Here is a 230686-nt window from a genome sequence, read left to right as displayed (position 1 = left end):
TCCCGCGAATCTCCCGCAGGGCACGTACGTCGTGTTCGGCAACTTCGCCTCGACCTGGCAGCCCTCGACGGGCGCGGCCGGCTCGACGCGTTCGGTCGGCTCGCAGGCGTGGGCGCTCGCAGAGAGCGTGTTGAATCAGGTTCCCGCGCAGTTCCAGGCCGCGATCCGCGCGCAGTGGGTCGACATCGCCGCCGACGGCACCTTCCAGGCGACCCTGACGCTGAAGGATGCTCCGGCGACGCCGGGCTCTTATGGCGTGTACACCTATGGCGCCGGCGGCGTCACCAATGCGACGCAGGAGAAGAGCGTCGCCCTCAACTACGGCAACGCCTCGGCCTCGCTCACATCGACCGTGAAGTCCGCGACGGCAGCTGACGGTCTCACTGTCACGGCATCCGGTTCGAAGCTGGGTGATGTCACCGGTGCGTATGTGGCGCTGATCGAGAAGGGCACGGAGGCGGATGTCACGGCTGGTGGTGGCTTCCTGGGGATGGAGTACGTGCGGAGCATCACCGGGGGCGCGTTCGCCGTCGATCTGACTGCGGCTGCTGAGACCCTGGACCGTTCGAAGACCTATGAGGTCATCGCGTGGCAGCAGCACTCCCTCCCGACTGCGGACACGATCTACGCCCGCTCGACGGTGAAGATCACGGATGCGCAGTGGGACGCACTGCTCCCCACCCCCACCACGCCCGCGGCCTCGCTCACGGCGAAGGTGAAGTCCGCGACGGCAGCTGACGGTCTCACCGTCACTGCCACCGGTTCGAGACTCGGCGACGTGACGGGTGCGTATGTGGCTCTGATCGAGAAGGGCACGGAGGCGGATGTCACCGCCGGCGGCGGCTTCCTTGCAATGGAATACGTGCGGAACATCACCGGTGGCGCGTTCGCCGTCGACCTCAACGCGGCGGCCGACGTCCTGGACCGTTCGAAGACCTATGAGGTCATCGCGTGGCAGCAGCACACCCTCCCGACCGCGGACACGATCCATGCACGCTCGACCGTCAAGATCACGGATGCACAGTGGAACGCGCTGTTGGGTGCTCCGGATGCTCCGGCTCTCGCGACCGCGGTCAAGTCCGCGAGCGCGGCTGACGGTCTCACCGTCTCTGCAGCAGCCAAGAATCTCGGCGACGTGACGGGTGCGTACGTCGCTCTGATCGAGAAGGGCACCGAAGCCGACGTCACCGCCGGGGGTGGCTTCCTGGGGATGCAGTACGTGCGGAGCATCACGGGTGGCGCGTTCAGCGTCGATCTGACTGCGGCCGCTGAGACTCTGGACCGTTCGAAGACCTATGAGGTCATCGCGTGGCAGCAGCACACCCTCCCGACCCCGGAGACGATCCACGCACGCTCGACCGTCAAGATCACCGATGCGCAGTGGACGGCCCTACTGGGTGCTCCCGCTGAGCCGGATGCTCCGGCTCTCGCGACCGCGGTCAAGTCCGCGAGCGCGGCTGACGGTCTGACCGTCTCTGCAGCAGCCAAGAATCTCGGCGACGTGACGGGTGCGTACGTCGCTCTGATCGAGAAGGGCACCGAAGCCGACGTCACGGCTGGTGGTGGCTTCCTCGCGATGGAGTACGTTCGCGGCATCACGGGTGGCGCGTTCAGCGTCGATCTGACTGCGGCCGCTGATGCTCTCGATCGTTCGAAGACCTATGAGGTCATCGCGTGGCAGCAGCACACCCTCCCCACCGCGGAGACGATCCATGCACGCTCGACCGTCAAGATCACCGATGCACAGTGGAACGCGCTGTTGGGTGCTCCGGATGCTCCGGCTCTCACCACCGCGGTGAAGTCCGCGAGCGCGGCTGACGGTCTCACCGTCACTGCCACCGGTTCGAGACTCGGCGACGTGACGGGTGCGTACGTCGCTCTGATCGAGAAGGGCACGGAGGCGCAGGTCACCGCCGAAGGTGGCTTCCTCGCGATGAAGTTCGTGCAGGGCATCGAGTGGGGCGCGTTCTCCGTCGACCTCAACGCGTCGGCCGAGAGCCTCGACCGCACGAAGACCTATGAGGTCGTCGCGTGGCGGCAGCACACCCTCCCGACCGCGGAGACGATCCACGCACGCTCGACCGTCAAGATCACGGATGCACAGTGGAAGGGCCTGTTCGGCGAGAAGCCCGAGACCCCGCCGACGCCTCCGAACCCGACGACTCCGACCTCGCCGGCGGTCTCGGTGCCTGGCGGCTCGCTGCGGTGGGGCATCTCGACGTCCTTCACGGAGTATGTCGTCGGCGGTATCGCCAAGGGGGCGATCGACGTATCCGGCGGGGCGACCCGTTCGAACGGCGTGTTCCAGTTCGGCCAGACGGTCGGCGGTGACTACAACGCGGCGACCGGTCTCGGCAGTGTGATCTATCGCGGCTCGGTGCGCTTCACCGGTCACAGCGGCGTCCTCGATGTCACGGTGTCGAACCCGCAGGTCACCGTCACCTCCGCAGGCGCGGCGACGCTGTCCGTGACGCATGGCGGCGCCCAGGTGCCCTTCGCGACGCTCGACCTGTCCCGAGCCGCCATCACGACGGCGAACGGCGCGGTGAGTTACTCGGGCGTGCCCGCGTCGCTGACGGCCGAGGGGCGTGACCGCGTGCTTGCGGGCTTCTCGACCAATCTGGATCCCGTGTCGTTCACGATCGGCTCGGTTGCGGCGGCTCCGACCGGCACCACCGGAACGGTTGCGGCTGCCATGGTGCAGCCGAAGGCCACGCTCCCCAGCGCACCGCCGGCGACGACGGGCATCGAGATCACTGACGAGGAGCTCGCGGCGTTGCAGTCAGGAAAGTCGGCGACGTTCTCGGCATCGGGATTCCAGCCGAACGAGACCGGCATCAAGGTCGTCGTGTACTCGACCCCGGTGCTGCTCGATACGATCTCGGCGGATGCGTCGGGCATCGCGACCTGGTCAGGCTCGCTGCCGGCCAGTCTCGAGGACGGTCCGCACACGCTGACCCTGCAGGGGTCGGTGGTTCGCGGTCTCGAGTTCACCCTGACGCGGGAGGCTGCGGTGATCGGGGCGTGCACGGTCGACGGCGCGACTCTCGAATGGGGATACAAGGAATCGTTCCGCACCTACATCGAGGGCATCGCGGCCGGGGGCTGGACGTTGACCGATGTGGTCTACGAGTACCCCGCCTTCGTGTGGTCGAACGGGGCGGGTTCGTTCGACGACGAGACCCTCGCGGGGCTCGTCGGGTTCGGTGGCAGCATCAACTTCACGGGTCATGATGGCGCGCTGAACACGACTCTGGCCAACGCCCGCCTCGAGCTCGCTGGCGATACCGGCTATCTCGTGTTCGACGTGCTCGGCACCACGCAGGACGGACAGAGCGTCGACCAGAAGGATGTCCGTCTCGCCGAGTTCGCGCTCGGAGACACGACTGTCGTCGACGGAATGCTGTCGCTCGACGGGGTTCCCACCTCCCTCACCGAGGCAGGGGCCGCCGCCTTCGGCACCTATGCCGCCGGCGAGGAGCTCGACCCGGTGACCGCGCAGATCCCTGTCGCGGCCGAGTGCGGTGTCGTGGCTCCGGCAGAGGACGAGCCCGCCGAGTCCCAGGGCACGGCAGCCGCCGCATCCGTCACGGCTGCCGCGGACACCGACAGCGCCCCGGTGTGGCCGTGGATCGTCGGAGGCCTGGTGATCGTCGTGCTCGCCGTCGGCGGAGGCGTGCTGATCGGGCGCCGCACTGTGGCGAAGCCGACCGACGCCGAGGTCCCGACCGAGGTCTGATCCTCCGCAGAGCCGCATCGCCCTCCCCGCAGCGCACGCGGGGAGGGCGATGCTCTGCGCACGTGGGGGAGCGACCCACAGGCAACGGTGGGAGAATGGATGCATGTCCTCCCACGATTCCTCCCAGACGGTCGAGGCGACCGTCCGCCGCGTGCCGCGCTTCGGCGTGTTCATGGGCATCGGCGTCGTGCTCGGCATCATCGCCGCCGGCATCCTGACGATGATGGGCAGCTACGAACCCTCCGAAGCGGTCAACGTCGTCTACCCGCCCGGACAGGTGTTCGGATTCCTGCTGCTGTGGACGGTGCCGATCGGCTTCGCCCTCGCGAGCATCGTCGCGCTGATCCTCGAGCGCGTCGCTCGCCGCCACGATCATGTCGTCACGGTCGAGCACGAGACGATCATCGCGAACGACTGACCCGGTCAGCGCACAGCAGGCCGCGTCAGGCGAGCTCTGCGATGATCGGTCGGATCGCCGCGTCGAACGACACCACGTCGCGGCGCAGCCCGTCGGTCACCGCCACGGTGAGAGCGCCGATCCACCAGATCCCTCGCTGCGAGAACGGCAGCACCTGCACGTTGAGCTCGAATGAATGCGCACGTCGCCCGATATCGCGCTCGAATTCGGCGATCGCGCTCGCGTAGGCCCGGTAGGCCTCGCCGCCGATGTTCCCGTTGCCCGACCGGCTCGCCATCGAACTGCGGATCGACGCGACATAGCGATCGTGGGCCACGCGGGCGAAGTGCATCGCCGACTCCGCATGCGGGGCGATCGCCGCAGCGAGCTGCTCGGCCCCCGTCGCAGGCAGTGCCACGAGAGTGTCGAAGCCCTCGATGAGCTCGAGGGGCACGCCGGACGGGTGCGCACGGGGTTCGACCGTCATGTCCCAGTAGTCGCGCCACTGCTTCTCCAGCGCGGGCGTCACCTCGACGGCGTCCGGTGCTCGGACGGGCAGATCGCGCAGGCTGGGGAGGTCTTCCGGGGCCCGGATGCCGAGGGATTGGCGCAGCGCGAGCGCGACGAGCACCGGAACGCTCGCGTCTTCGCGGATCAACCACTGCGGCTTGTCGGCCATGGCCCCATCGTAGGAGATGGAGGGCGGGGAGAGGAGGGCCCCGCGGGCGGTAGGCTGGTGGCGTGGCTGCCTCCCCCACCAATCCCTATTCCGAAGCCGGCGTCGATACCGCTGCAGGCGATCTCGCCGTCGAGCTGATGAAGTCTTCCGTGCGCGCGACGCACGGCCCTGAAGTGCTGGGCGGTGTCGGCGGCTTCGCCGGACTGTTCGATGCGAGCGCCCTGCGCGACTTCCGTCGCCCGCTGCTCGCGACCAGCACCGACGGCGTCGGCACGAAGGTCGCCATCGCGCAGGCCATCGACAAGCACGACACGATCGGCCAGGATCTCGTCGGCATGGTCGTCGACGACATCGTCGTGGTGGGTGCCAAGCCGCTCTTCATGACCGACTACATCGCGTGCGGCAAGGTCTTCCCGCAGCGCATCGCCGACATCGTGCGCGGCATCGCCGAGGCCTGCACCGCCACCGGCACCGCGCTCATCGGCGGCGAGACGGCCGAGCACCCGGGGCTTCTCGGTCCACGCGACTACGACGTGGCGGGAGCCGCGACGGGTGTCGTCGAGGCCGACGGCATCCTCGGAGCCGACCGCGTGCAGGACGGAGACGTCGTTCTTGCCGTCGAGTCCAGCGGACTGCACTCCAACGGCTACTCGCTCGTGCGCCACATCGTCACGAATGCCGGAATCGGCTACGGCGACAACGCCGCGGACTTCGGCAAGACCTGGGGCGAGGCTCTTCTCGAGCCGACGCGCCTCTACACGCTCCCGCTGCTGCGTCTGATCGAGCAGCTCGGCGGGGGAGTGCACTCGCTCAGTCACGTCACCGGCGGCGGCATCGCGGCGAACCTCGCCCGGGTGCTCCCGCAGGGCAGCTGGGCCGAGGTCGACCGCAGCACCTGGTCGCCGAGCCCGGTCTTCCGCGTGCTCAGCGACATCGCGGGCTCCACGCTGGAGTCGGCGGAGGGCACGTGGAACCTCGGCATCGGATTCCTCGCGATCATCGCGGCGGACAAGAAGGATGCCGCGATCGCGGCCCTCGCCGCCGAGGGCATGCCCGCGTGGCAGGTCGGAACCGTGGGCTTCGGCGCGCGCCCGGCAGGAGAGTTCGAACAGGGCGCCAAGGGCGTCGATGGTGGAGCGGTGCGCCTGGTCGGCGCCTACGCGGACGGAGCGAAGTAAGAGTCCATGTGCGGCATCGTCGGAATGGTGGGCTCTGCCCCGGTCAATCAGGACATCTACGACGCACTCCTGCTGCTGCAGCACCGCGGTCAGGATGCAACGGGCATCGCGACCGCCGAGGCGAACGGCGTGATGCACAACGCCAAGGCGCAGGGCATGGTCCGCGAGGCGTTCCGCACGCGCGACATGCGCGGACTCCTCGGCAACGTCGGGCTCGGGCATGTGCGGTACGCGACGAAGGGCACCGCGTCGAACGAGGAGGAGATGCAGCCGTTTTACGTGAACGCGCCCTACGGCATCATCCTCATCCACAATGGCAACCTGACGAACACGCGTGAGCTCACGGCCGACATGGCCAAGCGCGACCGCCGTCACCTCAACTCCTCGAGCGACACCGAGCTGCTGCTCAACGTGCTGGCCGGCGAGCTGCAGAACACCACCTCGACGGTCGACCTCGACGCCGAGCGGGTCTTCGAGGCGGTCGAACGCACCCACGAGCGCATCGAGGGCGCCTATGCGGTCATCGCGGTCATCGCCGGCTACGGTCTGCTCGCGTTCCGTGACCCGTTCGGCATCCGCCCCCTCATCCTCGGACGCCGTCCCTCGACCGTCCCCGGCGCTGAGGGGCGCGACGAGTGGGTCGTCGCGAGCGAGTCTCTGGTGCTCGAGAACGCCGACTACGAGGTGGTCCGCGAGGTCGAACCCGGCGAGGCGATCTTCATCACGAACGAGGGCGAACTGCACAGCAGGCAGTGCGCGAAGGACGCGATGCTCGCGCCGTGCGCCTTCGAGTACGTCTACCTCGCGCGACCCGACTCGGTCATGAACGGCGTCTCGGTCTACGAGTCCCGCCTGCGGATGGGCGACAAGCTCGCCGACACGATCGCCAAGCACGTGCCGATGGACAAGATCGACGTCGTCATGCCGATCCCCGATTCGTCTCGGCCCGCGGCCATGGAGGTCGCTCGCAAGCTGGGAATCGAATATCGCGAGGGCTTCTACAAGAACCGTTACGTCGGCCGCACCTTCATCATGCCCGGTCAGGCCGTGCGCAAGAAGAGCGTGCGGCAGAAGCTGAACGCCATGTCGACCGAGTTCCAGGGCAAGAACGTGCTTCTGATCGACGACTCCATCGTGCGTGGCACGACGTCGAAGGAGATCATCCAGATGGCCCGGGATGCCGGTGCCACCTCGGTGACGTTCGCCTCCGCGGCGCCGCCCGTGCGGTATCCGCACGTCTACGGCATCAACATGCCGTCGCGCCACGAGCTCATCGCCCACGGGCGGACGATCCCCGAGATCGCCACCGAGCTGGGCTGCGACCACCTGGTCTACCAGGAGGTCGAAGACCTCAAGGCTGCGATCACCGAGGGCTCCGTGCTGAGCGATCTCGACATGAGCTGCTTCGACGGTCGGTATGTCACCGGCACGGTCTCCGACGAGTACCTCGCGTGGGTGGAGGGGTCGCAGACCTCGTGACCTCGGGTGCGCAGCCGCTTTGGCGTGGTCGTGCGCTCGCTCTCGTCGGCATCGTCCTGGTGGCGTTCTCGTTGCGGTCGGCCGTGGCATCCTTGTCGCCCGTGCTCGACCACGTCTCCGACGACTTCGCGGTGTCGTCGGTCGTCGTCGGACTGATCGGCGCAGCACCGCCGGTGTGCTTCGCCGTCTTCGGCCTGCTCACGCCGCTGTTCGAGCGGCGTTTCGGGCTCGAGCGTGTGGCGGTGGTCGCGATCGCGCTGATCGCGGCCGGGTTGCTGCTGCGCAGCCTCGCCGTCGACTCGACATCGCTGCTCGCAGCGACGGCCGTGGTCTTCGCGGGTGTCGGTTCCGGCAACGTGCTGCTGCCGCCACTCGTCAAGAAGTACTTCCCCGATCGTCTCGGCCTGATGATGACCGTCTACTCGACCACCATGGCCGTGTCGACGTTCGTGCCACCGCTGGTCGCGGTGCCCCTCGCCGACTCGGCGGGGTGGCGGGTCTCGCTGGGGCTCTGGGGCGTGTTCGCCGCGATCGCGCTGGTGCCGTGGGTGGCGATGCTGGTCACGAGTCGGGCGGATGCGGTCGCGGACGCGACCCCGCGGAGCGCTCCCGCCGCCGCCGAGGCCGAGACCGATGCGGATGCCGCCTCCATGGCGACCGGTCCGATCGCGACGACGCCCGCGAATCCTCGGGCTTTCGGTCGGCTCTGGCGACTGCCGATGGCGTGGTCGATCGCGCTCGTGTTCGCGGCGTCCTCGACGATCGCCTACGTGTCCTTCGCCTGGCTCCCCACGATCATGATCGATGTGGGTGGGGTGTCACCCGCCAACGCCGGTCTGCTGCTGTCCCTGTTCGGTCTCATGGGACTGCCGTGCTCGCTGCTCGTGCCCATCCTCATCGTGCGGTTCCAGGCGACGCGTCCGGTCTTCTTCATCGCGATCAGCTGCGGTCTCGTCGGCCTCGCGGGGATGCTGTTCTTCCCGACGGTCGGCCTGCCGCTGTGGGTGGCGTTCTTCGGGCTGGCGGCCGCGCTGTTCCCGCTCGCTCTCGTGCTGCTCAGCATCCGCTCCCGCACGCCCGAGAGCGCGGTGGCGCTCAGCGGTTTCGTGCAGAGCATCGGATATGCCGTCGCCGCCGTGTTCCCGCTGCTGATCGGGCTGCTGCACGACCTCACCGACAGCTGGCTCATCCCGCTGTGGCTTCTCGTGGGCGTGCTGATCGCGGTCATCCCCGCCGGGTGGGTCGCGGGCCGTCGCCGCACGATCGAAGAGGACTGGGAGCGCCGACACGGTCGCTGGTGACTCGCGGCGCGAGGCCCGGCACCCGGTGCGGCCTCAGTGCGCCCGCACCTCGTCGCCGATGCTGATCGTGCCGCCGGCCCACTCCGCCGATCCGTCGGTGTCGGCCCGGGGCGGAAGCAGCAGTCGCCCGAGCGTCGGCTCGTCTTGCCCGAGGTCGCTGGTGAGGGTCTTGAGCACCTTCGCATCGCGCACACCGGTGTCGGGGTTCGCATGTGTCGCCAGGCACCGCACGATCGGACCCGCCGCGCGGAACGTCACCCGGCCGATGCTCAGCTCGCCCGTCCAGTCGAGCTCGGACCAGGGGGCGGCGTCGTCGATGACGACGTTCGAGCGGAATCGGCGGTCGTCGATGCCGAAGCCGAGGGCGTCGCTCAGGGCGTCGACGCTGCCTCGACTGTGCACCGAGACGTAGCCGCGAGCGCGGTCCTGGAATCTCGATGTCACGCCGTCGCCCACCAGCACGAGCGGCAGTCGCCCCGGGCGTCGGATCCGTCGGCCTTCGGCACTCGCGAGCACGAACTCGGTCACGGCGTCCGCGAGCTCGACCCGGCCCGAGTCGTCGAGCCCGGCCTCGACGAGCACTGTTCCGCTGTGCTCGATCCGCACCCGCTGCCGATCATCGTCGTAGTCGGTGCGCAGGGTGGCAAGCCCCGGGAAATCCTGCAGCGAGAGTCCCTTCGCCTTCGGCCAGTGGTCGAGCCCGTCGCGGTGCTCGGGATCGGTCGCATCGGCGAAGCGGAACGCCAGCACGCGATCGCCCGCGATCCGGCCGTCGGACTGCACGGTCAGGGAGTCGACGGGTTCGGGAGTGAAGCCCTTGATCGGGTGACGGAAGAGCGAGACGACACGAGCCATGAGGAGATCCTCTCAGGCCGGTCGAGGTCCGTCCGCGACCGACAGGGCACGGGCTGCGCTCAGTTCCGGCATTCCGGGCACGACGAAACCCCCGTGCAGCGCACGGGGGAGTCGACGACGAACGAATCGGCGGTCAGGCCTTTTCGAGTTCGTCCTCGTCTTCGTCTGCATACTCGTCGGCCCACTTGTCGACGTATGCGTCTTCAGCGTCGCTCGGGTGCGCGAGCTCGCGCTCGAGCGCCGAGTAGTTCACCGACGGACTGAACGACTTCAGTTCGCGGGCGATCTTGGTGTGTTTCGCCTTTTGACGGCCACGGCCCATGCCTGAGACCCCCTCACGAGTTAAGCTGCGGGCAACCATCTGCCCGAGTCATTCACGACACCGGCTGAGGGCCGGTAAGAGTAGCATTCAGAATAGCACGCGGCCGGACCGCACTGGCCCGTTGGCAGCTGGTGAAGGGAGCGATCCTCATGACTGATGACACCTCGAGGCCCACCGATGAGGCCGCGCAGAACGCGACACTGCAGAAGGCCGTGATCGTCGGGATGCAGCCGGGTCAGCCGGTGCGTGTGATCGAAGAAGCGGCGCGATTCGCGCGGCTGCTCCGAGTGCCGCTCGTGGTGGCGCACGTCGACGTCACGCGCTTCGTCACCTACGAAGATCCTGACGGCTACGTGCACTCGGCACCCATCGACATCAACATCGACGCCGGAACAGCCGAGTTCGAGGCCGTGCAGGCCGAAGCCACCGCCGCCCTCGACGGAACGGGCCTGACGTGGACCGCCCGCCAGCTCGTCGGCGACCCGGCCCTCGCCATCAAGCAGCTCGCGACCAAGCTCGACGCCCAGCTGATCGTCGTCGGCACGCGCAAGCGCGGCATCGGAGAGTCGATCCGCGAGTTCTTCACCGGATCGGTCGCCGCCCGTCTCGCGCATCGTCAGCACAGGTCGGTGCTCGTCGTGCCCCTGCAAGACCCGGTGCCGGACACCCAGCCGGAGATCTGGACGGAGTAGGTCAGCCATCCGAACCGCCGAAGCCCCTCACGTCATACGACGGGAGGGGCTTCGGCGGTCTTGGCAGGGGTCAGCGCCCGAGCGAGGCCAGGGCGGTGGTGATGCCTCGCGCTGCGGCATCCAGTCCGTCCTCCAGCTGCGTGACGACGGATGTCGGCAACGTGCCGCCCTTCGCCACGTGGGTGCGGAGGTCGGTGCGCACGCGGGCGCGGAAGGCGTTGATGACGGCATCCGCTCGGTGCAGTTCCTCGCGGCTGACGATGCGCTCGTCGTCGCCTGCGGTGCGCGGGCGGGACTTGGATGCTGCGCGGTCGTCCTTCTCAGCCGTGGCCAGGTCGGCGCGAAGGCTCTTCATGGCCTCTTTGACGCTCTGGCGGACCTCGTTGGCGATCAGGCGCACCGAGTCGGTGAGACCCGCCTCGATGCCCGCGAGGTCGCCTTCGCGTGACGTGAGCTCGGCGCGTCCGGCATCCGTGATCGAGTAGATGGTCGTGCGGCCGTCGACGGTCTTGCTGACCAGCCCCTCTTCCTCGAGCTTCGCGAGCCGCGGGTAGATGGTGCCGGCGCTCGGCGTGTAGGTGCCGCCCGTGCGGTCGGTCAGGGCCTGGATGATGCCGTATCCGTGCTGGGGGGCCTCGGCGAGCAACGACAGCAGGTAGAGCCTGAGGTCGCCGTGGGAGAAGACTGCGGGACTCATGCTTCCCACTCCGCATCATCTGTGATCGAGGCCGGCGTGCGACGGAGGATCGTGACGCCGCCCGACACGGAGTTCGCGCGGAGATCGACGAAGCGACCCGCCAGCTCGCCGGTCGAGCCCGTGTAGTTGTTGATTCCGGAGGAGCCGCGCTCGATGCCGTCGATCAGCAGGCGACCGCTCAGCGAGCGCACGACGTAGTTCGCGGCGAGCGACTCGTCGAGGCGCACGGTGGTGCCGCCGGAGACCGAGTTGACGTTGATGGTGTTCACGTCGCCCGCTGCGTCGACCAGCGTCGACCCCGAGACGATGTCGACCGTGGCGCGGCGGATGGTGCCGGTGACCGCGACATCTCCTGAGACGCTGTTCGCACTGATCGAGCCCGTGAGGCCGCGCACCTGCACGTCGCCGGACACCGAGTTGACCGTGAGGTCGCCGATGAGCGTGTCGACGATGAGGTCGCCGGAGACGGTGTTGAGGCGGGCGTCGTTACGGATGCCCGAGACGAGTGCGCCGGCGCTGACGACGCCGAGGTTGAGGGCGATGGAGCGGGGCACGGCGACGCTGACCTCGGCCTTGGGGCCGCCGGAGCCGAAGTTGCGGAACACCTCGAGGAAGTTGTCCCAGCCGAGCTGCGGGTGATCGATCTCGACCTCGCCGTCGTTGGCTTCGATGCGGAGATCCTTGGTGGTGACACCGTGCACCTCGATGCGGATGCCGGGTTCGTCGTGCGCGATGACATCGACCTGTCCGCCCACCAGACCGATCTTCAGTCGGGTGACGTTCTCGATGTCGATGACGCGTTCTTCGCCGGGGGCGATGAGCCACTTCTCGGTCATGTCTGCTTCTCCTGGTTCGAGGGAACACGATATATCGTGTTCGAGAAGGGTAACACGATATATCTCGACTTTGTCAACAGGGAGATTCCTGAGTGTGCCGTGTGCAGGATCCCGGCGCGTCTGCAGGAGCGGCAGGCCGGGATGCTCCTGCAGACGTGCTTCGGTCCTACAAACGGGCCGGGAGCGCCTTCAGGCGAGCGGCGGGGTGTGCCATATCCGGTCGATGTAGTCACGGATCGAGCGGTCGGACGAGAAGAACCCGGTGCGGGCGACGTTGAGGATCGCCGAGCGGGTCCACGCATCCTGGTCGGCGTACGCGGCATCCACTGCTCCCTGTGCCTCGATGTACGACGCGTAGTCGGCGAGCACCATGAAGCGGTCCTCGTAGAGCAGGTTCGAGACCACGGGCTCGAACACCGAGCGGTCACCCCGTGAGAACGCGCCGGAGGCGATCAGGTCGATCGCCCGACGCAGGCCCTCGTCGGCCTGGTAGAACTCCTGCGGTCGGTATCCGCGGAGGCTGAGGGCCTCGACCTCGGGCTCGCTCATGCCGAACAGGTAGAAGTTGTCGTCGCCCACGAGCTCGCGGATCTCGACGTTCGCGCCGTCATCCGTGCCGATCGTGAGCGCGCCGTTCAGGGCGAACTTCATGTTGCCCGTGCCCGATGCCTCTTTGCCGGCGAGCGAGATCTGCTCCGACAGGTCGGCGGCGGGGATCACGCGTTCGGCGAGGGTCACGTTGTAGTTCGGCGGGAAGGCGACCTTCAGTCGGCCTTCGAGACGAGGGTCGGTGTTCACGACCTCGCCGACGGCGTTGATCAGGTGGATGATGCGCTTCGCCATCGCATAGCCGGGCGCCGCCTTCGCCCCGAAGATCGCGGTGCGGGGCACGACGTCCGACACGGCGATGCGGCCCGAGATCACGCCCTCGTAGGTCGTGACGATGTGCAGCACCTTCAGCAGCTGGCGCTTGTACTCGTGCAGGCGCTTGACCATGACGTCGAGCATGTGTCCGTCGCTGATCTCGACGCCGTCGCGCTCGCGCAGCACCTCGCTGAGGCGGCGCTTGTTCGCGGCTTTGACTCCGGCGAACGCCGTGCGGAACTCGGCATCCTCGGCGAGCGGCTCCAGCTCGTGCAGCCGCTCGAGGTCGGTGGTCCAGCCGTCGCCGATCGCCGCGGTGATGAGGGACGAGAGCTCGGGGTTGGCGAGACGCAGGAACCGTCGAGGCGTGACGCCGTTCGTGACGTTGGTGAACTTTCCGGGGAAGAACGCATCGAAGTCATGGAGCACCTTGTCGCGGAGCAGCTGCGAGTGCAGTTCGGCCACGCCGTTGACCTTCGCACCGGCGACAGTGGCGAGATACGCCATGCGCACGGAGCGGACCGGATGCTCGGCGATGATCGACATGTTGCGCACGAGCATCTCGTCGTCGCCGAAGCGCTCGCGCACCGCCACGAGGAACTCGTCGTTGATGCGGTAGATGATCTCGAGATGGCGGGGCAGCAGGCGGCCGAGCAGTTCGACCGGCCAGACCTCGAGCGCTTCGGGCAGCAGCGTGTGGCACGTGTAGGCGAAGCACTGCCGGGTGATCGCCCACGCGGCATCCCACTCGAGGTGCCTCTCGTCGATGAGCACGCGCATGAACTCGGGCACGGCGATCACGGGATGGGTGTCGTTGAGCTGGAAGATCACGCGGTCGGGAAGGTTCGCGAGGTCGAAGCCGTCGGCGAGCATGTTGTCGAGGAAGTCGTGGATCGAGGCCGCGACGAAGAAGTACTGCTGCTGCAGTCGCAGCTCTTTGCCCTGCGGGGTGGAGTCTTCGGGGTAGAGCACCTTCGAGATGTTCTCGGCGTAGGTCTGCGCCCGCACGGCCTCTTCGTAGTCGCCCGAGTTGAAGATGCGCAGATCGAAGGCGCTGGTGGCGACCGCGCTCCAGAGGCGCAGCGTGTTGACCCGGCCGTTCCGGAACCCGGGGACCATGTAGTTGTACGGCACCGCCTGCACGTTCCACGCGGGCACCCAGCGACTGCGGGTCACGCCCTCGTCGTCGTACTTCTCGGTGTGGCCGCCGAACGCGATGGTCTGCGCGTCCTCTGGGCGGGCGAACTCCCACGGAGAGCCGAGAGCGAGCCACGCGTCGGGCTGCTCGACCTGCTGCCCGTCGACGAACGTCTGGCGGAAGATGCCGTATTCGTAGCGGATGCCGTAGCCGATGCTCGGCACCGCCATCGTGGCGAGCGAGTCGATGAAGCAGGCCGCGAGGCGCCCGAGTCCGCCGTTGCCGAGGCCGGGCTCGACCTCGTGGGCGCGCAGTTCGTCGAGCGAGACGCCGCACGAGGCGAGCGCCTCATCCGCGACCTCCGTGAGATCGGCGGCGAGCAGGTTGTTGTCGAGCTGGCGCCCCAGCAGATACTCGGCCGAGAGGTAGCAGACGCCCTTCGCCTGCACCTCCTTCTGGTGCCGCACATCTTCGAGCCACCGCGCCATCAGGTAGTCGCGCACGGTGTGCGCGAGCGCGAGATAGCGGTCGTTCGCGCTGGATGCCGACAGCGCGACGCCGCGATCGAAGTTGAGGTTGTGCAGGAAGCGCTTCGCGAACTCATCCGCGGTGCTCGGCGGAGCGATCACAGGAGCGAGGGCGAGCGGATGCAGGGAGGAGTGTGATTCGGGCACGTGACGACCGTAGCGAGCGGCGGGCCGATTCGTGTCACGGGCGGATGAAGAATATCGGTTCAGGCCTGGCTTGACCTTGACGCAACGTCAACTTCTACCGTGGAGTTATCGCAGAACGGATCCACGGAAGGAGGACGCGATGACCGGTCGTGATTGGTCGATCCAGGAGATCGCCCGACTGGCGGGCACCACCAGCAGAACCCTGCGCCACTATGACGACGTCGGCCTGCTGCCGCCGTCGCGCATTGCGCACAACGGCTATCGCCATTACGACGAGTCCGCTCTCGTGCGCCTGCAGCGCATCCTGCTGCTGCGCGAGCTCGGACTCGGGCTGCCGCAGATCGCCGAGGTGCTGAACCCGGCTACTCCACGGCAGAGCGAGGAGTCCGCCCTCGAGACACACCTCGCGCTGCTGCGTGAGGAGCAGAACCGGCTGGCGCGACAGATCGCATCGGTCGAGAACACCATCAACGCATTGAAAGGAGGTGAAGAACTCATGGCAGAGAACATGTTCGACGGTTTCGACCACACCCAGTACAAGGAGGAGGTCGAACAGCGTTGGGGTCGCAAGACCTACGCCGACAGCGACCGCTGGTGGCGCGGGATGACCGACGCCGAACGCGCCGACTGGCAACAGCGCGTGTCCGACCTCGGCCGCGACTGGATCGCCGCCGCAGAGAGCGGCATCGACCCGGCATCCGCCGAGGCACAGGCCATCGCCCGGCGCCACGTCGAGTGGCTCACCGGCATCCCGGGTACCCCCGCGGCTGTGCCGGGCGGCGACGTCAAGGCATACGTCATCGGACTCGGCGAGATGTACGTCGCAGACCCGCGCTTCGGCGCGAACTACGCGACGTCGGCGGGTGGCACGCAGGGCGCGGAGTTCGTCCGCGACGCGCTCCGCATCTACGCGGAGGGCAACCTGTAACGCGCTGGACAGCATCCGCTGGTCGTGCGGGGTCAGTTACGCATCCGAATCGCCCGATTCAGGTGCGTAACTGACCCCCGCACCGCGCCGGTGGTGCGTGCCCGGCCGCACCGACACACCCCGCTTTGCACAGATCCAGACGTCGGGGCAAGGCCGAGAGCGGATGCCGGGCGTGGGCGTAGGGTCATGGCATGGGCCACCGACGCAGACGCACGGATGCTGCGCCGCTGTTCGCGGCGGCGGCCGTCGCGTACACCGCGAACGTCGCCCTCGGCTCGGCGGTCGCCGCCAGACTCATCGACACGAGCAACTTCCGCTGGTTGCACCACGCGATCTACATCGCCACGTGTGTGACCTCTGCCGCCGCATTCTCGGCGATCTTCTGGGGCACGCCGAAGCACGCCAGCCGTCGCGCGGCACTGGCCCTGGCGCCCGCCGCTGCTCCGCTCGCCGCCATCCCGTATCTCGGCACCCACGGCCGACGGCATCCGCTCGTCGCGCTCGCCGCAGCCCCCTTCATCGTCGCGGGCCTCATCTGCTCGCGCCTCGCCACCGACCGGAAGTGAACGCATGGAACTGCTCGACGCCATCCGCCGCCGCAAGACCACGAACGGGCCCTTCCTGCCAGACCCGGTGTCGGAGGAGCATCAGCGCATCCTGCTCGAAGCAGCGGGCCGCGCACCCTCGCAGCTGAACAGTCAGCCGTGGCGGTTCGTCGTCATCGAGAGCCGCGACACGATCGACAGGATCGCACGCATCTCGGGCGACAGCATGACCGAGGCGATGTCGAACGGCACGTTCTTCGAGCGCTACAAGCCCTACTTCCGCTTCAGTCAGGCCGAGATGGAGGAGAAGCGCAGCGGGATGCTGTTCGACAAACTCCCCGCAGCCCTTCGCCCGTTCACGAGCCAGGTGTTCACCAAACGCGGCCAGAAGCTGATGAACACGTTCGGGGTGCCGAAGACCCTGGGCGAGGAGAACCACAAGCTGGTCGCCGGCTCACCGCTGCTGCTGGGCGTGATGCTCGATCGCAGCGAGTATCGACCGGGCCAGCTCTCGTCGTTCTACTCGGTGTTCAGCATGGGCGCGGCCATGGAGAACGTCTGGCTCACCACGGTCGAGCTCGGCATGGGCATCCAGTTCATCTCGTTCCCGATGGAGGTTCCGGGGCAGTGGGACGAGATCGTCAAGCTGCTGCGGGTGCCCGACGACCTCGAGCTCATGGCCGTCTACCGCCTCGGCTACCTGCCGCCCGAGCAGCGCCGCCCGGCCATCGACTGGTCGAGCCATCAGCGCAAGCTCGCCTCGCAGTACGTGTTCCGCGAGAACTGCGACGAGCCTCAGCAGGGCTGGGACTCCCCGCCGCCGGGCGCAGGCGCACCGGCGGCGAGCTGACGCTCAGCCCCCGCTCTTGCGGGGCAGCGCCTTGAGGTCCTGCAGCGCAGGGCCTTCGATGCGCGTGCCGTCGGCCGTGAAGCGCGAGGCATGCAGCGGGCAGTCCCACGTGCACTCCTCGTCGTTCCAGGCCAGCACTCCGCCCAGGTGCGGGCATACCGCCGAGACCGCGCGGGTCACACCGTCGACCGTCGAGATGGCGACGGGGCGTCCGCTGCGGTTGGCGACCACGCCTTCGCCTTCGGCCGGCTTCGGCACGGGCACGGGGCGGCGCTCGGCATCCACCCATCCGCTCGTCGCGGCGGCAGCGACCTTCGCTCCCTCGGCAGCTCCTCGGGCGAGATCCGCCGGCACCGTCAGTCTCGTGCCGAGCTTGACCATCCACGACGGCCGGTCATGCCAGCTCGCACCGAGGATCTCGGCGGTCAGACGCAGAGCCGCGGCCGGCGCGTTCGACAGCCCCCACTTGGCATAGCCCGTGGCGAAGCGGATGCTGCCGAGTCCCCGCGGCATCGCCCCCACGAAGGGGATCTGATTGTGCGACTCGTAGTCCTGCGCCGACCAGCGGTGCGTCTCCTCCGCGCCGGGGAAGTGCTTCTTCGTCCACTCGACCAGGTCGTCGACGGCGGCCGCCTCGCTGTCGGAGCGCCCGACCGGATGCCCGTTGCCGCCGACGATGAGCTGCGCCGTGCCGCCGGGGCCGTCGGCGGGGGACACCGGACGGATCGAGCGGCTGGGAGAGTCGAGCGAGATGAAGGTCGAGTCCGGCACGTCGCCTGCGACGCGGAACGAGACGCAGTACGAGCGGAAGGCCCGCATCTTCGTGAAGTACAGGCCGCGGTCGAGGATCGGGTATCCCGTCGCGATCACGATGTGCTCGGCGAACATCGGGCCCACGGGCGTCTCGACGCGCGGCTCGGGGAGGACGTGGGTGGCGGTGACCCTGACGCCCGTGTGCAGAGTGCCGCCGGTGGCGAGCAGCTCCTCAGCGAGCGCCTGCGACACCAGAGCAGGGTCGATCGTCACCTGGTCGTCGAGCGCCACGGCTCCGACGACGGGGAACGCCGTGTCTGCCAGCTCTGCGCGACTGAGCATCCTGGTGGCAAGGCCGGCTTCGCGCGCAGCCTCATGCACCTCGCGCACGGAGTCCACCCCACTCGGGTCCTGCGCATACGAGTGATCGATCCGTCGCTCGTAGCCGACTCCTGCGTGATCGGCGAAGCCGACCAGCCAGTCCATGCCCTCGCGGTTGGCGTCGACGTACGCCTGAACGAGCGACGCGGGGTGATGTCTACGGATCTCGGCGAGGCGCTTGCCCTGCAGCAGTGTCAGCTTGCCGGTGTTGCCTCCGGTCGCGAGTTCGGCGACGTCGCCCGCCTCGATCACGGCGACGTCGAGCCCTGCGCGCGTCAGCATCACCGCGGTGGAGAGCCCGGTGAGTCCGGCTCCGACCACGATCACGTCATGCCGTGCGCCGGGGTCGAACGGTGTGCCGATGGGCGGGGTCCGGTCGAGCTTCCACAGTGGCTTCATGACGACAGTCTTCGCCTCGGCGCTCCTGGCACACAGCGGGTTGACATCGGACGGATGCCTTGCAATGACGCGGATAGAGTTGCCGCGTGACCCTTCGCCGCCTGCTCCTCGTCTTCGCCGGCGGTGCGATCGGCACGGCGGCACGGCTCTGGTTCGGGCTCGCGATCGCGGATGCCGGTGGCTTCCCGGTCGCCACGCTGCTGGTCAACGTGCTCGGGTCGCTGCTGATCGGCATCCTCGCCGCCCGTCTGCTCCAGGCCTCAGACCTGAGGGTGTTCCTCGGCGTCGGCGTGCTCGGCGGCTTCACGACGTACAGCGCGGTGATGACCGGAACGATCGAGCTGTGGACGGATGCTCCGCTGCTCGCGTTCGCCTACGTCACCGTCAGCCTCGTGCTCGGCCTCGCGGCAGCGGCTCTCGGACTGCGACTCGGGCGGCCGCGCTCGCACGCCCGTATCGCCGGAGCCGGCTCATGACTCCGCTGCTGTTCGTCGCCGCCGCACTCGCCGGAGGAGTGGGGGCCGTACTGCGCTACCTGCTCGACCGCGCTGTCTCGACGGCCGTCGGGCGACGCTTCCCCTGGGGCATCGTCGTCGTGAACGTCACCGGATCCTTCGCGCTGGGAATCGTCACCGCCGCGCTGCCGGATCAGGCGTTCCTGCTCGGCGCCGGTCTGCTCGGCGGGTTCACGACGTTCAGCACCGCGATGCTGGACACGGTCTCGCTCTGGCGCGACGGGGAGCGCTCGGCATCCGCGCTGCACGCGATCGGGATGCTGGTGCTCGGCCTGCTCGCGGCCGGGCTCGGACTCGCGCTGGGCTCGCTGCTCTGACCTCCCCGGTGGTCTGCGGGTGAGCTCGCGTCTGCGCGGGCCTTTGCGGGCCTCTGCGGGCCTTTCGGTCGGGGCGTGCGCGGGGCGAACCCCCAGGTTCGGGATGCAGAATGTACAAACGTACATGTACGCCCGTACAGGGGTGATCGCGCGGGGGGTCTCGGATGAGCGATGGCACACGCCGCCGCCGCGATCCTGAAGCGCGCCGCCGCGAGATCGTCACAGCGGCCGCCGAGCTGATCGTCGAGATCGGCGTCGATGCCCTCACCCACCGCAAGGTCGCAGCGCGGGCCGGAGTTCCGCTCGGCTCGACGACGCAGTACTTCGCGACGCTCGACGATCTGCGCGAGGCGGCGATCGGAGCGCTGGCCGCTGAGATCGAGGCGCGCATCGACGCGACCCGTCAGGCCGTGGTCGTCGAGGGGGTGACGCCTGAAGGCCTCGCACGTCTGGTGCGCCGAGGGCTCGATGACGCGCGCGCGGTGCAGGCCGACCGCGCGGTCGTCACCGCCGCCGTGCACGACCCGCGGGTCCGTCAGTTCGCGCGCCTCTGGTCCGACGAGATCGTCGGCTTCATCGCTCCCGTTCACGGAGTCGACAGGGCGAGGGCCGCAGCCGTCTTCATCGACGGCGTACTCTGGCACTCTCAGATCCATGACGAGCCGCTCGACGAAGAGCTCATTCGCGACGCCCTCGCCGGGATCCTCACTCCTCAGGCGTCCACCTCAGCAACCACCGCCGCAGAATCCGCCTGATCAGCAGAGAGAGAATCCGCCTTGTCGAACCTCGCCGTCCTGAGCCTCAAGAACCGCGCACTGATCGCGTTGATCACGATCGTCGCCGCCGTGTTCGGCGGGCTCGCTCTGACGAACCTCAAGCAGGAGCTCATCCCGTCGCTCGAGCTGCCCAACCTGATGGTCATGACGACCTACCCCGGCGCCTCGCCCGAGGTCGTCGAGAACGACGTCTCGACCCCCATCGAATCGGCGATCCAGGGTGTTCCCGGTCTCGAGGGCACCACCGCCACGAGCACGACGAACGCTTCGATCGTGCAGGCGACGTTCGCCTACGGAACGAACCTCGCGACGGCGGAGCAGAAGATCCAGCAGGCGATCAACCGCATCTCCGGTCAACTGCCCGAAGATGTGAGCCCGCAGGTGCTGACGGTGTCGATCGACGATTTTCCTGTGATCCAGGTCGCCGTGACGGGCTTCGAGGATGCCGAGAACGCGCAGGCGGAACTGCAGAGCGTCGCCATCCCCGAGCTCGAAGACGTCGACGGCGTGAATGCCGCGGAGATCATCGGCGGCGTCGGCCAGCGCATCACGATCACGCCCGACGTCGCGAAACTCGCGGCGGCCGGTCAGAGCACGCAGGCGATCACCACGGCGTTGCAGCAGAACGGCACGCTGTTCCCCGGTGGCGACATCACCGAGAACGGTCAGACGCTCACCGTGCAGACCGGTGCGAAGATCACCTCTGTCGATGAGCTGGCCGCATTGCCGCTCGTCGGCACGACCGAGACGATCGGTGACGTCGCCACCGTCGTGCAGGAGACCGACCCCATCTCGTCGATCTCGCGTGTCGACGGCGAGGACGCCCTGTCGATCTCGATCACCAAGCTGCCGGCGGCGAACACCGTCGAGGTGTCGCAGGGGGTCATCGCCGCACTCGACACCATCGGCGAAGCCTTCCCCGACGCCGAGTTCACGATCATCTTCGACCAGGCGCCCTTCATCCAGCAGTCCATCGAGACCCTCGCCACAGAGGGTCTGCTCGGACTCGTCTTCGCAGTGATCGTCATCCTCGTGTTCCTGATGTCGATCCGCTCGACGCTCGTGACCGCCATCTCGATCCCGACCAGCGTGCTGATCACCTTCATCGGATTGCAGGCGTTCGGCTACTCGCTGAACATCCTCACCCTCGGCGCGCTCACGATCGCGATCGGCCGTGTGGTCGACGACTCGATCGTCGTGATCGAGAACATCAAGAGGCACTATGTCGGCGACGCCGACAAGGGAGACGCGATCCGGCTGGCCGTGCGAGAGGTGGCGATGGCCGTCACCTCGTCGACCATCACCACCGTGGCGGTGTTCCTGCCGATCGTGTTCGTCGGCGACATGGTCGGCGAGCTGTTCCGGCCGTTCGCCATGACGGTGTCGATCGCCATGGTCGCCTCGCTGCTGGTGTCGCTGACCATCGTGCCGGTGCTCGCGTACTGGTTCCTCCGTCCCGGCAAGCCGCTGCTCGACGAGCACGGCGCGCAGATCGACCCCGAAGACCCCGACGCCCCGCCCACGCGGCTCCAGAAGGCGTATCGCCCGATCCTCGGGTGGACACTGAAGCACTCCGGTCTGACCGTGGTCCTCGCGGTCGTCGTGCTCGGTGCGACGCTCGCCGCCGCACCGCTGATGAAGATCAACTTCCTCAGCGACTCGGGCCAGAACACCATGACGGTGACGCAGGACCTCGGTCCGACCGCGAGCCTCGAGACCAAGTCCGAGGCGGCGATCGCCGTCGAGGACGCACTGCTCGACATCGACGGCATCACCCACGTGCAGGCCTCGATCGGCTCGAGCGGATCCGCACTGCGCGATGCGTTCTCCGGCGGAGCCGGCGTGACCTACTCAGTGCTCACCGACGCGGATGCCGACCAGGAGCAGCTCCGAACCGACGTGCAGGATGCCATCGAGGGGCTCACCGACGTCGGCGAGGTGTCGGTCGCCGCCTCTGCCGGACTCGGCTCGAGCGACATCGAGATCACCGTCTCGGCATCCGACTCCGAAGACCTGCAGACCGCCACGACTGCGGTCATCGACGAGCTCGACGGACGCGACGGCATCGGACAGATCACCGACAACCTCGCCGCAGCACTGCCCTACCTCGCCGTGGTCGTCGACCGCGACGCCGCGGCGCAGCGCGGACTGTCGGAGGTGGCGGTCGGATCGATCGTCTCGAACACGATGCGCCCGGAACAGGTCGGAACCGTCGAGATCGACGACACCGCGCTGACGATCTACCTCGCGGCCTCCGAGCCGCCGGCCACCGCGCAGGCCCTGCGCGAGCTGGCGATCCCGAGCGCTGCCGGTGTGGTGCAGCTGCAGGACATCGCCACCGTCGAGGAGCGCAACGGCCCGACCTCGATCACCACCGAGCAGGGACGCCGCACCGCCACGATCACCGTGCCCCCGGCATCCGACAACCTCGCCGTGGCGACCCAGTCGGTCACCGAGGCGCTCGCCGCGGTCGATCTGCCTGACGGCGCGTCGGCCGAGGTCGGCGGAGTCGCCTCGCAGCAGGCCGATTCGTTCTCGCAGCTCGGACTCGCGATGCTCGCGGCGATCCTGATCGTCTACGTCGTGATGGTGGCGACCTTCAAGTCGCTGCGTCAGCCGCTGCTGCTGCTTGTGTCGGTGCCGTTCGCGGCGACAGGCGCGATCCTGCTGCAGATCGTGACGGGCGTGCCGCTCGGCGTCGCATCGCTGATCGGCGTGCTGATGCTGATCGGCATCGTGGTGACGAACGCGATCGTGCTCATCGACCTCGTGAATCAGTATCGGGAGAAGGGTCTGTCGACGCTCGCTGCGGTCAAGGCCGGTGGTGAGAAGCGTCTGCGGCCGATCCTCATGACAGCTCTCGCGACGATCCTCGCGCTGACCCCGATGGCACTCGGCATCACCGGTCACGGCGGCTTCATCTCGCAGCCGCTCGCGATCGTCGTGATCGGCGGACTGCTCTCGTCGACGGTGCTCACGCTGATCGTGCTTCCGACGCTCTACAACCTCGTCGAGGGCGCGAAGGAGCGGCGCCGTGCCCGCAAGTCGGGTTCGGGTGGCGACGGCTCTGCGCCGAACGACGACTCGGATCCCTCGGACGGCCCTCGTTCCCCGGGCGACCTGGCGCTGGCCGGCGCGGGTGTGTCGGAATCGGGCTCGTCGGAGTCGGGTTCGGCGCTGCCGCACGCGAATCAGCTGACCCGCCGGGAGTTGCGCGAGCGCGGCGAGTAGTCGCCCTCGCCGTCCCGTATTCTTCACGACCGAGACTGACGCCCGCCCGGAACCTCATTCCGGGCGGGCGTCGGCCGTTTCCTGCTGAGCTGTGCACGCGGGTCGCGCTGTGCGGCCCGCACCGCAACTCCGGAGTTACGGAGCCGAGGCGTCCGAACTCAGTCGAGCGTGATGCCCCACTCGAGGGTCCAGGTCTCCCCGGGAGCCAAGCGCCGCAGGCCGACACCGCTGTTCAGCGCATCGGCGGGCGCGGTCATGGGCTCGATCGCGACGGCGAGCGACTGCCCCGGATACTTGTCGGTCGTGTAGACCTGCACGAAGTCGAAGCCCGCGCCCTGCCAGACGGTGAGTCGACGGCCGTCCGGTGCGGTCAGCGAGTGCCGCACGAGTCCGTCGGCATCGCGCTCGAGGTCGCTGAAGCCCGTGTCGAGGCTCGCATCGCCGACCCGAACGCCGTCACGCAGCGCGGCATCGGCCGGACGGGTGCCGGTGGGGAGCATCCGCTCGTCGGTGTCGAACGCGGTCTGCGCAGGCACCCGCAGCACGAGGTCGCGCGGATCGACATCGCCGATCGTGACGAACGGGTGAGTGCCGAGTGCGACCGGCGCTGCAGTGGCAGAGCGGTTGGTCAGCGCGTGCGTGACATCGATGCCGTCGGCTCGCAGCACGTACGTGACGCTCGTCTCGATCAGATACGGGTAGCCGGTCTGGGGCACGATCGTCGCGCTCAGCGTGGTCGCCGAGGCCGTCTCCTCGATCGCGTACGCCGTGAACCGCAGCAGCCCGTGGCTGGCATTCATGAACTTCGGCTCAGTGATGGCGAGCTGCCGCTCCGTGCCCTCGTCGTTCCAGAGTCCGTCCCGGACCCGGTTCGGCCAGGGAGCGAGCACGACACCGGAGCACGAGGGCGTCGGCGAGTCGAGCGGATACGGGGCGATCAGGTCGACCGATCCGATGCGGAGGGAACGGAGGGAGGCGCCGACCTGCGCGATCTGAGCGCTGACGTCGCCGAGCTGGAGGTGCACCTGCGTGCCGGTGGGGGATGCGGAGTTCACTCCGCAATCGTATGGCGACCTGCATCGGTCATGGGACTGGGGACTCTTTCAGGTGCGACCGCTACACTTGATGCGTCGGCTTCGGACACCCGCGCAGCGCGCGGACGTTTTTGTGTAAGAAGTGTGAGTCCAGGGGCCGATGGTGAGCGTCGCTCGACGCTAATCAACCATCACATGAATGGCCCCGGCCGCTGACAGTCCGGAAACCCCGCGTGGTCGCATCCGATCGCGCGCAGGGTACCGCGCGTGTGCGCGGCGCCGTTCTCGTGGCGAGAACTCAGAAGGACACCCTCATGCCCAAGAACAAAAAGCCCCGCGGCGGTCGCCCCTCCGCGAATTTCGAGCCGCGCTACGGCGCGAACAAGACCTCGTTCCACGACCGCCACAACGGCGGCCGTGACGGCGCCCGCGACACCCGCGATTCCCGCGATGCACGAGGCGGACGCGCGGATGCCGGTGAGCGCCGCACCCCGGCAGCCGGATTCGACCGTCGCCCTGGCAGCCGCAGCGTCGGCCACCGCGGCTACCGTCCGGCCGAAGAGGGCGGCGCCCCCAAGCAGCGCTGGTCGTCGCAGGAGCGTGCGGGTCGCGACGAGTCCCGCGGCATCCGCAACCGTGCCGAGTCGGGTCGCCGCGAGGCACCGCACAACCGCGACGACCGTCCGCGCTACAACGACCGCTCCTCCGCGGGCTTCGACCGTCCGCGCCGCGATGACCGCGGTGGCCAGCGTCCGACCGGTCCCGGCACGTACCGCGATGAGCGCGGCGGCCAGCGTGACGAGCGTCCGCGCCGTGACGACCGCGGTGCCGGCATGCAGCGCCAGGGCTTCCGCGACAACGATCACCGCGATGGCGGACGTCCGGGTCGTGACGACCGCCGTGACCAGCGTCCCGGTGGCTTCCGTGACGACCGCGGTGGCCAGCGCTTCAACCGCGACGACCGTCCTGCCCGTTCGGGCGACCGCACCGAGCGTCCCCGCTTCGACCGCGCAGCATCCGAGCGTCCCCGCTTCGACCGCGACGACCGTCCTCGTCGTGACGACCGTGGCGCAGGCCCGCGTCGGGATGACCGCGGTGGCGCTGAGCGCTCGGAGCGCTCCTACGACGCCGACCGTGCGCGTCGTGCCTTCGACCGTGACCGCACCCAGCGTTCGATCGAGGGTGGCCGCGACGAGCGTTCGCGTCCCTCGACCGGTGGCGCGTACCGCACCGAGCGTCCCCGCCCGTTGACGTCGGACACCCGCGGGCGGCCGTCGCGCAACGAGCGCCCCAGCCGTAACGACTGGAACGCCACCTCGAGCGCGGCACCCGCCAAGAAGTTCGAGCCGACGGACGACGTCGTGCACGAGCGCCTCGAGGCGAAGTCCGTCGCAGCCGTCGAGGTCGACGGTGTGACCTTCGGCGACCTCGGTCTCGGGTCCAACATCGTCGAGACCCTCGCGGGCATGGGCGCGGCGACGCCGTTCCCGATCCAGGCAGCCAGCATCCCGGCGGTGCTCAAGGGGCGCGATGTCCTCGCCCGCGGTCGCACCGGTTCGGGAAAGACCATCGCCTTCGGCGCTCCGCTCGTCGAGCGCGTGCTGCAGTCGCAGGCAGGCAAGCGTCGTGAATTCGGCCGCAAGCCCCGCGCGATCATCCTCGCTCCGACGCGCGAGCTCGCGCTGCAGATCGACGGCACGATCCAGCCGATCGCCCGCAGCGTCGGCCTCTTCACCACGCAGATCTACGGTGGTGTTCCCCAGGGCCGCCAGGTGGGTGCGCTGAAGAAGGGCGTCGACATCGTCATCGGCACCCCCGGTCGCATCGAGGACCTGATCAACCAGGGCAAGCTCGACCTCTCGGACTGCCAGATCGCCGTGCTCGACGAGGCCGACCACATGTGCGAACTCGGATTCGTCGAGCCCGTGCAGCGCATCCTGCGTCACACGGCAGACGGCAGCCAGAAGCTCCTCTTCTCGGCCACGCTCGACCGCGAGGTCGCGGCTCTCGTCGACGAGTTCCTCGTCGACCCGGCCGTCTACGAGGTCGCCGGTGAAGACCAGGAGTCGAGCACCATCGAGCACCGCGTGCTCGTGATCGAGCACCGCGACAAGGCCGACATCCTCACGTCCCTCGTCGACCGCGAGGGCAAGACACTCGTCTTCGCCCGCACCCGTGCGTACGCCGACATGCTCGCCGAGCAGTTCGACGACGCCGGCATCCCCGCGGTCTCGCTGCACGGTGACCTCAACCAGGCCAAGCGCACACGAAACCTCGAGCGTCTGACCTCGGGCCGAGTGAACGTGCTCGTCGCCACCGATGTCGCGGCCCGCGGCATCCACGTCGACGACATCGACCTGGTCGTCCAGGCCGACGCCCCCGACGAGTACAAGACGTACCTGCACCGTTCGGGTCGCACCGGCCGCGCCGGTCGTTCGGGCCGCGTCGTGACGCTGATCACACGTCAGCGTCAGCGCCGCATGACTGAGCTGCTGGAGCGCGCCGAGATCGACGCCCCGTTCGAGAATGCTCGCCTGAACGACGACCTGATCGAGGAGATCGCCGGTCGCGTGCCGACCGCGTCAGACCTCACGGCCTGATCCGTCACGTTCGAAGGCCCCGCTCCCGCATTCGCGGCGGCGGGGCCTTCGTCGTTGCCGTGGGCGGTGCGATGCGCGGCACATCGACGTGCGCTCGGGAGGAGAACTCCCCCTCGGGAGGAGAAATGAGCGCGAAGCATCCTCCCGACAGGGAGTTCTCCTCCCGAGGGGGTGCTGGGCTCAGGCGAGCTCGTTCTCGTGGATCGCTGTCGTCAGCGTCGTGCCGTTGAGGTCGAGATAGAGCACCTGCTCGGTGACGGTGAGCGTCATCGTGTTGCGGCGTGCGATGAGCGGCGCGGCCGACTCGACGAAGCCGGCGTCGAAGCTGAAGACCCGGATGTCCTCTGAACGGTGGATGCGCTTGTCGGCCCACGGCGCCATGACCTTGGCGGGATCGCGGTGCGTGTAGACGACCGTGCGCTCGGCGAGCCGGCTGCCGTAGTGCAGACGTTCGGCGTCGGGGGCTCCGACCTCTATCCATGCGGTGATCTGGCCGGTGAGGTCGCGAACGAGCACGGCCGGCTCATCGGTCTGCGAGATGCCTCCGCCGAACGTGATGCCCTCGGTGAACTCGAGCCCGTAGGCGAGCACGCGGGTCAGCATGTATGCGTCGGTCTCGGACGGATGCCGCGCCACGCGCAGCGAGAAGTCGTCGTACACACCACGATCCATGTCGGCCAACTGGACGTCGAACGTGTGCATCGTGGAGCCGGTAGCCATAACGCTCGAGCCTACGCGCCCTGAACGGTGCGCCCGACCGTCAGCGCGATGCGCGGGACCCGCGGGATGCGCCGTCCCGGTCTCTCAGGAGCACGACCCCGATCAGGACGAACGATGCGCCGAGGGCCGCTGCGCCCACCATCGCCACCGTCGTGCCGCCGCCCAGGGGCACCAACGTGCCGAAGACGGTGGCGGCGAGGCCGGCGAGGAACAACAGGGCGACGTATCCGCGGAACATGCTGTCCAACCTAGTGCGGCGGTGACGCGCCTTCGGCGACTCAGAACAGCATCGGCTGAGAGGGAGCGGGCGCGGCCGTGGACGATGGCGAGAACGCGGGAGCCGGGCGCCCGTGCGGCGCGGATGCCCGGATGCCGCGCACCGGGTAGTCGTCCTCGTGCTGCCCGTCGAGTCCGTGCAGCCTGATGAGCGGTCGGGCCCGCTTGGCGAGCCACTGTCGATACCCCTTCGGCGCCTCGGCCGAGACGCCGGGATACAGCCCCCGATAGGACGAGAGCAGGTCGGGACGGAACTCGCCGAGCCACTGCATGAACCAGGGCTTCACACCGGCGCGCAGGTGGAGAGCGCCGTAGACGACGCGATTCGCCCCCGCCTCCTTGATGCGCCGCAGGGCGGTGTCGATCGCCTCGACCGAGTCGGTCATGTGGGGCATGATCGGCATCAGGAACACGGTCACCCGGAAGCCTGCATCCCGCAGCGCTCGTACCGTGTCGAGCCGTGCCTGCGTCGTCGGGGTGCCGGGCTCGATCGCCTTCTGCAGCTCGTCGTCGTACATCGCGATGGACATCTGGATGTCGACGGGCACCCGCTGTGCGGCCTTGACCAGCAGCGGGATGTCGCGTCTGATCAGCGTGCCCTTGGTGAGGATCGACATCGGGGTGCCCGACGCGGCGAGGGCGTCGATGATCCCCGGCATCAGCTTGTACCGGCCCTCGGCGCGCTGATAAGGATCGGTGTTCGTGCCCAGAGCGACGGTCTCGTGCTCCCAGCTGCCTTTGCGCAGCTCTCTCTGCAGCACCTCGACGACGTTGACCTTCACGACGATCTGCGAGTCGAAGTCCGCGCCGCCGTCGAGATCGAGGTACTCGTGTGTTCCTCGAGCGAAGCAGTAGACGCAGGCATGACTGCATCCGCGATAGGGGTTGATGGTCCACGAGAACGGCATACGCGATGCGCCGGGAACATGGTTGAGCGCGGACTTCGACAGCACCTCATGGAATGTCATGCCCGCGAAATCGGGAGTGGTCACGGTGCGGAGCACGCCGGAGCGCTGTTCGAGGCCGGGCAGCGCGGCGGCATCGACGTCGCCGAGTTTCTGTCCTTGCCACCGCATGCGGTCAATTCGAACATAATGACGATAGAACGTCAACCCGGGGATGGGAATTCTGTTCGATCCGACTTAAGGGAGAATGGGAGCATGTTCTTCCCGCCGCAGCCTCAGCATGCGGCACAGCGCTCCCCGATCCGCGGACCCGCGTTGCCCATCGGACTCGCGGTGACGGCGATCGGCATTCTGCTGTCGATCGCGGGCGCGCCCATCGCCGCATCGGCGCCGGCAGAGTCGGCGATGCCGCAGCCGGTGGCGGTGCAGGAGGTGCCGGCAGTCGAGGTCGGTGCGACCACCGCTGCCGATCCGTGTTCGGAGCCGAGTGTGCTCGACGCGATAGCGGTCGCCGACGATTCGGCGATCATCGCCGGCTTCGGCGGCGGCGAGAGCTTCCGGGCCGCAGTCGTGGCGGGCAATGCGCCCTGCATCGCACTCGACGATCCCGCCCATGTCTGGGTGGTCGTGAACAAGGCTCGTCCCCTCGTCCCGCTCTCCTTCGCTCCGTCGTCGCTCGCCGACCTTCCCCTGCAGATGACGACTCGCTCGGGGCAGGCCCGGACAGACGTCGCGGCGGCGGTCGGGGAGATGGCCGACGCCGCAGCCGCCGAGGGAGCGGGGCGCATCGGTGCGAACAACGGCTACCGGTCGTACGACCTGCAGGTCGCGACTCACGCAGCGCATGTGCGGAACAGCGGACAGGCCGGGGCGGATGCCTCGTCGGCGCGCGCCGGGCACAGTGAGCACCAGACCGGGCTCGCACTCGATCTGGTCGCGTGCGACTCGTCGTGCGGGGCCATCGAGTCGTTCGGGGCGACGGTGCAGGGCGAGTGGATCGCGGCGAACGCCTGGGAGTACGGCTTCATCGTGCGCTACGAGCAGGTCGGTTCGGGCATCACGGGGTACAAGCCAGAGCCGTGGCATCTGCGCTACCTCGGCCGCGAGCTCGCGGCCGCCTACCACCAGGGCGGATATCACACGCTGGAGGAGTTCTTCGGACTCCCTGCCGCCCCCGATTACGCGCACTGACCGACGGGTCGTCGGCCTTCAAATCGCTGCATTGCGGCATCCGACAATCGCGGTACCCAGTCTCACCGATTGTGGGATGCATTCTCACAACGGGCTGTCGTGGTGTCGGTGACCCGGCATAGAATCGCCGGAGCAAAGACGCACGAACGTTCGGGAGGACGCAATGGAACGCGACATCTACGAAGAGGATCACGAGGCCTTCCGCGACCTCGTCAAGGACTTCGTCAAGCGCCACGTGAACAACGAGGCGATCGAGCGGTGGGATGCCGCGGGTGAGATCGACCGGGCGACCATGCTCGCGGCCGGCGAGGCGGGCCTGATCGGGCTGTCCGTCCCCGAGGAGTTTGGCGGTGCCGGCATGCTGCAGGACTATCGTTTCCGGACCATCGTGATGGAGGAGGTCATCGCCTCCGGTGCAGGTTCGCTGGCCGGTGCCTTCGGCATTCAGGACGACCTGGCCGTGCCCTACCTCGTGCACATGGGCACGCAGGAGCAGAAGGAGAAGTGGCTGCCCCGCATGGCCACGGGCGAGGTGCTCGGCGCGCTCGCCATGACCGACCCTGGTGCGGGCTCCGACCTGCGCGGCATCAAGACCAACGCCAAGAAGGTCGACGGGGGCTACATCCTCAACGGCGCCAAGACGTTCATCTCGTCCGGCTCGACGGCCGACGTCGTGGTGACCTTCGTCAAGACCGGTGAGGGCAACCGGCCCGACGCGTTCAGCCTGCTGCTCGTGGAGAAGGGCATGGAGGGCTTCGACCAGGGAAAGAAGCTCAGCAAGATGGGCTTCCACGGCTGGGACACGGCTGAGCTCAGCTTCACCGACGTGTTCATCCCCGACGAGAACCTCATCAGCGGCAAGGAGGGGCAGGGGTTCATCCAGCTGATGCTGAACCTGCCGCTCGAGCGTCTGTCGATCGGCGTGGCCGCGGCCGCTGCCGCTCAGGCGGCCTTCGATTGGACCGTCGCCTACACGAAGGACCGCGAGGCGTTCGGCGAGCGCATCGCCGACTTCCAGAACACACGGTTCCGGCTCGCCGACATGGCCGCGACCACCGACGCGATGTGGGCGTACATCGATCGCGCACTGCTCGCCTACAAGAACAGCACTCTCACCGCCGAGGATGCCGCGAAGGTCAAGTTCTGGGCCACCGAGCGCGAGTGGGAGGTGCTCGACATCGGTGTGCAACTGCACGGCGGCTACGGCTACATCATGGAGTACCCGATCGCCCGGGCCTTCACCGATGCCCGCGTGCACCGCATCTACGGCGGCACGAACGAGATCATGCGCGACCTCGTCGGTCGTCAGATCGTCGGCAAGCGCTGACGCATCGCTGATTCGAAGGGCCCCGGATGCCGGCATCCGGGGCCCTTCGTGTGTGCGGCGGAAGCAGGGTTCGGTGTCGAGCGGATCCATGTCAGCGGGCACAGATTCGGAGGGCGGGCGCGACGCGCCGGAGTCGGATGCCGCAGCAGAGCGCGCCGCACACCGGCATCCGAAGGTGTGCCCGGAGGAGAGACTCCTGACGGAGTTCAGCCGAGCGCGGTCAGCGCGGCAGGCGGGCTCCGACTCCGGCCTTCCGCAGTCGATCGGCGATCAGGATGCCGAGGGCGGTGCCGCCGAGACAGCTGACGAGGGTCACTGCGAAGAAGGTGATCTGCAGGGGGAGGTCGAAGCTGCCGAGGTTGAACGAGGCCCAGGCGAGCACCGGATAGACGATGCCGACGATAGCGGCGCCGAGGTAGTGCATCCAGGTTCCCCAGTAGCGCCACAGCACGAAGAGGAACGGCAGCTCGGTGAACGCCGCCCACCACAGGTTCGTGGCCACACTGCTGAAGCCGTATCCCGAGAAGGGGACGATGACGAGTCCGGCCAGGAGTCCCACCAGCAGACCCACGAGGGGGCGCCGCAGCAGGCGCAGGGCGATGACCGAGGGGAGCAGCCAGAGCCCGGCGAGCCCGACGCTCACGAAAGGGAGGCCCGGGAAGAGGATCGTCGAGATCCAGTTGGCGGGAGCCAGCAGCGCTCCGCCGGCGACGCCGAGTGCGGCGCAGGTGAGCAGGATCGCCGTCGGGAAGCGGAAACGCGCGCGTCCACCCCCGGTGCGGGGTCGATTCTGCACCCCGGAAGCCGATTCGCGGTGCGTTTCTGACCCCGCACCGGGTGCGCGGTGCGTTTCTGACCCCGCACCGGCCGACGCTTCCGCATAGGGGTTCGAGCTCACGGCATCCGCACCGTCCACAGCATCCGCGCCGTTCATGCGAGCGGCTCCGCAGCCGCATCGCGGGCCGCCTTCGACGTGGGCGATGCGGCGCCGATCTTCCAGTATCCACAGAAGCTGACGTCGTTCTTGTCGACACCGCGCTCGCCGACGAGGTGCTTGCGTGCACCGGAGGCCAACGATTGCTCGCCCGCCGCGTACGCGTGGAACTGCGCGTCGGGTAGTGCCAGCTCGCGCAGTCGGGCGAGGGCGAACGACCCTGGGTCGAACTCGTGCGGACGCACGAGCCAGACGACGTCGACGCCGGACGGATGCGAGAACTCGAGTGCGTCTTCTTCGGACGGCACCTCGACGATCGCTGTGCCTGTGGCATGCGCGGGCAGCGAGGCGCAGATCGAGGCGATCGCGGGCAGCGCCGTCTCATCGCCGACCAGCACGACGCGATCCGTTCCGCGCTGCGGGTTGAACGTCAGGCCCTCGTCGATGATCAACACGTGCTCGCCGGGTGCGCAGGTCTCAGCCCACCGCGACGCGGGGCCGGCCGTGCCGTCGGTCGCCGACCCGTGCAGCACGAAGTCGACGTCGATCTCGGCGCCCGACTCTGCCGTCGCCGGGCGGTATGCGCGCACGCTGTAGTTGCGCATGACGGGGCGCTCGCCGTCGGGGATGCGGAGGAACTTGAGGTATCCGAACATCTTGTTCGCCTTCGCGGGGACGCGGTCGAGGCCCGCGTCGCCGCCGATCGGCAGGAACAGGCGGAACCACTGGTCGAAGCCCATCGGGTGGAACTTCTCGATCTCGCCTCCGCCGAGAGTGACCCTCATCCAGTGCTCTGAGAGGCGCTCGGTGCGCAGCACGCTGAGGTGGATGAGTTCGGCCGACTCGGGCTTGACGAGTTTGCTGTATGCCATGCGGGCGCCTTTCAGGGCAGCTGCCAGGGGAAGAAGAGCACGAAGATCGCGGCGGATGCGGCGATCGAGGCGATGATGAAGACGGTGTCGCGGGTGCGGAACGGCACGAGGTGACGCTCGGTGCGCGTCGGGTGGGCGCCGAAGGCGCGGGAGTCCATGGCGAGAGCGACGCGTTCGGCGTGGCGGATCGCTCCGGCGAGCAGAGGCACGATGTACCCCCATCCCCGGGCGATGCGCGCGAACGGACCGCTGCCGCCGTGATGACCCCGCACACGATGAGCGGCCCGGATCACTGCGAGCTCATGCCCGAACCGCGGCACGAAGCGGAAGGCCGCCAGCGCTGTGTAACCGATGCGATATGGCACCCGCAGCTGCTGCACGCTGGCGCGCACGAGGTCGGGGCCGGTGGTGGTCAGACCGCCGATGAGCGCCAGGGCGACGATCGAGCCGAGGCGCAGAGCCGTGGCGAAGCCGATCTCGAGAGCGCCCTGATACAGCGTCCATTCGCCGATCTGCAGCGCCGCGCGAGTCCCGTCGACGAGCGAGGCATCGACCCAGACAGAGAACCCGATCCCGATCGCGAGCATCCCCACCGGCAGCGCGACGAACAGCAGCGCGGCCGTCCGCCAGGTCACGCGGGAGCCCGCGACGATCAGCGCGAGAGCCAGCACGAGAAACGCGGCGGGTGTGGCGAGGTCGCGCACGAAGATCAGCATCACCATCGCCGGGGCGACTCCGGCCACCTTTGACAGCGGGTTGAGCGCATACAGGAACTGGCGCGGGGAGGATGCCGACACGGCGGCGTAGGGGTCGAATGCGTGCGCGCTCATGCGATCGCCTGCCCCGCTTCAGCCAGCATGCGCTGCAGCGCCGGCAACCGGAGTCCCGCCGCGAGGAACGGTGTCTCGTCGCCGAAGAGCGCATCGGTGCGGCCGGCTGCGTGCACACGTCCTGCCTTGAGGATGACGGTGTGCGAGGTGTGCTCCGCGACGAGCTGGAGGTCGTGGGTCACGATGACGATCGTCGTTCCCTCGGTGCGCAGGTCGCGCAGCAGGGCGAGGAGCTCGGAGGCTCGCGCGCGATCCTGTCCGAAGGTCGGCTCGTCGAGGGCGAGCACCCGAGGGCGGGTGATCAGCGCGGTGCCGACCGAGAGGCGGCGCTTCTCGCCGCCCGAGAGGAGGAAGGGATGCACGTCGGCCTTGGCTTCGAGTCCGAAGCGGGCGAGCATGGCATCGACGCGTTCGCGCGTCTCGGCATCCGGGGTGTGCCGCAGTCGGAGCCCGTGCGCCAGCTCGTCGAACACCGTGTGCGCGATGAACTGGTGCTCGGGGTTCTGGAACACGAACCCGATGCGGCTCGCGAGCTCGCGGGGCGAGGCCGCTCCCGGATCGATGCCGTCGACCGTCACCTGGCGCTTCGGCGGCGGGACGACGCCGGCGAGCGCCTGCAGCAGCGTGGTCTTGCCCGCACCGTTGGTGCCGATGATCGCCGTGAGGGTGCCCGGCTCGATGTCGAGATCGATGCCGTGCAGGATCTCGGTGCGGTGGCGGCGAACGGTGAGGCCTCGGGCGCTGATGATCGGCGCGGTGTCGCCGTCTGCGCAACCCGTCCCTTCCATCGGCGGGGCGGCCGTCGGTCGCGAGGCGGCGCCCGGCTGCAGGACGGAAGCACGGATGCCGGGTGAGACAGCGGTTTCTGATCCTGCATCCGTGCCCCGGTCCTGCAGACGGGACATGGCGGGAGGCGTGGATGCCGGAGCTGTGGATGCGGGGGATGTGGACGCTGGGGGCGTGGAGAGCGCCGTGGCCTCGGCGAGCGCGGTGGCGAGCTCGGCGGGGGTGAGCGGCAGCTGGTCGAAGGGCGCGGTTCCGGCATCCTGCATCCGCAGTGCCGCGAGCGTCGCCCCGGGGAGCCAGACCCCCATGGCCAGCAGCTCGGCGGCGTGGGTGCGGATGATCTCGGCCGCCGAGCCGTCGAACGCCACGTGCCCGGCGCGGTCGAGCACGATCGTGCGGGTGACGAAGCCCATCGCCGCGTCGAGGTTGTGCTCGACGAGCAGGATGGCCCGATCGCCCGCCGCGACCACGTCGGTCAGGGCGGCGTAGACATCGTCGATGCCCTGCGGGTCGAGGTTCGCAGTCGGCTCGTCGAGCACGATCAGCGGTGACCCCATGGCCAGCGCGCACGCGATCGCGAGGCGTTGGCGTCCACCGCCCGACAGTCGGTCGGGGTTCTCGTCTCGTCGCTCCCACAGGCCCACGCGACCGAGCGCGTCGGCCGTCCTGGCGTGCACCTCGTCGAGAGGGAGCAGCAGGTTCTCGGGGCCGAACGCGACTTCGTCGTAGACGGTGCCGGTGACGATCTGCGCATCCGGGTCCTGGAAGACCATCGCGACGTGGGTGCTCAGTGCTGCGGTGTCGGCTTCGGCCGTGCTGACGCCGCCGGCTTCGACCGAGCCGCTCATCGTGGCGGGCACGGCGTGGGGGATGAGCCCGTTGAGTGCGAGGGTGAGCGTCGACTTGCCCGAACCGGAGGGACCGAGGAGCAGCACGACCTCGCCGGGGTCGATGTCGAATGTGACGTCGCGAGGCGAGGGGTGCACCGCATCGGCGTGGGTGATCGAGAGGTCACGCACGCGGAGAAGGGGCGCGGATTGGCGCACGGCATTACCCCGGTTTCGGCGGATCGGTACCGTTCTAACTTAGCTGAGCCTTACCTGATCCGCACGTGCCGGATGCGGTGGCTCAGCGGCGCGCGACCCCTGCGCGACTCAGGGACGCGCCGATCGCGAGTCCGATCGCGGTCCACGCGATCGGGCCGAGCACCGAGATCACGAGATAGGAGATCTCGACCCACAGCGGGAAGGTCGCGAGGTCCACGGCGAAGAACACCACGACCGCCACGATGACTCCGATGATCGCGGCGGAGATGAAGAAGCGCCAGGGCCCCCACGAGCGATAGCGGGTGAGCGCGGCGATGCCCTCCTGGATCGCACCGAACAGCAGTGCCGTGCCGATGAAGCGGAGGGTCCAAGCCGGATTGAAGGCGCTCGAGATGAGAGCGGCGAACACGTGTGTGACGAGGGCGACGAACGGGCGGCGCAGCACCTCCTGAGCGATGATGCCCGGCAGCACGTGCGAGCCGAGGACGAGCCCGTAGAGATACGGAGCGGCGGCGATGACGACCGGGGTGATGAGGCCGGCGATCCCCCCGAGGATGCCGGTGGCGACGCCGATCGCGGCGCAGACCAGCAGCACGCGAGTCGTCAGGACGGGGGAGGGAGCCACCCCACCAGCCTACTGTCGACCATTGGCGACACGGCTGGCCGTTCGTCCAGGAATAATCCCCGACTCTGGTGTGTGGACGGAAGCCGGGCGTAGCTTGAACGGCGGTGCGGCAACGCAGTCGCACCGTGATCATCGGGAGAAGCACATGGGTCGAACACCCCTCCGGATGGCAGCGGCCACCACCCTGGCAACGCTGTTCATCGCATCGACGGCAACCGCGGGCTATGCAGGCACGGAGGAGGTGACAAACCCCACTCCGGTCGAAGGCACGCCCGGTCACTACATCGTCGTGCTGAAGTCCGATCCACTCGCGAGCTACACCGGCGATGTCGACGGTCTCAAGGCGACGAAGCCCGCCGAAGGCGAGCAGCTGGAGACGCAGTCGCAGGAATCGCAGCGCTACGTGCAGCATCTCGAGACCGAGCAGCAGACGGTCGCCGAGGAGGCCGGCGTCACCCCGGAGATCAGCTACCAGGTCGTCCTCAACGGCTTCAGCGCCGAGCTCACCGGCGAGCAGGTCGACAAGCTGCGTGCGTCGAAGGACGTCTACGACGTCTACCCCGACTTCATCCGCCACCCCGACGCGCAGACCTCGACGAGCTTCCTCGGCCTCGGTGATGACAAGAAGGGCCGCGGTGGAGTCTGGCAGCAGACCGGTGGGGTCGACAAGGCCGGAGAGGGCGTGGTCGTGGGTGTCATCGACACCGGCATCGCCCCCGAGCACCCGTCGTTCGAGGGGAAGAAGCTCAAGAAGCAGCCCAAGAACGACAAGCGCCACAAGGGGAACCAGCCGTACACCGACGGCACCTTCGTCTACTTCGACAAGTCCGACGGCGGTCAGTTCCAGGCTGCGATGGTCGAGGCCCAGGAATGGGACAAGGGCGACTACTCGTCGAAGCTCATCGGAGCCCAGTACTTCTACACCGGCGCCGAGGCGGCCGGATTCGACTTCCAGTACGACTACCTCTCGCCGCGTGACGGCGACGGCCACGGTTCGCACACCGCGAGCACGGCGGCCGGCAACTTCGGCGTGAAGGCCTCGATCGAGGACGTCGACTTCGGCAGGATCTCGGGCGTCGCGCCCGGGGCCAAGGTCGCGGCCTACAAGGCCTGCTACGTCGGACCCGACGAGGCGGTCACGACCGACGACATCTGCGCCGGCAGCGACCTGATCGCCGCGATCGACCGGGCAGTGGCCGACGGCGTCGACGTGATCAACTACTCGATCGGCGGCGGTGCGGCATCCACCGTGCTCGCCCCCGAGGACATCGCGTTCTTCAACGCGGCCGCAGCGGGCGTCTTCGTGGCGACCAGCGCGGGCAACGACGGCCCCGACCCCGTCACGGCCGACCACGCGTCTCCGTGGTACACCACGGTCGCCGCCTCGACGATCCCCACGTGGGAGGGCACCGTGCAGTTCGACGGCTTCGCCCAGGCGGGTGCGTCGGTGAGCGTGCCGTTCGGCACGACGGTCACCGGGCCCTCGATCTACGCGGGCGATGCGCCTGCCGCAGGTCAGGCTGCCGCCGATGCGGCGCTCTGCCTTCCGGGCACGCTCGATGCGGCGAAGGTCACGGGTCACATCGTGGTCTGCGACCGAGGCGGCAATGCTCGCGCCGAGAAGTCGCAGGTCGTGAAGGATGCCGGTGGCATGGGCGTCGTGCTCGTGAACGTGCCCGGTGCCGCCGACTCGCTCGACAACGACTTCCACGCCGTGCCGACCGTGCACCTGTCCTCGGTGCACCGCGCGGCCGTGCTCGCCTACGTGCAGGGCGGCGTCGATCGTCCGATCACGCTCGTCGGTGAGAACACGACCGGTGTGGTCACACCCGTGCCGCAGATCGCCGGGTTCTCGAGCCGCGGACCGATGCTGGCAGACGGCAGCGACATCATGAAGCCCGACATCGCCGCCCCCGGCGTCGCGATCCTCGCGGCCACGCAGAACGCTCCCGGAGAGGCGCCGACCTTCGGCATCCTGTCGGGAACGTCGATGGCGTCTCCGCACATCGCCGGTCTCGCGGCGCTCTACCTCGGTGAGCGGCCCAACGCCAAGCCGGCAGAGATCAAGTCCGCGATGATGACCACCGCGTACGACACCGTGAACGCCGACGGCTCGAAGAACACCGATCCGTTCCAGCAGGGCGCGGGCCAGGTCGACCCGAAGCGCATGTTCAACCCGGGTCTGCTGTATCTGAACGACGTGCCCGACTGGGTGGCGTTCCTCGAGGGCAAGGGGCTGGCCGACTTCCCCGGCGAGCCGATCGACGGCAGCGACCTCAACGTCGCATCGTTCTCGATCGGGTCGCTGGCGAGCGCGCAGACGGTCACCCGCACGGTCACCGCGACGGAGAAGGGCACGTTCACGGCATCCGTCGATGTGCCCGGCGTGAACGTGACGGTGCAGCCGTCGACGCTGAAGTTCGACAAGCCGGGTCAGACCGCGACCTACACGGTCACGTTCGACAACCAGAGCGCGCCGGTCGAGCAGTGGGCGACCGGATCGCTCACCTGGACGAGCAAGAAGAACACCGTGCGGTCGCCGATCGCGGTGTTCCCGGTCACGGCGGATGCTCCGGCCGAGGTCGAGGGCACGGGAGTCGACGGTTCGACCACGGTCGACATCACTCCCGGCGTCGACGGCGCTCTCGCTCTCGGGGTGTCGGGTCTGACTCCGTTCTCGCTGCTGGAGGACCCCGACGGCCGTGTCGTCGGGCACTCGGGCGACGAGGCATCGGGCGACGGGAACAAGGACGTGTCGTGGATCGTCGACGTGCCGGAGGGCACGACGCTCTCGCGCTTCGACCTCGACTCGTCGGATGACGCGGGCAGCGACCTCGACCTCACCGTCTACCGGGTCGTCAGCCCCGACGACCTGCGCTATTACGAGCGCTGGCAGTCGGCGACGGGATCGGCGGACGAGCAGGTGACGCTGCCTGCGCCGACCGCCGGCACCTACCTGGTCGTCGCGAACGTCTATTCGACCTCGGCTCCGATGACGTGGGACATGACCTACGCCAACGTGCAGCCCGAGGGCGAGGGCGCGTTCACCGCGACCCCGAACCCGATCGAGGCCGTGCGCGGCCAGGCGACGAGCTACGAGCTCAGCTGGACCGGCCTCACCGCCGGCACCCGCTACCTCGGACTCGTGCAGTACGGAGAGTCCGCCGTGCGCACCGTCGTCACGGTCGACGCCGAATAGCGGTCGACGCCGACGCCCCGTCCTCTCCGGAGGGCGGGGCGTCGTCGCGCTGTCCGGGTCCGCGCCTCAAGGCCCGCGCCGTCAGATCCGTGCCGTCAGATCCGTGCCGTCAGATCCGTCGGCCGCGCGGCATCAGCCGCACGTCGGGCAGGGGAGGTGCGGGGATGCGCACGTCGTGACCCTCGACGACGCCGAAGCGATCGGATGCGGCTTCCCACTCGGTGCGCGCCTCGACGATCTCCTCGTGGGTGCGCCCGGCGAAGTTCCACCACATGACGATCTCGTCGGCGAACGGCTCGCCGCCGATGAGGAAGAGCAGCGCGCCCTCCGTGCTCGACACGTCGACGGCATCCCGCGAGTCCCCGAGGTACAGCATGTCGTTGAGTGCCAGCCCGTGCGTCGACACGGTCGCGTCGCCGTCGACGAGCATCAGCGCGTGCTCCCATTCGGGGCGCAGGGGAAGCCGGATGCGGGTGCCGGCGGGCACGACGAGCTCGGCGCCGACGATCGGGGTGTGCACGGTCGCGGGCGAGACGACGCCGGCAAGCTCGCCGAGCACGACGGTGGCGGCGGCATCCGCTCCTTCCTCGGCCGTGAGACTCATCCGAGGAAGGTCGGTGTGACGCTCGAACCCACCCGCTCCCTGGCGTGCTCCGTCGGGAAGAACGACCCAGAACTGCAGGGCGTCGAGGGGGATGGGGTCGTCGCCGATCGAGTACTCGGAGTGCGAGATCCCGTTGCCGGCGGTCATCAGGTTGAGCTGTCCGCGCCGCAGGTCGGCGTCGCTGCCGAGCGAGTCGCGGTGCCGGATTTCGCCCACCAACGGCCAGGTGACCGTCTGCAATCCGATGTGGGGGTGCGGTTCGACGCGCATGCGGGTGTCTGCGGGTCCGAACCTGTCGAGGAAGCACCAGGCCCCGATCGTCGGCAGGTTGCGATGAGGCAGCACGCGCAGCACATTCATGCCCCGCACTCCGCCGAGAGGCACCTCGCGCGGCTCGAGGACGAGGCGTCGTTCGCCGATCGGTGTCTCGGCGTGGACGTCACCGGAGGGGGTCGCGATCTCGGTCATCCGATTCTCCTTCGCTCAGGTGCGTCTGCGCACAGGCGCCTGAGTGGACTCCTAGGCTCGCCCCATGATGTCTCGACGCTCTCCCATTATCCTGCTCGCCCTCGGCGCCTCGGCGGTGATGCTGTCGGGGTGCGCCTCGGGCGGCGACGCCGGGTTCTGCGGCCCGCTCCACGACGAGCACCAGACGGCGGCGGTCGCTTTCGTCGCACTGATCCCGGGGATGAACACCGAGGCGGACGTGCAGACGCGGCTCGACCTCGTCGAGGAGCTCGAGCCGACCCCGGAGCTCGCCGATGACCTGGCGGCCTGGACCGACTACCTCACGGTGGGCGCGGAATCGATCGACGACGATCCCACCGCGGTCATCGAGGCGTACGACGACGACGCGAAGGCGTCGGGCGAGGCCCTGTTCGAGTACTACACGGGCACCTGCCTGCAGTGATCGCGCCCGAACCCGTCGGGTCGAGTCCGGTCAGGCCTCGGCGGGAGCAGTGCCCGGTCGCTTCGGCCAGCGGATCTCGGCTCCTGCGATCTCGTGCGTCGTGAGGTACTTCGCGATGTAGGGGCAGAGCGGCACGATCGCATCGCCCGATGCCGCGGCATCCGTCAGAGCCTTCTCGGCAAGGATTCCTGCAAGACCCTGACCTTGGAACGCGGGGTCGATCTCGGTGTGGATGAAGCGGATCGCGCCCGGTCGCAGTTCGAACTCCGCGAAGCCGGCGAGCGTGTCATCCGAGCGGATCTCATAGCGGGATGCTGCCTCGTCGCGGGTGACGGTGATGTCGGTCATCGGAATCTCCTTCGGGCGTCTGCGTCAAACCTACGCCCGCTGAGTTGTGGAGGGGCGGGCCGAGGTCGGCGGGGGTCGTTACGCTGGAGGGATGCCGCAGACTCCCCGTGACCCGTACGAGGATCTGCCCTATGCAGACGAGCCCTGGGATGGCGCAGGGTGGGAGCCCTCCGAGCCGCCGGAGCCCATGGACTGGGTGCCGCAGGGCGAGGGGTTCGAGCCTCCGCTGGACTGGGGGCCCGGCCCTGTGACGCCCGTGACGACGAAGGCAGGCCGGTCGGCGTCCCGCCAGTCGGCATCCCCCACGGTGTCCGGGCCGGCGATGTCCGGGCCGGCGGTGCGGCACGCCGCACCCAGTCGATATGCCTCTGCGGCAGAGGCGCTGCACACGGTGTTCGGATACGACGAATTCCGTGGCGACCAGGCCGCGATCGTCGACCAGGTGATCGGCGGCGGCGACGCAGTCGTGCTCATGCCGACCGGCGGCGGAAAGAGCGTGACCTATCAGGTGCCTGCTCTCGTGCGGGAGGGCACGGGTCTGGTCATCAGCCCGCTCATCGCCCTGATGCACGATCAGGTCGACGCACTTCGGGCCAACGGCGTCAACGCCGCGTATCTCAACTCCACGCAGGCGATCGACGAGCGGCGCGAGGTCGAACGGGCCTACGTCGCCGGCGAGCTCGACCTGATCTACGTCGCCCCCGAGCGGCTCTCCTCACCGCAGACCACAGCGCTGTTGCAGCGCGGCACCCTCAGCGTCATCGCGATCGACGAGGCGCACTGCGTGTCGCAATGGGGCCACGACTTCCGCCCCGACTATCTCGCACTCGGCGACCTGGGCGAGCGGTTCCCCGGCGTTCCTCGAATGGCCCTGACGGCCACCGCCACCCGCGCGACGCACAAAGAGCTCACCGAGCGACTGCGACTCGACACGGCGAAGCACTACGTCGCGAGCTTCGACCGGCCCAACATCCAATACCGGATCGTGCCCAAGGTCGATCCGCGCAAGCAGCTCGTCTCGTTCATCCGGGCGCAGCCCGAGGGCTCGGTGGGCATCGTCTACGCGCTCAGCCGCAAGTCGGTCGAGCAGACGGCGACCTATCTCGCGGCGCAGGGGTTCGACGCCCTGCCGTACCACGCGGGTCTTCCCGCCGAGGTGCGAGCGAAGAACCAGTCCCGGTTCCTCCGCGAGGACGGTGTCGTGATGGTCGCGACCATCGCGTTCGGCATGGGCATCGACAAGCCAGACGTGCGATTCGTCGCCCACATCGATCTGCCGAAGTCCGTCGAGGGGTACTACCAGGAGACCGGGCGCGCGGGTCGAGACGGCGAACCCTCGATCGCCTGGATGGCCTACGGGCTGGGCGACGTCGTGCAACAGCGCCGCATGATCGATCAGAGCCCCGGCGACCGCACGTTCAAGATGCGCCTCGGGCAGCACCTCGACGCGATGCTCGCACTGTGCGAGACCGTCGAATGCCGCCGCCAGAATCTGCTCGGCTACTTCGGCCAGGAGTCGCAGCCCTGCGGCAACTGCGACACGTGCCTCGACGAGACCGAGACCTTCGACGGGCTGATCCCCGCGCAGAAGCTGCTCTCGACGATCGTGCGACTCAAGCGCGAGCGCAACCAGTCTTTCGGCGCCGGGCATCTGATCGACATCCTGCGCGGGGCCTCGACCGAGCGCATCCGCCAGCAGGGCCACGAGAAGCTCGCAACCTACGGCATCGGAGCCGACCTCTCGGATCAGGACTGGCGCAGCGTCGTCCGTCAGCTTCTCGCGCGAGGCATCATCGTGGCGCAAGGCGACTACGGCACGCTCGCCCCGGGCGAGCAGTCGGTCGGGGTGCTGAAGGGCGAGACCCCCGTGCCGCTGCGCAAAGACACGATCGGACGACCGGCGTCCTCACCGCGGGCCCGCAAGGCGAGTGCGGCGGATGCTCTCGATGCCGGCGATCGTCCGCTGTTCGAGGCGCTGCGCGCGTGGCGGGCTGAGACCGCTCGGGAGCAAGGGGTTCCCGCTTACATCGTTTTCGGCGATGCCACGCTGCGCGCGCTCGCCGAGCACCGGCCGGCGTCGCTGGCCGACCTCGACGGCATCACCGGCATTGGCGCGAAGAAACGCGACGCATACGGCGAGGGCGTGCTCGCGGTGATCGCCGCGGCCTGACCGGCAGCGCTCGACCCGGCTCTCACCGCGCCGCGCATCTGAGCGCTCAGGTCGGGGGGAGCACGTCGTCGAGGTGCGCCGTCAGGTGCGCCGCGATGTCGACCGCCTCACGGTCATACAGCCACTGGTACTGCAGGCCGTCCCAGAGGGCGACGAGCCAGATCGCCTCGTGCTCGGGATCGCGGTGCTCGGGCAGGTCCCCGTCGATCCTGGCGAGCTGGAACAGCTCCGTGAAGTAGTCGATCGCCTGGGAGAACCGGGTGGTGAAGTAGTCGTGCGCCGGATGCGCGGCGGGCACCGCCTCGCAGGACAGCACGGCGTAGACCTCGATCAGCCCCGGTTCGTCGAGGGCACTCACTCGCGCGCCATGGGGGATGCTGCGCAGTGCCTCGGCAGCTCGGTCGACGGGCACCGCATCGCTGCGCATCCGGATGGCGCTGTCTCGCTCGGCGAGCACCGCGCTGAGCAGCAGCTCCTTCGACGGGTAGTGGTGAAGCAGCGTGGACTTCGAGACGCCGACCGCCTGAGCGATGTCCCGCAGGCTCGTGTCGCCGTATCCGTCCCGTGCGAACAGGCGGGTCGCGTCGGCGAGGATCTGGGCACGGCGGCGGCGCCCGACCTCGTATCCTTCGATGCCGTTGTCTGTCGCGGCGGCGCCGAACACCGGAGGCAGTGGACCGGCGGGTGTGGGCGACGGAGACGCTTGGGCCGCATCCCGCCACCGATGCGGCAGCGCCCAGAGCGACTCGCGCTCTTCGAGCATCTGCACCACGTCGACCCGATCGGGAAGGTACTGCGAGATGAGCTGGAGGCCGTCCCACCCCGCCATGTGCCTCGTGGTCTCGCCGGCCACGCATCGTTCCGAGTCGATCGTGCCGTGCAGCGCCGCATCGGCCAGCACTTCGGAGCTCAGCTCCCGAAGGCGCGCATAGCGCTCGCGCATCCGGTCGTGTGCGGGGTGACCGGGGGCGGACGCCTCGCCGGTGAGTGCGGCGAAGAGCTCGAGGTAGCCGGGGGTGCGGGCATTGCGCCGCGCGACGTCGGCGAAGATCAGGTCGCCCGAATCCGAGGCGGCCGTGATGAGGTCGAATGCCTTCTCGTTGTCGTCTTCGAACCCGGCCACCACCTCGGCGAGCAGGTCGTCCTTCGAGGCGAAGTGCCCGAGCAGGCCGGGGTGGCTGACGGATGCCGCGGCGGCGATGTCGCGCAGCGACGTCGACCGGTATCCGTTCGAGACGAAGAGCTCGCGCGCTGCGTCGACGATCCGCTGTCGCGTCGCCGCGGCACGGGTCTGGCGTGAACCTGTCGTCGCCACCGTCGTCATCGTTCCCCCTTCCCCCTCATTCTCTCTCATTACCAATCGGTAGACATTCACTTACCAAACGGTCGAGATTCCGGTATTGTCGTGCTCACGCCCGATCGCAGATGACCGGCGAACCTTGCCCGAAAGGACCCCCCGTGACAGAGCTGTCATCGGCCGCCACCGCGGCCGCCGTCGGTACCACCGGCTTCAAAGTGCCAGGCACCACTCCGCTGAAGACCCCTCGTGGCTACACGCCCGGGCTCGCCGCCGTGAACTTCGGCGTCTACCTGGCGCTCCTGACCCCGGTGATGGTGTCGATGGCGTTCAAGATCCAGCGCCTCGACCCCACGAACACCGAGGCGAGCCTCGGTCTGGTGATGGGTGTCGGCGCGGCCTTCGCACTCGTCGCGAACCCTCTCGTCGGACGCCTCTCCGACCGCACGACCTCGAAATGGGGCATGCGTCGGCCCTGGATCCTGGGCGGTGCGATCGTCGGCCTCGGCGGGTTCGCGATCATCGGGATGGCGACCTCGGTGCTCGTGGTCATGCTGGCCTGGTGCCTCGTGCAGGCGTCGATGAATGCCGTGCTCGCCGCCGCCAACGCGACGCTGCCCGATCAGGTCCCCGTCTCGAGCCGTGGCAAGGTGTCGGGCATCATCGGCATCACGACGCCCATCGGCATCCTCGCCGGGAGCTTCATCGTGAACTTCCTGCCCGGTGACTTCGAGCGGTTCTTCGTCCCGGGTGCGATCGCGCTGATCCTCGTGGTCGTCTTCGTGCTCACCCTCAAGGACCGTCGCCTCACCGAGAAGCCCGCCACGCGCTTCACCGTCGGCACGTTCTTCGGCTCGTTCGTGTTCAACCCCCGCAAGCACCCCGACTTCGGATGGACCTGGCTCACCAAGTTCTTCGTGATGTTCGGCTATGCGGGCATCGCCACCTTCCTTCCGCTCTACCTCGTCAACAAGTTCGAGCTCGACGAGCAGGGGGCGGTCGGCACGATCCTCATCGCTAACCTCGCCTCGATGGCTGCCATGGCCATCTCCGCTCCGCTGGGAGGGTTCCTGTCCGACAAGATCGGCAAGCGCCGACCGTTCGTCGCGATCGCCGGAGTGATCATGGTCATCGGCCTCGTGATCCTGGCCCTGGCGCCCTCGATCCCTGTCGTCATCGTCGCCCAGGCCATCATCGGCCTCGGCGCAGGATCCTTCCTCTCGGTCGACCTGGCGCTCGCCACCGAGGTGCTGCCGAACCCCGACGACGTCGCCAAGGACCTCGGCGTGCTGAACATCGCGAATGCGCTTCCGCAGTCGATCGCCCCCGCGATCGCTCCGAGCATCATCGCCCTGGGCGCTGCCACGCCACTCGGCGGGTACACCACCTGGTATCTGTTCGGAGCGCTCGTCGCCCTCGCCGGAGCCGTTCTCGTCTACCGCATCAAGGGAGTCAAGTGACCATGACCGATACCGACGTGACCACCGCTCGCCCCTGGCTCGACGCGACCCTTCCGGTCGACGAGCGCGTGCAGCTGCTCCTCGACGAGATGAGCGTCGAAGAGAAGGCGGGCCTGTTCTTCCATACGATGATCGCGATCGGCGATCTCGATGAGGCGAATCCGACCTTCGGCACCCCGAGCGCTCGAGAGTTCGTCGACGTGAAGCAGATGACGCACTTCAACCTGCTGGGGGCCGCACCCACCGGCGGCGAGATCGCAGCGTGGCAGAACGAACTGCAGCGTCTCGCGGCAGACACCCGCCTCGGCATACCCGTCACCCTCTCGACCGATCCGCGGCACTCGTTCAGCGAGAACCCTGGGGCGTCGATCCTCGCCGGCCCGTTCTCGCAATGGCCCGAAACGCTGGGCCTCGCGGCCACTCGCGACCCCGAGCTCGTCGAGCGCTTCGCTGATATAGCTCGTCAGGAATATACGGCCGTGGGGCTTCGTGTCGCCTTGCATCCACAGGTCGATCTCGCCACCGAACCACGGTGGGCGCGGCAGACGGCGACCTTCGGAGAGGACGCGGAGCTGTCGGGCATTCTCGGAGCGGCATACATCCGAGGATTCCAAGGCGAGTCGTTCGGACCGGGGTCGGTCTCGACCATGACCAAGCACTTCCCCGGCGGCGGTCCGCAGAAGGACGGCGAGGACCCGCACTTCCCGTACGGCCGCGAGCAGGTCTACCCGGGCGGGCAGTTCGAGCTGCACCTGAAGCCCTTCGAGGATGCTCTCGCCGCGGGCACCCGGCAGATGATGCCCTACTACGGCATGCCTGTCGGAACCGAGTACGAAGAGGTCGGGTTCGGATTCAACAAGTCGGTCATCACCGGGCTGCTCCGTGAGCGCTACGGCTTCGACGGTCTCGTCTGCACCGACTGGGGTCTGATCAACGACGCCGAGATCTTCGGACAGCCGTTCCCCGCCCGTGCGTGGGGTGTCGAAGACCTGACACCCCGAGAGCGGATGGTCAAGGTGCTCGATGCCGGCGCCGATCAGTTCGGTGGCGAGGACTGCCCCGAGCTGCTGGTCGAGCTCGTGGCCGACGGCTCGATCTCCCAGGAGCGCCTCGACGTCTCGGCGCGACGAATCCTGCGGGAGAAGTTCGAGCTCGGGCTCTTCGAGAACCCGTTCGTCGACGAAGCCGCTGCTGACGCGATCGTCGGCAGGGCGGAGTTCCGCGCGGCGGGCGAGGCGGCCCAGCGCGCCTCCGTCACCGTCCTGACCAACTCCGGCGCGCTTCCCTTCTCCGTCGGGCTCAAGCTCTACATCGAGGGGATCGATGTCGAGGTCGCTGCCTCGTACGGTCAGGTCGTCGACACCCCCGACGAGGCCGACCTCGCGGTCATCCGCCTGCAGGCTCCGTTCGAGCAGCGGGACACGATGTTCGAGAACTTCTTCCATGCAGGGTCGCTCGCCTTCCCTGACGAGGTCGTCGACCATGTCCGCGCGGTCTCCCGAGCAGTGCCGACGGTGGTCGACGTGCTCGCAGACCGTCCGCCGATCCTCCAGCCGATCACGGATGCGGCCGCGGCCGTCACGGTCAACTGGGGCGTCTCCGGCGCTGCCCTGCTCGACGTGCTCAGCGGTGTCGTCAGCGCCCGGGGCCGACTGCCGTTCGATCTTCCGAGGTCGATGGAAGCGGTCGTGGCGTCCCGCCCCGACGTGCCGTTCGACACCGAGGATCCACTCTTCCGCTTCGGTCACGGGCTCACGCTGTAGCCCAGGCTCGACCCTCTGAGACCGCCCCGCAGGCATCGAACTGCGGGGCGGTCTTCGTCGTTCCGGGGAGTCCATCGCGTCTGCGATGAAGTCGTCGTCATGCCCGCCGATTCGTCCTCCCGAGATCACTGTTCGGCATCGACCTGTGGGCAGGACACGAGGATCGGAGAAGGAATGTCTCAGATGGTGACACTTCCCGAAAGATAACTGGACACTCGCTGGACTTAACATTCGAAATCCCGCAATACTGTCTGGACATGCGCTCGGTCGGCACCTGTCGACGCCTGGGGAGGGCCTTGTGACGCGGAACATCTGCATCACGGGAGAGGCGAATGGAAATTCTGAGGGGGAAGACTCTGCGGCGACGCAGAGCGATCGGGGGAGGCATCGCCGGCGTGACCGTCGGCGCGGTGGTCCTCGCGGGTGCGTTGGTACCCACAGCGGCGAATGCGCTCGACGACGCGAATCCGAACGATCCGTCGGTCGCGCAGGGACAGATCGTCCAGTTGCCCGCTGATCTGCTGGGCGGACTCGACGTCGCGGCGCTCGGTCACACGCTGACCAGCAACCCGGCTGCAGTCGGCCCAGAGCTCGGCGGTCTCGATCTCGATCTGCTCGAGGCGCTCAGCATCGACGTCGGCACGCTCAACGTGCCGCTGCTGACCGACGGCACGACGCCCGGTCTGCTGCAGCTCGGCGATCTGGGAGGCGCCCAGAGCTTCAGCTCGTCGCCGAGTCAGACCCAGTCGATCGCATCGTCCGGCGCGATCACCTCCGGTGGTGCGATCGACGCCGGCGCGATCGACGGAAGCGTCGACCCGGCATCCCTCGAACTGACCGACCTCTTCGACCAGCTCTCGGTCGCCGGTCTGACCGACGCGGTGCTCGACGAGGCGTCCATCGGCATCGGCGCTCTCGCGTCGCGCGCCGAGTCGAACACGGGAACGGCGACCTCCGAATACCGGATCGCGGGACTCACCCTGGACCTGCACAGCAACCTGGTCGCGGGCCTCTCGACGACGCTCGGAACGGCCATCCAAGGCACGCTCACTCCGGTGAGCGATCTCGCGGGCCCCGGCGGTGCGCTCACGGGCATCGTCACGACCGTCGTCAACACGATCAACGCCATCCCCAACGTCCCCCTGATCGCCGCCTTCGAGGCGACCGGTGGGACGGTCTCGATCGCCGGACTCGACACCGTCGGCGAGACGGTGGTCACCGAGCTGCTGACAGAGCCGCTCGAGAACACGACAGGTTCTGTGCTCGTCGATCTGAGTGACGGGACGATCTCCGTCGACCTCGCCAGAATCCTCGTGGAGACCGGTGCCGGCGCAGACCTGAACTCGTTGCCGGCCAACACTCCTGTGCTGTCCGGGCCGATGATCGCTGCCATCCAGCAGGGGATCACCTCCGCTCTCACGGGAACGCACCCCAACAGCCTCAACGGCAAGGTCGCGACCATCGTCGAATCCACTCTGGATTCGCTCGTCGCGACGCTCACCGTCGGCGTGGAGCTCTCGAACCCCCTGACCGGGATCGAGCTGGTGTCGGGAGACGTCACGGTCGTCGGTTCGCTCGCGCAGTTCGCGGGCACGGCGACGCCGGCCCCGGTCGTGGACACCGACATCACACTGGCCGGCCTCGACATCGGCTTCCTGCTCGACCCGGTGATCGACGCCGTCACCGGTGCGGTCACCGGCACGGCAGGTCCCCTCGTCGACACCGCGCTGAACAGCGTCATCCCGCTGCTCCAGCCCGCACTGGCCGCGTTGACCGGGCCGCTTCTCACGACCCTCGACCCTGTTCTGCAGGGTGTGCTGTCCGGGGTGGCGACCGTCACGATCAACGAGCAGTCCGAGCCGGGGGACATCCCCGGTGACAGCTTCACCGTCCGCGCTCTCGCGATCGATCTGCTCCCAGGGGTAGGCGGAGGGGTCGAACTCGACCTCGCCTCGTCGACGGTGAAGGCGGCGGTCGCGGCAGTCGCAGTGATCGACGCGGACGACACGGTTCAGGCGGGCACCAGCCTTCCTGTGACCGGCTCAGGCTGGCCGGCGAACACCGATGTCTCGGTGCAGGTCACGAGCGCAGGCGGCGCGCCGGTCAACGACCCCGTGACCCTGACGACCGATGCCTCGGGCAACTTCACGGGTGGCGTCTTCATCCCCGCGTCGACCACGCCGGGAACCGGATACATCGTGACAGCCACCGACGGCACCAGCACCGCGACGGACACCACCGAGATCACGGCTGCTGCCGCGATCGACGCTGCACCTGCGGTGCAGGACGGCACGAACCTCGGCATCTCCGGAACGAACTGGCCGGGCAGCACCCAGATCTCGCTGCAGCTGACCGCACCTGGTGGCGGAGCGAACGTCGGCGGCCCCGAGCTCGTCACCACCGACCCGTCGGGGGCGTTCACCTTCGACTACCCGGTGCCGGCGGGTACCCCTGCCGGAACCGGCTACACCATCACCGCGACGGCCGGAACTCAGACGGCGACGGACACGACCGAGGTCACGAACGCTCCGGTCGCGTCGATCGACGCAGCTCCGGTCGTTCAGGCCGGCACCGACCTCGCCGTCTCCGGAGCGAACTGGCCGGCGAACACCGAGATCTCGGTGCAGCTGACAGCTCCTGGCGGTGGCGCGGATGTCGGTGGTCCCGCGACGGCCACGACGAATGGCGACGGCGAGTTCACGCTCGCGTACCCGGTGCCCGCCTCGGCGGCACCCGGCACCGCGTACACGGTCACCGCGACTGACGGAGCCGACACGGCGATCGACACGACCGAGGTGACGGCCGCTGCGACGGTCGATGCCGCGGCGACGGTGCAGGCCGGCACGAGCCTTCCGGTCACCGGCACCGGCTGGCCGGCGAACACCGCGATCTCGGTGCAGCTCACCGACCCCGACGGCGATGACGTCGGTGGTCCTGAGACGGCCACGACCGATGGGGCGGGTGGGTTCACGCTGAACTACCCGGTTCCTGCGTCGGCTGCACCGGGCACGGGCTACACCGTCACCGCGAGCCTCGGCACGCAGACGGCGACCGACACGACCGCGGTGACCGCTGCTGCAGCTGTCGATGCCGCGGCGACGGTGCAGGCCGGCACGGGCCTTCCCGTCACCGGCACCGGCTGGCCGGCGAACACCGAGGTCTCGGTGGTGCTGACGGCACCGGGTGGCGGGACGACGGTCGGCGCTCCCGCGACGGTCACGACCGACGGAGACGGAGAGTTCACGCTGGACTACCCGGTTCCCGCGTCGGCGGCTCCGGGCACGGGCTACACGGTCACGGCGACCGTCGGCACGCAGACGGCGACCGACACGACGGAGGTGACCGCGGCGGCGACCGTCGACGCGGCGGCAACCGTCGAAGCGGGCACCGACCTGGCAGTCACCGGTGCGAACTGGCCGGCGAACACCGAGGTCACGGTGCAGCTGACTGGCCCCGGCGGCGCGCTCATCGGCACGACTCAGACGGTGACGACCGGCGCTCTCGGCGGCTTCGCGATCGATTATCCGGTGCCGGCGGGAACCCCCGCGGGCACGGGCTACACGGTGACCGCGAGCGTCGGAACGCAGACGGCGACCGATGCGACCGAGGTGACGGCGGCTCCTGTCGTCGTCGATGCGGCAGCATCGGTTCCGGCAGGCACCAACCTCGCCGTCACCGGCTCGGGCTGGCCCGTGAACTCCACGGTGTCACTGCAGCTCACGGCGCCCGGTGGCGGAGCGGGCGTCGGAGGCCCGGTGACCGCGACCACCGACGAGTTCGGTGCATTCACGGAGAACTACCCGGTTCCGGCCGGCACCGAACCCGGTGCGGGATACCTGCTCACCGCGACATCGGGGGCGTTCAGCGACACGGACACCACCGAGGTGACCGCTGGCGACCCGGGTGACGTCAACACCAACGCGGCCGCATCGGCATCCGCGTCGGCCGACGCCACGGCAGACGGCGACCCGTCGGCGCAGGCTGCGGCGGAAGCCGCCGCTCTCGCAGATGCGACGTCGCAGGCCTCGGCTGCTGCGACATCTGACGCCACCTCGGCGGCAGACGCTGCGGCGACGCCCGACGCGTCATCGACCGCGACGACCGATGTCACCTCCACGGCCAACGCCTCTGCGGCGGTCGCCGCGCAGGCTGCGGCTCAGGCCGACGCATCGGACGACGTGAACGCCGACGCATCTACGGCGGCGGAGTCCAACTCCGCGGCCTCCTCCGAGTCGGCGGCGACGACGGACTCGTCGACCGACGCCTCTTCCGAGGCTTCAGCGAACACGAACGCGGCGGCTTCGGCATCCGCTTCGGCGAACGCCGACGCCTCGACCGATGCGATCGCTGAAGCATCCGCACAGGCTGCGGCCTTCGCGGATGCCACGGCAGAGGGCTCGGCTGCGGCTGACCCTGCTGCCGAGGCTGCGGCGGAATCGGCAGCGACGGCGACATCCTCGACGGCGGCAACGGCCGACGCGACGTCGGAGGCGAACGCCGGAGCGGCGATCGCGGCTCAGGCCGCGGCACTGGCCGACGCGACGACCGACACCGCGGCTGAGGCCTCGGCGACGTCCGATGCCTCGACGAGCGCCGCCTCGAACGCGAGTGCGGCGGCTGTCGCGAGTGCATCGACCGACGCCTCCTCTGACGCGGTCGCCACGGCTGACGCGTCGGCGGCGGCGGATCCGACGGCTGAGGCCGACACCAACGCCTCGGCATCTGCGGCGGCGTCGGCTCAGGCCGATGACGACAGCAACGTGTCGGCGCAGGCTGCGGCTGTCGCTGCGGCGCTGGCCGATGCGACCAGCTCCGCTTCGGCGGCGGCTGACGTGACGGCAGATGCGGCGGCTTCGGCGGCAGCGACGGACGATGCATCCACGGATGCCTCGACCACGGCCACCACGGATGCGAACGCGTCTGCGGCGGCGGCTGCTCAGGCGGCTGCGCAGAACGATGCGACCTCGACGAGTGCGGCTGACGCCTCGGCCTCGGCCGATGCCGACCCGAACGCGTCGGCGGCCGCGGCGGCCAACGCCACGTCGTCCGCCACCGCCTCGGCGACGGCTGCGGCTGATGTCTCGGCTGCGGCTGACGCGTCGGCAGCGGCGGATCCGACGGCTGAGGCCGACACCAACGCCTCGGCATCTGCGGCGGCGTCGGCTCAGGCCGATGACGACAGCAACGCTGCGGCACAGGCTGCGGCTGTCGCTGCGGCGCTGGCCGATGCGACGAGCTCCGCTTCGGCGGCGGCTGACGTGACGGCTGATGCGGCGGCTTCGGCGGCGGCCACGGACGATGCATCCACGGATGCCTCGACCACGGCCACCACGGATGCGAACGCCACGGCGGCGGCTGCTGCTGCGGCTCAGGCCACGGCGCAGAACGACGCGACCTCGACGAGTGCGGCTGACGCCTCGGCTTCGGCCGATGCCGACCCGAACGCGTCGGCGGCAGCGGCTGCCAACGCCTCGTCGTCGGCCACGGCCTCCGCGTCGGCTGCGGCTGATGTCTCGGCCACGGCTGACGCGTCGGCGGCGGCGGATCCGACGGCCGAGGCCTCGGCGTCTGCGGATGCTGATGCGGCCGCTGACCCGACGGGCAAGATCGCCATCACGATCAAGGTCCCCGTTCTGGAGCGCGGCGAGAAGCAGACGGCGGTCGGCACCGGGTTCACGCCCGGCGAGTCCGTCACCGGAGTGATGACCTCCGAGCCGATCGCACTGGGGACCAAGGTCGCCGACGCGCAGGGCACGGTCACCTTCACCTGGACCATCCCGTCCGGCACAGACCTCGGAACCCACGCGGTGACCCTGACCGGAGCGACCTCCGGCAGTGTCTCGGCCTCGTTCCAGGTCGTGGCATCGGGCCTCGCCACCACCGGTGGCGAGATCCAGGGCGGGTGGATCGCGCTGGCGGCTCTGCTGCTGATGCTCGGGCTCGGAATGACGAGGATCGCGCGTTCCAGACGGCCGTTCGTCCAGACGGAGTAACGCAGTGCAGGAACGCTGAGAGGTCGGGGCCGTCGCTGCGGCGGCCCCGACCTTCAGCGGTGAGAAGGATGTGGATGAGCACGATGACTGAGACCTCACCGGAAACGCAGGATGCGGCGATCGCCACTGCCGCCCCGCGACCGCGCCCGACCTGGTGGGTGAAGCTCATCGCGTTCGCCGCCTGTCTGCTGACCCTGTGGCATGTGGGCGCCTCGTTCCTCTGGATCGCACCGTATTCGGCACTGCGCGAGATTCCCACGCAGGAGGTCCTGGCCGGATACATGCTGCCCATGTTCGGCCAGTCGTGGAGCGTCTTCGCTCCCGAGCCGATCAACGGCGACTACCACTTCAACGTGCGCGCCGTCATAGAGAAGGACGGCCAGGAGATCGAGACCGGCTGGGTGAGCGCCACCGATGTCGAGCTCTCGATGATCCGCTACAACCTGTTCCCCCCTCGCGCCGGCATCCAGTCGAGCGAGGTCGCGAGCGGTCAGATGAACGCGTTCAACAAGCTGAACGACGATCAGAAGGCCGTCGTCGGACTCGACTTCGCCGAGGACGACTGGGAAGAGTGGATGGTGCGCTCGTTCGATGAGCTCGAGGGTGACAACCCGTCGACCGAGGCGTACATGGCCGAGGAGCACCTCTCCACCGCCTACGCCACTCAGGTGGCCTATGCGATCTGGGGTGCTGATGCGGTCATCAGGGTGCAATACCGCGTGAGCCGGCAGAACGTCGTCCCCTACGCCGACCGCAACGATCCGAGCGCGCAGCGCCCCGATCCTACGTTCTCGACCACCGGGTGGCGACTGCCTATAGAAGAGGAAGGGCAGAGTCGCGAGAACTTCGCCGACACCTTCCGTGCACAGTTCGAGAGGATCCAGCCGTGAGCGCGCCGATCAGGACCGCGCCCAAGGGAGACGCGAAGAAGAAGAAGGATGCGGCACCGCAGAGCGCTGTGTCGAAGAGCGGTGCGCCGAAGAACGCCGCACCGAAGAGCACCGTGACGGCGCCGGCTCCGGCATCCGCTCCCACGACGCCGGAGCGGGCACCGGCACCGGCGCCCGCTCCGGTCCCCGCTCCGCCACGATCCTTCGTGACGCAGCTCCTCAGCTTCGCCTCGTCGATGATCGGCGGCCTGTGGTCGATGATCCTCTCGGCGATCGATCGGATCTCGGCATTCGTGGGGGACTGGCTCTTCAACGGCAAGAAGGCCCTCTACGGCCTGGCGGTCACGCGCATCCTTTTCGGGATCACGGCGATCGGCCTGCTCGCGTCGAACTTCAGCACTCGTCTCTACACGTTCGGCTCGGGGTCGGCGTGGAACGGTGAGCTCGCCGAACCCGTCAGCGAGTTCCCGAAGATCTGGATCTTCAGTGCGTTCCATGCGGCGATGGGCAACGACGTCCTCTACACCGCTCTCTATCTGCTGCTCGGCGTGCTGGCCGTGCTGTTCGTGCTGGGCTGGCGCTTCAGGATCGTCCTTCCCGTGTTCTTCTGCCTCTGGGTCGGGTTCATCGAAGCCAACGACATGGTGGGCGACCAGGGCGACAACATGTTCCGCATCGCGCTGCTCCTGTTGTTCTTCGCCGATCCGGCCGCTCGCTGGTCGCTCGACGCCAAGCGTCGTGCGAAGAACGGAGAGTGGTTCGCGCCGGGAAGCCAGCCGGCTCTTCTGGGCACGGTCTTCCACAACCTGGCCCTCGTGGCGCTCACCGCTCAGGTGTGCTTCGTCTACGCTTCCGGTGCCCTGTACAAGGCCGGCGGTGCGCCCTGGGAGGAGGGGTACGCGGTCTACAACCCGCTGCAGACCTCTCGGTTCGGCACGTGGCCGGTGCTGAGCGATCTCGTCACGACCTGGGGGCCGATGGTCGTCGCGGCGACCTGGGGATCGATCATCCTGCAGGTGGCGTTCCCGCTGATGCTGCTCACCCGTCCGACTCGGCTCATCGGTCTCATCGGCATCCTCTCGTTCCACATCGGCATCGGCGTGCTGATGGGACTGCCGTGGTTCTCGCTCACGATGATCGCGATCGACTCGATCTTCATCCGCGACCGCACCTGGGCGCGTCTGAGCTCCGGGACGAGACGGCGCTGGGAGCAGGCGCAGACGGCCCCACCGCGGCCTGCAGGTGTGGAGGTCTGAGCGCGCGGACTCGCGCGGACTGTGGTCTGACGACAATCGGTCGGGGAGATGTGCCCGCCGGTGGTTGGAGGATGCGCACACAGCAGTTCGCTCCTGGTTGTGGCAGACCTACCATGTGAGTATCCCTACTTCCCTCTGAGAGGAACGCTCATGGTCGACGCCGCCGTCCGTCCGAAGACGACTCGCACACACACCGACAACGCAGACGCGAACCTTCGATTCGACGTCGCCAGGGTCACCGACCTGCTGATGGGCACGTGGGCGGACACCCGCCGCGAGGCGCGCGAGATGATCAAGGACTCCGCGTTCTGGCGCCAGGATGAACTGGGCAAGGACGAGCACCGTGAGCGCGTGCTCAGCCAGCTGCACCTGCTCGTCGACAACAAGGCCGTGCACCGCGCGTTCCCCACGTCCCTCGGCGGCTCGGATGACAACGGCGGGAACATCGCCGGTTTCGAGGAGCTCGTCGTCGCCGATCCGAGCCTGCAGATCAAGTCGGGCGTGCAATGGGGGCTGTTCGGATCGGCGATCCTGCAGCTCGGCACGACCGAGCATCACGAGAAGTGGCTCCCCGGAGTCATGGATCTCACGATCCCGGGTGCCTTCGCGATGACCGAGATCGGGCACGGATCCGACGTCGCCGCTGTCGGCACGACCGCGACGTACGACCCCGAGACCGAGGAGTTCGTCATCCACACGCCGTTCCGCGGCGCGACGAAGGAGTACCTCGGCAACGCCGCGTTGCACGGGGTGGCGGCGACCGTGTTCGCGCAGCTGATCACGAACGGCGTCAACCACGGAGTGCACTGCTTCTACGTGCCGCTGCGCGGTGAAGACGGAGTCGACCTGCCCGGCATCGGACGAGAGGATGACGGGCTCAAGGGGGGATTGAACGGCATCGACAACGGTCGCCTGAGCTTCGATCAGGTGCGCGTTCCCCGCACGAACCTGCTCAACAAGTACGGCGACGTCGCCGCAGACGGCACGTACTCGAGCGCGATCGACAGCCCGGGTCGCCGCTTCTTCACGATGCTCGGCACCCTGGTGCAGGGTCGCGTCTCGCTCGATGGCGCAGCGTCGTGGGCCTCCGCTCTGGGGCTCAAGATCGCGATCACCTACGCCACCCAGCGTCGTCAGTTCGACGGTGCTGACGGCCAGGAGGTCGTGCTCCTCGACTACGGCAAGCACCAGCGTCGCCTCTTCCCGCGGCTCGCGACGACGTATGCGCAGATCTTCGCGCACGACGAGTTCCTGCAGAAGTTCGACGGGGTGTTCTCCGGTCGTACCGACACCCCCGATGATCGTGAAGATCTCGAGACTCTGGCCGCAGCGCTCAAGCCGCTGTCGACCTGGCATGCGCTCGACACGCTGCAGGAGGCGCGGGAGGCGTGCGGCGGTGCCGGCTTCATGTTCGAGAACCGTCTCGTGGGCCTCCGCGCGGACCTCGACATCTATGTCACGTTCGAGGGCGACAACAACGTGCTGCTCCAGCTCGTCGGCAAGCGGCTGCTGACCGACTACGCCAAGCAGTTCACCGGCAAGGATGCTGCGGCACTGGCCAAGTTCGCCGTCGGGATGACCGCGGGGAAGCTGTTCCACGGTGCCGGTCTGCGTCAGTTCGGGCAGTCGGTCGTCGACCTCGGCCAGGTCTCGCGTTCGGTCGAGAACGGCCTGCGCGAAGAGCAGCAGCATCTGCTGCTCGCTGAGCGCGTGCAGCAGATGGTCGCCGATGTCGCCGGGCGCCTGCGCCCGGCGGGCAAGGACAAGGTCCTCGGCGCGAAGCTGTTCAACGAGAACCAGGCCGAACTGATCGAGGCGGCTCGCGCACACGGCGAGCTGCTGCAGTGGGAGGCGTTCACGGATGCCGTCCACCGAGTCGATGACGCCGACACCAAGAAGGTGCTCACGTGGCTGCGCGACCTCTTCGGCCTGCAGCTCATCGAGAAGCACCTCGCGTGGCATCTCATCAACGGGCGCCTCTCCACGCAGCGCGCCGCTGCGGTCTCGCGGTACATCGATCGTCTGTGCGCACGGCTGCGCCCGTATGCCCTCGATCTGGTCGACGCCTTCGGATACGAGCCCGAGCACGTGCGCGCGCCGATCGCGTCCGGTGCTGAGCGAGAGCGCCAGGACGAGGCCCGCGAGTACTACGCGGCGCTCGCGGCATCCGGCGATGCGCCTGTGCTGGAGAAGACGCTGAAGAAGAACGCCAAGCGCTGAGGCTGAGCCCGCAGAACACAGAACCGGCCGGAATCCTGGGATTCCGGCCGGTTCGCTTCTGTCTGAGCCGACGTCGTGCGGCGGCTCCGTGAGTTACGGGCCGGGCTGGGGCGGGTACGGCGCGGCGGGCGGCTGCTGACCGGGGACCGGCGGGTACGGATGCTGCATCGGCGCTGGTGGGTGCTGCACTGGTGGGTACTGCGCCTGTGGATATTGCGCGTGCACCGAGGTGTCGGGTGTCGTCGCTCCGGCCGCTCCGGCCGCTCCGGTCGCTCCGGCCGCTCCGGTCGCTCCGGCCGCTCGCGCGTGAGCGCCGATGCGCAGCAGCACCGCTGTGAAGGCCAGATAGATGAGTCCGGCCGCGGCTCCTCCGCCGTGCAGAAGGAGGCTCGGCGCGACGGTGTTCATCCCTCGCGGTAGCTCGAAGAGCGCAGGCATCACGGCATCGCGGGCCACCACGAGCAGGATGCTGCCGACGAGGAGCACGAGGGCGGGAACGACAAGGGCGAACCGCGACCAGCGGGTCACGGTGATCCCGGCGATCACGAGCAGAGCCCCGACGACGACTGCGAAGCCGGGCCCGGGACGCACGTCGAACTGGAACCGCTGCAGGGCGAACAGCGTTCCCTCGGCGATTCCCCAGGTGATCGACCAGGCGCCCGCAGCGAGCAGCAGCGGGGCGACGATCAGGCCGACCACGCCGAGCGCGGCACTCTTCGGTCGAGGATCGCGGCGGACGAGGGTGAGCACCAGACCCATCGCCCCGAGCGCGGCCAGAACGACGAGCGGCAGGCCGTACACGAAGCCGTCGACCCACTCCCTGGGTGCGATGCCGTAGAGCCATGACAGGGTCACGGGAAAGACGGCGACGATCAGCGGCACGATGCTGAAGATGCCGATGACGATCAGGCCGGCTGAACTCCACACACCGGTGAGCACGACGAGGATGAGCAGCGTGAGACCGAGGATCTGCATCAGCAGAGGTCCGGTCAGCGACGCGAGGTCGCCGTCGCTGGCGTACGCGAAGAATGTGAGGATCATGGTCTGTCCGCCGACAGACAGCAGAGTCAGGGCGGTGGGCGTGAGCACGAGAGCGATCACGCTGGTGATCAGTCGGGCGGTCAAGGTCGAGCGGTGCATGGGACTTCCCCTCCGGAGTCGTAGCCCCAACGTATCGATCACACAGGGGTAGCGCACAGGGCGTCGCGGGTAGTGTCGATCTGCCCACTCCGAACCGACCCGAGGAGTCTTCGATGACCCGTGTCCATGCCTACGCCGCACCCAGCGAAGCCGCGCCGCTCGAGAAGACCGTGATCGAGCGCCGCGAACTCGGAGCGAACGACATCCTGATCGATATCGCATTCGCCGGAATCTGCCATTCCGACATCCACACCGTCCGCGGTGACTGGGGTCCGCAGAGCTACCCGCTCGCGCCGGGGCACGAGATCGCCGGTACCGTCGCCGCCGTCGGTGCCGACGTCACGAAGCACTCGGTGGGCGACCGCGTCGGGGTCGGGTGTCTCGTGAACTCATGCGGAGAGTGCCGCAACTGCCTGCGCGGCGATGAGCAGTTCTGCTCCAACGGCGCGGTCTTCACCTACGGCAGCCCGGATCGCGACGGCACCATCACTCAGGGCGGATACTCCGAGCAGGTCGTCGTGACCGAGTCCTTCGCCGTGCGCATCCCCGACGCCCTCGGACTCGACGTCGCAGCCCCGCTTCTGTGCGCGGGCATCACCACCTACTCGCCGTTGCGGCACTGGAACGTCGGCCCCGGCACGCGGGTGGCGGTCGTCGGACTCGGCGGACTGGGCCACATGGGCGTGCAGATCGCCCACGCGCTCGGCGCTGAAGTGACGGTGCTGTCGCAGACCCTCAGCAAAAAGGATGACGGGCTTCGCCTCGGCGCAGACCACTATTACGCGACGAGCGATCCCGAGACCTTCCGCTCGCTGCGCGGATCCTTCGACGTCATCCTCAACACGGTCAGCGCCGTGGTCGACCTTCGTGCGTACCTCGGTCTGCTCGATGTGGGTGGGTCGATGGTCTGCGTCGGAGCGCCCGCAGAACCGCTCGCGGTCAACGTGTCGTCGTTGATCGGCGGACGTCGGTCGCTCGCCGGATCGAACATCGGCGGCATTCGCGAGACGCAGGAGATGCTCGACTTCTGCGCAGAGCACGGGATCGCCTCCGAGATCGAGATCATCTCGGCCGCGCAGATCAACGAGGCCTACGAGCGTGTGCTCGCCTCCGATGTGCGCTACCGCTTCGTGATCGACGCCGCGACCATCGCGGACTGACTTTCTCGAGGCCCCCGGGGCGGCTTCCCCGGCGGGCACCTCGGGGGCGTTCATATTCGGGGGTTCCCTTTTCGGGGGCCCTTCCGTCTCCCTCTTCGTTCCCTTTCTCCTGTCGTCCTCCTCCTCTCGTTTCTACTTCTCGCTCGTCGCGCCCGCGCTGGCGTCGCGCTGTATCGGGAGATTGGAATATGGGGTTGACCTGGGGTAAATATGGGTGGTTTCGGGGTTCGAATGTCGGTGGTCCCGGGTTGACTCGGGGGTATGAACAGCACTGCGGAGCTCCTGGATAGGGTCATCGCCGACCTTGACGCGGTGCTGTCCGATGACGCGCTCGCGGGGCTGACCGATGCAGACCGGATCATGGTGCTGCAGGGCGCAGGGGCGGTGTTCCGGCGGGCTGAAGCCCTGGTCGTCGAGACCGTCGCGACCGGGGACATGGGCGACTTTCCTCACTCCGCAGGGTGTCGGGGGATGAACGAGCTGCTGCAACGGACGATGGGCGTCGATGTGCGGGGAGCGGCCAGGGTCGACAAGATCGTCGATCTGGTGCGGCGGCCGGTGAGTCTGGCGGGGGAGAGGATGCCGGCCCGATGGTCTGAGATGCGGCTGGCGCTGCTCGACGGGGTGATCGGGGTCGCCGGGTTTCTGGCAGCGACGGGACCGATCGAGAAGGTGTGGGATCGCCTCACGGTCGATCAGCGGTTGGCGGCGGATGCCGCGTTGGCGGGGTGTGCGCGCGGGCACGGCCTCGTGGCCGACGCTGACGATGACGGCCCGGATGCTGATGAGCCGGGTCCGGCGCCGACTGCGCAGGACTTGAAAGCGCTCGCGGAGGACCTCGCGTCGATGTTCGACCCCGATGGGGAGGAACCGAAGGATGAGGACTCCCGTCGTCGCCGGGGCATCACGATCGGTCGTCTCACGGACGGCGTGCACGCGATCCGCGGGTATCTGACACCGGATGCTGCTGCCCAGTTGCAGCTCATCCTGGACGCGATCCTCAACCCCAAGGGCGACGGCCCGCCCATGCCCGGAGTGCACTTCTCCCCGAGCGAGGGCGCCGATGCGGATGCGGAGGCGGATGCGGATGCGGAGGCCGATGCTGCCGCGGACGATGCCGACCCGTTCAATTCAGATCCGCGGTGTGTGATCGATGACCGCACCGCGGCGCAGAAGCGCCACGATGCTCTCGCCGCGGCCCTGGCGATCGCGGCCCGCCACAAAGACATGCCCACCCTCGGGGGCGCCTCACCGGTGCTCGTCGTGAACGTTGACGCGAAAGACCTTGCACACGGGGCCGCCTTCGGTGCAGGCGGTGCAGGCGGTGCGGGTAATGGTGGGTGGGCGACGATTCCCGGATCCGGCGCGCACGTCCCGGTCTCCGTCGCAGCGCAGGCCGCGTGCACCGGGGTGATCCAACGGGTCCTGTTCGATGAGGGTCGCATCATCGGGATCACGACCACCGACCGGGTGTTCACGGTTCATCAACGGAGGGCGATCATCGCCCGCGACAAGGAGTGCCTGATCCCCGGGTGCCATGTTCCCGCGTCCTGGTGCGAGATCCACCACGTCACCGAACATGCCAGAGGTGGGCCGACCCATACGGACAATGGCGTGCCGTTGTGCTGGTGGCATCACCGATCCCTCGACACCTCCCAGTGGGAGATCCGCATGGCGAACGGCCTCCCCGAAGTCCGAGGTCCGGCATGGTGGGACCCCGCACGGCAATGGCGCATACCGAGGCTCAGCCTCCCGACCACATGGACGTTCGGCGCGCTCCGATACGAATCCGACCACACGGTCGCTTGACCCAGCGGTCGCATGACCACACTGTCGCATGGCCACACGGTCGCATGACCACACGGTCGCTTGACCACACGGTCGCTTGACCCAGCGGTCGCATGTATCGCTGGCATCGACACGATGCGCACCGTGTGCGCCGCGACGGCGCGACCGCGTGACCAGCTGACGGTCAGTCCGTCGGATCCGGCTCGCGGTAGAACTCGAGGAAGTTGCTGCGCGTCGCCGCATGCAGCTCATGGATGACGTCTCCGGCTCGCTCACCGTCGCGCGCGTCAGCCGCCTCGGTGATCTCCCGGATGAACTCGAGCGCCTGCTGGGGGGTGACGAGGTTCTCGCGCGGTGCCAGGAAGCGCACGAGCTGGAACGAGAGGGTCTCCGCCTTCGCGCGCAGCACGGAATTCGTGGCGGCGCGCACGACGACGAGGAAGTATCGGCGGATCGCCAGGCCCAGAGCAGCGGCATCATCCGCATCCACTGCGTCCTCGACGTGAGCCAGCTCGCGACGGAGGTCCGCGACATCCGCATCGGTGAGATCGGCAGTGGTGGTGCGAGCAAGATGCTCGTGGATCACGCCGGTCACGAACAGGCTCTCGTTGATCGCAGCGATGTTCACGGGTGCCACCCGCGTGTGACGGTGCGGCACCAGCTCGACCACATCCTCCTCGGCGAGCCTGTTGAGCGCCTCGCGGATCGGCGTTCTCGACGACCCGAGCCAGGTCATGAGCTCCTCATCGTGAAGCACCTCGCCCGGTTCGAGTGTGCCGTCGAGGATCGCCCCGAGGATCGTGTCGTAGACCTCGTCGCGCAACAGGCGCCGTGTTCGAGGAGCGTTCTTCGTCGGCATCAGTCGATCTCGCTCTCACGTCCGGCAGCCACTGGCGCTGCGGCGGCGCCGGCGATGGCATCACCGGCGGCAGCACCGGCGGCCGGCCCAGCCGGAGCCGATTCTGCCGCATCGCGAGCCGACACGCTCGCAACCCCCGCAGTGAAGTACGCCCGCGCGGCTTCGGCCGCCGCATCCGCATCCCCGGACGCCGAGGCTGCGGCAAGCGCATCGAGCGCCTTCGATGTGTCGGTCGCGTCGAGCGCGCCAGGTCGGGCGGTGATCATCCGGGTGACGTGCGGCACTGACTTCTCGCGGATGCGCTGGACGACAGTGTTGCGGTAGCGATCGATGAACACGCTCATCATGGCGTCCACGATGCGGGCCCGTTCGAGCGCGTTCGAGGTCCGACTCACCTTCGCGTGCAGTTCACTGATCTGCGCCTGATCCGCGTCCGTCAGAATCGGAACAGCCTCGCGGACCGTCGCGGAGTACACGACTCCGAGCATCTCCATCTCCTCCGCGAACCTCACCGAATCGAGAGGCGCGATGCGGGTGCCGCGTTGGGGACGAACCTCGATCAGCCCCATCCCCGCGAGCCGGTTCACGGCTTCCCTGATCGGGGTGCGTGAGGCGCCCAGCCAGCCCTCGAGCTGCTTGTCGGAGATCGGCTCTCCCGCTGCCAGGTCGCCGACGACGATGGCGTCGAGAAGCGTGTCGAAGATCTGATCGCGCAGCAGCTTGCGAGGCATCTGCGCCGGCGTCTTGGGCACAGGCATGGCTCAATGCTAGTCGGAACCATCTGGGTACCTGATATATCAATCCCCCGCAATATATACCCGTCGAGAGAGCTCCTCGACTGGCCCATCGCTGGGAGTGACGCGCGGCCGCCGCGCCAACAGCGCGAACCATCGCATCGGCACATCAAAATATCTATCGATTTGTGCTGACCACTTACTTATGTCATCCTCTAATCATCCAATATGTTAGTTGATGAGAGTGATGTGGACATGCCGACGGGCTCCCTCGAGGAACAACTGAGACCGCAGCTTCTCAGCGGCCTCGCCTACGAGCGACTTCTCGAGGAGATCGTGAGTGGCCGTATCCCGCCAGGTCAGCGGTTGCGACTCGACCTGCTCGCGCACGCCTGGGCCGTCTCGCGAACCCCGGTGCGCGAGGCGTTGCAGAGACTCGTCGACATGCGATTCGTCCAGGTGTCGCCGAGCGCGGGGACCCGCGTGGCTGAATGGTCGCGCATCGACATGATCGAGCGCGCTCATGTCGTCGGTCGTCTGATCGTCGAGAAGACCTGCGCCGGTCCGCCGGTGAGAGCGCACTCGAACGCGCCTCGGATCGCGGAGGGCGCCTGCGAGCTGCGCGGCTACCTCGAACTCTCCGAACAGCTCATCTCCCGAGAACTCGGCCGACTCGGTGACCGCATCGTCAGGGACCACATCGACCCGCTGCGCCTGTTCGTCGATCCCCGGACCGCGCTCCATCACGGCGTCGACTTCGAGGCCGATCGCGACTCGCGGCGTGATCTCCTCACGCAGGCCATCGACGCCATCGGGCGGCAGGACCCCGGCGCGGCCCGCGTCGCGCTCGAGGCGTTCTCGACATCCTTCATCTCTGCGCTCGGATCCGGAACCGCGCAGCGCGCCGCCTAGACCTGTCGCCGGCGCCGTTCCGATCGTTCTCACGCGGACTCGGCGGGTGCATTCCCGGCGTCCGGCACGGAGATCCGCCCGACGTCGGTGGACCCGGCTAGCGTGGGCACATGACGTCACTGATCGCCGGCCCCGACGGACGCGACCGATGCGGCTGGGTCGGCGACGACGCGGAGTACCGTCGGTATCACGACGAAGAATGGGGCACGCCTCTGCGCGGCGACCGGGCGCTGTTCGAGAAGATGGCGCTCGAGGGCTTCCAGGCGGGTCTCTCGTGGATCACCATCCTCCGCAAGCGACCGCGGTTCCGCGAGGTCTTCGCCGGTTTCGACCCTGAGCTGGTCGCCGAGTTCGGTGAATCAGACGTCGAGCGGCTCATGGCGGATGCAGGGATCATCCGCAATCGGGCGAAGATCGAGGCCACGATCGGCAACGCCCGCATCGTCCGCTCGATGGCGGAGGGCGAGCTCGACGAGCTGATGTGGTCGTTCGCGCCGGCGCCCGGCGCCCGACCCGCGTCCTTCGCGGAGGTTCCGGCTGTGACGACGGAGTCGACCGCCATGAGCAAGGAGCTGCGGCGTCGCGGTTTCAGATTCGTCGGTCCGACCACGATGTACGCCCTGATGCAATCGGCAGGCATGGTCGACGATCACGTGGCGGGATGCTGGAGAGCGTGATGCTCGAGGTCTCGAAAGCGCGCCTTCGGGATCATCCATGCCCTCGATATACTCGTTGATCGGGGGGATCGCCCAGCGCAGCGCGCAGGGCGAATGCAGAGCGCGGTCTCCCATCCGACCGTGAGGAGCAAGGGGTGGCCACGCGCATGGCATCGACACCGCCGACGCTGGCGGGGTACAGCTACGTGCGCCCGCTGGGTTCGGGTGGGTTCGCCGATGTCTTCCTGTACGAACAGGACATGCCGCGACGCGTCGCCGCTGTGAAGGTGCTGCTGGCCGATGCGGTGAACCGCGAGGTGCTCCGCACCTTCAATGTCGAGGCCGACATCTCCGCGAGACTCAGCGCACACCCCTCGATCGTGACGATCTATCAGGCGTCGATCTCCGCCGACGGCCGTCCGTACTTCGCGATGGAGTACTGCCCCGACACCATGAGCGCTCGCTACAAGAAGGCGCCGTTGGCCCTCGCCGAGGTGCTCGACACCGGCGTTCGCATCGCCGGCGCGCTCGAGACCGTGCACAGGGCGGGTCTTCTGCATCGCGACATCAAGCCGTCGAACGTGCTCATCAACTCGCTCGGGGCTCCCGTGCTCGCCGACTTCGGCATCGCAGCCGCTGTGATCGACGAGGGCGACGGAGAGACGATCGCGATGTCTGTGCCGTGGAGCTCGCCCGAGGTGCTTCAGGAGCGGGTCTCCGGATCGGTCCCGAGTGAGATCTGGAGCCTCGGAGCCACCCTCTACACGCTGCTCGCCGGAAGAAGCCCGTTCGAGAGGGCGGATCGCGGGTCCAATTCACGCGATCAGCTCACCGAGCGGATCATCAAGGCGCGCTACACGGCGGTGCCGGTCGACGGCATCCCCCCGATCATCGACGAGATCTTCGCGATTGCGATGCACCGCGATCCTGCCAAGCGGTTCGCGAGCATGGCCGACTTCGCCGAACGACTCCGCTGGGCGCAGTACGAGCTGGGTCTGCACCCGACCGCGTTCGAGGCGGCCTCCGCCGAGTGGGCCGCCGCGGCTCCCGTCAGCTTCTCGGACTCCACGGCCCGTGGCCCGGTGATCACGACGGTCGCTCCCGACTCTCGGCGCGCCGAGCGTGCCGCACGGCAGCAGGCGACGCCCCGCGACCGCGACGAACTGCCCGCCGCGCGCACGAAGACCCGTTCGCCCCTCGTCGCCGGGGTGATCGGCGCGCTGATCGGAGCCGCAGTGCTCGCCTCTGTCGGCATCGTCGCGCTCAACCTCACCGGGGTTCTGTGATGGCGATCGGCGATCGCGCCCGCGCGGAGGCCAACCCCCGATCACGGGGGCGCCTGATCGCGGCGATCTCCGGCATCGCCGCGCTGGCAGTGGTGCTCACCCTCGCCATCACCGCGCAGGGCTACCAGTCGCAGGAGGTGCCGCGGCTCGAGTCGTCGGTCTGGGTCATGCGCGACAGCGGTCAATACGCACGCGTGAACACCGAGCTCGCCGAGATCGACACGGTGCGCAACGTCGACGACCCTGAGGCGGTCTGGCAGAACGGCTCCGCGGCCGTGGTCTACGCACAGGGCAACAGGCAGCGCTGGGACGTGGACCCCGCGAGTCCCGCCGATCTCCTCTCCGACTCGTCGGAGGAGGGCACGCCGATCGCTTCCGAGCCGACACCGGCGGGCACGCGGGAGATCCTCTCCGCCGGTGCATACGTCGCGTATCGCACGGACACCGGGCAGGTGTCGGTGACCACGCTCGACGCCGGCGCCGCCACTGCTCTCGTCGACCCGTTCGCGGGCGTCGAGGTGGAGGAAGGCGAGGATCCTCCGACGTACACGGCGGATGCGATCGGGCTGTCGCCCGAAGGGCTGCTGGTGCTCTACTCCGCCGACGAGGGGGCGATCCGGCGGTTCGACATCGACGAGTACCGCTTCCTCGGCGATCCCGAGTCGGTCTCCCAAGCTCCGGATGCCGCGGACGGCCTGACCGCCACGGTCGTGGGAGATCGCTGGGCGATGCTCCAGGCGGGCTCCGGCGAGCTGTGGCTCCAGGGGCGCGACGAGCCGCTCGAGCTCGATGTCGTCGAGGACGCACGCCTGCAGGAGGGCGCCGACTCCGGCGAAGCGGTGTTGATCGCCGACTCCGACGGCCTCGTGTCCGTCGATCTCGCTTCCGGTGAGTCGGAGCGCATCGCCGAGGCGTCGGGCGTCCCGGCCACGCCCGTCATCGTGGACGGCGAGGTCTACGCGGCCTGGCTCGACACCGGTGCAGGAACGCTGTGGGCAGGGGGCGAGACCGTTCCGCTGCGCGTTCCGGATGAGGCCCTCGACTCCTCGACGATCGAACCGGTGTTCCAGGAGAACGGCGACAGAGCGGTGCTGAGCGAGATCGGCACCGGACTCATCTGGACCGCCCCTGACGGCGTGCTCATCCCGCTCGAGCAGTGGGCGATCGAAGACGACACCGAGCAGCAGGAGGGCACGATCATCGTCGAGGACGTGGCCGAGCAGCTGCCGCCCGTCGCGGTCGACGATGCATTCGGCGTGCGCGCGGGGGAGCAGGTGATCCTGCCGGTGCTGCTCAACGACCACGATCCGAACAAGAAGGACGTGCTGTCGATCGACCCGGACTCGGTCTCGGGCGGGCTCGGCGACCCCGCATTCGGCGATCTCACACTCGTCGCCAACGGGCAGTCGCTCGTCGTCGACGTCAAGGCGGGGTCTGGGCAGGTCAGCTTCACCTACGCGGTCACGGATGGCGCCGCAGTGTCATCCCCTGCGACCGTGACGCTGACCGTCGTCGACCAGGAGACCAACTCCGCACCGGTGTGGTGCGGAGTGGACGCCTGTCAGCAGGAGTGGCCGACACCGCAGCTCCTTCCCGGTGGCAGCACCGTCGTCTCGGCGCTGTCGGGCTGGGTCGATCCCGAGGGCGATCCGTTCGTCCTCAGCGATGCCTATGAGACCGACTCCTCGTCGCCCGTCATGGTCGTGCCGATGGCGGACGGACGGGTGGCCATCCGCCACACCGACCCCAACGCCGCCGACGCGGTGATCTCGGTCACGGTCGTCGTCGAAGACGTGCACGGCGCGTCGGCCGAGAAGACCCTCGATGTCCAGGTCACCGGCAGCCCGGCCCTGGTCGCCGCACCGGTGGCGCTGACCGCCCGTGTCGGAGACCTGCAGTCCGTCCGCATCTCGGACCACCTGTCCGGAGGGTCCGGCTCGTACCGTCTGGTCGACGCCGTGCAGACCGCCGCGACCGCTCAGGGACTCGAGGTCAACCCCAACGCGGCATCGGGCACCGTCGAGATGACGGTCGCCGAACCCGGTCAGTACGTCGTGACCTACACGGCCCAGGACGTCTCGACCCAGGCCGAGCAGTCGGCGGTCATCCGCATCACGGCCGTCGACGGATCCGCCGGCCTCGCGATGGCGCCCCTCACCGCGTTCGTGCGCGAGGGCGAGGACACGACGGTCGACGTCCTCCGTGCCGTGCAGAACACCAGCGGGCGCGTGCTGATGCTGGCGGATGCCGTGAGCTCGACGCCGCAGCTCGGCGTGCGCGTGGTCGGCAACGAGAGCATCCGCGTGAACGGCACGACGGAGGATGGCGAGCCCGGGGTCATCGGCAAGGCCACCGTCACGGTCGCCGACGGAACCGGAGCCGCTGTGCAGGGCACGGTCACGGTCTTCCTCACGCCGCCGTCGACGGTCACCCGCCCGATCGTGTTCCCCGATGCGATCACGGTCCGTGCCGGTTCGCTCACGCGCATCAACGTCGCGGCGAACGATGTGGCGCCGCGCGGCGAACCCCTCGTGGTGCTGCCCGAGGTGACCGGGTCGGGCGAAGCCGGCGAGCTGGTCTTCGCCGACCGCAACGCGCTGCGATACCTCGCACCCTCGACGCCGGGCACCTACCGCCTCACGTACTCGGTGTCGCTCGAGCGCAATCCTGCTCTCTCCGACAACGGCGTCGTCACGGTCACGGTCGTCCCCCCGGGGACGAACCGCGCGCCGACGCCGTCGACGCTGACGGGCCGGGTCCTCAGCGGTCAGACGGTGTCGCTGCCCGTGCCGTCGACCGGCATGGACAGTGACGGCGATCGCGTGGTCCTCGCAGGCATCGACCAGCCTCAGAAGGGTGCCGGCACTGCGACGATCTCGGCCGACGGCGACGCGATCGTCTACCGGGCGCCCGCGGGCGGCGTCGACGGAGGTCAGGTGACCTTCCGCTACACGGTGCGCGATCCTCAGGGCGAGCAGGGGAGCGGTGTGGTCCGCGTCGGCGTGCTCGACGCCGACATCGACGACGCAGCTCCCGTGACCTTCAGCGACTACGTGCGGGTGGAAGCCGGCTCGACCACCCCGATCGTCCTGGACCCGCGTCTGAACGACCTCGACCCGGCGCAGAGCGACCTGGAGATCACCGAGCTCGTGCCCAACGCGCCTCCGGTCAAGGGCAACCCGCTGTACGACCGCCTGAACGCGCTGATCGACCCCGACACCTCTCTCGAGGACGGCCGCATCGTGCTCCGTGCGGGAGACACCGCGGGCACGAACTCCTACTTCTACACCGTCAGGTCCACGCGCACGTCGAGCACGTCGCAGGGGCTGATCGTCGTCACCGTGACCGACGGTGCCGTCGCCGATCAGCCGAGCGTCTCCGACACCGTGCTCACCGCACGCGACAGGGAAGACCTCCCGGATCGCGGCATCGACGTCGTGACCGACCGCGTGAGCTGGCCGTCGGGCGATGCCTCCTCGCTCACGCTGAGTCTGTGGGGCGACCAGCCCGGATTCACGGTGCAGGGCGACCGCATCGTGGGTGCGGCGCCGGAGGACGGCGCGCTGGTTCCCTTCCAGCTCAAGGGCAAGGGGTCGGGCGGCAGAGACGTGGTCGCCTACGGGTTCCTGCGCATTCCCGCCTTCGACGACATGCAGGTGCAGCTGAAGCCCGGTTCGACCCCCGTCGTGGTCGACGAGGATGCGTCGGTCTCGTTCGACGCGGCAGACTACGTCGACCTGATCGCCTCCGATGCGGTCGAGGTGGGCACCGGGCAGTTCAGTGCGCAGCGCGCGGCCGCGTCGTGCGCCGCAGAGGGCTCGGGCAGCGTGACCTACCGGGCTGGCCGGGAAGCGCCATGGTCGGACACCTGCCTCGTCCAGGTGCGGCTGAAGGGCCAGGAGCGCTGGTCGTTCATCGACGTGCCGATCAGCATCCGGCCCGCGGAGCCCCAGCTGCTGCTCTCATCGATCTCGCACACGATCGCCCCGGGAACCATCGAGACGGTCGACATGTACTCGAACATGGCCGCCTGGGAGGGCGGCCGCGAGGGCGACGCCGGATCGCTCGAGTATCGGATCGTGTATTCGGGGTCGGCGTTCATCGTCACGAGGAACGGCTCCGAGCTGACCATCGAAGCGCGAGCGGATGCCAGGCCGGGCAACACCGAGAACGTGAGCGTCACGGTGCCGCAGTACGGTGAGCCGTCGGCATCCGTCCGCCTGGTCGTGGGCGCAGCGCCACCCGATGCGCCGCGGGGCGCGACCTTCACGACGCAGTGCGTCGTCACGAACCCGAGCTGCACGATCGATGTCGTCGACGTCGCGGGGGAATACGACCCGTTCGCGGGCAAGCCCGGATCCGGCCTTCGGCTGATGTCGCTGGGTGCGGGCTCGCGGTGCGATGTCGCGTCGATCTCGACCTCTGGGAGCACGTCGATCTCCGCGAGCTGGCCCGGCGGAGGGCAGGCCCCCGGCGGTCAGTGCATCATCCCGTTCGTCGTTTCCGATGCGCAGGGTCGCACCGGCACGGGGACCCTCACTCTCGACCTGCAGGGCTTCCCGCAAGCGCCCGCCAGTGTCACGACCGTCGGATTCACCCGTTCGACCGTCGTGCTCGACGTGCCGCTCGGCGAGGCAGGGCGTGCGCACCCCGCCGTCACCGGCGTGACGATCCTGCAGGACGGATCCCCGGCGGACGCGTCGTGCAGTCCGGCCGGTGGCGCCTACCGCTGCACGGTGAACGGGCTCGTGAACGGGGCGCCGCACGTCTTCACCGCAGCGGCCGTCAACGCGGTCGGCACCTCAGCGGCGACGTCACCGCACACCAGCTGGGCGTATGCCGCCCCGGTGGTGTCGGATGCGACGGCCACGCCCGTGTACCGCCCCAGTGGCACCGAACGCGCACGCGGCATCGTCGAACTCGCGATCGCCGCGTCGGACGACTCCCTCTCCTTCCGCGTCGAGGAGACGGGCCAGGTCATCAACCGCACCGGCGCGACGACGTCGGCCGAGATCGCACTGTCGCCGGGCCCGCAGAACATCACGATCGTCCCGATCAGCCAGTTCCAGCCGCCTACGGGCGATGGAGGCAACGAGGGCGGTGCCTTCCGCACGTCGGTCACCGCTGCGGGAACGGTCTACTTCGACCCCTCAGGAACAAAGGCGGTCGCCGCGTCGAACACCTCGATCAACGTCTCGGGAGTGGCTGCGCAGCCGAACGGCAGCGCGCTGGGTGTCGACGTCGTCTATCTCGCGTGGCGCTCGGGCGATGCGAGCTGCACCGCCGACGGCAACGGGCGGCTCCAGGTCTCGGGCGCAGAGGCGCAGTCGTCGTCCCCCACTCTCGCCCAGCTCGCCGAGTACTCGACCTACAACGTGAAGGCGTGCGCCTCGAACGGCTTCGGCGTGGCGGAGTCGAACACCACCCAGGTCTTCACCTTCACGTTCGTCGAAGGCCCCAAGGGCAAGACCAACTACACGGTGGCGACCCAGCCGTCAGTCGAGGGCAACCGCTACTTCTACGGCCTGGAGTCGCTGCCCGAGATCGGCGCGCGGGACGGCTTCATCGCGCGGTACAACCTGTACGGATCGTGGTACGAGAACTTCGAGCTGAGCTCCGACGCGTCGCCGCTGCCGATCGTCGCGCGGTCCTGCCACGCGGTGCTGACCACCTACTGCTCCGATCCGATCGAGATCACAGCGAGAACCGCACCGACGATAGTGGCCGTGCAGTTCCAGAAGTGCGTGCCGGCGAAGCCGGAGGACGTGTTCGCCGTCAGCCCCGCAGCGCGCGGGTCGTTCTCGTACATCTTCACCCCCAGGATCGTCGACGGCATCTCCATGCTCGAGACGAGGATCACCTGGACGGGAGCCTTCGCTCCGCTCAAGCCGATCACGCACCGCGCGCCGCTGTGCACGCAGCCACCGGTCGAGACGCCCGATCCTGTCGACCCGCCCGACCCGCCCGCCCCCGAGGGATGAGCGCTCACATGACGACTCCCTCCTCCCCACCGCCCTGCACCGTGCAGGCGCCCGAGATGAAAACGGTTGCCCTATGCCCGCTCCCTCCGTTGCTCCCGTGACCATCGCTCCCGAACAGGCCTCCTGGTTCGCGGAGACGTTCTCGATCGTCGCCGCCAACGTCGAACAGGCGATCCTCGGCAAGCGGCATGTGATCGAACTGGCGCTCGCCGCGGCCGTCAGCGGCGGTCATGTGCTGCTCGAGGACTTCCCCGGCACCGGCAAGACGGCGCTCGCCCGCGCCATCGCCCAGACCGTCACGGGCACGAGCACGCGCATCCAGTTCACCCCCGACCTGCTTCCGGGTGATGTGACGGGCATCACGGTCTACGACCAGAAGGAGGGGGCGTTCGAGTTCCATGCCGGCCCCGTCTTCGCGAACATCGTGCTCGCAGACGAGATCAACCGCGCGAGCCCGAAGACGCAGTCGGCGCTGCTGGAGGTCATGGAAGAGGGCACGGTCACGGTCGACGGCGTCACGCGTCCGGTCCCCTCGCCCTTCCTCGTCATGGCGACGCAGAACCCGATCGAGCAGGGCGGCACCTACCGGCTGCCCGAGGCGCAGCTCGACCGCTTCATGATCAAGACGTCGATCGGCTACCCCGATGAGGCGGCGACCATGCGCATCCTCCAGGGCGCAGCGCAGCCGAAGCACGTGCTCGACGGCATCGTCGGCACCGACACCATCCTCACGATGGCCGAGATGACGCGCGGCGTGTACGTGAATCCGCTGGTCTCCGACTACATCATGCGCATCGTCGATGCGACGCGTCGCGCCTCCGAGGTGCGTCTGGGTGCCAGCGTGCGAGGCGCGATCGCGCTCTCGCGCCTCGTGATGACCTGGGCGGCGAAGAGCGGGCGCACGTTCGCCACGCCCGACGACGTTCGGGAACTCGCGGTCGTGGCACTCGCTCACCGCCTCGTGCTCGAGCCCGAGGCCGAGTTCGACGGCGTCACCGCCGTCGCCGTGGTGGGGCAGATCCTGCTCGACGTCGAGCCGCCGCGCGAGAACGGCACTGCGTGAGCTTCAGCACCGAGTCCCGACTGACGCGCACGACGGCGGGCACCAGCACGTCGACGCGCACGTCGACGGTCACGCGCTACGACCGCACGCGCCGAGGACCCGTCCGCGGCGCGGTCTTCGGCGTCCGTCGCGCCGCTCGCACCACGCGTCGCGCTGCCCGCACGGCCGTCGCGTGGGTGCGCGAGACGGTCACATCGGCCGGGATGCTCGTCATCGTGGCCCTCGTGCTCTGCATCGCCGCCGGGCTGCTCTTCGGATGGGTGGAGGCGTGGGCGGTAGCGGCGATCGCGCTGGTGCTGCTGATCGCCTGCGTCCCTTTCATCCTCGGCACCCACGACTACCGCATCGAGCTGACGCTCGACCGCGACCGCGTGGTCGCCGGGGCCGAGATCGGCGCGACGCTCGATGTGCGCAACAACAGCGATCGTCTCTCGCTGCCGGGCATCGTCGACGTTCCCGTGGGGGAGGGGCTCGTCGAAGCGCACGTCCCGCTGCTGCGCCCCGCCGCGCATCACCGCGAGCAGCTCACGATCGCCGCCCACCGCCGCGGTGTCATCGACGTGGGACCCATGACCATCACGCGTGGCGACCCGATCGGCATCCTCCGACGGGAGCTGCGGTGGCCCGACGTCCAGCGCATCCATGTGCACCCGATCACGGTTCCTCTGCCCAGCACGAGCGCGGGCCTGATCCGCGACCTCGAGGGCACGCCGAGCACGACCCTGGTCGATGCCGACCTGTCGTTCCACGCGGTGCGCGAGTACGTCGTGGGGGATTCGCAGCGGCACGTGCATTGGAAGTCGACCGCCAAGACCGGAAAGCTCATGGTGCGCCAGTACGAGGAGTCGCGCCATGCCCGCATCGCGATCATCCTCGACCTCGACGCGGAATCGTACGAGAGCGACGACGAGTTCGAGAACACGGTCAGCGCCGCCGCGTCCCTCGCCTTGCAGGGTGTGCGTGACGGCCGCGACGTGCTCTTCTCGGTGAGCAACGAGATCCCCGAGCACAGCCGCGCAGAGGTGCTGTCGATCCGCACTCTTCCCACCGTGACGCCCAAGGCGCTGCTCGACGCCACCTCGACCATCGACCCGGCCGACCGCGTGATGCGCCTCGAGGCCGTCGCCGCGCTCACCGCGCAGTCCTACCCCGACCTGTCGATCGGATTCCTGCTGACGGGCTCGCGCATGCCGCTCGAGCGACTGCGCCATGCCGCGGTCAAGCTTCCGGCGGCGGTCGAGGCCGTTGCGGTGCGCAGCGAGCTGGGAGAGCAGCCCACGATGCGCACGGCACGCGAGCTCGCCGTGATGACGCTGGGCGCGCTCGGCGATCTTCCGCAGATGCTCGCCCGTGGAGCGCTGCGATGAGCGCCGCAGGGCCCCGGCGCGGCGTCGCGAAGTCGCGACGATCCTTCGCGCTCTCGGCCCTCACACTGTGGGCTCTCGGGTACGTGCTCGTCGGGGTCGGCCTCGCGACGGCGGCGGCATGGCCGGTGTACGAATCGCCCCGCGCGCTGGCGGTCGGTCTGATCGGCGGACTGCTCGGCATGGCCGTCGCCGTGCTGACGCGGGTGCTCCGGTGGGGCGTTCTGATCGGCTCTCTCGCGGCGGCAGGCACCTACCTCGTCGTCGCGGTTCCCCTCGCGATCCCCTCTGCTCTCACGTCGCTCCCCGCGTTCCTCGGCGGACTCCGCGATGCGGTGCTGGGGGTCGTGCTCGGCTGGAAGCAGATGCTGACGCTGAACCCGCCGCTCGGCGAGTACCAGGCGGTGCTGATCCCGTTCCTCGTCGTGATGCTGTTCGGCACGTTCATCGCGACTCTCCTCGTGCTCTCAGGCGGGCGTCGGGCCACGATCGCGGTTCCGGTCGTGACCGCGATGAGCGTCTTCGGCATCGCCTTCGGAGTGAGCGGCACGACGGCTCCCGTCTCGGTGCTGGGCGTGGCGCTTCCGGCGCCGCGGGAATGGCTCATCGGCGTCGCGCTCTTCGTCGCCTCTCTCGTCTGGCTGGTCGGTCGCTCGCGTCTGCAGCGTGCGCAGGCGCTGCGCACCGTCGCCGCGGCGAACATCTCGCGTCGGGCGACCCCCGTGTGGCTGACGATCCGTCGTCACCTGCTGTCGGCAGGGCTCGCCGTGGTCGCACTGATCGCCGGATTCGCGGTCGCACCCGCGGCGGCCGGGTGGAGCGACCGCTCGGTGCTGCGCGACGAGGTCGAGCCCATGATCGTCGTGCAGCAGCAGGCGAGCCCGCTCAGCGCCTACCGCTCGTGGTTCGCCGGCGGCACTCTCGATGACACCGTCGTGCTGCTGGAGGGCGACCCCGGTGCGATCGAGCGCCTCCGGCTCGTCACTCTCGATTCGTATGACGGCGAGGACTTCCACATCGCGCCCGACGACCGGTTCAGCAGGCTGCCCCGCACCGCGATGCCGGGGGCCGGGCGCGTGTCGCTCGGGATCACGGTCGGCGATGCCTACCGCGGCATCTGGGTGCCGTCGCCTGCGGGTCTCGCGGAGGCGCCGGACTTCTCGGGCTCGCGCGCCGATGCGCTCGCCGACGGCTTCCACGTGAACTCCGGCGGCGACACCGCGATCACCGTGGCAGAGGCGCCCGGCGGCGGTGAGGGGCTCGTCCCCGGTGACCGTTACACGGTGCTCGTGGACGCCCCCGGTGCACCCGGCGAGGTCGCCGCGCTGCAGGGCGGCGCCTCGAACCTCGACACCGACCTGTATCCCGCGCTCACCGAGTGGGCCGAGATGCAGGAGCAGCCCCGCACCGGAGCCGGATACCTCGAGATCATCGATCGGCTGCGTTCGCGCGGCTACCTCAGCCACGCGCTGATCGACGACGACGCGGCAGCGGGGTGGATCGCGTCGCTCAAGGAGTCCGAGGGATACGCGTTCGCGCCGAGCTATGCGGGGCATTCCGCCGCCCGCATCGAGGAGCTGTTCACCGACCTGGTCGAACAGGAGCGAAGGGCCGGGGCCGATGCCGCACCCGAGCTGCTCGTGTCCGCTGTCGGCGACGACGAGCAGTTCTCGGTGGCGGCCGCCCTCCTCGCCGAGCACTGGGGCCTCGAGTCCCGCGTCGTGATCGGCGCGCGGCTCGCGGCCGCGGAAGAGGTGCCGGGGATTCCGGCCTGCACCGAGACCTGCACGGGTGCGAACATGAGCGCCTGGGTCGAGGTGCGGAGTTCCGGCGGCGAGTGGATGCCGGTCGACACGACCCCGCAGTATGCGATGCTGCCGAGCTCCATCACCGAGGGAGAGCAGCTGCCGGAGCATCCGACCGTGCCGGAGCAGCCCCGGTCGGAGGCGCTGGATCCTCCTCAGGCGCAGAGCGATTCGAACAACGATGCGCCGCCGCTCGAGGCGCCGCAGTCGGAGGTCCTCGCTTTCCTGCTGCCCATCCTCAGAGCTGTGGGACTCAGCCTGCTCGCGCTCGCGCTGTGCGCTCTGCCGTTCCTCGTGCTGCTGCTCGCCAAGAGGCAGCGCGCCAGAACCCGCCGCACGGCCGAAGACCCCGAAGTGCGTCTCGCCGGCGCCTGGGAGGAGCTGGTCGACGTGTACGCCGATCACGACGTGCCGATGGATGCCGAAGGCACCCGAACCCAGCGGGCTCTGTCGACCGACCGCGAGGCCGCGGACCGGCTGGCGGTGCTCGTCGATCGCGCCGTCTTCGCCGAGCACCCACCGACCGACGACGATGCGACCGCCGCCTGGGCGATCGTGGATGCCGAGCGGGCGGAGCTGGCAGCATCCGGCAAGTGGTGGCGCCGCGTCGTCAGGCGTGTGCGGCCGACCTCCTTCATCGGTCGGATGCGGGCTGCGCGCGGTCGGGGTTACCCGGGAGCCGGGCCGGCTCTCGCTACGCTCGGATGGACCGCGTCGCTCGGCGACCGGAAGAAGGGGAACTCATGATCGCGCCTGTGGATAGCGGCTACGTGACGATGCTCGCCATCGTCGGCGGTGTCGGCGTGCTCGTCGGCCTGGCCGTCTACGTCTGGTACGCCCTGGCGCTGTCGCGACTGTTCCCACGCATCGGCGGTGAGGGCTGGAAGGGCTGGGTGCCCGTCCTCAACGAGGCCGAGATCCTGGCGCGAGGCGGAGTGCCTGCGTGGTCGGTGGTCTTCTACTTCATCCCGATCGTGCAGCTGTACGGCATCTACCTCAAGGTCGTGGCGACCCACCGCATCAATCGGAGGTTCGGTCGGGGCGCCGGCATGACCGTGCTCGCCATCCTGCTGCCCCCGGTCTGGGCCACCGTTCTCGCCTGGGGCGCGCCGCCCCACCCCGAGGGTGAACGACTGGCCGCGCTGCAGTCGGGGCCTCGCCGCAATGCGCAGCCCGCCGCCGCACCCGCCAGGGATGCGTCGGGATACACGATCCCGTCTCTCGCGCCGCACACCCCGAGTCAGCCGGATGCCCCGGCGCTCGTGTTCCCGGACTACGCCGCACCGACCCGCGCGACCGCTCAGTCGGATGCGGACGCCGCAACCGGTGCGCTCGACGCTCCCACGGGCTCTGGGAGCGTCACTCCCTCTGCATGGGGCGCGCCTGCGCAGAAGCCGCAGACTCCGGTCGGGCCTCCGCCCGTTCCCGTCGCCGGGCAGCCTCCGGCTCCCGGTGCGCCCGCAGCATCGTTCGCTCCTCCGCAGCCGCAGCCGCAGCCGCAGCCGCCCGCTCCTGCGTTCGCGCAACAGCCTCCCGCGCCGGCGCCTCCCGCACCGGGGCACGCGCCGCAGCCGCCTGCTCCGCGGCCCCCCGCGCCGGTGGCTGCGCCTGCACCCGAGTCTCCTGCACCCGCTTCTCCTGCACCGGAGCCTTCTGCACCCGGGTCCCCTGCGCCGCCCGTCGATGCACACCCGACGACCGGAATCATGGCCGCGATGGGCGGCGACCCCGTGGCCCCCGTCGCGCCGCAGCCCCCCGCATTTCCGGAGACCGTCGCTGAGGACGTCGTGCCCCAGCCGCCCGCCCCTCCCGCGCCCGCATCCGCGCCTGGGTCCCCGTTCGAGACGCCGACAGGACACACACCTTCCGCGCCCCTCGGCGGAGAGCCGCCGCGGGCGGTCCGGCCGGCTCCACCGTCGTTCCGCGACGGCGGGGTCTCTGACCAGCATCCGCAGATGCCGACGATCCGCCCGGTGCCGACCGCTGCCGCAGACGTGTCCGCCGCAGACGTGTCCGCCGCGGACGTGTCCGCCGCGGAAGAACTCCGTGCGGCCGCAGAGGCGAGCGCGGCAGGGGCTCCGGCTCCGCCCGCCCCGCCCGCTCCTGCCGCGCTATCCACGGATGCGCCTGCCGCGCCTGCCGCGGATAGGCCTGCCGTGCCTGCTCCGGAGTCTTTCGCGATGCCCCTCGGCGGCCTCGCGGCCGACGTCGACAAGACGGTCGTCACCCCGCGTCCGACGGACGACGTCGACGACGACCTGGACGCCACGGTCGTCGTCGCCCGTCGGCGCGGCGTGCGTCGCTCCCTGGTGCTCGACGACGGACGCACGTTCTCGCTGTCTGGCGCGAGCGTCGTGATCGGCCGCAATCCGATCGGCGAGCCGGGCGAGCAGCGGCTTGCGATCTCCGACACGACCCGCACGCTGTCGAAGACGCACGCTCGCCTCGTCGTGCACGACGACGAGTGGCGCCTCACCGATCTGCACGCCACGAACGGCGTCGTCGTGGTCGAGGAGAACGGCACGGAGACACTCCTCGACCCAGGTGAGAGCGTCACCGGCAACGGCCGGTTCATCCTCGGCGAAGTGGGGATGCATGTGATCGCGGAGCGCGACTCGTGACCGTCTCTTCCGTCGTGCTGAACGTCGCCTCCCTGACCGACACCGGCCTCAAGCGCACTGCGAACGAGGACTCGGTGCTCGTGGCTTCGCCGGTGTTCCTCGTCGCAGACGGCATGGGCGGTCATGAGGCCGGCGATCGAGCGAGCGCTGCAGTGGTCGCTGCGTTCGAGCCTCTTCGTGGGCTCGCGGTCGAGGTCGCCGATGTCGGCGACGCATTGAGCCGAGCGTCGGCGATCGTCGACGACATCTCCGCCGAGCACAAGCGCGGAGCGGGCAGCACGGTGACCGGTGTCGCACTGGTCGATCACGAGGGCGCACCGCACTGGCTCGTCTTCAACGTCGGCGACTCTCGCGTCTACCGCCACCACAGCAACGAGCTGACCCAGCTGACGATCGATCACTCGCTGGGGCAGGAGCTGGTCGATGCCGGCGAGCTCCGCGCAGAGGACCTCTCGTCGTTCTCGCAGCGCAACGTCATCACCCGGGCGATCGGCGCGCCCGACAGCACGGCCGACAGCTGGCTGCTGCCGGTGGTCGACGGCGAACGACTGCTGCTGTGTTCCGACGGGCTCAGCGGCGAAGTGAGTGACGAAGCCATCAGGGCCACCCTGACCATGAACGGGCGCCCCGAGACGGCCGCTGCGGCTCTCGTGAGCCGGGCGCTCAAGGCGGGTGGTCGCGACAACGTGACGGTGGTCGTGATCGACGTGGTCTCCGGCGGCGCACGCAGGCGTCCGGATGACAGCGCGGCCGATCACGAGGCCGCATCCGCCTCTCTCACCGACTCGAGCCTCGAGGGCACGACGATCCCGGTACGCGTCAGATGACCGACGACGAGTCCGAGGTCGAGGAGACCGTCATGCTGACCCGTCGTGATCGACGCCGGAACGCATCAGTCGCTGCTTCGCCGACTGCTCCGCGTGAGTCGGAGGCGGTGGACGCATCCGCAGTCGAGCCGGTGCGTTCCGACGACTCAGCGGATGCCGGCGACCCCGTCGCGGCTGAAGGCTCTCCGGGGCTCGACGATCTCGATGAGGCGACCGTCGTGGTCGACCGCCGTCCCGGGCGGGTCGAGGAGGAGTCAGCTGGCGATCTCGATGAGGCGACCGTCGTGGTCGACCGAAGCTCGTCGGGGTCCGATGTGCCGGCCGATGTTCTCGCAGGAGAGCAGGAGCAGGAGCAGGAGCAGGAGCAGGAGCAGGAGCAGGAGCAGGAGCAGGAGCAGGAGCAGGAGCAGCTCGTAGAGGAGCCGACCGTGCTCGTCTCCAGGACCCCGCGGCGCGTGCGACGGAAACGATCCGAGCGCTCCGACGAACAGGGCGAAGCCTCCGCCGATGCCGCCCCCGGTGTCGAGACCAGCGCCGCACCCATCTCTTTCGAGGCGCCGACCGATGCTCCGGCGCCCGAGATCTACCGACCGCGTCCCGCGCCCCTCGGTCCTTCAGCTCCGCCCGTGGTGATCGGTGCCGCCGCTCCCACCCGCGCGGTGGACCAGGAGCTCCCCTCGGTCGCGAAGCAGGGACTGCGCTGGAGCATGGCCGCGCTTGTCTCGTTCGCCGCGGCCTGCGTCGTCTCGGTCGCCGGGTTGGTGGCGTTGGGCTTCGTCATCTTCGCCTGACACTCCCACCCGGACGGGGGCATCATCGCTCAGCGCCGACGCTCTCCCACCGGCCGCTGGGCCGCCAGGGGGCCCTGGAGCGAACGCGCCTTCCAGTTGAGGATCAGGAGGGTCTCGAGAGCAGCGGACAGCGCCACGGCGTAGATGACGAGCGCGACCCATCCGTCGGAGCCCACGGCGGTGATGGCGGAGAAGACCATCGCGAAGACGACCACCAGCCCGACCAGCGCGATCAGGCGATCCGCCGCCGCGCTGCTCTCGGTGTGCCCGCCTCTCGCGGCGAGGGCGAAGGCCCGAACCGAGGCGACCACGAACGCGGCGCTGAGCAGCAGGTTGCTGGGGAGTGAGACCATCCCCGGTGCCGCTGTCTGCTTCCAGAGGTCGAGGGTCAGCAGCACACCGACGAGACTGACGACCACCAGGATCGCCGCGACGATGCCGCGCGCACGCGCGGAACGACGAACCCGGTCAGGCGGAGAACTCGTGGAAGACGTCATGCGATTCCCCTCTGCGGCACAGCTCGCCTCAGCTGGCTGCGAAGTCGGGCCAACCGGTCGCCTTGGCGGCGACGCCTGCGATCTGGCTCTTGGCCGAGTCGATGGCGTTGTCGAGCTGCACGTTGGCGCTGGCGATCTGGATCAGCGCCGCGGCGAGCGCGCCGACCATCGCGAGGATGCCGGCGGGTGCCGCGATCAGCGTTGCGAGGGCGGCGATGCCGGAGATGAGTCCCGCGACCAGCGTTCCCAGCGTGGTCCACATCAGCGTCGTGAAGGTGTCGAGGCCGCCGGCCAGCTTCTCGAGGCCGCCTGCCACCGGATTCACGATGGCGGATTCGAAGTCCGAGAGAGTCGTCCGCTGTGCGGCGGTGGTCTGCTCGTAGCGCTCAGCGCCCTTTCCGCCCCACTCCTCGTCCGTCTGCAGAGCGGAAGGATCGATCTGGTCCTTCGCGTTCGACAGCGGTGTCGCGAGGTCTGAGCGCCAGGTGCCGGCGAGGGCGCGGATCTGCTCACGGTAGCCGGGGCGCTCGTACGGGTCCGAGATGACATCCCAGAATTCGCCGAGACGCTCGGTGAGCCAGTTCCAGGCGTCCAACAGGCGGTCGGCCGCCCATTGCAGCCAATCCCAGACGTCCGACAGAAGGTTGTTGACGTTGTTCCGCGCCTCTTCGATGCGCTGCTCGATGTCTTCGACCAGCTGACCCCAATCGGGGGTTCCCGAACCGCTCACAGGGATGGACATTGACGCCTCCAGTCGTTGCGGTCGACCCGCAGGTTCATTCGGACTTCGTTCACAGCTGCACGTCCCATGCGCCGTTGATCGTGCTGACCGTCTCGTCCTCGCGGGCGATGAACAGGTCGCGTACCTCGCGGAGAACCTGGGCGCCGTCAGCCGCCGTGGACGATCCGTCCGCAAGATAGGTCGATACCGCGTCGACGATCTCGGTGTACTGGGCGTAGAGCTCGTCACCCTTCCAGCAGAACGCCGCATCCGAGGAGCGCATCGAATCGGTGGCGGACGCCGCGGTCGAGAGCGTCGACGAGACGCCGTCCCACACCGTCGCATCACTGCTGAGAGCTTCGGATGCGACCCTGATCTCTTCCGGTGAGAGCATCGTCTCAACCTCCCCTTGTCAGCATTCTGATCATCTCGACCGGATCGGCCATTCCCTCGGCATACTGCGCGAGCGGAGTGCCCTCGAAGGGGAGCACCGGCGTGGCCGCGGCGACGGAGGCCTGCGCCTTCGAGAGAGCGGAGCGGATCGCGTCGGTGACGTCCCCGCCGTCGGCCGTGCGCAACCAGCTCTCGTCGAGTCGGAGCCCGACGATCGTGCCCCTGCTGTCGAGATCGACCTGAGCGTTGCCGCTGCTGTCTTCGCCGCCGTGCACCTGAGTGGCGCGCTCGCTGAGCTGAGAGAGGGTCGAGCTCAACTGCGTCGAGAATGTCTCGATGAATCGATTGACATTGCGGTGGAAGACGTCTCCGTCTGCCGATGCCACGAGCTCCGAGATCTCGTTCGCGGCGATCGCGGGGGATGGCGCAGGCGGCGCTGCGACATCGGGAGCTTCGTCGCTGAAGCTGGCTCCCCACGCCTGAAGGCGAGCGAGGAGCACCGTGTTCACGGTCTCGAGAATGACGCCGGACAGCTCTTCGGGGCGGATGGATGCGCGCCAGAAGCTGCCGATCGTGATCTCGATGGACGGATCGTCGAACCGGACGGAGACCTGTCCGGTCGGATCCTCGGCGGTCTCGGAGCTGGTCTGCTCGAGCGCCTCGCGCATCTGCGCGGTCTTCTTCGTGAGCTGGTCGTGCAGCTCGTAGATCGCGTCGTTATCGTGGGCCATGCAGTTTCCCCCCCCGGGTGAGCATCATCGACCGTCCCACCGTACATGATCCGAGTGCACGCGGCCCAGGGGGCATCGAGCGCACCGCGGGGTTCAGAGAGTTGTGCCCCTACCGCCGGAGCCGGGCCCGGGCACGTTGAGCAGCCCGCCCTCGCGTTCGGCCTCCACCGGATCCACGGCAGGCTGCTCTCGGCGGCGACGCAGCACGATCAGGATGCCGAGCACGCCGAGGAGGGCCGCTCCGCCGATGGTCGTGAAGAGCGCGGCCTCCCGCGTGAGCAGGAAGGGTGATGCGCCGTGGTCGGGGTCGACGGCGGCGGCGGGCGGGCGGGCCGCGCTCCCGGTGGTGTCGAAGTAGGGGCTCACCGGCCCTCGGGTCGTCTCGTCCGGAAGCAGCTCGATGGCGGCGAGCGGCTGGATGAATCCCCATCCATTGACGTCGTCGCGATTGTCGGCGTCGTCTCGAAGGGCCGTGGCGGTGAGTCGGTACGCCCATCCGGCCGGTGGATCCTCGGGGTGCGCTTCGGCCACCAGCGCCGCGGCCGCGCTCGCGTATCCGGTCGCGAAACTCGAAGCGGGGGCGTCGGCGGCGAAGATGCAGTCTCCGCCGCCGAGCGCCGCGCTCAGCACATTCATTCCGGGCGCCGTCACGCCGACCTGGGGGCCGTGGATCGAGGCGTCGTTCGCGCGGCCGCTGGCGTCAGCGGCGCTGACGCCAAGGACCTGCTCGTACGCTGCGGGGTAGCGAGCGCCGTCTTTCGCGTCGGGGTCCGATGCCCTGTTGCCGCCGCTCGCCACGACCAGGGCGCCGACGGCTGACGCATGCTCCACCGCCGCGCGGAGGTCGGGGGAGTCGGTCGACTGCGAGATCGAGACGTTGATGATGTCGGCGCCGTTGTCGGCTGCCCAGTGGATGCCATCCGCGATGCGCTGCGACGTCGGTCCGAAGCCCTTGTCCTTGTCCTGCTGCTGGTCGCTGCGGAAGACCCGCACGGACAGCAGTCGGGCGTCCGGCGCGAGCCCGACGACCCCGGACTCTGCGATCGGCTGCGCGGCGATCTGCCCGGCGATCGCGGTGCCGTGGCCGGTGGTGTCGCTCAGACCATCGGCCCGCTCGCCGTCGCCGACGAGGTCCACACCGCCGATCACGACTCCGGCGAGATGCGGATTCCCCGCATCGATGCCCGAGTCGACGACGGCGACGACGACTCCTCTGCCTGTGGCGACGCGGTTGGCGTCCTCGGCTCCGAGCAGTGCGAGGGCGGGCGGGGCGTCGGGGCTGTACACCACGGTGCCCGGAGTGCACGCCTCGCCGGCGGTGGCCGCCGGCACGGTCGAGTCGAGTGCCGTCGCTGATGCCGGCGCGCTCGTCATGACCGCGCCGAGCGCGATCGCGCCCACCAGGAGCGTCGGAAGGGCGACTCTGCGACGCATCACTTCGCCCCTGAGCCGGGCGACTCTCTGGCGGCATCGGACGTCAGCGCCGGGCCTGCCGCGAAGAACTCGATCCATGCGTCGGACACTCGCCCGACGTCGTCGGGGGAGTAGCCGAGTTGAGCGATGGGGCCACTCGCCGCATCCTCCGCGCTCTGCTCCGCAGTGGCACCGGGGATCGCGAACGCGGTGCCGGACTCGTCGATGAGCACGGCCAGGCCGGCCGCCTCGTCGGAGCCTCCGCTCACTTCTACGAGTGCGCCGCCGCCGACCGAGACGTCGACGCCCGAGCGCTGCTCGGGGAGCTCGGCCGTGGTCGCGCCGAGCACGGTGCGAGCGTCGTCGGTGACCGTCGCGCACGGCGTCTCGCCGGCTGCGAGGGTCGTGAGCGGCAGAGTCGGCCAGTCCTCGCCGCCGACATACGGACGCGTCTCCACGTCTGCGACCTCGGCCGGCGACACCTCCTGCTCGGCGCCGGCCTCCTGGCCGCTGCCGAGCAGGTAGAGCTGGTAGGCGAGCGGACTGAGGCGAGCGAGCTGGCCGGTCGCGAGCGCCACGTAGCGCTCGTCCGCCGGACTGCCCTGCGTGTGCACGATCGTCCCCGCCGTCAGATCGGTGCCGGGAACCGAGGCTCCGACCGCGTTGAGACGGATCGGCTCGAGATCCTCGCCCGATTGGAAGAGATTGAGCCAGCGCCCGTCGACCTCGAGGATGTCGCTGGTGCCGAGTCCGACGGCGCGGAGCACCGCGTTGGCGTCGTCTGCGGGAACCGCGTAACGGAGACCCCCGGCGATCACGAACAGCTCATCGCCGCGCTGGACCACAGCGCCGGTCCCGGTCGAGACCTCGGCGATCGGCTTGCTCGACAGCGATACCGATGCGCCGGCGGTGTCGTCGATGCAGGCCGTCCACGAGGAGTTGATCAGCGCGCTCGGAGCCGGCAGGTCGTCCGGCGCGCCGAGGATGCCGATCGACGGTCCGACCGGGATGCCGTCGAGTGCGGCCTGATCCGTGCGCACGACCTTGAACTCACCGGCAGGGATCAGCAGGCGTGCGCTGGCCGTGTTGATGACCGGGTACAGCGTTCCTTCGACCGAGACGTAGCGGGCTCCGGTGTCGGTGGCGACGATCAGACGGTTGTTCTGCCAGTCGCCGGGTAGTCCCGGCTGCATGATCCCCCAGAACACCCCGACGAGGATCACTCCGATCGTGAGTGCGACTCCGGCGACGACCGCGCGCAGCGGCTTCGCAGGGTCGAGTTCTTTGCCTCCGGGGGCCCCACCGGTGAACGCCGAGAGGAGTCGTCGCCTGCTGAAGCCCTGGGCCTCGATCAGATCCTTCTTGGTCGCCATGGGTCAGACGAGCCCGGCAGTCGTGACGCCGAGGGGCAGCAGCAGCGCGAGTGCGATGACCTCGACGGAGTCGCCGAGCCTCGTGAGCCGCAGACGTGCCTTCGGCGTCAGCAGGGTGAGACCCACCAGGATCACGGTGGCGACGACGAGGATGAGGAGCATCCAGGTGCGGACGTCGGGGAGGGCGAGGGCCACCGTCACGCCGGTGACGGCCAGCCCGATCGCTCCGATGGCCATCAGCACGAGCACGCCGAGGCGGGCGTAGATCTGGCGCGACTGGAACATCATCCCGACGAATGCGAGCACGCACAGCAGTGCGCCGGAGACGCCGCTCGCGGCAACCAGCGGCGTCGCGGTCAGAGCCGCGAGGCCGAGCGCGGCCCGGAGTGCGATCAGGGTGCGCGTTCCCGCGGCTGCGCGACGCTTGACCTCGTCGGCGTCGATCGGCTCCGGGGCCGCGAACATGTCGGCGTCGCTCTGCGGCGAGATGACCCGGATGCGGGTGGAGCTGAGAGCGAGCCACGGGATGCCGTTCGCGAGCAGCGCGGTGGTCGCGAGCATGATCGCGTACGGCGCGAGGGCGTCGCCGAAGATCGCAGCGGTGGTCGCGGTGATGCCGATCGAGGCGCCGAGCGCGATCGGGACGAGATGGATCTCGGGCTTCTCCTGGGTCACGGCGAGGCCGACGCCGCCGACGATGACGAGGCCCAGCCCCATGGCGGCGAGCGGCCACCCCCAGATGCTCTGGACCGGAACGGCGAGATAGCCCGCGAGCCCTCCGTAGGCCGCCGCGGTGAGTCCGAGTGCGTGCCCTGCCTCGGGCTGGCGGAGGCGCATGAGCACGGCCGCAGCGACGCTGAGCACGATCGCCCCCGAGGCCGCGATGATCGACGGCAGGAGAGAGGTCGGCGGTGTCGCGACGAGGAGGAGAGCGCAGAGGGCGAGAAAGGTGAGACTGACGAAGAGGGCGGTGCGCGAGCTGTCAGCCGGCGTCCAGGAGCCGTGCTGCTCGGCAGTGGCGTCGATCACCGCTTCGACGACGTCGTCGTAGACGCGCGGCTCCTGCATCAGGCCACCGCGGACGAGCGTCAGCAGCTCGCCGTCGTGCACTCCCTGCGCCGCCGCCCCGCGTGCGGGGTCGAGGGGAGTTCCGTCGGCCCGCTGCAGCGAGTAGCCGCCATGGGTGAGCGTCGGGTCGAGCACACCGAGGCTCCGCGCGAAGCCGGGGATGATCTCGACGAGCGGGATCTGCGACGGCACGCCGACATCGAGCCGGCGGTCGTCGCTGACGACGGAAAGCCGCAGCACGGTGCCTGCCGTTGCGCTGCTCTGAGTCATGGAACGATGCCCCCTCCATGGTGTGCGGCCGAGCGGGAGGAGACCCGTGGCTGCGCATTCCGCCTTTCACCCTAGTTGAGGCGTGCGGCAACGCGTAGTCGCGCGGCGGGACGTGTTCTCCATCGACCGCACGATCGTCTGCCCGAAGCAGGACTCCTGCTCGCATGTGGACGGACTCCGCGGTTTCTCCATCGAACGCATGAATGCTGCACGGATACGGCTCGTGTTCTGGCGCATCCCGACGATCTGATCTAGCCTGGCTCCTGAAACGAATCGTGGGGGGTTGTTTCGAAGTCGTCCCAACACAGGGATGCGCTCCCCCGCACGTGTGTCCGTGAGGACCGGAGGGAGTGAGTTATGGCTGATGTCATCTCCGCAGAAGAGGGGGCTCTGCGCCGCGGAGCCCAGGCGGTGCGGGAGACCAAGTCCGGGATCGACCAGCAGACCAAGAAGGTCCGCAGCGAGATCGAGCAGCTGCGTGGCTTCTGGACGGGTGCGGCTGCCGCATCGTTCTCGACGCTGATGTCCCGCTGGGATGAGCAGGCTCGTCAGCTCAACGAGGTCCTCGTGACGCTCGAGGATGCCCTCGCCGGCACCGAGCGCGACCAGGCTGCAACCGAAGAAGCTCACCAGCAGACCATCTCGGGCCTCGGCTCGATGATGGGTTCCTGAGCACAGACCACAGAGATTTCAAGGAGAACATGATGCAGTCGATGTCAGTTCGCCCGGAGCAGGTCAACGCTCTGGCAGCGCAGATCCGCAGCGGGTCGCAGGGTATTCGTTCAGAGCTCGACCGTCTCGAGTCCGAGGTCGGCAAGCTGCGTGCGGCGTGGGATGGTTCCGCGCAGCAGGCCTACGACCAGGCTCAGGCCAAGTGGAACCGCTCGCTGAGTGAGATGCAGCAGCTTCTCACCCAGATCGCGGGCAAGACCGAGGAGATCTCGGGCCAGTACGTCCAGACCGACAAGTCGGCCGCAGGGCGTTTCGGAGCCTGATCTCCGCCGCGGGCCCGACGCAGAGATGCGCCGGGCCCGCGCCGTCTGCCGTGCCCTCCGCCGATCGTCGGATGGCAGGGCAGATGTCAGTGTTGGCACCGTATGTGAAAGAGGAGGGGGCATCGATGAGCATCGCGATCGACATCGACCAGATTCTGGCAGAGCTGAAGCGCATCGCGCGGGATGCGCAGCAGTTCCCGGCTGCGGCGGAGGTCCGTCAGTCCGAAGGTGGGGTGACCCCTGCACTGGCCGACTTCCGCGACTCGGTTAGTCGGGTCGCAGAAGGCATGGGCACCGCGACCCAGAACTCGGTCGACGCCCTGAACGAGGTCAGCGACGCGATCCGCTTCGCCGTCACCGAGCTCGCTGAGCAGGATGCGGCGCTCGCCGACGACGCGAAGATCGTCCTCGCGTTGCTCGACTCCGCTGCTGATCAGAGCACGAGTCCCGCTCCCGTCCCGACCGGAACGGCTGCGGGAGCGACCGGCGGCGCGTCGGGAAGCGACGAGCCCGACGAGGCCGACTACTGATGAGCCCCCGTCGATCGATCGTGACCGCGATCGGAGGTATGGCGCTGTGCGCGGCACTCGCACTGCCCTCCGGTGCGTCTGCGGCGACCTCGAGCGACGGGCTCTGGTACTTCGATCGCGGTCGGGTCCAGGAGGCGATCGACGCGGGTTTCGACGGATCTGGCGTGACGATCGCCGTCATCGACACACAGGTGAACCCCGACGCGCCGGGTCTGCGTGGCGCGGACCTGCAGGTCGCCGAGGATTCCTACTGCTACGACTCCTCGGCCCAGCCGTATCCCGCCGTCTCCACCGATTACGCGGCTGCCAACCACGGCACGAACGTCGTGTCGATGATCCTGGGCACGGGTGAGGCCGTGGGCGGGACGCCCATCAAGGGTGTCGCACCCGGAGCGACCGTGCGGTACTACAACTCCATGATCACGACCGCAGTCGGCGAGGGCACCGACATCGAGTCGACGTGCCTGCAGAAGAACGGGGAGCTGATCGACGCAGGTCCGGACTCCATGGACCGCTATCCCTCGGGCCTCGCGAAAGCGATCTCGGATGCCGTCGACGACGGCGCCGACGTCATCTCCGTATCGCTCGGCGGACTCATCGACGCGGCCGATGCAGTGGCGAAAGCCCATGCGGCAGGCGTGATCGTTCTGGGCTCGCTGCCCAACGTCGGCGGCGTCGGCGACTGGCCTTCCTCCTACAACGGCGCAGTGGCCGTGCAGGCGTTCGGATCGGACGGGCAGATCCAGAAGTCGTCCTACGATCCTGCTCTCGCGGAGCCGTCTCCGAATATCAGCGATGACGTGAAGATCGCAGGGCCCGGCCTCGGCGTCATCGCGCAGGGCACACCGGAGTCATGGGACGCCCAGCAGCTGCGCTCGGGAACATCGTTGGCGACGCCGATCGTGGCGGGCTTCCTCGCGGTCGCGAAGCAGAAGTATCCCGAGGCGACCGGCAACCAGCTGCTCCAGAGCCTCATCCACAACACAGGCACCAAGGGCGAGCACGAGCCGGAGTGGAACAACGCCACGGGCTACGGTGCCGCATCGCTCACCGGGATGCTGGCTGTGGACCCGACGAAGTATCCCGACATCAATCCGTTCTTCGTCGCGGACGACGAGAATGCCGTGCCGAATCAGCGGAATGTCGACACGGAGCGCGAACTGCTCGATGCGAGCAGCCCATCTCCGAGTGCGGAGCCCGGCGAGGGCGGGGAGTCGGCGGAAGGATCGGCGCTGACGCCGTTCTTCATCGGCGGAGGAGTGATCCTGGCGGTCCTGGTGATCGGCGGCGTCGTGCTCGCGGTCGTGCTCACGAGGGCATCGCGACGACAGAAGACAGAACAAGGGGGCAACAATGGTCGGTAAGAATGAAGCGGAGCTCAACAGGATCCGTTCGCTCGAGGACTGGCGGATCCCGCGGGCCGCGTCTCTGCGCACCGCGCTGACCTCGCTCGACCGAGCGCTCTCGGCTGTGATCGACTCCACCGGCTGGGACGGCGAGACAGCACAGGAGGCGCGGAAGTCCCTGTCGACACTGCAGCAGAACTTCCGGATGATCGACACGTTGGTCGGGCAGCTCACCGACACGATCGAGATCGCGAACAACTACCGGCGCAACGCGGCTGCGGCCGAACTGCCCTCGGCGCAGGTCGACCCGTTCTGGGCGAACGCCGCGAAGATCGGCTCCGTCGTCGTCCATCCGGTGCTGGGGCCGATCGCCGCCGACAAGGCTCTCGACGTGATCGGGGGTTTCCTCGGAAATCAGCGCGAAGAGCAGGCGGCGAAGGTCGTCGACGGCATCAAGCGCGGTCTCGCGCCGTCAGCGGAGTCGATGAAGGCGTCGGCGGCTACGCTCGCGTCTTTCGACCCACGCGTCGCGATGGCGACCCCGCCCGAGAAGCCGGTTCCCCCCGGCACGGAGATCGATGCTCCGGAGATCACGTATCCGGGTGGTGGATCCTCTCCCGGAGGTTCCGTGCCGGGCGGTGGCGGGCAGCCGTCGATTCCGACGTTCCCGACCCACCCCGGTGGCGGTGGCGGTGGCGGAACCGTCGGCCTTAATCCCGGCGGATGGGATCCGACATATCCCGACGGATGGGATCCCACGGATCCTGACGGCTGGGATCCCAACGACCCCGGCGGAGTGGATGGAACAGACCCCGACGGCTCGGACAGCGGAGGCGACGATCCGTCGGTCGACTTCCCTGGTGGCGGAGTGCTCCCTGGGGGTCCCGGCGGAACCGGTGGCGGCGGCTACCCCGGAGGCTCCGGAGGATCCGGGTCGCTGCCGGGCGGCTCGCTTCCCGGAGCATTCGTCCCCGGTGGCGGGGGTGGCCTGGGCGGCGTCGTCGGCGGCGGTGCGGGAGCTGCGGCGATCGCCGCGAGCTCGAAGATCGCCAGTGCCGGTGCCATGGGAGGCATCGGGGGCTCGGCATCCGGCGCAGGGGTCAAGGCGGGCGGCGGACTGCTCGGCAACTCGGCGTCCGGCGGTGCTCGCGGAGCCGGCACGGGCGGCATTGCGCGCGGCGGAGTCGGTGGTGTGGGCGGCGTCGGTGGCATGGGCGGTGCAGGCGGCGCGGGTTCGGGATATGCGGGCTCGGCCGGCGGCGGTGCGTCCGGCGCGGCAGGTGGCCGACCCGGCATGGGCATGATGGGCGCCGGCGGAGCCGATGAGGACGACAAGCCCAAGCGCTCCGGCCTCGGCGGCCCGATCGCCCCGAAGCTCGAGGACGAAGAGGAGCGGGGCCCGCGTGCGAAGAGCGCGCAGGCCGGCTCCCGTGACGAGCACACAGACTGATCCGCGGGGCGGAGGTGAGCGTGGGCGGCGCATGCCGTGCACGACCTCCGCGTCTGCGCGCTCAGTGGTCGGAGGGGCCGCGGCGAGAGCCGTACACGGTCGATAGGGTTCAGGTATGTCAGTCGAAACGGTAGAACGGCGTCGGATCGTTCTTCAGAGCGAGGACCGTCGCTTCGACCTCTCGCTTCCGTTCGATGAGACCCTCGACGACGCGCTGATCCTCAGCGGACTGTCGACGGCCGATCGTTTCGTGACGATCGGTCCCGGCGGGTTCGAGGTCCCCGGCGATACCGAGTGCGAGGACCTCGTCGACGGTGGCCTCTACGCGCTCATCGACCGCACGGCGCTGGCGCCGCAGGCCCGGCCCGCGGTCGTGGACACGCGAACCTCGCGCGCAGACCACGGTGCCCGATGGTGGATGCTCGCGGTCAGCGGGCTGCTGCTCGTCGCGGTCTTCGCGCAAGGTGCCGGAGATCCGCTGCTCAGACTCCTGACCGGTCTCTTCCTCGTGCTCGGCGCAGTCAGCGGAGCGGTGGCGTGGTCGCGCCGGGACTCGGCGGCAGGGGTGCGCGGCATCCTCGGCGTCCTCGCCCCGGTGCTCCTGTCGTTCGCCGCAGGTGCTCTCCTGATCCCGGCCGAACTCGACGCGAGTGCGCACCTCTCCACGGCCTCGGGTTTTCTCGCCGCCGGCATCACCACCGCAGTCATCGCCGTCTCGGCCCGAGCTCGTCCGATGAGGGCGGCGGCCGGCACAGCGACCGTGCTCCTCGTCGGCCTCGCCGCGGTGTGGGGTCTCGCGCTGCTGCTGCGCTGGGGGCCGGCGGAGGCCGCGGCCATCTCGCTCGGACTCGTGCCGCTCGGGCTCCGAGCGCTGCCGAGCAGTCTGGTGAACCTCCCGGAGGGGTATTTCATCGACTACAAGCACTTCATGACCAGCCGCTGGACGGTCCGAGGAGCCATTCCCGAATCCGTAGGTCTGCTGCGGCCCGAGCGCATCATCGCCGTCGTCGACGACTCGTCGGCACGTCTCATCGCCGGAACGGCAGTGCTCAGCAGCGTCGCCGCGCTGATGACCCCCATCGCGTTCCTGCGTGCGTGGCCGGACGACCCCTTCGTGATCTCCGGTGGCATCGCACTTCTCGTCTGCGTCGGCCTCGCCCTGCTGCTGACGCCCAGACACACGACCTCGCGCATCCTCCGCTGGCTTCCCCGTGCGGCTGCCGCCGTCGTGTTCATGGTCGCCGGTCTGCAGGCATCCGCGGCCCTGGGCACCGGCTTCCAGGTGTTCGGTGCACTCGTGCTGTTCGCCGTCGGACTCACCGCGGTCGCGGTCATCATCCCCGTCTCACGCGGCGCGAGCTCGCTCGTCTGGTCGCGCTTCGGAGACGCGTTCGAATGGCTCGCCGTCGCGCTCGCCCTTCCGGCGGCGCTCCTCTATGCGAATGCGCTGTCTCTCGTTCGTGGAATGATGGCGGGATGAGCGGGAACGGCGAACCACAGCCCCGGCCGGGCGGTGGCACCATCCCACCCGTGCATCCGGGACCCAGCCAGCCGGGGGAGATCCCTGCGCTGCCGCCGGCGTTGATCGCTGCACCGCCCGGGGTCGACGGCGCACCGCTCAGATCCGGATCCACACCTCCGACGCCCACGCCGATCGTCCCGGCGCGCTCCAGAACGAGACGTCCCTCCGACGGGCTCGGCCCGGCCTTCATCGGCGCTCCCGCGGGGACCGGAGCGCGGATCGCCGCCTTCACGCTCGATGCCGCGGCGGTGATCCTCGCCGCGGCGATCGTCCTCATCGCGACCCGCAGCATGCTGCTCGCAGGGCTCACAGTCGCCGAGCTCGCGATCTTCCTGTGCGTGCTCGAAGCACGCACCGGCCTCACCCTCGGCAACGCCGTGCTGCGCCTGCGCGCCGCGCGCGGCGACCGGCCCTACTCGCCGGGAGTCGGACGCCAGTTCGTGCGCGCGATCATCACCGGCGCCGGTTTCGTGGTCGCGGTCGGCAGCTGGGTCGTCGTCGCGTCGAGCGCGTGGGATCGCGGCGGTCGCCGTCAGTCCTGGGCCGATCGCGTGGCCGGCACCGTCGTGGTCGCTGTCCCGCCCCGTGCAGCCGCGGAAGCGCCGCCGACGGTCTCCGTCGACGAGGCCGCCGTCCCACTGGCTCCTCCGCAGGTCGTGCCCCTCGGTGAGCACTCCTCCGTCGTCGACGAGGACTCCGAGCCGACCGACGCCCGCGCCGCGTCGCACCGCACCGAGACGCCCGCACCCGTCGCGCAGGCCGGCGACGACAGGCCGCTCTTCACCGTCGCACCGGCGGCAGCACAGCAGTCGGATGCCGCGGCCCCCGCATCCGAGTCCGGAGCGCTTCTCCTGATCTTCGACACCGGGCAGCGCGTGCAGCTCGGGCTGCCGCTCGCGGCAAACCTCGGACGCGCGCCGGCGGCCAGCGTCCACGACGACCGACTCGTGATCGTGACCGATCCCGACTCCTCGGTGTCGAAGACGCACCTGCGTCTCGAGCATTCGCGCGGACGCACCTGGGTCACCGATTTCGGATCCACCAACGGCTCCGACATCCGATCGGACGACGGGCAGACGACCGAGCTCGTCGCCGGTGAGCGCGTCCTGCTCGACGACGCCGATCGCGTCAGGATCGGCAACCGCAGCTTCACCATCAGCCTTCTGCTGGCCACCGACAGCAGCGCCGGAGAGAGAGCATGACAGGACCCCGTCTCGCGCCGCCCCGCGTCCCCTCCGGAAAGCTCCCCGTTCAGGCGCCGCCCGAGCTGCAGCCCAACGACGGCGGCATGGGCATCCTCGGATCCCTGCTCCCGATGCTGGGCAGCGTGGGTGCGATCGTCATGGTCACGATGTCGAACCAGTCGGTGACGGGTCTGCTCACCGGCGGCATGTTCCTGCTGTCGTCCCTCGGGTTCGTCGCCGTGAACGGCTGGCGCCAGCGGTCGCAGCGACAGGCGGCCACGCTCGGCGAGCGTCGCGAGTACCTCGCGTACCTGACCGAGCTGCGCCAGACCGTGCGGGTCGCGGCCCGCCAGCAGCGCCGCGCCGCGAACTGGCATCTTCCGGCACCTTCGGCCTTGCCGTACATCGCCGAGGAGCGCACCAGGGTGTGGGAGCGCGGCATGAACGACCCCGACTTCCTGTCGGTGCGCGTCGGCACGAGCGACCAGCCGCTGTGCATCTCGCTCGAGGCGCCGGAGCTGCCGCCGCTGGCGCAGCTCGACCCGGTCGCCGCCTCCGCCGCGCATCGCTTCATGCTGACGCACGAGATCCAGAAGAACCTCTCGCTCGGCATCACGCTGCGCGACTACGCCCGCGTCGAGATCACGGGAGACGAGACCGAGTCCCGCGGTCTCGCGCGCGCCATGCTGCTGCACCTCGCGACCATGCACGACCCCGACACGGTGCAGATCGTGATCGCCGCTGACGCTGGCGTCCTGCCGCAGTGGGAATGGGCCAAGTGGATGCCGCACACGCATTCGCGCACGGTCAGAGACGGTCTCGGTGCCGCACGCATGATCGGCTCGCAGCTGTCTGAGCTCGAGGACATGCTCCCCGCCGAGGTGCGGGAGAGGCCGCGCTTCGCCCGCGACGGGTCCGGCGCCAAGGTGCCGCACATCGTGATCCTGACGGATGGCGTCACGAACTCTTTCAACGACGTGCTCGTGAGCGGCGACGGCGTGCAGGGCGTGACCGTGATCGACCTGCCTTCCCGGTGGGGCGATCTCGACGACCCCAATGCCCTGCGCATCGCGTTCGCGCCCGGAGACAAGGGCAGCCGCGCCGAACTCGTGAGCCTGCAGGTGCCCGCGCGCCCCTTCGAGGCCGACGCGATCAGCATCGTCGAGGCTGAGGCGACCGCCCGGCGACTCATCGCGCTCTACTCCGGCGGCACGACGATCACGAAGAAGAAGAGCGCGACCGATCAGGCTGAGCTCGTCGAACTGCTCGGCCTCCCCGATGTCCGTGATCTCGACCTCGACGCGGCCTGGTCGCCTCGTCTCGAGCGCGATCGACTGCGGGTGCCGATCGGACAGACGGAAGACGGCAGCCCGCTGATCCTCGACATCAAGGAATCCGCTCAGCAGGGTATGGGCCCGCACGGCCTCATCATCGGTGCGACCGGTTCGGGAAAGTCCGAGGTCCTGCGCACGCTGGTGCTCGCGCTCGCGATGACGCATTCGCCCGAACAGCTCAACTTCGTGCTCGTCGACTTCAAGGGCGGTGCCACGTTCGCGGGCATGGCCGACATGCCGCACGTGTCGGCGATCATCACGAACCTCGGCGAGGAGATCTCGCTCGTCGACCGCATGCAGGATGCATTGCAGGGCGAGATGGTGCGCCGTCAGGAACTGCTCCGGGCGACCGGACCGTTCGCCAACGTCGCCGACTACGAGAAGGCCCGCCGCGGGGGCCGCACCGACCTCGCTCCGCTTCCCGCACTCCTCATCGTCGCCGACGAGTTCTCCGAGCTGCTGTCCGCCAAGCCCGAGTTCGTCGACACCTTCGTGAACATCGGCCGGCTCGGTCGTTCGCTTCAGGTGCACCTGCTGCTCTCCTCTCAGCGACTGGAAGAGGGCAAGCTCCGCGGGCTCGACACCCACCTGTCGTATCGGATCGGCCTGCGCACATTCTCCGCCGCCGAGTCCCGCACCGTGCTCGGAGTCCCCGACGCCTACCACCTGCCCACGCAGCCGGGTGCCGGAATCCTGAAGTCCGACACCGAGACCATGACGCAGTTCCGAGCCGCCTACGTGTCAGGGCCCCCGCCCCGCCGTCGGCGCCGCGCGGCATCAGGCTCTGCGCAGAGCACGGGTTCGACCGCCGTCGAGCTCTTCACCGCCGCTCCGGTGTGGCGGGCTGAGACGACGGTCGAGGAGCCCGAGGTCGTCGTCGACGCCGAGCCGGAAGAGAAGCGCAACACCTTCGAGATCGCCGTCGAGATGATGAGCGGACGAGGGCCGGCGGCCCACCAGGTCTGGTTGCCGCCGCTCGAGACTCCGGCGACCCTCGATCAGCTGTTCGGCGATCTCGTCGAAGATCCCGCACTCGGACTCATCTCCCCGCGGTGGAGAAGTGCCGGAGCCCTCACCGTGCCCCTCGGAATCGTCGACGTGCCGCTCGAGCAGCGCCGCGAGAACCTCGCGATCTCGCTCGGAGGCGCAGCCGGTCACATGGCGATCGTCGGAGCGCCGCTCAGCGGCAAGAGCACCCTCGCCCGCACCGCGCTGGTCGCGCTAGCTCTCACGCACACGCCGCAGGAGGTGCAGTTCTTCGTCATCGACTTCGGTGGCGGCAGCTTCACGGGTCTGCAGCGGTTCACGCACATCAGCGGCGTGGCCACGCGCTCGGAGCCCGACATCGTGCGACGCACGGTCGCCGAGGTCACGAGCCTGCTCAACGCGCGCGAGGTGTACTTCCGCCAGAACGGCATCGACTCTATCGACACCTACCGGCAGCGGCGCGCCCAGGGGCTCGCCGATGACGGGTACGGCGACATCTTCCTCATGGTCGACGGCTGGGGAACCCTGCGCGCGGAATTCGAGATGCTCGAACCGCAGATCCAGGCCATCGCCGCGCGGGGACTCACCTACGGCGTGCACATCGTCATCACGGCATCGCGCTGGATGGAGGTCCGCGCCAACATCAAGGACCTCATCGGCACCCGCATCGAGCTTCGGCTCGGCGACCCGACGGACTCCGAGGTCAACCGCAAGGCGGCCGAGAACGTCACGGCGCTCCCCGGTCGCGGTCTCAACGAGAACGGTCTGCAGATGCTCACGGCGCTGCCGCGCATCGACGGCGTCGACGACGGCTCCTCGCTCGCCGACGGCATCGACGATCTCGTCACCCGTGTGGCATCCGCGTGGCACGGCCCCGCGGGACCGAAGCTGCGCCTGCTGCCCTCGCGCATCAGCCACGCCGACCTCCGGGCAGTGGCCGCTGCCGCGACGGCGGACGGCTCGGAGCCGCGGGAGATCCTGCTCGGCATCGACGAGGCGAACCTCGCGCCGTTCTCGATCGACCCGCTCGAAGAGCCTCTGCTCTACCTCTACGGCGACGCGGACTCGGGCAAGTCGTCGATGCTCCGTGGCGTGGTGCACGAGATCACGCGTCTCTACGGTCCGTCCGAGGCGAAGATCTTCGTCGTCGACTACCGCCGTGCGCTGCTGGGCGAGATCCCGCAGGAGTACCTCGGCGCCTATCTCACCTCGCACGAGATGACCGAAGGCGGGATGAGCGAGCTCGCCCAGTTCTTCCAGAGCCGCATCCCCGGTCGGGACGTCACCCCCGACCAGCTGCGCTCGCGGTCGTGGTGGAAGGGTGCAGAGGGCTTCGTGCTGATCGACGACTACGACCTCGTGTCGACGTCGCAGGGCAACCCCGTCGCGGTGCTCGCCCCGCTGCTCGCGCAGGCGGCAGACCTCGGTCTGCACGTGATCCTCACGCGTCGCACCGGTGGCGCGAGCCGTGCCGCCTATGACCCGATCATCCAGCGCATGACCGACCTGGGCGCCACCGGCATCCTTCTCTCGGGGAGCCCCGAGGAGGGGCAGCTGATCGGCAAGGTCAAGGCGATCCCAGCGATCCCCGGCCGAGCCCAGATCGTCAGCCGCGACCGCGGCCTCGTCGCCGCGCAGCTGCTGTGGGTGCCGCCGAACTATCAGTGACGGACGGGGGCGTAGACGGGCGCCAGGCGATCCTGGTGCCCGCCACGTCGGAGGCTGGGCCCAGCCGCGATCGACGACCGTGCCGCCGAGCCGAGCCGAGCCGAGCCGGACGTCAGCGTATGACGCCAGCGCGTGACGTCAGCGTGTGGCGTCTGCGAGGTGGCGTGCGTCGTGGCTCAGCACCTTGACGATGATGCCGTGGCGACGCAGTTCCTTGGCGGTGCGCGCGCCCTCTTCGGCGTCACGGCCCAGAGCATTGATGTTGGCCACGACGAGGACATCGCCGGTCTTCAGCGTGCTGATCAGGCGCGACAGCCGATCGCTCCAGCTCTCGAGGATGTCGGGAGCGGGGTGGCGGAACCCCTCGATCGGCACCCCGAATCGAGTGAGATCATCGCGCTGCTCGACCACCGAGGGCATGCCCTCGCGGGAGACCACGAGTCCGACCAGGCGTGAGCCGTCGGGTCGCGCGAGCCAGAAGTTCCGGTTCTGCTGCAGTTCGGTGAAGCACTTGGGGCACTCCGCGGCCGCGTGCGGCAGATGCAGCGGACTCGTCAGGGCCTCGTCGACGGATGCCGTCGCCTTCATCGGATCGATCGTCTCGCTCATCGCGCACCTCCGGCATCCATTCTGCCCTGATCGGCGCCCGCGCGGTGACCTTTCAGAGCATCCCGAGGGACCGGACCGTCTCGCGTTCCTCGACGAGCTCGGCCACGGAGGCGTCGATGCGCGCTCGTGCCCAGTCGCTGATCTCGAGGCCCTCGACGATCTGCCATTCTCCCTCGACCGACCGCACGGGGAACGACGAGATCAGGCCGGCCGGGACGCCGTACTCGCCGTGCGAGACGACCCCGGCCGAGGTCCAGTCGTCGGTGCCGTGCACCCAGTCGCGCACGTGCTCGATCGTGGCGTTGGCGGCGGACGCCACGGACGACGAGCCGCGCACCTGGATGATCTCCGCTCCGCGCTTCGCGACCCGCGGGATGAAGGCGTTCTCGAGCCAGGCGGGCACATCGCCGACGATGGCCTCGAGCGCGTCTGCGACCGGCCTGCCGCCCACGGTCGCATGCGAGACGTCGGGGAACTGCGTCGCCGAGTGGTTGCCCCAGATGGGCACACGACGAACAGTGTCGACCGGCGCCGCGAGCGCCTGCGCCAACTGCGCCCTGGCGCGATTCTCGTCGAGTCGGGTGAGAGCGGTGAATCGCTCTGCAGGGACGCCGTCCGCCGAGGCCGCGGCGATCAGCGCATTCGTGTTCGCGGGGTTGCCGACGACGGTGACGCGCACGCCGGCAGCGGCATGCGCCGCGATCGCGGCGCCCTGCGGGCCGAAGATCCCGGCGTTGGCCGCGAGCAGGTCGCCCCGCTCCATCCCGGGGCCCCGGGGGCGAGCGCCGACGAGCAGCGCGAGGGCGCACCCGTCGAACCCGACGGAGGGTTCGTCCGTCACCTCGACGTGCTCGAGCAGGCCGAAGGCGCCGTCCTGCAGCTCGAGGGCCGCTCCCTCGGCGGCACCGAGCCCCTGCGGGATCTCCAGCAGCCGCAGTCGCACCTTCTCGTCGGGGCCGAGAAGATCTCCGGCGGCGATCCTGAAGAGCAGTGCGTAGCCGATCTGTCCGCCTGCACCCGTGAGCGTGATGGTGGTGGTCATGCCTCGAGCCTACGACGGTGTGAACCCCGGGTGCAGAGTACCCTCGTGGCATGACCTTCAACCCTGACGCGGATGTCTCCGGCAACACCGCCCGCCGTCGCGGCCGCGGCGCCGTCGTCGCCGGAGCGGGCGGTGTCGGCCTGCTCGGCATCATCGCTCTGATCGCCGGCCCCCTGCTGGGCATCGACCTGACCGGCCTCCTGGGCGGCGGCGCGACGGGTGGCGGATCTGAGCCCGAGGGCGGCAGCGTGATCGAGAACTGCCTCACCGGCGAAGACGCGAACGAGAACGTCGATTGCCGAGTGGCGGCCTCGCAGCTCGCGCTCGACGGCTACTGGGAGGACTACATCGACCCCTATCGGCCGCCGCAGCTGATCATCGTCGACGGAGCCACCTCGACCTCGTGCGGCACCGCGTCGAACGCCGTCGGTCCGTTCTACTGCCCGCCCGATGAGACGGTCTACATCGACCCCACGTTCTTCGACCTCATGCAGCAGCAGTTCGGGGCGTCCGCCGGCGATCTCGCTCAGCTCTACATCGTGGGCCACGAGTGGGGGCACCACATCCAGTACATCACCGGCGTGATGGATCAGTATCCGAACAACGGCACCGGCCCCGACAGCAACGGCGTGCGCATCGAGCTGCAGGCCGACTGCTATGCGGGTTCGTGGATCGGTCAGATGACGAAGGAGAAGGACCCGGACGGGGTCCCCTACCTCTTGACGCCGACCGAGGCTGAGATCACAGACGCCCTGAACGCCGCGAACACGGTCGGCGATGACAACATCCAGCAGCAGTCCTCCGGTGCGGTGAACCCCGAGAGCTTCACGCACGGCACGAGCGAGCAGCGCAAGTACTGGTTCGCGAACGGCTATCAGAACGGCCTCGATGTGTGCGCTGAGCCGCTCACGGCGGCTGCGGGAGACCTGTCGCCATGACCCTGGATGCGCTGTATCCGCCCATCGAACCGCACGAGACCGGCGAACTGCTCGTCGGCGACGGGCACCGCGTCTACTGGGAGGTCAGCGGCAACCCCGAGGGCAAGCCGGTGGTGTTCCTGCACGGCGGCCCAGGCAGCGGCACGTCGCCCTGGCAGCGACGGTTCTTCGACCCCGACGTGTACCGGATCGTGCTGCTCGATCAGCGCGGCTGCGGGCGCAGCAGCCCGCATGCGAGCGCTGCCGATGCAGACCTCCGCTTCGTCACCACGGCGCATCTGATCGCCGACCTCGAGCTGCTGCGCCGCAACCTCGGCGTCGAGCGGTGGCAGGTGTTCGGCGGGTCGTGGGGGAGCGCGCTCGCGCTCGCTTACGCGCAGGCGCACCCCGAGGCGGTCAGCGAGCTGATCCTGCGGGGCATCTTCACACTCCGACGTGCAGAGCTGGAGTGGTTCTACGAGGGTGGCGCTGCCGCGCTGTTCCCCGATCTCTGGGAGGAGTTCATCGCTCCCATCCCGGTGCTCGAGCGCTCGCACATGATCGACGCGTATCACCGGCGTCTGTTCGACCCCGACCCTGCCGTGCACGAGCCGGCGGCGATCGCCTGGTCGCGGTGGGAGGCCTCGACGGTCACGCTGCGCCCGGATGCCGCGCAGATCGAGGCGATGTCCGACCCGCGCACGGCCACCGCGTTCGCCCGCATCGAGAACCATTTCTTCGTGAACCGCGGCTGGTGGACCGAGGGGCAGCTGATCGACGGGGTCGACGGCATCCGCCACATCCCGACCGTGATCGTGCAGGGGCGCCATGACGTGTGCACGCCGATGATGACCGCGTGGGACCTGCACACCGCCTGGCCCGAGGCGGAGTTCGTCGTCGTCGACGATGCAGGGCATTCGGCGACCGAGCCCGGCATCCAGCGAGCACTGCGGGCCGCGACCGACCGCTTCGCCGGCTGACCTCGCGCGGCGGCCGAGCGCGCGTCAGGCGCGCAGCGCCGCCGTCAGAGTCTTCAGGAGCCCGATCGTGCCGCCGTTCGCACGGAATCGGGTGAGGCCCTCGCTCACTGCCGCGCCCGTCCGTGACGAGACGAACCACGGCGGCTTGGGCAGGATGGTGAGGCGCCCGCCGCCGTTGACGACCGGAAGCGAACGCGGGAACGGTCGGAAGGGACCGCGGATCACCGAGCGCTCGACGCGATCGAGCAGGAGCGCGTTGTGGACGACGCCGATGCCGCTGCCCACGTCGGCGATCGTGCTGCCGGGGAACGCTCCCCAGGTCATGGTCGGGGTGATGAAGCCGAAGGCTGTCCAGCCGTTGATCGCGATCGAGCCGTAGCGAAGCGCTGCGATGGAGCGGTCGAATCCCGCACCGAGCGTCTTCTCCGTCGACGGGTCGATCAGCAGGTTCGCGCCGAGCGTCCCCTGCAGCCGCTCGTTCGCATAGGTCACCGCCGCGTCGAGGAACTCCTGACCGGTGCCGGCGACCGCGACGACGCCCAGCACGGGCGCGAAGTACTCGGTGCTCTGCAGCGCTCTCGCGTCGTCGTCGTCGGAGACCTCGACCAGCAGCCGATCGCCGAGCACGAGGGCGTCGGGATACGCATCTGTCGCGAGGCGCATCCGCGAGGGCGAACCGGGGTACCAGATCGGCCGCTCCGGAGCATTCGCGTAGGCACGGCGGAGGGCGGCTCGGAAGTCGTCGGCCTGCGCCCAGTCCGACGACATGATGACGACCTGGCCGGCGATGCAGTTGTGCCCGCTGTTCTGCAGGCGCATGGTCGCGACGTGCTCGGCCTGGTACGTGAGATCGGCGTCGGTCCATTCGCCGGGAACGATGATGATGGGCGACACCCCGCCGAGCTCGGCAGTGATGGGCTTCTTCAGCTGCGGACGATTCTCACGGCGCCGCCGCGTGACCGCAGTCCCTGTGCCCCAGACGATGGCGTCGAAGGTCGCAGCCGACCCCGTGATGTGCACGTGCACGAGATCCGGGTGGCCGGTCAGGTAGGCGCCGACGTCGGGTCCGCCGCGCGTGATGCGCAGCAGCCCCGGGCCGATGAGCGGCGCGAGTGCTCGCTTGTAGACGGGCACGAGCGCGTCCTGTGTCGGGTTGACCTTGAGCAGCGCCGTGCGATTGTGCGCGAGCAGCTCGTAGAGCACATCGAGCACGGGGATCGAGGTGATGTTGCCGGCGCCGAGCACCAGGCCCACGCCCCCTGAGTCCGACGGGGTGCGCTGCGCGAGTCCGGCTGCGGCGCGCGCGCCGTGGGGAGTGACACCGGGTTCGAGCCAGACCTCTCCTGTGTACCCCGAGAGCAGGAACCTGTCGATGCCGGTGAGGGGGAAGGCGTGCACGCGCGTGCGCCCACCGGGAGCCCGGTCGATCGTGATCCCGTCCAGCGGATTGGTGCCGTTCGCGAGACGCGACAGCGTCTCGATGTAGGCATCGAGGGCGCCGAGCACGCTGTAGGGCCCGCTGAGCCATTCCTCTCCGCGCAGCGGATGCCGGCCGTCGAGGCCCTTCGACGCGGCTGCGGTGTCTGCCCAGTCCTCTGCGGCCGCGGCGACACTCGAGCGCACAGCTCGCAACAGGGTGACCCGCTGGGCGAGCGTCAGCGCAGACCACGTGCGGGTGCCGGTCTGGAGCTCGTCGATCGCGGTGTCGAGGCGATCGCGCTCGGCCTGTGCGAGCTCCGGGGTCGTCGTCGAAGCGGCAGGCGGTGTCGCAGAAGTCATCGGCGTCTCCTTCGGGCGGGTACCCAGCTTATGTCGCGCATTCCGGTCAGGCGTCGATGTCTGCGCGGCGAAGGCGGTAGCGGTGGAGCGTGAGCAGGCTCGCCCCCATCAGCAGCGCGGGCAGGAGGCTGAACGCGAGCACGATGCCCGTGATCGCGGCAGCCGGCTGCTGTGCGGTCGCGCCCGCGATGCTCGAGACGTATCCCGTCGCGGCCAGCGTGAGCGATACCGCGCTCGCTCCGAGCGCGAACCCGACGGTCTCTCCTGCCGTCCACACCCCCGTGAAGGTGCCGGCCTGGCCTCTTCCGCTGAGCCGCTCGTCGTGTGAGATGACATCGGGCAGCATCGCCATCGGCAGTGACTGCAGCCCTGCGTAGGCGATGCCCGCCAGCGCGATCGAGCCGTACATCCAGGTGCCGGGCGTCCAGACCGCGAGCACGAGAGATGCGGCGGCGATGAGGAAGATGATGCTCGCGAGGGCGAACGCCCTCTCCTTGCCCACGCGGCGGGCGATCACCGTCCAGCCCGGCGTCGCGAGCAGGGCGGGCCCGACGAGCGCCAGGAACACGAGTGTCACGGCATCTTCCGCGCGCAGCACCCACGTCGCGACGTACTGCGCGCCGGCGAGCATGGTCCCGGTGGCGAGGGCCTGCAGCAGGAAGGTGCCGAGGAGGGCGCGGAACGGCTGACTGCGCCGAAGGGTGCGCACGCCGGCGGCGTACTGCTCACGGAGTCCCGTCGGAGCGACCGCCGTCGGACGTTCGTCCGCGGCCATGTGGCGGGCGGCGGCATCCGCGGTCCGCGACGCGATGAGCATGCCGACGCCGATGACCACACCCGCGACCACGCCCATCAGCAGGTATCCCGTGACGGGGTCGGCGGTGGCGCCCCTCAGCTCGGGGCCGCCCGCACCGAAGAGCAGGATGGCTGCCGTGAGCACGACGACGCGCCACCCGAGCAGTCGGGTGCGCTCGTCGTATCCCGCGGTCAGCTCTGCGGGCAGCGCGACGTAGGGCACCTGGAACAGGCTGAAGGACGTCGCAGTGGCGAGGAACGCGAGGAGCACGCAGACGGCGCCGGCGGTGGGCCCCCAGGACGGGGGCACCGCGAAGGTGAGCGCGAAGAACACCGGAAGGGTGAGGGCGCCGACGACCATGAATCCTCGTCGCGAGCCCGTCCTCGCGTACTGGCGGTCCGAGGCCGCGCCGATCACCGGGTCGATGACGACGTCCCAAACCTTGGCTCCGGTGACGATGAGGCCGGCGGTGAGCGCTGCGACACCGAGGTTGTCGGTGAGGAAGTACGTCAGCACCAACCCGGGGAGGGTCGCGTATCCGCCTGTGCCGAGCGAGCCGATCGCGTAGAGGGCGACCGTGCGGGCGGACAGGCGGACGGATGCTTGCTCTGGCCGAGCCGCGGTGCTCATCGCGCCAGTGTATCGGTGCGCGAAGAGCCCCCTCAGGTCAGATGAGCGAGAGCTCTCGGAGCTTCGACTCGACGTCCGCGTTCGACGGCTCGACGTGGTGCGAGGAGTCGGGGTAGAGCACGACGGGGATGTTCATGCGGCCCGAGATCTCCTTCGCGATGTCGGCCGCGGAGGGGTCGGCGACGAGGTCGACGTAGGTGTACTCCACGCCGAGGGAGTCGAGCTGCTTCTTGGTGCGGATGCAGTCACGGCACCAGTCGGCGCCGAACACGGTGATCGCGGAGTCTGCAGGAGAAGTCATGTATCCAGCGTAAAGCCGCGCGGCTGGACGGGCGCCGAGATGAAGTCGGCACCGGTCGACCATTGCCTACTAAGGGTACCCTTACCTATACTCGGAGCATGAACAGCGCGTGCGAGCATCTCGAAGACCCCGACTGGGAGAACATCGAGGGGGTCGTGCTCATCGCGGGTGATTCGACTGATGCAGGAGCCATCGCCGCGATCGCAGCGCGGCTGCCCTGGGATGCCGAAGGGGTCATCCTTCTCGAGGCGGCTGCTCGCATCCAGTTCCGCCACATCGACGTGCCGGAAGGGGTGTCGGTGCGCTGGCTGCTGCGCGGCGACGGCAGCCGCCAGCACGCGAAGGGCGAGCGCCTCGCGAATGCCGTGCACTCGTGGTGCGTCGAGTGGACGTGTGCAGAACCCGCCCTGCAGTGGACGGTGTGGCTCGGCGCGCACACTCCGCCGCACGTGGCACGGATGGCGCGCAGCCTGCTCGGCGTCGCCAACTGACCACCGCCGCGGCGGTGTCGGTGCTCGGGATCAGCGCGACGCGAGCACCGGAGTGCCGCCGACGGTGGCGCCGGCGCTGATCGCATCGAGCGCGCGACGAAGAGACGAGCTCGACGTGTGGGCCGTGTACGGGAAGTACACGACCTCGACCCCCACCTCCGAGAACTCCCGCTCGAGCCGCAGGCCCTTGTCGGTGCCACGCCAGTCGTCGCCCTTGAAGAAGTGCGTGAACTGCACGTCTCGCCACGAGTCCATCTTCGACGGAGTGGTCTCGACATAGACATCGTCGACGAACGAGATGTGACGGACGATCTCCGCCCGCTCAGCGGTCGGGATGACGGGCTCGATGCCCTTCACCTGCCGCAGCATCTCATCGCTGACGACACCGGCGACGAGGACGTCGCAGTGCTGCTTGGCGTGACGAAGAAGATTCAGATGCCCGACGTGAAACAGGTCGAAAGCACCCACGGCATAGCCGATGCGCGTCCCCATGATCTCCCCAGATCAGTAATTCCCCAGAGGCGGATCCCCATCCGCCAGCGACTCCCACAGCCGCATCCCGTCACTCTAGCAGGTCACCGTTTCCCCACGCATAGGAACACGTGGAACTATGGAGTCCGCAGAGGTGCCGGCAGGCGAAGGGGGGTCGCACAGTGGGGACATCGGTCACCGTCATCGTGCCGACCTTCAACGAGCGTGAGAACGTCGCCGAGCTCGTGGCCCGCACCGCTGCCGCGCTCGCCGCATACGACGCCGAGATCATCTTCGTCGACGACAGCACCGACAGCACGGCCGCCGAGGTCGAACGCGTGGCTGCCGACGCCCCGCTGCCGGTCAGGGTCATCCACCGCACCGACAACACCGGCGGACTCGGGGGAGCGGTCGTGGTGGGGCTCGAGGCCGCGGCATCCGATCTCTGCATCGTCATGGACGGCGACCTGCAGCATCCGCCCGAGCTGCTTCCTGCGCTGCTGCGCCGGCATGACGAGGGCGATGCCGATGTCGTGGCCGCCTCGCGCTACATCGGCGGCGGCGATACGAGCGGTCTCGGGACCGCCGTGCGATTCGGAGTGTCACGGTCGGCCACCTGGCTGACGCGCGCGATGTTCCCGATCCGTCTCGCCCGCAGCACCGATCCGATGACCGGATTCTTCCTGGTCGACCGTACGCGCCTGGACCTCTCCGACCTCAAGCCGCAGGGCTTCAAGATCCTGCTCGAGATCCTCGCCCGCACCGATCTGCGCATCGCCGAGGTGCCGATGGAGTTCGGCGAGCGCCGCCACGGAACCTCCAAGGCGAGCATGCGTCAGGGGGTGACCTTCGTCGCGCATTTGGCCAGACTGCGATTCGGCAAGATGTCGCTCTTCGCGATGATCGGTGTGATCGGAGCGGTCGCCAACCTCGGCATCATGTGGCTGCTGACCCTGGCCGGGGTGCCCTATATCTGGGCGGCGATCATCGGCGCCGAGGTCACCATCATCGGCAACTTCATCCTGCAGGAGCGATTCGTCTTCGCCGACATGCGCACCGATGCGCGTGGACTGGGCGGTCGCTTCGCGGCGTCGTTCACCTTCAACAACGCCGAGGCAGCGCTGCGGATCCCGGTGATGGCGCTGATGGTCGAGACCTGGCACATCTCGAGTGTTCTCGCGACGGGGCTGTCGCTCATCGTCGCGTTCTTCGCGCGCTTCCTCTTCCACTCGCTGTTCGTATATGCGCCGAAACGTCGAGCGAAGACTGATGTGACGGCGGGCGAACCGAAGCCGGACACCGCGACATTGCGCATCATCCGGGCGATCGACGCCGAGGCGATGAAGCCCGGCGAGCTCTGAGGCCCGTCGCGTCCGATCAACGCGGAGTGCGGAAGGACTGCGCGGTGGACCCGGATTCGCGGTCCGTTCGTGCATGCGAGGATGTCTGGCGGGGAGGCGAGATGAAACGCAAGGCTCTGGGGGCCGTGATCGCACAGGCGGCGCAGGCGGGGATAGGCCTGCTTCTGCAGATCCTCGTGGCACGACTGCTCGGGATCGACGAGTACGGGCGCTTCGCGATCCTGTACGGGGTCGTGATCGTCGCGACGGCCGTCGTGACGGGGCTCATCGGCGACTCGCTCGTCGTGCTGGAGCGTTCGCAGCGCGCGATCAGAGCCGGTCTTCAGGCGATGCTGCTCGTGACGTCGGCGGTGCTCGCGACGGGTGCGTTCCTGATCGCCTGGCTCACGGGCTTCTCGGATGCCCTCGAGGCGGCGCTGTTCGCTGTCGCCCTCGCCGCATTCGCCGTCGAGGAGATCGTGCGGCGGCTTCTGATCGCTCACATGTCGTTCGTGCGCACCGCCGTCACCGATCTCTCGGGATTCGTCGTCGCTCTCGCGATCGTCCTCATCGTGAACGCGACCGGCACGCTCTCGCTGGGGGTGTTCCTCGCGGGCATCGCTGCCGGGCAGATCGTCGCGACACTCGTCGGCTGGGTGCTCGTGCCCCGCTCCGACCGGCATCTCGTCGGACTCCGCGGCGCCGCGATCGCCCCTGTCTGGCGTTATGGCATGTGGCGCGGACTGCAGCAGGTGCTGCGCCCCAGCCTGTTCACGGTGCTGCGCCTCCTGGTGCTCGCGGGGGCGGGCCTCACCGCGGTGGGCCTGCTCGAAGCTGCGCGCACGTACACATCGCCGCTGATCCTGGTGATCGGCGGGCTGTCGTCGTTCCTCTTCGTGCGCTTCGCCGACCAGCACAAGGCAGGCAGAGGAGGTTCCGTCCGAGAAGCGGACCGCGTCGTGGGCTTCCTCCTGATCGGGACCGTGCTGATGAGCGTCGTCGCCGTGGTGCTGGTTCCCTGGGTCAGTCCGCTTCTCTTCGACGTCGAGGTCGATCCGCTCGCGGTGGTCGCCTGGCTCGCATACGGGATGTCCGTCGCGATCGTCACCCCGTACGGCGCACTGGGAGCCGTCGGAGGCAAGCAGGTGGCGGTCTTCCTGATCCGCCTCTCGGACACCGTCCTCGCGATCATCGCGGTGATCGCGATGATCGCGTGGGGTGCGGAGCCGTCGATGCTCCCGTTCGCACTCGCGGTGGCCTCGATGCTCGGCGGCCTGGGGCTGCGGTGGCTCGTCGTCGCCGATGGCCGGGCCGAGGGGCCGTCGCGGTAACAGATGGCCGCGGGGCGAATGGTAGGTTTAGGCCCTGTCTTCGACTGAGGGGGTTGGCGATGGAAGATGTTCCTTACGGACGTATTCTGCGCGAGGGATGGGTTGTCATCGTCGTGCTCGCGGTGTTCGGGGCCGGCATGGGGTGGCTCGTCACCAAGATGCTTCCAGAGACCTATGCGGCGACCTCGACGCTCCTGTTGCGCGTCGATTCGACCGAGGCGTCGCTGTTCGAGCGCAACCAGTTCAGCCTGGCGCGCATCAAGTCGTATCCGCCGCTGGTCGACAGCCCCGAGGTCATCGATGCCGTACGCGACGACCTCGACCTCGACGACGACGAGTACCCCGACCGCGACATCCGACGGATGCTCTCGGCCGAGAACACGGCAGACACCGTGCTGCTCGTGGTCCGCGCCGACGCGCCGACCGCTCAGCTCGCCACGGACATCGCCAACTCGGCCGCGACCCACCTGTCGGAGTTGATCGGCGAGACCGAGAACGACGAGGATGACGCGCGCTACACCGTGGCGCTCGATCAGGTGCTGCCGGCGGTCGCACCGCTTGCTCCGATCTCGCCACAGGTGACGGCGATCACAGGCCTCGGCGGCATCGCGGGGCTCGCGCTCGGAGCGATCGTCGCCGTGTACCGCACCACGACCAACCGGCGTCTGCGCACGATCTCGGACGTGCGGCGCTCGTCCGGTCTTCCTGTCATCGGGCAGATTCCGCGGCGCAGTCGTCTGCACCCGGACTCGAACTCCGGAGCGGCCGTCGCATACGAGGAAGCGGCAGGAAACCTCGTCGCGCTCGCCGGAGGCGGCGTTCGCACACACGTGGTGGTCCCGGCCTCGAGTGACGCGATGGACGACGACGCGGTCATGGGGATGCTCGAGGCCCAGCGGCTGATCGGTGCGACCGCCTGTGTCGTCGACACGAGAGAGTCGCACGTGAAGGGTCGGGGTCACACGCTCAACGAGGTGCTCGATGGCGAGTCGATCTCGACCGGTGACGAGGCCGACGCGGTATTCGTGGCCGACGATCCCATCCCGCTCGAGAAGCTGGTCTCGGAGCTTCCCGACGTCATCACGGCCATGCACGAGGACTTCGATGTGGTGGTCGTCCTGTGCGATCCTGGGGCGTCGGCGCTCATCGAGAGACTGGTGGGTCCGGGGGCCGGCGTCATCATCAATGTGAAGCACAATTCCACGTCCGCGACCGATCTGGTGGCCGTCACGACGCGTCTGCGGGTCATGGGCGTGCGCCCCGTGGGTGTGGTGATGCTGCACACGGGTTCGAGGTCCCTCGGCTCCATCGCCGAGTCATGGCGGGTCTCCGACCGTGATCCGGTTCTCGCGGGCGCCGGAGGCTCGCATGCCCGCTCTGACTGACACCCGTCGCCAACCTCGGCAGCAGTCCGCCCACCACCCGAGCACCGCACGGGTGGCGGCCGTGGGCGCTCTCTACGCGTTGATCATCGTCAGCGTGATCCCGTGGCGAAGCGCGACGATCTACTCCGGCGGTGCCGACGGGGTGGTGGTCGCCAAGGCGTTCATCGCTGTTCTCGCGTTCGCCGCCACTCTCGCCCTGGCCGCGCGGACGCGTGAGCGGGTGGCCGTCGGAATCGCGCCTGCCGGCGTGATCACGCTCGCTCTGCTGGTGAGTGTGCTGGGGTCGGTGCTCGCCGGCAACGACTCCGCGACGATCATCCTCGTCGGCAGGATGTTCCTGGTGATGGCCACGATCCTCTTCCTGCTCACCACCGTCCCCTGGGTGACGAGCATCGCGTGCCTCCTGGCGGCTATGGCCGCTGTGGCGGTCGTGGCTGCCGTCACGGGGCTGCCGACCCTCGCGGCGAGTGGTCGCCTCGGGGGAGGCATCCCCGAGATCCATCCGAACGAGCTCGCCGGACTCGTGGCCGCGCCGATCATCGGACTGGTGATCCTGATACTGCGCAACGGCGTGCGGATGTGGCGTCTCCTCGCCGCGGTCGTGCTGGTGGGGATCGCCGTGGCCAGCGGATCGCGGACCGGGCTGCTCGCGATCGTCGTCGGAATCGGCGTCGCCGTTCTGGTCAACGGGATCCGCGACCGCAGCGTGCTCTATCTGCTTCTCGGAGCCCTGCCGCTCGGGTACGCCATCGGCTCGTTCACCGACGTGTTCGGCAGCCTGGCCACGAGAGCGGGGTCGAACGACACGTCCACCGCGCTCGACTCGCGCTTCGATGTGTGGAGGGTGGTGCTCGGCTGGGACTGGGGTGAATGGCAGAAGTGGATCGGCATCGGACTCTCGGCCAAGAAGATCCCCGTCGACATCAAGTGGCGTGACGAGCAGGTGCTCGACAGCAGCTGGGCTTCGCTGCTCGCCCAGACCGGGCTCATCGGCACGGCGCTGATCGGGGCGCTCATCGTGTGGTGCGTGGCGAGTGCGCTGATCTCGTCACGACGTCGTTGGCTCATCATGCCGTTGCTGACTCTGGTCATCATCCGTTCCGTCACGGAGAGCGGTCTGATCGACAGCGCGACGGCCTTCATCCTGTTCTTCGTGGTGACCTCGCTGCTCACTCACCGGTCCCGACACGCGGACGACCCGGTCGGTCCCGAATTCGACAGGGTCGATGGGCGCAGGTCGAGACAGGCTAGTCTCACCTAGAACATCGGTATATTCGTGTCATCGACACGGAGGATCGGTGCGCGGAGGAGGGGACCAGTGACTGAGTCGCTCACAGAGCCGCATCGTCGCATGGGCTGGCGAGGGTGGACCGTCGTCGGCGTGATCGCGGCGCTCCTCATCGGAGGAACGATCTGGGGCGTGCTGGCGAGCAGCAACTCCGGCCAGGCGCGACCGGGCGCTTCGGCATCCCCCGGCGCCACGAGCAGCCCGGGGCCGACCCCGACGCCTCAGCCCACCGAGTTCGAGACGCCGTCGCCTGGTTCCACCGATGCAGTCGCCAAGCCTGACAGCGGGGATGAGGTGCCGCTCGACGAGCCCGCGCCGGCCGTGCAGGGAGTCGTCGCAGAGGTCACCGCGCTCGAGGCCATCACTGCGGGCAGTGACATTCCTGGAGAGCCGAGCGGCCCGGCGATCCAGGTGACGGTGCGGCTGACCAACGATTCGGACGAGGCTGTCGACACCGCAGGGGCGAACGTCACCTTGACGTATGGCGGTGACGACCGACTTCCGGCCGCGGGCCTCACCGGAGCAGGCTCGTCGGTCTGGCCGGCATCGATCGCAGCCAGCGACAGCGCAGAAGCGATATTCCAGTTTGCCGTTCCCTCTTCTCCTGAGGGGGACCTGCGTGTTACCGTCGATATATTGGCATCTGCGCCAAACGTCATCTTCGTAGGCCCGCGACCCTAGGTCGTCCGCACCGAGCGACGTAATACTGGGGAATTATCGTTCGGCGCCAATGTAGGGGTTGTGCACGAACGGTCCATCATCTGGGGAGATGAACGATGGGCACTACAGCAATGTCTTGGGGACGCCGCACTCGTGCAGCATTCGTCGCGATCGCGATGACGCTCGCCGTGGTCTTCGGATCACTGGTGGCGATGTCACCCGCACAGGCGGACGTGAGTCCACCCGAGGGTGAGGCGCCGACGGTCACCGCCGACTCGCTGCCGACGGTCCAGATCAACGGCATCGTCTGGGATCAGGCTGTCGTCGGCAACGTCGTCTACGCCGCAGGCAAGTTCACCAGCGCTCGCCCGGCAGGGGCGGCCGCGGGGACGAACGAGACGCCCCGATCGAACCTCCTGGCCTACGACATCCGCACGGGTGCGCTGATCGCGTCGTTCGCCCCGTCGATCAACGGCCAGGTGCGCCAGGTCGAGGCCTCGCCCGACGGAACGCGCCTCTACATCGTCGGCGACTTCACCACGGTGAACACCCAGACCCGCAACCGCGTCGCCGCCTTCGATCTGCCCAGCGGCACCCTCGCCGCATTCAACCCGAACTCCAACGGCGTCACCTCCGGCGTGGCCGCGACCAACGACACCGTGTACATCACCGGCACGTTCGGCCGCGTCTCGGGCAACGACCGCTCCGGCGCCGCAGCCTTCACACGCAGCGGAACCCTGCTGCCCTGGGCGCCCGTGCTCGAGTCGCGTCAGGGTCGCGTCGTGACCGTCTCTCCCGCGGGCGACAAAGTGGTGCTCGGCGGCAACTTCCTGACTCTCAACGGCAGCTCCAACCCCGGTTACGGACTGGCCATGGTCTCGGCATCCGACGCCTCGCTGCTGCCCTTCTCCGCGAACAACGTGATCCGCAACGCCGGTCTGGACGCCGCGATCCTCTCGCTCAAGTCCGACGGCGACGACATCTACGGCACGGGCTACGTCTTCGGCAACGGCGGCAATCTCGAAGGCTCATTCCGCGCCTCGTGGTCGAGCGGCAACCTGGTGTGGGTCAACGACTGCCACGGCGACCAGTACGACGTCGAGCCCATGGGCGACACCGTGTACGCGGCCGGGCACTCGCACTACTGCGGCAGCCTCGTCGACGGATTCCCGCAGAGCGACCCCTGGTCGTTCTACCGCGGCCTCGCCGTCACGAAGGACGTCGAGCGCACCACGCCCTTCGGCCTGAACCTCGGCTACTACGACTTCGGCGGAAACCCCGCACCCAAGCTGCAGCACTGGTTCCCGGCCTTCAACGCCGGCAACGTCAGCGGCGCATCGCAGGGTCCGTGGTCGGTCTCGTCCAACAGCGAGTACCTCGTCTACGGCGGCGAGTTCACTCGAGTGAACAACACCGGACAGCAGGGTCTCGCCCGCTTCGCCGTGAAGGAGAAGGCTCCGAACGCGCAGGGCCCGATCCTCTGGAACACGGCCTGGCCCGCATCGTCGCTCGCCCTCACCGGCGGATCGATCCGCGTCAGCTGGCCGCTCAACTACGACCGCGACAGCGAGTTCCTGAAGTACGAGGTGCTGCGCGACAACGTGGTCGTCAAGACCTATGAGAACGTCCGCTCGAAGTCCGCCGACTGGGGCCTGCCCCCGATGGCCTTCGTCGACACCACCGTCACGAACGGCACGAGCTACACCTATCGGGTGCGCGCCACCGACAACGAGGGCCACACGATCCTCGGCGGGACGACGACCGTGACGGCATCCGGTTCCGCGGCTCCGAGCGCATACCGCACCGCGGTGCTCGATGACGCGCCCCTGAGCTACTGGCCGCTCGACGACTCGTCCGCCACGCTCTCGTACGACTGGGCCGGAGCATCCGACCTCGCCGTCCGCAGCGGCGTGACGCGCGGCACCTCGGGTGCCATGCTCTCGGACTCCCGCGACGCCTCTGACTTCGACGGCTCGGCCAACGGCTTCGCCTCGACCACGACGGCGATCGCCGGCCCCAACACCTTCGGCGTCGAGGCCTGGTTCAAGACGACGTCCACCGACGGCGGCAAGATCGTCGGCTTCGGCAGCAGCTCGACCGGCACATCCGGCAGCTATGACCGCCACGTCTACATGGAGGCCAGCGGACGCGTCACCTTCGGCGTCTACCCCGGCTCGTCGCAGACGATCAGCTCGTCGTCCGCCTTCAACGACGGTCAGTGGCACTACATGTCGGCCGGTCTCAGCGACGGCGGCATGGTGCTCTACATCGACGGCGTCCGGGTCGCCCAGCGCACCGACGTCACCTCGGCCCAGCCGTACAACGGGTTCTGGCGTGTCGGCGGCGACACCTCCTGGTCAGGAGCCGCCTTCTTCGACGGTCAGATCGACGAGGTCGCCGTCTACGGCGCTCCGCTGACGCGTGAGCAGGCAGCCGCCCACTACATCGCATCCGGGCGCGAGCTCGAGGGGTCGACCGCACCGAGTGACGCATACGGCGCAGCCGTCTACGCCGCCGATCCCGCGCTGTACTGGCGTCTCGGCGAGTCGACCGGCAGTGTCGCGGCAGACGCCTCCGGATACAACCAGAAGGGCAACTACTTCGGCGCCGTCACCAAGGGCGCGGACGGAGCTCTCGAGGGAGTCGGCAACTCGGCGGCCACGTTCGAGGGCGGTCAGGTCATCAGCCAGAATGCCTTCACGAACCCGCGGTCGTACTCGCTCGAGGCGTGGTTCAAGACGAGCACGACCACCGGTGGCAAGATCGTCGGGTTCGGGAACAGCCCTGACGGCAACTCGTCGGGATACGACCGCCACATCTACATGACGCCGGACGGCAAGCTCATCTACGGGGTGTACGTCGGCTTCACGGACACGCTGCAGACCTCGGCCTCGTACAACGACAACGAATGGCACCAGGTCGTCGCGACACAGGGCGCGACCGGCATGCGTCTCTACGTCGACGGCGTGCTGCAGGGCTCGAACGGCCAGACCAACGCGCAGGACTACACCGGTTACTGGCACGTGGGCGGCGACGTCACCTGGGGTCCGGGCGACTGGGAGTTCGACGGAGCGATCGACGAGGTCGCGGTCTACCTGACGCCGATCTCCGAGACCGCCGTCTCGCAGCACTTCGCGCTGGGAACGACGGGCGCCCCGGCGAACATCGTGCCGAGTGCCAGCTTCACCTCGGCGGTGACGAAGCTCGGCCTCGCGGTCGACGCCTCGGCCTCGACCGACACCGACGGCACGATCGCCGGGTACTCCTGGAACTGGGGCGACGGATCGCCTGCGGGCTCCGGCGCCACGGCGACGCACACGTACGCCGCTGCAGGCTCTTACACGGTGACGTTGACGGTCACCGACGACAAGGGCGCGACCGATACCGAGACCGCGATCGTCGAGGCGGTGGCCAACCAGGCTCCCGTGTCATCGTTCACCTCGGCGGCCACCGACCTCAAGGTCGACGTCGATGCGAGTGCTTCGCAGGACACCGACGGCACGATCGCCGGGTACTCCTGGAACTGGGGCGACGGATCGCCTGCGGGCTCCGGCGCCACGGCGACGCACACGTATGCGGCGGCCGGCACATACACGATCGCTCTCACGGTGACCGATGACGAGGGCGCGACTTCGCAGAAGACGGCGTCGATCACGGTGACGGCTCCGGTCGGCGCGGTGACATACGCGTCGGATTCGTTCAACCGGACGGTCGCCAGCGGACTCGGCACGGCGAACACCGGGGGAGCGTGGGCGCTGTCCAACACGGCATCCAACTACCTCGTCAGCGGCTCGTACGCGGCATTCCAGCAGCCGGCCGGAGGCGCGCAGCGATACGCGTACCTCACCGGCGTCTCCTCGACCGACACCGCGGTGGATGTCGATGTGGTCCTGCCGCAGCGTCCGACCGGGGGCAGCGCGTACTACACGGTGTCCGCCCGCCGGGTGGGCACCGAGGACTACAAGTCTCGGGTCATCGTCTCGCCGACCGGAGGAGTCCAGTTGCAGTTGCAGCGGACGACCACCGTGCTGACGACGACGTCGACAGGACTGACCGTGAACGCCGGCGATGCGCTGCACGTGCGCACCGAGGCGACGGGCACCAACCCGACGACGGTCAGGGCGAAGGTATGGAAGGTCGGGACGACTGAGCCCGCCGCCTGGACCTCGACCACGACCGATTCCACGGCTGCTCTGCAGTCGGCGGGCCACGTCGGCATGGGCGTGTACCTCGGCAGCTCCGTCACCAACGTCCCGTTCCAGACCAGGTTCGACAACTTCTGGGCAGGATCGACCACCGGAGGCCCGACACCGCCGGCGAACCAGGCACCGATCGCCGCGTTCACCAGCTCGGAGAGCGGCCTCGCGACGACCGTGAACGGATCGACGTCGACGGATGCCGACGGCACGATCGCCTCCTACGCCTGGGACTTCGGAGACGGCGGCGCCGCCACCGGAGCGACCCCGACAGCGCACACATATGCCGCTGCGGGCACCTACCAGGTGAAGCTGACGGTGACGGACGACAAGGGCGCGACCGGAACTGTCACCAAGCCGGTCACGGTGACCGCTGCTCCGGGAAACCAGAACCCCGTCGCATCGTTCACGGCCACGCCGACCGATCTCACGGTCGCCGTCGACGCATCGGCGTCCTCGGACCCGGATGGCACTATCGCCTCGTATGCGTGGAACTTCGGTGACGGAGCGACCGGCACCGGAGCCACGGCTTCGCACCCGTATGCCGCGAGCGGCACCTACACGGTGACTCTCACGGTGACAGACAACCTCGGCGCGGTGCACACCGTCACGAAGCCGGTGACGGTCGTGGCGCCGGCCGGTGCCGCCTTCGCCGCCGACGACTTCGGTCGGGCGAACGGCACTCTGGGCACGGCGCAGACCGGCGGCGTCTGGGCTCAGACCAGCGGCGCGGCGAACGTGTCGATCGACAACGGCGCGGCGAAGTTCACGACGCAGGCGGCGGGCCAGACCCGCACCGCGTCGCTGAACTCGGCGACCTCGACGAGCACCGACCTGACCTTCACGGTCGCAGCCCCCGCTCTGCCCGCGGGCGCTCGCGTCTACGTCGCGGCTCTCGCCCGCGTCGTAGGGGCGGACGACTACCGGGCGCGCTGGCTGATCGGGGCCGACGGATCGGTGACCGCGCAGCTGGCTCGGGGTGGAACAGCGCTGGTGTCTCAGAACCTCGCGGGCTTCACGTTTGCGGCCGGCACGATATATAACGTGCGGGTCCAGGCGTTCGGCACAGGAACGACGACGCTCCGGAGTAAGATCTGGGCGGCGGGAACGACGGAACCGGCTGCCTGGCAGCTGTCTACGACCGATTCCACCGCGGCGTTGCAGACCGCAGGTCACATCGGAATCTCCACGTATGCGGGTTCCGGTTTCACCAGCGTTCCCTACACCGTGACATTCGATGACTTCAGAGCACGAGGAGTGACCCCCTGAGTTTCGCAGACGCGTACCGGAGCCTTTCAGCAGCGCAGAAGGGGCGGGCCCGTGGGGCCCCCGCATACTCGGTGTTCGTCAACCGCCCGGTGGGGCGTGTGATCGCCGCGGGTGCATACACCGCAGGTCTGACACCGAATCAGGTCTCCCTGATCAGTGCGGCGTTCACCTTCACCGGGATCGTGCTGCTGGCGACGGTGCCCCCGTCGATCGTCCTCGGAATCGTGGTCTGGCTGCTTCTCGCTATCGGGTACGCGTGGGACAGCGCGGACGGTCAGGTGGCGCGGCTGCGCGGGGGAGGGTCGCTCGCGGGCGAATGGCTCGACCATGTTCTCGACTCGACCAAGCTCGTCTCTCTCCCGATCGCGGTGACGATCGGCGCCTACCGGTTCTTCCCGCTCCCGTCGGAGCTGTGGCTCCTCGTGCCGCTCGGCTTCGCGGTGATCTCGACGGTGACGTTCTTCGGGATGATCCTCAACGATCTCCTCCGCGGCAAGCGGGGTGTCGCTCAGGCGGCGGAGTCCGGCGGTTTCTCGCTCGTTCGCTCTCTTCTCGGGCTTCCGACGGACTACGGCATCCTCTGCTTCGCGTTCGTGCTGTGGGGCTGGCCGCAGGCTTTCATGCTGGTATACAGCCTCCTCGCCCTCGCCGCGCTGCTGTACTTGGCCGCTGCTCTGGCCATATGGTTCCGGAAGATGTCCGCGCTCGGCTGAGCCCTCCCGTACTGCGAGCGCTGACAGTCTTCGGACCAATATCAGCGAATCCTCAGCCACTGTGCAGGGAATTCAGGCTATTGTCTACGACAATCCGCCACCGAAGTCGGATGTCGAAGCTGCCACACCCGACCCTGCAGTGACGAGAAGCACATCGGAGCCCCTCCCCCATGCGAAAAAACTCCCTCCCCCTGATCGCAGCCTTATCCGCACTACTCCTTCCGTTCGCTGCCGTGGCCCCTGCCGCGGCCGCAGAGAGCCCCGGCGTGGTCCTCATCCAGGACTCGATGACGCGCACCGTCGCCAAGGGCCTCGGGGCCGCGCCGGACGGTCGAACCTACGACGCCTCACCGCTGACCTCGGTCTCGGTCGCCAACGGCAAGGCCAAGCTGGCCGCCGCCGCGCCCGGTGCCACCGTGACGGCGCGTCCGGTCGGTCTCTCCGTCCGAGATTCCACGCAGTCGACGGTCTTCACTCTTCCCCAACTGCCCAAGTCGGGCTCGGGCGTGTACGTGAGCGTCCAGTCGCGACTCACGGCCGACGGCTTCTATCAGACGCAGCTCCGCGTCGATCCGAAGGGCGTGGTGCTTCTCGAGACGCTTCGGGTGAACGCGGGGGTTCAGACGAGTCTGGGCCACACCTGGGTCCCCGAGCTCCGTGTGAAGGCCGGCGTCCCCTTCGTGCTCGAGACCCGTCTCGCAGGGACGACCGCAGTCACGGTCGATGCACGGGTGTCCGCGGTGGGAACGAAGCCGACCACATGGAAGCTCTCCGTCACGGATCGCTCGGCGAAGCGCCTTGCCGTCCAGGGGCGTGTGGGAGTGCGGCTCTATGTCTCGCGAAGCACTCCAGCGCTGGCAGCCCTCTTCGATGACTTCACGGTCACCGCGAAGGGAACGACGACGCCGACCGCCCCGACGACTCCGACTACCCCGACGACTCCGACGACTCCGACTACCCCGACGACTCCGACTACCCCGACTGTCCCTGCCCCTGCCCCTGTCGGTGCGGCAGGTGCGGCACCGGTCTGGAATCTCGCCGGCTCAAGGACGGCTGCGGGGTCGGCGCTCGTCGGAACCACGAAGTACGCGGTTCCCGCTGGAGCGCTCTTCGTCAGTGCGAGCGCGACAGCGGCCGGCTCTGGAACCTCTGCGGCTCCCTTCGCCACGGTCCAGACCGCGGTCGACCGGGCGCCTTCAGGTTCGACGCTCGTGCTTCGCGCAGGCTCGTATCACGAAACCGTCGTGATCCCCTCGGGCAAGAAGATCACGATCCAGTCCTACCCGGGCGAGGCGGTCTGGTTCGACGGCGCCTCGACGCTGAAGAACTGGCAGGCGTCCAGCGGCCGTTGGTTCAGCGCGGACTGGAAGCACGACTTCGATTCGACGCCGTCCTTCACCAAGGGTGAGGCCGACGGAACGGAACCCGGATGGCGGTGGCTGAACGCGGCTTATCCCATGGCCGCTCACCCCGAGCAGGTCTGGATCGACGGCGCCGCTCAGGCCGAGGTATCGTCACTGGCCGCACTGAAGCCGGGCACCTTCTTCACCGACGTGGCGAACGACCGGCTCTATCTCGGGAGTGACCCTGCGGGCCGCACGGTGCGCGCTTCGACTCTGACCAAGGCGCTCTCCCTGCGCGGAGAGGGCGCGGTCGTCCGAGGCATCGGCGTGCGCAACTACGCGACGTCCGTGTGGATGATGGGCGCCGTCACCGTCGAAGCGCCGAAGGCGACGATCGAGAACGTCGTGATCTACGACACGGCGTCGACCGGACTCTTCGTCGGCGCCTCGAACGCGACCGTCCGCGATGTGACGCTGGCCCGCAACGGGCTGATGGGGCTCGGAGCCAACTACGCCGACGCGCTGGTGATCGACGACCTCCTCGCAGTCGAGAACAACGCGGAGCATTTCAACACATCGCCGGTGTCCGGCGGCGTGAAGATCGCGAAGTCGCGCGGTGTCACCGTGACCGATTCCGCGCTGCTGCGCAACGACGGGCCGGGAGTCTGGCTCGACCAGTCGGTGTACGACGTCCGCATCGCCGGTTCCGACATCATCGAGAACAAGGGAGCCGGCGCTTTCCTCGAGCTGTCGCAGAAGATCGATTTCGTCAACAACCTCGTCCTTCGGAATGCGGGCAACGGCGTCAAGATCAACAACACCGGCGGCGTGAACCTGTGGAACAACACGATCATCGGCGGCGACCGGGCTGTGAACATCGTGCAGGACAGTCGCAGCTCCACGGATTCGTCCGTCCCCGGGCACAACGCTCGCCGTCCTTTCCCGGATTCGTCGATGCCGTGGCTGATACGCGACATCTCGATGGGAAACAATGTCATCGGTGAGAGCGCTGGAAACTGCACGGTGTGCATCGAGGACTACACGCACCGGTACACGCCCGACCAGCTCAACATCCGTTCGGATGGCAACGTGATCCAGCGCAACAGCGCCGCGGCGCCCACCTGGTTCGTCATCTGGTCTCGCGGTACCGCCAATGTGAACCCGTATGTGTTCACGACGTGGGCGAACTACCGGACGACGACAGGGCAGGACGCGAATTCGGTCGCGGTCGAGGGCCGGAAGGCGACGGATGCCTCGGGAAGGCTGCTCGCGGGTGTGACCGCCCCAGCCAGAGGTCTTCCGGCGATCGTGGCGACGATCCTCGGATCGACGACACCCGCGATCGGGGCCCGGTTCCCCTGATCGGGGCCTGGTTCCCCTGATCGGGTTCCGGGACGCAGCTGAGAGGCCGTGGGCGCGTGCGTCCACGGCCTCTCGCCGTCTTCGGTATCCGAAGAGCGCGTGGGTCGGCGCCCGCGATACCAGGCCGCGCTTGTGCCTCATCGCGGCTTCCGTCCTCCGGTGAGGGCGTGTCTTCAACCCAGAAGGGCCGAGGCGGAATCGCCTCGGCCCTTCGTGCCACTGATGACTACTGTGCGGGTCCCGCCCAGAAGTCGTCGTACGTGTAGACGACCGGTACGGCCGTCGCACTGGACGACAGGTAGCTGTTCACGCCCACGTAGCCGGGGGCCTGCAGCGAGGCCGTGGCGTCGGTCGCCGTAAGGGTCCACGCTGTCGGTTCCGTGGCGGCGGTGCGCCAGACCTTCGCCTTGAGGGTCGTCGGGTTGGTGCCCGTCACCTGGAACCTGACGCTCAGCTTGTCGGCGCTCGTGATCGTCAGACCGGGGACGGTCGTCGACGAGAGGACCGTCTCGACCCCGGCGATCGTCTTCGTCAGCCAGAGGGACACCACGCCGTTCGACGCCACGCGGAACTTCGCCCTGTAGTCGTTGGCAGTGTCGATCTGTCGCCCGAGAGCGGAGAAGTAGAACCCGCCGCCGGTGGACGGCTGGTTGAACGCCACGGTGAACCGCTCCTCGGTGTTCGTCGACGGTGTCGAGCCGGCGAGCGAGGCCGAGTAGTTGTTCCCCGCCGACAGGGTGACGGTTCCGCCGGTGCCGTTGACGGCGAACTTGCTCAGGGCCGTCGCGCTGGTCGGGAACATGGTCCACGCGCCGCCGGTGGTGGTCGCGGTGCCCCATCCGTTGGTGCCCGTCCGGGTGAAGGCATCCTGCGCCCACACCTGCGGGGCCGCTACGGTGACGGGCTGCGTCGTGGTGGCTGTCGCCCCCCGGTCGTCCGTCACCGTCAGAGTCACGGTGTACGTGCCCCCGGCTGCGTAGGTGTGGGATGACGTCGCTCCCGAAGCGGTGCCGCCGTCGCCGAAGTCCCAGGCGTATGCGGAGACGGTGCCGTCCGCATCTGCTGAACCCGAGCCGTCGACAGCCACCGCGAGGTTGGCCACCGAGTTGGTGAATGCCGCAGAGGGTGCCTGGTTCATTGCCACGGTGACGTCATGGTTGACGGTCGCCGTGCCACCCCGATCGTCCGTCACCGTGAGCTTCACGGTGTAGGTGCCGACGCTCGCGTAGGTGTGAGACGCCGTCGCACCGGATCCGGTGCCGCCGTCGCCGAAGTCCCAGGCGTATGAGCCGATGGTCCCATCAGGGTCGGTCGACGTCGTGGCATCCACCGTCACTGCGAGCAGGTCAGCCGCGGTCGTGAACGCCGCCGTCGGATCCTGGTTCGGCGCCAGCGTCGTCGTGAGGGCCCGCGTCTTGGTGGCGGTGGCGCCGTTGTCGTCCTTCACCGTGAGAGTCACGGTGAAGTCGCCCGCCGTGGCGTAGGTGTGGGTCGTGGTGGCGCCGGTGCCGGTCGTGCCGTCGCCGAAGTCCCATTCGTACGATGCGACGGTGCCGTCGGGGTCGGACGATGCCGATCCGTCGAGCGCGACATCGAGGTGATCCGTGGTGGCGCTGATCGCCGCGGTCGGAGCCTGGTTAGGGGCGACCGTCACCGATCGGGTGAGGGTGTTGACGAGCGAGGTGCTGTCCGTCACCTTCAGCGTGATCGTGTAGGTGCCTCCTGCGGTGTAGACGTGCGACGCCGTCGCCCCCGTCGCGACCGTGCCGTCACCGAAGTTCCACGCGTAGGCGAGCGGCCCTCCGTCGGCGTCGGTCGAAGTGCTCGCGTCGACGTCGATCTTCAGCTTGTCGGCCACCGAGGTGAACGCCGCCACCGGAGCGCGCCCGGGAACCGTGCGGCCGCTCGCTGCGAAGTGATCGCGAACCCGCTGCTCCGAGAGCGCCGAGGGGTACACGGCGACCTCATCGAGCGTGCCGGCGATGTAGTTGCTCGACGTGCTGCCCCACGTCTTGTCCGCGCCGATGCGCCAGTACCCGCGGTAGTTCTCCGAACCTGCCATCGAGTTGCTGCCGACGAGCTGCGTGTCGAGCCACAGCCTCATCCCGTCGGCGCCCTGAGTGGCCACCACGTGGTGCCATTGGCCGTCGTTGTATGCGGTGGGGGTGACCAGCGTCGTCTGCGGCTGACCGCTTCCGAACTGCACCTTTCCGTCGCTCTGCATGATGACGTGGCGATCGTACTGAGTGCTGAGCCCACTGGTGGCGTTGCCGAATCCGATCAGTGTGCCGCCCTTGTTGCTCGTCGTCTTGAACCACAGCTCGGCGCTGTAGGTGGACGGCGCCGTCCAGGGCTCCTGCGCGACCACGAGCGCAGTCGAGCCGTTGAAGGTGGTCGCGGTTCCGGTGCCGATCGCGGACGTCTGCCCGCGGGTCACGGTTCCGGCGAGGTTGCCGGTGGTCCCGCCGACCGCCGAGTCGGTGATCGTGCCGGCTGCCGTCTCGTTGAGGCGCCAGTAGAGGTCCGGCTTGTCCGTCGAGACGGCGGCGCCGTAGACGTCGGTCGGAGCGGCGGTCCAGGCGGCCGAACGGCCGCTCGCCAGGTAGTGCGACTGGATGTCGGCCGGGCTCAGCGCGGACGGGTACACGGCCACGTCGTCGATCGTGCCTGCGAGACCGGCGTTGGTCGGCTTGTTGGTGAAGCCGTTCGTCTGGTCTGCGCCGATGCGCCAGTAGCCGTCGTAGATCTTCGGCGAGGTGCGTGCCTGATCGCGGTCCACACGCTTGCCGTCGACGAACAGCTGCATGCCCTCGGCGCCCACGGTGCCGACGATGTGGTGCCAGTTGCCGTCGTTCACCGCGGTGCGGCTGTAGATCGTCCGGTAGGAACCGTCGTTGATCGCGAAGTTGGCCCGTCCCGAGTTGTCGAGATAGAGCACTCGGTCGGTGATCCCCGACGTCGACGTGCCTGTGGCGGAGTCCCCGAAGCCGACGATGCGCCCGCCCCTCGTGTTGGTGGTCTTCACCCACGCCTCGACCGTCGCGGCCGGCGTCGCCGTGCTGACATCCTGCGTCGTCATCTTGGGCGAGCTGCCGCCGGCAGAGGTGATCGCCGCGTTCGAGTCGTTGAGCATCGCACCGCTCGATCCGAGCGTGAGGCTCGTGGCCGTACCGGGCGCGTTACCCACATCGTCGTACAGTCGGGTTCCGGTCGTCTCGTCGAGTCGCCAGGAGTGACTTGCGCCGCTTGCGCGCACCGCCGCGCGGTAGGCCGCGGCCGGCGCGCTCGACACCGTCACGTACGGTGACCAGGCGCTCCACTGCACGTTGCCGTCGGCATCCTTCGCCCTGACCTGGTAGCGCACCTGCGCTCCCGGCGTCTGGCCGCTGTCGGTGACGCTCAGGCTCGGCAGATTCCAGAACCGGCCGTCAGTGCGGGTGAAGGTCGCGATCTTGACGGAGGGGCTGCGGAACACATCGTAGGTGATCGTGGCGTTGTCGCGATCCCAGACGCTGGTGAACGGCACCCTCACCACTCCGGACTCGTTCGAGTACGGCGCGGGGGTGAGGCCGGCGTTGTAGACCGGGGCGACGGCGTGCGGCGAGACGTTCGTCTTGCCGAACCGGACGAGACCCTGCTGCGCCACGTTGTTGACCTTGGGGAACTCGCCGCCGAGCACGACGTAGTTCTCGTTGCCTGTCACCGACCATGCTGCCTGGCGAGAACTCGTGTACGTGCCGAACTCGAGGTCGGGGTACCAGTTGAGCTGCTCCGTGTAGGGCAGACCGGTGAAGTCCCACCCGTAGGCGTCCTTCTTGGTGATCACGCCGCCGGTGGGCGTGGTGCTCTCGGCGATCGCCTTCGTCCACCGTGCGCGCGGGTTCGTGTCGCCGAAGGCGCCCACCACGCTGCAGTCGTGCTTGTGCGAGACGGAGTAGAGCACACCGCCCTGCGGGAAGCTGCCGTAGGTGTCGCCCAGGCAGTCGTTGACCCAGTTGATCGACCCCGTGTACGGATCGGCGGCGAAGGTGCCCTCGAACGAGGCTCCTGCGCCGAATGCGTAGCCGGTGCCGAAGACCTGCGTACCGTCGGTGCTGAGGCTGGAGATCGCGCCGTTGAGCCCGGCCGTCTTGATCTTGTCGGTGGCGGCCCAGGGGAGTGCCGTCCCGGTCGCGGCGTCGATCGAGGCCATGCCGTAGGCGGTCGCCCCGTTGAGAGTGGTGAATGACCCGCCGATGATGACGCGGGAGGAGTCCGGCGACATCAGCATGTCCCACACGAATCCGTCGCCGGCCGCAGACGGAGCCCACGACGTGAGCGTCTTGGACGTGGTGTTCCAGGCCGCCAGCTCGCTGCGCGGCTGACCGCCGCTGGAGCGGAAGTTGCCGCCCACGTAGACGGTGTCGCCGGCGAAGGCGAAGCCTCTCACCTGACCGTCCGCGCGGGGCGCCCAGTCGAGCATCGTGCCGGTGGCGACGTCGAAGGCTGCGACGTGCGCGCGGGCCTGACCGTCGACTGCGGTGAAGTCGCCGCCGAAGTACACGGTCTTGCCGTCGGGTGTGACTCGCACGACGAGACCCTGGGCGTCGAACGAGTGGCTGAAGTTCGGAACGGGGTTTCCGGTCGTGATGTCGAACGCGAACACATTGTTCGCGTCGATCTCGCCCGCCCCGCCGACGGCGACCCCCGGCGGTCGTGCCTTCGTGAAGCTGCCTGTGACGTACACCGTGTTGCCGGCGACGACCTGACTCCACACGACGCCGTTGATCTGCCAGGTGGGCAGGACATCGGCGGTGACCGTGTTGGGCTGTCCGAGCGTGTCGGCGGACGCGGACTCGGCGGGCAGGGCGAAGAATGCGATCGCGGCGAGGGCTGTCGCTGCAGTGGCGATCGCGGCTATCACGCGGCGGAGACGGTCTGCTCCGCGGGTGGTGCGTGTCATGGGAGTTCCTCGTGTCGAGAAGCGGTCAGATCGGGTGGTCGCGGATGAGCTCGAGAGGGACATCAGTCGAGCCCACCGCGGAAGACGGCGGATGAGTGGTGGCCGTCGAAGTCGACGACCACGGTGACGGTGTCGCGCGCATCCGCAGGGAGGGCGTACGCATAGGTCGCGGTGGCGCTGTCGCCCGCGGCGAGCATGCCGGAGAAGTCGGTGACCTCCGCCTCGGCCGCGTACACGCGCACGGCGGTCGCGTCGGCGGCGTCGAGCAGCGTGAGCACTGCCGTGCCGAGATCGATCGCATCGGATGAGCCGTTGTCGATCGTGATCGTCAGGCGGGCGTACTCGCGGTCAGGGAAGCTCCCGGGCCCCTGCGCGGTCTCCTTGCCGAACGAGACCTCGTCGATCCGGACGGTGACGCCGTCGCTGTAGGACACGGCCCCCGTGGTGTCGGCAGGTTCGGCCTTCACCGTCGGTGCGGTCGACTGCCCGGCCCGTTCGATCTTCGCGACCGGTGAGTCCGGATCGGTCGATCCTGAATTCGCCGACGGCGAGGACCCCGCCGTCGGATCGGGAGCGGGCGATGATGACGACGACGTCGCCGTCGGATCCGCTCCGCTCGTCGGCTCCCCGGTGCTGCTGCAGGCGACCAGACTCACGCAGAGCGCGAGGGCCGCGATGGACATGCTTGTACGCGCAATCATCATGATTGTCGATTCCCCAGATTCCCCAATCAGGGTTGCCGATGCCGACCCGTTGAGAACGAGTCGATCGGCGGCGTCATCCCCAAATGACGCTATCCCCAGTGGCGAGATCTTATCATGTCCACCGGATGGGGGACAAGAGTCCTGTGGACAGATCTTGCTAGACCTTCAGCGGCGAAGTGCGGCGAGAATCCCGGCGGTGTATCTGGCGCCCGAGAACGCGTCGGCGACGGCCGAGGAGTCCGCCACGGCGAGGGCGGCCTGGGCGGGCCAGTCGTCGATCTTGGCCGCGATCGCCGCCGCGAGTGCGGAAGCGTCGCCGGGCGCCACGAGCGTCGCGCTCTGCGACGAACCCGCCGCTTCGGGCAGGCCGCCGACCTCGCTCACCACCGCAGGACGCGCGGCGAGAGCGGCCTCGACGGCGGTGTTCCCGAACGTCTCGTCGACCAGCGAGGTGATCACGGCGATATCGCTGCGCGCGAGGTCGTCCCATACCGAGGACTTGAAGCCGAGGAAGGACACCCGATCCTCGAGTCCGCAGCGGGCGACCTGCGTCTGTAGCTCCTCGAGGTAGGCCTCGTTGCCGGGGAAGACCGCGCCGACCACGTCGAGACGAACGTCGCGATCCTCGCGGACGAGGGTGTCGAGCGCATCGATCGCCACATGCACGCCCTTGCGATGCGACAGGCGACCGACGTAGAGCAGGCGCGTCGGCGGAGCGAGCGGGACACGCGGAGCTACGACCCTGTCCGGGCCGGCGACAGCATTGTGAACGACGACGGTGCGGTCGCGCACCCGCGGCGCGGAGGAGGCCAGGACGCGGCGCGTGAAGTCGCTGTTCGCGATCACGCGATCGCTGAACACGAGCGGCAGGTACAGGGCGCGACGCACGATTCCGGCGACGGAGCCCTCGCCCTCGTGCACATGACAGACGGTCAGGCGTCGGCTGATCCGGCCGAGGAGGATCCACAGCGGGGGAGTGATGGTGTTCACGATCACCGCGCCGGGGTCGACCAGTCGGATGAGCCTGAGGCCGGGGCCGATGGCCCTGATCGATGTGACCACCAGATCCACCAGCCCGCGGGGGTTGAGAAGGCCCTTGCGCACCACCGGCGTCATGCATTCGACGACCTCTGCCCCGGCCCCCTCGAGCAGAGGCACGAGAGGGCCGGGGTGCGGCACGGTCACGACGACTCGCCGGCCGGCCCCCACGAGGCCGCGCACGGTCTCGAGCACCATCCGATCCGACCCGTAGAGGTCGGCGCCGGGGTTGGCGATCAGGACCGTGTTCGCATCACCCTTCGGCATGTCAGCGCTGGGGCCAGTACTCGTCTACAAGGCTCACCGTGGACGCGATGTTCGCGCGGCTCGATGCGCCGAAGACGATCGACTCGAGATTCGGCAGCGAGGTCACCCACTCGATGGCCTCGCGCGGCGGGATCGCACCACTGGCGTACACCGACATCGCGACCGCGCGGAACGGGCGCTTCTCCATCGCATCGCGATAGGCGTCGACGCCGCCCGACATGCGGAAACCGAGCTTGTTGATGTTCGAGCACACGATCGGGTTCTCGACCCCCGCTTTGTCGAGGTCGTCGAGCAGTCGAGGGAGGTTCATCGTGATGAAACCGGGTTCCGCGTTGTAGCGCTTGCGCACGTGATCGGCGAAGATGCGGAACGCGTCGGTGAAGCCCAGGCCCGAGAGCAGATCGACGACGACGTTCTGCAGCCAGATGACGGGGGTGTTCAGACCCTCGAACATCTTCATCTCGGCGTCGATGAGCAGCGTGGTGACGCCCTCGATGTCCTTGCGGGCGAGCGACGAGGTGCCTCGCGCGATGCTGTCGAGCAGGCCCTCCTCCGGGAGGAACTTGCGGATGGCTCCGAGGAAGCCGTCTTCAGTCACGGCGTTCGCGTACTTGTGCGCGTACGGCATGCACGGGAAGAAGGTCATGTCTGCGTAGCGGTCGGGGTGGGCCCTGACATGGTCAGTGACCTCGGCGATCCGATCGTGGGTGGTGCACATGAACGTGTGCACACCCTCGTCGTACGCCGCGTCGAGCACGCTCATGATCGCTTCCGTGTCCTGGAAGCGCATCTGCTGCGCGCGGGCCTTCTCCTCCGACATGTGGTTGACGCCGAAGAACTGGTTGTCGCCGAACAGCAGCCGGTCCATGGTGCGAGTGGATGTCGTCATGGTCATTTCCCTCCACGCAGAGCGCTCAGCGCTGCCGCGATACGCCCCTTCGGTGCCGTCTGCACGGCGAGATCGGATGCTGCTTCGGCGGTGAGACGCGAGTCCTCGCGCACCGCATCCTCGCTGATCATCGAGATCACCCTGTCGGTGACCGCGGCCGATGCGAAGTCGTTCGTGCCGGCCGATGCGCCGGCCTGGGCGCGCTGCACGAAGGAGTCCAGCTGTGCGCTGTACTCCTCGCCGCGTAGGTAGAACCAGGGCGCCTCGGTGAGATCGGTGGTGTAGCGGACGTTCCAGCCGACGCGGTACCCCTCGGGGATCGTGGCGGTGTCGCGCAGGTAGACGTGGATCTCCTGGCGGTCGGCGTAGATCCGGCCGTTCGTTCCCCACAGGGTGATCTTGGTCGTCATCTTGCGCTGTGACTCGTCCGACCAGTTCGAGATGATCTGTGCCGTGCCGTCGGGATAGTGCAGCGTGCTCGCGACTGCGTCGTCGATCTGCGCAGAGAAGATGCTCGTCAGCTGGCTGCCGCTCACCGACTCCGGGGTGCCCAGGTACCACGTGAGGAGGTTGAGCGGGTGTGCGGCGTAGTCGTAGAGGCAGCCGCCGCCCGTGGCGCGTTCGCTGCGCCAGGTGCGACCGGCGGGCTTCAGCACGACGGGGCCGTAGGCCTCGGCGAGGGCAGTGTTGACTGTGCCGATCGCATCGAGGTCGAGCAGGCGCTTGACCTCGAGGAAGGCTCCGACGAAGCGGTTGTGATAGCCGACCTGCGTGACGAGACCCTTCTGCTCGGCCAGCGCCGTGAGCTCGATGCTGTCGGCCGGGTCGATCACGAGCGGCTTCTCGCAGAACACGTGGATGCCGCGCTGCAGCGCAGTGCGGATCATCCCCGCGTGCAGGTGGGTCGGCGTCGCGATGATGATCGCCTGAGGCCGAGCCTCATCGAGCATCTTGTCGAGGTCTTTGTAGGTCGTGACGCCGGTGTACTTCGCCAGGATGTCGAGCAGGTACCCCGTGGCGTCGCACACCCCCACGAGGTTCACGTCGGGGTGCGCCTTGATCATCGACAGATGGGACAACCCCATCTTCCCGAGTCCGACCACTGCCACATCGATCATGCGTTTACCCCTGTCTGCTGCTGTGCGTGCCCCCGCCGCGCAAGCGCGGTGCGAAGGGCCTGTTCGTACTCGGAGCCGATCTTGGCCCACGTGAACTCCGCGCGGAACCGTTCGCGGCTGGCGTCGCCCATGCGCCGCCTCCTGCCGTCATCGGAGAGCACATCGTCGAGCAGGCCGGCGAGATCGTCGGCTCCGGTGAAGTAGGCGTTGTCGGGTCCTGCGACCCAGGTGTTGTAAGGATTGTCGTGGGCGATCACGGCGTTGCCGGCGCCCATCGCCTCGACGAGCGAGGGGTTGGTGCCGCCGACCGTGTGCCCGTGCAGGTAGAGGGCGGAGTGGAACCGGAGCGACTGCAGGCGCTCGGGTTCGAAGATCGGCCCGGGGAAGATCACCTCGTCGGACGCCGCGGCGCGCACTGCCACGTGATAAGGGTCGTCGTCGCCGTAAGGCCCGACCACCACGAGCGGCATGCCCCGCTCAGCCGCCGACCACGCCTGGACGATCTCGAGCACCGAGTTCTCGGGGATCGGCCGGCACACGATCATCGCGTAGTCGTCGGGTGTCAGCCCGAGCTCTTGGACGGGGCCTGTCGGTGCATCGAGCACCTCGGGTCCTCCGTAGGTGATCGTCTGCACACGTCGATTGCCGAAATGCCGGCGCAGATACGTGGCGATCACGGGGTGGTCGGCGATCAGCACGTCTCCGACGAGGCCCGCCAGGCGCTCGTTCGCCAACAGGATGCCCTGCTTGACGACGCCCCAGCGCTTGCGTGTCCACTCCATGCCGTCCATGTTGATGACGTTCGGGATCCGGCGGAGCCGCGGGATGATGTCGAACACGCCGGTGTTGTAACCGAACGTGAGCCACACGTCTCCGTCGACGTGCTCGCGCATCGCGTGACGGATCGAGGTCAGGTCGAACGCCGACGTGCCCTTCCAGCCTTCGCGGGGCTCATGCACGAGCACGCGCTGAAGACCGTTCCACTCGTCGACGGTGGTCGGCCCCTCGCCGGGCAGCTGGCAGTAGACGATGACGTTCCAGCCCTGATCGCGCAGGTACAGGCCGACATTCTCAGCCGCTGTCTCGAAACCGCCGTACGCGGCCGGAACACCATGGGTGCCAAGGATCCGGACGGTTGATGGCACGTTGATTTCCCCCTCATTTCGGATGCTCCCGCACCCATCTCACTGCATCACGGTCCTGCATCCGCCTCCCCGGCGGACCGAACCACAGTGTTCTGTGACTAGTATGCCCCGCTGGGCTGCACCATGACCTTGGCAGTTCGCCACATGATCTGCAGGTCGTTCATCACGGACCAGTTCTCGACGTACCGCAGGTCGAGGCGCACACTCTCATCCCATGAGAGGTCGCTGCGACCGGAGACCTGCCAGAGGCCCGTGATGCCCGGCTTGATGTACAGGCGACGGAAGACCGTGCCGTCGTAGGCGGTGACCTCGGAGGGCAGCGGCGGACGCGGACCCACGACGCTCATGTCGCCGATGAGGACGTTCCAGAACTGCGGCAGCTCGTCGAGTGACAGTTTGCGCAGGATCCGACCGACGCGGGTGACACGTGGGTCGTCCTTCATCTTGAACAGCAGGCCGGCTCCCTGGTTCTGCTCTTTGAGGGTCGCGAGCTGCTGCTCGGCGTCGGTCTTCATCGAGCGGAACTTCATGATCTTGAAGGTGCGACCGTCGCGGCCCACGCGCTCCTGCGAGAAGAAGAGCGGACCCGGAGAGTCGAGCTTGACGAGCAGCGCGAGGATCGGCGTGATCAGCGCGATCGGGATGAGCGCGACCGAGGCGACAACGATGTCGAGTGCGCGCTTCAGCACGTGCTGGCCGCCCTCGTAGGAGGGGATCTGCACCTGGATCAGCGGAAGTCCCTCGACGGGAGCGAACGAGATGCGCGGCCCGGCGACATCGGTGAGGCGGCTGGAGAGCACGAGCTCTGCAGCGGTGCCTTCGAGCTGCCAGCTGAGGTGCTTCACGAAGTCGGGCTCGCCGTCGGGACGACTCGCGACGATGATCGTGTCTGCGCCGAGCTCTGCGGCCACGGTGGAGACGGAGTTGACGTTGCCGAGCACGGGGAACTGCTCGCCGCGAGCCTCGACGTCGCGCGCGTTGCCGTCGAGCAGCGTCGCACCGACGACCTGGTACCCGGAGGCGCCGATCGGGTGCAGTGTGCGGATGACGTACTCGACGTCGTCGCGGTTGCCGACGACGAGCGTACGCGAGGCGAAACGCCCTCGCGCACGCTGCGCCGTCAGCCAGTGCCGCCACGCCCAGCGGGTGACGAGCAGCGCGAGGACACCGAGCGGCAGGCCGACGAGCAGCACCAGCTGCATCGTCTGCCAGCCGAGCACGACGCTGAGCATGGCGATGACGCCGAACGCCAGCCCGGTGGCGTGTGCCACACCGCGGTACTCGGTGGCGCTGGCGCGGAACAGCGCTGCATCACGGGTGTGCAGCGCGCCGAGGAGCAGATACCAGAGCGTGGCCAGCAGGATGCCGTTGCGCAGGGCCTCTTCCCCTGCGACACCGGTCACCACCTGGACCGCTGCGGTGATCCCGACCGCGAACAGGATGACCCCGGCATCCGTGATCCGCAGTCGCATGCGATAACGCCGCTCCCACTGGCGACGTCGCTCCAGCGTCGCGGACACGCGCGGTGTGACCACCGTGCGCGTGACCGACTTCGCGGCTCGCGGAGCCGCGACCGGCGTGAAGACCGAACCCGTGCGAGTGATGCTCAGAGCATCCTCGACGGAGGTCATGCCGAAGCCCCTTGAGCCCTGAATGTACGCAGAATTCCCCAGCGCGCCATAGTTATCCCCAGATATTCCCCAGACCACGGACCCCACGTCCATGGCATCGTCTGCGTCCCGACCCCTCGGGTCCTGCTGCATCCGTGATCCCAAATCACGAGTTGCGGTCACCGTCCCACACGGTGGTGCTGGCAGCAGGCACTGCAGACTTCGTTCACTCTAGCGGAACCGAACGTTCAGCGGAAGATAATTCACCCGAGTGGATCAACCTATATTCCAGAACACGCGCGCTGGTGGTGAGCGGCGCCGATATTCTGACCGCGTGACCACCGCCTCAGCGCCCCGATTCCATCTCAGCCGCATGCTGCCCAGGGATCCGGCGCAACCCCATCGCACCGCCAGCACGCTCGAGCTGTTCTTCGATCTCGTCTTCGTGGTCGCGGTGAGCATCGCCTCGGCCCAACTGCACCATGCGCTGAGCCACGGCGACTTCGTCCACGGCATCACCTCTTACCTGCTGGTGTTCTTCGCCGTGTGGTGGGCGTGGATGAACTTCACCTGGTTCGCCACGTCCTTCGACACCGACGACTGGCTCTATCGCGTCACGACGATCATCCAGATGGGTGGCGTGCTCGTGCTGGCGGCCGGGATCCCCGCGGCGTTCGAGCACGGAGACTTCACCCTTCCGGTGATCGGCTACATCGTGATGCGCCTCGCGATGATCGGGCAATGGCTGCGCGCATCACGTGGGGCGGGGGAGCTGAAGGCCGCGACTCGTCGCTACGCCTTCGGTATCGCCGGCGTGCAGGTGCTGTGGGTGCTGTTCCTCTTCATCCCCTCAGGGACGCTGCAGCTCGTGGCGTTCGTGGCATTCGCCCTCGTCGAGGTCAGTGTGCCGGTGTTCGCCGAGCGCCGCGGGCAGACGCCGTGGCATCCGCACCACATCACCGAGCGTTACGGTCTCTTCACGCTCATCGTGCTCGGCGAGAGCCTCCTCGCCTCGGCCAACGCGATCATCGAAGCGAAGAACGAGCTCGACTCCTTCGTGCCGCTCATCGCGATCTCGGTCCTGACGCTGGTCGTCACCGCTTCGCTGTGGTGGATCTACTTCTGGCCGCCGCATCACCGGGCGATCACGACGCTCGGCCGCACGCTCCGCTACGGGTACTCGCATTATTTCGTCTTCGCCGCGGCCGCCGCGTTCTCGGCCGGAATCGAGGTCGAGCTCGACGTCCTGACCGGCGAGAGCCATCTCACCCACGCTGTCGCGTCGCTCACGGTGGCCGTCCCCATCGCGCTCTTCCTGCTCGGCATCTGGTGGATCGCGATCCGCGAGCACGCCGACAGAGTGGTGAACACGGTCATCCCACTCGGGGCTGTGGTGGTGTTGCTTGACCCGATCCTGCCGATCCCGGTGGCGATCACGGCCGCCGTCCTCGTCGTGATCGTGGTCGTGCTCGTCCTGCACCCGCCCGTCCGCCGGGAGTCATAGTCTTCGCATAGACGAGACATAGCTCGCTGATCGGGCCCTCCGTGACCATGGGTACATCGACACCCATCCACGCCGAGAGGAGCACGATCATGAGCCGCATCCCCGAACCCGTCCAGACCCCTGAGGGCCCGACCTGCGAGGGCCGACTGCTCGACCGCGCCGACGAGGAGGTCGTCGATCAGGGGGCGGCGTTCGACATCCGCACCCTGGTGACCCGTCGCGGTGTCCTCGGTCTCGCCGGACTCGGGGTGGGTGCGCTGGTCCTCGCCGCATGCGCGCCGTCGGAGAGCACCACGTCGAGCACGAGCGACTCGACGGCGACGACCGGCACGGGTGGCTCGTCCGGATCGACGGCCACGACAGCGACGGACGAGATCCCGGATGAGACCGCAGGACCGTACCCTGGCGACGGCTCGAACGGGCCGGATGTCCTCGAGGAGTCCGGCATCGTGCGTCAGGACATCACGACCTCGATCGACGGCTCGGCGACCGCAGACGGCATCCCCCTGACCTTCGAGCTGCAGGTCGTGGATCTCGCGAATGGCAGCGTCCCTTTCGAGGGAGTCGCGGTCTATGCGTGGCACTGCACAGCGGAGGGCGAATACTCGATGTACTCGTCAGGCCTCGAGGACGTCACCTACCTCCGAGGAGTGCAGGTGGCGGATGCCGACGGCAAGGTCTCGTTCACGTCGATCTTCCCCGGTTGCTACTCCGGCCGCTGGCCGCACATCCACTTCGAGGTCTATCCGGACGTCGAGTCGATCACCGACGCGGCGAACGCCATCGCCACCTCCCAGCTCGCGCTGCCGGAGGACGTCTGCGCCAGCGTCTACGCGGACTCGCGCTACCCGGGGTCCACGCAGAACCTCTCGCAGACGAGCCTCTCCGCAGACAACGTCTTCGGCGACGACTCCGGTGCGCTTCAGCTGGCCACGGTCACCGGTGACGTCGGCAGCGGGTACTCCGCGGCGCTCGTGGTTGGCATCGACACGACCACGACTCCGAGCGCGGGCACCGCCCCGTCCGGCGGCCCGGGCGGCGGCGGCGAGCCGCCGTCCGACTGAACGCGAACCGCGCACCCCATATAAGAGAGAAGGAAGACATGCTTCAGAACCTCACAGGGTGGCACGCCCTGATCATCCTCGCGATCGTCGTCCTCATCTTCGGCGCCGCGAAGCTCCCCGCCCTCGCCAGGAGCGTCGGGCAGTCCATGCGCATCCTCAGATCCGAGGTCGCCGAGACCTCGGGCGACGCGTGGGCGGATCCGGCAGCGGGCGTCCGCGACCATGCCGAAGCGCGCGAGTCCGCCGACATCCCCCGCCCCGTCCCACGGGCCGCGGAGTAGAACGTGTCCGCGCTCGTCGCTGACGCCGTCGGGGCGAGCCCATCGCCCGCTCCGACCAGGATGCCGCTGTCGTCGCACCTGCGGGAGGCGCGCACGCGCGCGTTCCGTGCGGTGGTCGCCCTCCTGGTCGGGGTGGTCGCCGGCTACCTCCTGTCGAACCAGATCCTCGAAATCGTGCGAGCGCCGATCACCGCTCTCGCCGAGTCGCGAGACGCGAGTCTGAACTACGACAGCATCACCGGGGCCTTCGACCTCAAGCTCAAGATCGCGCTCTTCGCGGGTGTCGCTCTGTCGAGTCCCGTCTGGTTGTACGAGCTGTTCGCCTTCCTCGCCCCTGGCCTCAACACGCGGGAGAAGAAGTACACGTTCGGGTTCGTCGCAGCATCCGTCCCCCTGTTCGTCGGCGGATGCCTGATGGGTTTCCTCGTCTTCCCCCACATGGTCGAACTGCTCGCGAGCTTCGCCTCGACCGAAGACAGCACCCTGCTGCAGGCGTCGTACTACGTCGATTTCATCCTCAAGATCGTGCTGGCGACCGGTGTGGCGTTCGTCCTTCCCGTGTTCCTCGTGATGCTGAATCTGCTCGGCGTCGTCCCGGCCGGAGCGATCGCGCGGAGCTGGCGGATCACCGTCGTCGCCATCGTGCTGTTCAGCGCGATCGTGACCCCGGCGGCCGACGTGCTGTCGATGTTCCTGATCGCGGTTCCCATGACCGTGCTGTTCCTGGTGGCTCTGCTCATCGCCTGGCTCCACGACCGCAGAGAACACCGCAGGGCGGCCGCGACCCTCGCCGCGACGGAGGGATGACGATGTTCGGACTCACCATCGAGAAGCTGTTCCTGATGGCGCTGATCGCGGCGGTGATCATCGGTCCTCGACGGCTGCCGGAGTACGCGGGCCGTCTCGGCGCGCTGGTCCGCAGGGTCACCCTGCTCGCGGGCGATGCGGCGCGGCGAGCCGAGCAGGAGGCCGGAGTGACGAGCATTCGCCAGGAGTGGACCGCGCTGGATCCTCGGCAGTACGACCCGCGGCGGATCATCCGCGACGCCTGGGCGGCGGGGGAGAGCGCGGAGTCGAGGGAGCGGATGCCGATCGACGCCGCGGATGGCGCGACGGCAAATACCGAAGATGAGACGCAGTCCGAGTCCGAGCCCGAGCCCGAGCCCGAGCGCGCGTGGATCATGGGGGGATCGTCAGGCCACCCTCGCCGTATGTGGGTCCCGGCTCACAGCTGAATCGGGCGTCCGGGATGCCGACCTGCTAGACTGATCGAGCACCGTGTGTTCTGGCCCTATCTAGGCCGTCCACGGAGCCACTGACAGGGCCATTCCGGACCACGTGCATCGATGCGCGCGGCATCCGCCCTCGATCTCACATCTTGCGGGTCGCGATATCGCGCGCCCGTCACACAGCAATGAGTATGACCATGAGCATGACCACTTTTCCTCCTTCCGACCCGTTGACCTGGAAACAGGCCGACGCAGACGTGCATGTCGCGACCCGATCCGGCGAGTTCGCCGGTTTCGTAGAGTTCGACGGCGCGACCCATCTCGCCCGCGATCAGCGCGGGACCGAGCTCGGCGCCTTCGACTCCCTCGACGACGCGCGCGAGGCTCTCGAGGCCGCGAGTGCCCCGACGCGTCGCGCGCGCACCTTCACGTTCACCCTTCCGCGTGCGCTGAGAAGGCGCCCACGGCGGGCCCGCGCCTGACCGTTTCATTCACAGGACCTGTGAATCGTCAAGGGGTGCCGATGTATTCCCCACGGCGCATGTGCGGGGGGTTAGGTTGAGTTAAGCGTTGGGCGATCTGCCTTGGGCTTACCACAGCTCAAGGGCTCCAATCGACGGGAGAGCAACATCTCCATTTCACAGGTCGAAAAGACCGCAGCCACGCTCGGACCAGTACGCCAGACGTATTCCGGGAACGCAGACATCCCCCCGATGACGCACGCCTACAAGCAGGTGTCGCAGGTCGTCCGGGAGACCGGCCTCCTGCAGCGCGCCGGGTGGTTCTACATCTTCGTCGCCGCCGGCCTCGCCGTCGCCCTCGGCGGACTCGTCACCGGCTTCATCCTGCTCGGCGACAGCTGGTTCCAGCTGCTGATCGCCGCCGGGCTCGGCCTCGTCCTCACGCAGGTGGCGTTCCTCGCCCATGAGGCCGCGCACCGCCAGATCCTCACTTCCGGTCCGGCGAACTTCCGCCTCGCTCGTATCCTGGCCGCCGGCGTCGTCGGCATCAGCTACTCGTGGTGGGACTCGAAGCACACCAAGCACCACGGAAACCCGAACCAGGTCGGAAAGGATCCCGACATCGAGGTCGACACGATCTCGTTCCTCGAGACGGATGCGGCGCAGTCGCGCGGCATCGTCCGCCTGATCACGCGCAAGCAGGGATGGCTGTTCTTCCCGCTGCTGACGCTTGAAGGGCTCAACCTGCACTACCTCGGCGTCAAGCACCTGGTGACGAGCAAGAAGGCCAAGGGCCGCTGGATCGAGCTGGGCCTGATCGCCCTCCGGTTCGCGATCGTGCTGATCCCGGTCTTCCTGATGCTCCCGCTCGGCATGGCATTCGCCTTCATGGGCGTGCAGCTCGCCGTCTTCGGCGTCTACATGGGGGCGTCGTTCGCCCCGAACCACAAGGGAATGCCGATCATCGACCCGAACGCCCGCCTCGACTTCTTCTCGAAGCAGGTGCGCACCTCGCGCAACATCCGCGGCGGATGGTGGGCCACCTGGCTCATGGGCGGTCTCAACTACCAGGTGGAGCACCACCTGTTCCCGAACATGCCGCGCCCGCACCTCTCCAAGGCTCGCGAGATCGTCCGCGACTACTGCGTCTCGAACGACGTGCCGTACACCGAGACGAGCCTCCTGCGCTCGTACGCGATCGTCATCGAATACCTCAACCGGGTCGGACTGGCCGCCGGTGCCGATCCGTTCGACTGCCCCGCAGCCACGCAGTTCGTGCGCGCGTAACACGCCTCGACGTCGATTCGAACGGCCCTCATCCCTCGGGATGGGGGCCGTTCGCGTTCTCCGTCATCCGCTACAGCAGCCCGAGTTCCAGCGCGAGGGTCACGGCACGCGTGCGGTCGGAAACCTCGAGCTTCTCGAAGACGTGGATCAGATGGGTCTTCACCGTGGCCTCGCCGATGAACAGCTCTCGAGCGATCTCCGGGTTGCTGCGACCTGCCGCGACGAGGCGGAGCACCTCGCGTTCCCGCGGGCTCAGCTGTGGCCTTGACGGTCGGTCGCCGCGCATCCGCGTGACGAGCGTGGCGGCGATCGTCGGGGCGAGAACCGTATGGCCTTCTGCGACCGCGCGGATCCCGGCGACGATCTCCTCCTGCGGGGCAGCCTTGAGGAGGTACCCGCTCGCGCCCGCCTCGATCGCACCGAGGATGTCGTCGTCGGTCTCGTAGGTCGTGAGCACGAGCACGTGCACGCCGGGCAGCTCGGCTGCGATGCGCGACGTCGCCTCGATTCCTGAGGTTCCGGGCATCCGGAGATCCATCAGCACGACATCGGGGCGCAGGCGAGCGGCCAGGTCGAACGCCTCGGCGCCGTTCGCCGCCTGCCCGACGATCTCGAGCCCCGGATCGAGAGCGAGGAGCCCCACGATGCCGGAGCGTACGATCGGGTGGTCGTCGGCGACGATGACGCGGATCATGGCGTCGTCTCCTTCGCGACCACGGTCGCGCCTACGGCCGGGGCGCCAGCCTCGGCGCGCATCGGGATGCGCACGGTCAGGTCGGTGCCGTTCTCCGCCCCGTCGGCGACGGTCAGGGTTCCGCCGACGAGGGCGACCCGCTCCCGCATTCCCGCAAGACCGAATCCGCGGTCGTCGTCGATCGACACTCCTCGGAGTCCGCGGCCGTCGTCGCGGATGCGGAGCTCGGCGGCATCGGCGATCAGGAGCGTGACGCTGGTGGACGCAGCGCCGGAATGCTTGCGCACGTTCGCGAGTCCTTCCTGAGCGCAGCGGAGCAGGACGACCTGCACGTCTCGCGCCAGCGCGGCATCCGATGCCGACACGTCGACGCGCAGGCCGGTCTCCCTCGCGAATCGCTCGCCGAGGCGGCGGAGCGCATCGCCGAGCGAACCGGCGGACGGCGCGGTCGAGGTCACGGCCACGAGAGCCCTGGCCTCGACGAGCGCCTCCCGTGCCGCACTCTCGATCAGCTCGATCGCGGCGGGAGAACCGTCGAGACGCGCACGCTCGGCCAGCATGACGATGCTCGCCAGGCTCTGCGCGATCGTGTCGTGGACGTCGCGAGCGAGACGAGCCCGCTCCTCGATGGCGCCGGCCTCTCGACTGGCCGTCTCGAGGCCCGCCTGAGCGGCGGTCAGATCGGCCAGCAGATGCTGTCGCTCGACACCCCACTCGGCGATGCGGGTGATCCAGAGGCCGAGCGCGAGACTGAACGCCGTCGACAGCCCGGAAGAGACGAAACCGGTGCTGAGCGCATCGGCGCTGAAGCCACCCCAATACCCGTAGGCGAGGCCGAGCACGACGCCGTTGCCCACCGTGACCAGCACGGCCTGAAGGGTCGAGCGTGACGTCATCCAGATCAGCGGAAGCACCAGGGTCTGCAGCAGCAGCATGTTCGGCTCGATCGCGACACCCGCTGCGAGAAGCGAGACCATTCCGACCTGCAGCAGCGCCGAGACAGCCGGTGCAGGATCTTCGACCCCCTCGTGGATACCCACGTAGCGCCTGGCGCCGAATGCGTAGAGGAGGAAGACGCCGAGGGTGATGGCGACGAGCACCCATCGCGATCCGGCGAAGCTCTGCGGGAGGCCGAGGGAGAGTCCGGCCACCGTGAGCAGCAGTGCCGTCGCGGCGATGTCCCACCCCAGACGCTCTCGGCGGATCACGCGGCTCATGCCCACCACTCTTCCATCGTTCCGCGCGCCCCGATGCACGGCCCGACGCCGTGACGACGTCGGACCGGGCGTCGGGGCGTCACGGATGCCGGCGTCATCCGCTCTGTCGGATCCAACGGAAGGTCGCACGACTGAGGATGAAGCCGGCGACGAGCCAGATCGCCAGCATGATCGCGACGAGACCGAGGTTCCACTCGCCGCCCGGTTCTGCGGCTTTGAACGAGTCGGGCAGGATCGCGGCGCGCATCCCCTGCGCGATCCACTTGAGCGGGAACACGGCGGCGACGTTCTGCAGCCACTCGGGGAGGGCCGAGAAGGCGATGTAGACGCCTGAGATGAACTGCAGCAGCAGGACGACCGGGATCACCACCGCTGATGCCGTCTTGCCTGAACGGGGGAGCGCCGACAGGGCGATGCCGAGCAGCGTGCACGAGAGCAGACCGAGCACGAACACCCATGCGAACAGCCCCCACGACTCGGCATCCGAGGGCAGCTGCACCTTGTAGAGCACGACCGCGACGGTGAGGAGCAGTGCCATCTGCAGGATCGCCGTAACGAAGACCTCGCCGATCTTGCCGAGGAAGTACGTGGCGGGCGAGATCGGGGTGCTTCCGAGTCGCTTCAGCGTTCCGTCGCTCTTCTCCACGGCGATCTCGATCGACAGACCCTGCACTCCCGAGAGGAAGATGCCGCCCGCGATGAGTCCTGGGAGGTAATAGGTCGCCATGCTGACCTTGTCGGCACCCTCGCCGACATCGCCGGTGAAGATGGTCGCGAAGATCAGATACATCACGGTGGGGAACAGGAACGTGAAGAAGACCTGATCTCCCGCGCGGAAGTACTGTCGCAGCTCGAAGCCGATGCGGCGCACGCCCAGCCGGATCGTGCGGGGGAGTCCGAAGCGCGTGGGTGCGGTCGCGGTGCTCATGCGGGCTCCTTGAGGTCGGTGCGGCTGTCGTGTGTCGTGGGGTCGCCGAGGGCGTCGGCGTCGTGCTGCCTGATCAGGCCGAGATAGATGTCCTCGAGGGTCGGACGCACGACCTCCAGGGTGTCGGGCTCGCCGGCCGTTCGATGCAGCTCGGCGACGAAAGCTCCGGGGATCGCCGTCCGCTGCTCATGACGTGTGCCCGCCGCATCCCGCCAGCGGACCACCGGCGTGCGTGCGTCGGGACCGCCGATCTCGTCGATCGGTCCGATCGCGGCGATCCGCCCCGCGGCGATGACCGCGGCGCGGTCGCCGAGCTGAGCCGCCTCATCGAGATAGTGGGTGGTCAACAGGATGCTGGTCCCCTCCGCTTTGAGCGAGCGGATGAGATCCCAGAACTGGTGTCTGGCCTCGGGATCGAAGCCCGTGGTCGGTTCGTCGAGGAACAGCATCTCCGGTCGACCGATGATTCCCAGTGCGACATCGAGTCGGCGCTGCTGGCCGCCGGACAGCTTCCCTGCGCGGGAGCGCTGCTTCTGCTCGAGGCCCACCGCTGCGATCACCTCGTCGATGTCGCGAGGGTGCGGGTAGTACCCGGCGAATTCGGTGAGGAGTTCACGCACGGTGAAGTTCCCCGCCTCGCCCGTCGACTGCAGCACGATACCCAGACGTGCCTTCCAGTCCAGACGGCCATGCTGCGGGTCGACGCCGAGCACGCGCACGTCCCCGGACGTGCGGTGGCGGTACCCCTCGAGGATCTCGATGGTCGTCGATTTTCCCGCACCGTTCGGGCCGAGCAGAGCGAACGTCTCGCCCCGGCGGATGTCGAAGCTGATGCCGTCGACCGCGGAGAACCCACCGTAGTCCTTGCGGAGATCCTGTACTTCGATCACGCTGTCTGTCATGTACCCCAGCGTGCCCGCAGACGAGCTCGCGCGGTAGCCGTGAAGCGGCGGACTCGGACATCCACCGATCGGTGGATGGCACCGAACACAGAACAGGGGCGCGAGCGGATCACCCGCCCACGCCCCTGTTCGTCATGAGGTCGAGGTCAGCGTGAGGCCTTCTCGTCGGTCTCGACGACCTCGATGGTGATCTTGCCGTCGATGGTCTCGGCGTCGTCATCGAGGAGCTCATCGTCGAGGGCCTCGTCTCCGCGGAACTCCTCGACGGGCTCTGCGGTCTCGTCCTGTTCGTCTTCGACGATCTCGGCCTCGAACGTGTCGACGTCGTCGTCAGCGTCCGCCACCGTGGAGACGGCGTCGCCCGTCTGCTGATCGCTGAAAATGCCCTCCGGGCGGATCAGCTCGCGCACCTCCGCCATGAAGCTGGCGAGCTGCTGCTGCTGCCAGCGCAGCTGACGCGCCTGGTCCTCGGCATCCCGCAGCACCGCGGAGGTGTGACCCGTCACCGAGTCGACGATCTTCTGCGACTTCACGCGCGCACGGTCGAGCGTGTCGCGGGCTCGCACCTGGGCATCCGCTTCGATGGTCTGCGCCTGCGAGCGCATCAGCCGCTCGTAGTCGTCGGCCTTCGCCGAGATGCGCTGTGCGTGATCGAGCGAGGCGGCGACCTGTTCGTTCGCGTCGGTGGTGATGCGCTCGGCGTGCGCGACAGCCTGGTTGTGCAGCACGAGGAACTCCTGCTGAGCGTCGTCCTGGCGTCGGGTGAGGGTCTCCTCGAACTCGAGGACGCGGGCGTTCATCTCGCGCACCTCGCGCTCCGCCTCGGCGCGCAGCTGCGTCGTCTCGCGAGTGACGAGGGAGCGGAGCGCCGCAGCGCCCTTCTCTGCCTCGGTGCGGATGGCGGTGGCCTCCTGCGTCGCCTGGTGCACCCGCTCGGCGGCGTGCGCGGCTTCGCGCTCGAGCGTCGCCTGGTGCGCGGTGTACTCCGTGTCGATCTTCAGGCGCACCTGGTCGGCGTCGTGCTGAGCGTGAGCGATGATGCGGGTGACGTCGGCGTCGGCCTCGGCACGCTGCGTGGTGACCTCTTCGCGAGCCGCGGCCATCAGGCGGTCTGCCTGCACGGCGGCGTTCTGGATGAGCACGTTCGCCTGCTCTTCGGCCACGCGGAGGATCGCCTCGAACTGCTCGCGCGACGGTGCCTCCTGGCCGTCCGCACGCGGGGTGTCGACGAGCTCGTTGGTCAGGGTGGCGACCTGCTGCTCGGTCTCGGCGGCCTTCGCCTTGGTGGCGAGAAGTTCGGCTTCGAGTTCTTCACGGGCGATGCGCTCTTCTTCACGGAGCGCCTCGACGGCGTCTTCGTGGCGCGCCTCGGTGGCCGCGAGGTCGGCCTTCGCCTGCTGCAGCTGGTTGCGCAGCGCGCTGAGAGCCGAGTCGACCTCGCCCTTGTCATAGCCGCGGAACGAGGCGGTGAAGCCGGACTGCTCGCGCGGGTTCTCGCGAGGCGTCTCTTCGATCAGCTTGTCGAAGAAGTCGGGAGTCCGGTCGTTTTCTGGAGATTCACTCATGGGTCGGCCTTTCCGGCGCAGGTCACAGAGGGACTGAGGGCTGTGATGAGAAATGATGCCGTCGCGAGGCCGGCTGTGGTGGGACCGGTGCGTCATCAGCAATACCACAGCCTAGTTGCGGCGGCTGTGAGATGCACCCGATGTTCCGGCACGCCACGTGCTGCCGCTCTACTCCGGCACCCATACTCCGGTCGCCGTGTCGCGCCGGTGGTGGATCGGCCGTCCGGGGGAGACCGCGATGCCCTCGGCGCGCGCGGCGGTGGAGACGGCGGCACGCAGGTCTGCCCAGAACTCCGAGGTGTTCGGCACGCCCAGGTGCTCGCGGACCCTCTCGACCTCCAGCCGGACTCCGTCCTCATCGTCGACGAGACGCACGATCGCGTCGTCCTGCTCGATGAATCGGATGCCGTAGCCGCCGCCCCCGAGACGGGCGAACTTGCGCGGCTGCTGCAGCACGACGCCGTCGACGACCTCTCGCGCCGTCGCTTCGGACGTATGCAGCACCAGCGTCGTGCCCAGTTCGGCGAGGATGCCGGTGAGGCGGTCGGTCGCGTAGCGCCGCCCTGCTCTTCCTCCGGCTGCGTCGGTCGAGCGGCGTATCCACCGGGGGAGGAAGATCGCCAGCACGATGATCGCGCCGATCACGGCCACGTAGATGAGCGGGTTGTCCACGGATACAACCTACGGGGAGAGGCGGACGCGCACCGCTTGGAGTAATTTAGCTACAGTGCTAGATTCGCAACATGACGATCATCCGCGATGTGCACGCGCAGCTCCGCCGACGCCTTCTGATCACCTACCGGGTCGACCCGGCGGTGGCGGCATCGCTGCTGCCGGAAGGGTTCCGGCCCCAGGTCGTCGACGGGTCTGCGGTCGCCGGCGTGTGCGTGCTGGGCCTCGAATCGATTCGACCGAGCTGGTTGCAGCGCCGATGGGGCCTCCGTTCGGAGAACGCCGCCCACCGGATCGCCGTCGAGTGGGACAGCCCCGGCGGCGTCGAGCGCGGTGTCTTCATCTTCGAACGGCACAGCTCGGCATGGCATCCGGTGCTGTTCGGCGGACGCCTGTTCCCCGGGGTGCATCGCAGAGCGCAATTCACGATCCGTGAATCAGGAGACCGCTACGCACTCACGATGGAAGCGGGAGAGCACAGTCTCACCGCCGATGTGGAGGTGGGAGGCGCGTGGTCGAGCTCCCTCTTCGCCTCGATCGACGAGGCATCGGACTTCTATCGGGCCGGTCGGGTCGGCTGGTCGTACGCGCCCTCCCGGCGAGCGGTCGAGTCGGTCGCGCTCACAACCGGCGCGTGGAGCGTGGAAGGTGCACGCCTGAATCACCTCCGATCGTCGTTCTTCGAGGCGCTTCCGCCTGGTTCGACGGCATTCGACAGCGTCGTCGTGATGCGAGACCTCCCGTTGACCCTGTCTGCAGTCGGAGACCGCAGGGGTGCCGAGCTGCTCAGCCCAGCAGGAACATGATGAGGATCAGCACGGGGAGGCAACCGAGCGTGGTCAGGAACACGGTGTCACGCGAGATGGTCTCGCCGATGTCATAGCGCTGCGAGTAGTTGAAGACGTTCTGAGCGGTCGGAAGGGCAGCGAGGATGACGACGATCAGCACCTCGGCCGACGACAGCCCGAAGACGAACTCGGCCACGACCCAGGCGATCAGAGGCATCGCGATGAGCTTGAGCGACGTCGCGAAGATGATGTCGCGGCGGTGTCCGGGGGCTCCGAGCACGCGCTGGCCGTGCAGTGAGATGCCATAGCTGATCAGCAGTACCGGCACGGCCGCGTCGGCGATCAGCTGCGCGGGCTCCATGACGATGGGCGGAACCGTGATGCCAAGTACCGAGACGAGGGTTCCGAGGAGCGAGGCGATGATGATCGGGTTCGTCGCGGTGCGCACGAGGGTCTTGCGCAGTGAGACCCGGTCGCTCGTGACGGCATCGAGGATCGTCAGCGAGACCGGCGTGAAGATCAGCAGCTGCATGAGCACCACGGGTGCGGGGTAGGCGGCGCTGCCGAGCAGGTAGAGCGACAGGGGGATGCCGATGTTGTTCGAGTTGACCTGACCGGCTGAGAGGGCGCCGATCAGCGTCTCGCCGACGGAACGCTTCCACCACAGTCGCGCCACCAGAGCGTAGATCGCGATGATCGCGACCGCCGCTATGGCCGAGACGGGGAGCAGCGAGGAGAAGAGCATCTTCGCATCGGCGTGGGCGAGCACGGTGAAGAGCAGGAACGGCGAGAGCACGAAGAAGATCAGGCGACCGAGCACGTGCCGCGCATGGGGCCCGAGCAGATCGATCCGGCCCAGCACGTAGCCGAGCGCGATCGCGACTCCCACGACCGCGAATCCGGTGAACGTCTCGAGCATGGTTCGAGCGTATCCAGCCTGGAGCCACCCGTCGTCACCGGCGGCGCGAGTGCGAGATCTCGGCATAGCAGGTCGAGCGTCGCGGCGTCAACGGTCGGGCCCCGATCAGCGTCAGCGTCCGCCTCGCCAATACGCTGGCAACACGACGAGCCGCATTCTGCTGCTCTCCGTCGGTCGAACCAGACGTGCCCTCGAGTCTCTCGGTCTTGAGCGCCCACTGGGGGGTGGGTGCGCTTGCGGACCTTCTCATCGGCTGATCCGGTCCCCCCGTTCGGGCGCGGGGGACCGGAACCAACTCCTCGGAGTCGATCCCGCTACTTCAGGCGGAGCATCCTCTGCACGGCCTTGACGCCGGCGTTCGCGCTGCGGGCGCGCATCGCGGACTCGAGCTCCTCGAGGGACTCCCTCGTGTTCACTCGCGGCTCACCGAGGTAGAGATCGCGGAACACCAGATACCAGAAGTCGCTCAGCATCAATCGGTAGAGATCGTTCAGTGCACGGTCGGTCAGGAATTCGAAGAGCTCGACATGGGCCTCGATCCATCCCTCGCCGGACTCGACCGACTCGATGGCCTCCCCGATCAGCTCGCAGGCGATGGCGAGGTCGGCCTCCGACAGTGCGAGTGCCGCCTCGCGGATGATCTCTCCACCCTGAGACGCGGCGAACTCGCGGGTGATGCGGGAGCGTTCATCGGTGATGTCGGTGACCATCGAGTAGCGATTCGCGTGGACTTCCATCAACCCCGCGCGTGCGAGACGCTGCACGGCCTCTCTGACCGGAGTGCGGGTGACACCCAGGTCATCGGCGATCGCCTTGTCGCTCAGCTTCGCGCCGGGCGCATAGGTTCCGTCAGCGATCGACGTCGCCAGACGACGGAAGAGCTCTTCGGCTCCCAGGTTCCGCTGAGCCCCAGGCGCAACGGGAAGGTCAGGTCCCATATCGATATATTACTTCGCATACGTCGGGGGAGATTTTCGCCGGAGAGGGCAGTGAGTGCGTGTTTTTCTGCGTCCGCCGCATTCGCCGGACGCATCGAACCGATCGTCACGCTCGGGTCGAGGAGGACCCGCGGCTGATGCGCCGGTTGTGGAGGCGGGCCTCGCCGCATCAGCGTGCGGGCCGGATGCGCGGGCGCGAGTTCTGCTCGTTCAGGGCCCGGGCCGGGGGAGCGGATCGGAAACCGACGCTGCACCCGGGAAAAAGCGGAAACCCCCGCCATGTAGAAGCTAGGCGAGGGTTCCTAAGGTGACTGTAATGATCACCCTGTGGCTCCGACGGGCGTCGATCCCGTGACCTCACGATTTTCAGTCGTGCGCTCTACCAACTGAGCTACAGAGCCATGCGACTGGCGAAACCTGCCGCATCTAGACGAAAGGCCTTTCTCGAAGAGAAAGGCCCGTCGCTTAGAGCGACCCTGACGGGACTTGAACCCGCGACCTCCGCCGTGACAGGGCGGCACGCTAACCAACTGCGCTACAGGGCCATACTTGTTTTCAATTGTACCGGAAGGAGTGACCCCAACGGGATTCGAACCCGTGCTACCGCCGTGAAAGGGCGGCGTCCTAGGCCGCTAAACGATGGGGCCGAAGTCTGTCCCGGAGGACTTCCTTGCCGACGCTCAAGCATAAGGGAAGATCTGAGCAAAACGCGAATCGAGGGCGAGCCTGCTGTCCCCCGGGCGTGTTCAGGAGGACGATGGACTCGAATCACTGTGCCGTCTCGTGCTGTCCGCGCCTGGTGCGGATGTGAAAGAAGTTGTTAGTGTGGCATTTGTGAAACCGGCGGAAGGGGCCGCGTGAACGACAAGGACTCGACGACGGACGCTGCTGCTGCGGCATCCGACGACTGCGGCTGCGCGCCGACGCCCGCGGAGAGCCGTGCGTTCTGGAAGGGCCGTTCCGTCACCCGTCGCAACGCGCTCACCCTCGGCGCTCTCAGCGTCGTCGCGCTCAGCGCTTTCGGCGTCTCCTCCGGCGTGACCGCCGCGTACGCGGCGACGTATCCCAGCTGGGATGACGTGCAGAACGCCATGAACAATGAGTCCGCGAAAGCGGGAGAGGTCACCCGCATCGAGGGGCTCATCCAGTCCCTCAAGCAGCGGGTGGCAGACGCGCAGGCTAAAGCCGTCCTCGCCGGCGAGGAGTACAACGCCGCTCAGCTGGCGTACTTCGACGCCATCGCGGTCGCCGATGAGCTTCAGTCGAAGGCGGACGAGCAGGCGCTCGTCGCCGATGACGCGACGAAGAAGGCCGCTCAGCTCGCCGCGCAGCTGTATCGCAACGGAGGCGACGACACCGCCCTCGAACTGTTCTTCGCCGGCTCGGCAGACAACGCCGACCAGCTGCTCTCTCGTCTCGGCACGATGGACAAGGTCTATCAGTACAACCAGACCGTGCACGACAACGCTGTCGCCGCACGCAACTCTGCACAGGCGCTGACCGACCAGGCCGTGGTCGCCCGCACCGAGCGCGACCGCCTGCAGCAGGTCGCCGAGCAGAAGATGATCGAGGCCCAGGCCGCAGCCGATGCCGCTCAGGCGGCACTCGACGAGCAGTCGGCCAACCTCGCGACGATGCAGGCGCAGCTCGCCGCCCTGAAGGACGCCACCGCGACGACCGTGGCCGGCTACCAGGAAGGCGTGCGCGTCGCGGAAGAGGAGCGCAAGCGCCGCGAAGCGGCCGAGGCTGCTGCTGCTGCCGCAGGCAATGGCGGTGGAGGCGGCGGCGGAGGCGGTGGCGTCGGAGGATCACCCGGGTCGGGTGGCTGGGTGCGACCGCACGGCGGCTACCGGAGCGCCGGATTCGGCTCTCGACCCAAGCCCTGTGCTGCCTGCTCGGGCTACCACTACGGCGTCGACCTCGCGAACGGCTGCGGTGCGGCGATCTACGCGGCGCAGTCCGGCACCGTCGACTACGCCGGCCCTCGTGGCAACTACGGCAACTACATCCGCATCCAGCACGGCGGCGGAGTCGCTTCCGGCTACGCGCACATCAGGGACGGCGGGTTCGCGGTCCGCAGCGGTGCATGGGTGAACTCCGGTCAGGTCATCGCATACGCGGGCAACACCGGAGCATCCGTCGGCTGCCACCTGCATTTCGAGGTGTACATCAACGGCGCGTACACCAACCCGATCACCTTCCTCGCAGATCGCGGCGTCTCTGTCTGACACCCGCATCGGCAACGAAGAAGACCCCCGGATCCGCACAGCGGCCGGGGGTCTTCTTCGTCGATGCGAGGGGTCAGTGACCCTGCTCGCCGAAACGGACGATCGCCTCGTCGAGGATGCGCTGCGCCTCTGCGGCGTCGCCCCACGCGTCGACCTTGACCCACTTGTTGGGCTCGAGGTCCTTGTAGTGCTCGAAGAAGTGCTCGATCTCCTTCTTGGTGTACTCGGCCACATCGCCGATGTCCTGGATGTGCGCCCAGCGAGGGTCCTTCGACAGGACGGCGACGAGCTTGTCGTCTCCGCCGGCCTCGTCGCTCATCTTGAGCACCGCGACCGGGCGCACCTCGACGACGACGCCGGGGTAGATGGCGTGGTCGAGAAGCACGAGCACGTCGAGCGGGTCGCCGTCCTCGCCGAGGGTGTTGTCGAAGTAGCCGTAGTCGGCGGGGTACCCGAAGGTCGTGTAGAGCACGCGGTCGAGGTGGACTCGTCCGGTCTCGTGGTCGACCTCGTACTTCACGCGGCTGCCGCGCGGGATCTCGATGACGGCGTCGTGTGCGCCCATGCGTGTGCTCCTCAGGAAAAGTTCGGTTGGATGCCGCCGACCAGCCTACCTTTCAGTGATCGGAGCCATCGCGCGCATCGTTCAGGCCACGCCCTCGCCGGCCTCGGGTGGTGGCGTGATTCAGCAGGCGTTCGAGAGGGCTGGACAGGATGACGAGCAGCAGAGCCCCATAGCCGATCGGGTGCACCCACGCCGCAATCGGGAGAGCGATCAGGAACAGGACGATCGCCGCGACGTCTCCGAGGACACCACGCCGCAGCACATCGGAGGGGAGGTCGGTGAGAGCAGGATGCCGTCGGAGGTAGAGCTTCGCTGCGAGTGTCGTCACCTGGGTGAGGATCAACGTCCCGATGTAGACCGCCGTCTGCAGGGGGTCCTCATCCATCTGGCCGAGCATGGCGGTAGGCACAGGGAGCCACACGATCGTGACCATCCAGGCGATGTTGATCCACAACAGCCCACCCGTCATGCCCTTCACCCCGGCGTACAGCCGATGATGCTCGAGCCAGAACGACGCGATCAGAACGAAGCTCAGGGCGAAGCTCAGGAGCTGTCCGTGGTGCTCCTCGAGGAATTCAGCCGTGCTCAGGTCGGCGGCACCTGCGTCCGACACCGATTCGAGCAACGGCAGGATGAGAAGAGTCATCGCGATCGCGACGACCGCGTCGACGAAGGTCGTGAACCGTTCGGTGCTGTACTGCTGCCCGCCCAATCGATCTGCCACGGCGCCAGGTTAGGGCCATCACCCGCTCAGGCGCGACCCTTGCGCGACGATCTCAGCTCGTGATCTACCGTGGGACTGTGCCCTCGCTCTCACCCGCCATCGCCGAGATCCGCCTCGCCGTGCGCACTGCGCTCGCCGATCTGCCCGAGGGATCGGCCGTCATCGTCGCTCTCTCCGGAGGAGCGGATTCACTCGCGCTCGCCGCGGCGACCGCGTTCGAAGCGCCCAAGCTCGGGCTCCGGGTGGGGAGTCTCACGGTCGACCACGGTCTTCAGAGCGGTTCGGATGCCGTGGCCGCGCGCGCCGCGCGGACGGCGACGGCTCTCGGACTCGACGCTCTCATCGTCCGGGTCGAGGTGGGGGAGGAGGGTGGCCCCGAGGCCGCCGCACGAGACGCCAGGTACCGGGTGCTGAGGGATGCGGCTGCGGATGCCGGTGCCTCAGCCGTGCTGCTCGGCCACACACTCGACGACCAGGCCGAGACGGTGCTGCTCGGCCTCGCCCGCGGATCCGGGGCGGCGAGTCTGCAGGGCATGGCCCCCGTGCGCGAAGACGATGACGGGCTGCGCTGGGTGCGGCCGCTGCTCGGAGCGCGGAGGGAGACGACGCGTGCATTCTGCGCGGCATCCGACCTCGAGGTCTGGGACGACCCGCACAACTCCGAAGAGCGCTTCGCTCGCGTGCGGGTGCGAGACCGGGTGCTTCCCGTGCTCGAAGCCGAGCTCGGCCCGGGCATCGCCGAGGCTCTGGCGCGCACCGCCGAGCAGCTGCGCGAGGACGCCGAGGCGTTCGACGAGATGATCCACGAGACGATCGAGGACATCGTCGAGCATGCCGAGGCCGGCATCTCGGTGAGTGTCGCGGCTCTCGCCGCCAACCCGGCGGCTCTGCGCAACCGGATCATCCGACTCGTGGTCGACAGCGAGTTCGGCGTGAGCCTGACGCGCCTGCAGACGCTCGAGGTCGCGCGGCTCGCCACCGGCTGGTCGGGTCAGGGCCCCATCGACCTGCCTTCGTGCACGGCGGCCCGACGGGGCGGACGCATCGTCTTCACCGCGCGCTGAACGACCGGCATCCCGCACCCGCAGCATCCGCTCGAAGAGACGAGAGAACCCCTGCGGTCCCCATACTCGGAAGGGGATCGCAGGGGTTCGCGGCGAGCGGGCCGGCGGGGCTACTTCTTGCCGCCGAGCAGGCCGCCGAGGATGTCGCCGATTCCGCCGCCGCCCGAGGAGTTGCCTCCACCGAGCAGGCCGCCGAGCAGGTCGCCGATTCCGCCGCCGCCCGACGAGCTGCCGCCCCCGAGTAGGCCTCCGATCACATCGCCGATGCCGCCGCCACCGGACTGCGCCTCTGCAGTCCCGGGCTTCGCGGACTTGTCCTTGGTGGCGTTGGCGATCAGGCCCATCACGATCGGAGCGAGGATCGGGAGGAGCTTGCCGAAGTCGATGCCGGCGGTCTCCTTCGACTCGGTGAGCTTCTGAGTGACCTTCTGCTCGTCGTCGCCGAGGATGTGCGAGACGATCTTGCCGCCGTCCGCCACGTCGATGTCGTCGACCTTCGCGGCCCCGGTCTTGCCCTGGTGGCCCTTGAGCGCGTTCTCGATCGCCGCGGAGCCCTCGGTGGTGGACGCGTTCTTGGCGAGCCCGCCGAGCAGCACGGCACCGCCCTGTTCGACCGCCTCTCTGGCGACGCTGGGGGAGACTCCGAGTTTCGCGGCGATGTCGTCGATCGGGACCTGCGTGAGGATGTCGTCGAGAGCCATGGGTGAATCCTTCCGTCTGCGGGCCTACGCCCGTTCAAGCGCCAGAGTAGTGCGGATGCCGGACGCGCATCCAGAATTCTGGTCGACGATCTGCGGATCCTGTGCGGGAGCATGGGGACGCGTCACCTAAAATCGATCCATGCGCGCCGCGGAGATCCAGGACGACCTTGCTCAGATCCTCGTCACAGAGGAGGAGATCATCGCCAAGCTCGATGAGCTCGCGGCCCAGGTGGCGGCCGACTACGAGGGCAAGGAGATCATCCTCGTCGGCGTGCTCAAGGGCGCGGTCATGGTCATGGCCGATTTCGCCCGTGCTCTGCCCTTCCACGCCCCGATGGACTGGATGGCGGTCTCGAGCTACGGAGCGAGCACCAAGTCGAGCGGCGTCGTGCAGATCCGCAAGGACCTCGACACCGACCTGAACGGCAAGCACGTGCTGATCGTCGAGGACATCATCGACTCCGGGCTCACCCTCAGCTGGCTGCTCGAGAACTTCGAGTCGCGCGGGGCGGAGTCGATCGAGGTGCTCGCGCTGCTGCGCAAGCCGGAGGCCGCGAAGGTCGTCATCGACTGCAAGTACGTCGGCTTCGACATCCCCACCGACTTCGTCGTCGGCTACGGCCTCGACTACGACGAGCGCTACCGCAACCTGCGCGATGTCGCGGTGCTCGCTCCGCACGTCTACAGCTGATCGGGGGCTCGGGCCCGTCGCTACGCCGTGGGTGAACGCACAGCGGCCACCTAGGGCACGCGCGATACGCTGATCCGACCATGGATGTCAAGAAGCTCACTCGGAATCCGCTGATCTACGTCGCTCTGATCGGTCTGCTGCTGTTCGGCGGCTTCCTGCTGATCTCGAACCTCGGCGCGCCCAAGCAGATCACGACCCAGGAGGGGCTGAAGCTCCTCGCCGGCGAGTCCGTGACCGAGGTCGTGAACACCGACGGAGACCAGCGCGTCGACATGACCCTGTCGAAGGCGTTCGAGGGCTCGGAGAACGTGCAGTTCTACTACGTCGACGCCCGCGCCGAAGAGGTGGTCACGGCGATCAACGACGCCGACCCGAAGGACGGCTTCAACGACGCCGTGCCTCGCGCGACCTGGTTCGACGGCATCCTCTCCCTACTTCTCCCCCTCGTGCTGCTCGGCCTGCTGTTCTGGTGGCTGCTCTCGTCGATGCAGGGTGGCGGCAGCAAGGTCATGCAGTTCGGCAAGTCCAAGGCGAAGCTCGTCAACAAGGAGACCCCGACGGTCACCTTCGCCGACGTCGCCGGCGCCGACGAGGCCATCGAGGAGCTCCACGAGATCAAGGAGTTCCTGCAGGACCCGGCCAAGTTCCAGGCCATCGGCGCCCGCATCCCGAAGGGCGTGCTGCTGTACGGCCCTCCAGGAACCGGAAAGACGCTGCTCGCCCGTGCGGTCGCCGGCGAGGCGGGAGCCCCGTTCTACTCGATCTCGGGTTCCGACTTCGTCGAGATGTTCGTCGGCGTCGGTGCCTCGCGCGTGCGTGACCTGTTCAACCAGGCCAAGGAGAACGCGCCCGCGATCATCTTCATCGACGAGATCGACGCAGTCGGTCGCCACCGCGGTGCCGGCATGGGCGGCGGAAACGACGAGCGCGAGCAGACGCTCAACCAGATGCTCGTCGAGATGGACGGCTTCGACCCGAACGCGAACGTCATCGTCATCGCGGCGACCAACCGCCCCGACATCCTCGACCCCGCACTGCTGCGTCCCGGCCGCTTCGACCGCCAGATCGGCGTCGACGCCCCCGACCTGCGTGGGCGCCAGAAGATCCTCGAGGTGCACGCCAAGGGCAAGCCGCTGGCCAAGAGCGTCGACCTCGAGGTCGTCGCCCGCAAGACTCCCGGCTTCACCGGAGCGGATCTCGCGAACGTCCTGAACGAGGCCGCTCTGCTGACCGCACGCTCGAACGCGCAGCTGGTCGACAACCGTGCTCTGGACGAGGCCATCGACCGCGTCATCGCCGGCCCGCAGCGTCGCACCCGCGTGATGAGGGACAAGGAGAAGCTCATCACCGCGTACCACGAGGGCGGTCACGCTCTCGCTGCGGCGGCGATGAACTACACCGACCCCGTCACGAAGATCACGATCCTTCCCCGAGGCAAGGCTCTCGGCTACACGATGGTGCTGCCGCTCGACGACAAGTACTCCATCACCCGCAACGAGCTGCAGGACCAGCTGACCTACGCCATGGGCGGCCGCGTCGCTGAGGAGATCGTGTTCCACGACCCGACCACCGGCGCCTCGAACGACATCGAGAAGGCGACGTCGATCGCTCGCAAGATGGTGCTCGAGTACGGCATGACCACGCAGGTCGGACCGGTCAAGCTCGGCAGCGAGGGCGGCGAGCCCTTCGCCGGTCGCGACATGGGCAGGGGACGCGAGTACTCCGAGAGGGTCGCCGAGCGGGTGGACGCGGAGGTGCGCGCGCTCATCGAGCAGGCTCACAACGAGGCGTACGAGGTCATCAGCGCCAACCGTGACATCCTCGATCGCCTCGCCCTGTCGCTGCTCGAGGAGGAGACCCTCGATCACAACCAGATCGCCGAGATCTTCACCGAGGTCAAGAAGCTCCCCGAGCGTCCGCTGTGGCTCTCGAGCGAGGACCGCCCCGTGTCGGAGCGGCCTCCGATCGAGGTGCCGAAGAAGGACGTGTCGCTGGTCGCGTCGGTCGAGGCGCCCACGTCGGCTCCCCGCACGCAGCCCGGATCGGCGGGAGCCGGCCAGGCTCGACCAGCGACGGCCTGACCCGTGTCTGTCGACCGCGCGCGTGTCGAACGGCTCACCAGGGAACTGCTCGAGGCGATCGGCGAAGACCCCGATCGTCCGGGGCTGAAGCAGACGCCGACGCGCATGGGCGACCTCTATGCGGAGTTCTTCGCGGGCGTCGGCGAGGATGCAGCGGCGCCTCTCGCGCACACGATCAGCGTCTCCCGAGGCCCCGCCCCCGACACGCTTCCGTCGGGGGCCGTGCTGTTGAGGGACATCCGCTTCCGTTCGGTGTGCGAGCACCACCTGCTGCCGTTCGCGGGTCGCGCGCACATCGCGTACCTGCCGGGTGAGCAGGTCGTCGGACTCGGCGCGCTCGTGCGCGTCGTCGAGATCCTCGCCGGTCGCCCCCAGGTGCAGGAACGCCTCGGAGAGCAGATCGCAGACACGATCGCCGAGCACCTCGACACCCGTGGTGTGCTCGTGGTCCTCGATGCGAGCCACGGCTGCGTGACCATGCGCGGTGGACGGCAGCCGGAGGCATCGACGCTCACGATCGCCGCTCGTGGCGAATATACCGAGCCGATCGCCCGCGCCGAACTCATCGCGCTGATCGGGTCGTCGGGCCCCGGGGCGGCGCACGGATGACCGGCATCTGGGGCATCGTCAACGTCACGCCCGACTCGTTCAGCGACGGCGGTCGGTATCTCGACGTGGATCGGGCCGTCGAGCACGGGCTGCGGCTGCGGGCGGAGGGCGCCACCGTGCTCGACGTCGGCGGCGAGTCGACAAGGCCGGGAGCCGAGCGAGTGGGCGCCGAGGTCGAGCAGGCGCGCGTCCTCCCCGTCATCGAGCGCCTCGTCGCTGAGGGCGCGCCCGTGAGCGTCGACACCATCAACTCCTCGACCGCCGCAGCAGCCGTGCGAGCAGGGGCGCGGATCGTGAACGACGTCTCCGGCGGGCTGGCCGACCCCGACATGCTCGCAGCGGTCGCCGAGTCCGGCGCCGACTATGCGATCGGCCACTGGCGCGGCTTCTCATCCGACATGTACGCGCATGCCGAATACCGCCGTGCCGCCCGCGAGGTCGCGGGGGAGCTGCACGAGCGCATGGGCGCGGCCGCGGCATCCGGCATCGCGCCGTCGCGCCTGATCCTCGATCCGGGGATCGGATTCTCGAAGAAGGGCGATCAGAACTGGGGTGTGCTGCGCGGACTCGACGAGATCGTCGCCCTGGGGCCCCGGGTGCTCATCGGAACCTCTCGCAAGCGGTTCCTCGCGGAGACCCTCGGCGCGGACCCGGCGACGGTCTCCGAAGCCCGACGCGACCTCGCCACGGCCGTCACGAGCGCGCTCGCCGCTCGCGCCGGGGTCTGGGCAGTCAGGGTGCACGATGTCGGCGCCACCCGCGATGCTCTGGCCGTCGTGCACGCCTGGGAGGGATAGACCATGGATGTCTTCGACGAGATCGTCCTGACGGGACTGACCGTGTTCGGTCGGCACGGCGTCTACGCCCACGAGCGCGAGGACGGCCAGGAGTTCACGATCGATCTCCGCCTCAGGATGCCGCTGAACGTCGCCGCGGCATCGGACGACGTCGACGACACCGTGCACTACGGAGAGCTCGCCGAGAAGGTCGCCGAGGTCGTAGCGGGCGAACCGGTGAACCTCATCGAGACGCTTGCAGAGCGCATCGCCGCCGTCGCGCTCGCCGACCCTCGGGTGCACGCCGTCACCGTCACGGTGCACAAGCCGCACGCCCCGATCGCGCTCACGTTCTCGGACGTCGCCGTCACCGTGCACCGTGCGCGGCAGCCGTCCGCCGAGGAGGCACAGCGATGAGTCGAAATCTGGCCAACCCGCCGAGTCTTCCCGGCCCCCGACCCGGGCGGGAGGAAGCCGTGGCCGTCGTCGCCTTCGGCGCGAACCTCGGCGATCGCGAGGACACGATCCGCGCCGCAGCCGAGCGCATCGCACGGCTGCCCCTGGTCAGGGACGTGCGGCTGTCGTCGCTGTTCGAGACGGTGGCGCTGCGGCTGGACGGGCCCGATCCGGAGGCTCCCGGATACGTGAACGCGGTCGCGCTGGTCACCACGCGCCTCGCCCCGTCGATACTTCTCGGCATGCTGCACGCGATCGAGGACGAGCACGGACGCGAGCGTCATGAGCGCTGGGGCGATCGGACCCTCGACCTCGATCTGATCGCATACGGCGAGGAGTCGGCCGACGGCGACGGCGGCCTGCAGCTGCCGCACCCCCGTGCCTTCGAGCGGCTGTTCGTGCTCGAACCGTGGCTCGAGCTCGACAGTGACGCCGTGCTTCCCGGCAGGGGTCGCGTCGCCGAACTCGTCGCCGACCTGCGTCGGCGGGAGAACTCATGAAACGCACCTCGCTCGGACTTCTCGTCGTCCTCGCCGTGCTCGCCGCGGCCGGGGGGTTCGTGCTCGACCATGTGCTGACGACGATGGGCCGCACGACGTTCACCCCCTCGCTCCTGCTGCCCGTGCTGCTGCTGCTCATCGCGGCGGCCTCGCTGGGGGTCGCCTGGCCGGTGCGCGCGAGCGTTCGCAACGGCATCCGCATCGATCCTTTCCGCGCGACCCGCGCGGTGACCCTCGCCCGCGCGTCCAGCCTGGTCGGGGCGATCATGGCCGGTTTCGGCGCGGGGCTTCTGGCGTTCCTTCTCTCCAGGCCGATCGATCCCCCGGTAGGGTCGACTGTGGCGATGGTGGCACTGATCGGAAGCGCGATCGTGCTCGCGGTCGTCGCGCTCATCGCCGAACAGTTCTGCACCCTGCCGAAGGATCCTGATGACTCAGAACCCAGAGATCGAGCCGGGGACCCCGGCACCGCTTAGTTCGGCGGAGGTCACAGACCTCGCGGCCCTCGACCAGGGCACATACTCGCAGCTGCGCACCGCTCGCAATGAGGCGCGGCTGGAGCTCGACGGCACCTGGCATCAGATCTCGCCGCGCTACGTGGTCTCGCAGGTGCTGCAGAATCTGATCTTCATCGCGTTCGTGCTGGCCGCAGCCCTCGTGCTGGCGCTGGTGCTCGACCAGACCTGGGTGTGGATCCCGGCAGGTGTCATCGTGCTCATCACACTGATCACGCTGGTCATCCTTCCCCGGCAGGCCAAGGCCATCGGGTACATGCTCCGCGACGACGACATCGTCTTCCGCAAGGGCATCCTCTGGCAGCGCATGATCGCCGTGCCGTACGGCCGCATGCAGCTCGTCGACATCACGCAGGGGCCCCTCGACCGTGCCTTCGGCGTCTCCCAGCTGAAGATGGTCACGGCCGCCGCGACCACAGGCGTGCAGATCCCCGGACTCGCGCAGGCCGCCGCCGAGGCGCTGCGCGACACCCTCATCGCCGTCGCCGAGACCCGCCGGACGGGCCTGTGAGCGAGCAGCCTTTCGCGTCGCCCCCCGCGGCGCCCGCCGACCCCGCGGCGCGGGCGGCGACGCTCGCCGACGGCGAGTGGCACCGGATGCACCCGCTCACCCCGCTCTTCAAAGGCGGGCTGGCGCTCATCATCATCGCGGGTATCGCGATCGCCAACCTGCGCGATCGGCTCATCGCCTGGTTCGTCGCGATCTTCACTCCCGAGGAAGTCCACTACGACGACTACTCGGGCGGCGATCCCGTCGACTGGGTGTTCGAGAACAACCTGCTCATCGTCGTGCTGCTCAGCGTGCTGGCGCTCGTCGCCGTGCTCGTGCTCGTCTTCTGGTTCGTGTGGCGATTCCAGCAGTTCCGGATCACCGGCGATCACGTCGAGGTGCGCAAGGGCATCGTCTTCCGCTCTCACCGCCGCGCTCCTCTCGATCGGGTTCAGGGCGTCAACCTCACCCGTCCGTTCCCCGCGCGCATCATCGGGCTCGCGAAGCTGGAGGTCGTCGGTGCGGGCACCGACTCCAACGTCGAACTCGAGTACCTCGCGACTCCGCGCGCTGAGGCGGTCCGGAGCGACATCCTGCGCCTCGCTTCGGGTGCACGCGCAGCGAGGCTGACCGCCGCGGATGCCGCATCCGGGGTGCGGCCGTCGGACGCTGCGGGCCCCGGCTCCGGCGCGCCGGGTTCGGCGCGAGCACAGCTCGTCGGGTCGATGAACGCAGGGGTCAACGATCTGATCAGCGGCGTCGACCTCGCCGATGTCGAACCCGAGAGCGTGGTCAAGATCCCGACGGGACGTCTGGTCGGATCGCAGCTGATCTCGAGCGTGCTCTGGTTCCTCTTCTTCGCGATCATCTTCGGCGTGGCTGTCGGGGGCATCGCGATCGGCTCGTTGATCGACGGAGATCCGATCGGCGGGTTCCTCGGTCTCGGCATCACGCTGGGCATCGGGATCCCGATGGTCATCGCGATCGTCGGAATCACGTGGGCGCAGATCTCCAAGTCGCTGCGCTACTCGATCGCCCCGACCCCTGACGGCGTGCGCATCACCTACGGTCTGCTGACGACCGTCACCGAGACGCTGCCCCCCGGGCGCATCTTCGCCGTGGAGGTCACGCAGTCGCTGCTGTGGCGTCCGTTCGGCTGGTGGACCATCAGGATCAACCGCATGAGCGGCAAGAGCGCCGCGCAGCAGTCGTCGGGCTCCGCGCAGCAGTTCAACGTCGTGCTGCCGGTCGGCAAGCGCGCGGATGTCGAGAGGGTGCTCGCGCTGATCCTGCCCGATGCTCCGGTCGCCGACATCCCGCTCGTCTGGGAGCACGGCATCCTCGGCCCTGTCGAGGGCGATCCCTATCGGACGATGCCGCGGCGTGCCTGGTGGCGCAGACCCGTGTCGTGGAAGCGCCACGGCTTCGCGCTGACCGAGTTCGGGCTGCTGCTCAGGCGAGGAGTCGTCTGGCGCAAGCTGGCCATCTTCCCGCTCGCACGTCTGCAGGGTGTGTCGCTCTCGCAGGGACCCATCGACCGCGCGCAGCGTGTATCGGGTGCGCAGGTGCACTCCGTGCAGGGCCTCATCACGGGGTACCTGTCGGGTCTCGAGCGCGATGACGCTCTGTACCTCCTCGACGGCGTGAGCTCGGCAGCGGTCGCCGCCGCAGCGCGCGATCACACCCACCGGTGGGGCGAGTACGTGACGGATGCCGAGGGAGCGCAGGTTCCCGGGTACCCGACCGCGGCGTCCGACCCCGCGACGCCTCCGCCTGCACCTCCGGTGGCTCCGCCCGCGCCTCCGGTTGCTCCGCCCGCGCCTCCGGTTGCTCCGCCCGCACCTCCGGTTGCTCCGCCCGCACCTCCGGTTGCTCCGCCCGCACCTCCGGTTGCTCCGCCTGCACCCCCGGTTCCGAATGGTGACTGATCCGTCGCGCCGTGACGGGCGACTCGGGGTCGGCATCATCGGCGCCGGGCGGGTCGGGCCCGTCGTCGGCGCGGCGCTCGCCGGCGCAGGTCACGCGGTCACCGGAATCACGAGCGGGTCCGACGACGATCGAGCGTCGGCGGTGCTTCCCGGCGTCCCGATCATCGACGCGCTCGAAGTCGTTCGTCGCAGCGAGCTGGTGATCATCGCGGTTCCGCATGATCAGCTGTCGCCGCTGATCGCCGGCATAGCCGAGGTCGGAGGCTGGCAGCTCGGCCAGCTCGTGCTGCACACCGATCCGGCGTACGGCATCGAGGTGCTGCGACCGGCGGCTGAGAGCGGTGCGATCCCGCTCGCGGTGCATCCGGCCATCACATTCACAGGCACGTCCGTCGACCTGCGACAGCTGCAGGCCGGATACGCAGCGGTGACGGCACCCGCCGCCGTGCTGCCCATCGCTCAGGCGCTGGCGGTGGAAATGGGATGCGAGCCGGTCGTCATCGCCGAGAGCGATCGAGCCGCCTACGCCGACGCGATCCAGACTGCGACCGAGTTCTCGAAGTCGATCATCGCGCAGTCCACCGCGAGGCTCGGCGAGATCGGAGTCGAGAATCCCGGCGGATTCCTATCCGCCCTGGTGCAGTCGACGGTCGAGCGAGCTCTGCGCGAAGCGTCGAGCGAATCGCCGCTGCTCTGACCTCGTCGGTCGTCTGAGGTCAGCGACCGCCTGAGAATCCGCCGCCCCCGCCACCGCCTGAGAATCCGCCGCCGAAAGATCCGCCGGCGCTGGACGAGCTGCTGGCGCTCGGCGCCGAGTACGTCGCGGAAGCATGCGAGGAGGCGGCGAACGCGATGAGCTGACCGTGGACGAACGGTGTGCTGGGGTCACCGATCCACGTCGCCCCGCGCTGTTCGAAGGCGTAGACGTGCTCGAGCAGGGCTCCCCACTCGTTCTCCATGCCGAACAGCATCGCGTAGGGGAGCAGGCGCTCGTAGACCACGATCACGTTCGCACTGCCGTCCTGCCGACGCTCGGCGCCGGAATACGACTGGAGCATCTGCAGCCGATCGGCTTCGGCGACGCGGATGAACTCCCGCACGCCCATGAGGTACTCGTACTGCCGAGCGCCTTCGGCAGAGAGGACCGTGTGGCGCGAGAAGCTGTAGAAGGACGACAGGAAGACGAGCAGCGCGCCGAAGGCGATCGCCACGAACGCGGGAATCGCCGTGACCCTCCCCGCGATGATCCCAGACATGCCCAAGCCGAAGCCGACCAGCACGATGGCGATCGCGCACCACTGCACGATCATCGCGCCCCTGCTGCGGGCCTTCGTGGTGAGCCCGCGCGAGACCGCCGCCTCGACGCCGTGCTGCGACAGGGTCTTCATGCGAGCGGCGAACTCCTCGCTCGAGTCGGGGAGCTCGGCGACACCCGCGGAGTCCGCGCCGGCGAACAGCGCGTCCAGCGCCTCGACATCGAGCTGGTCGGGGATCCGGCCACCCGGAAGGCGCCGCAGCCGTGGCTGTTCGGCGTCTGTTCCCTCTTCGATGCGGAGCGTGCCGCGCACAGCGAGGTGGATGATCTCGGCCGGGATCGGGTCTTTGGCTCCGGGCACGATTGCGGCGGCGAGAAGCGGCGGCAGGGAGTCCGGCACGTCGTACTGGGCCACGATGATACCGCTCGCCTCGCGCCGGTTCCTCTTGAAGGCCGAGACGGCGAACCAGCTGGCGACAGAGAGCCCGAGTCCACCGAGCGCGGCGACAGCGGGCACTGTGTCGGTCACGGGGTTGGGCTGCCGAGCCGAGGGCTGCACCGCGGTGTTCGACTCGAATCCGACGGCGATCGTGATGCCCTCGCCGGGTGACAGCTCGCTCGCACTGACACTGACCTCAGAGCCGTCGGAGGACGCGATCAGATCGCATTCGTCTGTCGAGCCCTGGTAGCCGGCATAGCAGCGCGCCTCGCCGGTCATCCGATCCGACATCGTCTCGTCGAACGCGACCTCAGCGTGGAAGTCCTCGATGCGCTGCGTGCTGTCGAGCGGGAGCAGGTCCCAATAGAACTCGTCGACGCCGGAGTCGGCGGCGAGGATCACGTCGCGCATCTCGTATTCGATGACGTAGGTCGTGAGTCCGCGCACGTAGTCGTCGTCGCCGGTGAGGATCAGCAGCAGTCCATCCTCGTTCTCGGTCTCGTACGGCACATCGGCGCCGGTCTCGTCGGTCACGGACAGCACACGCGGGTCGAGCCACGCATTCTCATAGCTGGTCGGCAGTCCGCGGACGATCCCCTTGTTCTGGTCGATGTCGGGGAATCGCGCCGTGAGGGTCTCCGTGACGTGCATGCGGGCGCGCCCGTCGTCGTCGAGCCCCACCTCGTAGCGCGCGTCCCACGACGCGTACGCGAAGTCGTCGACATCCCCCTCGGCGGTGGTCGCCGTGTCGGCGTGCGTCCGGGAGTGCGGTGCCGTCGTCGCCGCGTCGACCGGTGCGGCAGCCGAGGCAGCAGCTGCCGTCGTGCACACCGCCGTCGCGGCGAGGACGATCGTGACGAGAGCGTGGGCGAGTCTGGAGGCTGCCATGCTTCGAGGCTACCCAGACTCGACCGCGGGGTGAGGGACGCGACCTCGGTAAACTGGACACGACTTTTCAAGGAGCCCCGAATGACTGACGCGTCTGCCGCGCCCGACACGACCACCGCCGCCACCGAAGAAGACGTGCACGAGCAGAAGGCCGTGCGCCTGGCCAAGCGCGAGCGTCTGGTCGCGAACCGAGCGGATGCCGGCGGGGGAGCGTTCCCGGTCAGTGTGCCCGTGACCCACCAGATCCCCGCGCTGCGCGCCGAGTACGGCGAGCTCGAAGCGGGTGCCGAGACGGGCGTCGTCGTCGGCGTCGCCGGCCGCGTGGTCTTCAGCCGCAACACCGGCAAGCTGTGCTTCGCGACTCTGCAGGCCGGCGACGGCTCGCGGATCCAGGCGATGATCTCGCTCGCGAACGTCGGCGAGGAATCGCTCGCCGACTGGAAGGAATACGTCGACCTCGGCGATCACGTGTTCGTGCACGGCGAGGTGATCTCCAGTCGCCGAGGCGAGCTGTCGATCATGGCCGACGCGTGGGCGATCGCCTCGAAGGCGATCCTGCCGCTGCCGAACGCATACTCCGAGCTCAGCGAAGAGGGGCGTGTGCGCAGCCGCTACCTCGATCTGATCGTCCGCGAGCAGGCGCGTACGACCGTGCGCGCCCGCGCGGCGGTCAACGCGAGCCTTCGAGCGACGTTCGGCAGCCACGACTATCTCGAGGTCGAGACGCCCATGCTGCAGGTGCAGCACGGCGGTGCATCCGCTCGTCCTTTCGTCACGCACTCCAACGCGTTCGACACCGAGCTCTACCTGCGCATCGCGCCCGAGCTGTACCTCAAGCGCGCGGTCGTCGGAGGCATCGAGCGGGTGTACGAGATCAACCGCAACTTCCGCAACGAGGGCGCCGACTCGACGCACAGCCCGGAGTTCGCGATGCTCGAGGCCTACCAGGCCTACGGCGACTACAACCAGATGGCCGCTCTGACGCAGGAGCTCGTGCAGCAGGCCGCGATCGCCGTCGCGGGCTCGACCACGGTCACGTGGGCCGACGGCACCGAGTACGACCTCGGGGGCGAATGGGATCGCATCTCGATGTACGAGTCGCTGTCGGCGGTGTCCGGTCGCACGATCACCCCGAGCGACTCGGTCGAGGATCTGATCGCCTTCGCCGAAGCGAACGGTGTGGACCTGCCCGCTCAGGCGACGCACGGCAAGCTCGTCGAGGAGCTGTGGGAGCACTTCGTGAAGGGCGACCTCGTGCGCCCCACCTTCGTGATGGACTTCCCGGTCGACACCTCGCCCCTCGTGCGCGAGCACCGCTCGATCGAGGGTGTGGTCGAGAAGTGGGATCTGTACATCCGCGGCTTCGAGCTGGCGACCGGATACTCCGAGCTCGTCGACCCCGTCATCCAGCGCGAGCGCTTCGTCGAACAGGCGAAGCTCGCCGCCCGGGGCGACGTCGAGGCGATGCCCGTCGACGAGGAGTTCCTCCGAGCCCTCGAGCACGGCATGCCGCCGTCCGGTGGGATGGGCATGGGGATCGATCGTCTGCTGATGGCGATCACGGGGCTCGGCATTCGCGAGACCATCCTCTTCCCCCTGGTCAAGTAGCGGGCGTCGCACCGCGTCTGAACGCCCACTCCGGCAGCATCGCCGCGCTGATCATCGTTTCGAGCAGGGCGGCGAGGCCGTACTCGGGATCGATCGCCCGCACGAGTTCGAGGTACTGCCCGGCGTGACTCGAGCGGCCGAGCGCCCACGAGAGCCATGCCGCAGCGGTGAGCGGTGCGGGTCTCGTGACACGCGGAGCGAGCGACGCGGCGGTGCGGACGAGTGAGAGGGCGATCGCGAGCCTCTCCGGATCGGGCGTGGGTCCGCGCCCGAGGAACACATCACCGAGATCGTCGGGAACAGTCGACCCCGAGTCGGCGAAGGTGAGCTGCGCTTCGAGCGTGCGTTCGCCGCCGCCGAGATCGGTGGCCCACTGCGTGAGCGCCACATCTCTGAAGAGCGGCCGCTCCAAGCACCAGAGCAGCGCGGCGGTGGCGAAGGGCGGCAGATCATCGGGCGAAGCGAGCACGGCTTCGAAGAACGCCGGGATGTCTTCGAGGAGGACGAGCGCAGCGATCGCCTGAGGGTTCTCGGCGCCCGTCGGCGCAGGTGCTCCACCCCGCTCGAGGAGCGCCGTGATGTCGAGCAGCGCCCGAGCCACCCTCTCTTTGTCGGCGAAGCCGGCGGTGGGCAGAGCAGCGCCGGACAACTGGTCGCCTGATACGTCGCCGACGCCCGGCACCTCGGGGGCCGCGTGCTCGAGGGTGCGGAGCTGCGGGTCGCCGTCGAGATAGCTCGACCACCCGCCGGATGTCACGCAGAGCGCGTCGACGATGCGCAGGCCGGCGTCCTCCGCCCGCCCGAGGAGTTCATCGACCTCGACCGCGAACGGCAGGACGAGCCCGTCGCGCGTCTGCTGAACAGCATCATCCGTGTAGACGACGAGGGCGACCGCATCCGTTCGGTCTACCCGCGAGACCAGGCCGACCGCGGCATCCGCGTAGTCCTCGAGCTCGACATCGTCACGAGGGAGGTCGAGTCTCATCGCACCGTACGTGCGTGTGCCTCGGAACGGCAGCAGGACGAGGCTCTCGGTCGGGGTGAAGCCTGCGAGAGAGGGGACGATGCTGAGGAACTCAGCGGAGCCGGAAGCGCGGAGCAGTGTTGTCATCCGGCGAGTCTCATCGCACGCTCGCCGTCGCGGATCGATTCCACAGCTGCGATCGTCGATCCGCTCGGGGTCCCCGAGTGTGGAGGAGTAGTGGGTCGCGTACCATGGAGCCATGGAGAACTTCTGGCTCGCAGCCGCATGGTCGATCATCCCGACCATCGGGGTGAGCGTCGTGTTCTTCTTCGTGCTCCGCGGAATCCTGCGGTTCGATCGCACCGAACGCAAGGTGCACGCACGGATCGAGGCCGAGGAGCGGGCCGCGCGCGGTCTGCCGCCGCGCTCCTGAGCGGCGTCGGCACCATCGGCTACTGTGTAGCCAGCGCACCGTCTTCGGTGCCCACTGAAGCGCCTCGCGTCGAAGTGCCGACCGGCCGAGAGGACGAGGTATGACGCCCGAGATCTGGGCCTGGTGGACCGCGGCGTTCCTGATCGCCCTCGACCTGACGATCCGCATCACCGCGATCATCGTGATCCCGCGCAACCGGCGACCCACTGCGGCGATGGCCTGGCTGCTCGCGGTCTTCTTCATCCCGTTCATCGGCGTGTTCCTCTTCCTGCTCATCGGAAACCCGCGCCTGCCGCGCGCCCGACGCCGCAAGCAGGATCAGATCAACGAGTACATCGCCGAGACGAGCGAGCACCTGCACTTCGGCACCCTGCGACCGGATGCCCCGAGCTGGTTCCCCCCGCTCGTCGAGATGAACCACAGGCTCGGCGCGCTGCCGATCTCGGGAGACAACGGCGCGCATCTGATAGCGGACTATCAGGATTCGCTCGACGCGATGGCCGACGAGATCCGCAAGGCCGAGGACTACGTCCACATCGAGTTCTACATCCTCCAGGCCGATGCATCGACGGACAACTTCTTCCGAGCGATGGAGGAGGTCGCAGAGCGCGGCGTCCACGTCCGCGTGCTGCTCGACCACTGGGCGAACAGATGGAAGCCGAAGTATCGGCAGACCGTCAAGCGGCTCAATCGGATGGGTGCGAACTGGCATCTGATGCTTCCGGTGCAGCCGCTGAAGGGACGCATGCAGCGGCCCGATCTGCGCAACCACCGCAAGCTGCTCGTCGTCGACGGCAAGGTCGCGTTCCTCGGCTCGCAGAACGTCACGGACTCGACCTACAACCTCCCCAAGAACATCAAGCGCGGTCTGCACTGGGTCGACCTCATGGTCCGAATCGACGGGCCCGTCGTGCTGAGCGTGAACGCGATCTTCCTCAGCGACTGGTACAGCGAGACCGACGAGGTGCTGCAGGAGATCGACATCTCGCACGCCGAGACGGGATCAGGAGATCTCGACTGTCAGGTCGTGCCGTCGGGGCCCGGGTTCGAGGTCGAGAACAACCTGCGTCTCTTCCTCGGGCTGCTCTACGCGGCCAAAGAGAAGATCATGATCGTCAGTCCGTACTTCGTGCCGGATGAAGCGCTGCTGCTCGCCGTCACCGCAGCCGTCGACCGCGGCGTCGTCGTCGAGCTGTTCGTCTCCGAAGAGGGAGACCAGGCGATGGTCTATCACGCGCAGCGCAGCTATTACGAGGCGCTGCTCAAGGCCGGGGTGCGGATCTGGATGTACCGCAAGCCCTACATCCTGCACACGAAGAGCCTCACGATCGACGACCAGGTCGCCGTGATCGGCTCGAGCAACATGGACATGCGATCGTTCGGTCTCAACCTCGAGGTGTCGATGCTGGTGCGGGGCGAGGAATTCGTCTCCGAGATGCGCGCGGTCGAAGACGTCTACCGCTCGCTCAGCAGGGAGCTGACTCTCGAAGAGTGGATGCAGCAGCCTCTGCGCTCGACCGTCCTCGACAACCTCGCGCGCCTCACCTCTGCGCTGCAGTAGGGCGGCAAGACGGGGGTGCCCTCGGACATCGCTGCCGGTACCCTGTGTGCATGGAATCCCCATCGCGTGTCATCGCCGCACTCTCGTCCCTGGCCGCCGTGCTGCTCATCGCGGGGTGCACGATCGGTCCCGGGGCCACCGGGTCGCAGGCGACCTCGAACCCCTCGAGCGGGCCGGGTCAGAGCACCGACGACTCGGATGACGTCGAAGGCACGCTGCTCGACGACGGCCGCATGTTCGCCGTTGTGACCTGGGGATCCTCCACCTGTGTGCCGCAGGTCGACACGGTGTCGGCCGAAGGACAGACCGTCTCGGTGACACTCGTCGAGCCGGAGTCCGACGGGGACGGCGAGAAGGCATGCACGGCCGACCTGGCGTCCCGCGCGAGCGTCGGCGCGCTGCCGGAAGGTGTCGACCCGACGAAGGAGATCACCCTGCAGGTGACGTACGGCGATGTCGTCGACGACGTCGATCTCGACGGCGACCCTTCATTCACCGGCGCCCCCGGCTCGTCGACCGAGTACGCGCCGACCGCCGGCTGGTTCGATGACGGTTCACTGGTGCTGCTCACCTGGGGCTCCTCGACATGCGCACCCGTGGTCGAGAACCTCGAAGGCTCGGGCTCCTCGGGCACTGCCACCTTCGCGACGGACGAAGACCAGGTCTGCACTATGGACATGGCGCCGCGCGCGACGATCCTCGAGTTCGGCGAGGACGCCGTAGACGATGACGCGTTCACCCTCACACTCGGCGGCGGCGGCCTCGACGGCACGGTCGAGGTGCGGGGCTGACACTGGATCCGAGCGGTCCGGAGCAGGCCGGTCCGGCGAGGATCAGAACGATGCGATCGGATGGTCGGCGGGAAGGGCGAGCAGGAGCGCTCCGGGGTCCACGCGGCAGGTGATGCGCACGGCGGTCCCGAACTCGTCGCCGTCGAGCTCGATCGGCGTGGGCGACGTCACGGCGGCCTCGGCGGCGGCTCCGCGGAAGTAGTGCACCGAGGCGTCCCTGCCCCGACGTTCGAGCACCCGGCGTCCCGCGCGCGATCGCCGCAGCACCGAGTTGTCCCACCAGATCTTGCGCCAGACCCCGAGCCAGCCCCACATGCCGGTGGGCTGGATCACGGCGATATCGAGGACGCCGTCGGTGATGGAGGCGTCGGGGATCAGAGAGATGCCCGCCGGCAGAGTGCCGCAGTTGGCGAACAGGATGCTGTGCACCTTGGTCGAGTGCAGGCGTCCGTCATCGACCTGGAACACGGAGCGGAAGGGCTCGGCGCCCACGAGCGACCTCGCGGCTCCGTCGACGTAGGCGATCCACCCGACAGACTTCTTCAGATCGGCGCGGGTGTTGGCGATCATGTCGGCATCCAGCCCGACCCCGGCGAGAACGACGTACGCATGCTCTTCGTGCTCGCCGTTCTCTCTCGTGAGTCGCGCCCAGCCGATGTCGATCGCGTGGCGGAACTCGCCCAGCGCCGCGCGGATCATCTCGTCGGGATCGGCGAGCGGGAGCGCCAGATTGCGCGCCAGCAGGTTTCCGGTGCCGCTCGGCAGGATCGCGAGTGGCACCCCGGTGTTCGCGATGGCTTCGGAGACGGCGCGCACCGTGCCGTCTCCGCCGGCCACGAGCACGACATCCACCTCTCGGGCGAGGGCCTGAGCCGTCGCCCCCTGGCCGGGGTCTTCGATCGTGGTCGGGTAGAAGGCCGGATGCTCCCACCCGGCCTCGCTCGAGAGGGCGCGGACTCTGGCCCGCAGATGCTTCTCGTCGACTTTGATCGGGTTGTAGATGAGCGCTGCCTGGCGTCGGCCGGTGGCGCTCGTGGTCATGGCGCTACTCTAACCCGGCAGTCGACCCGCTCGGTCGCGGCGGACGCGCCCGGGCCGCACCATAGACTTGGTGGATGATCGACCTCGCACTCCTCCGCGAAAATCCGGAGATCGTCCGCCGCTCTCAGGCCGCCCGTGGCAACGACCAGGGCACCGTCGACACCGCGCTCGAGGCCGACCGATCGCGTCGGGCGGCGCTCGCCGCGTTCGAAGAGCTGAGGGCCGAGCAGAACGCGTTCGGCAAGCAGGTCGCGAAGGCCCCCAAGGAGGAGAAGGCGGCGCTCGTCGCGCAGGTCAAGGACCTCGCCGAGCGCGTCAAGCAGGCGCAGCAGGCCGCCAACGAGGCCGCCGAGACGCTGGCCGCTGCTCTCGCACGCATCGAGAACGTCGTGATCGACGGCGTCCCCGCCGGAGGCGAGGCCGACTTCGTCGAGCTGCGCCGAGTCGGCGAGGTGCCCGCGTTCGACTTCGAACCCCGCGACCACCTCGAGCTCGGCGAGATCCTCGGCGCGATCGACATGGAGCGCGGCGCGAAGGTGTCTGGCGCTCGCTTCTACTTCCTGCGGGGCATCGGGGCTCGTCTCGAGATCGCGCTCATGAACCTCGCGCTCGACAAGGCCCTGCAGAACGACTTCATCCCGCTGATCACGCCCACCCTGGTGCGGCCCGAGATCATGCAGGGCACCGGATTCCTCGGCGAGCACGCAGACGAGGTCTATCACCTCGACAAGGACGATGACCTGTACCTCGTGGGCACCAGCGAGGTCGCGCTCGCCGGGTACCACAAGGACGAGATCCTCGACCTGGGCAAGGGCGCGCTGCGCTACGCCGGCTGGTCGACCTGCTATCGCCGCGAGGCGGGTTCGCATGGCAAGGACACCCGCGGCATCATCCGGGTGCACCAGTTCAACAAGCTCGAGATGTTCGTCTACACGAACCCGGAGGATGCCGAGGCGGAGCACCTGCGGCTCGTCGCGCTGCAGGAGGAGATGCTCACCTCGCTCGGCCTCGCCTATCGCGTGATCGACGTCGCCGCGGGCGACCTCGGCTCCAGCGCAGCGCGCAAGTACGACATCGAGGCGTGGGTGCCGACGCAGGGCGCTTTCCGCGAGCTCACCTCGACCTCGAACTGCACGACGTATCAGGCGCGTCGTCTCGACATTCGGCACCGTCCAGAGGTGCATGAGGGCCAGACCGCGAAGACGCAGCCCGTGGCGACGCTCAACGGCACGCTCGCGACGACCCGCTGGATCGTCGCTCTGCTCGAGACGCATCAGCAGGCCGACGGTTCTGTGCGCGTGCCGGAGGTGCTGCGGCCCTACCTCGGTGGACTCGAGGTTCTGGAGCCGACCGCGTGACGGCCCCCTGGCTCGTCGGTCTCGACGTCGACGGCACGATCATCCTGCAGGACGAGACGATGAGCCCCGGTGTGCCCGAGGCTGTCGCACGGCTGCGGGACGCCGGTCATGAGGTGACGATCGCCACCGGGCGCAGCTGGATGGCCACGCGTCGCTGGGTCGAGCAGCTCGAGCTGACCCCGCAGTTCGTGGTGTGCTCGAACGGAGCGGTGACGATGCGTCGGGTGGGTGACGAGTGGGAGCGGTGGCACATCGAGACGTTCGATCCGTCTCCCGTGCTCGCTCTCCTGCGCGACCGCCTTCCTGAGGCTCGGTACATGGTCGAGCTCGGCTCCGGACTGCGGCTCTACACCGAGCATCTCGACGACTGGACGCTCGACGGCGGACGACAGGTCGGCTTCGAGGAGCTGGTCGCCGAGCCCGTCTCCCGTGTCGTCGTCGTGTCGCCGGGGCACGATGAGGAGGACTTCCACCGCCTCGTCGCCGACGCAGGGCTCAACGAGGTCTCGTACGCGATCGGCTGGACCGCGTGGCTCGACATCGCGCCGCAGGGCGTCGACAAGGGCACGGCGCTCGAGCGTGTGCGCACCGAGCTGGGCTTCGAGCGCGGACAGGTCTTCGTGGCCGGCGACGGTCGCAACGACATCGGCATGTTCGGGTGGGCGCTGGGGCTCGACGGCCGGGCCGTCGCCATGGGGCAGGCGCCCTCGGAGGTCAAGGATGCCGCGGGTGAGGTGACCGGCGACGTCGAGGACGGCGGCCTCGCGATGGCTCTGAACACGCTTCCAGCGGCCGCCCAGGTCAGCGCGAGAGAATAGAACTCGGCTAGACTCACGGCTTGTCGGCAGATTCGTCTGTCGGGAGGGTTGTCCGAGTGGCCGATGGAGCTGGTCTTGAAAACCAGTGGGCAGAGATGTCTCGTGGGTTCGAATCCCACACCCTCCGCATTCCAGGGAACGGTGTCCCCCCGCACCGCACGCTGAACCGAAAGGTCCCGAGTGAGTCCTCACACCCGACGACGTCGTACCATCGCACGACACGGGCAGCTCCACTCGCCAGGCCCCGTCAGCCAGCTTCTGACGTTCATCGCGATCGGCCTCGCCGTCGTCCTGGTGAGCGGGTTCGGCGTCGTCTCGTACATCGTCTACGACCTCTCCAGCACGGTCTCGGCCAACGCGGTCGAGCTGGACAGCACTGAGCAGCTCCCGCCGGACATCAGCGAGTACGAGGGCGGATTCAATATGCTCCTCACCGGTGTCGACACGTGCGAAGAGGCCTACGCGCAGTACTTCGGAGAGCGCTGCACCGGCGCCGACTCCGAAGGCACGCTCAACGACGTGAACCTTCTCCTGCATGTGTCGGAGGAGCCCCGCCGCATCACCGTCGTCAGCCTGCCCCGAGACATGATGGTCCCGATCCCCGAGTGCGAGGACGCCGAGGGCGACGTGCACTCGGCGATGAGCAAGCAGCAGATCAACACCGCGTACACCGACGGCGGACTCAACTGCGTCGCGAAGACCGTCTCCGACCTCACCGGTCAGGAGATCCAGTTCGCGGCGTCCGTCACGTTCGGCGGCGTGATCGAGATCACGAATGCGATCGGCGGCGTCGAGGTGTGCCTCGCCTCGCCGATCAAGGACCGCTACACGGGACTCGACCTCGCGGCCGGAAACCACGTGATCGAGGGAATCACGGCTCTGCAGTTCCTTCGCACCCGTCACGGGGTCGGAGACGGCAGCGACCTCGGACGCATCGGCAACCAGCAGCAGTACATGTCGAGCCTGGCTCGCACGCTGATCAGCGGCGAGACGCTCGGCAACGTCCCGATGATGCTGAAACTCGCGACCACCGGTCTCGACAACGTCGAGGCGAGCACCTCGCTCGCCGACCCGATGAAGATCGTGCAGATCGCGCTCGCGGTGAAGTCCGTGCCGTTCGAGGACATCGTCTTCCTGCAGTACCCGACATTCGCGGACCCGGCCGACCCCAACCGCGTCGTGCCGGACAAGGAGTCCGCCGAAGCGATGTGGACCGCGATCAACGAGAACGCCCAGCTGCAGGTCACGCACCAGAACACCGAGAACGACGGAGTCGTCGTGACGGATCCGGGACCGCAGACGCCTGTCGACGCCGGTGCGACGCCCGACCCTGCGGTCACGCCCGAGAACGTGGTGGCGCTGCCGGACTCGATCAAGGGCAACTCGGCCGCACAGCAGACCTGCTCGAACGGAAACGTGCGCTGACGTTCGCGCACTGACGGCATGATCCGTCTCGACGAACCGCCCCTCCTGCCAGCCGGGTGAGGGCGGTTCTTCGCATTCAGCGGGTGGGTGTCTCCGGCTGATCGGCCGGCGGGTAGAGCACGTCCATGAGGGCGCCGATGATGCCCGGCATGTCGACCGAGCGGTCGATCATCCACTGCAGCTGCAACCCGTCGGCGACCGCCTGGATCACCCGCGCCATTGTGTCCGGATCGAGCGTCGCTCGGTGTGCCTCGTCGTGGGCGAAGCTGACGGTGATGCTCTCGCGGAGCCGTTCGCTGCGCTCGAGGAAGTACTGATGGGCCGGATGCGCGGGGTCGACGGCGTCGACGGACAGGCGGGAGAACAGCTCGACGACACCCGGGACCTCGGTGTTGTGGCGGATGACGTCGATGAACGCGGACTTGCCGTCGGACGGATCCATCGTCTGCGGCATCATGCCGTCATGTTCGTCGCGCTTGCGCAGCACCTCGGTGAAGAGCTCCTCCTTGCTGCCGAAGTAGTGCAGGAGCGCAGCCGGGGTGACGCCGACCAGCTCGGCGATCTGCTTGAGCGACGCGTTCTGGTAGCCCTTGCGGCCGATCACATCGAGAGCGCTCTCGAGGATCTCTTCGCGCCTGGCGACGCCCTTCGCGTATGAACCTCGTCGTGCCATCCTCCGAGAGTAATCCTGAACAACGTTTGAAATCCAATACTTACTGGCATATAGTTTTCGCAAGACACCGCTGTCGCCGCGAAAGGAACACCATGACCGATACATCGGCATCCGACCTCACCCTGGAGGAGAAGGCATCGCTCACGAGCGGGGCCGACTTCTGGACGACGAAGGCCATCGATCGCGTCGGTCTGCCGTCGATCATGATGACCGACGGCCCGCACGGGCTGCGCAAGCAGGCGGGAGGCACCGATCACCTCGGTCTCTCGAGCAGCGTGCCCGCGACCTGCTTCCCGCCCGCCGTCGGCATCGGCTCGTCGTTCGACCCCGAGATCATCGAGCGGGTCGGCGCAGCCATCGGCGTCGAAGCGGCCATCGAAGACGTCGCCATCGTCCTGGGCCCCGGCATCAACATCAAGCGCTCCCCGCTGTGCGGACGCAACTTCGAGTACTTCTCCGAAGATCCGATCGTCTCCGGAATCCTGGGCGCGGCTTCGGTGCGCGGCGTGCAGTCTCAGGGGGTCGGCACCTCGCTCAAGCACTTCGCGGCGAACAACCAGGAGTTCGATCGCATGCGCGCGAGCTCCGACGTCGACCCTCGACCGCTGCACGAGATCTACCTGCGTGGCTTCGAGCGCGTCATCACCGACGCCCAGCCCTGGACTGTCATGTGCTCGTACAACCGCATCAACGGTGTCTACGCCTCGGAGGACCCGTGGCTGCTCACTCAGGTGCTGCGCGACGACTGGGGTTTCGACGGTGTGGTCGTCTCGGACTGGGGTGCGGTGAACGACCGTGTGGCGGGCGTCGCGGCAGGCCTCGATCTCGAGATGCCCTCGTCCGGCGGACGGACGGATGCTCAGCTCGTGGCCGCCGTGCGCGCGGGTGAGCTCGCGGAGAGCGTGCTCGACACCGCGGCGGACCGCGCGATCGACCTCGTCCGCAAGGCGCAGCGGCGCCCGGCCGTCTCAGGCCCGCTCGACGTCGACGCGCACCACGCGCTCGCGCGGGAAGCTGCCGGACGCTCGATCGTGCTGCTGAAGAACGACGGCGATGTGCTGCCGCTCGCAGCGGGACAGAAGATCGCGGTCATCGGCGCATTCGCCACCGAACCGCGCTTCCAGGGCGCAGGGTCGTCGCTGATCAACCCGACCCGTGTCGACAATGCGCTCGACGAGCTGCGAGTCGTCGGGGGAGACGACGTCACCTACGCGGCCGGCTTCTCGGTCGAGGGCGGCGCCGTCGCGGCATCCGGTCGCTCCGACGACGACCTGCGCGAGGAGGCCGCGGCTGCAGCCTCGGCAGCGGACGTGGCCGTCGTCTTCCTCGGCCTTCCCGCCGCAGAGGAGTCGGAGGGCTTCGACCGCGAGCACATCGATCTTCCCGCCGACCAGCTGGCGGTGCTCGATGCCGTGATCGAGGCGAACCCGACGACCGTGGTCGTGCTCTCGAACGGTGGCGTCGTGGCGCTGCCGTTCGCAGGCCGGGTGCCCGCGATCGTCGAGACCTGGCTGCTCGGCCAGGCAGGCGGCGGCGCTGTCGCCGATGTGCTGTACGGCACCGTGAACCCGTCGGGCAAGCTCACCGAGACCGTTCCGGTGCGGCTCGAGGACAACCCCTCGTTCGGCAACTTCCCGGGTGAGTTCGGACACGTCCGCTACGGCGAGGGCGTGCTGGTGGGCTATCGCTGGTACGACGCGAAGAACCTCGAGGTCACCTACCCGTTCGGGCACGGCCTGTCGTACACGACGTTCTCTTACGGCGAGGCCTCCGTCGAGGCGAGCGAGAACGGCGACATCGTCGTGCACGTCGACATCACCAACACCGGCACGCGCGACGGCAGGGAGATCGTGCAGGTGTACGTCGCTCCCGTCGCGTCTGCAGTGCAGCGCGCGCCGCGCGAGCTCAAGGCGTTCTCGTCGGTCGCTCTCGCTGCCGGTGAGACCCGCACGGTCGAGCTGGTCGTGCGTCGCGCAGACCTCGCCTACTGGGACGTGCGCGTCGACCGCTGGATCGTCGAGAGCGGCGAGTACACCGTCGAGGTCGCGGCATCGAGCCGGGACATCCGCTCGTCGTCGACTGTCGAGGTCGAGGGCGACGCTGTCTCGCTGCCCCTGACCATGAACTCGTCGATCGGCGACGTGGTCGCTCATCCCGTGGCAGGGCCCATCATCATGGGCGCCCTCGGGGGCTTCATGGGAGAGCTCACCGGAGCCGACTCGTCGGCCGCCTCGATGATGCCGAACGATGAGGCGATGCAGAAGATGATGGCGTCGTTCCCGATCGGCCGACTGATCGGCTTCCCCGGCATCGAGGTCACGCACGAGCAGGTCGAGCAGCTGCTCGAGGGGGCCAACGCCGGAGTGCTGCCGAACGCCTGACCTGACGTTCTCCGAACGCCTAAGCGCCCTCCCCGTCCTGCGACGGAGAGGGCGCTCTGGCGTTCGGTGATCGGCCGCAGCGATCACACGGCGGAGCATGAGATCAGGAGGGGGCGCTCCTATGCGGGACTCGGGGCGTCGGAGCGGGGCGAGTCGAGCAGAGGCGAGAATCGGATGCCGAGACCATCGTGTGCGGTCTCGGTGAGCCAGCCGTCGCTGATCGTCACCGGCGACGGATCGACCAAGGCGCCCAGCGCTCCGAACCCGGCATCCTCGACGTCTTCCACCAGGATCTCGTGAGCGGTGTCGGCCAGAGTCAGCGCGAGCTGCCCCGAGAGCTCCGGCAGCAGATGCGGATGCAGCGCTGCGCCGTGAGATGCGGCGAGTTCGGCGATGCGCAGGAACGGGGTGATGCCGCCGACCCGCACGATGTTGGGCTGCACGATCTGCGCTGCTCCCGCGCGCAGGAAGTCGCCGAAGCGGTGCACCGTGTGCAGGTTCTCGCCGAGCGCGATCGGCACGTCGATACGTCGCGCGAGTTCCGTGTGGCCGTCGAGGTCGTCGGCGCGCAGCGGCTCTTCGATCCAGGCGAGGTCGAAGCGCGACAGGGCCTCGACGGATGCTGTCGCCCGCTCCAGATCCCACCGCTGGTTCGCGTCGATCATCAGCCCCCGATCAGGGCCCAGCAGCTCGCGCACGGCGGCGACGCGATCGAGGTCTTCTGCGAGATCGGGCCTTCCGACCTTGATCTTCACGGCGCCGAAGCCCGAGTCGATCCACCGCTGCACCTGGGCGAGGAGCTCGTCGAGCGAGTAGTGCAGGTTCACACCCGAGCCGTAGGCGCGAACTCGCTCGCGACGGCGGCCGATCAGCCCTGACAGCGAGAGGCCCGTCGATCGGGCCTCGGCATCCCACAGGGCAAGATCGAGTCCGGCCAGCGCGATCGTCGTGATCCCCCCGCCTCCGGCTTCGTGCAGGTGCTCCCACAGACCTTGCCAGGATTCGCCGGGAACAGCGGAACGGCCCTCGGCGGCGTCAGCGATGTCGTGCTCGAGCAGCGCGTGCACGGCGGGCGCACCGATCTGCGGGGTCCACGAGAACCCCCACCCCTCGGCGCCGTCGGAGCGCACGACGTGGGTCGCGACGACGCCGACGGAAGTCACGTCGGCCGCCCACGGACGCGTCAGCGAGACTCGCTGCAGGCGCGTCGTCAGCCTGCGGATGGTGGTCACCGCGGGAAGGCCTTGCCGGGGGCGGATGCGGCGGCGAGCTCTGCGCGCCAGGTGCGGGTGGGGCGCCAGCCGAGCAGCCGGGCCGCCTTGGCGGAGGAGAAGGCGGGCGCATCGCCGGTGAGTTCGGCCGCCGCCCGCGCGGTGCCGGGGTGGAACCGCGGCAGCAGCTCGCTCAGGGGGCGACGGGCCAGCGCATCGTCAGCGCCGACGAAGAACCGCTCGCCGTTCGGGATGTCGTCCAGGGCGGCGAGCAGCGTGACGGCGAAAGCGGCCACGTCGCGGGCGTCGACGTAGTTGAAGAGCGCGGGGGCCGACAATGCCGGGTCGTCGAGGCGCTCGATCACCGTGTGACCCTGCTGGGTCGGAGCGCCGGCCCATTCCTCGGGGGCGATCACGTAGCAGGGGCGGAAGGACGCGAAGCGCACATCGTCGCCGGTCTGTCTCCTCAGCATGTCGACCGTCTGCTCGATCAGCAGCTTCGACAGGGCGTAGGCGTTCCAGGGCTCGGTGGGCGACGTCTCATCGAGAGGCAGTCGCTCGGGAGTCCAGCCGCGTGGTGCTCCGTAGCCGATGACGGTGGGACTGGAGGCTGCGACCACACGGTGGATGCCTGCGCGCACCGCTCCGCCGAGCACCGACTGCGCGAGAGCGGCGTTGGTGCGGAGGATGACATCCTCCGGCGCGCTGAACGGCACCGCGATCGCCGCGAGGTGGATCAGCGCGTCGGCATCCGTGCCCGCGAGCGCCGAGGCCGTGGCATCCGCATCCGTCAGATCGAGGGAGAACTGCGTGATCCCGGGGCGTGCGAGGTCGTCGGTCGCCTCGCGGTCGATCGAGACGAGCTCGTGCCCGGCATCCGCGAGGCCGGTCACGAGCGTGCGCCCGAGCCTGCCGGAACCGCCGGTGACGACGATCCTCATCGGCGTGCGAGCAGGGCGATCCCGAGCTCGTCGACCTTCACAGGGAGCCCTGTCTCGAGTGAGCGATTGCCGGCGATGCCCACCGCGATCGAGCGGATGCCGTCGGTCCAGTCGGCGGGGCGGGCGAGCGGATCATCGCCCGGGCCCTCGAAGACGTCGGAGAGCAGCAGTTCATCGCCGCCGCCGTGACCGCCGTCGCCGCCGTCGATCGGCACCTCGTATGCGGCCTCCCAGTGGCGCTGCACGATCAGCCGCTCGCTCTCGGGGCGCAGCGAGCTGATTCCGTCGGCACCCGAGAGGCTGGGGTCGATGTGCGGGTGCAGGCCGTCGCCGGCGAGCACGGCGCCGCGTTCGACGACCTCGAGCTCGACCCGGCCGAGCGTGCCGTTGACCGCGACGCGGTAGCCCTCCCACGGCGAGTGCGCGTTCAGCGAGTACGACATCGTCGCGCCCGAGGCGTAGTCGACGACGAGGGCCAGATTGTCTTCGATCGTGATTCCCTCGCTGAAGACGTCGAGGTCGCGCCGGTATCCGTCGTGCTGTTCAGCATCGAGGTAGAGCGCGGTGAGGCGCTCGTCGGTGCGGAGGTCGAGTTCGAACAGGTCGCCGCCGTCGTGCGTGCCGCGGGCGGGGCGCACGCCCAGGCCGCGGCTCTGAGCGTTGTCGGCGCCGTAGAAGCGCAAGCCGCCCGAGGCGAAGACGCGCGTCGGCTGCGAGCGGATCCACCAGTTGACCAGATCGAAGTGGTGGCTCGACTTGTGGACCAGCAGTCCACCCGAGTTCTTCTTCTCGCGGTGCCAGCGACGGAAGTAGTCGGCGCCGTGGTTCGTGTCGAGCATCCACGAGAAGTCCACCGAGGTGACCTGCCCGATCGTGCCGTCCTGGATCACCTGGCGCAGCGCGCTGTTGCGAGGGGAGTAGCGGTAGTTGAAGGTCAGCACGACCTGGCGCCCCGTGCGCTCGACGGCGGCTTCGATGCGGGCGGCGCTCGCCGCGTCGATCGTCAGCGGCTTCTCGACCACGACATCGGCACCCGCTTCGAGCGAGCGGACGATCAGCTCGGCGTGCAGGTCGTCGCGGGAGCAGATGATGACCCGGGCGACGTGCTCGTCGCGGATGACCTGCTCGAGCTCGTCGGGGGCGGCGAGTCTGGGCGCCGGTGCACCGACCTCGGCGATGCGGTCGGCGTAGTGCGCGGCCCTGACGGGATTCGGCTCGATGATCGCCACGAGCTCCGCGCGATCGCGGTGCGGGCCGATGATCCCCTCGACGTACATCTGCGCACGGGCTCCGGCGCCGACGAGGGCGTAGCGGGTCTTCGTCATCGTGATCCTTCTTTGATCTCGAACTCAGGAAACGTTTTCTCGACGATAGCACAGGGCCGATGCCGAGCAATCGCTGGGCGCGTGCTCAGCTTTCGTGCGGAGGCGCGGTGCTGCCGCGCACAACGAGATTCGGTGTCAGAGTGAGTATCGGGGTGGGATCGCCGCCCGTGAGCTGGGCGTGCATCGCGGCCCACGCGGCCGCGCCGATCTCGACTGCGGGAACAGCGGCAGTCGTGAGCGGCGGCGAGGTGTAGGCGGCGAACGGGATGTCATCGAAGCCGGTGATCGACAGCTGCCGCGGCAGGTCGACCCGTCGGACCGTCAGAGCGGAGAGCAGGCCCATCGCGACGAGATCGTTGTAGGCGATCACCGCAGTGGCTCCGCTCGCGAGCACCCGATCGGCCACCGCAGTGCCGCTGTCGAAGTCGACACCGGCGGAGATCTCCTCGACCTCGAGCCCGTCGACGGCAGAGACCGCTGCCGCGATCGCATCCTGTCGGGCCCGATGGGTCACACTGCGGGTGGCGCCGGCGAGGTACACCAGGCGACGGTGGCCGAGCGAGGTGAGGTGGTCGACGATCTCGCGCATGCCGGATCCGTAGTCGGCGCCGACGACGGGAGCGTCGGACTGTGGTCCGCGATTGATCGCGACGGCGGGGGAGAGTGCGGGGAGCAGCTGGGCGAGCTCCGCCTCGGGCATGCGCGGAGCGCAGAGGATCACACCGTCGGTGCGCAGCCTGGTCGCCCTGGCGAGTGCGTGCTCCTCATCGAGGTCTTCACGCGAGTCGGCGACCAGCACGTGATATCCGTCGGCGTTGGCGGCGCGACTGAGACCTCGGAGAATCGCCTGGAAGGTCGGGTTCTCGAGATCCGGGATGACGACGGCGACCGTCTGCGTGCGGCCGAGCACCAGGCTGCGGGCGAGGGGGCTCGCGGTGTAGCCGAGCTCTGCCGCAGCGGCATGCACTCGTTCGGCGAGAGCGGAGTCGACCGACGGGTTTCCGTTCATCGCGCGCGACACGGTCGAGAGTGAGACGCCGGCGAGCTTCGCGACGTCGGTGATGCCGGGGCGTGACGATCGGCGTGCCATCAGCATCCCTCCGTTCCGCGATCGGTCGCGGCTGTCGTCATACTACGAGAAAACGTTCTACAGGGAGAGTCGCATGGCCGGAGCATCCGATGACCGCATCGAGAAGCAGGATCGCCTCGCACGGGTGCGACAGGAGCTCGGCGGAGCGCCGCTCGTGCTCACCTCGCACGAGTCCGTGTCGTGGTACCTCGAGGGCGCGCGCACCCACGTGTCGCTCGCGGGTCCTCCCGTGCTCGCGGTGCGGGTGGAGGCGCACGGAGATGTGCTCTTCGTGGCCGACAACGAAGCCGACCGGCTGATCGCCGAGGAGCTGCTTCCTGAGGACGCCGAGCGAGTCGTGCGGGTGCCGTGGTGGATTTCACCGGCCGTCGCGGCGGCGGAGATCGCGGGGGTTCCCGAAGCGGATGCCGCCGCGCAGCTGCGCGCGGCACGGGCGCGGATGCTGCCGGCCGAGCGCGCGAGATATCGGTCGCTGGGGCGCGAGACAGCGGAGGCTCTGACCGATGTCCTCGCTCCGGTCGACCCCGCCCAGACCGAGCGCGCCGTCGCGGCCCTCATCGCCGCTGAGCTCATCGCCCGCGGGATCGATCCTCTCGTGGTGCTCGTCGCCGGTGCGCAGCGCGGTGGCTTCCGGCATCCGCTTCCGACCGCCGGCGTGCTCGGAGAGCGGGCCATGGTCGTCGTGTGCGGTCGCCGGGGTGGGCTGATCGCCAACGCGACCAGGTGGATAGGGGCTCCCGTCGATGAGGAGCCGCTGCTCGGCGTCGAGCGCGCGTTCCTCGACGCGTCGGCGCCGGGCGCTCGTCTCGACGACGCCTTCGCGGCGGGCACCGCGGCGTACGCGCGCTTCGGCTTCGATGCGGATGAGTGGCAGCGGCACCACCAGGGCGGGCCGACCGGCTATGCCGGACGCGACCCCCGCGCCACGGCATCCACGTCCGATCTGCTCGTCGCGAACCAGGCGTTCGCCTGGAATCCGACAGCGCCTGGCGCCAAGGTCGAGGACACGATGCTGCGCACAGCGGACGGGTGGGAAGTGCTCACGACCGATGACCGCTGGCCCTCGGTCGAGTACGAGGGGCTGCGTCGGCCGGTCGCGAGGGCATACGGGGCCTGATCGAGGGGCATAGCGAGGGGCCCGGCGCCGAATGCATGCTCAGATGGCGGATGCATGCCGGGAAGGCTGTTCTCGGCATGCATCCGTGTTCTCGGCATGCAGATGTGCGTGAGTCGCCGAGGACGCCCGGCGAGAAGCGGTTCCGGATCAGCCGCCGGTCGAGCGGCGCACGATCAGCTCGGGAGGGAACACGGTCTGACGGGGGATGCTCTCGGGGTCGGCCGCCTCTTCGAGCACGATGCGCAGCGCAGTGCGGCCGATCATGCGGCTGGGTTGGCGGATGGATGACAGGGGCACGGCGGCAGCCGCAGCGAACGGGTTGTCGTCGAAGCCGATCAGTGCGATCTCGTCGGGCACGAGCACGCGCCCACCCGACACGAGTGACTGCAGCAGCCCGAGGGCGAGCAGGTCGTTGGCGGCGAAGAGAGCATCCGGCCACTCGCGGCGAGGGCGGGTGAGCAGCCTGGTGCCGGCGGCGACGCCCTCCTCGACGGTCATCGCCGAGGTCGGCACGACTTCGAGCTCGACATGCACAGCGGCGTTCTCCGCCGCGGCGCGTGCTCCGGCGAGGCGGTCGGTGACCTGTCGCATGTCGAAGGGGCCGCCGACGAAGGCGATGCGCCGTCGACCTCCTTCGATCAGATGCTCGACCGCGAGCCGCCCGCCCGCGACGCTGTCGACCGACACCGACGAGAACCCGCTGTCGGCGCTGAACCGGTCGACGAGGACCGTGGCGATGCCGCTCGCCCGGAACTTTCGCAGCTGCGTCATGACGTCGCCGTAGGGGGCGATGAGCAGACCACGCACCTGCTGCTCGCGGAAGAGGTCGAGATAGACCTTCTCGCGAGAGGGGTCGTCGTCGGTGTTGCCGTAGAGGATCGCGATGCCGTGGCTGGACGCCTCATCTTCGGCGCCGCGCACCACGTCGTTGTAGAAGGGGTTCTGGCCGTCGAGCACGACGAATCCGACGGTCGTGCTCACGCCGGCGCGGAGCTTGCGAGCTGCATCGTTGCGCACATAGCCGAGCTCTTCGATCGCCTGAGTGACGCGTTCGACTGAGTCGCTCGAGACCTCGTCCGGACGGTTCAGGACGTTCGAGACCGTGCCCACCGAGACGCCCGCACGGACGGCGACATCGCGGATGCTGATCGGCATTCGGCTGTCCTCTCGTCGTCGGGCGGATCACGCTTCGGCATCGGGGGTTGACCTGAGACCGGCATCACATACACTAGCCTGAAACGAGCTTGAATCGATTCAGGTAAAGTTCATTCCGATCATCATCCCCCTCAACGGAGAGGAAAGCCAGTGGTAGACGCAGCCTCCGCCCGCAGCGCTCCCCCCACCGCGCTCGAGCTGCATCGGGTCGTGAAGTCCTTCGGCCCCGTCGTCGCACTCCGCTCCGGCAGCCTGACGCTCCGCCCCCGCTCGATCCACGCCCTCATCGGCGAGAACGGCGCCGGCAAGTCGACGCTCGTGAAGATCATGGCCGGTCTCTATCGCCGTGACTCGGGGGACTTCCGCCTGCACGGCGAGGACGTCGACTTCACCAGCACGGCTCAGTCGAAGGCCGCGGGCATCGCGGTCATCTACCAGGAGCCGACGCTGTTCCCCGACCTCTCGGTCACCGAGAACATCTTCATGGGGCGCCAGCCCACCGGCTTCCTCGGCCGCATCGACCGCAAGGCGATGCGCACCGAGGTCGACCAGATCTTCCGTCGCCTGGGCGTGACGCTGGACCCCGATCGCATCACCGAGGGGCTGTCGATCGCCGACCAGCAGATCATCGAGATCGCGAAGGCGATCTCGCTCGATGCGAGTGTGCTGATCATGGACGAGCCGACGGCCGCGCTCAGCGGCGTCGAGGTCGACCGTCTGTTCGCGGTCGCCCGGAGCCTCCGTGACGAGGGCCGTGCGATCCTCTTCATCTCGCACCGCTTCGACGAGGTGTTCGACCTGTGCGACACCGTCACCGTCATGCGCGACGGCGCCTACATCGACACCACGGCCATCGCCGAGACGACGGTCGACGATCTCGTGCGCCAGATGGTCGGCCGCGACGTCACCGAGCTGTTCCCCAAGCAGGCGGCCGTCGTCGGCGACCCCCTGCTCGAGGTCGCGGGGCTCACCCGCCCCGGGGTCTTCCACGACATCTCGTTCACCGTTCGAGCGGGCGAGATCGTCGCACTGGCCGGTCTCGTCGGAGCCGGCCGCAGCGAGGTCGCCCGCGCCGTCTTCGGCGTCGACCCGTACGACGAGGGCGAGGTGCGGATGCTCGGCGCGACCGTCGCCCGCCGCAATCCGACCGCCGCGATGCGCAGCGGACTCGCTCTCGTGCCCGAAGACCGCCGCAAGCAGGGTCTCGTGATCGATGCGGGTGTCGGAGGCAACATCACGCTCGCGATCCGTCGGCGCCTGTCGAAGTGGGGTCTGATCACCAGCGGCATCGAGAACCGCGCGGCCAAGGAGTGGGCCTCCCGCCTCGAGGTCAAGACGCATGCGCTCGACACCGTGGCATCCACCCTCTCCGGAGGAAACCAGCAGAAGGTCGTGCTGGCCAAGTGGCTGGCGACAGATCCGCGCGTGCTGATCATCGACGAGCCGACCCGAGGCATCGACGTCGGCACGAAGTCCGAGGTGCACCGGCTGCTCTCGCAGCTCGCGGGCGAAGGTCTGGGGATCCTCATGATCTCGTCCGAGCTGCCCGAGGTCCTCGGCATGGCCGACCGCGTGCTCGTGATGCGCGAAGGCCGCATCACCGCCGAGATCTCCCGCGACGACGCCACCAGCGAGAACGTCATGTTCGCCGCCACCCACTCATCGGAGCTGCACTCATGAGCACCACCACCGCACCCGCGGCCGCCGCTCCGGCGATCGCGAAGAAGCCCGGCGGCATCGGCCGTGCACGTGAGTTCGGCATCCTCGCCGCGCTCGTGCTCGTCGTGATCGCCGCCACGGTGAAGAACCCCGCCTTCCTCTTCAGCTCCGACGGCTGGCGCGACCTGCTGCTGACGCCGTCGATCCTCATGCTCGTCGCGGTGGGTCAGGCGATCGTCATCATCACGCGCAACGTCGACCTGTCGGTCGGATCGGTGATGGGCCTGACGGCCTACCTGACCGGACGCCTGTTCGTCGACGTGCCCGGCATCCCGATCGTGGTCGTCGTGCTCGCAGCCGTGCTGCTCGGCGCGTTCCTCGGCCTCGTGAACGGCGCGCTGGTCGCGTTCGCGAAGGTGCCGGCCATGGTGATCACCCTCGGCACGCTGTATGCCTACCGCGGCATAAACGTGCTCTGGACTGGCAGCGACCGGATCAACGCCTCCGACATGCCGAAGGGCTTCCTCGCGCTCGGCACACAGCAGGTCCTCTTCATCCCGGTGCTGACGATCATCGCGGTGATCGTGCTCGCGCTCGCCGCCTGGTATCTGCGCAACATCCGCGGCGGCCGCGAGTACTACGCGATCGGATCCGATCCGTCTGCCGCAGAGCTCTACGGCCTCAAGGTCACCCGCCGCGTGCTCTCGGCGTTCGTCCTCTCGGGAGCACTCGCAGGTCTCGCCGGCGTCTTCTACGCCGCCCGCTACGGATCCATCAGTTCTCAGGCGGGCAGCGGCTGGGAGCTGGATGCGGTCGGTGCCGCCGTCATCGGCGGCATCGCGATCACCGGCGGCGTCGGAACGGTCTGGGGCGCGGCCATCGGCGCGATGCTCCTGATGACCATCAACCGCGCCCTGCCCATTCTCGGCATCCCGGACTTCTGGCAGCGTGCCGTCGTCGGTGTGCTCATCATCGGGGCCATCGTGCTCGACCGGGTGCTCGCGGTCAGACAGAGACGCCAGCTCATCGAGGCGAGGGACGAATCATGACCACGACAACGACGACCATGTCGACGCGCGTCATCCGCGACTACGACCGTCCGCTCTGGCGGCGCATCTTCATCAACCGCGAGTTCGCGATCATCGCGCTGCTCGTCCTGGTGACGATCGTCGCGGCTGTCACGATCCGCGGATTCGCCCAGCCCATCACGGCGAACTACCTGCTGCTCGACGTCGCGCCGATCCTGTTGATCGCCCTGCCGATGACGCTCGTCATGATCACCGGGGAGATCGACCTCTCGGTGGGATCCATGGTCGGTCTCGCCAGTGTCGTGACCGGTGTGCTCACCGAATCCGGCGCTCCGTTCGAGGTCGCCGCCCTCGCCGCCCTGCTCGTCGGCGTGGTGGGCGGCGCGTTCAACGGCTTCCTCGTCACGGTGGTCGGCCTCCCGTCGCTCGCGGTCACGATCGGCACGCTCGCGCTCTTCCGCGGTCTCGCGGTCGGCCTGCTCGGCACCACAGCCGTCACCGACTTCCCCGAGACCTGGACCGCTCTCGCGAAGGCGAAGATCGCCGGCACCACGATCCCGTACATCGTGATCCCGTTCCTGATCCTGCTGGTGCTGTTCGCGGTGCTGCTGCACTTCACCCCGTTCGGTCGCGGAGTGTTCGCGATCGGGCTGTCGAAGGATGCCGCACGCTTCTCGGGCGTCAACGTGGAGCGGACGAAGTTCATCCTGTTCGTGCTCTCGGGTGTGGTCGCCGCGTTCGCGGGCATCTTCTACACGCTGCGGTTCGGCAGCGCCCGAGGCGACAACGCCACAGGGCTCGAGCTGCAGGTGATCGCGGCGGTGGTGCTCGGCGGCGTCTCGGTCTTCGGCGGTCGCGGGCACCTGCACGGTGTCGTCGCAGCGGTGCTCCTGATCGGGGTGCTCGGCAGCAGCCTTCGCCTCGCGGGCGTCACCTCCGACGTCATCAACATCATCACCGGCGGTCTGCTGATCTTCTCGGTCGTCGCAGCCAGCGTCCTCGCCTGGGCGCAGCGCGTGCGAGCGAAAGCCGGTCCGCCACTCCGCGTAGCAGCCTCTCCCGCACCATGAGGCAGCCTCACATCGTCGGCACCCGCCAGCGGTGATCATCACGAAAGGAAGAACAAAGATGTTTGCACGTAAGAAGATCGCGGGGTTCGCGGCGGTCGCCGTGGCCGCAGCGCTCGTGCTGACCGGCTGCGCCGACACCAGCGGCGGCTCCGGCGGCTCCGGTTCGGGCTCGGGGGAGGGCGGCGGATCGGACAACCTGTCGATCACGTTCCTGCCGAAGAACCTCGGCAACCCGTACTTCGACACCTCGAGCGAGGGCGGCAAGACCGCCGTCGACGAGTTCGGTGGCACGTTCGCCGAGGTCGGGCCGGCCGAGGCCACCCCCGACGCCCAGGTCAGCTACATCAACACCGCGACGCAGCAGGCCGTCGGCGCGCTGGTCGTCTCGGCCAACGACCCGAAGGCGATCTGCGACGCCCTGAACGAGGCGCGTGACGCGGGTGTCAAGGTCGTCACCTTCGACTCCGACACCAACCCCGAGTGCCGCGACCTGTTCATCAACCAGGCCGACTCCGAGGGCATCGCCAAGGTGCAGGTCGACCTGATCGCCGACCAGATCGGCGGAGCCGGCGAGGTCGCGATCCTGTCGGCATCGGCCAACGCGACCAACCAGAACGCCTGGATCGACCTGATGAAGGAGTACGTCGCCAGCGAGTACCCCGACATCACGATCGTCGAGACCGTCTACGGTGACGACGACGACCAGACGTCGTTCGACAAGACCGCAGCTCTTCTGCAGAGCCACCCGAACCTGAAGGGCATCATCTCGCCCACCACGGTCGGCATCGCTGCTGCCGCTCGCTACGTCTCGACCTCGGACTACAAGGGCAAGGTCGCGATCACCGGTCTCGGCACCCCGAACCAGATGCGCGAGTACGTCGAGGACGGCACCGTCACCGCCTTCGCACTCTGGAACCCGGCCGACCTCGGCTACCTGGCGGCATTCGCGTCGAAGGCACTGATCGAGGGCGACATCACCGGCGAAGAGGGGGACACCTTCGAGGCCGGCGAGCTCGGCGAGTACACGGTCGGCGCTGACGGCGTCGTGCTGCTCGGCGACCCGTTCGAGTTCAACGCAGACAACATCGGCGAGTTCGACTTCTGAGTCGCGTTCGTGGGGGCGTCGGGGCTTCGGCTCCGGCGCCCTTTTTTCGTCTGTGCCGGGGCGCGTCTTCTCCGGCGCCTGGCGCGGCCGGCATCCGCATCCGAACGGGGATCCCGCACCGGCATCCCGCACCGGCATTTTGCACCCGCCCCTGCGTCGACGGGTACAGATGCATGCCGAAAGAACGGATGGATGCTGAGAAAGGGTGTTCTCGGCATCCATCCGTGATCCGGGCAGCCGAATGTGCGGCTGCGACGGGTGTGAGTCAGCGCGGGTCGAAGCGCTCCGGTTCGTGCGTGGCGGCGACCAAGGAGCGCAGCTCCTCGAGAGAGGCAGGGGCAGCGCCGAGGGCTCGCGCCTGCACGAGCACGTTGCCGAGGGCGGTCGCTTCGACGGGGCCTGCGAGCACCGGAAGACCCGTGCGATCGGCCGTCGCCTGGCACAGCAGACGGTTCAACGAGCCGCCTCCCACCAGATGGATGCTGTCGAGTTCGCGCCCCGACAGATCTGATGCCGTCTGCACGGCATCCGCGAAAGCCGTCGCGATCGACTCGACGATCGAGCGGGCGAACGCGGGCCGCGTCGTCGGCGCGGCACCCCCGAGCAGCGCCGCGATGCGTGCGGGCATGTCTCCGGGTGCGCTGAGCGACGAGTCGTTCGCGTCGAAGATCGGCACATCATCGGTGACAGCGGATGCCGCGGCCAGCAGCGCGGGCAGGTCGATCGACGATCCGTCTTCCGCCTCCCACGCGCGCACGGTCTCGCTCAGCAGCCAGAGCCCCGTGACGTTGTGCAGGAAGCGGTAGCGCCGGTCGACGCCGAGCTCATGAGTGAAGTTCGCCTCGCGCGCAGCATCCGTCAGCACCGGCTCGGTCAGCTCGACGCCGACCAGTCCCCAGGTGCCGCATGAGATGTAGGCCGAGTGCGGCGTCGACAGGGGAGCAGCGACGACAGCGGATGCCGTGTCGTGCGAGCCGACCGCGATCACGGGCAGCTCCTTGCCGATGCGCTCAGCCAGCTCTGCGCGGAGTGTGCCGATCGTCTCGCCCGGGTCGACGAGCGCCGGCAGGATGCGCGACGGGATGCCGAGGCGCTCGGCCAACTCGCTGTCCCAGTCGCCGGATTCGACTCCCAGAAGGCCCGTCGTCGACGCGTTGGTGCGCTCGGCCACAGCTGTTCCGGTGAGCAGGAACGCGATGAGATCCGGGATCAGCAGCGCGCGGTCGGCATCCGCGAGGCGGGCGTCGACACGGTACTGGTAGAGCGTGTTGAACGGCAGGAACTGCAGTCCGTTGCGCCCGTACAGCTCGGCGAACGGCGCCTCAGCGTGCACCTCGTCGACCCCGCGCGCCGTGCGCTCGTCGCGATAGTGGAACGGCTCGGCGAGAAGCTCGCCGTCTTTCAGCAGGCCGTAATCGACGGCCCAGGAGTCGATGCCGATGCTCTGGATGCCCGGCTCCCGGCGCACGGCCTCGGCGAGACCTGCCACCACGTGCTCGTAGAGCGCACCGAAGTCCCAGTGCAGGCCGTCCTCGCGCTCGACGGGCCCGTTGGGGAACCGCGAGACGAGTTCGAGGTCGAGCCGGCCGTCGCCGATCCGCCCGATCATGACGCGACCGCTGGTCGCCCCGAGGTCGACGGCGGCGACGGACCGGATCGTCATCGCAGGAACGCCGCGGCGACGCCGGAGTCGACCGGGATGTGCAGACCCGTGGTGCGGCTGAGCTCGGGACCGGTGAGCACGTAGACGGCGTCCGCCACGTTCTCGGGAACGACCTCGCGCTTGAGGATCGTGCGGTTGGCGTAGTACTGGCCGAGGTCCTCCTCGGCGACGCCGTAGGTGGCTGCGCGGTTCGCGCCCCAGCCCGAGGCGAAGATGCCCGAGCCGCGCACGACACCGTCGGGGTTGATGCCGTTGACGCGGATGCCGAACTCGCCGAGCTCGACCGCGAGCAGTCGCACCTGGTGCGCCTGGTCGGCCTTCGTCGCCGAGTAGGCGATGTTGTTCGGGCCGGCGAAGACCGAGTTCTTCGACGAGATGTAGATGATGTCACCGCCGAGCTTCTGGTCGATCAGCACGCGGGCGGCGGCCTTCGACACGAGGAACGAACCCTTGGCCATGACGTCGTGCTGCAGGTCCCAGTCCTTCTCGGTGGTCTCGAGCAGCGGCTTCGACAGCGAGAGTCCGGCGTTGTTGACGACGAGGTCGACGCCACCGAACGCGAGCACGGCGTCGTTCAGCGCGGCCTGGATGGCATCTGCGTCGGCGACGTTCGCCGCGACGCCGATCGCGACGTCGGTGTTCCCGAGCTCGGCCGCAGCGGCCTGAGCCTTCTCGAGGTCGAGGTCGGCGATGACGACGCACGCACCTTCGGCAGCGAGACGCGTGGCGATGGCCTTGCCGATGCCGCTGGCGGCGCCGGTCACGAACGCGATGCGACCCTGGTGCGACTTCGGCTTCGGCATGCGCTGCAGCTTCGCCTCCTCCAGCGCCCAGTACTCGATGTTGAACTTCTCGGCGTCCGAGATGGGGGAGTAGGTCGACAGCGCTTCGGCGCCGCGCATCACATTGATCGCGTTGACGTAGAACTCTCCGGCGACGCGCGCGGTCTGCTTGTTCGCACCGTAGGAGAACATCCCGATGCCGGGCACGAGCACGATCAGCGGGTCTGCGCCGCGGATCGCGGGCGACTCGCTGGTGGCGTGGGCGTCGTAGTAGGCCTGGTAGTCGGCGCGGTACTCGGTGTGCAGCTCGTGCAGGCGGGTGATCTGCTCCTCGGCGGACGCCGTGACGGGCAGATCGAGGATCAGCGGCTTGACCTTGGTGCGCAGGAAGTGGTCGGGGCAGCTGGTGCCGAGGGCGGCGAGTTCGGGGGCGCGATCCGAGGCGAGGAAGTCGAGGACGACGTCGGAGTCGGTGAAGTGGCCGACCATCGGCTTGTCGGTCGAGGCGATGCCGCGGATCGTGCCGGCGAGGGCCGCAGCGCGCTCGCGGCGTTCGGCCTCGGGAAGCGCCTCGAAGCCGGCGCGGATGCCGCCGAACGGGTCGGCCTTGCCGTTCGCCTCGATGTAGGCGGCTGCGGTGTCGATGATCCACAGAGAGTTGGCCTCGGCCTCCTCCGACGTGTCACCCCACGCCGTGATGCCGTGGCCGCCGAGGATCGTGCCGATCGCCTGCGGGTTCTTCGCCTTGATAGCGGCGATGTCGAGTCCGAGCTGGAAGCCGGGGCGACGCCACGGAACCCACACGACCTTGTCTCCGAAGATCTTCGCCGTCAGCTCTTCGCCGTCGGCCGCGGTGGCGATCGCGATGCCCGAGTCGGGGTGCAGATGGTCGACGTGCGCGGCGTCGACGAGGCCGTGCATCGCGGTGTCGATCGACGGAGCTGCACCGCCCTTGCCGTGCAGGCAGTAGTCGAACGCGGCGACCATCTCGTCTTCGCGGTCAAGACCCGGATAGACGTCGACGAGTGCGCGCATGCGGTCGAGGCGCAGCACGGCGAGCCCCTGCTCCTTGAGCGTCCCCAGGTCTCCACCCGAACCCTTGACCCACATCAGCTCGACGGGCTGACCCGTGACCGGGTCGGTCTCGGTGCCCTTCGCCGACGTGTTGCCGCCGGCGTAGTTGGTGTTCTTCGGGTCGGCGCCCAGGCGGTTCGACCGCTCGATGAGGGCGGCGGCGGTGGGGTTGGTCATGGAGTCTCCCTGACGTCAGAGCACAGACGGCCGAATGCGGAATGTGATGTCATGTGAAATCTAACATGATGTGACGCTGAAAGGAAGGGTGCTACAGGATCTCCCGATCCCCGACGCGGAACTCGTCGAGAGCTGCGTGCTGAGGGTCGAGTTCGGTGACGAGCATCTGGAAGTCGGTCGAATGCAGTGCCCGTGCGACTGATCGGCGCCCCAGTTTGCTGGAGTCCGTGCACAGGATCACGGTCGATGCGTTCGCGGCCATGGCCTGCTTGGGCTCCGCCTCATCCAGTGACACCTCCGAGGTGCCGTCCTCTGCGTCCACGGCATCGGCTGAGGTGAAGAAGACGTCGAAGTAGACCGAGCGCAGACTCTGTCTGGCGACGGGCCCGACGAAGCTCCCTGTGCTCGGTTCTGCGACTCCTCCGGACAGGACAGCGGTCACTCCATCGACGGGATGCAGGATCTGGAACGTCTCGAAGGAGTTCGTGTACACCGTCAGACCGTTCCGGGGGCCGATCATCGAGGCGAGCATGCTGATCGTGGTCGACGCATCGAGGGCGATCGTGCCCGCCTGTGGCACGAACCGCAGAGCCTTCTCGGCGGCGGAGCGTTTCGCCGATGCGCGGATCGCTCGACGGGCGTCAAAGGGGCGGGCTCGCGGCGAGGCAGTGGCGCCGCCGCGGATGCGTCGGATGAGCCCTTCCGCCTCTAGCTCGAGGAGGTCGCGGCGGATCGTCATGCTCGACACCCCGAACAGCTCAGCCGCCGCGTCGATCTGCACTCCCTGAGGCGACCCGGCGAGGCTGACCAACTCCTCTCGTCGGCGCTGTGCATCGAGATTGCCCGTGAGACCCATAAGAGGAATCTATCCGGGCGGCCGCGAATCCCCGTGTTAGATCGTGTGAGATCTTGCCCCTTTCATATACTGAACATGTGAAGTCACTTGCGGCTGAGGAGCGGTGGAACTGGCTTCTCGCGCGCCTCAAGGAGTCCAAGGCGATCTCGCTCGCCGATGCGGCGCACTCATTGGGAGTGAGTGAGATGACCGTGCGCCGCGACTTCACCGCGATGGAAGAGCGCGGAATCGCACGTCGCGTCCGCGGTGGCGCCGTGTACAGCGGCCCGGTCAGCTTTCATGGGCGTGAGCGGTCGCATGCTGAGGAGAAGGCGCTCATCGCCGCGAAGCTGCTTCCGCTCGTGCCCACGAGCGGAGTGATCGCGATGGACTCGTCCACGACGATCAACCGGCTCGCTCAGGAGATCGTCGCCAGCGACGATCTCACGGTCGTGACGAATGGGCTCTCTACGTTCCATGCGCTTCAGGACAAGCCAGGCGTGACCGCGATTCTCACGGGCGGGGCCGCCGATCGGCGGTCGGATTCCCTCATCGGACCGGTCGCTACGGCGTTTCTCGAGAGCATGCGGTTCTCGAGCTTCTTCGCTTCGGCGGCGGCGGTCGATGATCGCGCCTGCTACGAGGACACCCTGGAGGAGGCGGAGCTCAAGCGCGCCTTCGCCCGATCGTCTGCGCACATCGTGATCGGCGTGCATGCCGAGAAGCTCGACGGAACCGCCACGGCGGCCTCCGTGTCCCTCGCCAAGGTGGCGGCCCTCGCCACCGAACTCGATGCGGATTCGCCGGAACTCGCGCTGTACGCACAGGCGGTTCCGACCATCCTCTGACCCGGCGCCCTCCACTCCGGCGTCTGGTCGATGTTCTGTCGTGTGATTCTTTTCACACAGAACTTGACAAAATCTAACTTGATCGAACATTCTGGTTCGAACAGGTCAGCACGAAGGAGTGTGTTCATGGTCACTCGGAGCCCGAATCCGACCCGAACCGTGGTGTGCGGATGAGCGTCGTGGACGACGCCCTCCCGACACCTGCGGCGATCGACGTCGCGCTGACGGACATCACCAAGCTCTACCCTGGCGTGACTGCCCTCGGTGGTGTGTCGCTCGACCTGCGCGCCGGCGAGGTGCACGCGATCGTCGGCGAGAACGGGGCGGGCAAGTCGACGCTCATCAAGGTCCTCGCGGGCGCTGTCGAGCCCAGCGCCGGCTCGATCGTCGTCGACGGCCAGACGTACGACAAGCTCACCCCCGCCCTCGCGCAGGACCTCGGCATCGCAGTGATCTATCAGGAGTTCACGCTCGTGCCGACATTGAACGCGGCAGAGAACGTGTTCCTCGGGCACTACCTGCTGCGGGGGCCTGTGCTCGATCGCAAGCGCATGAACGCCAAGGCGGAGCAGCTGTTCTCCCGGCTGGGGGTGAAAATCGACCCGCGCGAGCTCGTCGGCGACCTGACCACCGGCTACCAGCAGATCGTCGAGATCGCGAAGGCTCTGTCTCGCAACGCTCGGCTGCTCATCATGGACGAGCCGTCCGCCCCCCTCACAGCCTCCGAGGTCGAGGCGATGTACAAGGTCGTCGACGCGCTGCGCGCCGAGGGCATGACGATCGTCTACATCTCGCACCGTATGGAGGAGATCTTCCGCCTGTCCGATCGAGTGTCGGTGCTGCGCGACGGTCAGTACATCGCCACGAAGAACACCTCCGAGACCACGAGGCGCGAGCTCATCAACCTGATGGTCGGCCGCGAGCTGACCGAGGGCTACCCGACCAGAGACTTCTCGCCGGGCGAGGTCACCCTGCGGGTCGACGGCGTCAGCGGCAACGGCGTGCGAGGCGTCACCTTCGAGGCGCGAGCGGGGGAGATCCTCGGCTTCGCCGGCCTCATCGGCGCGGGGCGGACCGAGCTCATGGAGCTGCTGTTCGGCGCCAAGCGGATCGACGCGGGAGAGGTGACGCTGCACGGACGCTCGGTTGTCTCGCGGTCGCCGATCCAGGCGATCCGCAATCGCATCGCGCTCGTGCCCGAGGATCGCAAGCGACACGGCCTCGTGCTGCCTTTCAGCATCGCCGAGAACATCACACTGCCTCTGCTGAAGAAGCAGCTGTCTCGGGCAACGGTCATCTCGCCGAAGGCCGAGCGCGACCTCACGGCCGAGTACATGACCGACCTTCGCATCAAGGCCCCGAGCGGCGCTGAGATCGTCGGCAACCTCAGCGGAGGAAACCAGCAGAAGGTCGTCCTCGCGAAATGGCTTGCGACTGACCCGGAGGTGCTGATCTTCGACGAGCCGACCCGCGGCATCGACGTCGGAGCCAGGGCTGAGATCTACCTGATCATGAACCGGCTCGCTGCGGCGGGCAAGACGATCCTGATGATCTCGTCCGACATGGAGGAGCTGATCGGCATGTCCGACCGCGTCGTCGTGCTCCGCGAAGGCAACCAGGAGGGGATCCTCCACAAGAACGAGATCACCCAGGAGACCGTGATGGCCCTGGCCGCGCAAGGAGAGCCCGCATGAAAATCGCACTGCCACGGATCAAGGACATCGGCATCGTCCTGGTGCTCGTCGTCCTCATCATCGCATTCAGCCTGATGACCCCGAACTTCCTCGACCCGAGCAACATCTTCAACATCGCGCGGCAGGTCGCGACGCTCGGCATCGTCGCCGTCGGCTTCTCCTTCGTGCTGATCACCGGTGGCATCGACCTGTCGGTCGGCTATCAGATCTCACTCAACGTGGTCGTCACGGGCATGCTCATGGCGCAGGTCGGGCTCCCTTGGTACCTGGCCTGCCTCGCCGCGCTCGCGCTCGGCACGCTGATCGGCGTCATCAACGGTCTCATCATCACGCTCACAGGAGTCGCACCCCTGATCGTGACCCTGTCGATGATGATGATGCTCAACGGACTGAGCTACCTGATCTCCAAAGGTCTGCCGATCTTCGGATTCCCCGCGGAGTTCTCGCTGCTCGGCCAGGGCGCGGTGTTCGGCATCATCCCCGTCTCGCTGTTCTTCCTCATCGCCGTATGGGGTGTGGGCCTCTTCGTCCTCAACAAGACGTACATCGGCCGCTACTTCTATGCGATCGGCAACAACGTCGAGGCGGCCAGACTCTCCGGCGTCAACACCCGCCGCACCCTGATCCTCGTGTACGCCCTGTGCGGCTTCTTCACTGCGATCGGCGCGATCCTGCTCCTCTCGCGACTGAACTCGGCGCAGTCCGCCACGGGCGCCGGCTTCGAGTTCAGCGTGCTGACGGCCTGTGTGCTCGGCGGCATCAGCGTGATGGGTGGGCGCGGTCGGCTCTTCGGGGCGTTCATCGGCGTCCTCATCGTCGGCGTCCTCGACAACGGACTCGTGCTGATCAATGTCAGCGAGTACGTGCAGCTCCTCATCAAGGGAGCCATCCTCCTCATCGCCGTCATCTATGACGCGATGTCGAAGAACTCTCCCGGCCGACGCAAGCAGATCGGCGGCGTGCCGCTCACCGTGCCGACCGTCCCGGCATCCACCTCCTGACACCCCTCCGGCGGTCGTTTCAAAGACGGACGACCGCACCCGACACAGTAAGGAACCATCATGAAGAAGTTCGGCAAGATCGCCGCAGTCGCCGGCGTCGTCGCTGCACTGCTGCTCTCCGGCTGCACCGCCGTCTCTCCGAGCGGACCGGGCGGTGGCGGAGATGCCTCGGCCGGTGGCGATCAGAGCGTCGGCATCACGTTCTCCGACCTGAGCAACCCCGTCTGGGCGGAGCTCGTGCAGGAGGCGGAGTCGTACGGCGCTGAAGAGGGCCTCAGCGTCACGTACGTGGACGCGCGCAACGATGCCGCCGCCCAGGTGACCCAGATCGAGAACTTCATCCAGCAGGGCGTCTCGACGATCATCATCTGCGCCGTCGACGCGAACGCGCTGGTCGACGTCACCAAGAAGGCCCAGGACGCCGGCATCAAGGTCGTCGGCTACACGCAGGTCCTCGAGAACTACGACGCGCAGTACCTGGTCGACGCCTACAACACCGGCTACGCCAACGGCGAGGCGGCTGCCGCCTGGATCAACGACAACTTCGACGCGGACGAGACCGTGCAGTGGGCGCTGATGGACCTGCCGCGCTTCCCCGAGATCATCGACCGCGCGAACGGCATCAAGGAGGCCATCGCCGAGCTGGCTCCGAACGCCGAGCTCGTCGGCACCGCGCCCGCACTCACTGCAGAGGACGGCGTCGCCAATGCGGAGAACTTCCTCCAGGCGAACCCCGACCTCAAGGTGATCGCCACGATCGGCGGCGGCGGCGCAGTCGGCGGCAACGAGGGCGTGAAGTCCGCCGGTGTCACCGACTACGACTCGTTCGGGCTCTTCGGCATCGATGCTACCGAGAACGAGATCCAGAACATCATCAACGGCGACCCGCAGAAGACGTCGATCAGCCTCGGCGGCGGAAAGGCCCACGGTCGTGCCCTGATCGACATCACCCTCGACCTGCTCGCGGGTGAGAACGTGGAGAAGGACCAGTACATGCCCATCGAGGTCATCGACAGCTCCAACGCCCAGGACTACTTCGACGAGATCTACGGCGGCTGACGCCCCGGTGGCCACCCGTGAGCGCGGGTGGCCACTCTGTAGTCCCTCCCCTGAATGTCGCGGCTCGACCGCGACGGAAAAGGACCAGCACCATCATGATCCGAGTGCTCGCCGCCGGTGACCGCTTCATCCGTTCCTCCCTGTTCCGGAAGGAGCTCGAGCGAGCGCTGCCCGAGGGCATCGACATCGTCGAGACCGAGTTCGGCTGGCCAGACGTCCCGTTCGGACGCGTGGGTGAGGTCGACGAGGCGTCAGGGTCTGAGGACGAGCTCATCGACTCGCTGCAGGGCTCGACGGCGATCGTCACCCAGCTCGCGCCCCTGACCGAAAGGGTGATGGATGCCGTGCCCGAGCTGCGGTTCATCGGCGTCTCGCGCGGAGGGCCCACCAACGTCAACATCGAGGCGGCCCGCGAGCGTGGCATCCAGGTCGCCAACGTGCCGGGCCGCAACGGCGTCGCCACCGCGGAGATGACGATCGGGCTGGCGCTCGCCCTGATGCGTCGCATACCCCTGGCGCAGGCGAGCATGATGGCGTCGAACTGGCGCGGCGACCTGTATCGCTCCGACGCCGTGGGTCGTGAGGTCGCGGGCTCTGTGATCGGCCTCCTCGGAGCGGGTGCCGTCGGCTCGCACGTCGCGCGGACCTTCGTCGCGATGGGCGCGCGGGTGCTGGTGTTCGACCCCTATCTCCCCTCAGGGCGACTCGCGGACGGCATCGAGCAGGTGTCGTCCTCCGACGAGGTCTTCCGTCGCAGTGACCTCGTGTCGGTGCACGCTCGGCTGACGCCCGAGACCGCGCACATGGTGAACGGCGATACGCTCGCACTCATGAAGCCGGGTGCCCTGCTCGTCAACGCCGCGCGCGGCGGTCTGGTCGACTACGACGCCGTCGCCGCTTCGATCGAGAGCGGAGGTCTCGGCGGCGCTGCGTTCGATGTGTATCCCGAGGAGCCGGTCGACTTCGGCCATGCACTGTTCCGCCTTGCGAAGGACGGCCGCGACGTCGTCGTCACGCCCCACATCGCCGGTGCGAGCCAGGAGACTGCGGTGCGGGCGGCGCGCGGAGTCGCAGAGGAGCTGCGTCGGTTCCTGCACGGGGAGCCGGCGATGAACCCGCTCACCGACGGTGCCCGGGCGGCGCTGCTGTGACGGCCGCGCTTCTGGGGATCGATGCCGGCACCAGCTCCGTCAAGGTCGTCGCCATCGATCTCGAGGGGCGGAGGGTCGCCGACCACTCGGTCGCGTACCCCACGAAGACAGACGGGGCGAGCGCCGAGCAGGACGCGAGCCAGTGGTGGACCGCCCTGCGGGCAGCGCTCGCCGCGGTGATCCCCGGGCTCGAGGTGCTCGCCGTCGCCGTGACCTCTCAGGCGCCGACCTTCGTTCCCGTCGATGCGAGCGGCGACGCCACGGGCCCAGCGCTCACTTGGCTCGACCGGCGGGCGGCATCGGAGGCCCGCACCATCGGCGAGCTCGTGCCGCACTCGCGTAACGGCGCTGACCCGTTCTTCGGAACGGCCAAGCTGCTCTGGCTGACGCAGCACCGCGCCGAATCGCTGGACGCCGCGGCCGCCGTGCTCTCGACCAATGGCTACCTGGTGCGCAGGCTGACGGGAGTCAGTGCGCTCGACGACACCACCGCATCGTTGATGCAGGGGTTCGACGACGAGGTCGGCGACTTCCCCGATCGGCTTCGCGATGCGGTGCCCGCTCTCTCGCTGCTCGCGCCGCTGGTGCGGTCAACCGACGTGGTCGGAGTGGTGACTCTCGTTGCATCGTCCGATACAGGGCTTCCCGCCGGCACGCCGGTGGTCGCCGGCGGCATCGATGCGATCGGATCAGCGCTCGAGGCCGGAGTGCTCACGGCGGGTGATCCGCTCGTCGACATGACCGGCTTCTCGAGTGTCACGATGCTCGCGGTCCCTCGCGGAGCAGCCGTCGCCGGCTTCATCCACTCCCGGCATTGCGTGCCGGACGTCGACCTGCTGATCACGGCTCAGGTGACTGCCGGCGCGACGATCGACTGGGTCAACGGGCTCGATTCGTCCGCAGATCTCCGTTCGGCAGAGCGCATCCTCGCCAAGCCACGACCCGGTCGGGTGACGATGGTGCCGAGTCTTGCCGGCGAGCGCACTCCCACCTGGAATGCCGACGCGCGCGGCCTCATCGCCGGTGTCGATCTCACGACAGACGGCACCGACCTCATGCTCGCGGCGATGGAGGGGAACGCTCTGTCCCTGGCCCGCGATATCGACGCGATGAGAGCCGCCGGCTACGCGATCGATGAGCTGATCAGCACGGGAGGCGGGGCCTCGTCGGACGCCTGGCTGCAGATCAAGTCCGATGTGCTCGGCATCCCTGTCTATCGACCGGCCAGTGGGCATGGTGCAGCACAGGGAGCGGCCATGCTCGCCGGCGTCGCCACGGGCCGTCTCGCCTCGTTCGAGTCGACGCGAAGCATCGCGCACGCCGTCGAGGCCGAGTTCCGACCCGATGCCCGTCGCCACGACGCCTACGCGGCCAGGCGAGCGCGCTTCGATGAGCTCGTGGCGGTCAGCTGAACCGCGAGCGGGCGACCGGCCGCAGCGACGAGCCGTTCAGAGGGCGAGGATGCGTGCGGCGAAGCGGTCGATCGATGCTGCCGCTGCCGCGAGTTCGGGCTGATTGAGGTGGCCGTGGCGGGTGCCCGGCTCGGTCGAGATGTCGAGGTCGACGCCGGCGTCGCGCAGCGAGGCGCCGAACGCCTCACCCGAGACGCGCAGCTCGTCGACCTCGCCGTTGATCATGATCGTGGCGGGGAAGTGCGACAGTTGGGCGACGGATGCCGTGCCGGGCACGGCGTAGATGTCGCCGCTTTCGGCCGGCCCGCCGAGGTAGTTCTCGTACATCCCGCGCACCGGCTCCGGGCCGAACACGTCGGCGTCAGGGTTCGCGTCGAGAGCTGAGCGCAGCGTGGCATCCGGCGTGCCCTGCACGGCGTGCAGCGTCGGGTACGCGAGCACGGCGAGTGCGGGCGCCGGACCCGAGCCATGGCTGAGGCGAAGAGCCACCCCCGTGGCGAGGTTGCCGCCGGCGCTCGCTCCGCCGAGCGACCAGGGGCCCTGGGCGAGATCCGACTCCACGGCCCAGCGGAACGCGGCCTCGACCTCGTCGGACGCGACGGGATAGTGCACGCCGTCTCGCTCGGGGGCTCCCGACGCTGCGGCCCAGGTGCGCGGGAACGGAGCGAGCGCGTAATCCACCGACACCACGACGATGCCGCGGTCTGCGAATCTCTGCGCGACCCAGTCTGCCTCGGGCATCTCGAGCTCGCCGGCCGCGAAGCCGCCTCCGTGCACCCAGACGAGGCCGGGCCCTGCGGGGGAGGTCGGCGTGTACACCCGCACGCGCAGCGGCCCATGCGGGCCGTCGAGCACCTGGTCGCTCACAGCGTCATCCGTTCTGTCGGTGGGACGTCGGGATGCGGGGATCGGCTCCCGCATCCCGACGGGTCGGGGTGCGGGCTCAGGCGCCCCAGCCGGCTTGCACGCCGCCGACGCGGTCGGCGGCGATCTGCTGCTGGTAGCCCGACTCGGCGTAGGCCGCCATCGGGTCGGCGGGGAGGCCGCGCGACTCGCGCCATTCGGCGAGAGCCGGACGCACGTCGGTGTAGAACGCATCCATGAAGACGGCGTTCGCTGCCAGCACGTCGCCGGACTTCTGCGCGGCGGACAGTGCCTCGCGGTCGACGATCAGCGCGCGGGCCGTCATCTCCTGCACGTTCAGCACCGAGCGGATCTGGCCGGGGATCTTGTCCTCGACGTTGTGGCACTGGTCGAGCATGAAGGCCACGTCGGGGTTGTTCAGGCCGCCGCCGCGGACGACCTCGAACAGGATGCGGAACAGCTGGAACGGGTCGGCCGCGCCGACGATGAGGTCGTCATCGGCGTAGAAGCGCGAGTTGAAGTCGAACGAGCCGAGCTTGCCGAGACGCAGCAGTTGCATGACGATGAACTCGATGTTGGTGCCGGGGGCGTGGTGGCCGGTGTCGAGGCACACCATGGCCTTGTCGCCGAGCGACGAGACCTGGGCGTACGACGTACCCCAGTCGGGAACATCGGTGTGATAGAACGCCGGCTCGAAGAACTTGTACTCCAGTACCAGGCGCTGGTCATCGCCGAGGCGGGCGTAGATCTGCTGCAGCGACTCCTGCAGGCGGTCCTGGCGGCCGCGCAGGTCGGCCTGGCCCGGGTAGTTCGACCCCTCTGCGAGCCAGATCTTCAGGTCGCGGCTGCCCGTGGCATCCATCACGTCGATGCAGGCGAGGTGGTGGTCGATCGCCTTCTGGCGGATCGTGGGGTCTTCGTGGGTCAGGGCGCCGAACTTGTAGTCGTCGTCCTGGAACGTGTTGGAGTTGACCGTGCCGAGGGTCACGCCGAGGTCTTCGGCATGCTTGCGCAGATCGGAGAACGAGTCGACGAGGTCCCACGGGATGTGCAGGGCGACGGACGGCGCGAGCGCGGTGTACTTGTTGACCTGCGCGGCATCCGCGATCTTCTCCCACGGGTCGCGCGGGGTGCCAGGCGTGCCGAACACCTTGAAGCGGGTGCCGGAGTTGCCGAACGCCCAGCTGGGGAGCTCGATGCCCTGCTGCTCGAGAGCTGCGAGGTTGTCGGACGAGAGGATGCTCATGAGGCGCTGCCTTCGGTGTCGTTGCGGTTGTCTGTGTGGGATGCTGCGGAGCTGCCGGCGTCGGCGAGCTGGTCTTCGAGGTGGAACACCTCGGTGAGTGCGGTGGCGGCCTGGTCGGGGCGCCCGTCGAGATCGACGAAGAAGCGGCCCATCTCGGCCTCCCAGCGGGCGGCGACGGGGGAGGCGGCGAGGTAGGCCTGCGCCGCGGCATCGTCATCGGTCTCGTAGTAGCCGACGAGTGTGCCGCCGTCGGCCAGGAACAGCGAGTAGTTTCGGCGGCCGGCGGCCGCGATCTCGGCCAGCATCTCGGGCCACACGGGCGAGTGACGGGCGAGGTATTCGTCGAGCAGTTCAGGACGCACCTGCAACTGGAACGCGACGCGGGTCATGGTTGTTCTCTCTTCATCGAGGTTTTGAATCGTTTCATTCAATGGTCTCAACATTAGACAGGGGTGATCGCCCTGTCAAGTGAGCGCCGCTGACTACAGGGCTGCGACGATCGCGTTGTCGAGCTCGTCGGCGTCGACGCCCGGCCGGACGGCGGCGTTGGTGAGCAGCACCCAGGCCACGCCGGCCCCCGGGTGCACCCAGAACTCGGTGCCGGCCCACCCTCCGTGGCCGTAGACGTCGCGATCGACGAGCCCGGGAGCCCGCGAGCGCAGATTGAACGTGAAGCCCCAGTCCTGACCGCGCCCGTCGGGGTAGGGGTCGAGGCGGGGGATGTCGCCGGTCAGCGGGCGCAGCATCATCGCCAGCCCGGCGGGAGACAGGACGCCGTCGCGCTCACCGCGACCGATGCGCAGCAGTTCGGCGCCGAGGTGGAGCAGATCCTCGGCGCGGCCCAGCATCCCCGCACCGGGTGCTCGCGTCGCGTGGAACCGGTCGAGGTCGAGCCCGCCCGCCGCCGCATCCGGCACGCCGACGGACTGTGCGGTGTCGAGGGTCAGGCCGATCGCGCCGATGCGATGTGCCCACTCGAGAGTGCCGTCGTCCCACGTCGTGTCGGTCGCATGCTCGATCAGCGCCGCGATGCCCTCGAAGGCCAGAGTGGAATACCGCGAGGCGGTGCCTGCCGCGAAGTCCCGCCCCCGGGTGAGCAGCTCGGAGCGCAGCGGAAGTGCGGTGTCGAGCGGGGGCTCGGAGATCCCCGAGGTGTGCGACGCGAGATGCCAGAGTCGCACGATGTCGTCACGAGACGACCCGAAGTCGGGCAGGGCGTCCGTGAGGGGAGTGTTCGGGGTCAGCAGGCCTCGTTCGACGGCTCGAGCCGCGGTGATGCCGGTGAGCACCTTCGTGATCGAGAACAGCGGGTACACGGCGTCGGTCGCTGCGCCGAAGCCTTCCAGGTCGATGATGCCGTCCGCCGTGGCCATGCCCAGCACCGCTGTCGGCAGCCGTTCCGCCTGCACGTGACGACGGGCCCAGTCGAATGCTGCGTCGAAGGTCATGGGTGCTCCTGTCGATCCGGGTGGTCGCGCTTCCCTGGCGACTGTGGTGACTCTACGATAGGACCATGGTACAGAAAGCGCTTTCCCATCCGGCCGCGCTCATCGACGGTCAGCACCCGACCCGTTCTGTGCTGCGCCTGGTCGCACGGCGGCCTTGGCGCCTCACCTTCGCGATCACGGCCTTCGCGATCAAGGAGATCCCGCTCTGGTTCCTACCGGTGATCACCGCCGCGATCATCGACGTCGTGGCGAGTGACGGCGACGTGACGGAGGTGCTGTGGTGGTTCGCCCTCGCCGCGGTGCTCCTGCTGCAGAACTACCCGAACCACATCATCTACACGCGCAACTTCATGACGGTCGTGCGCGATCTCGGCGCCGACCTGCGCAACGCGCTCACCGCCCGCCTGCAGAGCCTGTCGATCGGGTACCACACGCGCATGAGCTCATCGATCGTGCAGACGAAGGTCGTGCGCGACGTCGAGAACGTCGAGCTCATGCTGCAGCAGGTCACGCATCCGCTGCTGTCATCGACCATGGTGATGCTCGGAGCGTTGGGGATGACGGCGATCACCGTGCCCCAGTTCCTTCCCGTCTACGCCCTCGCCGTGCCGATCGCCATCGGCATCCGCTACGGCATGCGCAATCGTTCGCAGCGTCGCAACGAGGTATTCCGCCGCGAGATCGAGACGCTGTCTGCCCGAGTCGGTGAGATGGCGTCGCTCATTCCGGTGACTCGCGCTCACGGACTCGAGGAGACGGCGATCAGCCGCGTCGCCGGCGGCGCAGACGGAGTACGCAAGGCCGGCCTCGACCTCGACCTGTTGAACGGCAGAGTGGCGTCGATCTCGTGGGTGGCGATGCAGCTGCTCGGCGTCGCCTGCCTCATGCTCGCGGCCGTATGTGCACTGACCGGGTTCCTGCCGATCACGCCCGGCGAGGTCGTGATGCTCTCGAGCTACTTCACCCTGCTGACCGGCGGACTCACCCAGCTGCTGATGCTCATCCCGGTCGGGGCCCGCGGCCTCGAGTCGGTGCGCTCGATCGCCGAGGTCCTGCAGGAGCCCGACGTCGAGCAGAACTCCGGCAAGCGCGTCGTCTCGACGGTGAGGGGCGAGATCGTACTCGACTCTGCCACGCATCGATACGCGGATGCCGAAGAGGACGCCCTGTTCGAGATCGATCTGCGCATCGCGCCCGGCGAGACGGTCGCTTTCGTCGGCTCATCGGGGTCGGGCAAGTCGACGCTCCTGAATCTGGTGCTCGGCTTCGTCAGACCGACCAGCGGCCGCATCAGACTCGACGGCCAGGACATGCAGGAACTCGACCTCCGCACCGTGCGCCGGTCGATCTCAGTGGTGCCGCAGGAGTCCGTGCTGTTCGAGGGGTCGGTCTTCGACAACATCGCCTACGGCATGCCCGACGTCACACCGGACCGCGTGGAGCAGGCTCTGCGAGACGCGAATGCCTGGGAGTTCGTGAGCGAGCAGCCGCAGGGGTGGCACACGGTCGTCGGAGAGCGAGGAGCTCGTCTCTCGGGTGGTCAGCGCCAGCGCCTGGCCATCGCCCGCGCGCTCGTGCGCGACCCGCGGATCCTGCTCCTCGACGAAGCGACCAGCGCACTCGATCCCGAATCCGAGGGACTCGTCAAAGAGGCACTCGAGCGGCTGATGCGCGGCCGCACGACTCTGGTCGTCGCACACCGTCTGTCGACGATCAGACAGGCCGACCGTATCGTCGTGCTCGAGCACGGGCGCATCGTCGAGCAGGGCTCGCACGACGATCTGCTGGCCGCAGACGGGCGATACGCTCGGTTGCACCTGGTGCAGAACGGCCTGAGATGACCCCCACTCACCGTCCTGAGGAGGACCGATGACTTCCGACAAGACCCTTCGCGCTGCCCTGGTGGGCACCGGCTCCGTGGCGAACTCGCACGCCCGCGCCGTTGCCGCATACCCTCGGGCGGAGCTGGTCGCCGTCGCAGACCTCAGCCTCGACAAGGCCGAGGAGTTCGCGGGCAGATACGGCATCGCCGCCGCCTATGGCGACCTCGACGAGATGCTCACCGCCGAGCACCCCGATGTCGTGCTCATCTGCACGCCGCCGGCGCCGCACCGCGAGCAGTCGCTCGCCGCCTTCGCGGCAGGCGCCCACGTGATCGTCGAGAAGCCACCGGCACCGTCGCTCGACGAGCTCGACGACATGCGGGAGGGGGCGCGCGCGGCCGACAAGCAGCTCGCTGTCGTGTTCCAGCAGCGCACCGGCACTGCGGCAGCGCACGTGCGCTCGCTGCTGCAGAGCGGTGCGCTCGGGCGCCCGCTCGTCGCAGTGTGCCAGACGCTCTGGTTCCGTGACGCCGACTACTTCGCCGTGCCGTGGCGGGGCAAGTGGGAGACCGAGGGCGGCGGCACGACGCTCGGGCACGGCATCCATCAGATCGATCTGCTCGCGCACCTGCTGGGCGACTGGTCGTCGGTGCAGGGCAGGCTCTGGCGGCTCGACCGCGAGACCGAGACCGAAGATGTCTCGACCGCGACGATCGTGTTCGATCAGGGCGTGGTCGCCCAGGTTGTCACGAGTGCGGTGTCGCCGCGAGAGGCGAGCTCGATCCGCATCGACACGCAGAAGGCCACGATCACGGTCGATCACGTCTACGGACACGGCCACGAGAACTGGCGCATCACTCCCGCCCCGGGGTTCGAGACGGAGGCCGAGGGATGGGTGTTCCCGGATGTCGAGGAGCGCAGCGACCACGCGCCGCTGCTGCGCGATGTGTTCGACGCCCTGCTCGACGGCGGTCCGCTTCCGGCGACCGCCGACGCACCCGCGCGTTCGCTCGAGATCGTCGCGGCGATCTATGCCTCGGCCGCGGCTGACGGCATCGCGATCACTCCCGAAGTGCTCGGTTCGCACCCCACGCATCGGGCTGGTTTCGCGAGTCCGGTCACCGATCTCCGCCGGTGAACGAGCTCTACCGAGACCCGGTCTACGACGGGGCCACTGATCCACGGGTCGTGATCGACCAGAGCGGGCGGTGGTGGATGTTCTACACGCAGCGGCGCGCGAGCCTCGAGGATGCGGGCCCGGGGGTCTCGTGGATCCATGGCAGCCGAATCGGCGTCGCGACCTCGGACGACGGAGTGGCGTGGATTTACGACGGCACGCTCGAGCCCGCGGCATCCGACCTCGTCCTGGAGCCGGGCCCGCCGCCTGTCGGCATCGACGGCACGCACTGGGCGCCCGAGGTCGTCTGGGACGGCGCGCAGTGGCGCATGTACCTGACGGAGATCGACGGCATCCCCGACCGGTGGCCGGGATTCGTGCGCGAGATCGTCGAGTACGTCTCGGACGACCTCCGTCACTGGGAGCGACGCGGACCGCTCGCGCTGAGCAGCGATCGGGTCATCGATGCGGCGGTCGCCCGCACCCCCGACGGCCTCTGGCGGATCTGGTACAAAGACGAAGCGGCGGACTCGGTGACCATGGTCGCCTCGTCGCCCGACCTCGGCGAATGGCGGCTCGACGGCGTCGCGATCGGCGGACGCCCGCATGAGGGGCCGACGGTCTTCGAGCTCGGCGGGTTCTGGTGGATGATCGTCGACGAGTGGCGGGGGATGGGCGTGTACCGCTCCGGCGACGGCATCCGCTGGCTGCGTCAAGGAGATGACGATGCCGTCATCCTCGCCGATGCTCCCGGGGGAGGCCACGGCAATCACGGCGCTCATGTGCACCACGGCGACGAGCTGTGGTTCTACTTCTTCGGCACCGCGGAGGCAGCACCCGTGCACGCCGCGACGGGCGAGCAGAGGCGAGCCGCGGTATATCGGTTGGGTCTCGAGGTCGAGGCCGGGAACCTGGTCGTGAAAGACTGGAAGGCCCCGCGGTAATCGTTGTAATCCCCGTCGCGAATTGCCGGTTGCGAAACGTTTCAATCTCGATTAGCGTGCAGGTAAGCGTTTTCCCCACACCGTGGAGATCGCTTCCCGCACCACATGGACACAGGCGTTCCGCGGCATTGCCGAACGAGGACGTTCACCAGAGAGGACAACGATGTTCAGCAAGAAGCGTCTGGCGGCCGCAGCGGCCGTCGCCACCAGCGCAGCGCTGGTACTCGCCGGCTGCGCCGGCGGTGGCACCCCCGAGGGCGGGGCCACCTACGACCCTGACGAGAAGGTCACGCTCGACCTCGCGTTCTGGGGCAACGACGTCCGGGCCGACCTGTACAACCAGGCGATCGAGGCGTTCAACGAGGAGTACCCGAACATCACGGTGAACGCGACGTTCCTCGGATTCCCGGAGTTCTGGGAGAAGCGTCAGACCGAGGCCGCCGGTGGCGGACTTCCCGACGTGATGCAGTTCGACTACTCCTACCTGCGTCAGTACTCCGAGAACGGCCTGCTGCTCGACCTCGAGCCCTACCTCGGATCGGTCATCGAGACCGACCCACTGCCCGAGAACATCCTCGGCATCGGCGTCGTCGACGACACCACCTACGGCATCGCGACCTCCACCAACGCGTGGGGCATGTTCACCAACCCGCAGCTCCTCGAGACCGCCGGCGTCGAGCAGTTCGCCGGCGGCGACTGGGAAGACTACGACGAGTGGATCGGCGAAGTCACCGATGCCAGCGGCGGCGCGTTCTGGGGCGGGTCCGACTGGACCGGCCGCATCCAGAACTTCGAGATCCAGCTGCGCAGCGAGGGCAAGAACCTGTTCGACGAAGACGGCACACCCGGATTCGACGAGGACCGCCTGAAGGAGTTCTGGGAGTCCGGCGATGACATCCGCGACGGAGCCGTCGTGCCGCAGCAGACCGTCGAGGAGCTCAACCCGCTGAGCGCCTTCGATGCGGCGAAGAACGCCAGCGAGCTGACGTGGGACAACTTCGGCGCCGGCTACCTCGCCAACCTCGGCGAGAGCTACACCGAGCTCGGTCTCGTGGCCCCTCCCGTCACCAAGGACGGCGCGAAGGACCTCTACCTGAAGCCGTCTATGCTGCACACGATCTCGGCCAAGACCGAGCACCCGGAGGCGGCGGCGACGCTCGTCAACTTCCTGGTGAACTCGCCTGAGTCCGGGGAGATCTTCGGCACGAACCGCGGCCTTCCGGCCTCCGAGACCGCTCTCGATGCGGCCGACCTCGATCCGATGAGCCAGCTCGTCAAGGACTACGAGGAGTCCATCTCCGACCGCCTCGGCGATGCACCGCCCGTGCCGATCGTCGGCTACGGCACGCTCGAAGAGAAGTTCCGCGTGCTGGGCACCGAGCTCAACTTCGGCACGACGACCGTCGACGACGCTGTGACCCAGTTCTTCGCCGAGATGGACGTCGTCCTCAACCAGTGATTCCGTCGGTGGGCCGGGTGGCATCCGCCCGGCCCACCGCACACCACCCACTTCGGAAGGAGCTGTCATGAGCACGACGGCGACCAGGACGATCGTCACGGGCAAGAAGTCCGGGCGAGGGCGGGCGCTGCGCAGCGGCCGCCGCCCCGAGAACGAACTCGCACGGCCCGGCCAGAAGGCCCGTCTGCGCCGCGAGACGGCGACAGGCTACGCATTCCTGACACCCTGGCTGATCGGCTTCTTCGGACTGACCGGCGTGCCGATGGTGTACTCGCTGTACCTGTCCTTCACGAAGTACAACATCTTCCAGCCGCCCAAGTGGATCGGGCTGGACAACTACATCCGTCTCTTCACGAGCGACCCGAACTTCATCCAGTCGGCGCAGATCACCCTGGTCTACGTCTTCATCGGCACACCGATCACCCTCGCCGCGGCGCTGGGCGTCGCGATGCTCCTGAACTACCGCGACAAGGGTGCGGGCTTCTTCCGCTCGGCGTTCTACGCCCCGTCCCTCATCGGCGGTTCGGTGTCGGTCGCCATCGTGTGGCGGGCGATGTTCTCCTCCGACGGTCCGGTCGACAGCGGTCTGCAGATCTTCGGGGTGAACCTCGGAGGGTGGATCGGAAACCCCGGCCTCGTGCTCCCGATGATGATCCTGCTCGCCGTGTGGCAGTTCGGAGCCACCATGGTGATCTTCCTCGCCGGTCTCAAGCAGATCCCCAAGGAGCTCTACGAGGCGGCAGAGATGGACGGCGCGAACGCGTACCGCCGGTTCCGCGCCGTGACCATCCCGATGCTCTCGCCGGTGATGTTCTTCAACCTGCTGCTCGGCCTGATCGGCGCCTTCCAGGTGTTCGCCTCGGCGTACATCATCTCGAACGGCACCGGCGGTCCTGCAGGCATGACGAACTTCATCACCGTGTACCTGTACAAGCGCGGATTCTCCGACGGGCAGATGGGCTACGCCGCGGCGATCGCCTGGGTGCTGCTGGTAGTGGTCGCGATCATCGCCTTCATCCTCTTCCGCACCCAGAGGTCGTGGGTGCACTACTCGGGAGACGACAAATGAGTACCTCCAATCAGGCCACCACGTCCGGTGCGGCATCGACGCCGGTGTTCGCCGCACAGCAGACGACGCCCGCCGGCCCGCCGGCGCCTCGTCGCAAGATCAAGCGCAAGACCTGGCAGACCGTCATCTGGTTCATCGGTCTGATAGTGCTCACCGCCGTGGTGCTCTACCCGCTGCTGTGGCTGTTCCTGTCGACGTTCAAGCCGAACTCCGAGTTCGGTCAGAACCCGGGGCTGTTCCCGCAGGCACCGACGATCGAGAACTACGGCAAGGTCATGGAGGGCATCGCCGGAGTGCCGATGTGGCGCTTCTTCCTGAACTCGCTGATCCTCGCGGCATCCGCCGTCGTCGGCACGGTGCTCTCGTCGGCGCTCGCCGCCTATGCGTTCGCCCGGGTGCAGTTCAAGGGACTCGGGGTGCTCTTCGCCGCGATGATCGGCACACTGCTGCTGCCGTTCCACGTCGTGATCATCCCGCAGTACATCATCTTCAACCAGCTCGGCTGGGTCGACACGTTCATCCCGCTGATCCTGCCGAAGTTCCTCGCCACCGAGGCGTTCTTCGTCTTCCTGCTCGTGCAGTTCATCCGCCAGATGCCGCGCGACATGGATGAGGCGGCGCGCATCGACGGCGCCGGTCACGTGCGGATCTTCTGGTCGATCATCCTGCCGCTCATCAAGCCGGCGCTGATCACCTGCGCGATCTTCTCGTTCATCTGGGCGTGGAATGACTTCCTCGGCCCGCTGCTCTACCTGACGAGCCCTGAGAACTACCCGCTGCCGATCGCACTGCGTCTCTACAATGACCAGACCTCATCGTCCGACTACGGCGCCACGGTCACGGCCTCGTTCGTCGCACTGCTGCCGGTGCTGCTGTTCTTCGTGGTGTTCCAGCGCTTCCTCGTCGACGGCGTGGCCACGCAGGGACTCAAGGGGTAGTCATGTCTGTCATCAGCGGAGAGCGCCGGGCGCACCGAGCGGCGAAGCGTGAGGCGCGCTCGGGCGCAGGGCCCACGGTCGCCGGTGTCGAACCGGGCGCCAACCCCGGAGCGACCGCGAAGTTCGGACTGTTCGGCGAGGTGCTCACGATCGGCCTGATGATGACCGTGGTCGCGCTCGGCGTCGTCACGCTGCCGATCGCGCTCGCCGCAGGCATCCGTCATCTGCGTCGCTTCGTCGCCGCGGAGGACTCGCGGGCCGGACTGTTCTGGGAGGACGTGCGCGCCGGCATCCTGCCCTCGCTCCTCGTCGGCGTGCCCGCTGCGCTGATCGCGACCGTGCTGACGATCGACGTGGTGCTCGCAGGGTCGGGTGCGCTGCCCGGTGGCGAGGCCATCGCGGTCGTCGGCTGGGCGGGACTGCTCGCTCTCGCCGTCGCCGTGCTCCTCGCCGCAGGAGCCTGGTCGCCGACGCTCGGGTGGAAGGACGCCGTGCGTGCGGTGCCCGGAGCGATCACGGCGGATGCCGCCGGTGCCGCCTACATCGCGGCTGCGGCCATCTTCACCGGTGTCGTGACCTGGGCGCTCGCGCCCCTGTTCATCGCCGGAATCGGCTGCGCGGCGCTCGCCGTCGTCGCCGTGCCGGGGCGTCGCAGGCGTGGAGAGAACCGCGAGGGATGAGAAGGTAGTCGTTGGCGCACGCGCGGACGGACGGAGGCACGCCATGGCGGTAGGGGTGAAGGACGTCGCGGCTGCGGCCGGCGTCTCGGTCGGCACCGTCTCGAACGTGCTCAATCAGCCGGAGCGCGTGTCCGCCAAGACGGTCGAACGCGTGCAGCGGGTGATCCAGGAACTCGGCTTCGTGCGCAACGACGCGGCCAGGCAGCTGCGCGCCGGTCGCAGCCGCAGCATCGGACTCGTGGTGCCGGACATCGGCAACCCGTTCTTCGCGGAGGTCGTGCGCGGAGCGGAAGACCGAGCGGCGGATGCCGGCATGACCGTGCTGCTCGGCAACAGCGACGAGCGCGACGAGCGCCAGCTGGCCCACCTCGAGCTCTTCCAGGAGCAGCGGGTGAACGGCGTGCTGCTGACCCCGGCGACGGACGACCTCACGGCCGTGCACCGCTTCGCTGCCGGTGGGATGCCGGTGATCCTCGTGGACCGCGAGGTGGAAGAGGGCCTACTGCCCTCGGTCTCCGTCGACGACGTCGAGGGCGGGCGGCTGGCCGCAGATCATCTGCTGTCTTCGGGGCGTCGGCGTCTGGCCTTCGTCGGGGGACCGCAGTCGGTGCAGCAGGTCGCTGACCGTCTTCGCGGCGTGCAGGCGGCGGTCGCAGCACACCCCGATGTGACGCTCGAGGTGTTCGAGCAGTCGGCGCTCACGGTGCTCCAGGGGAGGGCCGCGGGCGAGGCCATCGCGCGGCGACCGTCGGAGTCTCGACCCGATGCCGTCTTCGCCGCCAATGATCTGCTTGCCGTCGGTCTGCTGCAGGCGTTCAGCTTCGGCTCCGGCATCCGGGTGCCTCACGACATCGCCATGGTCGGCTACGACGACATCGACTTCGCCTCGGCGACCGTCGTGCCGTTGAGTTCGGTGCGCCAGCCCGCCAGACTGCTCGGCTGGACCGGCGTCGACCTCCTGCTCAAGGAACTCGACGGGGTCGAGCACGACCGTCGCGTACGCTTCCAGCCCGAACTCGTCGTGCGGGAGTCGAGCTCCGGCGGTCAGTGAGCGATCGTCGGTGGGTGGCACGCTCGGAACCCGTGCAGTGTGCAGGACCGGGTCACGGATGCGGGAGCATCCGTCGGTTTTCGTCCTGCAGACGTGCTTTCGTCCTGCAGACGGCCCGGCCGAGGACCGCTGACTCCCGATTCGTTCCCGCCACGGGAACCCGTTATGCTTGCAAGGTGCATCCGGTCTTCACGGAGCGGATGCCTGGAGACGTCGCATAGTCCGGCCGAGTGCACCACCCTGCTAAGGTGGAGTCCCCTCACGGGGACCAGGGGTTCAAATCCCCTCGTCTCCGCAGATAGAATCCCTGCCTCGGCAGGGATTCTCTGTTCTCAGACGCTGGTTCGGAACTCCTGCGCGGCGATGGCAGCCGCAAGGTACGACGCCGTCGTGCTCCCACTCTCCGAGGCGATGGAGCGGGGAGTTCCCTGCGCCACGACCGTGCCTCCGAGGTCTCCGGCCCCCGGGCCCATGTCGATCACCCAGTCGGCCTGCGCGACCACGCGCATGTCGTGCTCCACCATCACGACCGTGTTGCCGGCATCCACCAGATGCTGAAGGTGCACCAGCAGCCGGTCGGTGTCCGACGGATGCAGTCCTGAAGTGGGCTCGTCGAGCAGGTAGAGGGTGTCGCCGTGCTGGGCCCGCCGGAGTTCGGACGCCAGCTTCACGCGCTGAGCCTCACCGCCCGAGAGCTCGGTCGCCGATTGGCCCAGCGGCAGATAGCCCAGGCCCACATCGAGAAGGGCATCGAGGTGTCGTGTGACGTCGGCATCTTCGGCGAACAGAACACGCGCGTCGTTCACGCTCAGGGCGAGCACGTCGGCGATCGTGTGCCCGTGGAGTTCGATCTCGAGGGTGTCCGGGTTGTAGCGGGTGCCGCCGCACGTGCTGCAGGGGGCATGGACGGTGGGGAGGAAGAGCAGCTCCACCTCGACCGTGCCCTCTCCTCTGCAGGTGGGGCATCGTCCGCTCGGCAGATTGAATGAGAACCGGCTCGCGGCGTACCGCCGCCGGCGTGCTTCGGGAGTCGCGGCGAACAGAGCGCGGACGCGATCGAACAGCCCCGTGTACGTCGCGACGTTCGATCGTGACGTGCGGCCGATCGGCTTCTGGCTGACCTGCACCACGCGCCGCACGCGGCCCGCGGGTCCGGAAGCCCGCCCCGTGGTCTCGGCCGTCGGCGAGGAGAACAGCGGATCCGCCGCCGTGCTGCTCTGCTCCTCTCGCGACGCGTCGATCGTCGAGCCGTCCACCTCGCTGGAGAGGCTCTTCTGCAGCAGATCGGGCAGCGCCTGGGTGACGAGAGACGACTTGCCCGAGCCCGAGACGCCGGTGACGGCGGTGAGGCAGCCGAGGGGGATCGACACCGAGACGCTGCGGAGGTTGTTGCGCGAGACATCGGCGAGCACGAGCTCGCCGTCGGGCTCGCGAGAGGCCGTCGGCGGCGTCTTCGGCTGTTCGGCGCGCAGCTCATCGGCGAACAGATAGCGCCGGGTCTGGGAGTGCTCGGCCTCGCGGAGTCCGTCGATCGGACCGGAGTAGACGATCTCGCCTCCGGTCGCTCCCGCACCGGGGCCGATGTCGACGATCCAGTCCGCATGCCGGATCACGTCGAGCGAGTGCTCGACGAAGAAGACCGTATTGCCTGAATCTCTGAGCGAGCGGAGGATGCGCACGAGCGCTTCACCGTCGGCGGGATGGAGCCCGGCAGACGGCTCGTCGAGCACGAACATGACCCCGAACAGCTGCGAGAGCACCTGGGTGGCAAGCCGCATCCGCTGCAACTCCCCGGACGAGAGCGTGGGCGTCGATCGATCCAGCGAGAGGTAGCCGAGACCGAGCTCGATGATGGGCGAGACCCGATCGCGCAGCTCGTTGACCAGGCGCTGCGCCGCGAGCTGCTTCTCAGGTGAGAGAGCCTCGCGGTCGGATGCATCCGCACCCACGCCGTCGGATCGGTCGAGTGCCGTCTCGAGGAGAGCCGCGAGGTCGGCGAGTGGCAGGGCGGCCATCTCCGTGATGTCGAGACCGGCGAACGTCACAGCGAGAGCCTCGGGCTTCAGCCGTCGTCCTTCGCACATCGGGCAGCGGACGCTGACCATGAAGCCCGCCGCCTTCTCGCGCATCTTCGCGCTCTTCGAGTGGGCGAAAGTGTTGAGCACGTACTGCTTCACGCCGACGAACGTGCTCATGTACGACGGCTCGATGCCGGCCGCGACGGCCTTGCGCACCTGTGCCGGACCGCGGTCGGTGAACACCGGAACCTGAGGCGACTCCTCGGTATACAGCACCCACTGACGCTGCTCCTCGGGCAGATCGCGCCACGGGATGTCGATGTCGTAGCCGAGAGAGATCAGGCTGTCGATGAGCTGCTTGCCGTGCCAGGCTCGCGGCCAGGCGTCGAGAGCGCGATCGCGGATCGTCAGCGACTCATCGGGCACCATGAGGTGCAGGGGCACGTCGTACACCTGTCCGATGCCGTGGCACCGAGGGCAGGCGCCCTGCACGGTGTTCGCGGAGAAGTCTTCGGCGAACAACGGCTCCGCCCCGGGCGGGTACGTGCCGACGCGCGAGAACAGCATGCGCACGACGTTGCCGATCGACGTGGCGCTGCCGACGGTCGACCTAGCGCTGCCGGCGGTGCGCTGCTGGGGGAGGGCGACAGCCGGGGGCAGCCCGTCGATGGCATCGACGTCGGGGATGTCAACCTGGCTCATCAGACGCCTCGCATAGGGCGCCACCGACTCGAAGTACCGACGCTGGGCTTCGGCGTAGAGGGTGCCGAAAGCGAGCGAGCTCTTTCCCGAGCCGGAGACGCCGGTGAACGCGACGAGGGCATCGCGGGGTATCCCGACGCTCACATCGCGAAGATTGTGCACACGTGCGCCGGTCACGACGATGGCGTTCGACGTGCCGGAGAGCTTCGACGGTGGGGTCCCGCCCATCATGGACCTCTTCTCGTGTCGCGCGGAGCGCGGAGTGACTGCGACGATCGCCGACTCCGCGCCACGTTACCTCGACCCCCCGACTTCGTCGGCGTGGTTGACAGCGGGCGCGGTCAGGCCCCGCTCAGACCGTCTCCGTGAAGATCGCTCAGGGCTGCGCGTTCTCCATGCCCGGCGGGCGCGTCAGCTGCGAACGATCGCGGGAACCTCGTAGCTGCGGTCGAGCACTGCCTCCGCCGGTTCGTACATGCGCAGTACGGGGCGGAAATCGCCCGCCGGCGAGGGCAGCCAGTTCGCTCGGGCACGGGGATCGACGGGCTCACTGTGGCTGATCGTGATCGTGAGCGAACCGTCCGGCTCGTACACGATGCCCTGCGTGCGATCTCCGATCGAGTATCTGTCGATCGGGTTCTCCACCATGAAGAAATTCGGCACGTCGTACATCGTCAGCGACCAGAAAGCGCCCACCGGAGGCGTGGGGTCGAGGTGCAGGGTGTACGTGCGCGATCCGGTGAGCTGGTCGCCCAGATCATCGACGTAGGTCATGATGTACGCCGCTTCATAGGCGTGATTTCCCCACAGACCTCCTGCCGCGGCGGCAGCTCGTTCGATGATGCGCATCTTGGGGTCGTCGATCTTGAATCTCGGGTCGTCCAGTGCACCGGTCCGGAAGTAGTCGAGGTTGTAGTCGAACGCGTGGAAGGTGAGCTTCCAGCCGTTCACCTCCGGGCTGGTGCCGCCCGAGTGGAGCACCTTGTCGACGAGTGCTCGACCCTGTTGGTAGCCCGCCGTGAGTGCGGCCGCGGTCGCCTCATCGACGTCGGGTATCGACCGATCGGCATCGTCGATCCCCAGAGGTGTGAGGCGTGCCTGCAGGTGCTGGTCGCGTTCCGGGGCGGGGAATTCCTCGCTCCACAGGCGCAGCTTGTCGAAGAAGACGAGCGCGTCCGAGTCGGAGTCGGCAGGCCGGGGGATGCCGGTCGGCAGAGCCTCCGGGTCCAGCGCCGTCAACGTGGTGCCGTCCTGCAATGCGGCGACCGATGCGAGGTCGTCGTCCCCGGCGCACGCCCAGCGGCCGACGATCGACGCGATGCGGGTGGGGAACTCGATCGTGGTGACGTCGTCCTGCGCATCGCCCGACCAGCCGGGAGGGACGAGCAGGAACGCTCCCGCCTGCGTTCCGGTGGCGCGGTGCCCGACGTAGGCGAAGTTGTTGGTCCATGCGTCGACGAACTGCAGGACGTAGTAACGCCCCGCCGTGTCCGGCACCTGCAGGAGCACGGGGCCGACGCTGAGGTCGATCTGCGCCATCGAGTACAGGGTGTCGTTGTTGATGGTCACGAAGGTGTCTGCGGGTCCTGCCATCGTGCGCGCATGGCTGAATGAATTGAAGGGAGCCGCCGGGTTCGCTCCGACGCCCTCTTTCACGTATCTCTGCACCTGGTCGAGGTTGAAGACCAGCGGGAAGCCGAAGACGTACGCCTCCGTGGCGAGCGATGTCAGGTCGGGGGTCATGGTGGGCTCCTGTTCCTCCGTCGTGCGGCCGATGATGCCTGCCGCCCCACGGTAGCCTCGGATTCCGCATCTCGTGCGGGACGCTCACCCTCTTCGGATGACTGATCGCGAAGCGACGGAGATACGGCCCCCGCAGCGCGGCAAGCGCTATCCTGAAGGCCTTCCCCGCCTGCATAGGAGCATCGTTCATGCCCATCGCCGCTGATGACCCCCGCCTGACGCACGCCTACGAGGCTGCGTCCACCCGCTACACCGATGTGCCGTTCCAGCGAGCAGGGTCCAGCGGCATCCAGCTGCCCAAGGTGTCGCTGGGGCTCTGGCAGAACTTCGGTCGCGATCGCACCTTCGACAGCCAGCGTGAGATCGTGCTGCACGCCTTCGACCGCGGGGTCGTGCACATCGACCTCGCCAACAACTACGGCCCGCCGTACGGATCCGCCGAGTCGACGTTCGGCGCTGTTCTCGGCAGCGGCCTCGCCCGCTACCGCGACGAGCTGTTCGTCACGACCAAGGCCGGATACGACATGTGGCCGGGGCCGTTCGGGGACGGCGGCTCCCGGAAGTACCTCACCCGCTCGCTCGAGCAGAGCCTGCAGCGCATGAACACCGACTACGTCGACGTGTTCTATTCGCATCGCCCCGACCCCGAGACCCCGCTCGAGGAGACGGTCACGGCACTCGTCGACATCGTCCGCAGCGGAAAGGCGCTGTACGTCGGCATCTCGAACTACCCGGCCGAGCTCGCTCGTCGTGCCTACGAGCTGCTGGCGGACCAGGGAGTGACGCTGCTGCTGCACCAGCCCCGCTATTCGCTGTTCGACCGCACTCCCGAGGCCGAGCTGTTCCCGGCGCTCCGCGAGCTGAAGGTCGGCAGCGCGGTCTTCTCGCCGCTCGCCCAGGGACTGCTCACCGGCAAGTACATCGACGGTGACGTCCCCGCCGACTCGCGCGCCGCGAACAGCCACTTCCTCAACGGATCGGCCCTCACCGACAGCTATCTCGAGCGCATCAGGGGCATCGATCGCGTCGCGAAGGAGGCGGGACTGTCGATCCCGCAGCTCGCCATCGCGTGGGTGCTGCGCGACCCGGTGGTGACGACCGCGATCATCGGAGCCTCGCGCACCGGCCAGATCGACGACGCCGTGACTGCGAGCCGAGTCGAGCTGTCGGACGACGTCGTCGGCGCGCTCGAGCAGTTCGCTGCGGCACCGGGCGCCAGCGTGGTCTGAACGAATCGAGCGGTCACGCTCGCGCGGTGGTGAAGTCCGGACGCACGCTCGGGCTGTCGGAGGGTCCCTCGGACTTTTCGGCGGCCGCGCGTAATATTCCGGGCGGCAGCGGGTCTGGTTAGTGGAAGCCCCCTCGATGGGAGCTTCCGCAACAGATCCCGAGGAGCATCAGATGACCATCGCCAACGTGGAGTTCAGGGCGCGCCCGTGGATTCAGCGCAGCCCCGCTCCACTGCCCGAACTGGCATACGAGCACATCCTCTCGGCGATCCTCCGGGGAGATTACGTGTCCGGCGACAAGCTCGACACAGCGCGCTTCGCCCAAGAGCTCCACATGTCGCTGAACCCGATCCGTGAAGCGATCATCCGGCTCCGAGACATCGGGCTGGTGGAGGTCACTCCTGCTCGCTACACCAAGGTCGCCGATTTCACCGCCTCCGATCCGCATGCTGCCGTCAGCTATGCGGGTGTGCTGGCTGGCACAGCGCTCAGGACGGCACTGCCGGCGATCCCCGAGGACCTGCGCTCAGATCTCGCTGCCCGGGTCGACGAGATCGGTGGTGCCGACACGACCGCCAGCCGCGATGCGGCGGTGATCGCCTTCCTCACCGCCGCGACCGACCTCATCGAGCATCCCCGACAGGTGATCCACCTCGTCGAGGCCACGATCCTGGCCCAGTGCGCGCTGCAGTTCTCCGGGGTCACTCGCGGTGACGAGGCGCTGCAGGTGCGATCCGCCGCGGCTGAAGCCGTCGCGCAGGCGATGCGCGCAGGCGACCCGGATGTCACTGAGACTGCGGTTCGCGCGCTCTTCGGGCACCTCGTCTGATCGGCGGTCTCGCTGCGTGTCGCGTCGCTAGAGTCGAACCATGGCTGCGACGAAGGTGTTGTTCATCGGTGGGACCGGAATCATCTCCTCCGCGGCGAGCGCGCTCGCCGCGGCCCGCGGGATGGAGGTGACGCTGCTGAACCGTGGGCAGTCGCGTCGGGAGCCCGCAGAGGGCGTCGAGGTGCTGACGGCCGACATCACGGACGCCGCTGCGGTCGACGACGCGCTCGCCGGGCGCGAGTTCGACGTCGTCGCCGACATGATCGCGTTCACGCCCGACCAGGTGCAGCGCGACATCGACCGCTTCGAAGGCCGCACCGGTCAGTACGTGTTCATCAGCTCGGCGTCCGCGTATCAGAAGCCCGTCGCCCGCCTGCCGATCACCGAGTCGACGCCGCTGCGCAACCCGCACTGGCAGTACTCGCGAGACAAGATCGCGTGCGAAGATCTGCTCACTGCCGCGTATCGCGATCGCGGGTTCCCGGTCACGGTGCTGCGCCCCTCGCACACCTACGACAAGTGGACGATCCCTGCGTTCGGCGGCTGGACGGCGATCGACCGCATCCGCCGCGGTGAGGAGATCATCGTGCACGGCGACGGCACGTCACTGTGGACGCTCACCCATTCGAGCGACTTCGCGGTCGGGTTCGCCGGCCTGCTCGGCAACCCACTCGCCTACGGCGACACGTTCCAGATCACCAGCGACTTCGTCTACACCTGGAACGAGATCTACTCGATCCTCGGGCGGGCGGCCGGGGCCGAGCCGCGGATCCGCTATGCGACGAGTGCGGCGATCGAGGATGCTGCGCCCGACCGCGCAGGTCAGCTCTCCGGCGACATGGCGCACTCGGTCGTCTTCGACAACACGAAGATCCGCCGAGTCGTGCCGGACTTCAACCCGGTGGTACCTCTGCACACGGCGGCGCGAGAGATCATCGAGTGGCACGACGCGCACCCCGACCTGCAGCGTGTCGATCCAGGCGTCAACGCACTGTTCGACCGCCTTCTCGCCTGACTCAGGATCAGCCGGCAGCGAGCACGGCGAGAACGTTGCCCGCAGGATCCTTGAACCAGGCGATGTCGGGCCCCTTGTCCGGCCCTCCGCGCAGGATTCCCTTGGAGTCTGTGGCGAACTCCGAGTCGTCGTAGATCTTCGTCACGACACCGCGCCCGTTGAGCTCATCGACGGCGGCCTCGACGTCGTCGACCGGGAAGTTGAGGATCGTGAAGCTCGCGGGCTCATGATTCGGCTTGGCGTAGACGAGGATCGACCCGCCGTCGGGCAGGCTGATGTCGAGGAACCCCATGGCATTGGTGGTGACGTCCATGCCGAGGGTGTCGCCGTAGAAGGAGCGGGCGGCGTCGATGTCGTCGACGCTGAATCCGCTGAACGCGTGTGCTGTCTGGAAGGCGGTCATGCGTTCAGCATGCGCCGCTCCCGGCGAGGTGTCCAGACCCTATGGGCGAACCTGGTTCACGAGAGCATCGCCCGCCAGCAGCCGGGTGACGTTGTCGTCGACGAGCCGAGCCGCCCCCACTGGTCGGTTGCCGGCGATGTGCGGGGTGATGAGCAGGTTCGGTGCATCCCACAGCGGATCGGATGCCGGGAGCGGTTCGGACTTCGCGACATCGATCGCCGCTGCGCGCAGCTGCCCGGACTCGAGGGCCGCGATCAGCGCACCCTCGTCGACGGTCGCTCCCCGACCGACGTTCACGAACACCGCGCCCGGCTTGAGCGCCGCGAACACCCGGGCATCGAACAGGTCGGCGGTCGCGTCGGTGGCGGGCAGGATCGAGACCAGCACGTCGGTGTGGGCCAGGACGTCGGCCGCATCGGCATCCGCGTGCACCTCGAAGCCCGACCGCCGCCCCGCGGTGCGGGCGATGCCCTGCACCTCGGCACCCAGCGCCGTGAGGAAGGGAGCGAGCGTCGAGGCGATCGAGCCGAAGCCCCAGATGGTGACGCGAGCACCGTCGAGCGTGTACGACCGCTGCGTGTCGGACGCGCTCTGCACGTCGTTGAACTCGTCGTCCCAGCGGTGGTCCCGCTGCGCGTCGCGCAGCCGGTCGAGGCGCCGCACGGCGCTCAGGATCAGTGCCAGGGCGTGCTCGGCGACCGGCCCGTCGTGCAGCGAGCGACCGGAGCAGATGCGCACATCCGCCGCGAACCCGGCGTTCAGCACCGCGTCGGCCCCCGAGGCCAGCGCCTGCACGAGCTGCAGTCGAGGTAGCGCGCGGGCAGCCCCCTGCAGCCACGACGAGGAGTTGTGCCAGACGACCAGCGCCTCGGCGTCGTGGTGCTCCTCGGGGATGTCCACGTCGATGTCGTAGACGACGGTCTCGACGTCTGCGGTCACCGGCAGTTCGATGGTGTTCGGAATCAGGATCTTCATGTGCGCCTCCAGATCGTGGCGGTTATGGCTGTCAGTGAGGGGATTCGGTCGACTCGCGCCAGATGACGGTGAGCAGACCGTGGGGTTTCTTCGGCGGTTCTCCACCACGCACGGCCGCGATCAGGCGATGCATCGAGTAGGCGCCCAGTCTCTCGCGGTCCTGCGACACGCTCGTGAGAGATGGCACGAGGAACGCGCTCTGCGGGTGGTCGTCCCATCCGGTGACGACGACGTCATCGGGCAGCTTCCATCCGCGCCTGGTCGCCGCGCGGATCGCGCCCGTCGCGATGACGTCGTTCGCCGCGATCACCGCCAAGGGCGGTGCGTCCGCCGGCAGTCCATCGATGGCGGCCTCGCCGGCGCTGCCGCTCCACTCCCCGCCGAACACCCCCAGCGACTCGAGTCCGAGACGGGTGATCGTGTCGAGGTAGGCGGTGCGGCGGGCGCGAGCGGAGGGGAAGTCGTCTGGGCCGGCGAGGTGCACGAACCTCCGGTGGCCCTGCGCGGCGAGGCGTTCGATCATCTCGGCGATCGGACGTGAGTCGGTGAACTCACCGGTCATGTGCATGTCGTCGTCGAACTCGCCGACCGAGAGCACGACGGGTCCGCCGCCGCCGTTCGTGTCGACGAGGGGGAGCGGGGTGAATGCGAGCACACCCTCGTACTGCCCCGAGTCGACGAGGTCGGCGAGGCGCTCGTCGCGTGCCGCGGCGCCCTCCGGCAGGCTCACCACCTCGACGACGTAACCCTCCTCGCGCGCGGCGGAGATCGCGCCCGACAGCAGGGTGAGCGGGTTCATCGTCGCGATCGGCACGACGACCGCGAGCCGCCCCGTCCGATGGGTGCGCATGGATCGGGCGGCGAGGTTCGGCCGGTAGTTCAGCTCGGATGCCGCTCGAAGAACCCGGTCGCGAGTGGCCTCCGAGATTCCGGCGCGTCCGGTGAAGACGAACGACACCGTCGACTGCGAGACTCCGGCGAGGTGTGCGACGTCGTGACTCGTCGGCCGTTTTTCCATGGCATCCGTCCTTTCCGGGCTTGACGCGACCGGTGTGCTTCTCGATAGTATCTACTACGTCTTAGTAATACGTAGTAACACCTCATCGGGGAGGCAGCGAATGCTCAGGATCGGAATCATCGGCACCGGCGGGATCGCGGATGCGCACATCAGCGGATACCTCGCGTTCGCGGGAGACTGCGAGATCGCAGCGCTCGCCGACGTGGTCCCCGGCAGGGCGGCACAGAAGGCGGAGAGCTTCGGACTGACGGATGCGACGACCTTCGACGACCCGCTCGAGATGATCGCCCGCGGGGGCCTCGACGTCGTGAGCATCGCGACCCCTCCTTCGACGCACGCCTCGCTGGCGATCGCCGCCCTCGATGCGGGGATCCACGTGCTCGTCGAGAAGCCGATGGCCCCCTCTCTCGAAGAATGCGATGCGATGCTCGCGGCGCAGGAGCGATCGGGCAAGGTGCTGTCGGTCGTCGCGCAGAACCGCTTCCGCGACGATCTCGCCGCGCTGAAAGACGTCGTCGACTCGGGTCTGCTCGGCTCGATCTCGCACGTCCGCGTCGATTCGGCGTGGTGGCGAGGACTGCCCTACTACGACCTCTGGTGGCGCGGCACGTGGGAGCGGGAGGGCGGCGGGTGCACGCTGAATCACGCCATCCACCACATCGACCTGCTGCTGTGGCTGCTGGGCAGTCCGACCGAGATCACCGCCATGCTCGCCAACGCGCAGCATGACAACGCCGAGGTCGAGGATCTCTCGGTCGCGATCTTCCGCTACGACCGTGGGCTCGCCCAGCTGACCAGCTCGGTGGTCCACCACGGTGAGGAGCAGGCGATCGTGATCCAGGGCGCGAATGCCCGGGTGTCTCAGCCGTTCTCCGTCGTCGCAGAGCAGTCGCGGCGCGACGGATTCCCCGAAGAGGGCGGGGCCCCCGACGTGGTGGCACGCATCGAGGCTCTCGTCGCCGGTCGCACGCCGCTCGCGCACCTCGGTCACGAGGGGCAGATCGGCGATCTGATCGGCGCGATCCGCGACGGACGCCCCCCGATCGCCGCGGGTCAGGACGGTCGCGATGCGGTCGAGGTGGTCACCGCGATCTACAAGGCGGGGGTCGAGCGCCAGTTCGTATCGCTGCCGATCGCGGCATCCGATCCGTACTACCGAGCCGGGCAGCTGGTCGCGCATGCTCCCCACTTCTTCGAGAAGACCTCGTCGCTGGTGGAGGCTGCCTCGTGACCGCATCCTCGTTCCCCGGGGGCACATCGCTGTCGCACCTCGACGTGTATGCTGACGCCGCGCCCGACGGGATCTGCGGAGGGAGCCCCCACATGCACCTCGTCTCGACAGAGGCCTACGTCGTGATCTCGGGGGAGGGTGCGCTGCAGACCATCGATGCCGACGGATTCCGCGAGACGCCGCTCGCTCCGGGCTCCGTCGTCTGGTTCACTCCGGGCACGATCCATCGCGCTGTGAACCGCGGCGATCTTCGGGTCGTCGTGCTGATGAGCAACTCGGGTCTGCCGGAGGCGGGGGACGCGGTGATGACCTTCCCCGCGGAGGTCGTGGCGAACCCGAGCGCGTACGCTGCCGCTGCCTCTCTCGGAGACGATGACGCAGACGGGCGGGCGGAGAGGGCTTCTGCACGTCGCGACCTCGCGGTCGCCGGGTTCGAGACGCTGCGGGCCGCCGTGGCTCGCGGTGACCGCGCCCCTCTCGACGCCTTCCACTCGGCCGCCGGTGCGCTCGTGCGCGGCCGTGCCGCGGCGTGGGGCGACCTGGTGCGAGAGCGTCCGCTCGCACAGGCGCGGCAGTCGCTCGCGCTCGCCGACGCCGTGGCATCCGGATCCGTCGACCACCTCGCCGACGCCCGCGTGCACCAGGCCGTACCCTCGGTGGGAGATCGCGGATTCGGCATGTGCGGACGACTGCGCACCTATGACGTGAACGATGAGGAGACCCCACGATGACCCGCACCTACACCTTCGATCCGCTGCCGGAGCCGGTGGTCGGCCACGGCGAGTTCGTGTTCGCCGCGGTGGGGCTCGATCACGGCCACATCTTCGGCATGGTCGAGCAGCTCATCGACGCGGGCGCCACCCTGTCGCTCGTCTTCGACTCCGACCCTGCGAAGGTCGCGGACTTCGTCGAGCGGTTCCCGCAGGCGCGGGCGGCCGCAGACGAGCAGGAGGTGCTCGACGACCCGCGGGTGCGACTCGTCGCCAGCGCGTCGATCGCCAACAGGCGAGCCTCGCTCGGGGTGCGGGTGCTCGACGCGGGCAAGGACTTCTTCGCAGACAAGCCTGCGATCACGACGATGGACGATCTCGCCGCGGCACGTGACGCCGTCGATCGCACCGGGCAGAAGTTCGCCGTCTACTACGGCGAGCGGGTGCACTCCGAGGCGGCGATCCTCGCCGGCCAGCTGATCGATCAGGGCGCGATCGGAACGGTGCTGCAGGTCGCGTCGTTCGGGCCTCATCGCATCGGCACCGGGCGTCCCGACTGGTTCTACGACTCCGAGCAGTACGGCGGCATCATCTGCGACATCGGCAGCCACAACTTCGAGCAGATGCTCTATTACACGGGCGCGACGGACGGCGAGGTGGTCAGTTCGACGGTCGCCAACTACGCGCATCCCGAGACCCCCGGGCTGCAGGACTTCGGCGACGCCCACGTGGTGCTCGACAACGGAACGACCGGCTACGTGCGTGTGGACTGGTTCACGCCGGCAGGGCTCGATGTCTTCGGCGACGGGCGCACCGTGCTGCTCGGCACCGACGGCTACATCGAGCTGCGCAAGTACACCGACATCACGACCGACAACGGCGGGGGACAGGTGCTGCTCGTCAACCAGGACGGGCAGTTCCGGTTCGATGCGACGGGCAGGACGGGATTCCCGTTCTTCGGTCAGCTGATCCGCGACTGCCTCGACCGCACGGAACATGCCATGACCCAGCAGCATGCGTTCACGGCCGCCGAGCTGAGCATCGTCGCCCAGCGCGACGCTCGGGTGCTCGCCGGCTGACGGCATCCGCCTCGCTCGTCTGCTCGGAGCGGCGCACGCGACGCGAACGGCATCCGCTCGGGAGGAGAACTGCGCTTCGGGAGGACGGATGCGGCGAATTCGTCCTCCCGACAAGGAGATCTCCTCCCGACGGGGTGCACTTCTGCAGGCTCAGCCGACGAGCTGTGCCGCCTGGCGGGCGGCGCCGAGCGCGACGTACTCGCCGGGCTCCGGCACCTCGATGGGGAGGCCCAGGACCTCGGGCGCGATGCGGCGCACGGCCTCGGACTGCGCGCCGCCGCCGATCAGCAGTGCTCGCTCGAGAGGGATGCCGAGGTCGCGCAGCGCGTCGAGTCCGGCGCCGAGTCCGCGGAGCATCCCTTCGACGGCTGCACGGGCCAGGTTCTCCCTGGTCGTGGAGGCGAGCGTCATCCCCGAGAGCGACGCCGTCGCATCCGGCAGGTTGGGTGTGCGTTCGCCTTCGAAGTAGGGGAGCAGCGTGAGGCCGTCCGCACCCGGTGACGCGTGCAGGGCGAGGTCGCTGAACTCGTCGTGCGTGACGCCGAGCAGCGCGGCAGTGACGTCGACGACCCGGGCCGCGTTGAGAGTGGCCACCAGCGGCAGGAAGTTGCCCGAGGCATCGGCGAACCCGGCCACGGTTCCGCTCGCGTCGCTCAGCGGGGTGGCGCTTATCGCGCACACCGTGCCGGATGTGCCGATCGACACGACCACATCACCGGGCACGGCGCCGAGTCCGAGCGCGGCACCGGCGTTGTCTCCGGCTCCGGCGCCGACGCGTCGCCCACCGGCATCCGTCGTCCATTCATCGTGCTCGAGCACCCTGGGCAGGATCGCATCGTGCCCCAGAGCGGCGACCAGCAGCTCACGGTCGTACTCGCCCGTCGACGGGTTCCAGTAGCCCGTGCCCGATGCATCCGACCGATCGGTCACCAGCTCGTCGAGCACCGGATTCTCGGGCCCGAAGCCGCGCAGGCGCCACGTCAGCCAATCGTGCGGCAGAGCGACAGCGGCCACCCGCGCCGCGTTCTCGGGCTCGTGATCGCGCAGCCAGCGCAGCTTCGTGATCGTGAACGAGGCCACCGGGACGAGTCCGGTGCGGGAGGCCAGAGCGGATGCGCCGAACTCGGCGATCAGGTCCTGAGCCGCGCCGGCCGACCGCGTGTCGTTCCACAGCAGCGCGTCGCGGATCACCCGGCCGGATTCGTCGAGCGCGACGAGGCCGTGCTGCTGCCCGCCGATCGACCAGGCCTCGACGTCATCGAGAGAACCGGCCTCCGCGATCGCCGAGTTCAGGGCATGCCACCAGGCTTCGGGGTCGACCGACGTCCCGTCCGGGTGCGACGCGCGACCGGAGCGAATGACCGCTCCGGTCGCAGTGTCGATGACGGCGGCTTTGCACGACTGGGTCGACGAGTCGACCCCGAGAACCAGCGGCATGACGATCAGCGAGCGCCGAGCAGGTGCTCGGTCGCGAGCTGCTGCAGGCGGACGAAGCCGAAGCCCTTGCCGCCGAAGTAGGAGTCCGCGTCGAAGTCCTCGTATGCCGAGCGGTCGGCGAGGAAGTCGTCGTAGCTCTCTCCGGGGTTGAGGGTCGGCGTCGAGAGTTCGTCGACGCGGGCTGCGGCGAGCGCCTCCTGCACCTCGGGGTCGGCGCGGAATGCGGCCGCCCGCTCCTTGAGCAGCAGGTACGTGCGCATGTTGGCGGCGGCCGACTCCCACACGCCCTTCTCGTCTTCGGTGCGGCTCGGCTTGTAGTCGAAGTGGCGGGGGCCTTCGTAGGCGGGCACTCCACCGGGGCCGCCGTTCTCGAGCAGGTCGACGAGCGAGAAGGCGTTGTGCAGGTCGCCGTGACCGAACACGAGGTCCTGGTCGTACTTGATGCCGCGCTGGCCGTTGAGGTCGATGTGGAAGAGCTTGCCGTGGAACAGGGCCTGAGCGATACCCGCGGTGAAGTTGAGTCCCGCCATCTGCTCGTGCCCGACCTCGGGGTTCACGCCGACGAGTTCGGGGCGTGCGAGCGAGTCGATGAAGGCGATCGCGTGGCCGAGGGTCGGCAGCAGGATGTCGCCGCGGGGCTCGTTGGGCTTCGGCTCGATCGCGAAGCGGATGTCGTAGCCCTTGTCGGTGACGTAGTCGCCGAGCAGGTTCACGGCCTCGCGGTAGCGCTCGAGCGCCTGGCGGATGTCCTTGGCGGAGTCGTACTCGGCGCCCTCGCGGCCACCCCACATGACGAAGGTCTTCGCGCCGAGCTCTGCGCCGAGATCGAGCTGACGGAACACCTTGCGCAGGGCGTAGCGGCGCACGTCGCGGTCGTTCGAGGTGAAGCCGCCGTCCTTGAAGATCGGCGCGCTGAAGAGGTTGGTGGTCACCATCGGCACCACGAGACCGGTGTCGTCGAGAGCACCCTTGAGCCGATCGATCTGCGTCTGGCGCTCGGCGTCGGTCGAGCCGAAGGCGAACAGGTCGTCGTCGTGGAAGGTCAGGCCGTATGCGCCGAGTTCGGCGAGCTTCTCGACGGCATGCACCACGTCGAGCGAGGGGCGGGTGGGGCCGCCGAACGGGTCGGCGCCGTTGTAGCCGACGGTCCACAGGCCGAAGGAGAACTTGTCGTCACGGGTGGGAGTGGGCATGTCTGCTCCTGTGCAGGTCAGCGAATAAGTTGTGGTTGACAACATATCTCATGACAGGAGCTCCGTCCACCCCCTACAGTGAAGGGATGCCGTCGCAGTCGAGCCCCGCGCTGGGCACCCGCCCACACAATCTCTCCCTCATCCTGCGGCTCGTGCACGAGAACGGCGCCCAGTCGAGAGCGGCTCTCACCGAGCAGACGGGGCTCAACCGCTCGACGATCGCCGACCTCGTCGCCGAGCTCGTCAGGCGGGGTCTGGTCGACGAGCGGGTCCCCGACGTCGCCGGTCGCGTGGGTCGACCCTCGCCGGTCGTGACGGCCTCGGCTCGCGTCGTCGCCATCGCGGTGAACCCGGAGGTCGACGCGATCGAGATCGCCGCGGTCGGCCTCGACCGCAGCATCCTCGTGCGCGAGCGCCTGCCGAACGAGACCGTGCCGACACCCGCAGTCGTCGTGGCGACCATCGCCGAGCGCATCGCCGCGTGGCGCGTGGGGCCGCTCGCGGACGTGCGGATCGCGGCTGTCGGAATCGCCGTGCCCGGTCTCGTGCGCACCTCCGACGGAGTCGTGCGCAACGCACCCCATCTGGGCTGGACCGACGTGCCGCTCGCCGACCTCGTCGGCACGGCGACGTCGTCTGCGGCCTTCGTCGACAATGACGCGACGCTCGGGGCGATCGCGGAGCACCGCTATGGCGCAGGCCGGGGGATCGACGACGTCGTCTATCTGAACGGCGGCGCGTCCGGCATCGGCGGCGGGCTGATCGTGAACGGCAAGCCGGTCGCGGGTGCGGGCGGATACGCGGGGGAGTTCGGTCAGAACAGGCCGCGGATCTCCGCGGACGCCGATCGACGCACCGCCGACGGCGTGCTCGAAGCAGAGGTGAGTCGCCGACTGCTGCTCGACGCGGTGGGCCTCGATGCGGCTGACGACGAGATGCTCGAGGTCGAGCTGTCGGAGTCCGAATCGGGCGTGGTGGCCGACGAGATCACACGTCAGGCGCGTGTGCTCGCGGGGGCGCTGGCCAACGCCGTGAACGTGCTGAATCCTGCTCTCGTGGTGCTGGGCGGATTCCTGGCCACGCTCGCCGACCTGCGGGCGGATCAGATCGCCGACGATGTGAAGGCGCTCGCGATGTCGGAGAGCGCAGAGGCACTGGAGATCCGTCCTGCCGCTCTCGGCGCCGACCGGCTGCTGATCGGCGCGGCCGAACTGGCCTTCGCAGACCTGCTCGCTGATCCGGGGGAGCGCAGCTGACCGGTCGAGGCCGCTGATCGGATCCGACGCGGAAAGTCGGGTCACGGGTCGCCCTCGGACCGCACGATGGTGAGGAAAGGAGGACCCCATGATCGGAACGCTCAACGCACTGGTCGATCTCGTCGAGGCGGGCACCGCAGACGAGGTCGATGTCGCCGGATTCGCTCGGGTTCACGGGACGACCGAGTACCACCTGCGGCGGATGTTCTCGGCTCTGGCCGGAATGCCGCTGTCCGAGTACGTCCGCCGTCGCCGGATGACGCTCGCCGCGGCGGAACTCGCCGCGGGAGCCCCGAACGTGCTCGATGTCGCGGTGCGACACGGATACGGGTCGATCGAGGCTTTCGGTCGCGCCTTCCGTGCCGTGCACGGGATCGGCCCGGTCGATGCGCGCCGAGACGGGGGTCCTCTCCGCACACAACCCACGCTCCGGTTCCGCCTGAGCGTCGAAGGGAGCATCCAGATGGACGTCACCATCACCACCACCCCCGAGCTCGTGCTCGTCGGCCATGC

General features: G+C 68.4%; 187 protein-coding genes and 5 tRNA genes (2 of these 192 running past the window's edge). 113 read left to right on the top strand and 79 right to left on the bottom strand.

The window, feature by feature from the left end:
* On the top strand, window positions 1-3739 hold the 3' portion of the coding sequence (locus ACIP5T_RS09295; RefSeq protein ID WP_400862545.1) for an HtaA domain-containing protein. The gene continues 1694 nt to the left of window position 1, outside the view; only the last 3739 of its 5433 coding nucleotides appear in the window; the start codon falls outside the window, past its left edge; the stop codon is at window positions 3737-3739.
* Between the two features lie 103 nt (window positions 3740-3842).
* Window positions 3843-4157 carry a potassium transporter Trk gene (locus ACIP5T_RS09290; RefSeq protein WP_400862543.1) on the top strand — a complete coding sequence of 105 codons (315 nt, stop codon included), beginning with the start codon at window positions 3843-3845 and terminating at the stop codon, window positions 4155-4157.
* Window positions 4158-4182: 25 nt separating this feature from the next.
* Here the strand turns inward: ACIP5T_RS09290 and ACIP5T_RS09285 are convergent, their stop codons facing one another.
* Window positions 4183-4815 carry a zinc-binding alcohol dehydrogenase gene (locus ACIP5T_RS09285; protein ID WP_400862541.1) on the bottom strand — a complete coding sequence of 211 codons (633 nt, stop codon included), beginning with the start codon at window positions 4813-4815 and terminating at the stop codon, window positions 4183-4185.
* Window positions 4816-4877: 62 nt separating this feature from the next.
* Here ACIP5T_RS09285 and purM point away from each other — a divergent pair, with 62 nt between their 5' ends.
* From purM to ACIP5T_RS09270, 3 genes are read left to right on the top strand one after another with little or no spacing between them, the layout of a single operon-like run.
* Window positions 4878-5993 carry a phosphoribosylformylglycinamidine cyclo-ligase gene (purM, locus tag ACIP5T_RS09280; RefSeq protein ID WP_400862539.1) on the top strand — a complete coding sequence of 372 codons (1116 nt, stop codon included), beginning with the start codon at window positions 4878-4880 and terminating at the stop codon, window positions 5991-5993.
* 6 nt (window positions 5994-5999) lie between these two features.
* Window positions 6000-7472, top strand: coding sequence for an amidophosphoribosyltransferase (gene purF, locus ACIP5T_RS09275; RefSeq protein WP_400862537.1), 1473 nt, complete (start codon window positions 6000-6002; stop codon window positions 7470-7472).
* Window positions 7445-8773 carry an MFS transporter gene (locus ACIP5T_RS09270; RefSeq protein ID WP_400862535.1) on the top strand — a complete coding sequence of 443 codons (1329 nt, stop codon included), beginning with the start codon at window positions 7445-7447 and terminating at the stop codon, window positions 8771-8773. The genes purF and ACIP5T_RS09270 overlap by 28 nt, the downstream gene beginning before the upstream one ends.
* Before the next feature lie 33 nt (window positions 8774-8806).
* Here the strand turns inward: ACIP5T_RS09270 and ACIP5T_RS09265 are convergent, their stop codons facing one another.
* Together ACIP5T_RS09265 and ACIP5T_RS09260 are read right to left on the bottom strand one after the other, a co-directional pair.
* The gene (locus tag ACIP5T_RS09265) at window positions 8807-9628 is read right to left on the bottom strand and encodes an MOSC domain-containing protein (protein ID WP_400862533.1); all 822 of its coding nucleotides are present in this window, start codon (window positions 9626-9628) and stop codon (window positions 8807-8809) included.
* 133 nt (window positions 9629-9761) lie between these two features.
* Window positions 9762-9950 (bottom strand): DUF3073 domain-containing protein, encoded by a 189-nt coding sequence (locus ACIP5T_RS09260; protein ID WP_042537993.1) that lies wholly within the window; start codon window positions 9948-9950, stop codon window positions 9762-9764.
* Window positions 9951-10099: 149 nt separating this feature from the next.
* Here ACIP5T_RS09260 and ACIP5T_RS09255 point away from each other — a divergent pair, with 149 nt between their 5' ends.
* A complete protein-coding gene (locus ACIP5T_RS09255; RefSeq protein WP_400862531.1) occupies window positions 10100-10642 on the top strand; it encodes a universal stress protein in 543 nt (180 codons plus the stop codon).
* Window positions 10643-10712: 70 nt separating this feature from the next.
* Here the strand turns inward: ACIP5T_RS09255 and ACIP5T_RS09250 are convergent, their stop codons facing one another.
* The 3 genes from ACIP5T_RS09250 to ACIP5T_RS09240 all read right to left on the bottom strand — a co-directional run bounded on the left by ACIP5T_RS09250 (window position 10713) and on the right by ACIP5T_RS09240 (window position 14851).
* Window positions 10713-11339: a PadR family transcriptional regulator gene (locus ACIP5T_RS09250; protein WP_400862529.1), complete on the bottom strand. Its 627-nt coding sequence runs from the start codon at window positions 11337-11339 to the stop codon at window positions 10713-10715.
* The gene (locus tag ACIP5T_RS09245; RefSeq protein WP_400862527.1) at window positions 11336-12175 is read right to left on the bottom strand and encodes a DUF4097 family beta strand repeat-containing protein; all 840 of its coding nucleotides are present in this window, start codon (window positions 12173-12175) and stop codon (window positions 11336-11338) included. The genes ACIP5T_RS09250 and ACIP5T_RS09245 overlap by 4 nt, the downstream gene beginning before the upstream one ends.
* A gap of 189 nt (window positions 12176-12364) precedes the next feature.
* On the bottom strand, window positions 12365-14851 hold the full coding sequence (locus ACIP5T_RS09240) for a glycogen/starch/alpha-glucan phosphorylase (RefSeq protein WP_400862525.1): 2487 nt from the start codon (window positions 14849-14851) through the stop codon (window positions 12365-12367).
* Window positions 14852-14990: 139 nt separating this feature from the next.
* Here ACIP5T_RS09240 and ACIP5T_RS09235 point away from each other — a divergent pair, with 139 nt between their 5' ends.
* The 3 genes from ACIP5T_RS09235 to ACIP5T_RS09225 all read left to right on the top strand — a co-directional run bounded on the left by ACIP5T_RS09235 (window position 14991) and on the right by ACIP5T_RS09225 (window position 17174).
* A complete protein-coding gene (locus ACIP5T_RS09235; RefSeq protein WP_400862523.1) occupies window positions 14991-15779 on the top strand; it encodes a MerR family transcriptional regulator in 789 nt (262 codons plus the stop codon).
* Window positions 15780-15970: 191 nt separating this feature from the next.
* Window positions 15971-16345, top strand: coding sequence for a hypothetical protein (locus ACIP5T_RS09230; protein ID WP_400862522.1), 375 nt, complete (start codon window positions 15971-15973; stop codon window positions 16343-16345).
* Window positions 16346-16349: 4 nt separating this feature from the next.
* Window positions 16350-17174, top strand: coding sequence for a nitroreductase family protein (locus ACIP5T_RS09225; protein WP_400862520.1), 825 nt, complete (start codon window positions 16350-16352; stop codon window positions 17172-17174).
* 3 nt (window positions 17175-17177) lie between these two features.
* Here the strand turns inward: ACIP5T_RS09225 and ACIP5T_RS09220 are convergent, their stop codons facing one another.
* Window positions 17178-18707 carry an FAD-dependent oxidoreductase gene (locus tag ACIP5T_RS09220; protein WP_400862518.1) on the bottom strand — a complete coding sequence of 510 codons (1530 nt, stop codon included), beginning with the start codon at window positions 18705-18707 and terminating at the stop codon, window positions 17178-17180.
* Window positions 18708-18793: 86 nt separating this feature from the next.
* Between ACIP5T_RS09220 and ACIP5T_RS09215 the strand changes: the two genes are divergently transcribed.
* The 4 genes from ACIP5T_RS09215 (at window position 18794) to ACIP5T_RS09200 (ending at window position 23546) form a co-directional block, all read left to right on the top strand.
* Window positions 18794-19183, top strand: coding sequence for a fluoride efflux transporter FluC (locus ACIP5T_RS09215; RefSeq protein WP_400862516.1), 390 nt, complete (start codon window positions 18794-18796; stop codon window positions 19181-19183).
* Entirely contained in the window at window positions 19180-19539 is a 360-nt protein-coding gene (locus tag ACIP5T_RS09210) for a fluoride efflux transporter FluC (protein ID WP_400862514.1), read from the top strand. The genes ACIP5T_RS09215 and ACIP5T_RS09210 overlap by 4 nt, the downstream gene beginning before the upstream one ends.
* A 164-nt stretch (window positions 19540-19703) precedes the next feature.
* Entirely contained in the window at window positions 19704-20294 is a 591-nt protein-coding gene (locus tag ACIP5T_RS09205) for a TetR/AcrR family transcriptional regulator (protein ID WP_400862513.1), read from the top strand.
* A gap of 21 nt (window positions 20295-20315) precedes the next feature.
* The gene (locus ACIP5T_RS09200; RefSeq protein ID WP_400862511.1) at window positions 20316-23546 is read left to right on the top strand and encodes an efflux RND transporter permease subunit; all 3231 of its coding nucleotides are present in this window, start codon (window positions 20316-20318) and stop codon (window positions 23544-23546) included.
* 158 nt (window positions 23547-23704) lie between these two features.
* Here ACIP5T_RS09200 and ACIP5T_RS09195 read toward each other — a convergent pair whose 3' ends face one another.
* Window positions 23705-24601, bottom strand: a complete 897-nt coding sequence (locus tag ACIP5T_RS09195; protein WP_400862509.1) for an aldose 1-epimerase family protein — start codon at window positions 24599-24601, stop codon at window positions 23705-23707.
* 293 nt (window positions 24602-24894) lie between these two features.
* Between ACIP5T_RS09195 and ACIP5T_RS09190 the strand changes: the two genes are divergently transcribed.
* Window positions 24895-27180 carry a DEAD/DEAH box helicase gene (locus ACIP5T_RS09190; protein WP_400862508.1) on the top strand — a complete coding sequence of 762 codons (2286 nt, stop codon included), beginning with the start codon at window positions 24895-24897 and terminating at the stop codon, window positions 27178-27180.
* Window positions 27181-27360: 180 nt separating this feature from the next.
* Here ACIP5T_RS09190 and ACIP5T_RS09185 read toward each other — a convergent pair whose 3' ends face one another.
* The 3 genes from ACIP5T_RS09185 to ACIP5T_RS09175 are packed head-to-tail and all read right to left on the bottom strand — an operon-like array spanning window position 27361 to window position 29252.
* A complete protein-coding gene (locus ACIP5T_RS09185; RefSeq protein WP_400862506.1) occupies window positions 27361-27900 on the bottom strand; it encodes a YaeQ family protein in 540 nt (179 codons plus the stop codon).
* Window positions 27901-27940: 40 nt separating this feature from the next.
* Entirely contained in the window at window positions 27941-28138 is a 198-nt protein-coding gene (locus ACIP5T_RS09180) for a hypothetical protein (RefSeq protein ID WP_400862505.1), read from the bottom strand.
* A 40-nt stretch (window positions 28139-28178) separates the two neighbouring features.
* Window positions 28179-29252 carry an Rv2578c family radical SAM protein gene (locus ACIP5T_RS09175; RefSeq protein ID WP_400862503.1) on the bottom strand — a complete coding sequence of 358 codons (1074 nt, stop codon included), beginning with the start codon at window positions 29250-29252 and terminating at the stop codon, window positions 28179-28181.
* Window positions 29253-29336: 84 nt separating this feature from the next.
* Here ACIP5T_RS09175 and ACIP5T_RS09170 point away from each other — a divergent pair, with 84 nt between their 5' ends.
* Both ACIP5T_RS09170 and ACIP5T_RS09165 read left to right on the top strand, forming a co-directional pair.
* Complete coding sequence (locus ACIP5T_RS09170; RefSeq protein WP_400862501.1) at window positions 29337-30272, top strand: M15 family metallopeptidase; 936 nt, start codon at window positions 29337-29339, stop codon at window positions 30270-30272.
* 163 nt (window positions 30273-30435) lie between these two features.
* The gene (locus ACIP5T_RS09165; protein ID WP_400862499.1) at window positions 30436-31599 is read left to right on the top strand and encodes an acyl-CoA dehydrogenase family protein; all 1164 of its coding nucleotides are present in this window, start codon (window positions 30436-30438) and stop codon (window positions 31597-31599) included.
* A 220-nt stretch (window positions 31600-31819) separates the two neighbouring features.
* On the opposite strand, the gene ACIP5T_RS09160 is transcribed toward ACIP5T_RS09165, so the two are convergent.
* The 5 genes from ACIP5T_RS09160 to ACIP5T_RS09140 all read right to left on the bottom strand — a co-directional run bounded on the left by ACIP5T_RS09160 (window position 31820) and on the right by ACIP5T_RS09140 (window position 36692).
* A complete protein-coding gene (locus ACIP5T_RS09160; protein ID WP_400862497.1) occupies window positions 31820-32395 on the bottom strand; it encodes an ECF transporter S component in 576 nt (191 codons plus the stop codon).
* A 134-nt stretch (window positions 32396-32529) separates the two neighbouring features.
* Window positions 32530-33405: a siderophore-interacting protein gene (locus ACIP5T_RS09155; RefSeq protein ID WP_400862496.1), complete on the bottom strand. Its 876-nt coding sequence runs from the start codon at window positions 33403-33405 to the stop codon at window positions 32530-32532.
* An 11-nt stretch (window positions 33406-33416) separates the two neighbouring features.
* Window positions 33417-34235, bottom strand: coding sequence for an energy-coupling factor transporter transmembrane component T (locus ACIP5T_RS09150; protein ID WP_400862495.1), 819 nt, complete (start codon window positions 34233-34235; stop codon window positions 33417-33419).
* Complete coding sequence (locus tag ACIP5T_RS09145) at window positions 34232-36067, bottom strand: ABC transporter ATP-binding protein (protein WP_400862493.1); 1836 nt, start codon at window positions 36065-36067, stop codon at window positions 34232-34234. The genes ACIP5T_RS09150 and ACIP5T_RS09145 overlap by 4 nt, the downstream gene beginning before the upstream one ends.
* Window positions 36068-36149: 82 nt before the next feature.
* Entirely contained in the window at window positions 36150-36692 is a 543-nt protein-coding gene (locus ACIP5T_RS09140) for an ECF transporter S component (protein WP_400862491.1), read from the bottom strand.
* Between the two features lie 145 nt (window positions 36693-36837).
* Between ACIP5T_RS09140 and ACIP5T_RS09135 the strand changes: the two genes are divergently transcribed.
* Window positions 36838-39891 carry a S8 family peptidase gene (locus ACIP5T_RS09135; protein ID WP_400862489.1) on the top strand — a complete coding sequence of 1018 codons (3054 nt, stop codon included), beginning with the start codon at window positions 36838-36840 and terminating at the stop codon, window positions 39889-39891.
* A 109-nt stretch (window positions 39892-40000) separates the two neighbouring features.
* Here the strand turns inward: ACIP5T_RS09135 and ACIP5T_RS09130 are convergent, their stop codons facing one another.
* Window positions 40001-40963 (bottom strand): pirin family protein, encoded by a 963-nt coding sequence (locus ACIP5T_RS09130; RefSeq protein WP_400862487.1) that lies wholly within the window; start codon window positions 40961-40963, stop codon window positions 40001-40003.
* A 64-nt stretch (window positions 40964-41027) separates the two neighbouring features.
* Between ACIP5T_RS09130 and ACIP5T_RS09125 the strand changes: the two genes are divergently transcribed.
* Complete coding sequence (locus ACIP5T_RS09125) at window positions 41028-41405, top strand: hypothetical protein (protein WP_400862486.1); 378 nt, start codon at window positions 41028-41030, stop codon at window positions 41403-41405.
* A gap of 30 nt (window positions 41406-41435) precedes the next feature.
* Here ACIP5T_RS09125 and ACIP5T_RS09120 read toward each other — a convergent pair whose 3' ends face one another.
* A complete protein-coding gene (locus ACIP5T_RS09120; protein ID WP_400862484.1) occupies window positions 41436-41753 on the bottom strand; it encodes a GNAT family N-acetyltransferase in 318 nt (105 codons plus the stop codon).
* A gap of 91 nt (window positions 41754-41844) precedes the next feature.
* Between ACIP5T_RS09120 and recQ the strand changes: the two genes are divergently transcribed.
* Window positions 41845-43923 carry a DNA helicase RecQ gene (recQ, locus tag ACIP5T_RS09115; protein WP_400862482.1) on the top strand — a complete coding sequence of 693 codons (2079 nt, stop codon included), beginning with the start codon at window positions 41845-41847 and terminating at the stop codon, window positions 43921-43923.
* A gap of 46 nt (window positions 43924-43969) precedes the next feature.
* Here the strand turns inward: recQ and ACIP5T_RS09110 are convergent, their stop codons facing one another.
* Window positions 43970-45247 carry a TetR/AcrR family transcriptional regulator gene (locus ACIP5T_RS09110; RefSeq protein ID WP_400862480.1) on the bottom strand — a complete coding sequence of 426 codons (1278 nt, stop codon included), beginning with the start codon at window positions 45245-45247 and terminating at the stop codon, window positions 43970-43972.
* A gap of 134 nt (window positions 45248-45381) precedes the next feature.
* Here ACIP5T_RS09110 and ACIP5T_RS09105 point away from each other — a divergent pair, with 134 nt between their 5' ends.
* The 6 genes from ACIP5T_RS09105 to ACIP5T_RS09080 all read left to right on the top strand — a co-directional run bounded on the left by ACIP5T_RS09105 (window position 45382) and on the right by ACIP5T_RS09080 (window position 58802).
* Window positions 45382-46680, top strand: a complete 1299-nt coding sequence (locus ACIP5T_RS09105; protein ID WP_400862479.1) for an MFS transporter — start codon at window positions 45382-45384, stop codon at window positions 46678-46680.
* Between the two features lie 2 nt (window positions 46681-46682).
* A complete protein-coding gene (locus ACIP5T_RS09100; RefSeq protein WP_400862477.1) occupies window positions 46683-48443 on the top strand; it encodes a glycoside hydrolase family 3 protein in 1761 nt (586 codons plus the stop codon).
* A gap of 332 nt (window positions 48444-48775) precedes the next feature.
* Window positions 48776-54436 (top strand): choice-of-anchor G family protein, encoded by a 5661-nt coding sequence (locus ACIP5T_RS09095; RefSeq protein WP_400862475.1) that lies wholly within the window; start codon window positions 48776-48778, stop codon window positions 54434-54436.
* A 74-nt stretch (window positions 54437-54510) separates the two neighbouring features.
* A complete protein-coding gene (locus tag ACIP5T_RS09090) occupies window positions 54511-55326 on the top strand; it encodes a DUF5819 family protein (protein ID WP_400862473.1) in 816 nt (271 codons plus the stop codon).
* A complete protein-coding gene (locus tag ACIP5T_RS09085; RefSeq protein ID WP_400862471.1) occupies window positions 55323-56582 on the top strand; it encodes an HTTM domain-containing protein in 1260 nt (419 codons plus the stop codon). The genes ACIP5T_RS09090 and ACIP5T_RS09085 overlap by 4 nt, the downstream gene beginning before the upstream one ends.
* A 150-nt stretch (window positions 56583-56732) precedes the next feature.
* The gene (locus tag ACIP5T_RS09080) at window positions 56733-58802 is read left to right on the top strand and encodes an acyl-CoA dehydrogenase (RefSeq protein ID WP_400862469.1); all 2070 of its coding nucleotides are present in this window, start codon (window positions 56733-56735) and stop codon (window positions 58800-58802) included.
* Window positions 58803-58895: 93 nt separating this feature from the next.
* Here ACIP5T_RS09080 and ACIP5T_RS09075 read toward each other — a convergent pair whose 3' ends face one another.
* Window positions 58896-59942 carry a hypothetical protein gene (locus ACIP5T_RS09075; RefSeq protein WP_400862468.1) on the bottom strand — a complete coding sequence of 349 codons (1047 nt, stop codon included), beginning with the start codon at window positions 59940-59942 and terminating at the stop codon, window positions 58896-58898.
* Between the two features lie 113 nt (window positions 59943-60055).
* On the opposite strand from ACIP5T_RS09075, the gene ACIP5T_RS09070 reads away from it, so the two are divergent.
* Together ACIP5T_RS09070 and ACIP5T_RS09065 are read left to right on the top strand one after the other, a co-directional pair.
* Window positions 60056-61102, top strand: coding sequence for an NAD(P)-dependent alcohol dehydrogenase (locus ACIP5T_RS09070; protein ID WP_400862466.1), 1047 nt, complete (start codon window positions 60056-60058; stop codon window positions 61100-61102).
* A 261-nt stretch (window positions 61103-61363) separates the two neighbouring features.
* Window positions 61364-62911 carry a DUF222 domain-containing protein gene (locus tag ACIP5T_RS09065; protein WP_400862464.1) on the top strand — a complete coding sequence of 516 codons (1548 nt, stop codon included), beginning with the start codon at window positions 61364-61366 and terminating at the stop codon, window positions 62909-62911.
* 163 nt (window positions 62912-63074) lie between these two features.
* Here the strand turns inward: ACIP5T_RS09065 and ACIP5T_RS09060 are convergent, their stop codons facing one another.
* Window positions 63075-63749, bottom strand: coding sequence for a GntR family transcriptional regulator (locus tag ACIP5T_RS09060; protein WP_400862462.1), 675 nt, complete (start codon window positions 63747-63749; stop codon window positions 63075-63077).
* Window positions 63749-64507, bottom strand: a complete 759-nt coding sequence (locus ACIP5T_RS09055; RefSeq protein WP_400862461.1) for a GntR family transcriptional regulator — start codon at window positions 64505-64507, stop codon at window positions 63749-63751. Before ACIP5T_RS09055 ends, ACIP5T_RS09060 begins: the two co-directional genes overlap by 1 nt.
* A 231-nt stretch (window positions 64508-64738) precedes the next feature.
* On the opposite strand from ACIP5T_RS09055, the gene ACIP5T_RS09050 reads away from it, so the two are divergent.
* The 10 genes from ACIP5T_RS09050 to ACIP5T_RS09005 all read left to right on the top strand — a co-directional run bounded on the left by ACIP5T_RS09050 (window position 64739) and on the right by ACIP5T_RS09005 (window position 81789).
* Window positions 64739-65395: a GntR family transcriptional regulator gene (locus ACIP5T_RS09050; protein WP_400862460.1), complete on the top strand. Its 657-nt coding sequence runs from the start codon at window positions 64739-64741 to the stop codon at window positions 65393-65395.
* 110 nt (window positions 65396-65505) lie between these two features.
* On the top strand, window positions 65506-66072 hold the full coding sequence (locus ACIP5T_RS09045; RefSeq protein ID WP_400862459.1) for a DNA-3-methyladenine glycosylase I: 567 nt from the start codon (window positions 65506-65508) through the stop codon (window positions 66070-66072).
* A 134-nt stretch (window positions 66073-66206) separates the two neighbouring features.
* On the top strand, window positions 66207-67337 hold the full coding sequence (locus ACIP5T_RS09040) for a serine/threonine-protein kinase (RefSeq protein ID WP_400862457.1): 1131 nt from the start codon (window positions 66207-66209) through the stop codon (window positions 67335-67337).
* Entirely contained in the window at window positions 67337-73318 is a 5982-nt protein-coding gene (locus tag ACIP5T_RS09035) for an Ig-like domain-containing protein (RefSeq protein ID WP_400862455.1), read from the top strand. The genes ACIP5T_RS09040 and ACIP5T_RS09035 overlap by 1 nt, the downstream gene beginning before the upstream one ends.
* A 97-nt stretch (window positions 73319-73415) precedes the next feature.
* Window positions 73416-74381 (top strand): AAA family ATPase, encoded by a 966-nt coding sequence (locus ACIP5T_RS09030; RefSeq protein WP_400864685.1) that lies wholly within the window; start codon window positions 73416-73418, stop codon window positions 74379-74381.
* Window positions 74378-75748, top strand: a complete 1371-nt coding sequence (locus ACIP5T_RS09025) for a DUF58 domain-containing protein (protein ID WP_400862454.1) — start codon at window positions 74378-74380, stop codon at window positions 75746-75748. Before ACIP5T_RS09030 ends, ACIP5T_RS09025 begins: the two co-directional genes overlap by 4 nt.
* A complete protein-coding gene (locus tag ACIP5T_RS09020) occupies window positions 75745-78297 on the top strand; it encodes a transglutaminase domain-containing protein (protein WP_400862452.1) in 2553 nt (850 codons plus the stop codon). The genes ACIP5T_RS09025 and ACIP5T_RS09020 overlap by 4 nt, the downstream gene beginning before the upstream one ends.
* On the top strand, window positions 78294-80171 hold the full coding sequence (locus tag ACIP5T_RS09015; protein WP_400862451.1) for a DUF5684 domain-containing protein: 1878 nt from the start codon (window positions 78294-78296) through the stop codon (window positions 80169-80171). Before ACIP5T_RS09020 ends, ACIP5T_RS09015 begins: the two co-directional genes overlap by 4 nt.
* Window positions 80168-80998 (top strand): PP2C family protein-serine/threonine phosphatase, encoded by an 831-nt coding sequence (locus ACIP5T_RS09010; RefSeq protein ID WP_400862449.1) that lies wholly within the window; start codon window positions 80168-80170, stop codon window positions 80996-80998. Before ACIP5T_RS09015 ends, ACIP5T_RS09010 begins: the two co-directional genes overlap by 4 nt.
* On the top strand, window positions 80995-81789 hold the full coding sequence (locus ACIP5T_RS09005; protein WP_400862447.1) for a hypothetical protein: 795 nt from the start codon (window positions 80995-80997) through the stop codon (window positions 81787-81789). Before ACIP5T_RS09010 ends, ACIP5T_RS09005 begins: the two co-directional genes overlap by 4 nt.
* 29 nt (window positions 81790-81818) lie before the next feature.
* Here ACIP5T_RS09005 and ACIP5T_RS09000 read toward each other — a convergent pair whose 3' ends face one another.
* The 7 genes from ACIP5T_RS09000 to eccD form a co-directional block, all read right to left on the bottom strand.
* Window positions 81819-82286 carry a hypothetical protein gene (locus tag ACIP5T_RS09000; protein WP_400862446.1) on the bottom strand — a complete coding sequence of 156 codons (468 nt, stop codon included), beginning with the start codon at window positions 82284-82286 and terminating at the stop codon, window positions 81819-81821.
* A gap of 28 nt (window positions 82287-82314) precedes the next feature.
* Entirely contained in the window at window positions 82315-83028 is a 714-nt protein-coding gene (locus ACIP5T_RS08995; protein ID WP_400862444.1) for a hypothetical protein, read from the bottom strand.
* 49 nt (window positions 83029-83077) lie between these two features.
* Window positions 83078-83401, bottom strand: coding sequence for a hypothetical protein (locus ACIP5T_RS08990; RefSeq protein ID WP_400862442.1), 324 nt, complete (start codon window positions 83399-83401; stop codon window positions 83078-83080).
* A 4-nt stretch (window positions 83402-83405) separates the two neighbouring features.
* A complete protein-coding gene (locus ACIP5T_RS08985; protein WP_400862441.1) occupies window positions 83406-84131 on the bottom strand; it encodes a hypothetical protein in 726 nt (241 codons plus the stop codon).
* Window positions 84132-84224: 93 nt separating this feature from the next.
* Window positions 84225-85565: a S8 family serine peptidase gene (locus ACIP5T_RS08980; RefSeq protein WP_400862440.1), complete on the bottom strand. Its 1341-nt coding sequence runs from the start codon at window positions 85563-85565 to the stop codon at window positions 84225-84227.
* Window positions 85565-86917, bottom strand: coding sequence for a type VII secretion protein EccB (gene eccB / locus ACIP5T_RS08975; RefSeq protein WP_400862438.1), 1353 nt, complete (start codon window positions 86915-86917; stop codon window positions 85565-85567). The genes ACIP5T_RS08980 and eccB overlap by 1 nt, the downstream gene beginning before the upstream one ends.
* A 3-nt stretch (window positions 86918-86920) precedes the next feature.
* Window positions 86921-88255, bottom strand: a complete 1335-nt coding sequence (eccD, locus tag ACIP5T_RS08970) for a type VII secretion integral membrane protein EccD (RefSeq protein WP_400862436.1) — start codon at window positions 88253-88255, stop codon at window positions 86921-86923.
* 357 nt (window positions 88256-88612) lie between these two features.
* Here eccD and ACIP5T_RS08965 point away from each other — a divergent pair, with 357 nt between their 5' ends.
* The 8 genes from ACIP5T_RS08965 to eccCa all read left to right on the top strand — a co-directional run bounded on the left by ACIP5T_RS08965 (window position 88613) and on the right by eccCa (window position 99271).
* Complete coding sequence (locus ACIP5T_RS08965) at window positions 88613-88927, top strand: WXG100 family type VII secretion target (RefSeq protein ID WP_056309991.1); 315 nt, start codon at window positions 88613-88615, stop codon at window positions 88925-88927.
* A 41-nt stretch (window positions 88928-88968) separates the two neighbouring features.
* The gene (locus tag ACIP5T_RS08960) at window positions 88969-89250 is read left to right on the top strand and encodes a WXG100 family type VII secretion target (protein ID WP_079113895.1); all 282 of its coding nucleotides are present in this window, start codon (window positions 88969-88971) and stop codon (window positions 89248-89250) included.
* A 125-nt stretch (window positions 89251-89375) separates the two neighbouring features.
* Window positions 89376-89780 carry a hypothetical protein gene (locus ACIP5T_RS08955; protein WP_400862434.1) on the top strand — a complete coding sequence of 135 codons (405 nt, stop codon included), beginning with the start codon at window positions 89376-89378 and terminating at the stop codon, window positions 89778-89780.
* On the top strand, window positions 89780-91144 hold the full coding sequence (locus ACIP5T_RS08950; RefSeq protein WP_400862432.1) for a S8 family peptidase: 1365 nt from the start codon (window positions 89780-89782) through the stop codon (window positions 91142-91144). The genes ACIP5T_RS08955 and ACIP5T_RS08950 overlap by 1 nt, the downstream gene beginning before the upstream one ends.
* Entirely contained in the window at window positions 91134-92576 is a 1443-nt protein-coding gene (locus tag ACIP5T_RS08945) for a hypothetical protein (protein WP_400862430.1), read from the top strand. The genes ACIP5T_RS08950 and ACIP5T_RS08945 overlap by 11 nt, the downstream gene beginning before the upstream one ends.
* Before the next feature lie 115 nt (window positions 92577-92691).
* Window positions 92692-94056, top strand: a complete 1365-nt coding sequence (locus tag ACIP5T_RS08940) for a hypothetical protein (RefSeq protein WP_400862428.1) — start codon at window positions 92692-92694, stop codon at window positions 94054-94056.
* Complete coding sequence (locus ACIP5T_RS08935; RefSeq protein ID WP_400862426.1) at window positions 94053-95300, top strand: FHA domain-containing protein; 1248 nt, start codon at window positions 94053-94055, stop codon at window positions 95298-95300. The genes ACIP5T_RS08940 and ACIP5T_RS08935 overlap by 4 nt, the downstream gene beginning before the upstream one ends.
* Window positions 95297-99271: a type VII secretion protein EccCa gene (gene eccCa / locus ACIP5T_RS08930; RefSeq protein ID WP_400862424.1), complete on the top strand. Its 3975-nt coding sequence runs from the start codon at window positions 95297-95299 to the stop codon at window positions 99269-99271. Before ACIP5T_RS08935 ends, eccCa begins: the two co-directional genes overlap by 4 nt.
* A gap of 138 nt (window positions 99272-99409) precedes the next feature.
* Here the strand turns inward: eccCa and ACIP5T_RS08925 are convergent, their stop codons facing one another.
* A complete protein-coding gene (locus tag ACIP5T_RS08925) occupies window positions 99410-99880 on the bottom strand; it encodes a recombinase family protein (protein WP_400862423.1) in 471 nt (156 codons plus the stop codon).
* A gap of 52 nt (window positions 99881-99932) precedes the next feature.
* Window positions 99933-100922, bottom strand: coding sequence for a malate dehydrogenase (locus ACIP5T_RS08920; RefSeq protein WP_400862421.1), 990 nt, complete (start codon window positions 100920-100922; stop codon window positions 99933-99935).
* Between the two features lie 50 nt (window positions 100923-100972).
* On the opposite strand from ACIP5T_RS08920, the gene ACIP5T_RS08915 reads away from it, so the two are divergent.
* Together ACIP5T_RS08915 and pip are read left to right on the top strand one after the other, a co-directional pair.
* Entirely contained in the window at window positions 100973-101860 is an 888-nt protein-coding gene (locus ACIP5T_RS08915; protein ID WP_400862420.1) for a neutral zinc metallopeptidase, read from the top strand.
* Window positions 101857-102819 carry a prolyl aminopeptidase gene (gene pip / locus ACIP5T_RS08910; RefSeq protein ID WP_400862418.1) on the top strand — a complete coding sequence of 321 codons (963 nt, stop codon included), beginning with the start codon at window positions 101857-101859 and terminating at the stop codon, window positions 102817-102819. Before ACIP5T_RS08915 ends, pip begins: the two co-directional genes overlap by 4 nt.
* A 24-nt stretch (window positions 102820-102843) precedes the next feature.
* On the opposite strand, the gene ACIP5T_RS08905 is transcribed toward pip, so the two are convergent.
* Genes ACIP5T_RS08905 through ACIP5T_RS08895 form a run of 3 tightly spaced genes read right to left on the bottom strand, consistent with a single transcriptional unit; the run spans window position 102844 to window position 106325 of the window.
* On the bottom strand, window positions 102844-104598 hold the full coding sequence (locus ACIP5T_RS08905; protein WP_400862416.1) for an aldehyde dehydrogenase family protein: 1755 nt from the start codon (window positions 104596-104598) through the stop codon (window positions 102844-102846).
* Window positions 104599-104644: 46 nt separating this feature from the next.
* Window positions 104645-106024 (bottom strand): MFS transporter, encoded by a 1380-nt coding sequence (locus ACIP5T_RS08900; RefSeq protein ID WP_400862414.1) that lies wholly within the window; start codon window positions 106022-106024, stop codon window positions 104645-104647.
* Window positions 106025-106061: 37 nt separating this feature from the next.
* A complete protein-coding gene (locus ACIP5T_RS08895; RefSeq protein ID WP_042542249.1) occupies window positions 106062-106325 on the bottom strand; it encodes a glutaredoxin domain-containing protein in 264 nt (87 codons plus the stop codon).
* A gap of 98 nt (window positions 106326-106423) precedes the next feature.
* Here ACIP5T_RS08895 and ACIP5T_RS08890 point away from each other — a divergent pair, with 98 nt between their 5' ends.
* The gene (locus ACIP5T_RS08890) at window positions 106424-106816 is read left to right on the top strand and encodes an SIP domain-containing protein (protein ID WP_400862412.1); all 393 of its coding nucleotides are present in this window, start codon (window positions 106424-106426) and stop codon (window positions 106814-106816) included.
* A 30-nt stretch (window positions 106817-106846) separates the two neighbouring features.
* Here the strand turns inward: ACIP5T_RS08890 and ACIP5T_RS08885 are convergent, their stop codons facing one another.
* A complete protein-coding gene (locus ACIP5T_RS08885; protein WP_400862410.1) occupies window positions 106847-107308 on the bottom strand; it encodes an adenylyltransferase/cytidyltransferase family protein in 462 nt (153 codons plus the stop codon).
* Window positions 107309-107469: 161 nt separating this feature from the next.
* Here ACIP5T_RS08885 and ACIP5T_RS08880 point away from each other — a divergent pair, with 161 nt between their 5' ends.
* The 8 genes from ACIP5T_RS08880 to ACIP5T_RS08845 all read left to right on the top strand — a co-directional run bounded on the left by ACIP5T_RS08880 (window position 107470) and on the right by ACIP5T_RS08845 (window position 122174).
* A complete protein-coding gene (locus ACIP5T_RS08880) occupies window positions 107470-108648 on the top strand; it encodes a glycosyltransferase (RefSeq protein WP_400862408.1) in 1179 nt (392 codons plus the stop codon).
* Window positions 108649-108749: 101 nt separating this feature from the next.
* Window positions 108750-109958, top strand: coding sequence for a hypothetical protein (locus ACIP5T_RS08875; RefSeq protein ID WP_400862406.1), 1209 nt, complete (start codon window positions 108750-108752; stop codon window positions 109956-109958).
* Window positions 109959-110017: 59 nt separating this feature from the next.
* Window positions 110018-111343 (top strand): hypothetical protein, encoded by a 1326-nt coding sequence (locus ACIP5T_RS08870; protein WP_400862404.1) that lies wholly within the window; start codon window positions 110018-110020, stop codon window positions 111341-111343.
* Window positions 111327-112604: an O-antigen ligase family protein gene (locus ACIP5T_RS08865; protein WP_400862402.1), complete on the top strand. Its 1278-nt coding sequence runs from the start codon at window positions 111327-111329 to the stop codon at window positions 112602-112604. The genes ACIP5T_RS08870 and ACIP5T_RS08865 overlap by 17 nt, the downstream gene beginning before the upstream one ends.
* A gap of 57 nt (window positions 112605-112661) precedes the next feature.
* Window positions 112662-113312: a hypothetical protein gene (locus ACIP5T_RS08860; protein WP_400862400.1), complete on the top strand. Its 651-nt coding sequence runs from the start codon at window positions 112662-112664 to the stop codon at window positions 113310-113312.
* Window positions 113313-113407: 95 nt separating this feature from the next.
* Window positions 113408-118756 (top strand): PKD domain-containing protein, encoded by a 5349-nt coding sequence (locus tag ACIP5T_RS08855; protein ID WP_400862398.1) that lies wholly within the window; start codon window positions 113408-113410, stop codon window positions 118754-118756.
* Between the two features lie 71 nt (window positions 118757-118827).
* Window positions 118828-119469: a CDP-alcohol phosphatidyltransferase family protein gene (locus ACIP5T_RS08850; RefSeq protein ID WP_400862396.1), complete on the top strand. Its 642-nt coding sequence runs from the start codon at window positions 118828-118830 to the stop codon at window positions 119467-119469.
* Window positions 119470-119702: 233 nt separating this feature from the next.
* Window positions 119703-122174 (top strand): right-handed parallel beta-helix repeat-containing protein, encoded by a 2472-nt coding sequence (locus ACIP5T_RS08845; protein ID WP_400862394.1) that lies wholly within the window; start codon window positions 119703-119705, stop codon window positions 122172-122174.
* Between the two features lie 226 nt (window positions 122175-122400).
* On the opposite strand, the gene ACIP5T_RS08840 is transcribed toward ACIP5T_RS08845, so the two are convergent.
* From ACIP5T_RS08840 to ACIP5T_RS08810, 7 genes are all read right to left on the bottom strand, one after another.
* Entirely contained in the window at window positions 122401-127116 is a 4716-nt protein-coding gene (locus tag ACIP5T_RS08840) for a PKD domain-containing protein (protein ID WP_400862393.1), read from the bottom strand.
* A 62-nt stretch (window positions 127117-127178) separates the two neighbouring features.
* Complete coding sequence (locus tag ACIP5T_RS08835; protein WP_400862391.1) at window positions 127179-127799, bottom strand: hypothetical protein; 621 nt, start codon at window positions 127797-127799, stop codon at window positions 127179-127181.
* Between the two features lie 186 nt (window positions 127800-127985).
* Window positions 127986-129125, bottom strand: a complete 1140-nt coding sequence (locus tag ACIP5T_RS08830; RefSeq protein ID WP_400862389.1) for a glycosyltransferase family 4 protein — start codon at window positions 129123-129125, stop codon at window positions 127986-127988.
* A 1-nt stretch (window position 129126) separates the two neighbouring features.
* Entirely contained in the window at window positions 129127-130014 is an 888-nt protein-coding gene (locus ACIP5T_RS08825; RefSeq protein ID WP_235559917.1) for a hypothetical protein, read from the bottom strand.
* A gap of 2 nt (window positions 130015-130016) precedes the next feature.
* Complete coding sequence (locus ACIP5T_RS08820) at window positions 130017-131132, bottom strand: Gfo/Idh/MocA family protein (RefSeq protein WP_400862387.1); 1116 nt, start codon at window positions 131130-131132, stop codon at window positions 130017-130019.
* Window positions 131129-132277: a DUF1972 domain-containing protein gene (locus ACIP5T_RS08815; protein WP_400862385.1), complete on the bottom strand. Its 1149-nt coding sequence runs from the start codon at window positions 132275-132277 to the stop codon at window positions 131129-131131. The genes ACIP5T_RS08820 and ACIP5T_RS08815 overlap by 4 nt, the downstream gene beginning before the upstream one ends.
* Window positions 132278-132375: 98 nt before the next feature.
* Window positions 132376-133908 carry a sugar transferase gene (locus ACIP5T_RS08810; protein WP_400862383.1) on the bottom strand — a complete coding sequence of 511 codons (1533 nt, stop codon included), beginning with the start codon at window positions 133906-133908 and terminating at the stop codon, window positions 132376-132378.
* A 352-nt stretch (window positions 133909-134260) separates the two neighbouring features.
* On the opposite strand from ACIP5T_RS08810, the gene ACIP5T_RS08805 reads away from it, so the two are divergent.
* From ACIP5T_RS08805 to ACIP5T_RS08775, 7 genes are all read left to right on the top strand, one after another.
* A complete protein-coding gene (locus ACIP5T_RS08805) occupies window positions 134261-135391 on the top strand; it encodes a low temperature requirement protein A (RefSeq protein ID WP_400864683.1) in 1131 nt (376 codons plus the stop codon).
* Between the two features lie 89 nt (window positions 135392-135480).
* Window positions 135481-136455: an intradiol ring-cleavage dioxygenase gene (locus ACIP5T_RS08800; RefSeq protein WP_400862381.1), complete on the top strand. Its 975-nt coding sequence runs from the start codon at window positions 135481-135483 to the stop codon at window positions 136453-136455.
* A gap of 38 nt (window positions 136456-136493) precedes the next feature.
* The gene (locus ACIP5T_RS08795; protein WP_400862379.1) at window positions 136494-136736 is read left to right on the top strand and encodes a twin-arginine translocase TatA/TatE family subunit; all 243 of its coding nucleotides are present in this window, start codon (window positions 136494-136496) and stop codon (window positions 136734-136736) included.
* A 3-nt stretch (window positions 136737-136739) separates the two neighbouring features.
* The gene (gene tatC, locus ACIP5T_RS08790; RefSeq protein ID WP_400862378.1) at window positions 136740-137543 is read left to right on the top strand and encodes a twin-arginine translocase subunit TatC; all 804 of its coding nucleotides are present in this window, start codon (window positions 136740-136742) and stop codon (window positions 137541-137543) included.
* A 2-nt stretch (window positions 137544-137545) separates the two neighbouring features.
* Window positions 137546-137971 carry a twin-arginine translocase TatA/TatE family subunit gene (locus ACIP5T_RS08785; protein WP_400862376.1) on the top strand — a complete coding sequence of 142 codons (426 nt, stop codon included), beginning with the start codon at window positions 137546-137548 and terminating at the stop codon, window positions 137969-137971.
* Window positions 137972-138168: 197 nt separating this feature from the next.
* On the top strand, window positions 138169-138447 hold the full coding sequence (locus ACIP5T_RS08780) for a hypothetical protein (protein WP_400862374.1): 279 nt from the start codon (window positions 138169-138171) through the stop codon (window positions 138445-138447).
* A gap of 147 nt (window positions 138448-138594) precedes the next feature.
* On the top strand, window positions 138595-139713 hold the full coding sequence (locus ACIP5T_RS08775; protein WP_400864680.1) for a fatty acid desaturase family protein: 1119 nt from the start codon (window positions 138595-138597) through the stop codon (window positions 139711-139713).
* Between the two features lie 70 nt (window positions 139714-139783).
* Here ACIP5T_RS08775 and ACIP5T_RS08770 read toward each other — a convergent pair whose 3' ends face one another.
* The 6 genes from ACIP5T_RS08770 to ACIP5T_RS08745 all read right to left on the bottom strand — a co-directional run bounded on the left by ACIP5T_RS08770 (window position 139784) and on the right by ACIP5T_RS08745 (window position 145691).
* The gene (locus tag ACIP5T_RS08770) at window positions 139784-140407 is read right to left on the bottom strand and encodes a response regulator (RefSeq protein WP_400862373.1); all 624 of its coding nucleotides are present in this window, start codon (window positions 140405-140407) and stop codon (window positions 139784-139786) included.
* Window positions 140404-141624 (bottom strand): sensor histidine kinase, encoded by a 1221-nt coding sequence (locus ACIP5T_RS08765; protein ID WP_400862372.1) that lies wholly within the window; start codon window positions 141622-141624, stop codon window positions 140404-140406. Before ACIP5T_RS08765 ends, ACIP5T_RS08770 begins: the two co-directional genes overlap by 4 nt.
* 94 nt (window positions 141625-141718) lie before the next feature.
* Window positions 141719-142552 carry an ABC transporter permease gene (locus tag ACIP5T_RS08760; protein ID WP_400862371.1) on the bottom strand — a complete coding sequence of 278 codons (834 nt, stop codon included), beginning with the start codon at window positions 142550-142552 and terminating at the stop codon, window positions 141719-141721.
* A complete protein-coding gene (locus tag ACIP5T_RS08755) occupies window positions 142549-143454 on the bottom strand; it encodes an ABC transporter ATP-binding protein (protein WP_400862369.1) in 906 nt (301 codons plus the stop codon). Before ACIP5T_RS08755 ends, ACIP5T_RS08760 begins: the two co-directional genes overlap by 4 nt.
* A 146-nt stretch (window positions 143455-143600) precedes the next feature.
* Window positions 143601-145019, bottom strand: a complete 1419-nt coding sequence (locus ACIP5T_RS08750) for a cell division initiation protein (RefSeq protein WP_400862367.1) — start codon at window positions 145017-145019, stop codon at window positions 143601-143603.
* A gap of 168 nt (window positions 145020-145187) precedes the next feature.
* Window positions 145188-145691 carry a hypothetical protein gene (locus tag ACIP5T_RS08745; RefSeq protein WP_400862365.1) on the bottom strand — a complete coding sequence of 168 codons (504 nt, stop codon included), beginning with the start codon at window positions 145689-145691 and terminating at the stop codon, window positions 145188-145190.
* 71 nt (window positions 145692-145762) lie between these two features.
* Between ACIP5T_RS08745 and ACIP5T_RS08740 the strand changes: the two genes are divergently transcribed.
* Window positions 145763-146497 (top strand): DUF2071 domain-containing protein, encoded by a 735-nt coding sequence (locus ACIP5T_RS08740; protein WP_400862363.1) that lies wholly within the window; start codon window positions 145763-145765, stop codon window positions 146495-146497.
* On the opposite strand, the gene ACIP5T_RS08735 is transcribed toward ACIP5T_RS08740, so the two are convergent.
* The 5 genes from ACIP5T_RS08735 to ACIP5T_RS08715 all read right to left on the bottom strand — a co-directional run bounded on the left by ACIP5T_RS08735 (window position 146478) and on the right by ACIP5T_RS08715 (window position 148983).
* Complete coding sequence (locus tag ACIP5T_RS08735) at window positions 146478-147398, bottom strand: AEC family transporter (RefSeq protein WP_400862361.1); 921 nt, start codon at window positions 147396-147398, stop codon at window positions 146478-146480. The genes ACIP5T_RS08740 and ACIP5T_RS08735 overlap by 20 nt on opposite strands.
* Before the next feature lie 314 nt (window positions 147399-147712).
* Window positions 147713-148336 carry a GntR family transcriptional regulator gene (locus tag ACIP5T_RS08730; RefSeq protein ID WP_400862359.1) on the bottom strand — a complete coding sequence of 208 codons (624 nt, stop codon included), beginning with the start codon at window positions 148334-148336 and terminating at the stop codon, window positions 147713-147715.
* Between the two features lie 328 nt (window positions 148337-148664).
* Window positions 148665-148737: transfer RNA gene (locus ACIP5T_RS08725), tRNA-Phe, on the bottom strand.
* A gap of 70 nt (window positions 148738-148807) precedes the next feature.
* Window positions 148808-148881: transfer RNA gene (locus ACIP5T_RS08720), tRNA-Asp, on the bottom strand.
* Between the two features lie 29 nt (window positions 148882-148910).
* Window positions 148911-148983: transfer RNA gene (locus ACIP5T_RS08715), tRNA-Glu, on the bottom strand.
* A gap of 210 nt (window positions 148984-149193) precedes the next feature.
* Here ACIP5T_RS08715 and ACIP5T_RS08710 point away from each other — a divergent pair.
* Window positions 149194-150564 (top strand): peptidoglycan DD-metalloendopeptidase family protein, encoded by a 1371-nt coding sequence (locus tag ACIP5T_RS08710; protein ID WP_400862357.1) that lies wholly within the window; start codon window positions 149194-149196, stop codon window positions 150562-150564.
* A gap of 73 nt (window positions 150565-150637) precedes the next feature.
* Here ACIP5T_RS08710 and ACIP5T_RS08705 read toward each other — a convergent pair whose 3' ends face one another.
* Both ACIP5T_RS08705 and ACIP5T_RS08700 read right to left on the bottom strand, forming a co-directional pair.
* Window positions 150638-151129: an inorganic diphosphatase gene (locus tag ACIP5T_RS08705; protein WP_053098719.1), complete on the bottom strand. Its 492-nt coding sequence runs from the start codon at window positions 151127-151129 to the stop codon at window positions 150638-150640.
* Window positions 151130-151181: 52 nt separating this feature from the next.
* The gene (locus ACIP5T_RS08700) at window positions 151182-151853 is read right to left on the bottom strand and encodes a TMEM175 family protein (protein ID WP_400862355.1); all 672 of its coding nucleotides are present in this window, start codon (window positions 151851-151853) and stop codon (window positions 151182-151184) included.
* 77 nt (window positions 151854-151930) lie between these two features.
* Here ACIP5T_RS08700 and tilS point away from each other — a divergent pair, with 77 nt between their 5' ends.
* Window positions 151931-152917 (top strand): tRNA lysidine(34) synthetase TilS, encoded by a 987-nt coding sequence (gene tilS, locus ACIP5T_RS08695; RefSeq protein ID WP_400862353.1) that lies wholly within the window; start codon window positions 151931-151933, stop codon window positions 152915-152917.
* Window positions 152918-153027: 110 nt separating this feature from the next.
* On the opposite strand, the gene ACIP5T_RS08690 is transcribed toward tilS, so the two are convergent.
* Window positions 153028-153618, bottom strand: a complete 591-nt coding sequence (locus ACIP5T_RS08690; protein WP_400862352.1) for a DUF937 domain-containing protein — start codon at window positions 153616-153618, stop codon at window positions 153028-153030.
* A gap of 139 nt (window positions 153619-153757) precedes the next feature.
* Here ACIP5T_RS08690 and hpt point away from each other — a divergent pair, with 139 nt between their 5' ends.
* The 10 genes from hpt to ACIP5T_RS08640 all read left to right on the top strand — a co-directional run bounded on the left by hpt (window position 153758) and on the right by ACIP5T_RS08640 (window position 162361).
* Entirely contained in the window at window positions 153758-154309 is a 552-nt protein-coding gene (gene hpt / locus ACIP5T_RS08685; RefSeq protein WP_400862350.1) for a hypoxanthine phosphoribosyltransferase, read from the top strand.
* Between the two features lie 80 nt (window positions 154310-154389).
* The gene (ftsH, locus tag ACIP5T_RS08680; RefSeq protein ID WP_400862348.1) at window positions 154390-156390 is read left to right on the top strand and encodes an ATP-dependent zinc metalloprotease FtsH; all 2001 of its coding nucleotides are present in this window, start codon (window positions 154390-154392) and stop codon (window positions 156388-156390) included.
* A 3-nt stretch (window positions 156391-156393) separates the two neighbouring features.
* Window positions 156394-156999, top strand: coding sequence for a GTP cyclohydrolase I (gene folE / locus ACIP5T_RS08675; RefSeq protein ID WP_400862346.1), 606 nt, complete (start codon window positions 156394-156396; stop codon window positions 156997-156999).
* The gene (gene folP / locus ACIP5T_RS08670; RefSeq protein WP_400862345.1) at window positions 156996-157796 is read left to right on the top strand and encodes a dihydropteroate synthase; all 801 of its coding nucleotides are present in this window, start codon (window positions 156996-156998) and stop codon (window positions 157794-157796) included. The genes folE and folP overlap by 4 nt, the downstream gene beginning before the upstream one ends.
* A gap of 3 nt (window positions 157797-157799) precedes the next feature.
* Window positions 157800-158192: a dihydroneopterin aldolase gene (gene folB / locus ACIP5T_RS08665; RefSeq protein ID WP_400862344.1), complete on the top strand. Its 393-nt coding sequence runs from the start codon at window positions 157800-157802 to the stop codon at window positions 158190-158192.
* Window positions 158189-158731 carry a 2-amino-4-hydroxy-6-hydroxymethyldihydropteridine diphosphokinase gene (gene folK / locus ACIP5T_RS08660; RefSeq protein ID WP_400862342.1) on the top strand — a complete coding sequence of 181 codons (543 nt, stop codon included), beginning with the start codon at window positions 158189-158191 and terminating at the stop codon, window positions 158729-158731. Before folB ends, folK begins: the two co-directional genes overlap by 4 nt.
* Window positions 158728-159207, top strand: coding sequence for a DUF3180 domain-containing protein (locus ACIP5T_RS08655; protein ID WP_400862340.1), 480 nt, complete (start codon window positions 158728-158730; stop codon window positions 159205-159207). The genes folK and ACIP5T_RS08655 overlap by 4 nt, the downstream gene beginning before the upstream one ends.
* Window positions 159161-159757 (top strand): PH domain-containing protein, encoded by a 597-nt coding sequence (locus ACIP5T_RS08650; RefSeq protein WP_400862338.1) that lies wholly within the window; start codon window positions 159161-159163, stop codon window positions 159755-159757. Before ACIP5T_RS08655 ends, ACIP5T_RS08650 begins: the two co-directional genes overlap by 47 nt.
* Window positions 159754-161664 (top strand): PH domain-containing protein, encoded by a 1911-nt coding sequence (locus ACIP5T_RS08645; protein ID WP_400862336.1) that lies wholly within the window; start codon window positions 159754-159756, stop codon window positions 161662-161664. The genes ACIP5T_RS08650 and ACIP5T_RS08645 overlap by 4 nt, the downstream gene beginning before the upstream one ends.
* Window positions 161657-162361 carry a DUF2520 domain-containing protein gene (locus ACIP5T_RS08640; RefSeq protein WP_400862335.1) on the top strand — a complete coding sequence of 235 codons (705 nt, stop codon included), beginning with the start codon at window positions 161657-161659 and terminating at the stop codon, window positions 162359-162361. Before ACIP5T_RS08645 ends, ACIP5T_RS08640 begins: the two co-directional genes overlap by 8 nt.
* A gap of 19 nt (window positions 162362-162380) precedes the next feature.
* On the opposite strand, the gene ACIP5T_RS08635 is transcribed toward ACIP5T_RS08640, so the two are convergent.
* Complete coding sequence (locus tag ACIP5T_RS08635) at window positions 162381-164246, bottom strand: DUF2207 domain-containing protein (RefSeq protein ID WP_400862333.1); 1866 nt, start codon at window positions 164244-164246, stop codon at window positions 162381-162383.
* Between the two features lie 81 nt (window positions 164247-164327).
* On the opposite strand from ACIP5T_RS08635, the gene lysS reads away from it, so the two are divergent.
* The gene (gene lysS / locus ACIP5T_RS08630) at window positions 164328-165854 is read left to right on the top strand and encodes a lysine--tRNA ligase (protein ID WP_400862331.1); all 1527 of its coding nucleotides are present in this window, start codon (window positions 164328-164330) and stop codon (window positions 165852-165854) included.
* Here the strand turns inward: lysS and ACIP5T_RS08625 are convergent.
* Window positions 165847-166965 (bottom strand): DUF4192 family protein, encoded by a 1119-nt coding sequence (locus ACIP5T_RS08625; RefSeq protein WP_400862330.1) that lies wholly within the window; start codon window positions 166963-166965, stop codon window positions 165847-165849. The genes lysS and ACIP5T_RS08625 overlap by 8 nt on opposite strands.
* A 112-nt stretch (window positions 166966-167077) precedes the next feature.
* Here ACIP5T_RS08625 and ACIP5T_RS08620 point away from each other — a divergent pair, with 112 nt between their 5' ends.
* From ACIP5T_RS08620 to ACIP5T_RS08610, 3 genes are all read left to right on the top strand, one after another.
* Window positions 167078-167251 carry a hypothetical protein gene (locus tag ACIP5T_RS08620; protein WP_164481682.1) on the top strand — a complete coding sequence of 58 codons (174 nt, stop codon included), beginning with the start codon at window positions 167078-167080 and terminating at the stop codon, window positions 167249-167251.
* Window positions 167252-167351: 100 nt separating this feature from the next.
* Window positions 167352-168812 carry a cardiolipin synthase gene (gene cls / locus ACIP5T_RS08615; RefSeq protein WP_400862327.1) on the top strand — a complete coding sequence of 487 codons (1461 nt, stop codon included), beginning with the start codon at window positions 167352-167354 and terminating at the stop codon, window positions 168810-168812.
* Between the two features lie 50 nt (window positions 168813-168862).
* Window positions 168863-169603, top strand: coding sequence for a hypothetical protein (locus ACIP5T_RS08610; protein ID WP_400862325.1), 741 nt, complete (start codon window positions 168863-168865; stop codon window positions 169601-169603).
* Between the two features lie 42 nt (window positions 169604-169645).
* On the opposite strand, the gene ACIP5T_RS08605 is transcribed toward ACIP5T_RS08610, so the two are convergent.
* On the bottom strand, window positions 169646-170644 hold the full coding sequence (locus ACIP5T_RS08605) for a diacylglycerol/lipid kinase family protein (RefSeq protein WP_400862323.1): 999 nt from the start codon (window positions 170642-170644) through the stop codon (window positions 169646-169648).
* Between the two features lie 74 nt (window positions 170645-170718).
* On the opposite strand from ACIP5T_RS08605, the gene serS reads away from it, so the two are divergent.
* The 4 genes from serS (at window position 170719) to ACIP5T_RS08585 (ending at window position 174245) form a co-directional block, all read left to right on the top strand.
* Complete coding sequence (gene serS, locus ACIP5T_RS08600) at window positions 170719-172002, top strand: serine--tRNA ligase (protein ID WP_400862321.1); 1284 nt, start codon at window positions 170719-170721, stop codon at window positions 172000-172002.
* Window positions 171999-172820: an HAD family hydrolase gene (locus ACIP5T_RS08595; protein ID WP_400862319.1), complete on the top strand. Its 822-nt coding sequence runs from the start codon at window positions 171999-172001 to the stop codon at window positions 172818-172820. The genes serS and ACIP5T_RS08595 overlap by 4 nt, the downstream gene beginning before the upstream one ends.
* Before the next feature lie 42 nt (window positions 172821-172862).
* Window positions 172863-172947 (top strand) — tRNA-Ser (locus ACIP5T_RS08590).
* A gap of 53 nt (window positions 172948-173000) precedes the next feature.
* Entirely contained in the window at window positions 173001-174245 is a 1245-nt protein-coding gene (locus ACIP5T_RS08585) for an LCP family protein (protein WP_400862317.1), read from the top strand.
* A gap of 76 nt (window positions 174246-174321) precedes the next feature.
* Here the strand turns inward: ACIP5T_RS08585 and ACIP5T_RS08580 are convergent, their stop codons facing one another.
* On the bottom strand, window positions 174322-174918 hold the full coding sequence (locus ACIP5T_RS08580) for a TetR/AcrR family transcriptional regulator (protein ID WP_400862315.1): 597 nt from the start codon (window positions 174916-174918) through the stop codon (window positions 174322-174324).
* A 92-nt stretch (window positions 174919-175010) separates the two neighbouring features.
* Here ACIP5T_RS08580 and ACIP5T_RS08575 point away from each other — a divergent pair, with 92 nt between their 5' ends.
* Window positions 175011-177299, top strand: a complete 2289-nt coding sequence (locus ACIP5T_RS08575) for a glycoside hydrolase family 3 C-terminal domain-containing protein (RefSeq protein WP_400862314.1) — start codon at window positions 175011-175013, stop codon at window positions 177297-177299.
* 119 nt (window positions 177300-177418) lie between these two features.
* Here the strand turns inward: ACIP5T_RS08575 and ACIP5T_RS08570 are convergent, their stop codons facing one another.
* From ACIP5T_RS08570 to ACIP5T_RS08555, 4 genes are all read right to left on the bottom strand, one after another.
* Window positions 177419-178531 carry a mandelate racemase/muconate lactonizing enzyme family protein gene (locus ACIP5T_RS08570; protein WP_400862312.1) on the bottom strand — a complete coding sequence of 371 codons (1113 nt, stop codon included), beginning with the start codon at window positions 178529-178531 and terminating at the stop codon, window positions 177419-177421.
* Entirely contained in the window at window positions 178528-179451 is a 924-nt protein-coding gene (locus ACIP5T_RS08565; protein ID WP_400862311.1) for an NAD-dependent epimerase/dehydratase family protein, read from the bottom strand. The genes ACIP5T_RS08570 and ACIP5T_RS08565 overlap by 4 nt, the downstream gene beginning before the upstream one ends.
* Complete coding sequence (locus ACIP5T_RS08560; protein ID WP_400862309.1) at window positions 179448-180776, bottom strand: Gfo/Idh/MocA family protein; 1329 nt, start codon at window positions 180774-180776, stop codon at window positions 179448-179450. The genes ACIP5T_RS08565 and ACIP5T_RS08560 overlap by 4 nt, the downstream gene beginning before the upstream one ends.
* An 85-nt stretch (window positions 180777-180861) precedes the next feature.
* Window positions 180862-181866: a LacI family DNA-binding transcriptional regulator gene (locus ACIP5T_RS08555; RefSeq protein ID WP_400862307.1), complete on the bottom strand. Its 1005-nt coding sequence runs from the start codon at window positions 181864-181866 to the stop codon at window positions 180862-180864.
* Between the two features lie 73 nt (window positions 181867-181939).
* On the opposite strand from ACIP5T_RS08555, the gene ACIP5T_RS08550 reads away from it, so the two are divergent.
* Entirely contained in the window at window positions 181940-182983 is a 1044-nt protein-coding gene (locus ACIP5T_RS08550) for a M24 family metallopeptidase (RefSeq protein WP_400862305.1), read from the top strand.
* Between the two features lie 147 nt (window positions 182984-183130).
* On the opposite strand, the gene ACIP5T_RS08545 is transcribed toward ACIP5T_RS08550, so the two are convergent.
* A complete protein-coding gene (locus tag ACIP5T_RS08545) occupies window positions 183131-184138 on the bottom strand; it encodes a LacI family DNA-binding transcriptional regulator (protein WP_400862303.1) in 1008 nt (335 codons plus the stop codon).
* 150 nt (window positions 184139-184288) lie between these two features.
* Between ACIP5T_RS08545 and ACIP5T_RS08540 the strand changes: the two genes are divergently transcribed.
* From ACIP5T_RS08540 to rhaS, 4 genes are read left to right on the top strand one after another with little or no spacing between them, the layout of a single operon-like run.
* Window positions 184289-185818: a sugar ABC transporter ATP-binding protein gene (locus ACIP5T_RS08540; RefSeq protein ID WP_400862301.1), complete on the top strand. Its 1530-nt coding sequence runs from the start codon at window positions 184289-184291 to the stop codon at window positions 185816-185818.
* Window positions 185815-186846, top strand: coding sequence for an ABC transporter permease (locus ACIP5T_RS08535; RefSeq protein WP_400862299.1), 1032 nt, complete (start codon window positions 185815-185817; stop codon window positions 186844-186846). Before ACIP5T_RS08540 ends, ACIP5T_RS08535 begins: the two co-directional genes overlap by 4 nt.
* Entirely contained in the window at window positions 186843-187895 is a 1053-nt protein-coding gene (locus ACIP5T_RS08530) for an ABC transporter permease (protein ID WP_400862297.1), read from the top strand. Before ACIP5T_RS08535 ends, ACIP5T_RS08530 begins: the two co-directional genes overlap by 4 nt.
* Before the next feature lie 58 nt (window positions 187896-187953).
* On the top strand, window positions 187954-189000 hold the full coding sequence (gene rhaS / locus ACIP5T_RS08525) for a rhamnose ABC transporter substrate-binding protein (RefSeq protein WP_400862295.1): 1047 nt from the start codon (window positions 187954-187956) through the stop codon (window positions 188998-189000).
* A gap of 265 nt (window positions 189001-189265) precedes the next feature.
* Here rhaS and ACIP5T_RS08520 read toward each other — a convergent pair whose 3' ends face one another.
* The 3 genes from ACIP5T_RS08520 to ACIP5T_RS08510 form a co-directional block, all read right to left on the bottom strand.
* Window positions 189266-190663, bottom strand: coding sequence for a rhamnulokinase family protein (locus ACIP5T_RS08520; protein WP_400862293.1), 1398 nt, complete (start codon window positions 190661-190663; stop codon window positions 189266-189268).
* The gene (locus ACIP5T_RS08515) at window positions 190660-192696 is read right to left on the bottom strand and encodes a bifunctional aldolase/short-chain dehydrogenase (RefSeq protein ID WP_400862291.1); all 2037 of its coding nucleotides are present in this window, start codon (window positions 192694-192696) and stop codon (window positions 190660-190662) included. Before ACIP5T_RS08515 ends, ACIP5T_RS08520 begins: the two co-directional genes overlap by 4 nt.
* Before the next feature lie 91 nt (window positions 192697-192787).
* Window positions 192788-193552, bottom strand: coding sequence for a DeoR/GlpR family DNA-binding transcription regulator (locus tag ACIP5T_RS08510; protein ID WP_400862289.1), 765 nt, complete (start codon window positions 193550-193552; stop codon window positions 192788-192790).
* A 77-nt stretch (window positions 193553-193629) separates the two neighbouring features.
* Here ACIP5T_RS08510 and ACIP5T_RS08505 point away from each other — a divergent pair, with 77 nt between their 5' ends.
* The 6 genes from ACIP5T_RS08505 (at window position 193630) to ACIP5T_RS08480 (ending at window position 200696) form a co-directional block, all read left to right on the top strand.
* Window positions 193630-194379 (top strand): DeoR/GlpR family DNA-binding transcription regulator, encoded by a 750-nt coding sequence (locus tag ACIP5T_RS08505; protein WP_400862287.1) that lies wholly within the window; start codon window positions 193630-193632, stop codon window positions 194377-194379.
* A gap of 170 nt (window positions 194380-194549) precedes the next feature.
* Window positions 194550-196073 carry a sugar ABC transporter ATP-binding protein gene (locus ACIP5T_RS08500; RefSeq protein ID WP_400862285.1) on the top strand — a complete coding sequence of 508 codons (1524 nt, stop codon included), beginning with the start codon at window positions 194550-194552 and terminating at the stop codon, window positions 196071-196073.
* The gene (locus tag ACIP5T_RS08495) at window positions 196070-197074 is read left to right on the top strand and encodes an ABC transporter permease (RefSeq protein ID WP_400862283.1); all 1005 of its coding nucleotides are present in this window, start codon (window positions 196070-196072) and stop codon (window positions 197072-197074) included. Before ACIP5T_RS08500 ends, ACIP5T_RS08495 begins: the two co-directional genes overlap by 4 nt.
* 60 nt (window positions 197075-197134) lie before the next feature.
* A complete protein-coding gene (locus ACIP5T_RS08490; RefSeq protein WP_400862281.1) occupies window positions 197135-198133 on the top strand; it encodes a sugar ABC transporter substrate-binding protein in 999 nt (332 codons plus the stop codon).
* A gap of 95 nt (window positions 198134-198228) precedes the next feature.
* On the top strand, window positions 198229-199284 hold the full coding sequence (locus ACIP5T_RS08485) for a 2-hydroxyacid dehydrogenase (protein WP_400862280.1): 1056 nt from the start codon (window positions 198229-198231) through the stop codon (window positions 199282-199284).
* Window positions 199281-200696 (top strand): FGGY-family carbohydrate kinase, encoded by a 1416-nt coding sequence (locus ACIP5T_RS08480; RefSeq protein ID WP_400862278.1) that lies wholly within the window; start codon window positions 199281-199283, stop codon window positions 200694-200696. The genes ACIP5T_RS08485 and ACIP5T_RS08480 overlap by 4 nt, the downstream gene beginning before the upstream one ends.
* A gap of 36 nt (window positions 200697-200732) precedes the next feature.
* Here the strand turns inward: ACIP5T_RS08480 and ACIP5T_RS08475 are convergent, their stop codons facing one another.
* The 4 genes from ACIP5T_RS08475 to ACIP5T_RS08460 form a co-directional block, all read right to left on the bottom strand.
* Window positions 200733-201563 (bottom strand): alpha/beta hydrolase, encoded by an 831-nt coding sequence (locus tag ACIP5T_RS08475; RefSeq protein WP_400862277.1) that lies wholly within the window; start codon window positions 201561-201563, stop codon window positions 200733-200735.
* 76 nt (window positions 201564-201639) lie between these two features.
* Entirely contained in the window at window positions 201640-202806 is a 1167-nt protein-coding gene (rhaI, locus tag ACIP5T_RS08470; RefSeq protein ID WP_400862275.1) for an L-rhamnose isomerase, read from the bottom strand.
* The gene (locus tag ACIP5T_RS08465) at window positions 202803-203195 is read right to left on the bottom strand and encodes an L-rhamnose mutarotase (protein WP_400862273.1); all 393 of its coding nucleotides are present in this window, start codon (window positions 203193-203195) and stop codon (window positions 202803-202805) included. Before ACIP5T_RS08465 ends, rhaI begins: the two co-directional genes overlap by 4 nt.
* Before the next feature lie 93 nt (window positions 203196-203288).
* The gene (locus tag ACIP5T_RS08460) at window positions 203289-204254 is read right to left on the bottom strand and encodes a serine hydrolase domain-containing protein (RefSeq protein WP_400862271.1); all 966 of its coding nucleotides are present in this window, start codon (window positions 204252-204254) and stop codon (window positions 203289-203291) included.
* 65 nt (window positions 204255-204319) lie between these two features.
* Here ACIP5T_RS08460 and ACIP5T_RS08455 point away from each other — a divergent pair, with 65 nt between their 5' ends.
* From ACIP5T_RS08455 to ACIP5T_RS08415, 9 genes are all read left to right on the top strand, one after another.
* Window positions 204320-206095: an ABC transporter ATP-binding protein gene (locus tag ACIP5T_RS08455; protein WP_400862269.1), complete on the top strand. Its 1776-nt coding sequence runs from the start codon at window positions 204320-204322 to the stop codon at window positions 206093-206095.
* Between the two features lie 28 nt (window positions 206096-206123).
* Window positions 206124-207215 (top strand): Gfo/Idh/MocA family protein, encoded by a 1092-nt coding sequence (locus tag ACIP5T_RS08450; RefSeq protein ID WP_400862267.1) that lies wholly within the window; start codon window positions 206124-206126, stop codon window positions 207213-207215.
* On the top strand, window positions 207212-208138 hold the full coding sequence (locus ACIP5T_RS08445) for a hypothetical protein (RefSeq protein WP_400862265.1): 927 nt from the start codon (window positions 207212-207214) through the stop codon (window positions 208136-208138). Before ACIP5T_RS08450 ends, ACIP5T_RS08445 begins: the two co-directional genes overlap by 4 nt.
* Before the next feature lie 163 nt (window positions 208139-208301).
* The gene (locus ACIP5T_RS08440; protein WP_400862263.1) at window positions 208302-209597 is read left to right on the top strand and encodes an ABC transporter substrate-binding protein; all 1296 of its coding nucleotides are present in this window, start codon (window positions 208302-208304) and stop codon (window positions 209595-209597) included.
* Window positions 209598-209664: 67 nt separating this feature from the next.
* A complete protein-coding gene (locus ACIP5T_RS08435; RefSeq protein ID WP_400862261.1) occupies window positions 209665-210666 on the top strand; it encodes a carbohydrate ABC transporter permease in 1002 nt (333 codons plus the stop codon).
* The gene (locus tag ACIP5T_RS08430) at window positions 210663-211604 is read left to right on the top strand and encodes a carbohydrate ABC transporter permease (RefSeq protein ID WP_400862259.1); all 942 of its coding nucleotides are present in this window, start codon (window positions 210663-210665) and stop codon (window positions 211602-211604) included. Before ACIP5T_RS08435 ends, ACIP5T_RS08430 begins: the two co-directional genes overlap by 4 nt.
* A 2-nt stretch (window positions 211605-211606) precedes the next feature.
* The gene (locus tag ACIP5T_RS08425) at window positions 211607-212284 is read left to right on the top strand and encodes a hypothetical protein (RefSeq protein ID WP_400862257.1); all 678 of its coding nucleotides are present in this window, start codon (window positions 211607-211609) and stop codon (window positions 212282-212284) included.
* A 43-nt stretch (window positions 212285-212327) separates the two neighbouring features.
* Complete coding sequence (locus ACIP5T_RS08420; RefSeq protein WP_400862255.1) at window positions 212328-213335, top strand: LacI family DNA-binding transcriptional regulator; 1008 nt, start codon at window positions 212328-212330, stop codon at window positions 213333-213335.
* Between the two features lie 206 nt (window positions 213336-213541).
* A tRNA-Ser gene (locus tag ACIP5T_RS08415) sits at window positions 213542-213630 on the top strand.
* Between the two features lie 37 nt (window positions 213631-213667).
* On the opposite strand, the gene ACIP5T_RS08410 is transcribed toward ACIP5T_RS08415, so the two are convergent.
* Window positions 213668-216286 carry an excinuclease ABC subunit A gene (locus ACIP5T_RS08410; protein ID WP_400862253.1) on the bottom strand — a complete coding sequence of 873 codons (2619 nt, stop codon included), beginning with the start codon at window positions 216284-216286 and terminating at the stop codon, window positions 213668-213670.
* 180 nt (window positions 216287-216466) lie between these two features.
* Window positions 216467-217798: a DUF1254 domain-containing protein gene (locus ACIP5T_RS08405; RefSeq protein WP_400862251.1), complete on the bottom strand. Its 1332-nt coding sequence runs from the start codon at window positions 217796-217798 to the stop codon at window positions 216467-216469.
* Between the two features lie 188 nt (window positions 217799-217986).
* Here ACIP5T_RS08405 and ACIP5T_RS08400 point away from each other — a divergent pair, with 188 nt between their 5' ends.
* The 3 genes from ACIP5T_RS08400 to ACIP5T_RS08390 all read left to right on the top strand — a co-directional run bounded on the left by ACIP5T_RS08400 (window position 217987) and on the right by ACIP5T_RS08390 (window position 220871).
* Window positions 217987-219027 carry an aldo/keto reductase gene (locus ACIP5T_RS08400; protein ID WP_400862250.1) on the top strand — a complete coding sequence of 347 codons (1041 nt, stop codon included), beginning with the start codon at window positions 217987-217989 and terminating at the stop codon, window positions 219025-219027.
* 172 nt (window positions 219028-219199) lie between these two features.
* Window positions 219200-219856 (top strand): GntR family transcriptional regulator, encoded by a 657-nt coding sequence (locus tag ACIP5T_RS08395; protein ID WP_400862248.1) that lies wholly within the window; start codon window positions 219200-219202, stop codon window positions 219854-219856.
* A gap of 40 nt (window positions 219857-219896) precedes the next feature.
* Window positions 219897-220871 carry an NAD-dependent epimerase/dehydratase family protein gene (locus ACIP5T_RS08390; RefSeq protein WP_400862246.1) on the top strand — a complete coding sequence of 325 codons (975 nt, stop codon included), beginning with the start codon at window positions 219897-219899 and terminating at the stop codon, window positions 220869-220871.
* A gap of 7 nt (window positions 220872-220878) precedes the next feature.
* On the opposite strand, the gene ACIP5T_RS08385 is transcribed toward ACIP5T_RS08390, so the two are convergent.
* The 3 genes from ACIP5T_RS08385 to ACIP5T_RS08375 are packed head-to-tail and all read right to left on the bottom strand — an operon-like array spanning window position 220879 to window position 223267.
* Window positions 220879-221274 carry a VOC family protein gene (locus ACIP5T_RS08385; protein WP_400862244.1) on the bottom strand — a complete coding sequence of 132 codons (396 nt, stop codon included), beginning with the start codon at window positions 221272-221274 and terminating at the stop codon, window positions 220879-220881.
* Between the two features lie 39 nt (window positions 221275-221313).
* The gene (locus tag ACIP5T_RS08380) at window positions 221314-222249 is read right to left on the bottom strand and encodes an NAD(P)-dependent oxidoreductase (RefSeq protein WP_400862242.1); all 936 of its coding nucleotides are present in this window, start codon (window positions 222247-222249) and stop codon (window positions 221314-221316) included.
* 31 nt (window positions 222250-222280) lie between these two features.
* On the bottom strand, window positions 222281-223267 hold the full coding sequence (locus ACIP5T_RS08375) for a LacI family DNA-binding transcriptional regulator (protein ID WP_400862240.1): 987 nt from the start codon (window positions 223265-223267) through the stop codon (window positions 222281-222283).
* A gap of 100 nt (window positions 223268-223367) precedes the next feature.
* Between ACIP5T_RS08375 and ACIP5T_RS08370 the strand changes: the two genes are divergently transcribed.
* From ACIP5T_RS08370 to ACIP5T_RS08360, 3 genes are read left to right on the top strand one after another with little or no spacing between them, the layout of a single operon-like run.
* Window positions 223368-224498: a Gfo/Idh/MocA family protein gene (locus tag ACIP5T_RS08370; RefSeq protein WP_400862238.1), complete on the top strand. Its 1131-nt coding sequence runs from the start codon at window positions 223368-223370 to the stop codon at window positions 224496-224498.
* Window positions 224495-225229, top strand: coding sequence for a cupin domain-containing protein (locus ACIP5T_RS08365; protein WP_400862237.1), 735 nt, complete (start codon window positions 224495-224497; stop codon window positions 225227-225229). The genes ACIP5T_RS08370 and ACIP5T_RS08365 overlap by 4 nt, the downstream gene beginning before the upstream one ends.
* Window positions 225226-226287, top strand: a complete 1062-nt coding sequence (locus ACIP5T_RS08360) for a Gfo/Idh/MocA family protein (protein WP_400862235.1) — start codon at window positions 225226-225228, stop codon at window positions 226285-226287. Before ACIP5T_RS08365 ends, ACIP5T_RS08360 begins: the two co-directional genes overlap by 4 nt.
* Before the next feature lie 150 nt (window positions 226288-226437).
* On the opposite strand, the gene xylB is transcribed toward ACIP5T_RS08360, so the two are convergent.
* Entirely contained in the window at window positions 226438-227724 is a 1287-nt protein-coding gene (xylB, locus tag ACIP5T_RS08355) for a xylulokinase (RefSeq protein ID WP_400862233.1), read from the bottom strand.
* A gap of 5 nt (window positions 227725-227729) precedes the next feature.
* Window positions 227730-228917: a xylose isomerase gene (gene xylA, locus ACIP5T_RS08350; protein ID WP_400862231.1), complete on the bottom strand. Its 1188-nt coding sequence runs from the start codon at window positions 228915-228917 to the stop codon at window positions 227730-227732.
* Window positions 228918-229003: 86 nt separating this feature from the next.
* On the opposite strand from xylA, the gene ACIP5T_RS08345 reads away from it, so the two are divergent.
* Window positions 229004-230173: an ROK family protein gene (locus ACIP5T_RS08345; RefSeq protein ID WP_400862230.1), complete on the top strand. Its 1170-nt coding sequence runs from the start codon at window positions 229004-229006 to the stop codon at window positions 230171-230173.
* Window positions 230174-230261: 88 nt separating this feature from the next.
* Window positions 230262-230686: the 5' end (the start) of a GyrI-like domain-containing protein gene (locus ACIP5T_RS08340; protein ID WP_400862228.1), read on the top strand. It continues 439 nt past the right edge of the window; the window shows 425 of its 864 coding nt (coding positions 1-425); it begins with the start codon at window positions 230262-230264; its stop codon lies beyond the right edge, outside the window.

It is taken from the genome of Microbacterium sp. NPDC088619 (genome assembly GCF_044752825.1).
In the GTDB taxonomy this organism is placed as follows: domain Bacteria; phylum Actinomycetota; class Actinomycetes; order Actinomycetales; family Microbacteriaceae; genus Microbacterium.
This window is presented reverse-complemented; position numbering and strand designations above follow the sequence as displayed.

Excerpts from the sequence above, each read along its gene's own strand:
- ACIP5T_RS08820 (WP_400862387.1), bottom strand. The coding sequence starts at position 131,132 with ATGATCGATGTGGCAGTGGTCGGACTCGGGAAGATGGGGTTGTCCCAT.
- cls (WP_400862327.1), top strand. The coding sequence starts at position 167,352 with ATGACGCCCGAGATCTGGGCCTGGTGGACCGCGGCGTTCCTGATCGCC.
- ACIP5T_RS08785 (WP_400862376.1), top strand. The coding sequence starts at position 137,546 with ATGTTCGGACTCACCATCGAGAAGCTGTTCCTGATGGCGCTGATCGCG.
- rhaS (WP_400862295.1), top strand. The coding sequence starts at position 187,954 with ATGTTTGCACGTAAGAAGATCGCGGGGTTCGCGGCGGTCGCCGTGGCC.
- ACIP5T_RS08985 (WP_400862441.1), bottom strand. The coding sequence starts at position 84,131 with ATGGCCCACGATAACGACGCGATCTACGAGCTGCACGACCAGCTCACG.
- ACIP5T_RS08650 (WP_400862338.1), top strand. The coding sequence starts at position 159,161 with ATGACTCAGAACCCAGAGATCGAGCCGGGGACCCCGGCACCGCTTAGT.
- ACIP5T_RS09130 (WP_400862487.1), bottom strand. The coding sequence starts at position 40,963 with ATGACCGAGATCGCGACCCCCTCCGGTGACGTCCACGCCGAGACACCG.
- ACIP5T_RS08835 (WP_400862391.1), bottom strand. The coding sequence starts at position 127,799 with ATGTCCATCGCGGCCCTCGCGCTCTGCGTGAGTCTGGTCGCCTGCAGC.
- ACIP5T_RS08925 (WP_400862423.1), bottom strand. The coding sequence starts at position 99,880 with ATGAGCGAGACGATCGATCCGATGAAGGCGACGGCATCCGTCGACGAG.
- ACIP5T_RS08575 (WP_400862314.1), top strand. The coding sequence starts at position 175,011 with ATGACCGATACATCGGCATCCGACCTCACCCTGGAGGAGAAGGCATCG.
- ACIP5T_RS09260 (WP_042537993.1), bottom strand. The coding sequence starts at position 9,950 with ATGGGCCGTGGCCGTCAAAAGGCGAAACACACCAAGATCGCCCGCGAA.
- ACIP5T_RS08620 (WP_164481682.1), top strand. The coding sequence starts at position 167,078 with ATGGAGAACTTCTGGCTCGCAGCCGCATGGTCGATCATCCCGACCATC.
- ACIP5T_RS08705 (WP_053098719.1), bottom strand. The coding sequence starts at position 151,129 with ATGGGCGCACACGACGCCGTCATCGAGATCCCGCGCGGCAGCCGCGTG.
- ACIP5T_RS08375 (WP_400862240.1), bottom strand. The coding sequence starts at position 223,267 with ATGGAAAAACGGCCGACGAGTCACGACGTCGCACACCTCGCCGGAGTC.
- ACIP5T_RS09235 (WP_400862523.1), top strand. The coding sequence starts at position 14,991 with ATGACCGGTCGTGATTGGTCGATCCAGGAGATCGCCCGACTGGCGGGC.
- eccCa (WP_400862424.1), top strand. The coding sequence starts at position 95,297 with ATGACAGGACCCCGTCTCGCGCCGCCCCGCGTCCCCTCCGGAAAGCTC.
- ACIP5T_RS08380 (WP_400862242.1), bottom strand. The coding sequence starts at position 222,249 with ATGAAGATCCTGATTCCGAACACCATCGAACTGCCGGTGACCGCAGAC.
- ACIP5T_RS09220 (WP_400862518.1), bottom strand. The coding sequence starts at position 18,707 with ATGAAGCCACTGTGGAAGCTCGACCGGACCCCGCCCATCGGCACACCG.
- ACIP5T_RS08560 (WP_400862309.1), bottom strand. The coding sequence starts at position 180,776 with ATGACGAAGACCCGCTACGCCCTCGTCGGCGCCGGAGCCCGTGCGCAG.
- xylB (WP_400862233.1), bottom strand. The coding sequence starts at position 227,724 with ATGCCGCTGGTTCTCGGGGTCGACTCGTCGACCCAGTCGTGCAAAGCC.
- ACIP5T_RS08440 (WP_400862263.1), top strand. The coding sequence starts at position 208,302 with ATGTTCAGCAAGAAGCGTCTGGCGGCCGCAGCGGCCGTCGCCACCAGC.
- ACIP5T_RS08810 (WP_400862383.1), bottom strand. The coding sequence starts at position 133,908 with ATGACCTCCGTCGAGGATGCTCTGAGCATCACTCGCACGGGTTCGGTC.
- ACIP5T_RS08915 (WP_400862420.1), top strand. The coding sequence starts at position 100,973 with ATGACCTTCAACCCTGACGCGGATGTCTCCGGCAACACCGCCCGCCGT.
- ACIP5T_RS08490 (WP_400862281.1), top strand. The coding sequence starts at position 197,135 with ATGAAGAAGTTCGGCAAGATCGCCGCAGTCGCCGGCGTCGTCGCTGCA.
- ACIP5T_RS08865 (WP_400862402.1), top strand. The coding sequence starts at position 111,327 with ATGCCCGCTCTGACTGACACCCGTCGCCAACCTCGGCAGCAGTCCGCC.
- ACIP5T_RS08435 (WP_400862261.1), top strand. The coding sequence starts at position 209,665 with ATGAGCACGACGGCGACCAGGACGATCGTCACGGGCAAGAAGTCCGGG.
- ACIP5T_RS09095 (WP_400862475.1), top strand. The coding sequence starts at position 48,776 with ATGGAAATTCTGAGGGGGAAGACTCTGCGGCGACGCAGAGCGATCGGG.
- ACIP5T_RS08460 (WP_400862271.1), bottom strand. The coding sequence starts at position 204,254 with ATGACCTTCGACGCAGCATTCGACTGGGCCCGTCGTCACGTGCAGGCG.
- ACIP5T_RS08885 (WP_400862410.1), bottom strand. The coding sequence starts at position 107,308 with ATGGGGACGCGCATCGGCTATGCCGTGGGTGCTTTCGACCTGTTTCAC.
- ACIP5T_RS08405 (WP_400862251.1), bottom strand. The coding sequence starts at position 217,798 with ATGACCCCCGACCTGACATCGCTCGCCACGGAGGCGTACGTCTTCGGC.
- serS (WP_400862321.1), top strand. The coding sequence starts at position 170,719 with ATGATCGACCTCGCACTCCTCCGCGAAAATCCGGAGATCGTCCGCCGC.
- ACIP5T_RS08795 (WP_400862379.1), top strand. The coding sequence starts at position 136,494 with ATGCTTCAGAACCTCACAGGGTGGCACGCCCTGATCATCCTCGCGATC.
- ACIP5T_RS08370 (WP_400862238.1), top strand. The coding sequence starts at position 223,368 with ATGCTCAGGATCGGAATCATCGGCACCGGCGGGATCGCGGATGCGCAC.
- ACIP5T_RS08805 (WP_400864683.1), top strand. The coding sequence starts at position 134,261 with ATGCTGCCCAGGGATCCGGCGCAACCCCATCGCACCGCCAGCACGCTC.
- ACIP5T_RS09210 (WP_400862514.1), top strand. The coding sequence starts at position 19,180 with ATGACTCCGCTGCTGTTCGTCGCCGCCGCACTCGCCGGAGGAGTGGGG.
- ACIP5T_RS08905 (WP_400862416.1), bottom strand. The coding sequence starts at position 104,598 with ATGACTTCTGCGACACCGCCTGCCGCTTCGACGACGACCCCGGAGCTC.
- ACIP5T_RS08395 (WP_400862248.1), top strand. The coding sequence starts at position 219,200 with ATGACCATCGCCAACGTGGAGTTCAGGGCGCGCCCGTGGATTCAGCGC.
- ACIP5T_RS09060 (WP_400862462.1), bottom strand. The coding sequence starts at position 63,749 with ATGCCGACGAAGAACGCTCCTCGAACACGGCGCCTGTTGCGCGACGAG.
- ACIP5T_RS08515 (WP_400862291.1), bottom strand. The coding sequence starts at position 192,696 with ATGACCAACCCCACCGCCGCCGCCCTCATCGAGCGGTCGAACCGCCTG.
- ACIP5T_RS08870 (WP_400862404.1), top strand. The coding sequence starts at position 110,018 with ATGGAAGATGTTCCTTACGGACGTATTCTGCGCGAGGGATGGGTTGTC.
- ACIP5T_RS08990 (WP_400862442.1), bottom strand. The coding sequence starts at position 83,401 with ATGCTCTCACCGGAAGAGATCAGGGTCGCATCCGAAGCTCTCAGCAGT.
- ACIP5T_RS08430 (WP_400862259.1), top strand. The coding sequence starts at position 210,663 with ATGAGTACCTCCAATCAGGCCACCACGTCCGGTGCGGCATCGACGCCG.
- ACIP5T_RS09175 (WP_400862503.1), bottom strand. The coding sequence starts at position 29,252 with ATGCGGTGGCAAGGACAGAAACTCGGCGACGTCGATGCCGCCGCGCTG.
- recQ (WP_400862482.1), top strand. The coding sequence starts at position 41,845 with ATGCCGCAGACTCCCCGTGACCCGTACGAGGATCTGCCCTATGCAGAC.
- ACIP5T_RS08690 (WP_400862352.1), bottom strand. The coding sequence starts at position 153,618 with ATGGCTCTCGACGACATCCTCACGCAGGTCCCGATCGACGACATCGCC.
- lysS (WP_400862331.1), top strand. The coding sequence starts at position 164,328 with ATGACTGACGCGTCTGCCGCGCCCGACACGACCACCGCCGCCACCGAA.
- ACIP5T_RS08840 (WP_400862393.1), bottom strand. The coding sequence starts at position 127,116 with ATGACACGCACCACCCGCGGAGCAGACCGTCTCCGCCGCGTGATAGCC.
- ACIP5T_RS08580 (WP_400862315.1), bottom strand. The coding sequence starts at position 174,918 with ATGGCACGACGAGGTTCATACGCGAAGGGCGTCGCCAGGCGCGAAGAG.
- ACIP5T_RS08450 (WP_400862267.1), top strand. The coding sequence starts at position 206,124 with ATGACTTCCGACAAGACCCTTCGCGCTGCCCTGGTGGGCACCGGCTCC.
- ACIP5T_RS09055 (WP_400862461.1), bottom strand. The coding sequence starts at position 64,507 with ATGCCTGTGCCCAAGACGCCGGCGCAGATGCCTCGCAAGCTGCTGCGC.
- ACIP5T_RS09080 (WP_400862469.1), top strand. The coding sequence starts at position 56,733 with ATGGTCGACGCCGCCGTCCGTCCGAAGACGACTCGCACACACACCGAC.
- ftsH (WP_400862348.1), top strand. The coding sequence starts at position 154,390 with ATGGATGTCAAGAAGCTCACTCGGAATCCGCTGATCTACGTCGCTCTG.
- ACIP5T_RS08875 (WP_400862406.1), top strand. The coding sequence starts at position 108,750 with ATGAAACGCAAGGCTCTGGGGGCCGTGATCGCACAGGCGGCGCAGGCG.
- ACIP5T_RS08960 (WP_079113895.1), top strand. The coding sequence starts at position 88,969 with ATGTCAGTTCGCCCGGAGCAGGTCAACGCTCTGGCAGCGCAGATCCGC.
- ACIP5T_RS09065 (WP_400862464.1), top strand. The coding sequence starts at position 61,364 with ATGAACAGCACTGCGGAGCTCCTGGATAGGGTCATCGCCGACCTTGAC.
- xylA (WP_400862231.1), bottom strand. The coding sequence starts at position 228,917 with ATGCCCACTCCCACCCGTGACGACAAGTTCTCCTTCGGCCTGTGGACC.
- ACIP5T_RS08935 (WP_400862426.1), top strand. The coding sequence starts at position 94,053 with ATGAGCGGGAACGGCGAACCACAGCCCCGGCCGGGCGGTGGCACCATC.
- ACIP5T_RS08495 (WP_400862283.1), top strand. The coding sequence starts at position 196,070 with ATGAAAATCGCACTGCCACGGATCAAGGACATCGGCATCGTCCTGGTG.
- ACIP5T_RS08390 (WP_400862246.1), top strand. The coding sequence starts at position 219,897 with ATGGCTGCGACGAAGGTGTTGTTCATCGGTGGGACCGGAATCATCTCC.
- ACIP5T_RS09135 (WP_400862489.1), top strand. The coding sequence starts at position 36,838 with ATGGGTCGAACACCCCTCCGGATGGCAGCGGCCACCACCCTGGCAACG.
- ACIP5T_RS09255 (WP_400862531.1), top strand. The coding sequence starts at position 10,100 with ATGACTGATGACACCTCGAGGCCCACCGATGAGGCCGCGCAGAACGCG.
- ACIP5T_RS08855 (WP_400862398.1), top strand. The coding sequence starts at position 113,408 with ATGGGCACTACAGCAATGTCTTGGGGACGCCGCACTCGTGCAGCATTC.
- ACIP5T_RS09075 (WP_400862468.1), bottom strand. The coding sequence starts at position 59,942 with ATGCACCGCTCGACCTTGACCGCCCGACTGATCACCAGCGTGATCGCT.
- ACIP5T_RS08655 (WP_400862340.1), top strand. The coding sequence starts at position 158,728 with ATGAAACGCACCTCGCTCGGACTTCTCGTCGTCCTCGCCGTGCTCGCC.
- ACIP5T_RS08780 (WP_400862374.1), top strand. The coding sequence starts at position 138,169 with ATGACCACTTTTCCTCCTTCCGACCCGTTGACCTGGAAACAGGCCGAC.
- ACIP5T_RS08400 (WP_400862250.1), top strand. The coding sequence starts at position 217,987 with ATGCCCATCGCCGCTGATGACCCCCGCCTGACGCACGCCTACGAGGCT.
- ACIP5T_RS08955 (WP_400862434.1), top strand. The coding sequence starts at position 89,376 with ATGAGCATCGCGATCGACATCGACCAGATTCTGGCAGAGCTGAAGCGC.
- ACIP5T_RS08940 (WP_400862428.1), top strand. The coding sequence starts at position 92,692 with ATGTCAGTCGAAACGGTAGAACGGCGTCGGATCGTTCTTCAGAGCGAG.
- ACIP5T_RS09205 (WP_400862513.1), top strand. The coding sequence starts at position 19,704 with ATGAGCGATGGCACACGCCGCCGCCGCGATCCTGAAGCGCGCCGCCGC.
- ACIP5T_RS08625 (WP_400862330.1), bottom strand. The coding sequence starts at position 166,965 with ATGACAACACTGCTCCGCGCTTCCGGCTCCGCTGAGTTCCTCAGCATC.
- ACIP5T_RS09050 (WP_400862460.1), top strand. The coding sequence starts at position 64,739 with ATGCCGACGGGCTCCCTCGAGGAACAACTGAGACCGCAGCTTCTCAGC.
- ACIP5T_RS08800 (WP_400862381.1), top strand. The coding sequence starts at position 135,481 with ATGAGCCGCATCCCCGAACCCGTCCAGACCCCTGAGGGCCCGACCTGC.
- ACIP5T_RS08410 (WP_400862253.1), bottom strand. The coding sequence starts at position 216,286 with ATGATGGGCGGGACCCCACCGTCGAAGCTCTCCGGCACGTCGAACGCC.
- ACIP5T_RS09120 (WP_400862484.1), bottom strand. The coding sequence starts at position 41,753 with ATGACCGACATCACCGTCACCCGCGACGAGGCAGCATCCCGCTATGAG.
- ACIP5T_RS09070 (WP_400862466.1), top strand. The coding sequence starts at position 60,056 with ATGACCCGTGTCCATGCCTACGCCGCACCCAGCGAAGCCGCGCCGCTC.
- ACIP5T_RS09110 (WP_400862480.1), bottom strand. The coding sequence starts at position 45,247 with ATGACGACGGTGGCGACGACAGGTTCACGCCAGACCCGTGCCGCGGCG.
- ACIP5T_RS08510 (WP_400862289.1), bottom strand. The coding sequence starts at position 193,552 with ATGGGTCTCACGGGCAATCTCGATGCACAGCGCCGACGAGAGGAGTTG.
- ACIP5T_RS08385 (WP_400862244.1), bottom strand. The coding sequence starts at position 221,274 with ATGACCGCCTTCCAGACAGCACACGCGTTCAGCGGATTCAGCGTCGAC.
- ACIP5T_RS08890 (WP_400862412.1), top strand. The coding sequence starts at position 106,424 with ATGAACAGCGCGTGCGAGCATCTCGAAGACCCCGACTGGGAGAACATC.
- ACIP5T_RS09090 (WP_400862473.1), top strand. The coding sequence starts at position 54,511 with ATGAGCACGATGACTGAGACCTCACCGGAAACGCAGGATGCGGCGATC.
- ACIP5T_RS08760 (WP_400862371.1), bottom strand. The coding sequence starts at position 142,552 with ATGAGCACCGCGACCGCACCCACGCGCTTCGGACTCCCCCGCACGATC.
- ACIP5T_RS08750 (WP_400862367.1), bottom strand. The coding sequence starts at position 145,019 with ATGAGTGAATCTCCAGAAAACGACCGGACTCCCGACTTCTTCGACAAG.
- pip (WP_400862418.1), top strand. The coding sequence starts at position 101,857 with ATGACCCTGGATGCGCTGTATCCGCCCATCGAACCGCACGAGACCGGC.
- hpt (WP_400862350.1), top strand. The coding sequence starts at position 153,758 with ATGCGCGCCGCGGAGATCCAGGACGACCTTGCTCAGATCCTCGTCACA.
- ACIP5T_RS08550 (WP_400862305.1), top strand. The coding sequence starts at position 181,940 with ATGGCCGGAGCATCCGATGACCGCATCGAGAAGCAGGATCGCCTCGCA.
- ACIP5T_RS09150 (WP_400862495.1), bottom strand. The coding sequence starts at position 34,235 with ATGAGCGCGCACGCATTCGACCCCTACGCCGCCGTGTCGGCATCCTCC.
- ACIP5T_RS09005 (WP_400862447.1), top strand. The coding sequence starts at position 80,995 with ATGACCGACGACGAGTCCGAGGTCGAGGAGACCGTCATGCTGACCCGT.
- ACIP5T_RS08730 (WP_400862359.1), bottom strand. The coding sequence starts at position 148,336 with ATGGGACCTGACCTTCCCGTTGCGCCTGGGGCTCAGCGGAACCTGGGA.
- ACIP5T_RS08605 (WP_400862323.1), bottom strand. The coding sequence starts at position 170,644 with ATGACCACGAGCGCCACCGGCCGACGCCAGGCAGCGCTCATCTACAAC.
- ACIP5T_RS09265 (WP_400862533.1), bottom strand. The coding sequence starts at position 9,628 with ATGGCTCGTGTCGTCTCGCTCTTCCGTCACCCGATCAAGGGCTTCACT.
- purF (WP_400862537.1), top strand. The coding sequence starts at position 6,000 with ATGTGCGGCATCGTCGGAATGGTGGGCTCTGCCCCGGTCAATCAGGAC.
- ACIP5T_RS08425 (WP_400862257.1), top strand. The coding sequence starts at position 211,607 with ATGTCTGTCATCAGCGGAGAGCGCCGGGCGCACCGAGCGGCGAAGCGT.
- eccB (WP_400862438.1), bottom strand. The coding sequence starts at position 86,917 with ATGGCGACCAAGAAGGATCTGATCGAGGCCCAGGGCTTCAGCAGGCGA.
- folK (WP_400862342.1), top strand. The coding sequence starts at position 158,189 with ATGAGTCGAAATCTGGCCAACCCGCCGAGTCTTCCCGGCCCCCGACCC.
- ACIP5T_RS08500 (WP_400862285.1), top strand. The coding sequence starts at position 194,550 with ATGAGCGTCGTGGACGACGCCCTCCCGACACCTGCGGCGATCGACGTC.
- ACIP5T_RS08455 (WP_400862269.1), top strand. The coding sequence starts at position 204,320 with ATGGTACAGAAAGCGCTTTCCCATCCGGCCGCGCTCATCGACGGTCAG.
- ACIP5T_RS08980 (WP_400862440.1), bottom strand. The coding sequence starts at position 85,565 with ATGCGTCGCAGAGTCGCCCTTCCGACGCTCCTGGTGGGCGCGATCGCG.
- ACIP5T_RS08545 (WP_400862303.1), bottom strand. The coding sequence starts at position 184,138 with ATGCCGATCAGCATCCGCGATGTCGCCGTCCGTGCGGGCGTCTCGGTG.
- ACIP5T_RS08995 (WP_400862444.1), bottom strand. The coding sequence starts at position 83,028 with ATGTCCATCCCTGTGAGCGGTTCGGGAACCCCCGATTGGGGTCAGCTG.
- ACIP5T_RS08920 (WP_400862421.1), bottom strand. The coding sequence starts at position 100,922 with ATGACCACCACCATCACGCTCACGGGTGCAGGCGGACAGATCGGCTAC.
- ACIP5T_RS08765 (WP_400862372.1), bottom strand. The coding sequence starts at position 141,624 with ATGAGCCGCGTGATCCGCCGAGAGCGTCTGGGGTGGGACATCGCCGCG.
- ACIP5T_RS09155 (WP_400862496.1), bottom strand. The coding sequence starts at position 33,405 with ATGGCATACAGCAAACTCGTCAAGCCCGAGTCGGCCGAACTCATCCAC.
- ACIP5T_RS08895 (WP_042542249.1), bottom strand. The coding sequence starts at position 106,325 with ATGACTTCTCCTGCAGACTCCGCGATCACCGTGTTCGGCGCCGACTGG.
- ACIP5T_RS08530 (WP_400862297.1), top strand. The coding sequence starts at position 186,843 with ATGACCACGACAACGACGACCATGTCGACGCGCGTCATCCGCGACTAC.
- ACIP5T_RS09125 (WP_400862486.1), top strand. The coding sequence starts at position 41,028 with ATGATGTCTCGACGCTCTCCCATTATCCTGCTCGCCCTCGGCGCCTCG.
- eccD (WP_400862436.1), bottom strand. The coding sequence starts at position 88,255 with ATGACTCAGAGCAGCGCAACGGCAGGCACCGTGCTGCGGCTTTCCGTC.
- ACIP5T_RS08950 (WP_400862432.1), top strand. The coding sequence starts at position 89,780 with ATGAGCCCCCGTCGATCGATCGTGACCGCGATCGGAGGTATGGCGCTG.
- ACIP5T_RS08945 (WP_400862430.1), top strand. The coding sequence starts at position 91,134 with ATGGTCGGTAAGAATGAAGCGGAGCTCAACAGGATCCGTTCGCTCGAG.
- ACIP5T_RS09185 (WP_400862506.1), bottom strand. The coding sequence starts at position 27,900 with ATGGCTACCGGCTCCACGATGCACACGTTCGACGTCCAGTTGGCCGAC.
- ACIP5T_RS08345 (WP_400862230.1), top strand. The coding sequence starts at position 229,004 with ATGCCGTCGCAGTCGAGCCCCGCGCTGGGCACCCGCCCACACAATCTC.
- ACIP5T_RS09285 (WP_400862541.1), bottom strand. The coding sequence starts at position 4,815 with ATGGCCGACAAGCCGCAGTGGTTGATCCGCGAAGACGCGAGCGTTCCG.
- ACIP5T_RS09015 (WP_400862451.1), top strand. The coding sequence starts at position 78,294 with ATGATCGCGCCTGTGGATAGCGGCTACGTGACGATGCTCGCCATCGTC.
- ACIP5T_RS09045 (WP_400862459.1), top strand. The coding sequence starts at position 65,506 with ATGACGTCACTGATCGCCGGCCCCGACGGACGCGACCGATGCGGCTGG.
- ACIP5T_RS08965 (WP_056309991.1), top strand. The coding sequence starts at position 88,613 with ATGGCTGATGTCATCTCCGCAGAAGAGGGGGCTCTGCGCCGCGGAGCC.
- ACIP5T_RS09035 (WP_400862455.1), top strand. The coding sequence starts at position 67,337 with ATGGCGATCGGCGATCGCGCCCGCGCGGAGGCCAACCCCCGATCACGG.
- ACIP5T_RS09020 (WP_400862452.1), top strand. The coding sequence starts at position 75,745 with ATGAGCGCCGCAGGGCCCCGGCGCGGCGTCGCGAAGTCGCGACGATCC.
- ACIP5T_RS08485 (WP_400862280.1), top strand. The coding sequence starts at position 198,229 with ATGATCCGAGTGCTCGCCGCCGGTGACCGCTTCATCCGTTCCTCCCTG.
- ACIP5T_RS09290 (WP_400862543.1), top strand. The coding sequence starts at position 3,843 with ATGTCCTCCCACGATTCCTCCCAGACGGTCGAGGCGACCGTCCGCCGC.
- ACIP5T_RS08900 (WP_400862414.1), bottom strand. The coding sequence starts at position 106,024 with ATGAGCACCGCGGCTCGGCCAGAGCAAGCATCCGTCCGCCTGTCCGCC.
- ACIP5T_RS08610 (WP_400862325.1), top strand. The coding sequence starts at position 168,863 with ATGGAATCCCCATCGCGTGTCATCGCCGCACTCTCGTCCCTGGCCGCC.
- ACIP5T_RS08360 (WP_400862235.1), top strand. The coding sequence starts at position 225,226 with ATGACCCGCACCTACACCTTCGATCCGCTGCCGGAGCCGGTGGTCGGC.
- folB (WP_400862344.1), top strand. The coding sequence starts at position 157,800 with ATGGATGTCTTCGACGAGATCGTCCTGACGGGACTGACCGTGTTCGGT.
- ACIP5T_RS08740 (WP_400862363.1), top strand. The coding sequence starts at position 145,763 with ATGACGATCATCCGCGATGTGCACGCGCAGCTCCGCCGACGCCTTCTG.
- ACIP5T_RS08770 (WP_400862373.1), bottom strand. The coding sequence starts at position 140,407 with ATGATCCGCGTCATCGTCGCCGACGACCACCCGATCGTACGCTCCGGC.
- ACIP5T_RS08465 (WP_400862273.1), bottom strand. The coding sequence starts at position 203,195 with ATGACCCGCGTCGCGTTCCAGTTGCAGGTGCGTCCTGAACTGCTCGAC.
- ACIP5T_RS08735 (WP_400862361.1), bottom strand. The coding sequence starts at position 147,398 with ATGCTCGAGACGTTCACCGGATTCGCGGTCGTGGGAGTCGCGATCGCG.
- ACIP5T_RS08635 (WP_400862333.1), bottom strand. The coding sequence starts at position 164,246 with ATGGCAGCCTCCAGACTCGCCCACGCTCTCGTCACGATCGTCCTCGCC.
- ACIP5T_RS09100 (WP_400862477.1), top strand. The coding sequence starts at position 46,683 with ATGACCGATACCGACGTGACCACCGCTCGCCCCTGGCTCGACGCGACC.
- ACIP5T_RS08520 (WP_400862293.1), bottom strand. The coding sequence starts at position 190,663 with ATGACGATCCGGTCCGTCGCCGCCGTCGACCTCGGGGCGACCAGCGGT.
- ACIP5T_RS08535 (WP_400862299.1), top strand. The coding sequence starts at position 185,815 with ATGAGCACCACCACCGCACCCGCGGCCGCCGCTCCGGCGATCGCGAAG.
- ACIP5T_RS09170 (WP_400862501.1), top strand. The coding sequence starts at position 29,337 with ATGTTCTTCCCGCCGCAGCCTCAGCATGCGGCACAGCGCTCCCCGATC.
- ACIP5T_RS09190 (WP_400862508.1), top strand. The coding sequence starts at position 24,895 with ATGCCCAAGAACAAAAAGCCCCGCGGCGGTCGCCCCTCCGCGAATTTC.
- folP (WP_400862345.1), top strand. The coding sequence starts at position 156,996 with ATGACCGGCATCTGGGGCATCGTCAACGTCACGCCCGACTCGTTCAGC.
- ACIP5T_RS09165 (WP_400862499.1), top strand. The coding sequence starts at position 30,436 with ATGGAACGCGACATCTACGAAGAGGATCACGAGGCCTTCCGCGACCTC.
- ACIP5T_RS08755 (WP_400862369.1), bottom strand. The coding sequence starts at position 143,454 with ATGACAGACAGCGTGATCGAAGTACAGGATCTCCGCAAGGACTACGGT.
- ACIP5T_RS09250 (WP_400862529.1), bottom strand. The coding sequence starts at position 11,339 with ATGAGTCCCGCAGTCTTCTCCCACGGCGACCTCAGGCTCTACCTGCTG.
- ACIP5T_RS09000 (WP_400862446.1), bottom strand. The coding sequence starts at position 82,286 with ATGACGTCTTCCACGAGTTCTCCGCCTGACCGGGTTCGTCGTTCCGCG.
- ACIP5T_RS09225 (WP_400862520.1), top strand. The coding sequence starts at position 16,350 with ATGGAACTGCTCGACGCCATCCGCCGCCGCAAGACCACGAACGGGCCC.
- ACIP5T_RS08565 (WP_400862311.1), bottom strand. The coding sequence starts at position 179,451 with ATGAGGATCGTCGTCACCGGCGGTTCCGGCAGGCTCGGGCGCACGCTC.
- ACIP5T_RS09180 (WP_400862505.1), bottom strand. The coding sequence starts at position 28,138 with ATGTTCCGCGGATACGTCGCCCTGTTGTTCCTCGCCGGCCTCGCCGCC.
- ACIP5T_RS09245 (WP_400862527.1), bottom strand. The coding sequence starts at position 12,175 with ATGACCGAGAAGTGGCTCATCGCCCCCGGCGAAGAACGCGTCATCGAC.
- ACIP5T_RS08825 (WP_235559917.1), bottom strand. The coding sequence starts at position 130,014 with ATGACGACATCCACTCGCACCATGGACCGGCTGCTGTTCGGCGACAAC.
- ACIP5T_RS08555 (WP_400862307.1), bottom strand. The coding sequence starts at position 181,866 with ATGGCACGCCGATCGTCACGCCCCGGCATCACCGACGTCGCGAAGCTC.
- rhaI (WP_400862275.1), bottom strand. The coding sequence starts at position 202,806 with ATGAGCATCCTCTCGTCCGACAACCTCGCAGCTCTCGAGCAGCAGGGC.
- ACIP5T_RS08420 (WP_400862255.1), top strand. The coding sequence starts at position 212,328 with ATGGCGGTAGGGGTGAAGGACGTCGCGGCTGCGGCCGGCGTCTCGGTC.
- ACIP5T_RS09230 (WP_400862522.1), top strand. The coding sequence starts at position 15,971 with ATGGGCCACCGACGCAGACGCACGGATGCTGCGCCGCTGTTCGCGGCG.
- ACIP5T_RS08830 (WP_400862389.1), bottom strand. The coding sequence starts at position 129,125 with ATGCCGAAGGGTGATGCGAACACGGTCCTGATCGCCAACCCCGGCGCC.